General features: G+C 38.2%; 210 protein-coding genes, 2 riboswitches and 1 other annotated feature (1 of these 213 cut by a window edge). Of the genes, 51 read left to right on the forward strand and 159 right to left on the reverse strand.

The features are described from left to right. Positions 1-24 precede the first annotated feature (24 nt). The 15 genes from ADM90_RS00210 to ADM90_RS00280 all read right to left on the reverse strand — a co-directional run bounded on the left by ADM90_RS00210 (position 25) and on the right by ADM90_RS00280 (position 17,074). The gene (locus ADM90_RS00210; protein WP_053993067.1) at positions 25-1,185 is read right to left on the reverse strand and encodes a glucose-6-phosphate isomerase; all 1,161 of its coding nucleotides are present in this window, start codon (positions 1,183-1,185) and stop codon (positions 25-27) included. A gap of 148 nt (positions 1,186-1,333) precedes the next feature. Continuing rightward, positions 1,334-2,437, reverse strand: coding sequence for an aminotransferase class I/II-fold pyridoxal phosphate-dependent enzyme (locus tag ADM90_RS00215; protein WP_053993408.1), 1,104 nt, complete (start codon positions 2,435-2,437; stop codon positions 1,334-1,336). Between the two features lie 45 nt (positions 2,438-2,482). Next, on the reverse strand, positions 2,483-3,157 hold the full coding sequence (locus tag ADM90_RS00220) for an HAD family hydrolase (protein WP_053993068.1): 675 nt from the start codon (positions 3,155-3,157) through the stop codon (positions 2,483-2,485). Next, positions 3,154-4,143, reverse strand: coding sequence for an ATP-grasp domain-containing protein (locus ADM90_RS00225; protein ID WP_053993069.1), 990 nt, complete (start codon positions 4,141-4,143; stop codon positions 3,154-3,156). The genes ADM90_RS00220 and ADM90_RS00225 overlap by 4 nt, the downstream gene beginning before the upstream one ends. After that, positions 4,130-4,738, reverse strand: a complete 609-nt coding sequence (locus ADM90_RS00230) for a sugar transferase (RefSeq protein WP_053993070.1) — start codon at positions 4,736-4,738, stop codon at positions 4,130-4,132. The genes ADM90_RS00225 and ADM90_RS00230 overlap by 14 nt, the downstream gene beginning before the upstream one ends. Before the next feature lies 1 nt (position 4,739). Then, the gene (gene galE / locus ADM90_RS00235; protein WP_053993071.1) at positions 4,740-5,750 is read right to left on the reverse strand and encodes a UDP-glucose 4-epimerase GalE; all 1,011 of its coding nucleotides are present in this window, start codon (positions 5,748-5,750) and stop codon (positions 4,740-4,742) included. Further along, positions 5,747-6,868, reverse strand: coding sequence for a glycosyltransferase family 4 protein (locus ADM90_RS00240; RefSeq protein WP_053993072.1), 1,122 nt, complete (start codon positions 6,866-6,868; stop codon positions 5,747-5,749). The genes galE and ADM90_RS00240 overlap by 4 nt, the downstream gene beginning before the upstream one ends. A 24-nt stretch (positions 6,869-6,892) precedes the next feature. Continuing rightward, the gene (locus tag ADM90_RS00245; protein WP_053993073.1) at positions 6,893-8,470 is read right to left on the reverse strand and encodes an LTA synthase family protein; all 1,578 of its coding nucleotides are present in this window, start codon (positions 8,468-8,470) and stop codon (positions 6,893-6,895) included. Between the two features lie 217 nt (positions 8,471-8,687). Further along, entirely contained in the window at positions 8,688-9,851 is a 1,164-nt protein-coding gene (locus ADM90_RS00250; RefSeq protein WP_053993074.1) for a hypothetical protein, read from the reverse strand. 21 nt (positions 9,852-9,872) lie between these two features. Continuing rightward, positions 9,873-10,976, reverse strand: a complete 1,104-nt coding sequence (locus ADM90_RS00255; RefSeq protein ID WP_053993075.1) for a glycosyltransferase family protein — start codon at positions 10,974-10,976, stop codon at positions 9,873-9,875. A gap of 12 nt (positions 10,977-10,988) precedes the next feature. Continuing rightward, entirely contained in the window at positions 10,989-12,251 is a 1,263-nt protein-coding gene (locus tag ADM90_RS00260) for an oligosaccharide flippase family protein (protein ID WP_053993076.1), read from the reverse strand. Then, the gene (locus ADM90_RS00265) at positions 12,248-14,068 is read right to left on the reverse strand and encodes a polysaccharide biosynthesis protein (RefSeq protein WP_053993077.1); all 1,821 of its coding nucleotides are present in this window, start codon (positions 14,066-14,068) and stop codon (positions 12,248-12,250) included. Before ADM90_RS00265 ends, ADM90_RS00260 begins: the two co-directional genes overlap by 4 nt. A gap of 20 nt (positions 14,069-14,088) precedes the next feature. After that, a complete protein-coding gene (locus ADM90_RS00270) occupies positions 14,089-15,015 on the reverse strand; it encodes a Wzz/FepE/Etk N-terminal domain-containing protein (RefSeq protein WP_053993078.1) in 927 nt (308 codons plus the stop codon). Then, positions 15,016-16,560, reverse strand: coding sequence for an O-antigen ligase family protein (locus ADM90_RS00275; protein WP_053993079.1), 1,545 nt, complete (start codon positions 16,558-16,560; stop codon positions 15,016-15,018). Next, entirely contained in the window at positions 16,553-17,074 is a 522-nt protein-coding gene (locus ADM90_RS00280) for a tetratricopeptide repeat protein (RefSeq protein WP_053993080.1), read from the reverse strand. The genes ADM90_RS00275 and ADM90_RS00280 overlap by 8 nt, the downstream gene beginning before the upstream one ends. Positions 17,075-17,242: 168 nt before the next feature. On the opposite strand from ADM90_RS00280, the gene ADM90_RS00285 reads away from it, so the two are divergent. The 9 genes from ADM90_RS00285 to istB all read left to right on the forward strand — a co-directional run bounded on the left by ADM90_RS00285 (position 17,243) and on the right by istB (position 27,004). Then, the gene (locus tag ADM90_RS00285) at positions 17,243-18,115 is read left to right on the forward strand and encodes a tyrosine-type recombinase/integrase (protein WP_053993081.1); all 873 of its coding nucleotides are present in this window, start codon (positions 17,243-17,245) and stop codon (positions 18,113-18,115) included. Positions 18,116-18,127: 12 nt separating this feature from the next. Continuing rightward, positions 18,128-18,742 (forward strand): hypothetical protein, encoded by a 615-nt coding sequence (locus tag ADM90_RS00290; RefSeq protein ID WP_053993082.1) that lies wholly within the window; start codon positions 18,128-18,130, stop codon positions 18,740-18,742. Between the two features lie 86 nt (positions 18,743-18,828). Continuing rightward, complete coding sequence (locus ADM90_RS00295) at positions 18,829-21,981, forward strand: hypothetical protein (protein WP_053993083.1); 3,153 nt, start codon at positions 18,829-18,831, stop codon at positions 21,979-21,981. Between the two features lie 169 nt (positions 21,982-22,150). Continuing rightward, positions 22,151-22,474 carry an IS66 family insertion sequence element accessory protein TnpA gene (gene tnpA / locus ADM90_RS00300; RefSeq protein WP_053993084.1) on the forward strand — a complete coding sequence of 108 codons (324 nt, stop codon included), beginning with the start codon at positions 22,151-22,153 and terminating at the stop codon, positions 22,472-22,474. Beyond that, on the forward strand, positions 22,464-22,820 hold the full coding sequence (gene tnpB / locus ADM90_RS00305) for an IS66 family insertion sequence element accessory protein TnpB (protein WP_053993085.1): 357 nt from the start codon (positions 22,464-22,466) through the stop codon (positions 22,818-22,820). The genes tnpA and tnpB overlap by 11 nt, the downstream gene beginning before the upstream one ends. A 47-nt stretch (positions 22,821-22,867) precedes the next feature. Further along, the gene (tnpC, locus tag ADM90_RS00310; protein WP_053993086.1) at positions 22,868-24,463 is read left to right on the forward strand and encodes an IS66 family transposase; all 1,596 of its coding nucleotides are present in this window, start codon (positions 22,868-22,870) and stop codon (positions 24,461-24,463) included. Between the two features lie 329 nt (positions 24,464-24,792). After that, entirely contained in the window at positions 24,793-25,740 is a 948-nt protein-coding gene (istA, locus tag ADM90_RS24910; RefSeq protein ID WP_235473225.1) for an IS21 family transposase, read from the forward strand. Beyond that, positions 25,719-26,186, forward strand: a complete 468-nt coding sequence (locus ADM90_RS24915) for a Mu transposase domain-containing protein (protein WP_235473227.1) — start codon at positions 25,719-25,721, stop codon at positions 26,184-26,186. The genes istA and ADM90_RS24915 overlap by 22 nt, the downstream gene beginning before the upstream one ends. A 101-nt stretch (positions 26,187-26,287) precedes the next feature. Then, complete coding sequence (gene istB, locus ADM90_RS00320; protein WP_053993087.1) at positions 26,288-27,004, forward strand: IS21-like element helper ATPase IstB; 717 nt, start codon at positions 26,288-26,290, stop codon at positions 27,002-27,004. A 704-nt stretch (positions 27,005-27,708) separates the two neighbouring features. On the opposite strand, the gene ADM90_RS00325 is transcribed toward istB, so the two are convergent. Continuing rightward, positions 27,709-31,647 (reverse strand): S-layer homology domain-containing protein, encoded by a 3,939-nt coding sequence (locus ADM90_RS00325; RefSeq protein ID WP_053993088.1) that lies wholly within the window; start codon positions 31,645-31,647, stop codon positions 27,709-27,711. Between the two features lie 610 nt (positions 31,648-32,257). Between ADM90_RS00325 and ADM90_RS00330 the strand changes: the two genes are divergently transcribed. The 5 genes from ADM90_RS00330 to csaB all read left to right on the forward strand — a co-directional run bounded on the left by ADM90_RS00330 (position 32,258) and on the right by csaB (position 39,798). Next, positions 32,258-34,114 carry an S-layer homology domain-containing protein gene (locus ADM90_RS00330; protein ID WP_053993089.1) on the forward strand — a complete coding sequence of 619 codons (1,857 nt, stop codon included), beginning with the start codon at positions 32,258-32,260 and terminating at the stop codon, positions 34,112-34,114. A gap of 375 nt (positions 34,115-34,489) precedes the next feature. Beyond that, the gene (locus tag ADM90_RS00335; RefSeq protein WP_235473229.1) at positions 34,490-35,230 is read left to right on the forward strand and encodes a WecB/TagA/CpsF family glycosyltransferase; all 741 of its coding nucleotides are present in this window, start codon (positions 34,490-34,492) and stop codon (positions 35,228-35,230) included. Next, positions 35,227-36,783 (forward strand): putative polysaccharide biosynthesis protein, encoded by a 1,557-nt coding sequence (locus ADM90_RS00340; RefSeq protein ID WP_053993091.1) that lies wholly within the window; start codon positions 35,227-35,229, stop codon positions 36,781-36,783. Before ADM90_RS00335 ends, ADM90_RS00340 begins: the two co-directional genes overlap by 4 nt. 19 nt (positions 36,784-36,802) lie before the next feature. After that, positions 36,803-38,716, forward strand: coding sequence for a DUF5693 family protein (locus ADM90_RS00345; protein WP_053993092.1), 1,914 nt, complete (start codon positions 36,803-36,805; stop codon positions 38,714-38,716). Further along, complete coding sequence (gene csaB, locus ADM90_RS00350; RefSeq protein ID WP_053993093.1) at positions 38,716-39,798, forward strand: polysaccharide pyruvyl transferase CsaB; 1,083 nt, start codon at positions 38,716-38,718, stop codon at positions 39,796-39,798. Before ADM90_RS00345 ends, csaB begins: the two co-directional genes overlap by 1 nt. A 34-nt stretch (positions 39,799-39,832) precedes the next feature. Here csaB and ADM90_RS00355 read toward each other — a convergent pair whose 3' ends face one another. The 3 genes from ADM90_RS00355 to ADM90_RS00365 form a co-directional block, all read right to left on the reverse strand. Beyond that, positions 39,833-40,663, reverse strand: coding sequence for a flagellin N-terminal helical domain-containing protein (locus ADM90_RS00355; protein WP_053993094.1), 831 nt, complete (start codon positions 40,661-40,663; stop codon positions 39,833-39,835). Positions 40,664-40,757: 94 nt separating this feature from the next. Continuing rightward, a complete protein-coding gene (locus ADM90_RS00360; protein ID WP_053993095.1) occupies positions 40,758-41,603 on the reverse strand; it encodes a flagellin N-terminal helical domain-containing protein in 846 nt (281 codons plus the stop codon). Between the two features lie 320 nt (positions 41,604-41,923). Further along, the gene (locus ADM90_RS00365) at positions 41,924-42,403 is read right to left on the reverse strand and encodes a hypothetical protein (protein ID WP_053993096.1); all 480 of its coding nucleotides are present in this window, start codon (positions 42,401-42,403) and stop codon (positions 41,924-41,926) included. A gap of 297 nt (positions 42,404-42,700) precedes the next feature. Between ADM90_RS00365 and ADM90_RS00370 the strand changes: the two genes are divergently transcribed. After that, entirely contained in the window at positions 42,701-44,275 is a 1,575-nt protein-coding gene (locus ADM90_RS00370) for a hypothetical protein (RefSeq protein ID WP_053993097.1), read from the forward strand. After that, on the forward strand, positions 44,272-47,037 hold the full coding sequence (locus tag ADM90_RS00375; RefSeq protein WP_053993098.1) for a DEAD/DEAH box helicase: 2,766 nt from the start codon (positions 44,272-44,274) through the stop codon (positions 47,035-47,037). Before ADM90_RS00370 ends, ADM90_RS00375 begins: the two co-directional genes overlap by 4 nt. Positions 47,038-47,284: 247 nt before the next feature. Here the strand turns inward: ADM90_RS00375 and ADM90_RS00380 are convergent, their stop codons facing one another. Next, on the reverse strand, positions 47,285-47,686 hold the full coding sequence (locus tag ADM90_RS00380; RefSeq protein ID WP_053993099.1) for a single-stranded DNA-binding protein: 402 nt from the start codon (positions 47,684-47,686) through the stop codon (positions 47,285-47,287). Between the two features lie 279 nt (positions 47,687-47,965). On the opposite strand from ADM90_RS00380, the gene ADM90_RS00385 reads away from it, so the two are divergent. Further along, on the forward strand, positions 47,966-48,391 hold the full coding sequence (locus tag ADM90_RS00385) for a YwpF family protein (protein ID WP_053993100.1): 426 nt from the start codon (positions 47,966-47,968) through the stop codon (positions 48,389-48,391). A 140-nt stretch (positions 48,392-48,531) separates the two neighbouring features. On the opposite strand, the gene ADM90_RS00390 is transcribed toward ADM90_RS00385, so the two are convergent. From ADM90_RS00390 to ADM90_RS00580, 39 genes are all read right to left on the reverse strand, one after another. Continuing rightward, positions 48,532-48,942: a hypothetical protein gene (locus ADM90_RS00390; protein ID WP_053993101.1), complete on the reverse strand. Its 411-nt coding sequence runs from the start codon at positions 48,940-48,942 to the stop codon at positions 48,532-48,534. A gap of 109 nt (positions 48,943-49,051) precedes the next feature. Continuing rightward, a complete protein-coding gene (locus ADM90_RS00395) occupies positions 49,052-49,435 on the reverse strand; it encodes a hypothetical protein (protein ID WP_053993102.1) in 384 nt (127 codons plus the stop codon). A gap of 147 nt (positions 49,436-49,582) precedes the next feature. Next, positions 49,583-50,026, reverse strand: coding sequence for a 3-hydroxyacyl-ACP dehydratase FabZ (fabZ, locus tag ADM90_RS00400; protein ID WP_053993103.1), 444 nt, complete (start codon positions 50,024-50,026; stop codon positions 49,583-49,585). Between the two features lie 55 nt (positions 50,027-50,081). Further along, positions 50,082-50,366, reverse strand: a complete 285-nt coding sequence (locus ADM90_RS00405) for a DNA-directed RNA polymerase subunit beta (protein WP_053993104.1) — start codon at positions 50,364-50,366, stop codon at positions 50,082-50,084. Positions 50,367-50,413: 47 nt separating this feature from the next. Continuing rightward, complete coding sequence (locus ADM90_RS00410; RefSeq protein ID WP_053993105.1) at positions 50,414-51,253, reverse strand: flagellar hook-basal body protein; 840 nt, start codon at positions 51,251-51,253, stop codon at positions 50,414-50,416. Positions 51,254-51,278: 25 nt separating this feature from the next. Then, positions 51,279-52,112 (reverse strand): flagellar hook-basal body protein, encoded by an 834-nt coding sequence (locus tag ADM90_RS00415; protein WP_053993106.1) that lies wholly within the window; start codon positions 52,110-52,112, stop codon positions 51,279-51,281. 21 nt (positions 52,113-52,133) lie between these two features. After that, a complete protein-coding gene (gene mreB / locus ADM90_RS00420; protein ID WP_053993107.1) occupies positions 52,134-53,129 on the reverse strand; it encodes a rod shape-determining protein in 996 nt (331 codons plus the stop codon). Between the two features lie 176 nt (positions 53,130-53,305). Beyond that, positions 53,306-53,566: a sporulation transcriptional regulator SpoIIID gene (locus tag ADM90_RS00425; protein ID WP_004269485.1), complete on the reverse strand. Its 261-nt coding sequence runs from the start codon at positions 53,564-53,566 to the stop codon at positions 53,306-53,308. 136 nt (positions 53,567-53,702) lie between these two features. After that, on the reverse strand, positions 53,703-54,380 hold the full coding sequence (locus ADM90_RS00430; protein WP_053993108.1) for a M23 family metallopeptidase: 678 nt from the start codon (positions 54,378-54,380) through the stop codon (positions 53,703-53,705). 37 nt (positions 54,381-54,417) lie between these two features. Next, the gene (spoIID, locus tag ADM90_RS00435) at positions 54,418-55,254 is read right to left on the reverse strand and encodes a stage II sporulation protein D (RefSeq protein WP_235473234.1); all 837 of its coding nucleotides are present in this window, start codon (positions 55,252-55,254) and stop codon (positions 54,418-54,420) included. A gap of 171 nt (positions 55,255-55,425) precedes the next feature. Beyond that, positions 55,426-56,736, reverse strand: a complete 1,311-nt coding sequence (murA, locus tag ADM90_RS00440; protein ID WP_053993110.1) for a UDP-N-acetylglucosamine 1-carboxyvinyltransferase — start codon at positions 56,734-56,736, stop codon at positions 55,426-55,428. A gap of 402 nt (positions 56,737-57,138) precedes the next feature. Then, complete coding sequence (locus ADM90_RS00445; RefSeq protein WP_053993111.1) at positions 57,139-57,378, reverse strand: DUF1146 family protein; 240 nt, start codon at positions 57,376-57,378, stop codon at positions 57,139-57,141. A gap of 82 nt (positions 57,379-57,460) precedes the next feature. Continuing rightward, positions 57,461-57,868, reverse strand: coding sequence for a F0F1 ATP synthase subunit epsilon (locus ADM90_RS00450; RefSeq protein ID WP_053993112.1), 408 nt, complete (start codon positions 57,866-57,868; stop codon positions 57,461-57,463). Positions 57,869-57,892: 24 nt separating this feature from the next. After that, complete coding sequence (atpD, locus tag ADM90_RS00455; RefSeq protein ID WP_053993113.1) at positions 57,893-59,308, reverse strand: F0F1 ATP synthase subunit beta; 1,416 nt, start codon at positions 59,306-59,308, stop codon at positions 57,893-57,895. A 51-nt stretch (positions 59,309-59,359) separates the two neighbouring features. Beyond that, positions 59,360-60,217 (reverse strand): ATP synthase F1 subunit gamma, encoded by an 858-nt coding sequence (atpG, locus tag ADM90_RS00460; protein ID WP_053993114.1) that lies wholly within the window; start codon positions 60,215-60,217, stop codon positions 59,360-59,362. A 46-nt stretch (positions 60,218-60,263) separates the two neighbouring features. Beyond that, on the reverse strand, positions 60,264-61,772 hold the full coding sequence (gene atpA, locus ADM90_RS00465; protein ID WP_053993115.1) for a F0F1 ATP synthase subunit alpha: 1,509 nt from the start codon (positions 61,770-61,772) through the stop codon (positions 60,264-60,266). Between the two features lie 28 nt (positions 61,773-61,800). Beyond that, a complete protein-coding gene (locus tag ADM90_RS00470) occupies positions 61,801-62,337 on the reverse strand; it encodes a F0F1 ATP synthase subunit delta (RefSeq protein ID WP_053993116.1) in 537 nt (178 codons plus the stop codon). Then, complete coding sequence (atpF, locus tag ADM90_RS00475) at positions 62,334-62,852, reverse strand: F0F1 ATP synthase subunit B (RefSeq protein ID WP_053993117.1); 519 nt, start codon at positions 62,850-62,852, stop codon at positions 62,334-62,336. The genes ADM90_RS00470 and atpF overlap by 4 nt, the downstream gene beginning before the upstream one ends. A gap of 177 nt (positions 62,853-63,029) precedes the next feature. Then, positions 63,030-63,242: a F0F1 ATP synthase subunit C gene (gene atpE / locus ADM90_RS00480; protein ID WP_053993118.1), complete on the reverse strand. Its 213-nt coding sequence runs from the start codon at positions 63,240-63,242 to the stop codon at positions 63,030-63,032. 62 nt (positions 63,243-63,304) lie between these two features. After that, positions 63,305-64,027, reverse strand: a complete 723-nt coding sequence (gene atpB, locus ADM90_RS00485) for a F0F1 ATP synthase subunit A (protein ID WP_053993119.1) — start codon at positions 64,025-64,027, stop codon at positions 63,305-63,307. A 36-nt stretch (positions 64,028-64,063) separates the two neighbouring features. After that, positions 64,064-64,435, reverse strand: coding sequence for an ATP synthase subunit I (locus tag ADM90_RS00490; protein ID WP_053993120.1), 372 nt, complete (start codon positions 64,433-64,435; stop codon positions 64,064-64,066). Between the two features lie 537 nt (positions 64,436-64,972). Then, a complete protein-coding gene (gene wecB, locus ADM90_RS00495) occupies positions 64,973-66,094 on the reverse strand; it encodes a non-hydrolyzing UDP-N-acetylglucosamine 2-epimerase (protein ID WP_053993409.1) in 1,122 nt (373 codons plus the stop codon). 128 nt (positions 66,095-66,222) lie between these two features. Next, positions 66,223-66,852, reverse strand: a complete 630-nt coding sequence (gene upp / locus ADM90_RS00500; RefSeq protein WP_053993121.1) for a uracil phosphoribosyltransferase — start codon at positions 66,850-66,852, stop codon at positions 66,223-66,225. Positions 66,853-67,047: 195 nt separating this feature from the next. Next, the gene (glyA, locus tag ADM90_RS00505) at positions 67,048-68,289 is read right to left on the reverse strand and encodes a serine hydroxymethyltransferase (RefSeq protein ID WP_053993122.1); all 1,242 of its coding nucleotides are present in this window, start codon (positions 68,287-68,289) and stop codon (positions 67,048-67,050) included. A gap of 57 nt (positions 68,290-68,346) precedes the next feature. After that, positions 68,347-68,889: a TIGR01440 family protein gene (locus ADM90_RS00510; RefSeq protein ID WP_053993123.1), complete on the reverse strand. Its 543-nt coding sequence runs from the start codon at positions 68,887-68,889 to the stop codon at positions 68,347-68,349. Positions 68,890-68,925: 36 nt separating this feature from the next. Continuing rightward, the gene (gene rpiB, locus ADM90_RS00515; protein WP_053993124.1) at positions 68,926-69,363 is read right to left on the reverse strand and encodes a ribose 5-phosphate isomerase B; all 438 of its coding nucleotides are present in this window, start codon (positions 69,361-69,363) and stop codon (positions 68,926-68,928) included. A 353-nt stretch (positions 69,364-69,716) separates the two neighbouring features. After that, on the reverse strand, positions 69,717-71,000 hold the full coding sequence (locus ADM90_RS00520) for a methyl-accepting chemotaxis protein (protein WP_053993125.1): 1,284 nt from the start codon (positions 70,998-71,000) through the stop codon (positions 69,717-69,719). Between the two features lie 8 nt (positions 71,001-71,008). Continuing rightward, positions 71,009-71,449, reverse strand: coding sequence for a low molecular weight protein arginine phosphatase (locus ADM90_RS00525; protein WP_053993126.1), 441 nt, complete (start codon positions 71,447-71,449; stop codon positions 71,009-71,011). 27 nt (positions 71,450-71,476) lie between these two features. Beyond that, positions 71,477-71,971, reverse strand: coding sequence for a manganese efflux pump MntP (locus tag ADM90_RS00530; protein WP_053993127.1), 495 nt, complete (start codon positions 71,969-71,971; stop codon positions 71,477-71,479). 162 nt (positions 71,972-72,133) lie between these two features. Then, positions 72,134-73,168 (reverse strand): L-threonylcarbamoyladenylate synthase, encoded by a 1,035-nt coding sequence (locus ADM90_RS00535; protein WP_053993410.1) that lies wholly within the window; start codon positions 73,166-73,168, stop codon positions 72,134-72,136. A 101-nt stretch (positions 73,169-73,269) separates the two neighbouring features. Then, positions 73,270-73,857, reverse strand: a complete 588-nt coding sequence (locus ADM90_RS00540; protein WP_053993128.1) for a stage II sporulation protein R — start codon at positions 73,855-73,857, stop codon at positions 73,270-73,272. 44 nt (positions 73,858-73,901) lie between these two features. Beyond that, complete coding sequence (gene prmC, locus ADM90_RS00545) at positions 73,902-74,762, reverse strand: peptide chain release factor N(5)-glutamine methyltransferase (protein ID WP_053993129.1); 861 nt, start codon at positions 74,760-74,762, stop codon at positions 73,902-73,904. Then, the gene (gene prfA, locus ADM90_RS00550) at positions 74,749-75,825 is read right to left on the reverse strand and encodes a peptide chain release factor 1 (protein ID WP_053993130.1); all 1,077 of its coding nucleotides are present in this window, start codon (positions 75,823-75,825) and stop codon (positions 74,749-74,751) included. The genes prmC and prfA overlap by 14 nt, the downstream gene beginning before the upstream one ends. A 161-nt stretch (positions 75,826-75,986) precedes the next feature. Continuing rightward, positions 75,987-76,559 (reverse strand): thymidine kinase, encoded by a 573-nt coding sequence (locus ADM90_RS00555; RefSeq protein WP_053993131.1) that lies wholly within the window; start codon positions 76,557-76,559, stop codon positions 75,987-75,989. Positions 76,560-76,667: 108 nt separating this feature from the next. Then, positions 76,668-76,871: a 50S ribosomal protein L31 gene (rpmE, locus tag ADM90_RS00560; RefSeq protein ID WP_004269457.1), complete on the reverse strand. Its 204-nt coding sequence runs from the start codon at positions 76,869-76,871 to the stop codon at positions 76,668-76,670. Positions 76,872-77,073: 202 nt separating this feature from the next. Further along, positions 77,074-78,108: a FecCD family ABC transporter permease gene (locus ADM90_RS00565; RefSeq protein ID WP_053993132.1), complete on the reverse strand. Its 1,035-nt coding sequence runs from the start codon at positions 78,106-78,108 to the stop codon at positions 77,074-77,076. Then, the gene (locus ADM90_RS00570) at positions 78,105-79,157 is read right to left on the reverse strand and encodes a FecCD family ABC transporter permease (protein WP_053993133.1); all 1,053 of its coding nucleotides are present in this window, start codon (positions 79,155-79,157) and stop codon (positions 78,105-78,107) included. Before ADM90_RS00570 ends, ADM90_RS00565 begins: the two co-directional genes overlap by 4 nt. A gap of 43 nt (positions 79,158-79,200) precedes the next feature. Continuing rightward, positions 79,201-79,995: an ABC transporter ATP-binding protein gene (locus ADM90_RS00575; protein ID WP_053993134.1), complete on the reverse strand. Its 795-nt coding sequence runs from the start codon at positions 79,993-79,995 to the stop codon at positions 79,201-79,203. Positions 79,996-80,029: 34 nt separating this feature from the next. Continuing rightward, positions 80,030-81,754 (reverse strand): ABC transporter ATP-binding protein, encoded by a 1,725-nt coding sequence (locus ADM90_RS00580; RefSeq protein ID WP_053993135.1) that lies wholly within the window; start codon positions 81,752-81,754, stop codon positions 80,030-80,032. A gap of 727 nt (positions 81,755-82,481) precedes the next feature. Here ADM90_RS00580 and ADM90_RS00585 point away from each other — a divergent pair. After that, positions 82,482-83,306 carry a helix-turn-helix transcriptional regulator gene (locus ADM90_RS00585; RefSeq protein WP_200908494.1) on the forward strand — a complete coding sequence of 275 codons (825 nt, stop codon included), beginning with the start codon at positions 82,482-82,484 and terminating at the stop codon, positions 83,304-83,306. A gap of 98 nt (positions 83,307-83,404) precedes the next feature. Then, the gene (locus ADM90_RS00590; RefSeq protein WP_053993137.1) at positions 83,405-84,400 is read left to right on the forward strand and encodes an ABC transporter substrate-binding protein; all 996 of its coding nucleotides are present in this window, start codon (positions 83,405-83,407) and stop codon (positions 84,398-84,400) included. Between the two features lie 165 nt (positions 84,401-84,565). Here the strand turns inward: ADM90_RS00590 and ADM90_RS25425 are convergent, their stop codons facing one another. From ADM90_RS25425 to ADM90_RS00620, 8 genes are all read right to left on the reverse strand, one after another. Next, positions 84,566-84,685 (reverse strand): hypothetical protein, encoded by a 120-nt coding sequence (locus tag ADM90_RS25425; RefSeq protein ID WP_327037004.1) that lies wholly within the window; start codon positions 84,683-84,685, stop codon positions 84,566-84,568. A gap of 76 nt (positions 84,686-84,761) precedes the next feature. Continuing rightward, positions 84,762-84,899, reverse strand: coding sequence for a sigma factor (locus ADM90_RS23560; RefSeq protein ID WP_083448414.1), 138 nt, complete (start codon positions 84,897-84,899; stop codon positions 84,762-84,764). Between the two features lie 359 nt (positions 84,900-85,258). After that, on the reverse strand, positions 85,259-86,542 hold the full coding sequence (gene rho, locus ADM90_RS00595) for a transcription termination factor Rho (RefSeq protein ID WP_053993138.1): 1,284 nt from the start codon (positions 86,540-86,542) through the stop codon (positions 85,259-85,261). Between the two features lie 394 nt (positions 86,543-86,936). Beyond that, a complete protein-coding gene (gene glpX / locus ADM90_RS00600) occupies positions 86,937-87,893 on the reverse strand; it encodes a class II fructose-bisphosphatase (RefSeq protein ID WP_053993411.1) in 957 nt (318 codons plus the stop codon). A gap of 94 nt (positions 87,894-87,987) precedes the next feature. Then, entirely contained in the window at positions 87,988-89,274 is a 1,287-nt protein-coding gene (locus tag ADM90_RS00605; RefSeq protein ID WP_053993139.1) for a UDP-N-acetylglucosamine 1-carboxyvinyltransferase, read from the reverse strand. A 61-nt stretch (positions 89,275-89,335) separates the two neighbouring features. Next, positions 89,336-89,986, reverse strand: a complete 651-nt coding sequence (gene fsa / locus ADM90_RS00610; protein ID WP_053993140.1) for a fructose-6-phosphate aldolase — start codon at positions 89,984-89,986, stop codon at positions 89,336-89,338. Between the two features lie 148 nt (positions 89,987-90,134). Continuing rightward, positions 90,135-90,989: a class II fructose-bisphosphate aldolase gene (locus ADM90_RS00615; protein WP_053993141.1), complete on the reverse strand. Its 855-nt coding sequence runs from the start codon at positions 90,987-90,989 to the stop codon at positions 90,135-90,137. A 700-nt stretch (positions 90,990-91,689) separates the two neighbouring features. Continuing rightward, entirely contained in the window at positions 91,690-92,049 is a 360-nt protein-coding gene (locus ADM90_RS00620) for a response regulator (protein WP_053993142.1), read from the reverse strand. Positions 92,050-92,210: 161 nt separating this feature from the next. Here ADM90_RS00620 and ADM90_RS00625 point away from each other — a divergent pair, with 161 nt between their 5' ends. Then, positions 92,211-92,741, forward strand: a complete 531-nt coding sequence (locus tag ADM90_RS00625; protein WP_053993143.1) for a DUF2529 family protein — start codon at positions 92,211-92,213, stop codon at positions 92,739-92,741. 38 nt (positions 92,742-92,779) lie between these two features. Here the strand turns inward: ADM90_RS00625 and ADM90_RS00630 are convergent, their stop codons facing one another. From ADM90_RS00630 to speB, 21 genes are all read right to left on the reverse strand, one after another. Beyond that, positions 92,780-94,372 carry a CTP synthase gene (locus tag ADM90_RS00630; protein WP_053993144.1) on the reverse strand — a complete coding sequence of 531 codons (1,593 nt, stop codon included), beginning with the start codon at positions 94,370-94,372 and terminating at the stop codon, positions 92,780-92,782. Between the two features lie 384 nt (positions 94,373-94,756). Next, on the reverse strand, positions 94,757-95,296 hold the full coding sequence (gene rpoE, locus ADM90_RS00635; RefSeq protein WP_200908495.1) for a DNA-directed RNA polymerase subunit delta: 540 nt from the start codon (positions 95,294-95,296) through the stop codon (positions 94,757-94,759). 430 nt (positions 95,297-95,726) lie between these two features. Then, positions 95,727-98,975, reverse strand: a complete 3,249-nt coding sequence (gene icmF / locus ADM90_RS00640) for a fused isobutyryl-CoA mutase/GTPase IcmF (RefSeq protein WP_053993146.1) — start codon at positions 98,973-98,975, stop codon at positions 95,727-95,729. 92 nt (positions 98,976-99,067) lie between these two features. After that, complete coding sequence (locus ADM90_RS00645; protein ID WP_053993147.1) at positions 99,068-99,700, reverse strand: TetR/AcrR family transcriptional regulator; 633 nt, start codon at positions 99,698-99,700, stop codon at positions 99,068-99,070. Between the two features lie 3 nt (positions 99,701-99,703). After that, a complete protein-coding gene (locus ADM90_RS00650; RefSeq protein WP_053993148.1) occupies positions 99,704-100,840 on the reverse strand; it encodes an acyl-CoA dehydrogenase in 1,137 nt (378 codons plus the stop codon). A gap of 164 nt (positions 100,841-101,004) precedes the next feature. Next, positions 101,005-102,141: an acyl-CoA dehydrogenase gene (locus ADM90_RS00655; RefSeq protein ID WP_053993149.1), complete on the reverse strand. Its 1,137-nt coding sequence runs from the start codon at positions 102,139-102,141 to the stop codon at positions 101,005-101,007. A gap of 59 nt (positions 102,142-102,200) precedes the next feature. Beyond that, positions 102,201-103,052: a 3-hydroxybutyryl-CoA dehydrogenase gene (locus tag ADM90_RS00660; RefSeq protein WP_053993150.1), complete on the reverse strand. Its 852-nt coding sequence runs from the start codon at positions 103,050-103,052 to the stop codon at positions 102,201-102,203. A 4-nt stretch (positions 103,053-103,056) separates the two neighbouring features. Continuing rightward, complete coding sequence (locus ADM90_RS00665; protein ID WP_053993151.1) at positions 103,057-104,256, reverse strand: acetyl-CoA C-acetyltransferase; 1,200 nt, start codon at positions 104,254-104,256, stop codon at positions 103,057-103,059. 199 nt (positions 104,257-104,455) lie between these two features. Continuing rightward, the gene (locus ADM90_RS00670) at positions 104,456-106,666 is read right to left on the reverse strand and encodes a heterodisulfide reductase-related iron-sulfur binding cluster (RefSeq protein ID WP_053993152.1); all 2,211 of its coding nucleotides are present in this window, start codon (positions 106,664-106,666) and stop codon (positions 104,456-104,458) included. A gap of 218 nt (positions 106,667-106,884) precedes the next feature. Next, on the reverse strand, positions 106,885-107,448 hold the full coding sequence (locus ADM90_RS00675; RefSeq protein ID WP_053993153.1) for a cob(I)yrinic acid a,c-diamide adenosyltransferase: 564 nt from the start codon (positions 107,446-107,448) through the stop codon (positions 106,885-106,887). A gap of 12 nt (positions 107,449-107,460) precedes the next feature. Beyond that, entirely contained in the window at positions 107,461-108,921 is a 1,461-nt protein-coding gene (locus ADM90_RS00680; protein WP_053993154.1) for an adenosylcobinamide amidohydrolase, read from the reverse strand. Then, positions 108,918-109,919, reverse strand: a complete 1,002-nt coding sequence (locus tag ADM90_RS00685) for a FecCD family ABC transporter permease (protein WP_200908496.1) — start codon at positions 109,917-109,919, stop codon at positions 108,918-108,920. Before ADM90_RS00685 ends, ADM90_RS00680 begins: the two co-directional genes overlap by 4 nt. After that, entirely contained in the window at positions 109,916-110,887 is a 972-nt protein-coding gene (locus ADM90_RS00690; RefSeq protein ID WP_053993155.1) for an ABC transporter substrate-binding protein, read from the reverse strand. The genes ADM90_RS00685 and ADM90_RS00690 overlap by 4 nt, the downstream gene beginning before the upstream one ends. Positions 110,888-111,149: 262 nt before the next feature. Further along, complete coding sequence (locus ADM90_RS00695) at positions 111,150-112,817, reverse strand: acyl-CoA dehydrogenase family protein (protein WP_053993156.1); 1,668 nt, start codon at positions 112,815-112,817, stop codon at positions 111,150-111,152. 1 nt (position 112,818) lies between these two features. Beyond that, entirely contained in the window at positions 112,819-114,318 is a 1,500-nt protein-coding gene (locus ADM90_RS00700) for a class I adenylate-forming enzyme family protein (RefSeq protein ID WP_053993157.1), read from the reverse strand. After that, complete coding sequence (locus ADM90_RS00705; RefSeq protein WP_053993158.1) at positions 114,311-114,700, reverse strand: MerR family transcriptional regulator; 390 nt, start codon at positions 114,698-114,700, stop codon at positions 114,311-114,313. The genes ADM90_RS00700 and ADM90_RS00705 overlap by 8 nt, the downstream gene beginning before the upstream one ends. Positions 114,701-115,077: 377 nt before the next feature. Next, positions 115,078-116,745 carry an arginine--tRNA ligase gene (gene argS, locus ADM90_RS00710; RefSeq protein ID WP_053993159.1) on the reverse strand — a complete coding sequence of 556 codons (1,668 nt, stop codon included), beginning with the start codon at positions 116,743-116,745 and terminating at the stop codon, positions 115,078-115,080. Beyond that, positions 116,745-117,176 carry a YwiB family protein gene (locus ADM90_RS00715; RefSeq protein ID WP_053993160.1) on the reverse strand — a complete coding sequence of 144 codons (432 nt, stop codon included), beginning with the start codon at positions 117,174-117,176 and terminating at the stop codon, positions 116,745-116,747. Before ADM90_RS00715 ends, argS begins: the two co-directional genes overlap by 1 nt. A 263-nt stretch (positions 117,177-117,439) precedes the next feature. Beyond that, a complete protein-coding gene (locus ADM90_RS00720) occupies positions 117,440-118,204 on the reverse strand; it encodes a CPBP family intramembrane glutamic endopeptidase (RefSeq protein ID WP_053993161.1) in 765 nt (254 codons plus the stop codon). Continuing rightward, a complete protein-coding gene (locus ADM90_RS00725; protein WP_053993162.1) occupies positions 118,201-118,770 on the reverse strand; it encodes a TetR/AcrR family transcriptional regulator in 570 nt (189 codons plus the stop codon). Before ADM90_RS00725 ends, ADM90_RS00720 begins: the two co-directional genes overlap by 4 nt. Positions 118,771-118,950: 180 nt before the next feature. Then, a complete protein-coding gene (gene speB, locus ADM90_RS00730) occupies positions 118,951-119,823 on the reverse strand; it encodes an agmatinase (protein ID WP_053993163.1) in 873 nt (290 codons plus the stop codon). A gap of 302 nt (positions 119,824-120,125) precedes the next feature. Between speB and ADM90_RS00735 the strand changes: the two genes are divergently transcribed. Further along, positions 120,126-122,198, forward strand: coding sequence for a transglycosylase domain-containing protein (locus tag ADM90_RS00735; RefSeq protein WP_053993164.1), 2,073 nt, complete (start codon positions 120,126-120,128; stop codon positions 122,196-122,198). 342 nt (positions 122,199-122,540) lie between these two features. On the opposite strand, the gene ADM90_RS00740 is transcribed toward ADM90_RS00735, so the two are convergent. After that, positions 122,541-123,059, reverse strand: a complete 519-nt coding sequence (locus ADM90_RS00740; protein WP_053993165.1) for a YwhD family protein — start codon at positions 123,057-123,059, stop codon at positions 122,541-122,543. A gap of 144 nt (positions 123,060-123,203) precedes the next feature. On the opposite strand from ADM90_RS00740, the gene ADM90_RS00745 reads away from it, so the two are divergent. After that, entirely contained in the window at positions 123,204-123,389 is a 186-nt protein-coding gene (locus tag ADM90_RS00745) for a 2-hydroxymuconate tautomerase (RefSeq protein WP_053993166.1), read from the forward strand. Positions 123,390-123,471: 82 nt separating this feature from the next. Further along, positions 123,472-124,134 carry a class A sortase gene (locus tag ADM90_RS00750; RefSeq protein WP_152927952.1) on the forward strand — a complete coding sequence of 221 codons (663 nt, stop codon included), beginning with the start codon at positions 123,472-123,474 and terminating at the stop codon, positions 124,132-124,134. 43 nt (positions 124,135-124,177) lie between these two features. On the opposite strand, the gene ADM90_RS00755 is transcribed toward ADM90_RS00750, so the two are convergent. The 3 genes from ADM90_RS00755 to ADM90_RS00765 all read right to left on the reverse strand — a co-directional run bounded on the left by ADM90_RS00755 (position 124,178) and on the right by ADM90_RS00765 (position 132,606). After that, on the reverse strand, positions 124,178-130,426 hold the full coding sequence (locus ADM90_RS00755; RefSeq protein WP_053993167.1) for an LPXTG cell wall anchor domain-containing protein: 6,249 nt from the start codon (positions 130,424-130,426) through the stop codon (positions 124,178-124,180). A gap of 437 nt (positions 130,427-130,863) precedes the next feature. Then, positions 130,864-132,174, reverse strand: a complete 1,311-nt coding sequence (locus tag ADM90_RS00760) for an HD domain-containing protein (RefSeq protein WP_053993168.1) — start codon at positions 132,172-132,174, stop codon at positions 130,864-130,866. A 207-nt stretch (positions 132,175-132,381) separates the two neighbouring features. Beyond that, positions 132,382-132,606: a YuzB family protein gene (locus tag ADM90_RS00765; protein WP_004227652.1), complete on the reverse strand. Its 225-nt coding sequence runs from the start codon at positions 132,604-132,606 to the stop codon at positions 132,382-132,384. 236 nt (positions 132,607-132,842) lie between these two features. On the opposite strand from ADM90_RS00765, the gene ADM90_RS00770 reads away from it, so the two are divergent. Continuing rightward, complete coding sequence (locus tag ADM90_RS00770) at positions 132,843-133,493, forward strand: RsfA family transcriptional regulator (RefSeq protein WP_053993169.1); 651 nt, start codon at positions 132,843-132,845, stop codon at positions 133,491-133,493. 71 nt (positions 133,494-133,564) lie between these two features. Here the strand turns inward: ADM90_RS00770 and ADM90_RS00775 are convergent, their stop codons facing one another. Then, on the reverse strand, positions 133,565-134,398 hold the full coding sequence (locus tag ADM90_RS00775; protein ID WP_053993170.1) for a lipoate--protein ligase family protein: 834 nt from the start codon (positions 134,396-134,398) through the stop codon (positions 133,565-133,567). A 157-nt stretch (positions 134,399-134,555) separates the two neighbouring features. Here ADM90_RS00775 and hemQ point away from each other — a divergent pair, with 157 nt between their 5' ends. Then, complete coding sequence (gene hemQ, locus ADM90_RS00780) at positions 134,556-135,305, forward strand: hydrogen peroxide-dependent heme synthase (RefSeq protein ID WP_053993171.1); 750 nt, start codon at positions 134,556-134,558, stop codon at positions 135,303-135,305. 42 nt (positions 135,306-135,347) lie between these two features. Here hemQ and ADM90_RS00785 read toward each other — a convergent pair whose 3' ends face one another. Together ADM90_RS00785 and ADM90_RS24640 are read right to left on the reverse strand one after the other, a co-directional pair. Further along, positions 135,348-135,530, reverse strand: a complete 183-nt coding sequence (locus tag ADM90_RS00785; RefSeq protein ID WP_053993172.1) for a hypothetical protein — start codon at positions 135,528-135,530, stop codon at positions 135,348-135,350. A gap of 104 nt (positions 135,531-135,634) precedes the next feature. Beyond that, positions 135,635-135,805, reverse strand: coding sequence for a hypothetical protein (locus ADM90_RS24640; protein ID WP_162838591.1), 171 nt, complete (start codon positions 135,803-135,805; stop codon positions 135,635-135,637). A 224-nt stretch (positions 135,806-136,029) separates the two neighbouring features. Here ADM90_RS24640 and ADM90_RS00790 point away from each other — a divergent pair, with 224 nt between their 5' ends. Further along, a complete protein-coding gene (locus ADM90_RS00790) occupies positions 136,030-136,455 on the forward strand; it encodes a cell wall hydrolase (protein ID WP_053993173.1) in 426 nt (141 codons plus the stop codon). Between the two features lie 22 nt (positions 136,456-136,477). Then, entirely contained in the window at positions 136,478-136,816 is a 339-nt protein-coding gene (gene gerQ, locus ADM90_RS00795) for a spore coat protein GerQ (protein WP_053993174.1), read from the forward strand. 55 nt (positions 136,817-136,871) lie between these two features. On the opposite strand, the gene ADM90_RS00800 is transcribed toward gerQ, so the two are convergent. The 5 genes from ADM90_RS00800 to ADM90_RS00820 all read right to left on the reverse strand — a co-directional run bounded on the left by ADM90_RS00800 (position 136,872) and on the right by ADM90_RS00820 (position 139,773). Next, complete coding sequence (locus tag ADM90_RS00800) at positions 136,872-138,050, reverse strand: amidohydrolase (protein WP_053993175.1); 1,179 nt, start codon at positions 138,048-138,050, stop codon at positions 136,872-136,874. A gap of 119 nt (positions 138,051-138,169) precedes the next feature. After that, complete coding sequence (locus ADM90_RS00805) at positions 138,170-138,550, reverse strand: DUF423 domain-containing protein (protein ID WP_053993176.1); 381 nt, start codon at positions 138,548-138,550, stop codon at positions 138,170-138,172. Between the two features lie 27 nt (positions 138,551-138,577). After that, positions 138,578-138,844 (reverse strand): YwdI family protein, encoded by a 267-nt coding sequence (locus ADM90_RS00810; protein WP_053993177.1) that lies wholly within the window; start codon positions 138,842-138,844, stop codon positions 138,578-138,580. Continuing rightward, the gene (locus ADM90_RS00815) at positions 138,844-139,020 is read right to left on the reverse strand and encodes a hypothetical protein (protein ID WP_053993178.1); all 177 of its coding nucleotides are present in this window, start codon (positions 139,018-139,020) and stop codon (positions 138,844-138,846) included. The genes ADM90_RS00810 and ADM90_RS00815 overlap by 1 nt, the downstream gene beginning before the upstream one ends. Positions 139,021-139,095: 75 nt before the next feature. Then, a complete protein-coding gene (locus ADM90_RS00820) occupies positions 139,096-139,773 on the reverse strand; it encodes a uracil-DNA glycosylase (RefSeq protein ID WP_053993179.1) in 678 nt (225 codons plus the stop codon). Between the two features lie 165 nt (positions 139,774-139,938). Here ADM90_RS00820 and thiD point away from each other — a divergent pair, with 165 nt between their 5' ends. The 4 genes from thiD (at position 139,939) to bshB2 (ending at position 142,667) form a co-directional block, all read left to right on the forward strand. Further along, positions 139,939-140,769: a bifunctional hydroxymethylpyrimidine kinase/phosphomethylpyrimidine kinase gene (gene thiD, locus ADM90_RS00825; protein WP_053993180.1), complete on the forward strand. Its 831-nt coding sequence runs from the start codon at positions 139,939-139,941 to the stop codon at positions 140,767-140,769. 109 nt (positions 140,770-140,878) lie between these two features. Then, complete coding sequence (locus ADM90_RS00830) at positions 140,879-141,160, forward strand: hypothetical protein (protein ID WP_053993181.1); 282 nt, start codon at positions 140,879-140,881, stop codon at positions 141,158-141,160. A 452-nt stretch (positions 141,161-141,612) separates the two neighbouring features. Next, entirely contained in the window at positions 141,613-141,963 is a 351-nt protein-coding gene (locus ADM90_RS00835) for a YojF family protein (protein ID WP_053993182.1), read from the forward strand. A gap of 14 nt (positions 141,964-141,977) precedes the next feature. Then, entirely contained in the window at positions 141,978-142,667 is a 690-nt protein-coding gene (gene bshB2, locus ADM90_RS00840) for a bacillithiol biosynthesis deacetylase BshB2 (RefSeq protein ID WP_053993183.1), read from the forward strand. A 46-nt stretch (positions 142,668-142,713) separates the two neighbouring features. On the opposite strand, the gene ADM90_RS00845 is transcribed toward bshB2, so the two are convergent. Next, on the reverse strand, positions 142,714-143,457 hold the full coding sequence (locus ADM90_RS00845) for a TerC family protein (protein WP_053993184.1): 744 nt from the start codon (positions 143,455-143,457) through the stop codon (positions 142,714-142,716). 187 nt (positions 143,458-143,644) lie between these two features. Here ADM90_RS00845 and ilvA point away from each other — a divergent pair, with 187 nt between their 5' ends. Then, the gene (ilvA, locus tag ADM90_RS00850; protein WP_053993185.1) at positions 143,645-144,907 is read left to right on the forward strand and encodes a threonine ammonia-lyase IlvA; all 1,263 of its coding nucleotides are present in this window, start codon (positions 143,645-143,647) and stop codon (positions 144,905-144,907) included. A 143-nt stretch (positions 144,908-145,050) separates the two neighbouring features. On the opposite strand, the gene ADM90_RS00855 is transcribed toward ilvA, so the two are convergent. From ADM90_RS00855 to ADM90_RS00900, 10 genes are all read right to left on the reverse strand, one after another. Further along, positions 145,051-145,989 (reverse strand): nuclease-related domain-containing protein, encoded by a 939-nt coding sequence (locus ADM90_RS00855; protein ID WP_053993186.1) that lies wholly within the window; start codon positions 145,987-145,989, stop codon positions 145,051-145,053. A gap of 155 nt (positions 145,990-146,144) precedes the next feature. Then, positions 146,145-146,774 carry a zf-HC2 domain-containing protein gene (locus tag ADM90_RS00860; RefSeq protein WP_053993187.1) on the reverse strand — a complete coding sequence of 210 codons (630 nt, stop codon included), beginning with the start codon at positions 146,772-146,774 and terminating at the stop codon, positions 146,145-146,147. Further along, on the reverse strand, positions 146,764-147,285 hold the full coding sequence (locus tag ADM90_RS00865; RefSeq protein ID WP_235473237.1) for an RNA polymerase sigma factor: 522 nt from the start codon (positions 147,283-147,285) through the stop codon (positions 146,764-146,766). The genes ADM90_RS00860 and ADM90_RS00865 overlap by 11 nt, the downstream gene beginning before the upstream one ends. Before the next feature lie 201 nt (positions 147,286-147,486). Beyond that, positions 147,487-148,281, reverse strand: coding sequence for an ABC transporter ATP-binding protein (locus tag ADM90_RS00870; RefSeq protein WP_053993188.1), 795 nt, complete (start codon positions 148,279-148,281; stop codon positions 147,487-147,489). Further along, positions 148,274-149,272 (reverse strand): ABC transporter permease, encoded by a 999-nt coding sequence (locus ADM90_RS00875; RefSeq protein ID WP_053993189.1) that lies wholly within the window; start codon positions 149,270-149,272, stop codon positions 148,274-148,276. The genes ADM90_RS00870 and ADM90_RS00875 overlap by 8 nt, the downstream gene beginning before the upstream one ends. An 85-nt stretch (positions 149,273-149,357) precedes the next feature. Further along, a complete protein-coding gene (locus ADM90_RS00880) occupies positions 149,358-150,377 on the reverse strand; it encodes an ABC transporter substrate-binding protein (protein ID WP_053993190.1) in 1,020 nt (339 codons plus the stop codon). 259 nt (positions 150,378-150,636) lie between these two features. Then, the gene (locus tag ADM90_RS00885) at positions 150,637-151,038 is read right to left on the reverse strand and encodes a DUF3221 domain-containing protein (protein WP_053993191.1); all 402 of its coding nucleotides are present in this window, start codon (positions 151,036-151,038) and stop codon (positions 150,637-150,639) included. Positions 151,039-151,126: 88 nt separating this feature from the next. Beyond that, positions 151,127-151,705 carry a TetR/AcrR family transcriptional regulator gene (locus ADM90_RS00890; RefSeq protein ID WP_053993192.1) on the reverse strand — a complete coding sequence of 193 codons (579 nt, stop codon included), beginning with the start codon at positions 151,703-151,705 and terminating at the stop codon, positions 151,127-151,129. Beyond that, on the reverse strand, positions 151,702-153,906 hold the full coding sequence (locus tag ADM90_RS00895) for an FtsX-like permease family protein (protein ID WP_053993193.1): 2,205 nt from the start codon (positions 153,904-153,906) through the stop codon (positions 151,702-151,704). Before ADM90_RS00895 ends, ADM90_RS00890 begins: the two co-directional genes overlap by 4 nt. A gap of 17 nt (positions 153,907-153,923) precedes the next feature. Next, positions 153,924-154,616 carry an ABC transporter ATP-binding protein gene (locus ADM90_RS00900; protein ID WP_053993194.1) on the reverse strand — a complete coding sequence of 231 codons (693 nt, stop codon included), beginning with the start codon at positions 154,614-154,616 and terminating at the stop codon, positions 153,924-153,926. 146 nt (positions 154,617-154,762) lie between these two features. Then, positions 154,763-154,807, forward strand: a riboswitch (PreQ1 riboswitch). A gap of 6 nt (positions 154,808-154,813) precedes the next feature. Between ADM90_RS00900 and ADM90_RS00905 the strand changes: the two genes are divergently transcribed. Both ADM90_RS00905 and trpB read left to right on the forward strand, forming a co-directional pair. Further along, complete coding sequence (locus ADM90_RS00905) at positions 154,814-155,296, forward strand: QueT transporter family protein (protein ID WP_053993195.1); 483 nt, start codon at positions 154,814-154,816, stop codon at positions 155,294-155,296. Between the two features lie 72 nt (positions 155,297-155,368). Beyond that, positions 155,369-155,568 (forward strand) — a binding site (T-box leader). A gap of 58 nt (positions 155,569-155,626) precedes the next feature. Further along, a complete protein-coding gene (gene trpB, locus ADM90_RS00910; protein ID WP_053993196.1) occupies positions 155,627-156,790 on the forward strand; it encodes a tryptophan synthase subunit beta in 1,164 nt (387 codons plus the stop codon). A gap of 46 nt (positions 156,791-156,836) precedes the next feature. On the opposite strand, the gene ADM90_RS00915 is transcribed toward trpB, so the two are convergent. The 3 genes from ADM90_RS00915 to ADM90_RS00925 all read right to left on the reverse strand — a co-directional run bounded on the left by ADM90_RS00915 (position 156,837) and on the right by ADM90_RS00925 (position 161,745). Further along, positions 156,837-158,456 (reverse strand): long-chain fatty acid--CoA ligase, encoded by a 1,620-nt coding sequence (locus ADM90_RS00915; RefSeq protein WP_053993197.1) that lies wholly within the window; start codon positions 158,454-158,456, stop codon positions 156,837-156,839. 335 nt (positions 158,457-158,791) lie between these two features. Continuing rightward, the gene (locus ADM90_RS00920) at positions 158,792-159,745 is read right to left on the reverse strand and encodes an L-threonine 3-dehydrogenase (protein ID WP_053993198.1); all 954 of its coding nucleotides are present in this window, start codon (positions 159,743-159,745) and stop codon (positions 158,792-158,794) included. Positions 159,746-160,074: 329 nt separating this feature from the next. Beyond that, complete coding sequence (locus ADM90_RS00925) at positions 160,075-161,745, reverse strand: methyl-accepting chemotaxis protein (RefSeq protein WP_053993199.1); 1,671 nt, start codon at positions 161,743-161,745, stop codon at positions 160,075-160,077. A 260-nt stretch (positions 161,746-162,005) separates the two neighbouring features. On the opposite strand from ADM90_RS00925, the gene ADM90_RS00930 reads away from it, so the two are divergent. Next, positions 162,006-163,181, forward strand: coding sequence for an FtsW/RodA/SpoVE family cell cycle protein (locus ADM90_RS00930; RefSeq protein ID WP_053993200.1), 1,176 nt, complete (start codon positions 162,006-162,008; stop codon positions 163,179-163,181). A 152-nt stretch (positions 163,182-163,333) separates the two neighbouring features. Here ADM90_RS00930 and ADM90_RS00935 read toward each other — a convergent pair whose 3' ends face one another. The 6 genes from ADM90_RS00935 to ADM90_RS00960 all read right to left on the reverse strand — a co-directional run bounded on the left by ADM90_RS00935 (position 163,334) and on the right by ADM90_RS00960 (position 171,582). Continuing rightward, complete coding sequence (locus ADM90_RS00935; RefSeq protein ID WP_053993201.1) at positions 163,334-164,743, reverse strand: amino acid permease; 1,410 nt, start codon at positions 164,741-164,743, stop codon at positions 163,334-163,336. Between the two features lie 246 nt (positions 164,744-164,989). After that, a complete protein-coding gene (locus tag ADM90_RS00940) occupies positions 164,990-166,510 on the reverse strand; it encodes a CoA-acylating methylmalonate-semialdehyde dehydrogenase (protein ID WP_053993202.1) in 1,521 nt (506 codons plus the stop codon). Positions 166,511-166,523: 13 nt separating this feature from the next. Next, positions 166,524-167,642, reverse strand: a complete 1,119-nt coding sequence (ald, locus tag ADM90_RS00945; RefSeq protein WP_053993203.1) for an alanine dehydrogenase — start codon at positions 167,640-167,642, stop codon at positions 166,524-166,526. 11 nt (positions 167,643-167,653) lie between these two features. Next, positions 167,654-169,003 carry an aspartate aminotransferase family protein gene (locus ADM90_RS00950; protein WP_053993204.1) on the reverse strand — a complete coding sequence of 450 codons (1,350 nt, stop codon included), beginning with the start codon at positions 169,001-169,003 and terminating at the stop codon, positions 167,654-167,656. A 165-nt stretch (positions 169,004-169,168) separates the two neighbouring features. Further along, positions 169,169-170,707 carry a PucR family transcriptional regulator gene (locus ADM90_RS00955; RefSeq protein WP_053993205.1) on the reverse strand — a complete coding sequence of 513 codons (1,539 nt, stop codon included), beginning with the start codon at positions 170,705-170,707 and terminating at the stop codon, positions 169,169-169,171. Positions 170,708-170,790: 83 nt separating this feature from the next. Continuing rightward, positions 170,791-171,582 (reverse strand): carbon-nitrogen family hydrolase, encoded by a 792-nt coding sequence (locus ADM90_RS00960; protein WP_053993206.1) that lies wholly within the window; start codon positions 171,580-171,582, stop codon positions 170,791-170,793. A gap of 185 nt (positions 171,583-171,767) precedes the next feature. Here ADM90_RS00960 and ADM90_RS00965 point away from each other — a divergent pair, with 185 nt between their 5' ends. Next, the gene (locus tag ADM90_RS00965; RefSeq protein WP_053993207.1) at positions 171,768-172,931 is read left to right on the forward strand and encodes a pyridoxal phosphate-dependent aminotransferase; all 1,164 of its coding nucleotides are present in this window, start codon (positions 171,768-171,770) and stop codon (positions 172,929-172,931) included. A 43-nt stretch (positions 172,932-172,974) separates the two neighbouring features. On the opposite strand, the gene ADM90_RS00970 is transcribed toward ADM90_RS00965, so the two are convergent. Next, complete coding sequence (locus ADM90_RS00970) at positions 172,975-173,478, reverse strand: PPC domain-containing DNA-binding protein (RefSeq protein WP_053993208.1); 504 nt, start codon at positions 173,476-173,478, stop codon at positions 172,975-172,977. A gap of 110 nt (positions 173,479-173,588) precedes the next feature. Next, positions 173,589-173,690, forward strand: a riboswitch (SAM riboswitch). An 87-nt stretch (positions 173,691-173,777) separates the two neighbouring features. On the opposite strand from ADM90_RS00970, the gene ADM90_RS00975 reads away from it, so the two are divergent. The 6 genes from ADM90_RS00975 (at position 173,778) to ADM90_RS01000 (ending at position 179,547) form a co-directional block, all read left to right on the forward strand. Beyond that, the gene (locus ADM90_RS00975) at positions 173,778-174,602 is read left to right on the forward strand and encodes a MetQ/NlpA family ABC transporter substrate-binding protein (RefSeq protein WP_053993209.1); all 825 of its coding nucleotides are present in this window, start codon (positions 173,778-173,780) and stop codon (positions 174,600-174,602) included. A gap of 103 nt (positions 174,603-174,705) precedes the next feature. Further along, positions 174,706-175,731, forward strand: a complete 1,026-nt coding sequence (locus ADM90_RS00980; protein WP_053993210.1) for a methionine ABC transporter ATP-binding protein — start codon at positions 174,706-174,708, stop codon at positions 175,729-175,731. Further along, positions 175,724-176,395, forward strand: a complete 672-nt coding sequence (locus ADM90_RS00985) for a methionine ABC transporter permease (RefSeq protein ID WP_053993211.1) — start codon at positions 175,724-175,726, stop codon at positions 176,393-176,395. Before ADM90_RS00980 ends, ADM90_RS00985 begins: the two co-directional genes overlap by 8 nt. Before the next feature lie 10 nt (positions 176,396-176,405). After that, on the forward strand, positions 176,406-177,185 hold the full coding sequence (locus ADM90_RS00990) for an enoyl-CoA hydratase/isomerase family protein (protein ID WP_053993212.1): 780 nt from the start codon (positions 176,406-176,408) through the stop codon (positions 177,183-177,185). 14 nt (positions 177,186-177,199) lie between these two features. Beyond that, positions 177,200-178,360, forward strand: coding sequence for an alpha-hydroxy acid oxidase (locus tag ADM90_RS00995; RefSeq protein ID WP_053993213.1), 1,161 nt, complete (start codon positions 177,200-177,202; stop codon positions 178,358-178,360). Beyond that, a complete protein-coding gene (locus ADM90_RS01000; protein ID WP_053993214.1) occupies positions 178,357-179,547 on the forward strand; it encodes a CaiB/BaiF CoA transferase family protein in 1,191 nt (396 codons plus the stop codon). Before ADM90_RS00995 ends, ADM90_RS01000 begins: the two co-directional genes overlap by 4 nt. A gap of 196 nt (positions 179,548-179,743) precedes the next feature. Here ADM90_RS01000 and ADM90_RS01005 read toward each other — a convergent pair whose 3' ends face one another. The 4 genes from ADM90_RS01005 to ADM90_RS01020 all read right to left on the reverse strand — a co-directional run bounded on the left by ADM90_RS01005 (position 179,744) and on the right by ADM90_RS01020 (position 184,199). Further along, entirely contained in the window at positions 179,744-180,943 is a 1,200-nt protein-coding gene (locus tag ADM90_RS01005; RefSeq protein ID WP_200908498.1) for a glycine C-acetyltransferase, read from the reverse strand. Positions 180,944-181,001: 58 nt separating this feature from the next. Continuing rightward, positions 181,002-182,078, reverse strand: coding sequence for a nucleotide kinase (locus tag ADM90_RS01010; RefSeq protein ID WP_053993216.1), 1,077 nt, complete (start codon positions 182,076-182,078; stop codon positions 181,002-181,004). 218 nt (positions 182,079-182,296) lie between these two features. Beyond that, on the reverse strand, positions 182,297-183,322 hold the full coding sequence (locus ADM90_RS01015; protein WP_053993217.1) for a proline racemase family protein: 1,026 nt from the start codon (positions 183,320-183,322) through the stop codon (positions 182,297-182,299). A gap of 181 nt (positions 183,323-183,503) precedes the next feature. After that, a complete protein-coding gene (locus tag ADM90_RS01020) occupies positions 183,504-184,199 on the reverse strand; it encodes an SDR family oxidoreductase (protein WP_053993218.1) in 696 nt (231 codons plus the stop codon). A gap of 309 nt (positions 184,200-184,508) precedes the next feature. Between ADM90_RS01020 and ADM90_RS01025 the strand changes: the two genes are divergently transcribed. Beyond that, positions 184,509-186,005 (forward strand): alanine/glycine:cation symporter family protein, encoded by a 1,497-nt coding sequence (locus tag ADM90_RS01025; RefSeq protein WP_053993219.1) that lies wholly within the window; start codon positions 184,509-184,511, stop codon positions 186,003-186,005. 82 nt (positions 186,006-186,087) lie between these two features. On the opposite strand, the gene ADM90_RS01030 is transcribed toward ADM90_RS01025, so the two are convergent. The 26 genes from ADM90_RS01030 to ADM90_RS01155 form a co-directional block, all read right to left on the reverse strand. Then, positions 186,088-187,668, reverse strand: coding sequence for a PucR family transcriptional regulator (locus ADM90_RS01030; protein WP_053993220.1), 1,581 nt, complete (start codon positions 187,666-187,668; stop codon positions 186,088-186,090). A 181-nt stretch (positions 187,669-187,849) separates the two neighbouring features. Beyond that, complete coding sequence (locus tag ADM90_RS01035) at positions 187,850-188,377, reverse strand: NAD(P)H-dependent oxidoreductase (RefSeq protein ID WP_053993221.1); 528 nt, start codon at positions 188,375-188,377, stop codon at positions 187,850-187,852. Between the two features lie 17 nt (positions 188,378-188,394). Next, positions 188,395-189,582 carry an NAD(P)/FAD-dependent oxidoreductase gene (locus ADM90_RS01040; protein WP_053993222.1) on the reverse strand — a complete coding sequence of 396 codons (1,188 nt, stop codon included), beginning with the start codon at positions 189,580-189,582 and terminating at the stop codon, positions 188,395-188,397. A gap of 9 nt (positions 189,583-189,591) precedes the next feature. Further along, a complete protein-coding gene (locus ADM90_RS01045; RefSeq protein WP_053993223.1) occupies positions 189,592-189,906 on the reverse strand; it encodes a (2Fe-2S)-binding protein in 315 nt (104 codons plus the stop codon). Next, positions 189,896-190,177 (reverse strand): (2Fe-2S)-binding protein, encoded by a 282-nt coding sequence (locus tag ADM90_RS01050; RefSeq protein WP_053993224.1) that lies wholly within the window; start codon positions 190,175-190,177, stop codon positions 189,896-189,898. Before ADM90_RS01050 ends, ADM90_RS01045 begins: the two co-directional genes overlap by 11 nt. A gap of 92 nt (positions 190,178-190,269) precedes the next feature. Continuing rightward, on the reverse strand, positions 190,270-191,067 hold the full coding sequence (locus tag ADM90_RS01055; protein ID WP_053993225.1) for an aspartate/glutamate racemase family protein: 798 nt from the start codon (positions 191,065-191,067) through the stop codon (positions 190,270-190,272). Then, positions 191,064-191,957 (reverse strand): 4-hydroxy-tetrahydrodipicolinate synthase, encoded by an 894-nt coding sequence (gene dapA, locus ADM90_RS01060; RefSeq protein ID WP_053993226.1) that lies wholly within the window; start codon positions 191,955-191,957, stop codon positions 191,064-191,066. The genes ADM90_RS01055 and dapA overlap by 4 nt, the downstream gene beginning before the upstream one ends. 12 nt (positions 191,958-191,969) lie before the next feature. Continuing rightward, positions 191,970-193,151 (reverse strand): NAD(P)/FAD-dependent oxidoreductase, encoded by a 1,182-nt coding sequence (locus ADM90_RS01065; RefSeq protein ID WP_200908499.1) that lies wholly within the window; start codon positions 193,149-193,151, stop codon positions 191,970-191,972. A gap of 17 nt (positions 193,152-193,168) precedes the next feature. Beyond that, positions 193,169-194,623, reverse strand: coding sequence for an aldehyde dehydrogenase family protein (locus ADM90_RS01070; RefSeq protein ID WP_053993415.1), 1,455 nt, complete (start codon positions 194,621-194,623; stop codon positions 193,169-193,171). Between the two features lie 236 nt (positions 194,624-194,859). Further along, positions 194,860-195,483 (reverse strand): YczE/YyaS/YitT family protein, encoded by a 624-nt coding sequence (locus tag ADM90_RS01075; RefSeq protein WP_053993228.1) that lies wholly within the window; start codon positions 195,481-195,483, stop codon positions 194,860-194,862. Between the two features lie 36 nt (positions 195,484-195,519). Beyond that, the gene (gene ybaK, locus ADM90_RS01080) at positions 195,520-196,014 is read right to left on the reverse strand and encodes a Cys-tRNA(Pro) deacylase (RefSeq protein ID WP_053993229.1); all 495 of its coding nucleotides are present in this window, start codon (positions 196,012-196,014) and stop codon (positions 195,520-195,522) included. Positions 196,015-196,038: 24 nt separating this feature from the next. Continuing rightward, positions 196,039-196,770: a hypothetical protein gene (locus ADM90_RS01085; RefSeq protein ID WP_053993230.1), complete on the reverse strand. Its 732-nt coding sequence runs from the start codon at positions 196,768-196,770 to the stop codon at positions 196,039-196,041. A gap of 306 nt (positions 196,771-197,076) precedes the next feature. Continuing rightward, positions 197,077-197,640 carry a VanZ family protein gene (locus ADM90_RS01090; protein ID WP_053993231.1) on the reverse strand — a complete coding sequence of 188 codons (564 nt, stop codon included), beginning with the start codon at positions 197,638-197,640 and terminating at the stop codon, positions 197,077-197,079. Between the two features lie 122 nt (positions 197,641-197,762). Then, on the reverse strand, positions 197,763-199,301 hold the full coding sequence (locus ADM90_RS01095) for an acyl-CoA carboxylase subunit beta (RefSeq protein WP_053993232.1): 1,539 nt from the start codon (positions 199,299-199,301) through the stop codon (positions 197,763-197,765). A 52-nt stretch (positions 199,302-199,353) separates the two neighbouring features. Then, entirely contained in the window at positions 199,354-200,136 is a 783-nt protein-coding gene (locus tag ADM90_RS01100) for an enoyl-CoA hydratase (protein WP_053993233.1), read from the reverse strand. Further along, positions 200,133-201,050: a hydroxymethylglutaryl-CoA lyase gene (locus ADM90_RS01105; protein WP_053993234.1), complete on the reverse strand. Its 918-nt coding sequence runs from the start codon at positions 201,048-201,050 to the stop codon at positions 200,133-200,135. Before ADM90_RS01105 ends, ADM90_RS01100 begins: the two co-directional genes overlap by 4 nt. Before the next feature lie 14 nt (positions 201,051-201,064). Then, a complete protein-coding gene (locus ADM90_RS01110) occupies positions 201,065-201,277 on the reverse strand; it encodes an acetyl-CoA carboxylase biotin carboxyl carrier protein subunit (RefSeq protein ID WP_053993235.1) in 213 nt (70 codons plus the stop codon). A 61-nt stretch (positions 201,278-201,338) separates the two neighbouring features. Continuing rightward, positions 201,339-202,697, reverse strand: coding sequence for an acetyl-CoA carboxylase biotin carboxylase subunit (locus tag ADM90_RS01115; RefSeq protein WP_053993236.1), 1,359 nt, complete (start codon positions 202,695-202,697; stop codon positions 201,339-201,341). A gap of 15 nt (positions 202,698-202,712) precedes the next feature. Then, positions 202,713-204,347, reverse strand: a complete 1,635-nt coding sequence (locus ADM90_RS01120) for an AMP-binding protein (protein WP_053993237.1) — start codon at positions 204,345-204,347, stop codon at positions 202,713-202,715. Positions 204,348-204,390: 43 nt separating this feature from the next. After that, a complete protein-coding gene (locus ADM90_RS01125) occupies positions 204,391-205,533 on the reverse strand; it encodes an acyl-CoA dehydrogenase (RefSeq protein WP_053993238.1) in 1,143 nt (380 codons plus the stop codon). A gap of 120 nt (positions 205,534-205,653) precedes the next feature. Continuing rightward, on the reverse strand, positions 205,654-206,271 hold the full coding sequence (locus ADM90_RS01130) for a TetR/AcrR family transcriptional regulator (protein ID WP_053993239.1): 618 nt from the start codon (positions 206,269-206,271) through the stop codon (positions 205,654-205,656). Between the two features lie 273 nt (positions 206,272-206,544). After that, complete coding sequence (locus ADM90_RS01135; protein WP_053993240.1) at positions 206,545-207,597, reverse strand: YkvI family membrane protein; 1,053 nt, start codon at positions 207,595-207,597, stop codon at positions 206,545-206,547. Between the two features lie 42 nt (positions 207,598-207,639). Then, entirely contained in the window at positions 207,640-208,743 is a 1,104-nt protein-coding gene (gene menC / locus ADM90_RS01140; RefSeq protein ID WP_053993241.1) for an o-succinylbenzoate synthase, read from the reverse strand. Position 208,744: 1 nt separating this feature from the next. Continuing rightward, on the reverse strand, positions 208,745-209,557 hold the full coding sequence (locus tag ADM90_RS01145; RefSeq protein WP_053993242.1) for a GNAT family N-acetyltransferase: 813 nt from the start codon (positions 209,555-209,557) through the stop codon (positions 208,745-208,747). A 22-nt stretch (positions 209,558-209,579) separates the two neighbouring features. Beyond that, entirely contained in the window at positions 209,580-210,695 is a 1,116-nt protein-coding gene (locus tag ADM90_RS01150; RefSeq protein ID WP_053993243.1) for a M20 peptidase aminoacylase family protein, read from the reverse strand. A gap of 5 nt (positions 210,696-210,700) precedes the next feature. Continuing rightward, positions 210,701-211,570 carry a MurR/RpiR family transcriptional regulator gene (locus tag ADM90_RS01155; protein ID WP_053993244.1) on the reverse strand — a complete coding sequence of 290 codons (870 nt, stop codon included), beginning with the start codon at positions 211,568-211,570 and terminating at the stop codon, positions 210,701-210,703. Positions 211,571-211,820: 250 nt separating this feature from the next. Between ADM90_RS01155 and ADM90_RS01160 the strand changes: the two genes are divergently transcribed. After that, entirely contained in the window at positions 211,821-214,013 is a 2,193-nt protein-coding gene (locus ADM90_RS01160) for a DNA topoisomerase III (RefSeq protein ID WP_053993245.1), read from the forward strand. Positions 214,014-214,255: 242 nt separating this feature from the next. Here the strand turns inward: ADM90_RS01160 and ADM90_RS01165 are convergent, their stop codons facing one another. From ADM90_RS01165 to ADM90_RS01180, 4 genes are all read right to left on the reverse strand, one after another. Continuing rightward, positions 214,256-215,008 (reverse strand): hypothetical protein, encoded by a 753-nt coding sequence (locus tag ADM90_RS01165; protein ID WP_053993246.1) that lies wholly within the window; start codon positions 215,006-215,008, stop codon positions 214,256-214,258. A gap of 1 nt (position 215,009) precedes the next feature. Beyond that, positions 215,010-218,792 (reverse strand): DEAD/DEAH box helicase, encoded by a 3,783-nt coding sequence (locus tag ADM90_RS01170; RefSeq protein WP_053993247.1) that lies wholly within the window; start codon positions 218,790-218,792, stop codon positions 215,010-215,012. A gap of 121 nt (positions 218,793-218,913) precedes the next feature. Beyond that, the gene (locus ADM90_RS01175; protein ID WP_053993248.1) at positions 218,914-219,468 is read right to left on the reverse strand and encodes an NADPH-dependent FMN reductase; all 555 of its coding nucleotides are present in this window, start codon (positions 219,466-219,468) and stop codon (positions 218,914-218,916) included. A 128-nt stretch (positions 219,469-219,596) separates the two neighbouring features. Then, positions 219,597-220,382, reverse strand: coding sequence for an oxidoreductase (locus tag ADM90_RS01180; protein WP_053993249.1), 786 nt, complete (start codon positions 220,380-220,382; stop codon positions 219,597-219,599). Positions 220,383-220,594: 212 nt separating this feature from the next. Here ADM90_RS01180 and ADM90_RS01185 point away from each other — a divergent pair, with 212 nt between their 5' ends. The 5 genes from ADM90_RS01185 to ADM90_RS01205 all read left to right on the forward strand — a co-directional run bounded on the left by ADM90_RS01185 (position 220,595) and on the right by ADM90_RS01205 (position 224,853). Continuing rightward, positions 220,595-221,641: a PseG/SpsG family protein gene (locus ADM90_RS01185; RefSeq protein WP_053993250.1), complete on the forward strand. Its 1,047-nt coding sequence runs from the start codon at positions 220,595-220,597 to the stop codon at positions 221,639-221,641. Positions 221,642-221,827: 186 nt separating this feature from the next. Then, complete coding sequence (locus ADM90_RS01190; RefSeq protein WP_053993251.1) at positions 221,828-222,013, forward strand: SE1832 family protein; 186 nt, start codon at positions 221,828-221,830, stop codon at positions 222,011-222,013. Positions 222,014-222,047: 34 nt separating this feature from the next. Beyond that, positions 222,048-223,613: an ABC-F family ATP-binding cassette domain-containing protein gene (locus ADM90_RS01195; RefSeq protein WP_053993252.1), complete on the forward strand. Its 1,566-nt coding sequence runs from the start codon at positions 222,048-222,050 to the stop codon at positions 223,611-223,613. 365 nt (positions 223,614-223,978) lie between these two features. After that, positions 223,979-224,383 (forward strand): transcriptional regulator Spx, encoded by a 405-nt coding sequence (gene spx, locus ADM90_RS01200; RefSeq protein ID WP_053993253.1) that lies wholly within the window; start codon positions 223,979-223,981, stop codon positions 224,381-224,383. A gap of 23 nt (positions 224,384-224,406) precedes the next feature. Continuing rightward, positions 224,407-224,853 (forward strand): MarR family winged helix-turn-helix transcriptional regulator, encoded by a 447-nt coding sequence (locus ADM90_RS01205; RefSeq protein ID WP_053993254.1) that lies wholly within the window; start codon positions 224,407-224,409, stop codon positions 224,851-224,853. Between the two features lie 61 nt (positions 224,854-224,914). On the opposite strand, the gene ADM90_RS01210 is transcribed toward ADM90_RS01205, so the two are convergent. The 3 genes from ADM90_RS01210 to ADM90_RS01225 all read right to left on the reverse strand — a co-directional run bounded on the left by ADM90_RS01210 (position 224,915) and on the right by ADM90_RS01225 (position 228,136). Then, positions 224,915-226,056 (reverse strand): IS3 family transposase gene (locus ADM90_RS01210; RefSeq protein WP_152927953.1). Its coding sequence is split into 2 segments (ribosomal slippage): positions 224,915-225,783 and positions 225,783-226,056, totalling 1,143 coding nucleotides; the frame shifts between segments, so codons are not numbered across the junction. Positions 226,057-226,234: 178 nt separating this feature from the next. After that, positions 226,235-226,783, reverse strand: a complete 549-nt coding sequence (locus tag ADM90_RS01220; protein WP_053993255.1) for an RNA polymerase sigma factor — start codon at positions 226,781-226,783, stop codon at positions 226,235-226,237. Positions 226,784-227,008: 225 nt separating this feature from the next. After that, positions 227,009-228,136, reverse strand: a complete 1,128-nt coding sequence (locus ADM90_RS01225) for a LuxR C-terminal-related transcriptional regulator (RefSeq protein ID WP_053993256.1) — start codon at positions 228,134-228,136, stop codon at positions 227,009-227,011. Between the two features lie 192 nt (positions 228,137-228,328). On the opposite strand from ADM90_RS01225, the gene ADM90_RS01230 reads away from it, so the two are divergent. Then, positions 228,329-229,084, forward strand: coding sequence for an SDR family NAD(P)-dependent oxidoreductase (locus tag ADM90_RS01230; protein ID WP_053993257.1), 756 nt, complete (start codon positions 228,329-228,331; stop codon positions 229,082-229,084). A 17-nt stretch (positions 229,085-229,101) separates the two neighbouring features. After that, positions 229,102-229,845, forward strand: a complete 744-nt coding sequence (locus tag ADM90_RS01235; RefSeq protein WP_053993258.1) for an SDR family NAD(P)-dependent oxidoreductase — start codon at positions 229,102-229,104, stop codon at positions 229,843-229,845. A 189-nt stretch (positions 229,846-230,034) separates the two neighbouring features. Here the strand turns inward: ADM90_RS01235 and dpaL are convergent, their stop codons facing one another. Then, on the reverse strand, positions 230,035-230,686 hold the 3' portion of the coding sequence (gene dpaL, locus ADM90_RS01240) for a diaminopropionate ammonia-lyase (protein WP_053993259.1). The gene runs 542 nt beyond the window's last position; 652 of the gene's 1,194 nt are visible here — the last part of the coding sequence; its start codon lies off the right edge, out of view — the gene reads right to left on this strand; it ends in the stop codon at positions 230,035-230,037.

Consider the following 230,686-nt stretch of genomic DNA (forward strand, 5'->3'; position numbering starts at 1 on the left):
CGACTTTGTGTTAGGTTCTAAAGTTCAATCTATATAGCCCAAATGATAGGCATCCAGCTTTGGCAATTCAATCTGAATCACAGGCACATCGCCCTCTGCATGGGCAAGTGCCGTACCTTGTTTCGATATTGCATTAATTTCGTTAAATGTACGATTCGTTAAATAGTTTAAGCCATCCTCATCACGCGCATCATAAGGTACTACCATATCGCCTTCAATCTCATGGAAATGCAATAATGTTTCAAACATAATACGACGGCCATCTTGAATATACTGTCCAATAGCATGTAAATCTGTTGAAAAGCTGACCGTTGACGGATACAATCCTTTGCGGTCTTTCCCTTCACTTTCACCAAAAAGCTGCTTCCACCACTCGTGAAATTTACTTAAGCCTGGTTCAAATGAAGCCAAAAGCTCCACCGAATAGCCCTGCTCATGCAAAATATGACGCATCACTGCATACTGATAAGCATCATTAAACGCTAAATCAGACTGTGCCAACTCAGTTGCTGCATGTCGAGCACCATTCATTAATTCAGCAATATCTATCCCAGCCACTGCAACAGGTAATAAACCAACAGCCGTTAATACCGAATAACGCCCCCCAACATCATCAGGAATCGCAAATTGACGATAGCCTGCCTGATCAGCAATGTCCTTTAAAATGCCCTTTTCTGCATCCGTCGTCACAATAATACGTTCCTTTGCCTTGTCACCATAACGCTCTTCCATATATAAACGCATCACACGAAAAGCAAGCGCTGGCTCCATCGTTCCACCAGATTTCGAAATCACATTGACATACACCTGCTTGCTATCTAAATAAGCAAGCAATTCCTTCATATAAGCCCCACTCATATTAAGTCCAGCATAAACAACCTCAATACCACCCTTAGCTAAGCCAAAGTACGGCGCTAATGCCTCTTGAATCGCACGCGCACCCAAAAAAGAACCGCCCACACCAATCACAACAAGTACATCTGCACATGCACGTATTTCACTTGCAACATAGTTGATGGATGTTAATAGCTTCTCATTGTCTTGTAATGGTGCATTGAGCCAGCCTGTTGCGTAATGAGTAGGTAAGTCCTTATGAATCTGTTGTACGCGTTCTTTATATGTTAATATATCTTGTTCATCTAACGAACAATTCAGTAATGTTGTTTTTAGAATCTCCTCATTCATTATGAAAAGTCCTCGTTTTTTCACAAATTTAATAGCTTTATTATGGCATAGAATAGGGAGAAAACCAATTATATTCCTGATAGCTAAAAAGCATGCTCCCCATAATAAAGAGCATGCCTTCCTCATTTTAAAATCACTTTTTAAGCTATTAAATATTGTTTAATACTACATCAATAACATATTGCTGCTCTTCAATAGTCATCTTAGTATCTGATGGCAAGCAGATTCCCTTAGCAAACAATTCTTCACTTACAATCTTTTTATCACTATGAGGATAGAACTCGCATCCTTCGAACAGGGGTTGTATATGTAGTGGCTTCCATACAGGACGTGCTTCAATGTTTGCTTCAGCAAGTAGATCAATTAATTCATAAGGTGTTACTTTGATTTTCTCAGGATCTAATGTCATTGTTGATAACCAACGATTTGAAAATGTTTCTTCTAGCTCAGGCATCATTAAAATACCATCAACATTAGCAAATGCTGACTCATATCTCTCAAAAATTGCTCTTTTTTGTGCAACACGTTCATCCAGTACTTCAAGCTGCCCACGACCAATCCCAGCTACGATGTTACTCATTCTGTAGTTGTAACCAATAACACTATGTTGATAATGCTTGGCTGCATCTCTTGCTTGGGTTGCTAAAAAACGTGAGTATGAAATTAGTTGTTCATCATCTGATACAAGCATGCCTCCACCAGACGTAGTAATAATTTTATTACCATTAAATGAATAAATACCAAGTTTACCAAATGTACCACTATGCTTTCCTTTATATAGCGATCCTAGTGATTCTGCTGCGTCTTCTATAACAGGAACGTTATACTCATTGCATAATGCCATTAACTCATCTATACGCGCACTTTGACCATATAAATTCACGATAATCACAGCTTTAGGTAATGTATTATTTTCTTTTGCTTCTTTCAATGCTTGTTCAAGTGCCTGTGGTGACATATTCCACGTTATCTCTTCTGAATCAATAAAAACAGGCGTAGCGCCTAAGTAAAGAATTGGATTAGCACTAGCAATAAAAGTAAGTGTAGAACAAAATACGGTATCTCCTGCTTGAACCCCCAATAAATCCAAAGCAAGATGAATTGCTCCCGTGCCAGAGCTTGTTGCAGAGGCAGCTTTTATATTTACATATGAAGCCAGTTCCTGCTCAAAGCCATCAACATTTGCTCCAAGTGGTGCAATCCAATTCGTATCAAATGCCTCTTGAATATACTTTTGTTCAATTCCTCCCATGTGTGGAGAAGATAGCAGTATACGATTTGCCACTATAAACACATCCTATATTTTATAATTAATTATATCAAGAACTTCTAATAATGAACTGATTTGATATTGAGCTTTATAACCAGTTGATATTTCAACATTCCTATACTCGTTAGATTCTCGGATAATTTGAACAGTAGTCCAGCCTAGTTTATTGGCTGTAACAAAATCTTTTGACGCATTGTCTCCTATATAAATAAGTTCATTTGGTTTAACATTAAAGTATTCACTAACTATTTGATAAGGAATAGGAGATGGCTTCCATGCCTCTCTCCCAATTTCATCAGTTAATACTATCTTTTCAATATACTTCGTTAGTCTTAATGCTCTTACCTTCATTTGTTGGGCTTCCAAATATCCATCTGAAATTAACCCTAATGGTAACTTGTTTTGTAAACTTTCTAAGACTTGTAGAGCGTCTGGAAATAAACTAATAGAGGGCGTATGATTTCTATATACATTAATTAAATTTAAAATATCATCTTCACTATATGAAATATTTAAATAATCTAAAACTTGGTTAAATATTCTGCCTCTATAACCTGTTTTAAAAATCTTAGTCGCTATTTTATAAAAGTCATATGTTTTATTTTCTTGTAGATAATCATTTACTGCCTTAAATCCACTAAATACATATTCATGCTCAGGATATAAAGTATCATCCATATCAAATATTATAGCTTTTATCATTGTTTATCCTCATTTACAAATACTGCAGCATCATAACGGAGCATCAAAAGATTATTTTCCCAGTCATTGATATCAAATGAAATAACTCTATTCGCTAAACTTTCTATTAAATATTTTGCATAATCAGCTCCAGCAGCTAATGATAAAGGAACCCCACCACCAAAACGTGGATTAATTTCTATAAATTTAACTTCATTATCTTTAGTTAAAAAACATTGAACCGTAATACATCCCATTGCACCAGGTAAAGCACTAACTAACTCCTTAGCTTTCTGTATTAATAATGGATTTTTTACTGTTTTTCCTTTACTAACCTCTCCAGCTCTAGTTTCAATCCTCAATCGTGGTACAGCAGTTAATATATTTCCCTCGAAATCTGTAAAAATATCAATAGTGTACTCGTCACCTTCAATAAATTCTTGTAAGATTGGCTCTTCGATATTTTCAGAATAAAACTTTAATTCATCTATTGTAGTTAAAATATGAACTCCTATGCTAGAACTCCCCTTAGCAGGTTTAATTAACAACCGATTATCTATATTCTCGTTTTTCAATTCTTTATTAATATTATATGATTTTGGCGTGCCAAAACCTTTTGAAGCAAAAAATTGAGCTGTTAAACCTTTATCATTACAAATTTCATGAGTTCTGACATCACTTATCAATACCTTCACGCCAATATCCTCAAAAGATTTTTTGTAAGTTGATAATAAAACAAGTTCAGTATCAATTAATGGGATTAAAAGTGAAATTTGATGTTCTTTACACACTTCAAGTAGCTTACTTATATAATCTTTAGAGTCCACGCGAGGAACTAAGATATGTTTATCAGAAATAAACCCAGCAGGAGAATTGCTTTTAACATCAGTAGTAAAAAGCATCCCATCTATACGTAGTTCTTCATAGATCTCCTTAAAATGTTTAATTAATTCCACACGTCGTCCTGCACTAGTAAATAAAATATTTAGATTTTTATTTTGTGTCATCCTTTTTTTCACTTCCTTTAAATATCGGCATCGTAGCATGACCAGATTGATTAATCCCTTCAGGTACGAACACTTTTTTCACTGTTAGAAACAATATTTTTATATCCAACCAAAAGGAATGGTTTTCTACATACCACACATCATACTCAAATTTCTGCTCCCACGAAATTGCATTGCGTCCATTTACTTGCGCCCATCCAGTAATACCTGGACGCACTTCATGTCGGCGTGCTTGTTTTTCATTATATAAAGGTAAATATTCTACCAAGAGCGGCCTTGGTCCAACAAAACTCATATCTCCTTTTAATACGTTCCATAGTTGTGGTAGCTCATCCAAACTTAATTTTCTCAGAAATTTACCAAATGATGTTAGACGTTTCGAATCTGATAATAACTCGCCTTTTTCATCTCGCTCATCAGTCATTGTACGGAATTTATATACATAAAAAACTTTTCCATTTAATCCTGGACGTTGCTGTTTAAAGATTGCCGGGGAGCCCAATTTAAGATAGACTAAAATCCATGTCACAAATATTATTAAACTTAAAATACCAATCATAAAGAAACTTACTATAAAATCAAAAATTCTTTTCATTTTATACTGTATACTCCTTAATTGCTTGATACCATCTCCATGAATCCTTACACATATCCTCTAAACGATACTTAGCTTTCCATTCCAGAATAGTTTCAGCCTTCTTTACATCTGCCACACTGACAACAATATCCCCTTCACGACGATCAACAATTTCATAAGGAATCTTTTCACCTGTTACTTTTTCAAATGTATGAATTAAATTTAAGACTGAGTAGCCTATGCCCGTACCAAGATTAAATGCCTCACAACCTAGATTTTTTTCAATATAGTTCAGGGCCTTCACATGTCCATTTGCTAAATCCATTATATGAATAAAATCACGAATACAACTGCCATCTTCAGTATCATAATCACCACCAAATACTTGTAGTTTGTTCGTTTCGCTGCTTGCAGCTTTTAACACATGAGGCATTAAATTATTTGGTACGCCAAATGGTAATTCTCCTAATAAACCACTTTTATGTGCACCGATAGGATTAAAATAGCGCATTAATGCTATACTCCAATCATTATTAGTTGTAGCAAAATCGCAAAGTATTTCTTCAAGTATTAATTTTGTACGCCCATACGGATTAGGAGCTTGAAGTGTGTAAGTTTCTTTCATCGGTGGTTGATTAAAATCTCCATAGACAGTAGCTGAAGAGCTAAAGACAAGCTTTTTCACATTAAATTCATTCATTACCTCCAATAAGTTCAATGTGCTAATCAGATTGTTTTGATAATATAATAAAGGCTTTTTTATGGATTCACTAACAGATTTATAGCCTGCAAAATGGATTACTGATGAAATATTATATGTTGTAAATACATCTCTTAAAGCTTTTTGCTCAAGCATTTCCACTTGTATAAATGTAATCTTTTTTTGCACAACTTCTTCAATTCGTGCCACTACATCGATTGTCGATTTTGATAGGTTATCGATAATTATACAGCTATTCCCTTGTTCAATTAGGTCAACTACCGTATGGCTCCCAATAAAACCCAATCCGCCAGTTACTAAAATCGTCATTTTTCCAACTCCTTTACTAATTGATTATAAATAGCTGCATATTCTTTAAGGACATTGTTTAATAAAAAGGGCTCAACTAACTCTTTGGCACGCTCTCCCATTTTTTCTCTTTGTGATTTTTCTCTAAGTGCATAAAAAGCTGCAATTAAGTCACTATCTGCATGATGATTCACAACAAAGCCATTTTCATTTGACTTCACTAAATCTCTCAAGCCACGCGTATTTGTGACGACACAGGGAATTTTTGCTACCATTGCTTCCATAATACTTTTTGGTAACCCTTCTCTGTACGAAAGCAATGCAACAATATCTGTTATTTGTAACAGCTTAGGGACATCTCGTCGATAACCTAAAAAGTGTACACCTGTCAGCTGCTCTTTTTTCACATAATCCTTTAGTTGCTTTTCTTTATCTCCTGAGCCAATAATTAATAGCTCAAACTGTGGTGTACTTTCCTTGATTTCCCGCCAGTTGTTCAATAAAAATTGATGATTTTTATTATCGTTTAGCTCTGCAATATAAGCGATTGTTATCACATCATCTGACAAGCCTAATTGTGTTCGTACTTGCTGCTTTTCCTGCTGTGAGAAATCATTTTCAGCAATTTCAACACCAACACCATGTACAAATGAAATTTTCTCCCTTGGCAATAGTCTTTGTGCATTTTTAAAATCTTCTTCATTGATTGTTATTAAATGATCCGTCCACTTCACAGCTAATTTTTCTGCTGGATAATAAATTAGCCAATTTTGCTTTGGAGCACCTACAAAAAAGTGAAAACCATGTACCGTATAAACGATTTTCCCATACGAACTTTTACGAAAAGCTGCCCTTGTTAATAATGCTGCAACAGGTGTATGGACATGCACTAATTCAAAATGCTCCTTCATAAATAATTGCTGTAGTTTTTTATAGGCAGCGATATTTTGTGCATTTAGCGGACTTCTTGAAAATGGAATATCAATGCATGTTACATTTATTTTTTCTAAATTCCTTTTATCTTCTTCTCCAGTACCAGCGGCATACACCTCATAGCCACGCTTTTGAAAATATTGTATATACGGAATATGAAATGACGTTAAATGACGGTAAACAGAAGCTACGAATAGGATTTTCATATAAATATTTACCTCTCTACTTGATTAATTTGTTGCTGATTTGATATAGCACTCTCCAAAAAGAATATCATATTGCAATATCTTATATTGTTCTTCTATTGGAAGTAATTGCTCAGGTGTTTCCTCCATAAGCTTCCCAGCCATTGTTTTTTTCACAGTAGACGTATAGACAGGTAACTCTCTAGAAAACTGCTGAATGAATTCAAATAATACTGGCTTTTGAAGACCTGCCATCTCTAAAATTTCTACACCTACAAATGACGTGCTTATAGCCCCTAGCTGCTTGTTATCCTGACCAAAATTATTCCACATCACTAATGGCGTTTCTTTCATTTTCAATGTATCTTGTAGTGACCAATTGACTGTGTTATCAATATAGCCTGCTTCGACATAAGCTTTATAATCCGCACCTAAAAATGGAAGATGGTCTCCAAAAAATACGATAATCGTTGGTTCATTGAAAGTATTTAAATAATTGACTAAGCTCCCTAGTTCGCGATCTGCATCAACAAGACCTGTTACATATGTGTTAAGCGTTACAGTTGTTTCTTCACTATACTCGCTCGGCACTTTTATTGTTGCATCCTCATAACGATGGTCATAATAAGAACCATGATTTTGCATCGTTATGGCATAAATAAATACTGGCTCTTCATTTCCTTCTATTTCTTTAATGATTTCCTTTGTTATTTCACTATCTGCAACGTAAACGCCTTTATTTTGTGCATCTGGCATTTCCGTTACAGATGTGAATTGGTCAAAGCCTAGATGCCTATACACATTCTCTCTATCCCAAAACCATTTAAAATACGTATGAATAGCAATTGAACGATAGCCTTCAGCACTTAAAATGCTAGCTAAGGATGGTGTTTCTCTTTTTACATATTGCTGGTAAGCAATGGAGCCAGCAGGTAATAAATTTGCTGATAAGCCTGTTAAAACTTCAAACTCAACGTTTGCAGTCCCCCCTCCAAACTGTGGGGATGCTACAGTACCTACTTGCAATTTTTGAACATTTGGTATGTAATTTTCTTGTGCTAAGACCTCATCTAAATTACCAATATCCCAAAATGCCTCACTCATAATCACAATGATATTTGGCTTTTGTGTAGTGCTATTTTGTTGTATGCGCTTTTCTGTATAATTATGAGCAATCTCTTCAACTGTTGAACGATTATAATTATTTGGCTTATCAATTAAAACACTTGGAATATTTAATAAAAACCCTAACACTAAACCATTCGTGTTTTGATTAATTTTCTGATCCCATTCAATGACAGTGATATTATTTTGTTGAAAAAATCGTCCAACAAAATTATCTTTAAAACTACCAATGAATAAAATAGCAATGACAGAGACAATCACCACGATCAGTCTACTCCTTAATTGCAGTGAGCTACCATTCATCTTCTTAACAAATACAAAAATAAGAATGCAATAAATAACGAGCACACTTAAAACTAATAAAATATTTAATTCTTTATAAATTACTGGTAGCAAATTCACTAATTGCTTAATAAAAAACAAATCCCATGGCAGTAGTGGCTCATTTAGTATTTTCAGCTTTTCATTATCCGCAATTATCCAAAATACGAAAAGCATAGTGCTACTTAAGTACACGACATACATATTTTGGTAAAAATAAACAAACAGGATTGTATGCATAATACAAAAATATATGTTACAAATAGACGGCTTGGTTTATCCAGTATCCACTGGAATACTTCTGGCAATCCCTCTTTTTTCATCATTTCCATACTTACAATCAATAAAAGAGGTAAAGTAAAATAAAACATCCAATTTAAACATTTTTTTAAGCTCATTCTTTACTAAACAGCCTTTCTTTTTCTTTTTTATAAACTCCTTCTCCAAATTGTTTTGCAAAAATAATAATCAATGGTAGCCAGCCAACAATTCTTAAACGTGAGCCTGTTCCAAAATTATCGTTAGAAATACTTATTAATAAAAACCAAACAATAGCCTGTATTAGTAAAAAAAACTCTCCTTTAGAAAAGGTTTTCATTTTTCTGAGCAAGTAAATAGCTATTACTAAAAATACTGTACCCTCTGTCACCATGATGATTAGTGTCGAACCACCTGTAACTTGCCAAGGCAATGGACCAATAAAATTACTAATCAAGCTATATAAATAATTGACGTAAAAAAGAAGGACATTTGGTTGGTCAAGCGAAATGCCCATTTGACTTCCCCCACTATCTAGCCCTAGTTGTCGATATTGTAACACATCTGAAAAAGATAGGCCGATGACTGGAATTTTTACATTTCTAAATAAAATATAAAACACAGACAAGCCAACGAACAAAATCCCACCAACTTTTAATAAACTAACATTTTTCCGACTTAAAACATTCAAGAGAATATAAATACCAGCACCAATTAAAAAACTGAGCAATGCATACCTACGATAACCGCCGAGTAACAGCATACTCACAATTAATAAAAGAGCACTAATTAACCTTGACCGCCTTCCCTTTTCAATGAAAATAATCATAAACAAATAGGAGCACCAAAGGAAAAAGAAGTAAATCCATACATCACGATAAATGGACAATGTAGAATTAAGTAAAAGGCTTGGATAAAATGATAATAAGACTACTAACAAAGAGGAAGAAATATGAAATGCTTTCAGTGTAGTGATTTTTTTTAAAATAAGCAATGCTAGTATTATTAACAAAAGACTTCCAGCAAAGTTGAAAAGCCTTAATACCATCACATTTTCAGTATTAAATACTTTCAAGACAGCTCCTAAAACCCAAATATGAATGGATGTATAAACATATGGCTCGCCATTAATAAACTTCAATATCTGCTCATAATAAAACTGTCCATCATCCCCACCACCGAATATTGGCAGAGCTAACCCTTGATTTCCATCATTGTAGCTAATGAAATAAATAATTGTTGAAAAAAGGAAATATAAAATGCTGTAACCTACAACATAAAGATACGTTTGTATTTTCATTGATTATTTCCTCCATATGAATTAGTTCAGCATTTTTTGATATTCGTTTTCCATAAAATTTGCTGTATATGATTGATATACATCATCCCATAGCTTTTTTGAATTAATATTTTTAAGTTCAATATGTTGTGTCTCTAATGGTAAGTTTAAAAAATGTTCTAAAGAAGCTGCCCCTTCTGCAATAACATAGCCCGTATTAGCTGCTGTAACCTTTTCAGCTAATAACGTTCCTTCATTTGTTAATAATGCTTTTCCTAAAAAAAGACCTTCGTAATATTTATTTGGCGCCGCAAAGCTATGAACAGGATTTGATAAATAATAAAAGGCTACAATCATATCGGAATAGCTCATAATATTTAACCCTATATTATAATCAACCTTCCCCCAATAAACAATATTTTCATAGCGCTCCGCATAACATTTCACTTCACTTTCCAATAAGCCAAAGCCTGCAATATTTAAACAAATATCTGGACTTTCCGCTACAACCTGTAATAAATGCTCAATTCCACGATTGCTATCAAAAACGCCTACATAGCTAATAATCTTTTCAAAATGCTGACGCTGTACCGCAATTTTCTTTTCTACTATACCATCTCTTTGTAAATGAATATCTGGAATGTTAGGGAGCACTGCACTTCTTCGCCTAGAATCTTCTCTTACTTGATTAATGCGATATTCCTCACAAATAATTGTAAAATCGCATTTTTTAAAAATCCGATTTTCTATGGTTAAAATCACTTTTCCTAAAAAACCTTTACTATTTTCTGAGGAAACCCAATCAAACACATCAAAAATCATGCTCTTTTTTAGCACAGATTTCATAAAAAATGCAGGAATGGCTGTATCTAAATCGCAAGCATGGATTGTTTGATACTGCTTACGATTTTTCCATAATTGCCTTCTAATAAATTGAAACCACATTATTTTTTTGGGTATATTTTTCATGCCTAATCCAAATGCCGCTGGATAGTTAAAATAAATATAGTTTTCTTTTTCCAAAATATCCTCGCCTCGATTCCAAGCGATTACCTTATAGCTTTGCTGCGTCTTCTCTAAATAATTGATATACTTTTGTAATCTTGGATCAGGGTTTGCATCATTACTTCGAATTAAAATAATCATTTCTTTGTCCCTTTAATTAATTTTACTTTTGATAAATTTCATACAAAATGTGAATGTCAGTACAAATAAAACAACTTCTGAAATAATCGTCGTTAAAACAATACCTTTTAATCCCATTATTTGAATCAACGAAATATTTAAAACAAGGCTAATGACGAAAATAATAAAAAATATCAGAACTTTAATATAAATTTGATTTTCTGTATTCATAATTGCATCGCTCACTGCTTGAATATAACGAAGAGGTATAACAATTAATAACAGCATTAAAATGATTGCTGCCTCCTCAAATTTTTCGCCAAATAATAAATAAATTAAAAATTTACTAAGTGGTAAAAGCAATAGCGCAATGCCTGTACCTAATGCAAGCATCAATTTGCTTCCATTCATAAACAAGGAAATTACTTTCGACACATCGTTTTTAATCCAAAAATGTAGCCGTGGATTGAATAACTGACTTAATACAATTGTAGGAATAATAAATGTTAAGCTAATAATTGTAAATGCCACATTGTATAACCCTACTGCTTCCTCACTCAAAAAGGCATTGATGAAAATAATATTACTTTGGTAAAAGCCGTAGTAAAAAAAGGCAAGTAAGGCATATGGCAGAACGCCTTTTATAATCGTTTTATATAAATTGTGCTCATCTAAAGCACAATATTCACCAGCTGGGATATGAATATCCATTTTAAAATAACGATGAAGTTGTGCATAATAGTAGGCAATACCTACAATTGATAAAGCACTTAATATATAACCAATCCAATAAATACTCCCATTAGCAAACAATGCAATAACTGTTGCTAATAATCTCGTCATATATAAAATAAGATTCATCATTACAATTTTTTGGTAATTCGCTTCAATTTGATAAACTGTCAGTGTTAATGGCAGAAGCCCCTGCAACAAAATATTTGGTATGATGATCAATAAAAAGATATTTGTCAGATCGCCCAAGAAATTCCCAATATATGTAACAATCATCACGATTGCTAACAATACTAAGCTAATCGGAAGAAACTTAATCCATACTTGGGCAATTTTATATGCATTACGCCCATACTGTCCAAAGGATTTTAAAATAAATTCTGATGCTCCAAAGGAGATAAATAATGCTAAAAAATTGATAAAATTAAATGCACTAATCACTGCACCATACTCATCTAAACTTAAGCTTCTGGCTAATACCACTTGCATTACTAGCATAATCAGCATATTAACAGCCGTTCCTAAAAAAAGAATAATACCATCTTTCATTAGTATTTTTTTCATCTAGTCACACTCTTTAAACAATTGATATTATTATTTGCAATATCAATTAGCATACTTTTTACTTGCTCAATTTCTTCAACTCGAATTTTGTTTAAAAGCACCTCTAGTTGCTCGCTACTAATCGGCTTTGCACGTCCAATATGAATGCCTGGGAATATATGCTCTGCCTGAATTTCTTCCTCATTTAAAAGTTCCTCGTACATTTTTTCACCTGGTCGTAAACCTGTAAATTCAATTTTAATTTCTTCCTCAGTGAAACCAGATAATTGAATTAAGTTTTGAGCCAAACCAACAATTTTAACTGGCTCTCCCATATCAAGCACAAATATTTCTCCATTACCACCTAACGTTCCAGCCTGTAATACTAATCGAGAAGCTTCAGGAATCGTCATAAAAAATCGAGTCATATCACGATGAGTTACAGTCACTGGTCCACCAGCAGCAATTTGTTTTTTAAATAACGGGATAACTGAGCCACGAGACCCAAGTACATTACCAAATCGTACAGCAGCAAATTTTGTTTGACTGTTTTTCGCTAAATTTTGCACAATCATTTCTGCTACTCGCTTAGTTGCCCCCATTACATTCGGTGGATTCACTGCCTTATCTGTAGAAATCATTACAAAGTTCTTAACACCAAAGTCATGCGCAGCTTCCGCAATATTTTTTGTTCCAAATATATTATTTTTTACAGCCTCACGTGGATTATATTCCATTAATGGCACATGTTTATGAGCTGCTGCATGGTAAATAACATCTGGTTGATATTGATCTACAACTTCAAAAATTCGAGCTCGATCCTGAATATCTGCAATAATTGGAATCAATTCTGTGCCTGAACTACGCTGTAAAAGCTCCATATGAATTGTATAAATTGAATTCTCTCCATGCCCTAACAGAATAAGCTGTTTAGGCTGGAAATTCATCACTTGTCGACATATTTCAGAACCAATTGATCCTCCTGCACCTGTTACAAGTATTACTTTATCTGTCAATTTGTTCGAAATAGCAATCATATCTAACTTTACTTCATCACGTCCAAGTAAATCCTCAATCTGAACCTCTTTCATTTCATTAACAGCTACTTTTCCTGTCATTACATCTTCAATACTTGGCATCACTTTTACAGGTAAATTTATTTTAGCACAATCTTTATAAATACTTTGTATACCAATACGACCAAGAGAAGGAATCGCAATAATAATTTCATCAATTCTATGCTTAGTGACAAGTTTAGGAATATCCTTTGTTGTGCCAGCTACTGTTATATTCATTACTTTTAACTGTTGTTTACCAATATCATCATCTACAAAAACGATCGGTAGTCGATCTGGTTTTGGTGCATGAAGTAGATTTTTGGCAAGCATTGTACCACCTTGTCCTGCACCGACAATTAACACACGCTTTAGATTAGCTGTATTGCCAAAAGATTCTCGATCATTTAAAACACGTAATAGAAAGCGAGAGCCACCAATCATAATAATATGAAGCATCCAAGTAATAACCATTACTCGAAAATAAACATCATTTTTTATGATATACTGCATAATACTAGCAGTTGCAATAGATATTGTTACTGCATAGGCAATTGTTAATAACTCTCGAACAGATGCAACACTCCATATTCGATCATAGAGGTGGAAAAAGTATGCAGCAATATGATGACTAACTAATAGCGTTACAGCGCTTATTAAAATAACTTTATCTGAATAGCCATTAATAGTTGGATGTAATAGCCAATAGCTCATATAGATCGCTGACAGCACGATACAAGAGTCAATAATAAAAAATAGCATGTAACGCATTCGATAATTCATGTAACGCTTCCCCCATATATCTATTTCACAACTGCACTGCTTTTCCAATAATGTCTAAAGAATACTACACCTAAACCTAACATCATCCCAATAACTAATCCAATTGCTAAATTTAATAGTTTATTTGGCGAAGAAGGCTTTTCAGCTAAAGTTGGCTCTGCAATCACTCGAATAAAAGGGTCTGGTTTAAAGCTATCTAATCCTGTTTTAACCGATTGATAATTAGCAAGAGTTTTACGATATTCTGCTGATTTTGTTTCAATTTGTGCCTGCAATTGTAACAATTGATTTTGTAGATTGCCATTAACGTTCGATAATGTTGCTGCTTGTTCCTCAGAAATATTTAATACCATTTCTGTATTTAATATTGTTTGTAATATTAATAGTTTAGGTAAATTATTTTCACGGATTATTTGGTTATACTGTTCAATAATTGAATCAATTTCTTTTGTTAAAGCAGCAGCTTCTATTTTGTAAGTAGATTCTAAATTTTGTAATGTTAATTGAACAGACTCATTCATTTTTTGCTTTGTCGCATCCATTAGAATTTGTAATTGTTGTTGTGCTTCTTTGGCCGAATTAGATATAAATTTTAGTTCTACTAAATTCTTCACAGGGTCAGCATCTGCTGTTGCTACTAAATTTTTTTCATTATATTTAATTTTAATACCTGCATCCTGTAATGCTTGTTGCATAATCGGTTTATTTTGAATACGTTGTGCGTAAATTGTTGTTGTAAATTCAGTCGCTACATAGTTCGCCATAACTCCTGTATCCTGTACACTGCTCGCTACTTGTACAACTGCCTTGGATTCATATTTTTCATCTAATACAAACCAACTTGCAATTCCTGCTAACAACATACATATAATTATACATGTAGATATAATAGCTTTTCCTTTCCAAACAATCTCTAATAATTCCCTTAGCTCAATTGTCTCTTCCATTTAACTGCTCCTTATTTTTAAAGTCATTGCTAACAGTATCCCAGCAATAGCCCACATTACTGCTGAAATACCTGGTAAACTATCATTAAAGAACCCTTGTATTAAATAAGCTCCCCATGCTATCCCTAACACCCAAACACTAGATTTACTTTGTTTAATAGCCATTTTTAGTGGATTAAATAGTGATATCCCTAATAATACAATTATAGATAGAAAACCAACAATTCCTGTACCATATAACCAGCCAACATACATATTATGTGGCTTATCGGTAATTGTATTTTCATCATACATACCCGCACGCGCATCAATCGCATAATGAGGGAAATTATACATAAATGTATCCAAACCATAACCAAACAATGGTCGTCCTTTTACTAAATCAACACCCTTACTCCAAATATAAGCACGACCAGACCCTGCTGATGTAGCTCTTTCTGGCAACACAGGCAACTCAAATTTCTCTGCTGCATAAGCCTTCATCATCCAGTCAAATTCTACCGTATCTTTCAAACTTGTCGCTGGTGTTGGCTGTTCCTTCACATAAGGATTCGATTTTACAACAAACCCTACCGATTCAGTCCATACATTAGCATTTTTACTTGCCAGCACATGAAAAACAGGCGCAGTGGCTACTAAAAATACTGCAATCATTACAAAGCTTTGTACTTTTTTCTCTGATCGAAATGCAACAAATAACACCACAAGCATCATTGCACAAACTGTTAAGAAACCACTTGTTGACACAGACATTAACATTACTGCAATCGACATTACCGCAATTATTAAATGCCCTATAGCTCGCCCAATATGTTTTTCTAAAACAGCGGCTGCTAAAAACATTACAGTCATAATCGCAAACATACCACTCATATAGTTCCATTGATTCAACGTACCTACCAAAATAGACCCTTCACTAATATTTGCACCAGCAGGTAAAAATGCTTGTACTAATTTTTGAATAGCTGTTTTTTGTAATAAATCATGACCATAGAAGTTCATCGTAATAATATATAAATTGATAATTACAAATGGGTATAAAGAGTATAAAACATAGTTTAATACCTTTTTTGGATAGTCAATATTCATCGCAATAAAGAACAACGCTAAATAGCATAGCCAGCTAATCGCACCATCAGAACGATTGTATTGACCATGTAAAGCAATTGAAATATTTGGTGAAAAAATTGTAGATAACACAATGGCTACAGCAAATGCACCGATTGCATAATTTAATTTTGTTTTGTGGATTTTGCCATCCATAAACAAAATTTTTGCCATAAATAGTAAAGCTGCTAATACTGTAATAACAACAACTACTAATGCCTTATAGTGTGTAAACATGTCACCCTTTGCTCCACCTGTTAAAGCACTCACATTCGTAACTAATGGGGACTGCACCTCTACTACACTCGCCATTACGATTAATGGAACAAATCCAATGACAATCAGAAGTAAGCCAAAAATCCATTTGTCTACAGACTTTTGTGATTGGAGATCTTCTTCTACGTCACGATAGGTAACTTTTTCGTAAAATTTACTCATTATTCGTACCTTCCTCTAATTGTAAATTTTCAATTTGAGCTAGCAACGATGCTACATGCTCTTGATAATTAGGAATCTCTTCTGGAGCCCAGCCAGCTTCTTGACAGCGTAATAGTACTGTTTTAGCATCCTCAAATCGTTCAGCACCTACAAAAACTTCGCCTAATTGAATCATAAAGGTTGGGTCTTCCACCTTATATGGATTCAAATCTAATGTTTTTTGCATATGAATAGCAGCCTGCTTCATATCGCCATTTTGAGCCATAGTTAATGCAGCTACATAATTGGCAATTTCCGCATTTGGCTGTTTCTTTAAAACCTCCGCAATCATTGCCTCTGAACCCTCTAAATCACCTGTTGATTGGAGCTGAATGGCTTGATTATATAAAGTCTCTGTCATTAAAAATTTGTCGTCTTGCTTACTTGCCATCACATTTGCCACGATTAGACCAATTACAACAAACGCTACTACACCTGACAATATATATTTTCTTATAGGATCTGTAAATATCATTATTTGTCTACCTTCCTCGCATTCTGTCTTTTGCACATAAAGCTAGTATACTATAAAATGGCTGCTACTTGTAGTCATTTCCCTGTTAAGGATATATTCCTACTTATCAGATTATAATTTTAAAAAAAGGGTATTCCTCTACTAAAAGGAGGCGGTATCTTAGAGAAAATGACTTTATTTGCAGATGCTTTACAACAATTTTTACAGCATTTATCGTTTAGACAATATAGCCCCGAAACCCTTCGAAGCTATCAAATTGATTTAACACAATTAGCTAATTTTTTAACACAATCCTTTAATGGACCAATTATGCTGGATGAAATCACAACTGACCATTTAGAGGCATTCCAGCAGATGCTGATTTTCAACTATTCATCTGTTGCAACCATTAATCGGAAAACACACAGTATGAAAAGCTTATTTAAATGGGCATTTTCTAAAAAAATCCTTGAAGATAATTGCGCGCTCGCTATCATCCCACTAAAGCCCCGTACACATGAACGTCATTTTTTAACGGAGGACAAACTACAACAATTTTTACAACATATTCCCCACCCAACCATTCGAGTGATTGCTCAGTTTATTGCCAATACAGGATTACGGATTAGCGAATGCACACAGCTATTATTAGCCGATGTGGATTTTGAGCAACATCTTGTACATGTCTTACATGGCAAGGGCGATAAATCTCGAACGATCCCATTAAATAATCGTACGGCTCAGCTATTACAGCACTATCTTCACACAATTCGCCCTAAAAATAGCGCCTCGCTTTATATTTTTGCGCTTGCTAAAACAGGTAGCATTTCTCCCCAATATATTAACAGTATTTTGAAAAAGGCTAGTCAACAAATGCAGCATCCACAGCCTATCACTTGCCATATTTTGCGTCATACCTTTGCTAGTAATCTGGTGAAACGCAATATTCATATTTCAATTATCCAAAAGCTTCTTGGTCATGCCAATGTTCGAACAACTTCCATCTATATGCATACAGATTTTCATGCGCTACAACAAGCCGTTCATTCTTTAGAATCTTAAGGAGGCACATTTATGCACTATGATGAAAAAACAACAACTATTTTACAGCAGCTTGAGCAAGGAAAAACACGTCAAGAAATCGCTCAAACCTACAACCAGCATTGGAAATCTATTGATATGCATATGCGTAGACGAGGGTTTCGTTGGGACAAAGCTCAGCAAATCTATGTAAAACAGCTAACAGCAACCTCTCCCACAAAAGTACAATCCCTTCTACGCCGATTAGCTACTAAGCAACCAAACTTTAAAAAAATCGCACAGCAACATGGCTTTCACACGGTGGAGGAAATGGGTCTTTATCTAAAAAAGCAGGGCTATATATGGCATCCTGAGCTACAAAACTACTATTATGTATCCACACCTATTCAACAGGAACATCCCTCTTCATTTAATGAAACAACATTAATGCAATTTCTTCTTGCTAATCAACAAACACTAACAGCCATGTTAACAAATGCTACACTTATCCCACAAACTATTACAACTAATGAAATAACTCTTACAGTTACATCCTCTCTCTATACAACATTAATAGAGCAATGCCAAAAACTACATCTCACGCCTCAAGCCATTATCGAACTAGCATTAACACAGTATCTCACTACAATAGATGATAAAAGCAATTAACAACACAACTGTTGAAGTAACATTCGACGATGCACAAACAACTGTAAAAGCGAGCGATTTCAGCATTGATGGTTTAGAAATCAAAAATGCAGCAATCAAACAACAAAGTGGTTGTTTTAACAACTGAATCTCAAACGGCTGAGCAAGAATACGTTCTTTCTTACCAAGATGAAGTAATTGGTGGATTCAAAGGTGTGGCTGCTGTCATCCCTACAGCAATCGACATCACTGAAAAATCACAACAAGAGGTTGTAGGTAACCAAGTAACTGTTAAAGCACAAGTTACTGTAGGTGAAGGACAATCTAAAGCAGGTATTCCTGTGACATTCAACATCGTAAACAACTACGGTGACAACAGCACAGGTACGTTAAACCAACCAATCGTTGCTGAAGCAAACACAGATGAAAACGGTGTGGCGACTTACACATACACTCGTTATGCACAAACAAGCCAACAAATCGCTTCATCTGATGAAGTGCAAGCATATGCAACTGGTAAAGCGTCCGTGCGTTCATTCGCAAAAGTTTACTGGGCGTCGATCAAACCATTAGCAGTGACTGCATTAACAGAAGGTAATTCAGTAAACAATGGTGCGAAAAAACAATACAAAGTTAAAGCAGCGTTATACCACACAGAAGGATATACTTCTGCCTTCACTGAGAATGGTCAAGTATACCCAGCAGGTAACTATGTAAATATCGCTTTCAAAGAAAACGTTGATGTAACACCTGATAAAGCAGTGAAAACTGTAGATGTTATTGATGCAAACGGTAGAAACTTAAGCTACCCAGCTCAATATACAACATCTTTAGGTGATCAAAATGGTACTGTTAAAGTTGTAAAAATCCCAGTTGACAAAAATGGTGAAGCAATTTTCACATTAACAGGTAAAGATGCTGAAGTAACACCAATCGTATTTGTGGATAATAAAGAAAATCCACAAAATGCAACGGGTAACCGTGGTCGCTTCAATGCAACTGAATTATTTGCAGAAGCACCAAAATTAACAATTGGTAAAATCCAAAACTTACAATTAGAATCAATTGGAACTGAATATGCAGCTGCTTATATTGGTAGCTTAAATTCAAATGTTTCAACATATACGTATGAAAATGCAGCAGGTGAGAAATTATACCGTGATGCAGCAGGTAACTTAGCTGTTCTTGCAGCAGGTGGTACACTTCCAGCTAATGCTACTTTCATTAGCCAAAACAGCCCACTACGTGCAGGCGAAATTGTACCAGCAGGATTCACTCAAAAAAATGTAAATACTACTGTTACAGTTCCAGATTTCAATGCTCATTTCTCAGCTACAAAATCAGTTCACACATACTACAATATTCCTAATGGTGACGCAGCTTCTAAACAATTAGCTGACGCATTAGTAAATACTGGTGGTCGTGACTATAAAGCTGTATTAAAAGATGAAAATGGTAAACTTGCGCCAACTGGTACACAAGTACGTGTATCTGTTGAAATCGGTTCAGGTGTAAAAACAAATAGCGGTCCTGTGTATCTAGTAGATAAAAACTCTAACTCGATTCACCGTCTAACTACAAATGCATTTGATGCAGATAAAGTAGTTGTGAACTTAGCAACTGATGCAAAAGGTGAAGTAGCCTTCACATTAATCGGTGGGAAAGATGCATATGCAACACCAACTGTATTCACTGAAACAGGCGATAAAGCTGGTTTAGATAAAAATGATTTACAACAAGTTGGCGGTATTGCATACTTCGGTGATGCAATTGTACAATCTGCAACATTAACTGTAGATGGTAAAGATGCTCAAACTGTAAGTGTTGGTGATTTAGCAGCATTCTCATACCAAACAGTTGACCAAAACAATAAACACTATGACACTTATAACCAAGCAAATCTACGTGTAACATTCCAATTTACATCTACATTCGCTGGTGCAGAGGTATATGCAGCAAGCTCAGTAGTAGATGGTAAATTAGTTGCTGGTGCACAACCAATTGGTTATATTAACATGGGTAGCTCAAATACAGCTCCATTCGATATTCCAGCAGTTAATGGTAAAGCAACTGTATATGTAAAAGCTACACGTGGTACAACAGTAACAGCTACTGCTGGTGCAAATACTCCAGCATTACCACAAGGTTTAACGGCTTCTGCTGTATTTAACTTAAGCAACAATGAAGGCGTACAACCAGGTGTACCTGTAACTGGTAAAGTTATCGCAACTGACTTAACAAACAACCGTTTACTATTATTATTAAGTGATGGTGTAACAGTTCGTGATGTTGATTATAGCGGATCAAATACACAATTCTTTGTTCAAGGTTCTCGTAACTCAGTAACAGAGACTACATTTGTAGATGCTACTAAGAACATGGTTGCTGGTGTTAACAACCTATTAGGTAAAGAGGTAACTTTCACATTAGCTAAAGATTCAACTCCAACTAAAGTGGAAAATTCAGGTGTTGATTCTGCAATTCAATTTAAAGATGGTGCAAAAATCCATTTAACAAATACTAATGCAGTGTATAACTTTGCAACTCCTACAGCACCACGTGGCGTAGTAGGTACAGCAACTGAAAAAGTTGATATTTATGTAAATGCTGATAATATTACAGTTAAAAATGCTGATGTAATAGGTACTATTACTGTTGGTGGTCAAGGTTCAAACGCTAATGACCAAGATCAAAAAACAGTTCGTACATTTACAGCTGATAATGTAACATTAGATGGTAATGCATATGTTTACACAGCTTCTAAACAAACATTTAACCTTGTGAATGGATCAAACTTTGCTCGCGTACATTTAGCAAATGCTGAAAAAGTAAACATTGAGAACTCAACAATTGGAGAATTAATTCTTAAAACTACTGGTGCTGAGATTACTGGTACTAATGGTACTATTAATGCTATCACAACAGCTCCTAATGTTGTCGCACCAATACCGACTGGTACTGTTAACGCGCCAAACCCAACATCTGAAACATTGGCTTCAGTAGTAACTACTTCTGCTGACACAGTAACTTTAACTTTTGCAACTGGCTCTAACTTAACAAATAATGATATTTCAGTTACTGATGGTACTACTTCAGGTACTGTATCTACTTCAGGTGATACTGCAGTTGTAACATTTGCAGCTCCTGTTGCTGGTAAAACTTTATTTGTAGCAGTTACACAAAATGGTGTTACTAAAGAATACTCAGTAGTTGTAAACTCAACTGTAGGTTCTACAGGTACAGTAACTCGTAAATACTAATTCTCAAATATTGAATTTGATTATAGTATCTTATAATTACACAAAAAGACTCTATAGAGATTTCTCTATAGGGTCTTTTTTGTAGGGTAAGCGCCAAATACTACACACCTTCTAATAATTGCCGAGTTTTGTGATAATCACATTAACATCAATTGTTAGGAGGTTTTTTATGTCACCAGAGGAACGAAAACAGATGTGGCAAGAACGCATCGATGCCTGTAGATCCAGTGGAGTGCCAAGTGTAAAAGCTTGGTGTAAACAAAATCAAGTAGGTGTCCAAAGTATGTATAGCTGGATGAAACGATTGGATACTGAACCGACTCACGTCGCTTATCCTCTTACACAATGGGTTGCCATCGATTCATCCAATTCGATTGAAGAAACATCTACTTTAACAGTTAAGGTAGGAGATGTTTCAATTGAAATTAAAGAAGGCTTCAATCATGCACTTTTTAATGAAGTGCTTCAGGTTCTTCAGTCACATGTTAAGTAAAACACCCATTGAACGAGTCTATTTAGCGACGGGTTCAACAGATTTGCGAAAGTCGATCGATGGATTGGCAGCGATTGTTCAAATGAGTTTTCAACTGGATCCTTTCTCTTCCAATCTATTTGTCTTCTGTAATCGCAAACGTGATAAGTTGAAGATTCTCCATTGGGATCATAATGGTTTTTGGTTGTATTATCGTCGTCTTGAAGAAGGCGTTTTTGAATGGCCAGATGAACAAACAGCTACGCATCTAGCGATTAGTCCTCGCCAATTGAATTGGTTACTTGATGGGATTAGCTATGAACAAAAACAAGCCCATCCAAAAATGGATGCAAAAGTTATCATTTAGAGAGAATTGACCATCTATGTCACCTCTCTTTATGGTATTCTATTTTCATGGAAAAAAATACGCATGAACTACAAGATACAATTGAAGAACTCGCAGCAAAAAATGCGGATTTAGAAAAACAAAAAGAAGTCCTAGAGGCAAAAGTAAAATGGTTGGAAGAACAATTCCGACTAAGCCAACAAAAGAGATTCGGGACATCTAGTGAAAAAACAAATCCGGATCAAATCGAACTATCTCTTTTTAATGAAGCTGAAATCACAGCGGATGTAAAAGTGGAAGAACCTACGCTTGAAACGATTACGTATAATCGAAAGAAGTATGTAGGACAACGAGATGCGAAACTTGAAAACTTGCCTACGGAAACGATTCATTATCGTTTATCCGAAGAAGAGCAGGTCTGTTTGTGTTGCGGTGAAACTGTGCATGAAATGAGTACGGAAACGCGACGAGAATTAAGGATTATCCCTGCTCAAGTGAAAGTCGTGGAGCATATTCAACATATTTACAGCTGTCGTAAATGTGAACGTGAAGGAATCGAAACACCGATTGTCACAGCTAAAATGCCTGCGGCAGTTTTTCCAAAAAGTCTCGCTTCGCCTTCTTCAATGGCATATATCATGAATCAAAAATACGTAGAAGGAATGCCATTGTACCGAATTGAAAAACAATTTGAACGACTTGGTGTCTTTCTATCACGCCAAACGATTGCCAACTGGGTAATATATGGTTCAATGAAGTGGCTCTCACCGCTTTACAATCGCTTGCATGAGCTTCTACTTCAACTTGACCGTCTGCACGCAGACGAAACAACAGTTCAAGTTTTAGCAGAACCCGGAAAGGCTGCAAATTCCAAATCCTATATGTGGTTATACCGATCTGGCCGTGACATAACACCGATTGTTTTATACGATTACCAGACTTCGCGCCACAGTAAGCACCCAAAGGCATTTCTTAAGGGGTTTTCGGGATACCTTCATGTCGATGGTTATGCAGGATACCACGATTTGAAGAATGTGGAGTTAGTTGGATGTCTAGCTCACGCACGAAGAAAGTTCGATGAAACGCTCAAATCGTTGCCTGCCAATGTAGATAAATCTACAACTCTAGCGGCTGAAGGACTCCAATACTGTAATCAATTATTTAAAATTGAGAAACAGATAGATGAGGAAATCAAAAATTGTAGCCCAGAACAACGGAAAGAAGAACGTCAAAAACGCAGTCAACCCGTGTTGGATGCTTTTTTAGCATGGCTAAAATCAAAACGCCCTCAAGTTCCACCAAAAAGCAAACTAGGTGAAGCAATTAACTATAGTTTAAACCAATGGCCTAAACTTATTACCTTTATGAAAGATGGGCGTCTTGAAATTGATAATAATAGAGCGGAGCGTTCTATTAAACCATTCGTTATGGGGAGAAAATCGTGGCTGTTTTCCCAATCTATGAGAGGTGCAACTGCCAGTGCCATTATCTATAGCATTGTAGAAACTGCCAAAGAGAACCGGTTAAATCCCATGAGCTACTTAAACTATCTTTTTGAACAATTACCACAAATAGATCTAGATGATCAGGAAGCACTTGATCAGTTCCTTCCGTGGTCAAAAACCATTCCAAAGGAATGCCGTATTCCTGATAAAGTTAAGTAAAGAATACACCAATGCCCACCTGAAAAACTAGGTGGGCATTATTTTACGCTTACTTTGTAGGGAAATAGGTATAAAATAAAAATAGTACATCTTCACGGTATACACGACGAATAGCCATGTTTCCTGTAATTTTTTTCAGAGAGAGATGGCTATTTTACATAAGTAGCTTGGATCATTTTCGATCAAGATATGTACAGCCTGGTTATGGCAAACTAATAATGTACCTTTCGGTCACTAATTTATGTATGAAAAAACTACTTGCCAACATTAACCAATAAAGTTACACTCCTCGTTAGACCAATAACGTTTGACAGGAGGTAACATAGGAGATGTTACAAGTGGTAGAAATTAATTATATCAGACATGAAGTGAATCAAAAAGGGCGTTCTTACAAGGACGTTGCCAAAAGTGTGAAGCACGATTGGCGTACAGTGAAAAAGTATGCGAACCAAGAGGAATTTCCTCAAACATTAAAACAAAAGCGTAAATCACCAGTGATGGATAAGGTGAAGCCTATTATTGATCAATGGTTAGAAGAAGATTTGAAGTTCAAGAAGAAGTTCCAACGAACTGCCAAACGAATGTTTACGCAACTAATGGAAGAACACAACTTCGAAGGCTCAGAGCGCTCAGTACGCCGATATGTAAGTAAGCGTAAGGCGGAGTTGAAGAAGGAGGCAGAAGGAGCGGCATTACCGCTTGAAACTGTACCTGGCACTGCACAAGTAGATTTTGGTAAAGCCCCTTTCCATTACGGGGGAACGGTCATTGAATTACCTTTCTTAGTGATGTCATTTCCGTTCTCTACTACATTTTATTATCAGGTGTTTCCATCAGAAAATACGGAGTGTTTTTTAGAAGGGCTTCAACGAATTTTCATGCGATTAGGGAATGTCCCGAAGACGATTCGTTTCGATAACTTATCACCAGCTGTGGTGAAAATTCATAACAATGGTGAGCGCGATTTAACGGACAGTTTTGAACGGTTTGTCTTACATTATGGTTTTGAAGCTGAATTTTGTAATCCAGGCAGCGGCAATGAAAAGGGACATGTCGAGAACATGGTGAAATATATTCGCAATAACTTCTTATTGCCAGCCCCTTATTTCACGGACCTAGATGACTTTAATGAACAACAATGGCTTCTGGCCGAAAAGGATCAGCTACGTGTGCATTATGAAAAAGAAATTGAACAACGTGTCTTACATCAACAAACAGTGGAAAAACATCTTGTTTTACCTGAGAAGCCCTTCCATTGTGGCCGTATTCAACAGTGAAAGCAGATAAATCGGGACTTATTCATTTTGAAACGAAGCTGTACTCCACCTCTCCTCGTTTCGCACAAAAGAAGGTACTCATTGAAGTTCTTTATAATGAGGTTCGAATTTTAGATGAAGCCTATCAATGTATTGTCCGCCATCCAAGGCTTTACGGTAATCAGACCAAATCAATGATTTGGCAACCTTATTTAAAATTAGTAGCTAAAAGACCGAGAGCCATTAAATATTCGGGTGTTTATGATCAGTTACCAGATGAATGGCAGCAGTATTTGAAAATGTGTAAAGAAGCGGAGCAAAAAACAGCCTTTTCACTTTTAGCGGAATTAATGACCCATGCCTCTTTTGATGAATTAACTGAAGCTCTACGTATGGCAAGTGCGATGGGACATCCATCAGTAGAGCAAATTAAACAGGCTTTCCGAGCAAGGAAGTTTAATCAGTAGCCTTATAAATCGATTGAGACGAAACCGGCGATCCCTACTTTGCCAGAGGTGACCAGAGGAACAGAGCGATACGATGTATTCTTTGATTCGGAGGTGTCTTCATGAGCGAATTATTAGTAGAGTGCGCCAAGCGTTTGAAATTGAGCCAATTGCGGTCACATATTGAGGAACTAACAGCGGAAGAAGTTCAGTTTTTAGAAAAGCTTTTTACACGAGAAATTGAGCAACGTGAACAGTCAAAATTAAATCTCTTATTAAAACAAGCGCAGTTGCCGCAAAGTGGCCAAGAGCCGTATGAATGGCAACATGTCCAATTACCAAAAACGATTTCGAAGGAGGAGCTCCTTGATGGGGCTTTTCTGGAAAAGCGTGAAAATCTTATTTTGTATGGTGGTGTGGGGACAGGTAAAACGTATTTAAGTAAATGTATTGCGTTAAATGCCATAACTAGATACGGCCATAAAGTTCGGTTTTATACGGTCGCTGGACTAGTCAATCAATTGATTGATGCGAATCAAAAAGGCCAGCTGAATCGATTAATGAATCAAGTAGATAAGCTGGACCTCTTGATATTAGACGAATTAGGCTATATTCCATTAGGTAAGGAAGGCGCTGAATTACTCTTCCAAGTGATTTCAATGTGTTATGAGAAGCGCAGCATCATTATCACAACCAATCTGCAATTTGGGCAATGGAATCATGTATTCGGCAATCAAGTGTTAACAGAGGCAGTTATCGATCGGTTAATCCATCATTCACACCTAACGATTTTTACAGGCGAGAGCTATCGATACCGTCATTCAAGTATTAGAAGTTAGTAAAAATAGTGTTGGCAAGTGGCTACAAAATTAATGTCCATTTTATACATTTTTTAGTTGCCAAATCCACTTTACGATACATTTTTGCGACTCATTCGGACGACAAGCATTGAATTATCTCAAACAACAGTTAATTGGTCTTGATGATTTTGCCTTTTGAAAAGGACATGATTACGGTATGCTCATTTGTGATTTAGAGATACATCAACCACTCGCCATCTTACCAGGAAGAACAAGTGAATTAGTTGAAGCTTAGCTTCAATCCCAACTACATGTTCAAACCGTTAGCCGAGATGGTTCAAGTAGCTACCGTGAAGCTATAACAGAAAAGAATTCAGCCATATTTCAAATAATCAACAGCATTTACTCAACAATGCTGTTGATTATTTGAAAAGCTCCTCTTCAAAATCTGTGACATCTACCAGAGGCATTTCATTTGGTTCAGTGTGTATTTGAATACCCATTGCACTAGACGAAATAAGATATTCACACTCTCCCTATCAAGAAAAGGATCCTCTTCTGAACCAAGATAAAAACTATGTATACTTTGAATTCACATTTACGCTTGATCTTCCTTAAATTCCACTCACTTCATTAGATTACGGACAACCCAATAACCAAACAAAAAAGACTGTGACAAACCTAGATAAACTAGATTTGTCAACAGTCTTTATATTATATAACTTGTTCTATTAATTTGAGAATTAGTATTTACGAGTGATTGTAGCTGTATTACCTACAGTACCTGCTACTACAGTAAATGTTTTTACTACATTATTTTGAGTGAATTTCACTTCAAACGTTTTGCCAACTACACCTTCTGCAAGTGTAAATGTTACTGTATCACCAGAAGTTGTTCCAATTGTACCTGGAGTTACAGTTAAGCTAGTTGTGTTTGCATACGTACCAGCTGTGAATGTTAATGTTACTGTATCACCAGTTGTAGTTGTAGCAGTGAATGGTACTTCTGCAGTTGGTGTTGCATCAACATCTTTTGGAGTGATTGAAACACCTGGAGCTACAGAAAGTTCATTAACTGTACCAGCACCATCACCCGTTACACCAGTTAAAGTAGAACCGTTTTGTGTAACAAGTAATTGACTGATATTAGAACCACCAGCTAATGCAACGTGTTCTGGAATGTTTAATACCACACGGTTTAAGCTAGAATTACCAGTGATAACGAATGTATTACCATCACCTTGGTTAACTGTTACTGTACCTGTAACTTCTACATTGTTTAATGCAAAGTCGTTAAGAACTTGTTGTACAGAGGCATTTGTGCGTCCTACTGTTACATTACCATAGATTTTCACATTGCTAAGTTTAATGTTATCTCCATTGATTTGGAAATCAGCATCTACTAATGCTCTACCAGTTGCATCAAGATATCCTGCTGGAGCATTATGAGCAAAATCATACTCTTTAAGTGTTGACGTATAGTCACCTTCAATGATGAATGTATTACGTTTTGCAATTACTTTGTCATTATCAACTCGAATTCCTGATTGGATATCTAAGTTATCAAACTTCGCTTTGCTGTTCGCATCAGCTTTTTGTGTGAAGAATAATTCATCACCAACATTCAAATGAGCTTCAAATGTTGCTTCAGATGCACCAGAAGCACCTTTGTAATATAGTTCATCTGCTTCATACTTCAAGTCGTAAACTTTTTCGCCTCGTGAATCTGTTAATAAAATACGGTTATTCTCTTTATCTACAGCAATCACTTTACCACGTACAGATTGTCCGTATGCGATACCTTCATTGTTTAATGAAGTGAATGAAGCGCTTGCGTTTAACACTGGTAAATTGTGTGCGCTTGCTGTTACATCAACGCGGTTTCCACGTACAGATTTTACTTTCAGATCCGCTTTACCATTTGTTGATTTTACATCAAATGATCTTGTGCTACCTTGATTTACAGTTTCCACACGTAAAGCACCATTACGGTCAGTGTATTCTACAGTAGCTGGCGAGAATGTTGTTGATACTTGGAAAGTAGCAATAAAATCAGTACTGTCTTTTACATGATAGTGCTTTTTGTTTTGATCTGTTGATTGATACGAGAATGTTACTTCTTCTGCAACAGATTTAGAAGTCGTATCTTCGTTATCAATTGTTAATTTCGCACTATTGATTGTACGGTCACCGAAGTATACGATTTCGCCTGCTTCTTGTGCATCATTTGTATCTAGTCCATCTTTATCACCAGTTTCTACAAATGCTGTTGGTGTTGCATAGCTATCACGACCACCAATTACTGTGAATGATACTTGACCTTTCGCATCAGTTGATAAAGAGAATGTTTCTTTCTCTTTTGAGAAATCACTCACTTTATATACTGTGTGTGAGTTATTATCAATGAAGTAAATTGGCGTTACTGATGCTGTCGCAGTAGTTTTTGCTGAACCATATTTTAATTCAACTTTCACCACTTGCCCCGCCTGTGCCGCTTTACCATCTTTATCTGTGTAAGATACTTTGTAATCACGACCACCTGTATTTGTTAAATCAGCAGCAAGTGCTTCATTTTTCTCTTTTACTGAGCCAGTGTAAGAATATTTAGAAAGGTGTGTGTTAGAAAGTTGGTTCGTTTTTCTAGTTGGGAATTTACCAGCACCTTCTAAAGCAACTACACCTGTTACAACCGCATTATTACCAAGTTCTGTATAAACGAAACCTGATGGTACTCTTTCATCAGAACGAAGTGGGTTAGTGTTGTTAATGATAGTTGAGCCATTTGGAACTGGTAGGCTTGCACCTGTTAATTGTCCATTTGGATCACGAACTAATACTAAATTTCCGTTGCGGTATTCGTAACGACCTGTACGATCAAAGCTTTCTTCATATGCAGATGCATCTTTTGTGCCAAGTGATTCAACTTTCACACTTAACACTTGCTCTTTTGCAAATGTAAGTGGTGCTGCAAATGCTGCTAATTCTGTTTTATCAAAACGATCAATTGTTGCATTTGTATTACCTACTGCATCATCAACCCATACAAATGGTGTTACAGTTTGATTTGAACCAGTTAATGTGAATGTAGCTTCACCTTTAGCATCTAATTTAACTCGTACAGCGTTGAAACGATTTGTTTCAGTTGAATTAGTTGTTGTGAATTGACCTGGGTAACCTAAAGTAATTCCAGTAGTATTATCTGTTACTGTTACATTTTTATTTGCTTTATCTGGTGCAACGTTTACGTTATCCAAGTAACCAACGTTGATGTCACGCGAGCCATATTTCTTTTCTAATTCAGCGGCATTATTTACGCCAGCTACTTTTACTTTATAAACTTTTTTCGCACCATTGTTTAATTTATTACCTGTTGTTACTTCAGTAATTGTTAATGGTTGTGTGTTTGCCCAGTATACTTTTGTGAAGTCACGTGCAGTTGGATTACCCGTTGCATATACTTGTACTTCGTCACTTGTGTTTAAATCTTGAGATGTTGCAGCATAACGAGTATATGCGTATGAAGCTACACCATTTTCATCTGTAAGTGCTTCAGCTACGATTGCTGGGTTTAAACCACCGCTTGGGTTTTTATTATCAGAACCTTGAGCATTCACGATGTTAAATGTTACAGGAATACCTGCTTTAGATTGACCTTCTCCAACTGTTACTTGTGCTTGTACAGTCACTTGTGTACCAAGTGGTGCCTGTTGCGATTTGTGTGATTTAACTTGTGTAGTTGTTTCTTTACCAATTTCGCCTTCTACTACTGGATTTTCAAATTCAACTGCTGTTACAGCTGTTGGAATAACCGCAGCCACACCTTTGAATCCACCGATTACTTCATCACGGTAAGAAAGAGTATATTCTTGCTCAGCCGTTTGAGATGCAGTAGTTAAGACAACCACTTTGTTGTTAGATTGTTTGATTGCTGCATTTTTGATTTCTAAACCATCAATGCTGAAATCGCTAGCTTTTACAGTTGTTTGTGCTTCGTCAAATGTTACTTCAACAGTTGTGTTATTAATTGCTTTTACAGATGATGCTTCAACTACTTCTTCGTTCTCTTCTAAGTTAAGTGTACGTTGGAATGTTAAAGCAAAGTCTTGACGAGTGATTGTGTTGTTAGGGTTAAGACGGTTTGTGTCAGTACCTTGGAAAATGCCGTTTGCTACAGCGATTTCTAGGTATTGCTTAGCCCAAGGTTTGATTGAAGAAGAGTCAGCAAATCCATCTACACTTGCGTCACCTTCTAAACCGAAAGCTTCTACTAAGATTTTAGCAGCTTCTGAACGAGTTAAAGATTTGCTTGGTGCGAATTCAGTTGTGCTTACACCTTCAAAAATTCCGTGTTCTACAACCGCTGTGATTGAGTTGTAGTACCAAGCGCCTTTTTTAACGTCCTTGAAGTTTACGTCTCCACTAGCGTCTAAATCTAAAGCTTTTGCGAAGATTTCAGCAGCTTCTGCACGAGAAATTGTATTTAGTGGGTTGAAGTTCCCTTTAGCATCACCTTGAATTACGCCAGAGTCTACTAAAGCTTGAACTGCCTCTTTCGCGTACCCAGAAACTTTATTTAAATCATTTACTTGCGCAGCAGATGCTACAGGAACGATTGCTGATGCAACTAATGCAGCTGTTGCTGATGCCGCGAAGAACTTACGGCCTTTGTTTTGCTTTGCCATTAATGTATTCCTCCCTAGATTTCCTAAAAATGATATTAATTCAACGAAAACTATATTACTGTCTTATTAGTTGCCTAACTGTATGTATTATAGTTTTCTTGAACAATCCAAAACTAAAGCAAATTCGTTAGTTAAGTTACTAGAAAAAGCGTAGTAGAATACCATTCTAGTAAGCTTATTCACTTTCTACAATAATATAACACTATCTTTTCCAAATTTCAAGCATTGAAACATAAATTTAGGTATGAAAGTTTTTTTTTCCATAACAATTATGGTTGTAAGTAGATTCCTGAAAACTTCCTACTATTTATTGTCTCATTTGGAATGGTAACTTATAGCTACGTTACCTATTATACCTGACTCTTCATAATAACCAAGCATTTTTTGGATTGGTTACGAAATTGTCAAAAATTAAAGTTTGCCGTAATGTTTTAGTTATATTTGTAAAGAAACAGAAATATATAGGGTAGTATTTTGTTGTTTTTTCTTTATTTCATGACTAACCCCTTCTATCTGTCCCTGTGTTGTAATAATAGATATCTTATTTTTATGCTACACTTTTGATAGTTTGATAGGATCAGACTATCAACGATTGAAGGGAGCTTGTAAAATGAAACATACGTTACCTCTTTATGGGGCTGTGCTTGCGGGTATGTTATATCTTACGCCTACTACGGCGGCAGCAGAGGATATTTCGAAGCATTGGGCCTACCATGAAATGAACTATCTAATTACCAATGATTTAATGAAGGGAGATGAACTTGGCAATTATCGTCCAAATGCTGCTGTTACACGTGCAGAGTTTGCAGCATTTCTTGTACGAACGCTCAATCTACCAACTGCTTCAAGTAATCAAACATTTAGCGATGTAAAGAAAGATGACTGGTATTATGGTGTTGTTCAGCAGGCTAGTTATTATGGGCTTATTAAAGGAGATGAACAAGGTAAGTTCAATCCAAAAGCGTATATTGATCGTCAGCAAATGGCAGCGATGTTAAAAAGGGCTCTTCATTATTTAGATATTCAGACGTCCACCTCCCCTATTGCCTTTAATGATAATGCACGTATTGCAAAATGGGCCTATGCTGATGTACAAGCTGTTGTTGCTGCGGGACTGCTTGGTGGCAAGCCTAATAACCAATTTGCACCACTTGCCCAAACAACACGTGCAGAGGCAGCAACTGTGCTGTATCGTTTGCTTCATTTAGAAGCGCCCGTTTCTGGCAGTAAGCAATATATCACGACAAACTACTCACAGAATTATGCGAACGTGGTAAGCAAACAGGCTGGCAATAATCCCAAAGTTGATGGTGCTGGTGCTTTCACGGCTAGCGAGGCACTAGTGTCATACTATGTACACCCAAAAAGCTTTATGCAGGATAGCCCATCCTATTATCAATTTTTAAAGCTATCAACTGTCGTGAATAATCTAAGTGCTAAGGAATTAAATGAAAAAGTGCTTGCAAATAAAGGAAGCTTAAGTGGCATGGGTGATGCCTTTATTGAGGCAGGCATTCAATACAATGTCAATGCGATCTATTTATTATCACATGCATTGCATGAAACGAATAATGGCTCCTCTGCACTTATTAAAGGTATTGAGGTGGGGCTTGATCAAACTGGCAAGCCTATTGTGGTAACGTCTGACAATCGAGAGCAGCTAACGGAGATAAAGACAGCTTATAATGCTTATGGTATTGGCGCTATTGATGCAGATGCTAATAAATATGGGGCGGAGCGTGCTTATACAAATGGCTGGTTTACAGTGCAGGATGCGATTATTGGCGGCACAGAGTTTGTAACAGAGCGTTATATTAATCAAGGACAGGATACATTGTATAAAATGCGCTGGAATCCGGATAATCCTACAGTTCATCAGTATGCAACACATGTGATGTGGGCAGATATTCAGGCGAAGAAAATTTATGAGCTTTATGAATTAATTGGCGCGGATGCAACAACGAATTTAGTATTTGATGTTCCTGTTTATCAAGGTCAGCCTGCTTCGGTTACTTTACCAGACCCATCGAAGCGCTATGCGTTAGACACTGCTTTAGCTGGTACAGCGGGGATGGTGACTATTAATTTGAATATGCGAACTTATCCAAATACCGTAGATAATGCTTCAATTATTACGAATTTGCCAAAGGATACAACCTTTAAGGTGCTTGGTGAAAATGGTGGCTGGTTGAAAGTGAGAGCAGATGGACAAGAAGGCTGGGTACTTGATGATTACGTCATTCTCGAAAATGGCTTACAAATTGTCAATATGACGATTATGCTGAATGTTCGCAGTGAGCCCTCCACAACAAGCAGTATTGTCGGAACGGTGAAACCAAATGGCTTTATTATTGGTGCAGTAGATGATGAGGGTGAATTTATTAAGGATGGCGATTGGTATCAGGTCATTTACAATGGCAAAACAGGTTGGGTGCATGGCGATTATATTGTAAAAAATGATCTATAGCAATCATAAAAAGAGGGTGCGATACTATTTCGCACTCTTTTTTATGTTAATTTTTTGTCACTAATATAATAGAAGAAACTCAAATTTTATGGGTAGACATGGAATTATGGCAAGGGATCTTTTTAAGATGTTTTCTGTTGTGATGGATTATGGTATTTCTTTTATATGTTCGCTCAATCATGGGGACTACGCGCTCAATTATAGGAGTTAAACGCTCATTTTTCTGACGTAACCGCTCAATTATTGACCAGAACCGCTCATTTCCAACATACAAACGCTCAATTGTTACAGTTAACGAAAATTTCCTGTCAGAATTGCTTTTGTGGTATGATAGATTGCAGTGAAAAAGGAATTACAGAAAGGTTTGAACACTATATGAGGCATGTAACGATTATGGGCGTACCCTTTTTACATATCCATCAGCAAGGGTTTGTTGATTTACTCGTTCAGCGTATTGAACAGCAAGAAAAGACTTTCGTTGTAACAGCGAATCCTGAAGTGGTGATGCAGGCAAATGAAAATCCTACGGTGATGAATTATTTAAAGCAGGCGACTTATATTTGCGCAGATGGGATTGGTGTTGTCAAAGCAGCGCAAATACTTGGCGAGTCGTTACCAGGTCGTGTCACTGGTTATGATACAATGGTACGACTTTTAGAGATTGGACAGCAAAAGCGCTTTAAAATTTATTTATTAGGGGCACAAAAGGAAACTATCGACAAAACGGTGGCTAATATTCACAAGACCTACCCGAATGTGGAGGTTGTCGGCTATCATGATGGCTTCTTTGACTGGAATAACAATAGTATTGCGCAGGAAATTGCTACGTTACAGCCTGACCTTGTATTTGTAGCATTGGGTGTACCAAGACAGGAAAAATGGATTGCGGAAAATCTCGATAAGTTTTCAAAGGGTGTATTTATCGGTGTGGGTGGTTCCTTTGATGTTATTGCTGGTACTGTCAAGCGTGCACCAGTTATTTGGCAAAAGCTGAATCTCGAATGGTTCTACCGCTTGCTACGTCAGCCAAGCCGCTTCGTGAGAATGCTTGTTCTTCCACGCTTTGCTCTCAAAGTTTTCGCATCAAAGCTTAAAGGTCAAGGTACAGCAAAATGAGTCAGTCCACATTTGTTAAAAGTACGCTGATCTTAACGATTGCTACGTTACTTTCGAAAATAATTGGCAGTATGTTCCGTATACCGCTTCAAAATATTGCTGGGGATGATGTACTCGGTATTTTTAACTTTGTCTACCCTATCTATATGGTCGCATTATATTTATCAGTTGCAGGTATTCCGATCGCCATTTCAAAGCTGATAGCAGAAGCTAATACGCATAATGATACCGCTAAAGTAAAGAAAATTTATGTAACAGCAAGCATCCTTACCCTATCCTTTGGCGTCATTAGTTTTGCCATCATTTATGGCTTTTCTGGTCAAATTGCCAATGCACTTGGTGGACCTTCAACAGAAATTGCATTAATTATTGTGGCTCTTACATTGCTTGTTGCCCCATATATGGCTGTTTATCGAGGGTTTTTCCAAGGCTTTGGAGATATGCGCCCTACTGCTATTTCTCAGGTACTTGAGCAGTTTGTCCGTGTTGCTTTAATTTTAATTGTTGCCTATTGCCTTGTTACTATGAATTATTCCAATAATATTGTAGCTGGCGGCATTATGGTCGGCTCTGTAATTGGAGCGCTTAGCTCACTGCTCTATTTACGCTTTAAATATTTTCGTTCTTCGTTCAAAGTAACAAGCAAGGAGAAATATACGGCTAGGGATTTTTCTATTTGGAGTAAAACCATTTTAAAAATTTCTATTCCCATTGCAATTGGTTCTGTAACAATGGCTCTCTTTAACTTCGTGGATTCGTTCACAGTTTCATATGGTTTAAGAAGTGCAGGAACAGACGCTGACAATATTAATTATCTTTATGGTATCTATGGTCGAGGGCTAACGTTGGTACAAATCACAACAGTCTTTGCCTCTTCGATTATTCTGCCTCTTGTACCATTAATTACAACAAAGCTTGCAGAAAATAAATTGGATGATACACGCAGTATTATTGAGCAGACCCATCGTATGACACACCTTATTTCTTGGCCTGCTGCTATCGGACTTCTAGCCTTAACGCTACCTTTAAACATTGCACTTTTCAAAGATTTAGAGGGAAGCCTAATGTTAGCAATCATTAATTTTAGCGCTGTCTTTACATCCTTAACATTGCTTGGCACAGGCATTTTACAGGGTATGAATGCAGCAAAGGCAGGAGCATTGATTATTATAAGTGGTGTTGTCCTAAAAATATTTGCCAACATCTTCTTTATTCAAGCATTTGGTCTTGATGGGGCTGCCTACGCAACATTGCTTGTATACCTTGTGTTATTTATTGTGAACTCTATTTTTATTTATCGTATGATCCGCTTCACTGTTTTTGGAAAAGATACGATTAAAATGATTATAGCCTCGATTGTTATGGGTGCATTGGTTGGTTTGCCAACACTATGGCTTGATATTGCAAATTGGACACGATTATGGGCACTTGGGTATTTAATTGTCACAATTATTATGGGAGGAGCTATTTATTTCCTTCTACTATGGCTAACGAAAGCAATTCATAAACAAGATTTAAAGAGAATCCCAATTATCGGAAAAAGATTTTCATAAATAAGAGAGGTAAACATTTATGTCAAAACAGAAATGGCTTTGGGGAATGATTGTACTTTTACTTGTCGTTTCCTCTACAGGTATGATGAAGAGGTGGAATGCTGAGCAATCCAATGATGCTTATGAAATGGTTATTCCCCTTGATGAAATACAAACTGCTAGTAAAAATAGCGATTTAACAATGGATGAAATCCTTTCCTCTTTAAAGGAGGCTGGGCTAACAACAGTTAGTTTAGAGCCTCTAACGTTAAAGGAAATGGAAAAGCAAAACCTGATTACGATCTATGAAGAAAATGAATTAGCCGCACAGCTATTGTTTACGCCTTATAAAGATGAGGTTGATGTAACAAAGCGTGGGTACTATATTCGTGTGCCTGATCATGCAAGCTATCGGCAGCTAATTGTGGATAGTATTCACCCAGAGGAGGTACAAGTAGGAGAAGAAGTCTTTTATTTCCTGCCTACATCTAACCATCATTATGATTTAAAAACACCTATTGGCTATGACCAACCTGCCATTGATATGATAAGTAAGCATGGGCTGGCACATATTTTTAAAGTTGAAAATGCAGGTAACGAAGTAGCGAATGAACAATTCGTGCATCAATTATTGGCACTAAAGGATGCCTCTGCTGGCCGTTTGCTTGGTGCAGGTGATGAAGCAATTGGCTTTGGACAAGAAAATGGACATATATTAGTAGAAAAATTAAAGGATGCTGGCTACTACTTCTATACAATTGAAAGTAATCCACTAAAGGGCGAAAATAAAATCGCTCAAATCACAGATTACAATATAATTCGTTTGCATAGCATTAATGTGAATCGCGAGACAAAATTAACAGTAAATGCAAGTATTGATCGTACAACAAGAGCTGTTAAAGAGCGTAATATCCGTTCTATCTTCTATCATATTAAAACAACGGGTAATCCGAATGAAAATATCAAGGAAACCGTTGAGTACTTAACAGGGGTTCAGGATAATATGCCTGACCATTTTAAGCTTGCTGAACCAAAGCTGTTTGATAAGGTAACAATACCAGTTTGGGTAACAGCACTTGTATTACTAGCAGGTATTTTATTTACCTTTGCTGTTTCAGAATTAGTGAAATGGATGCCTCTACGTTTAGTGGCAGCTGGCTTTATGGCTGTGTTAGCGATTGCGTATATTTTACTGAAGAGCACGCTATTCTTACAGGCTTTTGCCTTAATCATTGCAGTGCTTGCACCAACCTATGCAGTAATTAAAACAGCCAATGGTTCTACACAAGTATCGAAAATATTGATCCAATACTTAAAGGCAGTAGGCATTAGCCTTATTGGGATTGTAATTGTCATTGGTTTATTAAACGGCAATGCCTTTATAACAGGCTTTGCAGCGTTTAAAGGCGTTAAGCTTGTTTATGTGATTCCAATTTTAGGTGTATTACTGTTTACAGTGATTGAAATCAATCGACTAGTTGATCAAAATCTTAAAAGCTCATTATCAAACACTGTGACATTATTAAATAAAGAGTTGAAATATTGGCATGTGCTTTTATTAGTTATTGTTGCAGGTGTTGGATTATTTTATATTAGTCGAACAGGTAACTCTGGCTCTGTTAGTGAGCTTGAGCTAGCATTTAGACAATGGCTTGAAAACACATTATATGTTCGTCCAAGAACAAAGGAATTTTTAATTGGTTTCCCATTCTTTGTTTTAGCATTATATGTAATGGGCATTAATCGCAAATGGGGTAGTATCCTGCTTGTACCGGGGGTTATCGGCTTCTTATCTATGGTAAATACCTTTACACATCTACACATTCCAGTAGCTGTTTCTGTATTGCGCACATGCTATAGTGTGGTTCTTGGTTTTGTCATAGGACTTGTCTTTATTTTAATTTTTAAACTTGTCTATCGCTGGGCTTCTAAGGCAATTGCGAGGTGGTCCTAATGCATATTGTATTATCAGGCTACTATGGATTCGATAATGTTGGTGATGATGCTATTCTCTTAGCCATTATTCAATCTTTAAAGAAATGGCAACAGGATATCGAGATTACTGTGCTATCCAACAATCCAGCAGCTACCGAGCAAACATATGGTGTAAAGGCAATGAATCGTTGGAAATTAAAAGAAATCCGACAATTGTTGAAAACGGCAGATGGTCTAATTAGCGGTGGCGGTAGTCTGTTGCAGGATCAAACGAGTATGAAAACAATCCCCTACTATGCGGGCATTATTCAAATAGCAAAATGGTTAAAGAAGCCTGTATTTGTTTATGCCCAAGGAATGGGGCCCATTAATCACCCGATTAGTAAGTTTATTACGCGTCAGGCCTTGACTAAAATTGCTCAAATTACAGTGAGAGATAAAGCCTCTCAAACCTTGTTAACAGAGATTGGTGTTCAAAAAGAAGCTATCGTGGTCCCTGATCCTGTGATGGGGCTAAATGGTACTGATTTTCATTGCGATTGGCTAGCCAAAGAAGCACTAGCAGATGAAAGCTATATTGCTGTAAGTGTTCGTGACTGGCCATCTGTCATAGCATATAAGGAGAAAATTGCACATTGTCTCGACCAGTTAGCCCGCCAAGGTGAGCACATTGTCTTTGTTCCCATGCATGGTGAGCATGATTTAAAAACGTCAAAAGAAGTAGCTACGCTCATGAAGGAAAAAAGTATAATAGCACCTGCTGATTTATTGATTGAAGAAAAAATAGCTGTGATTGGACAATCACAACTGCTAATTGGGATGCGACTGCATTCTTTAATCTTCTCTGCTATTTATGCAACACCATTTATTGCGATTTCTTATGATCCAAAAATTGATGCATTTGCTGAAATTGTAGAGCAGCCTGTAATTGGGCATGTGGAAATAGATGATTGGAACGGTGTCACATTGTTTGAGCAAGCTGTAGCCATTCTTGAATCTTATAGTACTGTCCAGGAAAAATTAAATCAGGCTGTCCAACCATTACAAAATGAAGCAACAGCAACAGCAAAATTAGCACTTGAAGCCTTTCGTAAACATTAAAAAAATGATGAATTTCAACGGTCGTTGAAATTCATCATTTTTTTGTGACATCTAATAATGTTAAAATCGACTGTGCCTGCTGCATATGCATTGCCAGCACATACTGACCTGCCTGCATTAAAATTTGAGCCTTCACCATATTCATGATCTCTTTCGCAATATCTGCATCTCGAATACGAGATTCGGCATCTTGTAAGTTATCTGCAGTATTAACGTTTACATTGTAGGCATGCTCCAAGCGGTTTTGATAAGCGCCTAGCCGAGAACGCTCATTGGATACTTGCTTTAATGCATCATCCATCGAAGAAATAGCTTGATTCGCCTTCTCGCGTGTAGCAATTGAAACATCTTGTACACCAAGTGTTTCAGCGCCCATATCATTGATAAATAGCTCAATATGCTGCCCTGCATTCGCCCCTGCTTGAATTTTAATACCCTTTGTTGAATGATCTCCATTTAACAATGTCTTTGTGTTAAATTCTGTGTCTGTTGAAATACGCTGAATTTCCTTTTTTAATTCTTGAAATTCAAAATCAAGCTGCGCACGGTCATTGTCTGTTAAGGTATCATTGGCTGCCTGTACTGCTAACTCACGCATACGCTGTACGATAGCGTGTGTCTCATTCAGTGCCCCCTCTGCCGTTTGTACAAGAGAAATACCGTCCTGTATATTTTTAGCTGCCATATTCAAGCCACGAATTTGAGCTCGCATCTTTTCAGAAATTGCAAGGCCTGCTGGATCATCTGCTGCACTATTGATTCGATAGCCTGAGGAAATTCGTAGCATTGCCTTATTCATCGTATTGTAGTTTTGATTCATATTACGAAGAATGGATATGCCTGTTGCTGACCATTTACCGAGCATGACTTCACCACCTTTTTTAATTAAATTTTATATTATTTTCCATAACTAATTATTTAGGACTGCAAAAGAGCCGTGTCGAATATAGATTCATTATTCAATATATTGGATTTTTTATTGTTCTATTCTCTAATGATTTCACAGTTGATTGTGCTCGTTGCATATGTAAAATAAGCATCCTTTGGTTGATGTATAATAGCATCTTCCATTGTATCCGTTGGGACCATTTTCGATTCACATAGCTATAACGAATACGTGATTTTATCTCTCGGATACGCACCTTTATATCTTGGATACGTAACTCTATATTTTGTAAATCAGCAATGGTCTTTTGATGGCCATTATCAGTTTGCTCCAGCCAATTTTGGTATGTCTCCAATTTTGTACGCTCGTAAGATACTTTATTTAATGCATCATCCATCATATTAATCGCTTGGTCTGCATTTTCCCCAAGAGCAACTGAAACATGCTCAATCGAAAGGGCGGCTATATCCATATCACTTATATGTAATTCTATATTTTGTCCTGAGTTTGCCCCGACATGAATTTTTATCCCCTCATTGGCATAATTCCCATTGATTAAAGCTTTTTTATTGAATTGCGTATCCGTCGAAATGGCTTGAATTTTTTGCTGTAATGTTTTAAATTCTAAGTCATATTTCTCACGATCATTATTTGGCAGCGTATCACTAGCCATCTCTATCGCTAACTCCCTCATCCGCTGGGCTACAGCATGTATGCTATTTAATGCTTCTTGGATTGTCTGAATAAGTGCAATGCCCTCTTGTATGTTTTTACTAGCCACATTCAAACCACGGATTTGTGCATGTATTCTTTCAGAAATAGCCAACACAACAGAATCTCCTTCAATATTATCCATTGAATAGCCTGCTGCTGTAATTCGTAAAATCGGCACTTTTTTTGTTGAACGTCTTCCAAACATCACTTATCATCTCCTCCCCTCTTTTTATCGGCTAACTTTATTATTTTTTCAATTTGAGAATCCGTAAAGCGCAAACCTATTGCAAAAATACTACCAAAGTTGAGGTACATATAAAAGAGGGAATTAATGGTAAATGGCTTTTTATGCATTATTCTGCAGCTTCAACCAACTGCGATTACGATCTATAAATAGGAACATACCATAAGCTAAGTATCTGTGTTACAAATGAAGGTCTATTAATTAGTAGGCTTTTTAACATTCCATTGTAAAAGCACCTTCTTCTCATTAAATGAAAAGTAGGTGCTTACTTGGAATTTCGTCTATTCAATTTCGAACCCTCCAAATTGATGGCTCTTTTGCTGTAGTAAGTCAAAAAAGAGTGCTTTATTATTTTCCGCTAATGCTCGATCAATTAAATGATCAAAATTCTTCCCCTCTAATTCTGCTAGAAGCTGATCGATTTCGCCAACACTTACTGTTGTTACAGTAGGTTGAACTTGGGGCTGTGGTACAGCACTATCGAGAATTGGTGCTAGATGCTCATGAACATTTGTAATAAGTAGTAATTGATAAAGTGGCAAACGGATAAAACGATTGCCTTTCTGGAAAACAAAAACCTCAGATAAGTTTTCAATTTGCTGCGTCTTCAAGTTAATCATCATCTCTTTACCTTCTATAGGAATGAAATGGAAAATCTCATTCTCTTTTAAGATTGAGAAGTATTGATAAGCAAATACGAGACGTAATTTATCTCCAGTAATTTTTGTGTAAAATGGCTTCATATATTGAACTTGCATCATCCTTCATCCCTCCCTAGTTATCTGATTATTCAGATTTTAACACAAATTAAAAGTCTTGTTAACTATCTTTGCTTCAATTTTTTTCTTTCTGATCATTCAGCTTATCATTAGCGTGTTTTAATCGTATAATGGAAAGACAGTCTTTTTTTCCTTTATCCCGTATTAACAGGCTGTAAGTTCCCCACTACAAAATGTAAGGTAAAGCTAAAATGTTTACGTGGGAATGAAGAACCCCCAATGATGGAAGGTTCACTTTATAGCAATTAACCATGTTAAATAGATGAAAGGGGTGAGGTTATGGCATTGTCTATATCGCAATTAGCTAAAGATCATCAAGAATTCGTGCTCACTAAATTAAAAGAAATTGAACAAGGGTTACATCCTTCCTCTACAGAAGATGAAGAGCTAGTACGTCGTGCTGTTTTTTCTGTAAGGAATAAATCCATTGTGTTTGAACGCTTCAATGGCGTAAGTTCTATACTATATGCAAGCGTTCAGGATGTCAGACCTGCTTCCGTTGAAATTGATTTTTTCAAAGAGGAGCTACGCTGTAACTGTCCTCAAATAAAATGGTGTAGACATCGAGTTGGTGCATTGCTTGCTCTTTATCAATATTTTGATTCTGTCCAAGATTGGTCAAGTGCTTGGCGGGCGCAAAAATCTGCCCAACTAAAAACCTTAGCCGCTGATCGCAGTCCAGAAAGCTGGAGAATGATGGTTGACGAGGTAATGAAACGATTATTGCCACCTGGCCGAATTATAGAGGGGTATGGACTTTCGGCTATAAGAACAGATGCGTTAGAACGTCTTCGTCGACATATGCCCTATGAGAGGGAATGGCAGCCTCTTTATAAGCTCTTTATGGAATTAGCCATTTTAAATACAATATGGCGTCACTTAAATGAAACACCTGGACATTCATTGGATTCACCATATATGAAATATTTTATTGATCAAAGCAATCAATCGTTTGAAAGCATCCTAACAGAACTCACCAATCGTTCTCGCCTTTTTGCAACGGATCCGTTTTACGATGCATTGCAGGAGCTAGTGAGAGAGTTTTTATTGGAGCAGAAAGGGTTATTTCCAGTTCGACTTCACCTGTATATGCTGCTTTGGGCAGTGCTTTTTTATGAAAAGTCACGGCGTGAACAGGAACTAGTCTACTTAAACCAGTTAGAAAATCCTTCAGGGGAAATTTCTTTGTCCTCGTTACAGCTATTATTTTATGTGCTACTACAAAAAGAGGATTTACTACAAGAAAATTTAGCACAGGTCGATCTATCACAAATGCACGAATTATTTGAGCTTGCTACCTTTGCTCAGCGTGCTGGTGAAACCCATGCACTAGCAGTTATTTTACGTGCTATCCTTCCATTGTTAGAAGCTTTTTTACAGACTGTCTTACCAGTTGTACAGCGCGCTCCATATGTACGACAATTCCAGTTACTTTTCGATGAAATCGAGCTTACTGAGAAGGAAGAAGCAATGTTATATAGTGCCTTTGGTGTATATGGTATTCAGCCGTTTTCAAACTTTTTGATAAGGAAAGGACGTTATCGTGAATGGGCTGCTCTGCATCAGTTAAATCCTTCATCACTTTCTTATTTAGAGATGTGTGGATTAAAGGATGTACTACAGGTTGAACCCGCTACAGTCTTGCCCCTCTATCATGTCTATGCAATGGCTGAAATTACACAAAAATCACGTATGAATTATAAGCAGGCTGTCCGCATTTGGAAAAGTATGCGCAGTGCGGCAAAGCGAGCAGGTAAAACGGCTTACTTTGAAACATATATGAATACCATTCGTACAGAATTTAAACGTCTTCGTGCATTACAAGAAGAAATTGAGAAAGGAAACTTAGTATGAACTCTATCAATGCCCCTTCCCCATTTTCCAAAGCACAACAGCTTCGTATTGAAGTAGCTCGGGAAGGATATTTTATGCTACAGGGCTTTACGGCTGACGGCAAAATTATTGATGTCGACACCTTTATTTCTTCATTATTTTTTAGCTATGAAGCAAACATTTATGGTTTATTAACAAATCGAGCTGATTTTATAATTGAAGTTTCAAGTGCTGAGCTTCTCGATATTTTTTCCTCACGCTACCAGCATCCCTTTATTAGCTGGTATGGCGCGGATGAGGAAAGTAAGGTGTGGCTAGATAAAGTAGTGGCATTACAGCAATATTGGCAAGAGCCGTCACTTTGGTCATATGCTGTTATTGCAGAGGATCTTTCCTCATTAGCATTTTCAATTGAGCATGTAGATTCAGCATTATTACAAATAGCTGTGCAACAAAAGCTCTCACAAGTTGGCTTAATTTTATCTGATTTACCAAAGCTTTTGCCCTTTTTCTTACGTGGGGGTTGGCCATTAGAACAATCGCGCCAAGCTGGGACAGTTTCGGTTTCTTTACGACTCAGTGAGCCAGAGGAGGATTCTGATGTATGGCTAGTAGAAACCGTTCTTAGTACAGCGACAACTAAAAATTATTGGACACCTGCTATTCGTAAGCAATCTTTATCGATAGTAGAGGCACTTCCTACAAAGTGGCAAATGTTTGCGGATGAAATTGAACAGCAGCAACAGCAAATTGTAGACCTATTATCTAAGGATGCTATAAGAAGTGATATTTTTATTCGAACAGCACTTGAAGATGCTGAGGTACGATTATTTTTACGTGAGGACCTTGCTAGATTGCAGGCACTTGGCTTTGATGTTGTACTACCAGCATGGCTAAAGGATTTAAAGCAATCTAAAATGCGTGTGCGCGTCACGACTAGCAATGTAGCAACAAAAAAGGTAGCTGGATTAGATGATATTTTAACATTTAAATGGCAATTTTCTATGAACGGACAATCAATTTCTCCTGAGCAATTTAAAAAGCTTGTCGATGAGAAACGTGAATTTATTCGTATCGGTACGGAATGGTTTCGTGTAGATGCTCATTGGATGCAGGAGATGCGTGCATTGATGCAACAGGCTGAAGATGAGAGTTGGACGGTTCGCGAATTATTATTTAGAGAATTACCTGAAGACTTATCCGCTCCTCTTGAGGAAGAAGATGCCGATGATGCAATGAGAGATGACCCTCTATTTGCCTTAGAAATACAGCAATCCTTGAAAGCCTATATGGAGCAGCTTTTAGAGAAAAAAGGATTACCTGCTGTACGAGTTCCAGCCACTTTACAGGCAGAATTACGCCCTTATCAGCAAGAAGGCTTTGAATGGTTAGTCTTTATGCGTCACCAAGGTTTTGGTGCTTGCTTAGCTGATGATATGGGTCTAGGGAAAACCGTTCAACTTATATCCTATCTTCTTCATGTTGAAGAAATAACAGATCATCCAAAGCCCTCTATCATTATTTGTCCAACCTCGGTACTCGGTAACTGGCAAAAAGAGCTTGCTCGCTTTGCACCTTCCTTGACTGTGCATACGCATTATCAGACAAACCGATCAAAGAATGATATGTTTAAACAGCTAGTGGCAGCTGAGCAACCACAAGTTATTTTATCTACCTATGGCACAGTATCACAGGATGCTGAGTTTTTACAGGAGATGAATTGGGCAACCGTTGTGCTTGATGAGGCGCAGAACATTAAAAATATGCAAACCCTGCAATCAAAGGCTATTCGTAAATTACAGGGAGCCCATCATATTGCCCTCACTGGTACACCTATAGAAAACCGTTTATCTGAGCTGTGGGCTATTTTTGATTTTATTCATAAGGGCTATTTTGGTAGCTTTAGCCGTTTCAATGAAGAATTTATTATGCCGATTGAACGTGATGAATCTGAGGCACATAAGCAAAAGCTGCGGGCTAAAATTCAACCATTTTTATTACGTCGTACAAAACGTGATCCGCATTTACAGCTTAACTTGCCAGATAAACTCGAATCGAATGAGTATTGCCCATTAACAGCTGAGCAAGCCTCTCTATATGAAGGCTATATTTTAGAGACACTTGACCAGCTAGAGCAGTTAACAGGCTTCCAAAAAAAGGGACGCGTTCTAAAAATGCTTAGTAAATTAAAGCAACTATGTAATCATCCTGCCTTATATTTGAAGGAACCTTTCGAGGATGCCGAAACAATGCTTGCACGTTCGACAAAATTGGAGCGCATTGTGCAAATGGCTGCTGATATTGTAGACAATGGTGAGCAATGTCTTATCTTTACACAATATATAGGGATGGGACAATTGCTACAGCATTGTTTAAGTGAATTATATAATGTGGATGCACCATTCTTAACTGGTGCCATGCCTAAGCAGCAGCGTGACCGCTTAGTAGAGGCTTTTCAGGCAGGAGATTTCCCTATATTTATCCTCTCTTTAAAAGCAGGTGGAACAGGGCTTAATTTAACAGCTGCTAACCACGTTTTACATGCGGATAGATGGTGGAATCCAGCAGTTGAAAACCAAGCAACAGATCGTGCTTATCGAATCGGGCAAACACAGTTTGTGCAAGTCCATAAATTTGTAACAATTGGCACGATTGAAGAAAAAATTGATAAAATGCTGGTGCAGAAATCTGCATTATCAGAAGAACTAATTCAATCAAGTCAATGGTTAACTGAATTAGAGAATCAGGAATTACGTGATTTATTAACATTGGATATATACTAATCAGATGCGCCAAGAGTCAAATATTCTTGGCGCTCTTTTAGTGGAACCATACTTTTACTTCTTTTTCCCTACTTACTTCATTTCCCTATTTAGTTGTGTTGAATGGTTCATTGCTGTGCGGTCTTCAGCAACGGTTGTTATAAATGGTACACATCACCCCTTTCTTGTTATTACGGTGCAAGGAATATAAGGAGAATGGCGGATCAGACAATGTTTTTCTCTTGCGCCGTATGTAAAATTGAACAACCTACGTTCCTGGCAGTACAAAATCCTTTAAGTCTTCCTGTTCCTTCGGTGGCTGTGTCGATGCAATCGCTTCGTCACTATTCCTTGGTTTTAGCTGATAAAATCGAACATCTTCTATCACTATCTCTGTCATAAAAATCTTTGTGCTTTCTTCGTTTATAAAAGATCTTGATTGAATGCGTCCATTTGCGCCAACCAATGAGCCTTTACCGCAATATTTGACAATATGCTCTGCAAGCCTTCCCCAAGCTGTGCAAAAAATAAAGTCAGCATCTATTTCCCCTCGGCTATTTTTATAATTGCGGTTAATGGCAAGTGAAAAATGAGTCTGCACACGATTACCAGATAAATAGCGTAACACTGGATCTTTAGTAAACCTTCCGACCAGTCCGACTTGGTTCATTCGTTCACCTCCTTTGCTTTTAATTGCTCTTATCTTACAAAAGGATGCTTTTATTAGCAAAATTCGATATTGATAATTTCTAGGAAATTTTAAGCATAAAGTGAGTAAATTCGTATTTTTATTTTTCTGTTTTTTATTAATTTTGGAGTGTTATTGCTTGAGGCTGTAGTGATCAACGCTATTTCACTAAATTAGCATTTTTGCAGTTTTTAATAACGTAGAACATGCATCTTCATATGTTATACTAAAGAAATGACAGACTAAGGAGGAATATATGTAATGAAAACCTTTAAAATGCTTTCCTTTGACCTTGTCACAAAAAATGGCGTGCAACCATTCCCTTTAATCGATGGCATTATTATTAATCAGGAGAATAGCCATCAATCTTGGATTCTTGAGTTATTTATGGAGCAACAATATCGCCCAACCTTTGATGAGCTTTTAGCAACTGGTACCGTCTTTAATGTACGTGTAGTAATCTCATTCCCAGATAATGAACCTGCTCCTTTTCAGGTGATTGTACATACTATTCAAGAAATTGGTGATCATATTTCAGTGCTATTAAAAGGTACGCTTAAAATAAAGCGCTCTAAATATGCTGAACAATTACTCTCCGAGCTACTGGCTGAAGGTGTGTCCCTAGAAAATTTACTGGAACGCTTTAAAAATGATATGAAACAGCGGCCAAAATTGAAAAATGACTGATGACGATGCAAATGACTGCATCGTTTTTTGTTGGACAAATTCCCATTTTACGTAAATTCTTAATGTTACTTTAATGTGATACTAGGTATGAAAACATGAAAAAAGAGTGTTTCCCTTTTTTAGGAAGCACTCTTTTTTTATTATCGGTTGTTCATGCTATCACGATACTTTTCAGTCTCGTTGACCTTTTCATCGACAACATCATTATTATTGTTTACGTTGTCATTACGTTCAACACCGTTTACTCCATTTGCATTTGGTGTGTTGTCATAACCATTCGTACTGTTGATATCGGCATTTGAACCAGGTGTCGTCGCTTCAGGCACCGTTGTATTTTCATTTATCGTACCTCGATCAACACCATTTACATTGCGGTCATAGGTACCATTACGATCATTTGGTTCTAATGCATCCTCGACATCATCCACACCACGGCGAACATCATTCTCGACATCCCTCATCGGACGATCCTCTACCGCTCGATCACCCCAGTTACAGCCACCAAGGAATACAGTAGCTAGAATAATCGTTAAAAATGACATTTTCCACATAATAAAAAACCTCCTTTCTTCGGTACTATGTCATCAAATACATCAGCTGTATTTGTGATCCTACATAGATTGCCCGGGAAAGGAGGGAACTATCCGATTTTTGTACAAACTATTTTCGTTTTTCTTTTAATAATTGCTCAATATATGCTGCTTCTGCTTTACAGTCATAACTATAATTTGTACCTAGCTCTTTTTGCAATGCTTCGATTGTTGCAATTTGCTTTGCTGTTGGTTCTTCATTTAAAATTTTCGCAATGACCTCATCGATTTTTTGTGCCATCTCTTCATGGAACTCTGTACTCATCAATGTGTCAGCTGGGATTTTTTCAATCCATGCGGCATTTTCTTGAAAATACGTTTGCCAGCTTGCAATGAAGTCTTCCATGGAAAAACGCTCTTCATCCCAGTCAATACTTGCTAAGTATGCTTCAAAAGATGTTGAAATCGAACGAGTAATGCTAATTTTAATACCTGAAGACAATTCCTTATACATCTTAATAATCCTCCTACGTTTGTACAACCTAAAAATCACATCTATTTCAATTCACAATCGCTTATTTACCATCGCAATTTAAGAACCGACTCAATCAATTTTTGACTTGACTTATTTATTTTATATCTTTTGATCTATAAATGCAAATCAAGCTTGTGTCGATTGCTCTGGTCCAATAGCAAAAAGAATATCCGCTTCACAGACAAGTTCGCCATCAACTGTTGCTATACCATGACCTTTGCCCATTGCACCACGAAGTTTCACAAACTCGACTTCAAGCTTAAGCTGATCGCCAGGTACGACTTGACGTTTAAAGCGACAATTATCAATGCCTGTTAAAAAGGCTAAACGTCCCTTAAATTGCTCGGCATTTAATAAAGCTACTCCTCCTACTTGTGCTAATGCCTCTACAATTAATACACCTGGCATTACTGGATAGCCTGGAAAATGGCCATTAAAAAAGTCCTCGTTGATGGACACATTTTTTAAGCCTACTGCACGCTTTCCTTCTTCTAATTCTAAAATGCGATCTACAAATAAAAATGGGTAGCGATGTGGTAAAATAGCTTGAATTTGTTCTGCTGTTAACATATTATTTCCCCCTCAAAATTAAGTATGTATACACAAAGCAAGGTAAAGAATAATACTATTCTTTACCATTCATAATATCAAATATATGTTGCCATGTTTCTTTTTTAAAAATATCCATAGCATTTCCTTCTCCAATAACACTGAAGCCAAACATTGCGCCCAAAGCTGCGGCAGCAACAACTAAAATGAGAACAATTACAATGCGTAACCAAATCGGAATCAGTCGGATTTGCACCCATCGAACCTCGCGTTGGTCTCCATTTGAGCGGCGTTCTTTCTCTTCTGGTTGCGTATCGGTTTCTTGTGTCGGCACAGAACGTCGACGTGAATCGTTTGTCATAGATTGTACTCCTCTTCATTCCTTACTATGCGTTTTTGGATAACTTACTATCGAATGCCATTAATTAATCCAAGCATTTGGTCTGCTAATGTAACTGCCCTTGCATTGAATTGATAAGATCGTTGCGTTTGGATAAGTTCTGTCATTTCCTTTGAAAGGTTGACATTGGACATTTCTAATGTACCACTTTGCATGCCAATTTGCTGACGATCTACACCAGCTAGCTCTGTCAAGACCTCTGCTTGTGTATAGCCAAGCTCAGCTAGATTAGCTGGTAAACCAATATAAGAACCAGTAATATGCTCCATCAATTGGGGTTTTTGGAATTCTGTTACAGCTAACTCCGTACGAATAATGTCTCCATTCGGATATGACGCTTCTAATACACCACCATTCCCAACAGCAAAGCTTTGTACTGTATCTGGTAGTGTAATCGCTTGTCCTGCTGCATCGGCTACTGGATAGCCCTCTGCCGTTACTAGCATAACAGTGCCATTTTCTAATGGCGATAAATAAAAGTCACCTTGTCGAGTATACACTGTTTCTGTTCCATTTTCACCATTTGGCATTAAAATATTGAAATATTGTTTAGGTTTTGTGAAAGCTAGGTCAAGATCTCGATTCGTTTGTTGCAATGACCCTTGTTTGTGATTGGATTGAATTTGTCCAAGCATAGCACCTGTTCCATAACGGATGCCAACGGGGGTTTGGCGCTCAAAGCGATCCCGTTTATCATTATTAAATTGTTGATAAAGTAGCTCATTAAAGGATGCTTCCTGTGCTTTAAAGCCAACTGTATTACTATTGGCAATGTTATTACTCACTGTATCGAGCTTATGTTGCAATTGCCCCATTGTATTTGTTGCCGTTATCATTGTACGTAGCATTTGTAACATGCCTCCTGTTCACCCGTTAAATTCTTCCGATTTCATTAACAGCCTTTTCCATACTGCGATCATATGCTTGTAAGATCTTTTGATTTGCTTCAAATGCACGATAGGCTGTCATTAAATCTGTCATTGTGCGACCAGAATCTACGTTTGAGCCTTCTAAATAGCTTTGACGTAATGTAAAAGTAACGTCAGCCGCTCCATATGCAGTAGGTAGATTCTCGCCATCCTCTGTGCGTAGCAGACCATTATCTTGTTTCAATAGCCTGTTCGGATTAGCGGCAAATGATACACCAACACGAGCTACTTGCTGATCATTCACAAAAATAGCGCCATTTTCATCGAGACGAAAATCATCATTCGGCACTTGAATACGCTGTCCCGCATCATTTAGCACATACAAGCCTTGCCCATTTACTAAGTAGCCTTGTCCATCTAATGTGAAATTACCGTTACGTGTATAGGCTTCACCACCATTTGGGTGTTCTAAACGGAAAAAGATTGAGCCCATGACACCCTCTTCATCCTGTGGTAAATTTCCATCAATTAACGCCATATCGGTTGTAAAATCTGTATTATAGATTTGACCTTGTATGTAATTGGGCAAAGTTTCTTGTAAATATGTTCCTGTATTTAAAGCGCCTACCTGACTCATATATTCAGCACCTACTTGTTGATAGGCAGGAGCGTTTGTTTTTCCAATGCTCGACATCAACATATCTGGAAATGAACGGATTGTAGATTGATCTGCCTTAAAACCTGGTGTATTCGCATTTGATAAATTGTTGGTTAGTAATTCTGTTCTTCTTTGTTGCGTGATCATACCTGTTGCAACTGTATAAAATCCTTTAAACAAAGAAATCACCTCATTTTATTTTTATAAGGATGCTGGCACACGATCAATGTTTTCAAGCATAATGCCTGTCCCAATCGCTACACAATCCATTGGCTGTTCTGCAATAAAGACGGGAACTTTTAATTCTTCAATTAAGAGCTGGTCCATACCGTGTAATAATGCACCGCCACCTGTAATAATAACGCCACGATCAATAATATCGGCTGATAGCTCAGGTGGTGTTTTTTCTAAGACATTTTTTGCTGATTGAACAATCATTGCTACCGATTCGTGTAATGCCCGTTCGATCTCCTCAGAGTGAATGGAAATTGTGCGTGGTAGACCTGTTACCATATCACGGCCACGAATATCCATTGTATCATTGCGACTGCCTTTGAAAACCGTACCGATTGTCATCTTAATTGCTTCCGCTGTACGCTCACCAATTAGTAATTTATATTCTTTTTTAATATATTGCAAAATATCGTTATCAAACACATCTCCTGCAACTTTAATGGATTCACTTGTTACAATATCACCCATTGATAGAACTGCAACATCTGTTGTTCCGCCACCAATATCCACTACCATATTGCCACTTGGCTGAAAGATATCCATACCTGCACCAATTGCTGCTACTTTTGGTTCTTCCTCTAAATATACCTTTTTTCCACCAGATTTTTCAGCTGCTTCTCGAATCGCTTTTTGCTCAACACTTGTAATATTCGTTGGACAGCAAATTAAAATACGCGGCTTTGCTAAAAATCCTTTTACATTTAATTTATTGATGAAATGTCTTAGCATTGCTTCTGTCACATCAAAATCTGCAATTACACCATCACGTAATGGACGAATTGCAATGATGTTACCTGGCGTTCTCCCTACCATTTGACGGGCCTCTTCCCCTACCGCTAATACTTTATTTGTCTTTTTGTCAATCGCCACCACAGATGGTTCATTTAAGACGATTCCTTTTCCTTTAACATGAATTAATACGTTCGCAGTTCCTAAGTCAATGCCAATATCCTTCGAAAACATTCTATAATTTCTCCTTCCCGCCAGTTCCAACTACATAACGTTCATTTTATCTCTTTATCTAGGTTATTTTATCATATTACATTGGTAATTTCACCTAAATTTAGTGAATAGGATTGTTTTCTTTCTAGTCAAAAATAGTAGACAAGGCTCGACTAACACAACAAAAAAAGAACGAATCATTCTTGACTCGCTCTTTCCTTCCACTTGTTTTTTGTTGCTTCTCCTCCACGAATATGACGTACGGCCTTATGATAGGCGAGTATTTCTTTTACTTGGTCAGCTAATCCTTCATGAATTGTTGGTAATCGCTCTGTTAAATCCTTGTGCACCGTACTTTTTGAATAACCAGTCATTTTCGCGAGGACACGCACAGTCTCACGCGTCTCAATCAGTAATTCACCGAGGCGTATGCAGCGCTTCCGAATGTGCTCATGCACGTTCTTCGTCCTTTCCACACAATTTCACAAAATGCTTTGGCAATCAGATGCACATTTGCGCATTTCTTCACCTTATGTAAGGACAAAGCTATTCAGAACACGTTTTACATTTTCCTGTCAAAATCCTGACTGTGTATTAAAAGGCTAGTAGTTTTTTCGGATTAATATACTTTCCGTCTTCAAGAACTTCGAAATGCATGTGAACGCCAGCCGCTTGATTCCATTCGTTATCAGTTGCTTTTCCTAAAGCTTGACCTTGCGATACTTCATCGCCTTCCTTCACGGCAATATCTTTGATTGAGCTATAATGCGTTTGCATACCATTTGGATGCTCAATTACGATCTTATTACCTGTAAAGGCGTCTAGCTTCACTTCTAGCACCTTTCCACTCATAGCAGCTACTACTTCGAATTCCTCACCATTCATCGCAAGAGAAAGACCAGAAGATGTTGTAAATGTTTGATTAAATACCATTAGTGCATTTTCGCGAGATTCTTCATTTGCTTCTAATTCATAAAACTCTTGTAAAACTTGTACTTTACTAAGTGCCTCTTCTTTGAATGGATATTTTAATTTTTCAGTACGTGCATTTGTTTCTACCACAGGACCTGGCTCTACTTCTGCTAAATCTGGTAACGGTGCCTCCTCTACTTTTGATACGAGACTATTGTAACCAAATAACAATCCTGCTAGAACAAGTGCACCACCTGTGTACACTGCTGGCCAAAACCAAGGTTTCTTTTGTAATTGACCATTTTCCTTTTGATTTGGATTTTCATTTTGAGAAGTTTTACTATTTTTATCCTCTCTCATTTTCATCACCTCTAGTTGCAGTGTGAACAACTAGAAGTTATTTTAAACATGCATCTATTTTTTTTATTTCAATATCCTGATAATAATAGTGTAAAATTTCATCAGCTGTTTTCCCTTCATTTGCCATCGCCTCAGCTCCATATTGACTCATCCCTACTCCATGCCCATAGCCTTGTGTGTTGACCCGAACCTTTTTGGTGCTCGCATCATAGTTCATTGTAAAATCAGTTGAAGGGATACCAAGAAGCGTGCGAACCTCTCGCCCTGTCCAAACATTATTCCCTAACTGCAAGCGCTCTACACGCCCCGACTCATTATAAAATAGCTGTATACGATTAAAATCACTAGGTTGCCATTGTACTGGCCATAATGAATTCCATTGTGCTAGTGTCCACTCCTGCTGTGCCTCAAATTTAGGTGATGCTTGATCTGCTATACTTGCAACACTTTGTAAATATGGTATTTCATTTCCACTATAGCCATAAGCACTTTCTGTTTTACCATTGCTTGTTGAATGGAACATAGCCGTGATTAATTCATTATGGTAAAGCAGAACTTGTCCTTTCGTTTCATTGATAGCTTCGACAATTTTCTTTTCATTTCCCAGGAAATTGCTAGCCCAATTCGTTTTTCTTTGCTTCTCATCATAAAAAACTTGCCTTGCTACAGTTGGAGCAATCGCCTTTTCACCATAATTTGTTGTTTTTAATGCATATGTGCGTGCTGCAATTGCCTGAGCTTTCAATGCCTCCTTGTGAAAAGAAACAGGCATCTCTGCCGCCACTACACCTGTGATATACGTTTCTAAAGGAATTTTGTCTTGCTGTCCCTCCACTTCTATCAAGATTTCACAGGAATTTTCCCCCTTTTTCAAAGTTATATCCTCCTGTCTCTCACTAAACGCCACAGGTAGCATATATAACGCTCCCATTAAACAAATAACAGCTATACTAATCATCCATTTTTTCATAGGAAATAATATGCTAGATTGCAGTTGAATATGAAAAACCCTCTGCTCATAAAAGCAAAGGGTTTTGAAAGCAAATTAGTTTGCAGGTAATTCAATTATTATGTTTTCTTTGGCTACAACTTCTTCTGTAATACGTTCGATATTTGCACCTAGGGACGCTAATTTGCCGTGGAAGTCCACATAACCACGATCTAAATGATAGAGCTTTGTTACACGTGTAATGCCCTCAGAGACAAGACCTGCTAAAATAAGTGCAGCCGCAGCGCGTAAATCCGTTGCCATCACTTCCGCGCCTTGAAGATTTACAGGTCCCTCGATAAATACGGAACGTCCTTCAATTTTCGCACCAGCGTTCATGCGACGGAATTCCTCCACATGCATAAAGCGATTTTCAAATACCGTCTCTGTAATAATACTCGTACCTTCTGCTGTTAACATTAAAGCCATCATTTGTGATTGCATATCTGTCGGGAAACCAGGGTGTGGCATTGTTTTAATATCAACTGCTTTTAAAGCCTGTGGAACACGCACACGTACACCCTCATCTAGCTCTGTAATTTCTACACCCATTTCACGCATCTTTGCAATTAAAGCTGTCATATGCTCAGGTACCGCATTTTCAATGATAACGTCGCCCTTTGTAATCGCTGCTGCTACCATAAATGTGCCAGCTTCAATACGATCAGGAATAATATGATGCTCGACTCCATACAATGTATCAACACCTTCGATACGAATTGTATTTGTACCTGCACCGATCACACGACCGCCCATATTATTAATGAAGTTTGCAAGATCTACGATTTCAGGTTCCTTTGCAGCATTTTCAATCACAGTCGTCCCTACTGCAAGAGATGCAGCGGTCATAATATTTTCTGTTGCTCCAACACTCGGAAAATCTAGGTAAACATTTGCCCCTTTTAAACGACCTTCTGTTCTTGCCTCTACATAGCCATGACCAAAGGTAATTTTTGCACCCATTGCTTCAAAGCCTTTTAAGTGTAATTCAATCGGACGAGATCCGATTGCACAGCCTCCTGGTAGTGCTACACGAGCATAACCATTACGAGCCAGTAAAGAGCCCATCACTAATATAGATGCACGCATTTTGCTAACAAATTCAAACTGAGCTTCACTAGAAAGTTCTTTTGTGGCATCTATATATACGGCATTGTCTTCAGGTATATATGTAACTGCTGCGTTTAAACTTTTAAGTACTTCATTTATTGTAAAGACATCTGCTAAATTCGGGACTTCTTTAATTACGTTTTCTCCCTTTGAAGCAAGTAAAGATGCCGCAAGGATTGGTAACACTGCATTTTTTGCGCCCTCTACACGTACTTTTCCTTGTAGCCTTTGGCCACCTGTCACTATTATTTTATCCACCCTATGTCCCTCCGAATTCAATCTATTAACCTAACAAGTTTTTATTTTAAAAAGAAGTATAATGTCATAATCAGTAAACAAACAAGTCTATAGTACAACTTTTCTAACGCTCGTTCAAGCGTCCAAATCACTATTTTAAGGCAATTTCGGATATTTTGCTATTTATTTATTGTACGCAGGCAATTTTTTTTTGTGAATGACCAATACCCTGTGTACTTCTAATACATACCCAAAAATATGTGAACAAAAAACAAATTTTATCTTTATTTAGTTGCAGACTTCCATTTCTATCAAATGATAAACTCATTGACAGATTTTTTACATAGCTCAAAGGACCACACAAATGATTATAAAGTCCTTTGAAATATGTAGAAGTTTTATTAGGCGAATAAAGGAAATGTTTTAAAATAAATAGGGAAGCTTACCAGACCAACCAGAGATCTGAAGGAAGAAATTAGATACTGCCGAACCGATCGCAATACTTAATAAAATATAAATAAGTTGAATTTGAAAAACTTTATTTTTTTTAAATAACTTCTCTATCATAAATGCTTGTAATGCATAAAAAGTAATAGCAATAAAAAATAGATGAGATAAAATACCTAGTAATGCTTCTTGTCCTATTGCTTCATATAATTCCATGTTTCCTCCCCATTCCTTCTTCTTGCTTATTCTCCCTACTTTAAAAAACGGGCAGATGCGATATCTGCCCGTTAAAAATGAATTAGATATTACCCTCATGAACGTTGATACGATTCAACGCACGTTTTAATGCTAGGTCAGCACGTTTGAAATCAATGTCGTCTTGTTTACTTTGAAGACGTCCTTCAGCACGTTTAACGGCTTCTTTAGCACGTTGAACATCGATGTTTTCAGCAATTTCAGCAGACGGCGCTAAAATTGAGATTTTTTCTGGACGAACTTCAATGAAACCACCACTAACTGCAACAATATCAGTCGAACCGTTTTCTTTTTTTAGCTTCACTGCACTAATAGCAAGTGGAGCAACCATTGGAATATGGCCTGCAAGAACACCGATTTCTCCTGAAGTTGTTTTGGCAATTACCATTGATACTTCAGAATCGTATACTGGGCCGTCGGGAGTGACAATATTGACTTGAACTGTCTTCATATTTTTTCCTCCTCGTCCCTAGTATTAAACCTCTACGCCCATGCTTTTCGCTTTTTCAACTACTTCATCAATTGAACCAACTAGACGGAAAGCATCTTCTGGTAGGTGATCCCATTTACCTTCAAGGATTTCCTTGAATGAACGAACAGTCTCTTTCACAGGCACATAAGAACCTGCTTGACCAGTGAATTGTTCCGCAACGTGGAAGTTTTGTGATAAGAAGAATTGAATACGACGAGCACGTTCTACTGTTTGTTTATCTTCATCAGATAACTCATCCATACCTAAAATTGCAATGATATCTTGTAATTCGCGGTAACGTTGGATTGTACGTTGTACACCAGTAGCAATTGCGTAATGCTCAGCGCCTACGATTTCAGGTGATAATGCACGAGAAGTCGAAGCTAGTGGGTCAACCGCAGGGTAGATACCCATTTCAGATAATTTACGTTCAAGGTTAGTAGTTGCATCTAAGTGGGCGAAAGTTGTCGCTGGCGCCGGGTCAGTATAGTCATCGGCTGGTACATAAATCGCTTGAATAGAAGTTACAGAACCTTTGTTTGTAGATGTGATACGTTCTTGTAGTTTACCCATTTCCGTTGCAAGTGTTGGCTGGTAACCTACCGCAGAAGGCATACGACCTAATAGGGCAGAAACCTCAGAACCAGCTTGCGTGAAACGGAAGATATTGTCGATGAATAAAAGTACGTCTTGTCCTTGTTCATCACGGAAGTATTCTGCCATTGTCAAACCAGTTAAAGCTACACGCATACGTGCACCAGGTGGCTCATTCATTTGACCAAATACCATCGCTGTTTGCTTGATAACGCCTGAATCGCTCATCTCAAAGAATAAGTCGTTCCCTTCACGCGTACGCTCACCTACACCAGCGAATACAGAGATACCTGAGTGCTCTTGTGCAATGTTATTGATTAATTCTTGGATTAATACTGTTTTACCTACACCGGCACCACCGAATAGACCGATTTTACCACCTTTAATGTATGGTGCAAGCAAGTCTACTACTTTGATACCTGTTTCAAGAATTTCAACTGTAGTTGAAAGATGCTCGAAAGATGGTGCTTCGCGGTGAATTGAATCACGACGTGCATCAGCAGGAATTTCTTCACCTAAGTCGATTACTTCTCCAAGTACGTTGAATACACGACCTAGCGTAACTTCACCAACTGGTACTGAGATCGCTTTTCCTGAGTCTGTTACTTCTGCTCCACGTTGTAAGCCATCAGTAGATGACATCGCAATTGTACGAACAGAATCATCACCTAAATGAAGCGCAACTTCTAATGCAAGAATTGTTGGTTCTTCATTTGGACGTTCAATCTTAACTGTTAATGAGTTATAGATTGCTGGTAAGTGGCCATTGTCGAACTTTACGTCAACAACTGGACCCATTACTTGAATAACATGTCCTTTATTCATTACTGTGTACCCTCCTATCGTATTCTTATACGACATTGGGAAGCTGCTTGCCTATTCTAAGGCTGCAGCTCCACCAACGATTTCTGTAATTTCTTGTGTAATCGCCGCTTGACGAGCACGGTTATATTGCAATGAAAGCTCTGAAATAAGGTCAGAGGCATTATCTGTCGCATTTCTCATAGCCGTCATACGAGAAGCATGTTCACTTGCTTTTCCATCTAATAATGCGCCGTAAATTAAGCTTTCTGCGTATTGTGGTAGTAGCACTTCAAGAATTGCTTCGCCAGATGGCTCAAATTCATAAGAAGCATTACCACTTGCAGAGGCAATATCAGTTAATGGAAGAAGTTTTTTCTCAGTCACTTCATTAGCAATCGCGCTGACAAAGTGATTGTAGTACATATAAAGCTCATCATATGTACCATCAATGAACATACCAACAGCATTACGAGCGATTTCTTTAATATCAGCAAATGTCGGCTGGTCAGGTAGACCAACAACATTGCTGATGACATTATGATCACGTTTCACAAAGTAGTCACGAACAACACGCCCTACTGCTAAAACCACGTATTCGTCTTTAGACTTATGACGCTCATTAATCGTACGTTGTACTTGACGTAGGATACTTGAGTTATAAGCACCTGCAAGACCACGGTCAGAACCAATGACTAAGTAAGCTGTTTTCTTAACAGGACGCACAGTTAACATCGGATGTCCGCTGTCCTTTGTCCCTGAAGCAATTGCACCTACTACATCTTGTATTTTTTCCATGTAAGGAACGTACGCTTTAGCATTTTGCTCTGCACGACGTAACTTTGAAGAAGAAACCATCTGCATCGCTTTGGTAATCTGCTTCGTACTCTTTGTTGAATTTATACGACCTTTTATTTCGCGTAAGTTTACCACTGGTATTTCACCACCTTCTGTTTTTTAATCAAGTGACTTACTGAACTTATTCTGATTTAGCGAAAGTTTTTTTGAATGCACTGATTGCTGCTTCATAATCCGCGTCAGGAGCAAGTTCTTTTGTCGTACGAACATGATCTAAAACGTTTGTGTGGTTTGAATCTAACCAGCTTAAGAACTCTGATTCAAAACGAACGATATCTTGTACTGGAATATCATCTAAGTGACCTTTTGTTAATGCATAAAGGATCGCAACTTGTTTTTCAACTTTAAGCGGTTTGTTTAGGTCTTGTTTAAGCACTTCAACCGTACGTTTACCACGCTCAAGTTTCGCAAGTGTTGCTTTATCTAAATCTGAACCGAATTGAGCGAATGATTCAAGCTCACGGAATGCAGCTAAGTCAAGACGTAGCGTACCTGCAACTTTTTTCATCGCTTTAATTTGAGCAGATCCACCTACACGTGATACAGAAAGACCCGCGTTAATCGCTGGACGTACACCTGAGTTGAATAAGTCAGATTGTAAGAAAATTTGTCCATCAGTAATGGAGATTACGTTTGTTGGGATGTATGCAGAGATATCCCCAGCTTGTGTCTCAACGAATGGAAGAGCTGTAATCGAACCATTTTGATATGTTTCATTTAACTTCGCAGCACGTTCAAGTAAGCGGCTGTGTAAGTAGAAAACGTCACCAGGGTATGCTTCACGACCTGGAGGACGGCGTAGAAGAAGTGAAAGTTCACGGTAAGCTGATGCTTGTTTTGTAAGATCATCATACACGATTAACACGTGCTTACCTTGTAGCATGAATTCTTCTGCCATAGATACACCAGCAAATGGTGCTAAGAATAATAATGGAGCTGGTTGAGAAGCAGAAGCTGTCACAACGATTGTATAATCTAAAGCGCCATTTTTACGAAGCGTTTCTACTACACCACGTACAGTAGATTCTTTTTGACCGATCGCAACATAGATACAAAGCATATTCTCACCAGCTTGGTTAAGAATTGTATCGATAGCTACAGATGTTTTACCAGTTTGACGGTCACCGATAATTAACTCACGTTGACCACGACCGATTGGTACTAATGCGTCAATCGCTTTAATACCTGTTTGTAGTGGTTCGTGTACTGATTTACGAGCCATTACACCGAAAGCTGGACTTTCGATTGGACGAGATTTTGTAGCGTTGATAGGACCTTGTCCATCCACTGGTTGACCAAGTGGGTTTACAACACGACCAATTAGTTCTTCACCAACTGGTACTTCCATGATACGACCTGTACGACGAACTTCATCGCCTTCTTTGATGTCAGTGTATGGACCTAGGATTACGATACCAACGTTACCTTCTTCTAGGTTTTGAGCCATACCCATAACACCGTTAGAGAACTCTAAAAGCTCTCCAGCCATGGCGTTGTCGAGGCCATGAGCAAGAGCGATACCGTCACCAATACGGATAACTGTACCAACTTCGCTTACTTTAAGTTCAGATTCATAATTCTCAATCTGTTGTTTAATCAGACTGCTGATTTCTTCAGCCTTGATGCCCATGTATGTCACCTCTCACATTTCTAAATTATTAACCGATTAATTCACGTTTTAGACGCTCTAGTTTGTTTGCTACTGAGCTATCATAAATATGGTTACCGATTTGCACACGAATACCACCAAGTAATGATGGATCAATTTCGTTTGTAATGTTTAATGATTGTTTTCCAACAAGTTGCGCAAACGCTGTTGAAATGCTTGCGCTTTCTTCAGCCGAAAGTACACGCGTTGAAAATACTGTTGCATCTGCCGTACCTTGTGCATTAGCAGCAAGCTCAGCATATGCTTTCGCAATTAGCTTGATCTCATTTACACGTTTTTTCTCAACAAGTAATTGAATTGTGTGTACAACTTCAGGTGTTGCACTAGCAAAAATGCTTGCCACCATTTGTTTCTTACGGTCGATGGAGAACTTAGGTGCTGTTAACAGTGTTAAAAAATCAGGCGATTCGTTAACGACTTTTGTTAACTCGTTTAAGTCTGCTCCAACCTCAGCCAACATATTTTTTTGCTGCGCTAGTTCAAAAAGCGCTTGAGCATAACGTTTTGCTACAGTTGAATTACTCATCGAGCTTCCCCTGCCTTCGCAATCGTCTCTTCAATTAGAGCACGGTTGTCTGCCTCAGAAATTTCTTTGCTAAGGACTTTAGATGCTGCAAGTACAGATAATGAAACGACTTCATCACGTACAGCCGCAATAGCTTTTTCTTTTTCAGATTCAATTTCACGTAAAGCCGATTCTTTTAAGCGGTTAGCTTCAGTGCGTGCTGCAGTAAGAATTTCTTCTTTTTGTAGTTCGCCTTGCTTCTTAGCGCCCTCAACAATCGTTTGTGCTTCCGTACGAGCTTCCTTAAGAATGCTCTTTTGTTCTTCTAAAAATTGGTGCGATTCTTTGCGCGCTTTTTCAGCCGCTTCGATTTCACTAGCTACTAATTCCTCACGTTGTTGCATGATGCCCATAAGCGGACCCCAAGCGACTTTTTTCAGTAATAACATTAATACTAAGAAGATTACTAATGTTGCGATGATATCACCACTGTTGAAACCAGTGCCTGCACCTAGTACAAGATGATCTAAAAACACGATTGTTTCACTCCCTTCAAGAGCTTTCACTTCAACATAATTTAATAACTTTTAAAAAAACTACCTATTTTAAAAAGCTATATTTACACATAGCTTTTCTCTGTTCCAAAATGAAGGGCGAAGTTTCATCTGGAGAATCCTGCTTCGCCACTAGTACGATTCAGTATGCAAACTGAATTATCTGTTCATTACGATGAATGCTACTACTACTGCAATGATCGGTAGGGCTTCAACTAATGCTACCCCGATGAACATTGTCGTTTGAAGAACGCCACGAGCCTCTGGTTGACGAGCGATACCTTCTACTGTTTTTGATACGATAAGACCGTTACCGATACCTGCACCAAGTGCACCTAAACCGATTGCGATTGCTGCTGCTAATAAACCCATTTGAAAATTTCCTCCTTGGAATTGTTTGTTTTTTTATTCAAGCATAAGATTTATGCTTTATATTAATGGTCATCGCTCACTTTATGAGCCATGTAAACCATTGTTAACATTGTGAAGATAAAGGCTTGGATAAAGCCAATGAAAATTGAGAAACCTTGCCATGCCATCATAGGAACGATTGCTCCGATGAATCCCACAGCACCAGATGTTGCTAGTCCTGCTAATAAGCCAAGTAAAATCTCACCCGCATAAATGTTACCATAAAGACGTAGACCTAATGTTAATGTGTTTGCAAATTCTTCTACTAATTTAAGTGGGAACATGAATGACATTGGTTTAAAGAACGTACCAACATAATTACCTGTACCTCTCATTTTAACACCATAGTATTGCGTTAAGACTAAAATCATTGCTGCTAACGTCATCGTCACTGTAGGGTCAGCGGTTGGCGATTTCCACCAAAGATCATGACCATAGGCGATAGAGAACGGAAGACCTAATAAGTTAGATATTGCGATAAACATAATCAACGTGATACCTAGAATGTGGAATCGACCACCAGTTTTCCAGTCCATATTGCTTTTAATGATATTCTTAACGAAATCCATAATCCATTCCATGAAGTTTTGCATACCAGTTGGCTTTAACTTTAGGTTTCTAGTTGAAATAAAAGCAATTAAAAAGACGATAATTGCGGCAACTAGTAACATCAACACTGTCGATAAGTTAAATGTTATGGTTGTGAAACCTAAATCAAAAGTTTTTAATGGAGCTTCATGATTCATTGTTATTTTTCACCTCTCTTTCTAATTTAAAGCACATTAGCGGTTTCTTACATGTGACACAATTCTCTCGACAAAGAGAAAAACGTACGGAAGCATTAGCCCTATCACCGTGCTAATTAAGTGAAAATAGTTTGGCAACGAAATGGCTATGGCGACTGCCGCAATACCTGACGCAAAACGCAGCGCTGTACCAAGTGAGCCTATTTTCTTCCCTTCACTAATGGATCTATCAAACTTTTCCATACGGCGAACTAAAATCCAAAAATTATACGTACCAAAGAATGCACCGACTGCGATGCCCGCAAATACAGATTGATAGGGCGTAAACCCCCAGCCTAATGCACAGAGTGCGAGCAAAAAAAATAACGCCCTCTTCTGCATAGCAAAAATTTGATGCAAATCTAGCATTGGTTGTAATCTCCTGAATCATTTTTTCGAGTAATGAAAACGTTTGCTGACCACCATGTGAAATCAGAAAAGAGCAGTGAAAAGCACTACTCACAGCGGAATAGTAACGGGAGAGTCATTTCAATTACAGGTGTAAATACCCAAAAAAATAACTTACACCCCTTACCTACTCGGTAAAAACCGAAACGCACAAAACGTTGCAAATCGACAGTTTTATTTTGAACTGTCAATTTAGTAGAAAGTTGATATAACAAGTGTTTCAAAGTCCTACTTCTAATCAGAAACCCTTATCATTCTTACCCTTTGTAAGCATACAATAGGTAATATTTGAAGTCAATTGGTAATGTAGAAAAACTTCACAGCCGCTATAGTCTTGTCAAATTGTTGACAAATTTGTGTATGGAGCTTCATAATTTTAAAAATTCTCTCTTTCGCTACGCATAAAAAAAGCTAATTTACGACATAATTATGCGCATAAATTAGCTTACCCATTTCAATAGGTATGTTAGACTTATTTTTATCATTAAATATAGTACATTAATTATTTTTTTGTAAAAATTCTAGCAGCGCTGAGACAATTCGCTGAGATGCATAGCCATCGCCGTATGGATTAGATGCTTTCGCCATTGCTTCATAGGCATTTTTATCTGTTAAGAGCTCTTTTGTCAAAGCATAGATCGTTTCTTCTTCAGTTCCCGCTAACTTTAATGTACCCGCTGCAATTCCTTCTGGACGTTCTGTTGTATCGCGCAAGACAAGCACGGGTTTGCCTAATGAAGGAGCTTCTTCTTGTATCCCTCCCGAATCCGTTAAAATCATATAGGAATTGGCTGCAAAGTTATGGAAATCAAAAACCTCTAAAGGTTCTATTAAATGCACACGTGTATTATCTCCTAAAATTTCATTAGCTACTTCCCTTACTGCTGGATTCATATGGACAGGATAAACGACTTGCACATCTTCATGCTCTGCTAGTATTCTTGTGATCGCCTTAAACATATGGCGCATTGGCTCACCAAGATTTTCACGGCGATGTGCTGTTAATAAAATCATGCGATCTGCGCCAATTTTATCCAATACAGGATGTGTGTAATGTTCACTAACAGTTGTTGCTAATGCATCAATCGCTGTATTTCCTGTCACAAAAATTGTTTCTGGATTTTTATTTTCATCTAGTAGGTTCTTTTTGGATACTTCGGTTGGCGCAAAATGCAAATCAGCCATCACACCTGTTAGTTGGCGGTTCATTTCCTCTGGATAAGGAGAATATTTGTTCCATGTACGCAGGCCTGCTTCTACATGGCCTATAGCAATTTGATTATAAAAAGCAGCTAGGCTTGCAATGAATGTTGTAGCTGTATCACCATGTACTAAAACAATGTCTGGTTGCGCCTCTTTCATGACTTTATCCAAGCCCTGTAAGGCGTTTGTCGTTACATCGATTAATGTTTGACGATCTTTCATAATATTTAAGTCATAGCTTGGTGTAATTTGAAATGTTTCTAGTACCTGATCGAGCATTTGGCGATGCTGTGCGGTTACGGTTACAATGGATTCTATTTGCTCAGGATATTTTTGTAGCTCCAATACAAGAGGAGCCATTTTAATTGCTTCAGGTCTTGTACCAAAAATCGTCATTACTTTCCATTTCTTTGTCAAAACGATTAACACCATCCTTTTTATTATTGTATGGAAGGTGTGCCTCTACTTCTTGCATGCTATCCTCAACCATACTATGAAGCGTCCTTCAAAATTGAAGGACGCCCTTTACTAACTATATGTTGCTCTTATTTTGTACCAAATAAACGATCCCCTGCATCCCCTAAACCAGGTACAATATAACCATGGTCGTTTAATTTTTCATCGAGCGCCGCAATATAAATATCGACATCAGCATGCTCTTCTTGAATCGCTTTTACTCCCTCTGGTGCAGCAATTAAACACATGAATTTAATATTTTTAGCACCGCGTTTTTTCAAGGAATGAATCGCTTCCACTGCTGAGCCACCTGTCGCAAGCATTGGGTCTACTATGATAAAATCACGTTCTTCAACATCTGCTGGAAGCTTCGCATAGTATTCCACTGGTTTTAATGTTGCTGGGTCACGATAAAGTCCAATATGACCAACTTTAGCTGCTGGGATAAGCTTTAATACGCCATCTACCATGCCAATACCTGCACGTAAAATTGGCACAATGGCAAGCTTCTTACCAGAAAGCACTTTTGTTTTTGCTACTGTTACAGGTGTTTCAATTTCAATTTCTTCTACTGGCATATCACGTGTAATTTCAAAAGCCATCAAGGTTGCCACCTCATCTACTAGCTCGCGAAATTCTTTTGTACCTGTATTTTTGTCACGGATATACGTTAATTTATGCTGGATGAGTGGATGGTCAAATACATAGACTTTGCTCAAAGGGATTCTCTCCTAACCGTTCAGATTTCATTTTATCTTGTCTAGTATAACAGAAAAAAGAAGGTCCCTCAAAAATAAATTATCTATATTTATGCAATCTTTTTGACACATTAGTGATAAATATTTTTTGTCATAACTATTAAAAAGCTGCGTTTAAAGGAAGGTTTCCGCTTTAAACACAGCTTTATCACTTTATTATGCATATAATGGATGTTTATCTGTTAATGCTTTAACACGCTCTTTTGCCTCTGCTTTCACTGCTTCATCTTCAGGATTTTTCAGAACTGCTGCAATAATCGCGCCAACTTCCTTCATATCCTCTTCCTTAAAGCCACGAGAAGTTACAGCAGGTGTACCAATACGAATACCCGAAGTCACAAATGGCGATTCAGTATCATATGGAATTGTATTTTTATTTGTTGTAATCCCCACTTCATCAAGTGCATGCTCTGCTACTTTACCTGTTAAACCAAGAGATTTAACATTGAGCAGCAATAAGTGGTTGTCTGTACCACCCGATACAATTTCTACACCCTCAGCAATCAACACCTCTGCTAAAGCTTTCGCATTGGCAATAATTTGCTTTGCGTAATCTTTAAATTCTGGCTGTAATGCTTCACCAAATGCTACTGCCTTTGCAGCGATTACATGCATTAATGGGCCACCTTGAATTCCTGGGAATACAGATTTATTTAATTTTTGCTCCCATTCTTTTGAAGCAAGAATTAATCCACCACGTGGACCACGTAATGTTTTATGTGTTGTAGATGTTACAAAGTCAGCGTATGGCACTGGTGATTGGTGTTCGCCAGCAGCTACAAGACCAGCAATATGCGCCATATCCACCATAAAATACGCACCTACTTCATCAGCGATTTCACGGAATTTGGAGAAGTCGATTTCACGTGGGTAGGCAGAAGCACCTGCCACAATAAGCTTTGGCTTATGCTCTAATGCTTTTTGACGTACATCTTCATAGTCAATTACTTGTGTATCTTTTGTTACGCCGTATTCCACGAAATTGTAGAGAATACCAGAGAAGTTTACCGGAGAGCCATGTGTTAAGTGACCACCATGAGAAAGATTCATTCCAAGAACTGTGTCACCAGGCTCTAAAATTGTGTGGTAAACAGCCATGTTTGCTTGTGCACCAGAGTGTGGTTGTACGTTTGCATATTCTGCGCCAAAGATTTCTTTCACACGGTCACGTGCAATATTTTCTACTACATCTACATACTCACATCCACCGTAGTAACGTTTACCTGGATAGCCTTCAGCGTATTTATTTGTCAGCACTGAGCCCTGCGCTTCCATTACTGCTTCGGATACAAAGTTTTCAGATGCAATCAATTCAATATTTGCTTGTTGACGTTTTTTCTCTGCAAGAATTCCGTCTAATACTGCCTTGTCTTGTACTGCTAATTTTTCATATGCCATGTTTGAAAAAGCCTCCTAAGTATCATTATTTCTCTATATCACTAAAAATAGCGATTATTATTTATATACTGCACGTTCTCCGCCTATTAGCTTTGGACGTGTTGTTGCAATCGTAACAACTGCTTCTCCTATCATTTTCACGGATGTACGAACTGGAACAGCTACCGCCTTTAAATGCATGCCAATTAAAGTTTGTCCAATATCAATACCTGCCTGTGCCTGTATAGCCTCAACTATTACTGGATGTGTAAATTGGGTGTAGGCATAAGCGGACATGGAGCCACCTGCTGTCCGTACTGGAACAACAGCCACTGGATCATAGCCAAATCGCTCAGCAGTTGATGCTTCCATCGTTATAGCACGATTAATATGCTCACATCCCTGAAACGCTAAATAAAGCTGATGTTTTTCAGCAAATTTTTGTAATGGTTCGAAAATGGCCTCTGCTATTTCCAATGCGCCTGCTGTGCCAATTTTCTGACCAATTACTTCAGATGTGGAGCATCCTACGACAAAAATTGTATTAGGTCGTAGGGTTACCTGCTCTTCAAATTCACTGAGTAACTGAGTCAAATGCGTTTGTATTTGTTTCACAACCATTAATCTCAGCTCCTTCATCTATTCATAAGAATACTTTTATTGCTCTAGTTCAGTAATTTTTTCGATGCGACGTGTATGGCGGCCGCCTTCAAAATCTGTTTCTAACCATGCTTGTACGATTTCACGCGCAAGGCCTGGACCAATAACACGCTCGCCCATTGCTAAGATATTTGAGTCATTATGACAGCGCGTTGCCTTGGCACTAAATACATCATGTACTAATGCACAACGAATGCCCTTGACCTTATTAGCAGCAATGGACATACCAATTCCTGTGCCACAAATTAAAATACCTTTATCAAATTCTCCGTTCGCAACCCCCTCAGAAACGGGCTTTGCATAATCTGGATAGTCTACTGAATCCGCAGATTGTGGACCAAAATCTTCATAGCTAATTTGAAGTTCATCTAATAGCTGCATAATCTCACGGCGTAGCTGATTGCCTCCGTGATCAGAAGAAATTGCTATTCTCACTGGGTTCCCTCTTTTCGAATTATAGTCAACCTTAGTGTACCACTTCTTTCTAAAGAATAACATGATTTTTCTTGTATTTTTATGATGATTTCTCCTAAAAGACGAACATTAATTATATACTAACAAATAATCATTCACTTTTAAAGCTGTTTTCTACTAAATTTTATGTATATTATGTTACTAAATTCGGATAATGGTCTTTTGTTGTAATATTCTATCTTTTGAGGTTTTTTAAACTTTTTAACTACAGTGGACGATAGTGGTATTTTTTCTACAGCTAGCAATGGTTAATTTGAAAAAAAAAACTGTACGTAAATATGATTTTTTCATCATTTTTACGTACAGTTTTGAAATTATGCTTGTCTGTCAAATTGCAGAATCATTTTATGCAATGCTTCTGATTGTGCTTTTAAGCTTTGGGCAAGACGTTCAACTTGCTCGATTGCGTATGCTTGCTCTTCTGTTGCACTACGAACTTCTTGCGCCCCCGCTGACGTTTCTTCAGCAATCGCAGCGACCTCTTGTGATTGTCGAGCTGTTGTTTCAATGTTTTGCATTTGTTGTTCAATTAAAGAGGAAATTTCAACAATCGCTGTTGCCATTTCGTGAATATTGGACGACATCCCTTCTACTGCTGCTGTTGTTTCAGAAACGCGCGCTGCCTCCTGTGTTGCAAATGCAACCTGCTGATTCATTTGCTTTACAACTACTTCCACATTTTGCTGCATAGACTGAATAAGGGCTGTAATCCCCTGTACAGCTTTGGCACTTTCATCAGCCAAGCCGCGTACCTCCTCTGCTACCACTGCGAAGCCTTTCCCATGATCCCCTGCACGGGCGGCTTCTATAGAGGCATTCAATGCTAACAAATTGGTTTGTGCAGCAATATCACCAACTAAGCTAATAATACGTTCCACTTGACCTGCATTCTCCTCTAATGTATGAATGCTTTTCAATGCTTCGTTATTGCCAGCTGCAATTTGCTGAATGCTATTGACCAATGTTTCAATCGCTGTTGTTGTGGTTGATAAATTATGTAAAATCTCTTTCGATTGTGATGCGGATGCCTCTGCCCTACTATTTACTTCTGTCGCTAGTGCTCTTACATCCTCCATCGCTTCAGCAGTATCTTGTACAGCTGTTGCTGATGCTTCTGCGCCTGTCGAAATATGCTTCACTGTTAACGCAATGCCCTCTGCTTTTCTTGTTGCAACTCCCGCTTCATCTGAAAGCTGAATAATGGACTGATTTGTTTGTTGGAAGTTTTGGTCGATACTTTCGACCATTTGACGTAGATTTAGCACCATTTGTTGAAATGCCTCAGCCACTGAACGTATTTCATCCTGTGTCTTTGGCATTTGTACATCTTGTCCAATTTTTCCTTCGGCTACAAGAGTAGCAGAATGTTCAAGTCGTTGTAGAGGTTTCACTAAAATAATACTGAAAATAGCTGCAAGTATGCCTGACCATATTATGCCTAGCCCATACGTAATGACTTCAAACAATTTTCGGTTTGTATCAGGGAAAAAAGTAGGGTGTATAAATTCAATGTAGATAAAACTAATACTGTAGGTGACTAATGCAAGAGCGCTAACAAATAACACTAATTTAAGACGTAAACCAAATTGTTTTTTCATAGTGTCCCTCAATTCTTTTCTAGTTTTTGTACTAATTGGTCAATTAAAGCTTTTAATTCTTCAAATGTCGCTTCGTATAGTGGTTTGTTACCCCCGTAAGGATCTACTATATTTTCTAGGCTACCTTCATCCGTATATTCTTTTAAAGTAAATACTTTATGTTCAGCTTCTGGATAATTGAAAATAATGGTGTCTTTATGGGTGATTGTCATTGTTAAAATTAAATCTGCCCATTCTATTACATCCTTTGATAATTGAGTTGCCAAATGCTGATGTGGCATTTGTGCTTCCTCTAATACTTGCTGTGCATAAGGTGACATTTGTGCATTCGGCATAGCATAGATACCAGCTGAACGCACTTCCAGATTGTCTAGCTGTTTATGTTGTAAAATAACTTCCGCCATTGGACTGCGACAAGTATTGCCTGTACAAACAAATAATATTCTCACACTTATCACTCTCCACTGTTTAATCTATTATTGTATAGCTAGAATACTCATTATAATAAAAATAACGCCCGCTATTAGTTGAATTTTATTGCCAAAAAAGACTTGGCTTCTGCGGGCTATGACTAATGAACCATAAGCGCAAATAAGAGCACTGACACCTGCGCTTAGTATAAAAATCGTTTTTTCTACGTTCAGCATACCAAAAGAAACACTTACTGAAAAGGTATCTAGGCTTGCAGTCACAGCTAAAAGTATGGGCGAAATTATTACTTTTTCATCCCTATGAGAGAATAATAGCAAATGCATACCAATACAAAATAATAAAATACTAGAAATCCATTGTCCCCATTCTAAAAGAAAACGTACTAAATAGCTCCCTAATTCAAACCCTAGCAACGGGAACACCATATGCAATGCAGCCGTCCATAATGATAACAATAAACGATATCTAACATTTGGCAACAAAACATATAAACCAATTACATCAACAGACGTTAATATACCTGCAAGAATTCCCTGCAAGAATGCACTCCTTCGCTCACTAATATTTTATCATTTTATGCTTAAAAATACATTATTATCATCATTATCTGGAATGGTTTTCTTTTTAATACATATAAAAAAGGACAAAAGACATGTATATTTTTACTGTCTTTTGTCGCTAGCTTTATAAAGTACTTTCATTTATGCTGAATACCACTTTCCTCCAGAGGCTTTTTCAAGTCTATTCATAATAGCAGCCCCGACCCCTTCGGTTGAAGTTGCTGTAGCTAGTATAATGGTAGCTGTTGTTTTATCACATGCTCTTAGGGCATTGTACAAGGTAGCTCCCATCTCTTTCTGGCTTCCAGCTTCCCCCACTGAAAAGTAAAAATCAGCCTTGCTCATATGAAAATTAGCAGGTGCAAGTAATGCAACGTTATGCCCCTCACGCTGCAATTGCTGAACAGCTTTATTAACACTCTCCTCACAACAGTCAATTAAAAATACAGGCGCATTTGGTGCATAATGTGTATATTTCATGCCTGGTGCCTTTGGCGTTATATCCAATTTTTGTTCTATTTGTGTTGGCTGTATAACAGATCCTATTTTAGTCTCTAGCATTTCCTTTGTAATGCCGCCTGGACGTAAAATAACAGGAGGCTCCTGTGTCACATCTAACACTGTGGACTCAAGTCCTATTCCTGTAGAGCCTCCATCTAAAATATAAGGTATGTATCCAGCCAAATCATCTTTTACATGGACTGCCTCAGTAGGGCTTGGCTTCCCACTACGATTAGCACTCGGTGCAGCAAGTGGCTTTTTTAGCTGCTGTAATAGGGCAAGTGCAACAGGATGATTTGGCATTCGTATACCAACTGTTGATAAGCCAGCCGTAACACTTTGAGCCAATACATTTGGTTTAACCGGCATGATGAGCGTTAGTGGACCCGGCCAAAATAAATCCATACATTGCTTCGCCACTTTAGAAATATCAGCTACATACAGTGCCACTTCTTCTTTTGTACCAATATGGACAATTAAAGGATTATCCGAAGGACGGCCCTTCGCTTCAAATATCTTTTTCACGGCTGAATCATTTGTGGCAACAGCACCTAAACCATAAACCGTTTCTGTTGGAAATGCCACGACCTCTCCTGCATTTAAGATATCCACAGCTTGTGCATAATTAATCTGACTATTCACATTACTGTCCACAACCTTACAAACGGTTTTCATCATTAAAACCTTCCTTCAATTATTCATTTTTACTGAATTATCCACATATTGTTTATAACTTAGAAAAAATTGTGTATAAGTTATCTGAATTTGTGCACAATTCATGCAAAAAGCCCTTTAATCCATTCCCATACAAAGAATGTTACTTGTTCTTTTTCTTCTGGCTCCTCTTTTACCTCTTCTTTCTCAGGCTCACAGATAGAAGGGAAAATACTACACCACCAGTTATCCCCACGCGCATCACCGATCTTCACAACAATCGATTGATAGACATTTTGTGGATAAAGTACAGCACCTTGTCTTTTTGGTGGGAATAAGTTATCCCCGAGTACAACCTGTGTATCCATTTGTGGATAACTTTCGCTTAATTCTGTTTCTATTTGTTGCTTTAACGAAAGGATTTGCTCATTTTGGATTATTCCAGCAGCAGTAACTTGTGTAAAATAGGGCTTTAGCTCTTTGACAAGTTGCTCCTTTTCTTGCTGATCCTGTGCTGTATTACTATTGGCAATCACACGTATACGAAAATCCTCTTCTTGCACCTGATTCATAGTTGCCTTTGCATACCCTATAAATGTTGGAATATATAAAATACATAATTGTAAAGTAATCGCAATTACTACTAGTCTAGCAAAAGCTAAAAAGATATGTTGTTTCGGTAATCTTTTAATCTTGTATTCATTTAACATAAAAATCCCTCCTTGCTCAACATTGTTGGCAAGTTCAAGATACTTTATACATGAATCTCACAAAAAATCATTCGAGGTTTACCATTAATATCTTTTTCTATGGAAATTGTAGCCTGCGGAAAACTATCACGAAAGAATTTAGCTACTTTTTCTCCCTGTGTATAACCGATCTCTAGCCCAATCAGTGCTGGCCTATTCATATAAGCAGGTAATTGCTCAGCTAATTTTCGGTATAAACTCAGCCCCTCCTCCTCAGCAAATAGCGCACTATGTGGCTCATGCTCTAGGACAACACTGGACATTTCTTGCGCCTCATCAAAAGCGATATACGGAGGATTCGATAAAACAATATCAAATTTCTCCCCAGCAAGTGGGGCTGTTAAATCACCCAACCTACAATCAATATTTGCCTCTAATCTTTGAGCATTTTTTTGTGCTGTTGCCAATGCAGCCTTCGATAAATCAGTCGCTACAACTGTTAGTGCTGGACATTCCAGCTTCATTGAAATAGCTATAGCGCCACTACCCGTACCAATATCCGCCAGCTTCAATGCTTGATGCTGAAATAGCTTATTGATACGAGTAATCGTGCCAAGCACCAGCTCCTCTGTTTCAGGCCGAGGGATTAGTACTGATTCATCAACAAAAAAGGAGCGGCCATAAAATTCTTCCATCCCTACACAATATTGTACAGGACGACCACTGACATGTTCTTCGATAAGTGTTGTAAATTTTACTTGCTGCTCTGCTGTTAATTCATCCTGTAAGTGTAGCATTACCTCTGAATAGCTAGTGCCAAGTATATGTTGCATCACAATGCGGGCTGCTGTTTGCTCACGACCATTATCCACTAAAAAAGAAGAAGCCCAGTCAAGGGCCTCCATCACATTTTTATAAGTCATCATTTAAGCGCTCTAACTTCGATGCTTGCTCTTCTAACATAAGCGCATCAATAATTTCGTCCAATCTACCCTCGACGATTTGATCTAGCTTTTGAATCGTTAAACCAATACGGTGGTCAGTTACACGATTTTGTGGATAATTATATGTGCGAATACGCTCAGAGCGATCGCCAGAGCCAACAGCAGATTTACGTGTAGCATCAATTTCTTTTTGTGCCTCCTGCATATACATATCTGCAACACGCGCACGTAAAATTTTCATGGCTTTTTCACGGTTTTTAATTTGTGAGCGTTCATCCTGCATCGACACCACAACACCTGTTGGTAAATGGGTCATACGAACAGCCGACATCGTTGTATTAACAGATTGACCACCCGCACCAGATGATGCAAATGTATCTACACGGATATCTTTTTCATGGATTTCAACATCTACTTCCTCAACTTCAGGTAAGCAAGCCACTGTTGCTGTTGATGTATGAATTCGGCCTTGTGATTCTGTAGCAGGCACACGCTGTACACGGTGTGCACCGTTTTCATATTTAAACTTTGAATAGGCTCCTTGTCCGTTAATCATAAAGATTACTTCTTTATAGCCGCCCATTGGGTTTGGTGTCGCTTCCATAATATCAATTTTCCAGCCTTGCGTTTCTGCATAGCGAGAGTACATACGGAACAAGTCACCTGCAAAAATATTGGCCTCGTCACCACCAGCTGCGCCACGGATTTCCATAATAACGTTTTTATTATCGTTTGGATCTTTTGGGATCAGTAGAATACGTAAACGTTCTTCTAATTCTTCCTGTTGGGCTTTTAGTAGGTTAAACTCTTCTTTGACCATTTCATGCATATCAGGGTCTTTTTCACTATCTAGCATTTCACGTGTATCTGCTAACTGTTCTTTGACACTTTTATATTCACGATAACTATCCACAGTTTCTTGGATATCCGATTGTTCTTTAGAATATTCACGTAATTTTTTACTATCATTCACAATATCTGGATCACTTAAAAGCTCCGTTAGCCTTTCATAGCGATCCTCCACTGCTTGTAATCGATCAAACATGGATTTCACCTCTATTTAGTTTTTTAGATATTTCTTCTTTTCACTATTTACGAATAAAGAAATTTTCAATCAAAATTTCACGCAAGCATCATAAATATTGATATATTTCCCCTACTTAGTATAAGAAAAATTTTGCATGTATGCTACTTTTTCTTGTTGCATTAGAGGGGTGGATTGGCGTGGCATTTACGACATACTGGATAATAAGCATCATTGCCGCCAATTTGAATTTGATCGCCTGTATAAACAGGCTTCCCTCTTTCGTCTACTCGTAAATTCATAGTTGCTTTTTTATGACAGAACCAGCAAATGGTTTTCATTTCTTCAATTTTATCTGCATATGTAAGCATATACTGGCTGCCTTCAAATAGCTCATTTTGAAAATCATTTTTTAAGCCAAAGCCCATTACAGGAATGGCTAATTGATCCACAATATTTGCAAGCTGTAAAACATGTGCCTTTTTTAAAAATTGAACTTCATCTACAAGCACACAATACGGCTTCACCGCATTGTTTTTCACTAGCTCGAAAATATTTGTATCTGCATAAACAGGAATAGCCTCCTGTCGTAAACCTACTCGACTGGAAACAAAACCGACTTCGTCCCGTGTATCTAAACCTGAAGTAAACATCATTACCGGCTTTTTTTGCTCTTCATAATTATGGGCAACTTTTAAAATTTCTATTGATTTACCACTATTCATTGCACCGTGTTTAAAATAAAGCTGTGCCATTTTGTCTTCTCCCCTTCTTTTCATTACGCTAGATTCTGAAAAGACTATTATTCCATATACTGAAAAAAATACCTGCCAAGCACATGCTTGGCAGGTATTAAACTAACATTAGTTTTTAAGACCGTATTTTTTGTTGAAACGATCCACGCGACCATCAGCAGACGCGAATTTTTGACGGCCAGTATAGAATGGGTGACATTCGTTGCAGAACTCGACAACAATGTTTTCTTTTACTGAACCCGTTTTGAAAGTGTTCCCACAAGAGCAAGTTACTGTTGCTTCTTTGTAGTCTGGATGAATTCCTTGTTTCATATTCGTTTTCTCCTCCCGCCCTGAACCATCTGGAACAGAGTATTCTCGAACTGTACCTTACATAGCCCGAATATGCCGATCACAAAATTGTATCGGAAGTGGAATGTCAGCTATATATGTACACGTTGCATACCTACGAAGTATAGCATAGATATCTTAGCTTTTTCAAGTAGAAACTATCAAAATCGGCACCATGCAAAATTTATTCCTTTAATCGTGCTAATAAATATAAGAAATATGGAGCACCTAATACAGCAACAACAATCCCAGCTGGAATTTCTGATGGCTCTAAAAGAGAACGACCTAATGTATCAGCCATTAATACTAAAAAGCCTCCTAAAAGTGCTGCGGTTGGTAGTAAAAATTGATGTTTTGCACCAACAAGCTGTCGTGCCAAATGCGGCGCAATAAGCCCAACAAATCCAATACCACCGCTTACTGAAACGCTGGCTCCTGCTAAACCAACAGCAGCCGCTAATAGCCAGCGACGTTCTCTTTCAATAGAAGCTCCTAGTCCAATTGCCGTTAATTCACCTAAATTTAAAATATTTAATACACGTGATTTTGCATAAACAAATGGTAATAAGATAAGCAGCCATGGTAGCAATGCAAGCACAAATCTCCAATTAGAGCCCCAAATACTACCCGCTAACCAGGTCGCTACAAATTGATAATTTTCAGGTGTTAGACGTAATGTTAGTACAATCATAGCTGAACTAATACCTGCGGCAATAGCTACCCCTGTTAATATTAAACGCATCGGTGTAATACCCTCATGCCGTCTATAAGAAAGTGTATAAATAAGGATCGCTGTGAAGCCTGCTCCTACAAAGGCAAGCACTGGCAGTAAATAAACAGGTGCTGCTTTCGTAGTTGGAAAAAATGAAATATAGAGCATAACAGCAAGGCCTGCTCCAGCATTAATCCCTAAAATACCTGGATCTGCTAGGGCATTTTTAGAAATACCTTGTAAAATAGCACCTGAAACAGCTAAGCCCATTCCTACTAGAACGGCAATCACAATACGGGGAAGTCTGAATTCAAATAATATTAATTGCTGCTGTGCATCACCTTGTCCAAATAATGTGCGAAAAACCTCCATTGGTGTTAATTTAATGACGCCCGTATTCATACTAATCACAAAGGTGATAACGATTAAAACAAGTAACGTCACAATCGTCACAAAATTTTTCCTTCTTGTCTTTTGCTGACTTGCTGTTAAAAAGCTGTTACTCACAGTTCTTTTCCTCCTTTACGTGCTAAATAGAGGAAGAACGGCACACCGATAAAGGCAATTAACGCACCAATTGGCGTTTCATATGGCGGATTAATAATGCGTGCTACAAAATCCGCTAACACCACAAGCAATGCTCCATAGATCAGCGAACATGGGATAATCCAACGATAATCATGACCAACTATGTATCTCGCTAAATGAGGAATAATTAACCCGACAAAGCCAACAGCACCAACAACTGAAACTGCTGCCCCTGCTAAAATTAAAACAATGATCATTCCCCATATCTTTACGACACCAATACGCTGCCCAAGCCCAATGGCAATCTCCTCACCTAAGCTTAGCAACGTGATAGAACGCGATAAAATAATAGCACCAATCATCGCAACTAGTATCCAAGGTGATAATATTTGCAGATGGCTCCATTTTGTCCCCGAAACACCGCCTGCATACCAAAATGCTAGGTCTTGCCCAATACGATAGTACAAGGCAAGTCCTTCACCTAATGCGCCAAGTAATGCACTAACAGCAGCCCCAGCCAACACAAGACGCATCGGTGTTAAGCCACCTTTAGACAGCGAGCCAATACCGTACACGATCACTACACCTAAGCCTGCTCCTACAAAGGACCATAAAATTAAATACATATAAGGCAGACTAGGGAAAAAGGCGAAACAAACAGCTAACATAAATGCTGCACCTGCATTCAAGCCGAGTAGCCCTGAATCAGCTAACGGATTACGTGTCATTCCCTGCATAATCGCACCAGCTACTGCAAAGCTTGCTCCAACTAATGCTGCGCCTAGCACTCGTGGTAAACGAATATCGTGAATAATTTGATGTGTTGTTAATTCAGGTGAGAAATGGATCACTGCTGTCCATACAGTGCCCAATGAAATATCTGCTGCCCCAAATGAAATCGATAAGCCAATGGCAAATAGTAATCCAATTACTCCTACAATTAAAGCTACTACTCCACGGATCGGATGAGATCGTTTTTGTAGCTCATCTAAATCGTTGAGCCCTCCTACTCCTGTCGACGTAGTCATTCAACTTCCTCCTCATAACTTCTAATTCAAAATGCTAAAAAATTTACTCCTTTATGTCGTACAGCTGGTAAGATAAGCAGATTGGATTTTTACTATATGGACAAACAGCCATTTCTGCATCGATATTGAATACCGTTTGTAAATTTTCCTTTGTCATTACTTCTTTTGGGCTACCATTCACCACTAAATTTCCGCCTTTCATGGCCATCATAAAATGAGAGAAGCGTGATGCATGATTCAAATCATGCAATACCATAATAATCGTTCGTCCTTCTTCCTTATTAAGCTTTTGTAGCAGCAATAAAATATCAAGCTGATGTGCTAAATCTAAATAAGTTGTTGGTTCATCCAGTACTAAAATATCTGTGCCTTGAGCTAATGCCATCGCAATCCATACCCTTTGACGCTGTCCACCTGACAAGGCTTCAATTGGTCGATCACTAAATTCCCTTAATCCCGTAACATCAATCGCCCAATGAATATACTCATAGTCTTCCTTACGCAATGTACCAAACCCTGCTTGGTGAGGGAAACGACCATAGGATATCAGCTCAAAAACCGTTAATCCGCCTGGTGCTGTTGCTGTCTGAGGTAAAATCGCCATCCTTTTAGCTACTTCTTTTGTTTTTAATTGATGAATCGCTTTGCCATCTAAATAAACAGCACCGTTTTGCATTCGTAGTACACGTGCAACCGCTTTTAATAATGTAGATTTACCACATCCATTAGGGCCTATAATTGTGGAAATTTGTCCCTTTGGAATCTCCACACTTAAATCATTCACGATAAGTGTTGAGGAATAACCAATTGCCACATGATCTATTTCAAGTACTGACATGTTTAACTTCCTTTCATTTTAAGCGTGCTTATTTTTATATTTGTAAACCAAATTGAGCTGTATATAAACCATAGTAAGCATTTTTTCTTTCCATTAGCTGTTGATGTGTACCCTCTTCAATAATGCCCTTTTTCGATACAACGACAATTCGATCTGCATCCTTAATTGTTGCTAATCGATGGGCAATCACTAATGTTGTGCGACCAATAGAAAGCTCATTTAATGCTTGTTGAATGGCTTGTTCTGTTTCTGTATCAAGTGCAGATGTTGCCTCATCCAATATTAAAATTTTGGGGTTTTTCAAGAAAATACGCGCAATCGATAATCGCTGCTTCTGCCCACCTGATAATTTCACACCACGCTCACCTATCAATGTATCCATTCCCTCAGGAAGCGCATGAATAACATCGGCTAGTTGTGCACGCTGTGCCGCATACCAAATATCTTCATCACTGGCATTTAAATTACCATAAGCAATATTTTCACGAATGGTCCCATCAAATAAAAAGACATCTTGTTGGACAATCCCTATATGTGAACGTAAAGATTGAAGTTTAAAATCTCGTATATCAATACCATCAATTTTAATCGAGCCTTCATTGACTTCATAAAAACGTGGTAACAAACTACAAATAGTCGATTTTCCTGCACCAGATGGCCCCACTAGTGCAACTGTTTCACCAGGATGCACCTTTAAATGTATGTGATGTAAGGCGCGTTGGTTGTCTGCATAGCCGAACGACACATTTGTAAATGTAATGGCTCCATCAATTTCATCAATAGCCTTTGCATCAGGGCGATCAGCAATTTCAGGCTCTGTCTCAAGAAATTCAATATAGCGTCTAAAGCCTGCCATGCCTTTTGGGTAGCTTTCAATAAACATATTAATTTTATTAATAGGTCCTAAGAGAATACCCGATAACAAAATAAAGGCGATAAAATCACCATTTGTTAAATGCCCATTTAATACAAAATAGGCTCCAACAAAAAGTGTAAATAATGATAAAACCTTTGTCAGAATACCTGAAACGGCTTCATTCCATGCCATCACTTTATAGGAAAAAAGCTTTGTCATTCGGAATCGTTCATTATTGACCTTAAAGCGTTTAATCTCATGTTCTTCATTGGTAAAGGCTTGGACAACACGAATGCCACTGACATTGTTTTCAACACGCGCATTAAAATCGGCAATATCTCCAAACATTTGACGAAATGCTTTAGACATTAATTTACCAAAAATAATTGTTAGCACTAAAATAATCGGTACAAGCAGGAAAATAAGGATTGTAAAGGTAGGATCAATATAGAACATCACACCAAATGTACCGATAATCGTCATGGCAGCAATAAAGATATCCTCTGGTCCATGGTGAGCCAGTTCACCAATATCCATTAAGTCATTGGTTAAGCGTGAAACAAGATGCCCTGTTTTATTGTTATCAAAGTAGCGGAAGGATAGCTTTTGTACATGACTAAAAGCCTCCTTCCTCATATCTGTTTCAATATTAATTCCCAGCATATGCCCCCAATAGGAAACGATAAAATGGAGAATGGAATTAAAAATATATAAGACAAATAGCAATAAGCTCGCCATAATAATCCACTTTAATTCCCCATCTGGCAAAATATCATCAATTACCTTATTTAATACCATTGGAAATGCTAGCTCAATTAATGCTACTAATATGGCACAGCTAAAATCTAAAATAAATAAACCTTTATAGGGCCTATAGTAAGAAAAAAATCGCTGTAGAAGCATGGATGAAACCTCCTAATCCCAGTTATTATTTATTCCACAAACAATTGAGAATAATTATCATTTTCATTCAAAATATACTACAATTATTCTTCTGAATGCAAGCTATTCAAAAAGAAACTATTTCACCCATTTTTATTTATCAAAATAGTACTTATTGGCAATCATCTTCTGCTTTCATAAAATTTTCACATCCATTTTCTCCAATACCGCCCTACTATATAATTTACTGTTCACTATACTGCAAATGATTATCGATATCAATTGCAATTAGAAAATATTAAACAAAATCTATTGCTGAACAAAAAAACGACCTAAGATTTTAGTAGGTAGCCAATTGACCAAAGTCTCTTCATTGCTTCTTGTTCATTACCTTTAACAATTTAGTTCATGTCACTACTTCTTATAAATTCAACTGTAAGACGAATATTTCCATCTACATGGATAATTTTATTTAGCAATACTTACTACTTTCAAAAATATTTATATTTTTAGATAATTTAAGAAACTTTTCTCCCCCATTCATGGACAAAGAAAATGTTGCACAGAAAACAGACATATGCTTCAATAATTAATAATGATAATCATTATCAGTAATTAATTCTATTCTATTGATAAATATTGCGCAAAACTTCTTCATCCTTCTCTGGGAAGGTTGACATAACAATAACCTTCTATTGTCACTATACATACATTTCTTAGAAAAATAATAATCGATTGGAGGTCAGCTTTGAATATGGATGTTAATAAGTTAGCAGAACATTTCGCACATACTGCTTTTCAGCTAAAAGCGGTACGTCGCTTTGAACGTGAACCAGGTATGTGGTTTAACGACTATTCCGAGCCATTTCCTGGCTTTGTATTCCCATTACAGGGCAAAGCAGAATTTGTGTTTAATGGAACACCTTATATCGTTAGAACTGGGAATATCGTACATGGTGGTGCTCAAATGCAACTTGACCGTCGCGTAATTGGCACAACTAAATGGGAGTATCTACTGGTGCTTTACAATGTGTTAGGAAATGAACCAAAGGACTTTTCGCTTTCTTCTACCCATTTTGAGTTACAAACAGGTCAAAGTCCTAGATTAACAGAATTACTGCAGCAATTATGGCGTACCTCTAATGAAACAGGCGGAATCCATGCATTTCGAACAGAAACGCTATTCCGTTGTGTATTAGATGAAATGTTTGTCAATGTACGCAATCAAACAAAAGATGATACAAGAGCCTTATTTGAGCAAATTGTCTCCTATGTACATGACCATTATATGGATTCATTAACAGTGGGAATGCTCGCTCAGCAATATAACATGAATGAAAATCGTCTTTTCTACTTATTTCAAAAATATGTAGGCATGGGACCATGGGAATACTTAGCTGCCTATCGATTAAATCGTGCTAAAAAATTACTTTTACAGCTAGACATACCTATTTATGTAATTGCCAAAAGTATCGGCTATGCAGATCCTTACTATTTCAGTCGCGTTTTTAAAAAACAATTCGGCATTTCTCCTAATAATTTCCGAGAGAAGTTCAAGAATAATCCATGCTGAATTCAAGATTGAGCCATTTCAATATGAAAATTGTTTTGTTACACTAGCTTTGCCAAAGTCAGATCAGGCAAAGCTACATCATATTGGAGGTAAAAGTCATGAAAAAACTGATGGTACTAATGCTATCCATCTTACTCTTAACAGGGTTACTCATAGGTTGTTCGCAAACACCTGCAAGGAATAATACGGATACTTCAGATAGTGTACAGCAAGAGGAGAAAAGTACGGCGAACAACACTGAAGAAGAAGCTGCATGGCCAAGAACATATGTGGACGCGCTTGGAAGGGAAATTGTTTTAGAAAAGAAGCCCGAAAAAACGGCATTGCTTTTCTTCCGTAACTTCGAACATTTATTTTTACTAGATGAGTTTCCTACAGCTGCTACCGATCTAAATGTATTAGACGATTGGGCATCTCTCACTCCCTATAAAGGAAAATATGATATAACAGATGTCGGTTCTATGACTGACCCGAATGTGGAAAAACTCATAGAAACTAAGCCTGATGTTATCATCATGTATGCAGGATGGTATGAAAAATACGGTGAAAAAGTGGAAAAAATAGCGCCTGTGATTACAGTTGATAGCAATGAAAATAATTGGCAGGGTGCATTGCGAGAATACGGTAAAATCTTCGGCAAAGAAGAAAAGGCTGAAACTGAAATTGCTCGAATTGAAGCATTAATTACAGATTCTAAACAGCAGTTAGCAACTTACAGCGATCAGTCATTTGGCGTTATTATGCTTGGTAATAAACAGTTTTGGGCTTTTACAACACAATTTGTTTTCAATAAGGAAAACGGGCTTGGCTTGAACCCACCAGACAATTATGTAGATATGTCCTCAAAAGGTGAAGAAATTTCCTTGGAAGGGTTAGCAGCCATGAACCCCGACTATATGTTTGTTGCCGATATTCGGGGCTCTACAACAAGTTTAGCAACCTATCTACAAAACCTAGAAGATGACTCCGTATGGAATTCGCTTGAAGCAGTAAAAAATGGACATGTCTATGCGCTCGATAGCTCAATTGCAGCAGGCGGACCATTAGGCATTGAATTAGGGGTTAAAACGATTATTGAAAATATCCAACCCTAATGATGAAGTTTATACACAGTTCGCACCAAAAATGCGAACTGTGTTTTCATGTTGATGAAAAAGGTAAAAAACTTTATATGCACACGTAATCGTAGCATAACGTTCATTTAAGCAAATAAAGTGAAATGACCCTCCTCCCTCTATGATTTATAAAATTTATTAGTTTTAAAAAGCATATGATGCTTCTATTAATTCTGCAATATCCCTTGTCAGTAAATCCCGATAATTCTTCAATAAAATAACGGTTTTATATTTCTCCTCAAGCTGTTCAATAGCTTGTAGCAAATCCAATCGCTCATCACAGCTATCAATTTGGCCCCTGCTCCTTTAGTTCTTCATGGATGACCAGCACCTTTTGATTTTAGCTTAAAATTTTCATCAGGTATGTAGCAAAAAATCGTTCTTCCTTGACCATCTGGATATTGGCATAGGCTTTCGCCACCGTTTCCTGCACAACATCTAAGGCATCCTTATTGTTTTTCCTATACATATATGCCATCTTATAAAGCTTGACCTCCTCCTCCTATAGTAACTGTAAAAATGCCTGTTGATTTCCTTTTTTAGCTTTGGCTAATAATGACTTTGTGTTTAATTTCATCACATTCTTCCTGCTGTATCTATTTGTGAGATGAACAAGCTCTCTAAATCGTTTCAATTAATTACATCTTGGCACAATTGCTGCTGACGCGCAGTAATAACAATGTGTCCAGATTTTTTCGAGCTCGCTCGAAAAGCTCCCCTCCAAAATTTGTGACAACCGCCGGGGCTTTTATCTTGGTTGAGTAGGCGTTCAGATGTCTACTCAACCAAGATAAAAAAATCACCATCGACAATTTCTCGTCAATGGTGATTGTTAGTTTATAAAAGCCCTTTACCCTTTGTTGCCTTTTTCATATCTTCGTTTAGTTTTTCAAAAAACTCATCATTTGATTTTGTTGAACGTAGCTTTTTCAGGAAGCGTTCTGCAAAATCTGGGGCATCCGAAAATGTTTTGCGAATGGCCCATAGCTTCTCAAGTTGTTCAGGTGCAAGAAGAAGCTCTTCCTTACGTGTACCTGAACGACGAATGTCAAGTGCAGGGAAAATACGACGTTCTGCTAACTGTCGATCTAAATGTAGCTCTAAATTGCCTGTCCCTTTAAATTCTTCATAGATTACTTCGTCCATACGAGATCCTGTATCTACTAAAGCTGTTGCTAAAATTGTTAAACTACCGCCCTCTTCAATATTACGCGCAGAACCAAAGAAACGTTTAGGTCTATGGAAGGCAGCGGGATCAATACCGCCTGACAGTGTACGTCCACTTGGAGGAATCACTAAGTTATACGCACGTGCTAAACGTGTAATGGAGTCCATTAAAATAATAACATCACGTTTATGTTCCACTAATCGGCGTGCACGTTCTAAAACGATTTCTGCCACTTTTACATGGTTTTCTGGTACTTCATCGAACGTTGAGCTGACGACATCTGCATTCACAGAACGTTCAATATCTGTTACTTCCTCAGGACGTTCATCAATTAGTAGGACAATGAGCTCCGCCTCTGGATGATTCGTTGTAATAGCATTTGCAATTTCTTTTAACAAAGATGTTTTCCCTGCCTTTGGTGGTGCAACGATTAAGCCACGTTGCCCAAAGCCTACGGGTGCAACTAAATCCATAATACGTGTTGAAACATTTCGCTGTGTTGTTTCAAGCTTAATTTGTCGATCTGGATATAAAGGTGTTAACGCAGGGAAATGCACACGTTCCTTTGCTACTTCAGGGTCTTCACCATTTACAGCATCCACTTGTAATAAGCCGTAATAACGCTCATTTTCTTTCGGTGGTCGCACCTTTCCTGACACCTTGTCCCCATTTCGTAGATCAAAGCGGCGAATTTGGGATGCCGAAATATAAATATCTTCTTTACTTGGAGAGTAATTAATCGGTCGAAGGAAGCCAAAGCCCTCTTGCGAAACAATTTCGAGTACGCCCTCCATAAAGAAATAGCCCTCTTGCTCTGAACGCGTTTTCAAAATAGCAAATATTAATTCTTTTTTCGTTAGCTTGCTATAATATGAAATTTTGTATTGGCGTGCAAGGGCGTAAAGCTCTTTTAACGTCATGTTTTCTAATTGAGCGATTGTCAATGCAGACATATGCACAACTCCAGTCTTTTTCAAAATATAATGCCATTTTTGGGGTTATCAATGAAGTTTTTACAATGGCTCTGTTAATGTTTGTCTGGTTGTTTCAAGCTATAGGCACTCTTAACAACCAATAAAACATTGAAACATAGCCTACAAAACTATGGGATAGTTTATCTTGGTTCAGTGCATGTATAAATGTCTACTGAATCGAGATAAAGCTCCGGTGGATATCACAGATTTTGAAGAGGAGCTTTTCGAGCGAACTCGAAAAAAAATCTGGACACATTGTTTATCTGCGCCAAAGCGAAGCGTCAGCGGCAATTACGCTAAGACATAATTGCTTGTAAGAAGAAGGCACCTAGCGCAAGTAGATGCACTAGGTATATTTTAGAAGAAAATATCATTAATAGCTAGGTTTTTTCTCAAGAGCATGACGCCCTTCAACAAAACGGACCGTACCAGACTTAGCTCGCATAACAACTGAATGTGTTAATGCATAAGCGCCTTTATATTGAACACCCTTTAATAGCTCGCAATCTGTTACAGCTGTTGCTGCAAAAATAGCATCGTCACCTTTTACTAGATCATCTAAATAAAGAACTTTCTCAACATCTACACCCATTTTTGTACAGCGTGCTAATTGTTCCTCATCCTCTGGTACTAGCTTTGCTTGGAAGTCGCCACCTAGGCATTTTAAGGCGACTGCTGCAATTACACCCTCTGGTGCGCCCCCTGTTCCAAACATAATATCAATACCTGTTTCATCAAAAGCAGTGTTAATCGCTGCGCCAACATCGCCATCTTGGATAAATTTAATACGTGCACCAGCTTCACGAATTTCATCAACAATTGCTTGGTGACGTGGGCGATCTAATAGCGTAGCCACAACATCCGAAATATCTTTATTTTTTGCTTTTGCTACTTGTAATAAGTTATATGTGACAGAAGCATTAATATCTACCTTACCAGCTGCTTCTGGTCCTACCGCAATTTTCTCCATGTACATATCGGGTGCATTTAATAAATTTCCTTTATCTGCAATAGCCAGAACCGTCATGGCACCATTTGTACCTTTTGCGACAATATTTGTCCCTTCTAAAGGATCTACTGCAATATCTACTTGGGGACCGCCGTTGCGTAAGCCAAGTTCTTCACCAATATAAAGCATTGGCGCTTCATCCATTTCACCTTCACCTATTACTACTGTAGCATGCATTGGAATTGTATCGAACATTTTGCGCATCGCTGTTGTTGCTGCATCATCTGCCTCAATTTTCAAACCACGTCCCATCCATTTCCCGGATGCGATTGCTGCTGCTTCTGTTACTCGTACTACTTCCATCGATAAACTACGTTCCATTGTTGCTTTGCCTCCCGCTATCGGCAGCTTTTTGCGCCGAAACATTCAAATTACCTCTATTGTAACATAGTTGGATGAAAACTTTTAGCTCTCATTATTCCTTTGCTTCTGCTACGCGTGCCAGGATTGTTTCACGTCGAATATCGGCGCCTAAATCACGTAATTTCTCAATAAGTGAGCTATAGCCACGTTCGATATGATAAATATCATGAATTTCTGTTTCACCTTCCGCTAATAGCCCCGCTAAAACTAAGGCTGCCCCAGCGCGAAGATCTGTAGCTGTTACCGTGGAGCCATGTAATTTACTTGGTCCTTTAATAATAGCTGTATTTCCTTCCACACGAGCATTAGCATTCATACGACGAAGCTCGTCAATATGTTTAAATCGAGCTGTATAAATTGTATCTGTTACCTTTGAGGAACCGAATGCTTGTGACATTAACACAGCAAGTGGTTGCTGAATATCCGTGGGGAAGCCTGGATATACCAAGGTTTTTATATCAACTGCCTTCAAAGTAGAAAGGTCAGTTTTTGGCACATAAATACTTTCTTCACCAATATCAATTTTTATACCCATTTCACGAAGCTTTGCAATAATGGCTTCTAAATGTAGTGGAATCACATTATCAATGGTAATTCCGTCACCGACTGCTGCAGCCATAATTAAAAATGTTGCTGCTTCAATACGGTCTGGGATAATTGTATGCTCCGTACCATGTAGCTCTGCTACGCCTTCAATACGAATAACACTTGTACCTGCCCCTTTAATATTAGCACCCATATTTGTTAAAAGTGTCGCCACATCAATGATTTCAGGTTCTTTAGCCGCATTTTCAATAACTGTACGTCCTTTTGCAAGAACGGCCGCCAACATAATATTAATCGTTGCTCCAACACTTGCAACATCTAAATAAATTTTTGCCCCAATCAATTCATCTGCGCGTAAATAAATAGCTCCATGTTCATTGGTAATTTTGGCCCCCAATGCCTCAAAGCCTTTGATATGTTGGTCAATTGGGCGTGGACCTAAAAAGCAGCCGCCTGGTAAACCAATAACTGCTTTCTTGAAACGTCCAAGCATAGCGCCCATTAAGTAATAGGAAGCGCGTAGCTTTTTCACATTGCCGTTTGGTAATGGTAATGCAATCATCTCTGTTGGATCAATGATCATCTTGCCATTATCAAACGCCACTTCCCCACCAATTTCCTCTAGTAAAGCCTTCAACGTCCAAGCATCTGAAATTTCGGGTATCCCTCCAATAGTCACTGGAGAGTTCGCCAAAATTGATGCAGGAATTAAGGCGACTGCACTATTTTTTGCACCACTAACTTTAATTGTACCTTGTAGACGATTTTCGCCAGTAATTTTATAAACATCCATTTTGCGTTCTCCCTCATGATTGGAAAGTAGTTTTTTGCGATTGGCTCACTTTATAATCTTATTATTCGCTTTTTCTCTTATTCCAATCCGCTAAAAATCCTTCAATTCCTTTGTCCGTTAATGGATGGTTGAAAAGTTGTTTTAATACTTTAAATGGAGTTGTTGAAATATGAGCACCTGCTAAGGCTGCTGCTGTCACATGTTGTGGATGGCGCACAGAGGCAGCGATAATTTCTGTGTCGATATTATGAATTGTGAAAATATCTGCAATTGTTTCGATTAGCTCTACACCATTTTGACCAATGTCATCTAAACGACCGATAAATGGTGATACATATGTAGCACCTGCACGCGCAGCCATTAATGCTTGGTTGGCACTAAAGATTAATGTTACATTTGTTTTAATGCCTTTGTTGGCAAAGAAGCGACAAGCCTCTAATCCAGCTGGTGTCATTGGTAGCTTGACCGTAATGTTTGGAGCAATAGCAGCTAATTCTAAACCTTCTTTCATCATACCTTCTGCATCAAGTGCAATCACTTCTCCGCTTACAGAGCCATCAACAAGCTCAGCAATTTCACGAAGACGATCATGGAAAGAAACGTTTTCTTCTTTAGCTACTAATGATGGGTTTGTTGTAACACCTGATAAGATCCCCCATGCATGTGCCTCTTTAATCTCTTCAAAGTTTGCTGTATCAATAAAAAACTTCATTGTATTTCCTCCTGATCATGTTCTTATAATATTAAGTCTTTTCCAAATTTCATTATTTCAAAAACAAGAGAAGGTCGATTGATAGCATCAACACTTCTCTTATTTATGTGTATTTATCTATGCTTTTGTCACATATTAAATGCAAAAACTATGCTTTTTGTGCACTACCAAATTCGCGAATTTTACCAATAACTGTTGCTTTAATCGCTTCACGTGCTGGTCCGAGGAATTTACGTGGATCATAAACAACTTTGTCATTATCAAGAATTTCACGAATTGCTTTTGTTGCTTCAATTTGATTTTCAGTATTGACGTTAATTTTAGCTGTACCTAATGAAATGGAGCGTTGGATATCTTTTAATGGGATCCCTGTACCGCCATGTAATACAAGAGGAAGGTCTGCTAATTTAGAGATTTCTTCCATTTCTTTAAAGCCTAGGTTTGGTTCACCTTGATAAGGACCATGCACAGAGCCAAGTGCTGGCGCTAAGCAGTCGATATCTGTTAGTTCAACCATTTTACGGCATTCTTCTGGATCAGCATAAATGATACCGCCAATGACACCGTCTTCATCGCCACCAACTGTTCCTAATTCTGCCTCAACAGAAACGCCTTTAGCATGTGCATACTCTACTACCTCTGAAGTAATTTTCACATTTTCATCAAATGGATGATGGGATGCGTCAATCATTACAGAAGTAAAGCCTGCATCAATCGCTTCTTTACATTTTGCAAAGCTAGAGCCATGATCAAGATGGATTGCTACTGGAACTGTAGTACCATAAGATTCCATTAAACCTTTTACCATGTGAACAACAGCGATAAAGCCGCCCATATATTTACCTGCACCTTCTGAAACACCAAGAATCACGGGCGATTTTTCTTCTTCTGCTGCTTGTAAAATTGCTTGCGTCCATTCAAGGTTGTTAATGTTGAATTGACCAACCGCATAACCTTCTGCTTTTGCCTTAATTAACATCTCTTTCATAGATACTAATGCCATACTAAAAATCCTCCTTATAGGACTATTTCTTTCTACATAAATATGCCCCTCAATCATAGCAAAAATAATAGCCCCTGAAAAGCAGGGGCTATTATTTTCTACCCGAAAGCGTAGTGCAACGCAGCGGCAGGGTTGGCCGCAGTGAAGTGAAACGCAACGTAGGCCTTACACCTGAAAAGCAGGGGCTATTATTTTCTACCCGAAAGCGTAGTGCAACGCAGCGGCAGGGGCGGCCGCAGTGAAGTGAAACGCAACGTAGGCCTTACACCTGAAAAGCAGGGGCTATTATTTTCTACCCGAAAGCGTAGTGCAACGCAGCGGCAGGGTTGGCCGCAGTGAAGTGAAACGCAACGTAGGCCTTACACCTGAAAAGCAGGGGCTATTATTTTCTACCCGAAAGCGTAGTGCAACGCAGCGGCAGGGTTGGCCGCAGTGAAGTGAAACGCAACGTAGGCCTTACACCTGAAAAGCAGGGGCTATTATTTTCTACCCGAAAGCGTAGTGCAACGCAGCGGCAGGGTTGGCCGCAGTGAAGTGAAACGCAACGTAGGCCTTACACCTGAAAAGCAGGGGCTATTATTTTCTACCCGAAAGCGTAGTGCAACGCAGCGGCAGGGTTGATGAGCTGACAACTGAAATTAGAATGGAAACGATTGATTGTACATAAAAAAACAGGCCGTGTGTCCACACCGCCTGTTTTTTACACCTGTAACGTTTTATTAACCTCATCACGTACCTCAAAAATATCAAAAGGCTTGGTAAAGTAACGAATTGCTCCTAGCTTTAAAGCTTCTTGCACAACATCTAGTTCGCCATAGGCCGTCATCATAAATACAGGAAGCTTTGGCCACTGCTCTTTTAAACGCCTTAAAATTTCAATACCATCCATTCCCGGTATTTTCATATCTAATAATACACAATCGATCTCTTGCTCATTGGCAAACTTTAATGCCTCTACGCCATTAGCTGCTAAATATGTAGTGTATCCTTCCTTTTTCAATACTTCATTTAAAAGTAATCGAATACCCTGCTGATCATCGACAATTAATAATCTTTTCACATTCCATCATTCCATTCCGCCCTTTTTATTTTATTGTTCGATAAAACTTTTCTTCATTAATTAATATTCGCCTTTTTCAACGTAATACCTTCTAATATTGTAAATTATCTGCTTTTGCTTTCTATCTTGTTCACCCCTATAATATGGATAGAGGTGGGAACATGTCAAAAATTCTAACAACACAGTTAAGTGGGTTACTACAAAGAATTACGCAAAATGAAGAGGACGCCATTGAGGAAACAGCAAGATTGCTTGCACAGGCAGCAATTGGCGAGGGTCATGTATATTTCGCCTGCTTTGGTGAAATGCAGGTTGTTGAACTAAATGCATTGTATGCAGTGGAGCCATTTCCTAAATTAGTTCGTTGGACAGCAGATACCGTTTTAACGGAGACGGATCGTGTTTGTATTTTTACCCGAAGTGCACACAATATGGAAGCATTAGCCTTAGCACAGGAATTACATCAACGCTTTATTCCTTTTGCTGCTGTTGCCAGTGAAGTGGATAATAGCGAAAATCCTTTGGCAGATTTAGCTTATACGTATATTTCTACTCGTATCAAAGGTGGCCTATTGCCAAACGATGTTGGACAGCGAATCGTTGTCCCACATGCAATTGCTGGGCTTTTTGTATATGAAGCTGTCAAAATAGCTTATGATGAAATGCTGGAATTGGATGAGGAAGAGCTGTAAAAAAGAGTTGTCTCTATAAACGAGACAACTCTTTTAGCTTATTTGAATGTTGCGCCGATAAAATCACGGAACAATGGCTGTGGACGGTTTGGGCGCGATACTAGCTCTGGATGGAATTGACAAGCTACAAAGAATTCATTTTCTGGCAGCTCGATAATTTCCACTAATTTTCCATCTGGGCTTGTTCCTGAAAAGACAAGACCCGCTGCTTCCATTGCCTCACGATACTCATTGTTAAATTCATAGCGGTGACGATGACGCTCGTATACAAGCTCTTTGCCATAGGCTTTGCCAGCCTTAGAGTCATCTTTTAATTTACATGGATATAATCCTAAACGTAATGTACCACCAATATCTACACTATCGTTTTGATCTGGTAAGAAATCGATAATTGGATACGCTGTATTTGCATCAAGTTCTGTAGAATGAGCACCTTTTAAGTCGAGGACATTACGAGCAAATTCTACTGTTGCTAGCTGCATGCCTAAACAAATGCCTAAGAAAGGTACATTGTTTTCACGTGCATATTGTATCGCTAAAATTTTCCCTTCCACTCCGCGATCACCAAAGCCACCTGGTACTAAAATAGCATCAGCACCTTTTAATTGACTCGCTACATTCTCCGCATCTACTTGTTCTGCATTAATCCAATCAATGTCAATATCCGAATTAAACGCATACCCTGCATGCTTTAATGCCTCTACCACTGAAATATACGCATCTTGTAGCTCCACGTATTTCCCTACTAGCGCTATCCTTCTTTTATTCGGTAGATTTTTTACTTTTTCTACAAGGTCGCGCCATTCTTCCATATCTGCCTCTGGTGCTTCAATACCGAAATGATCTAGCACAATATCATCTATATCTTGCGCATGTAGGTTTAATGGCACTTCATATAAATGCTCTGCATCACGAGATTCAATAATTTCATGTGGTTGAACATCGCAGAATAAAGCTAATTTTTCCTTCATATCTTGTGGTACTTCCTGCTCCGTCCGCACAACGATAATATTTGGCTGTATACCTAGAGAGCGTAATTCCTTCACAGAGTGCTGTGTTGGCTTTGTTTTCAGCTCACCCGCTGCTTTAATATAAGGAATTAGTGTACAGTGGATATACATGACATTGTTATGCCCTAAATTTGTTTTCATTTGACGAATTGCTTCAAGGAATGGCAGTGATTCGATATCCCCTACTGTTCCGCCTACCTCTGTAATCACTACATCAGCGTTTGTTTCACGACCTGCACGTTGGATACGATCTTTAATTTCATTTGTAATATGAGGAATTACTTGTACTGTTCCACCGTTATAATCACCACGGCGTTCCTTTTGCAATACCGACTGATAAACACGACCTGAAGTTACGGTAGAATGCTTCCCTAGATTAATGTCAATAAAACGTTCATAGTGCCCTAAGTCTAAGTCAGCCTCTGCACCATCATCCGTCACAAAAACCTCACCATGTTGATAAGGGCTCATTGTACCTGGGTCAATATTGATATATGGGTCAAATTTTTGAATCGTAACTTCTAAACCGCGATTTTTTAGTAAGCGGCCTAGAGATGCTGCAACAATCCCTTTTCCAAGTGATGATACAACCCCACCTGTTACAAAAATATACTTCGTCATGAAAAATTCCTCCTTATGATGTGCTAAAATTGCTAGATCCATTGTTCGAGTATGGAATATACCCTAAAACAAGAAAAGCCGAGAATGTCTACAAAAATGTAGTCGATTCGAAGCTGTAAATGGTTCTATTTCTTTTTCACGTTGCTGTAAACCCTTAAACTTTAACATGGATTCAGCCACTGTTTGCTATACATTGGGAGAACTGGACTGAATCACGTTAAAAACAAAAAAACGCTCCTCCTGCATAGGTTTGCAGGGGGAACGTATATATACACGGTCTTTTTCTCCTTCTTTTAAGGAGCCCAAGTAAAAGATTAAACGTAACCGTGATAGAAGTCAAGATTTTTTGCTGCTAGTAACAAGAAAATTCTAAGCATACCGTTCTTAGAGTTCTTCCTCTTCTTCCTCAAACTCTTCGTCTTCATCAATAAATTCTTCATCGATTTCTTCATCAATGTCCTCTAAGTCATCATCATCAAATTCGATATCTTCTTTATCATCATCTTCATCAAGCTCATCTTCTTCCACGAACTCTTCAAAGTCCTCTTCAAAGTCAATATCTTCTTCATCCAAATCGATATCTTCCACAAGATCATCATCTTCATCGAGAACAGCTTTTGATTTTTTCTTTTGGGTCTTCACAGAAGGTGCTGTTTCTTCCTCGATTTGCTCTACTTTAAACCATTCGCGTAAGCCCCAGCCTGTTTCTTGATTAAATAAAAAACGACCATCTATATTGATATCTGTGTAAAATTGCAGTAGGCGAGATTTTATAGCTTCATCATTATAGCCCACAAGCTCTTGAATGATTTTCAGTAAATCATTAAAAGCTATTGGGGTATGCTTTTCATTTAAAATTGCATACGCTAAGTTAATTAACGACTCTTCCGCTAATTGTTCCTTTGTCATTTCACGAAAATTCAATTCGTGCACTTCCTTTCCCTTATCACAATGGTTTTAAAATTACATGATGCTTTATTTCCAAGCGCAGCAAAAAAACTACGCAAAAGTCACTTTTCATATCATAAGCATAATACCCATTATATACAAAGTTTTAGTCCCTTTGCTAGCGTCAATTACTGTTTTTTATATTACGCATTTTTTTGATACCTAGATAAAACAAGTAGACAGATAACAGCAGTAAAGGAATAGCGCCAATTTGCTTATTATACAGGAAAATGGCTCCCAATACTAAAGCTAATATAATTATGTAGTGAAGAATTAATTTCATTCTCTACCGCGCCTCCTCTTTTTTACAGTTCTATTATAACGAAAATAAAAAGAAGTGCCTAATCCTAAGACTAGACACTTGAACTGAGTGAAGCAAGTTGCATACATTCACAAATAAGATATGTTACATATTACGACGATATTGACCGCCTACTTCATATAAGGCTTTGGTAATTTGCCCTAAGCTAGCTACTTTCACCGTTTCCATTAACTCTGCAAAAATATTGCCATTGTTAACAGCCACTTCCTGTAAACGAGCAATCGCTGTTACACTTTCGTCTTCATGCTCCTTCCAGAAGGCTTGTAAATTATGAATTTGCGTTTCCTTTTCTTCTGTTGATGCACGTGCAATTTCCATATTATCAATGGCAGCATCTGAAGGTGGATTTGGATTTAAGTACGTATTGACACCAATGATTGGTAATTCACCTGAATGCTTAAGCATTTCATAATACATGGACTCTTCTTGAATTTTACCTCGTTGGTATTGTGTTTCCATTGCCCCTAGTACGCCACCGCGATCATTGATACGATCAAATTCTTCGAGAACCGCTTCTTCTACAAGATCCGTCAATTCTTCCACAATAAATGCACCTTGCAAAGGATTTTCGTTTTTCGTTAAGCCATGCTCTTTTGTAATAATCATTTGAATAGCCATAGCGCGTCTTACAGATTCCTCTGTAGGTGTAGTAATCGCCTCATCATAGGCATTTGTATGCAATGAGTTACAGTTATCCTGTAATGCCATCAATGCCTGTAATGTTGTGCGAATATCATTAAAATCAATTTCCTGTGCGTGTAAACTACGTCCAGATGTTTGAATATGATATTTTAGCTTTTGTGCACGCTCATTAGCACCGTATTTATCACGCATTACAATCGCCCAGATACGACGAGCTACACGTCCAATAACTGTATATTCAGGATCAAGTCCATTTGAGAAGAAGAACGATAGATTTGGTGCAAAGTCATTGATATTCATACCACGGCTTAAATAATACTCTACATACGTAAAGCCATTCGCTAAGGTAAAGGCTAATTGAGAAATAGGATTTGCGCCAGCCTCCGCAATATGATAGCCAGAAATGGATACGGAATAATAGTTACGCACTTTATGGTCTATAAAGTATTGCTGAATATCCCCCATCATACGTAAGGCAAACTCCGTTGAGAAAATGCATGTATTTTGCCCTTGATCTTCCTTTAAAATATCAGCTTGTACAGTACCACGCACAACTTGTAATGTTTTTTCACGTGTCTCTGTAAATTCTTCAACTGTCAAAGTTCGGCCAAGCTCTTGTTCACGTAATTTTATCTGTTGATCAATTGCTGTATTCATAAACATCGCTAAAATAATAGGGGCTGGACCATTAATTGTCATAGATACAGATGTAGATGGCGCACATAAATCAAAGCCTGCATAGAGCTTTTTCATATCTTCTAATGTACAAATGGATACACCTGATTCCCCAACCTTGCCATAAATATCTGGACGATAATCAGGGTCCTCACCATATAATGTAACCGAATCAAATGCTGTGGATAAACGTTTTGCATCATCATCCTTTGATAGATAATGGAATCGTTTATTTGTACGCTCTGGTGTTCCTTCACCAGCAAATTGGCGCTTTGGATCTTCTCCCTCACGCTTGAATTGGAAAACACCCGCTGTATATGGAAATTCGCCAGGAACATTTTCTTTGTAGACCCAGCGTAATATTTCACCATAATCCTCAAATTTCGGTAATGCTACTTTTGGAATTTTTGTGCCAGAAAGACTTGTTGTTTTTAAGATAGTGCGAATCTCTTTATCACGTACCTTCGTCACAAACTCATCACGAGCATATGCTGCTTTTAAAGACTGCCAATTGTCTAAAATACGCTTAGATTCAGCAGATAATTCATCTCTGACACCTTCTGCTAAAGAAGTAAGTGATGCGACAAGTGCATCATCTGGTGCTTTTTCCTGCACTGCTGCAATAGCACCCTCTAATTGGAATAGACGACGGGCAAATGCCACCTGCTGCTCTGATTTTTTATGATAGCCACGAACAGCATCTGTAATTTCACGTAAATAATAACGGCGATCGTTTGGAATAATGACATCTTGCTTTTGCGTTTTGGCAAATTGCTCATAGCTTGTTGCCCAATTAAAACCTGTTTTTTCGTTAATTATCTTAACGAGGGCTGCAAATAATGCATTTGTTCCTTTGTCATTGAATTGGCTAGCAATTGTACCATAGACTGGCATGTTATCCAGTGATTTATCCCAAAGCTCACGTGAACGTTGATATTGTTTTTGTACTTGTCGAAGGGCGTCCTCCGAGCCTTTTCGCTCAAATTTATTGATCGCGATAACATCTGCAAAGTCAATCATATCAATTTTCTCAAGCTGTGTCGGCGCACCAAATTCGCTTGTCATCACATACATCGATAAATCCGTATATTTTGTAATTTCGGCATCACCTTGACCAATACCACTTGTTTCTACGATGATTAAGTCATAGCCTACTACACGTACGACATCCAGCACATCACCAATTGATGCAGATAATTCAGTACGAGAGCCACGTGTTGCTAAACTACGCATATAAACACGGTTATTGAAGATGGCATTCATACGAATTCGATCTCCAAGTAATGCTCCGCCCGTTTTTTGCTTTGTTGGATCGACCGAAAGAATGGCTACACGCTTATCTGGAAATTCCTTCAAGAAGCGGCGAATGAGCTCATCTGTTAAAGAAGACTTACCAGCTCCTCCTGTTCCTGTAATACCTAGAATTGGTGTGCTCTTTGAACGTTTTCGAGCTTCTTCTAACATCTTGTTCGTTTCTTCATCTGCATTTGATTCAGCAGCTGTTATTAAATTTGCTAAAATTTCAGGCGTTTCTGGCGTTACTACCGCTAATTTTTCTAAATAATTACCTGTTGCCGTTGAGAAGTCTGTTCCTTTCACTTGTTCGTTAATCATACCCTGTAGCCCTAAAATACGGCCATCCTCTGGTGAAAAGATCCCTGCAATTCCGTAATCATGAAGCTCCTTTATTTCACGCGGTAAAATAACCCCGCCTCCACCACCATAAATTTTAATATGTGGCGCACCTTTTTCATGGAGTAAATCATACATATATTTAAAGTATTCCATATGCCCGCCTTGATAGGAGGATATAGCAATGCCTTGTGCATCCTCTTGTATCGCGGCATTAACGACTTCTTCTACGGAACGATTATGGCCTAAATGAATAACTTCTACGCCGCTGGATTGTAAGATGCGTCGCATAATATTGATCGAAGCATCATGTCCATCAAAAAGACTTGATGCTGTTACAAAACGTACATGATTTTTTGGACGGTATACTTCTACCTTTGTCATATGAAATCCTCACTCTCTCCCGAAATGAATTAAAAAAGTCGGCAATTGCATGATCGCTGTATGCAATTACCGACAACCTCTTTTTCGAACTATTAGAACCCCTTTATGCCTGAAATGAACAATGTAATTTGCATCTCAATAAACTCGTCAATAGAGTGCTGACGATGTAATGCCCATTTACGGAATGCCCAGCTTTGCCCTGAAACTACTAAATTATTGGCTGCTAAATGGATTTGCTTGTCTGTCATCGTTAATTCACCAGACTGTACACAGCGTTTTAGCAATCGTTCAAAGGTAGCAACCATTTCAAACTCTTTACTAAAAACATAGCGTTGTGCTTCTTTAGATAATGATTTCGTTTCTTGATACATAATAGTTAGCTCATCAACCATATGATCGATTTGCAGGAAATACTCTCGAATCATTTCTTTTAATTCTTCAATCGTTCCTGCCTTAATTTCATAGCTTGAAAGCCGCTCCATCGCATGATGATAAATGCTATCACAGACAAGGTACAAAACATCTTCTTTCGTGCGGATATACTCATATAACGTACCGATACTAAATCCTGCTGCTTTTGCAATTTCCCTCGTCGTAGCCCGATGGAAGCCTTTTTCTTTAAATAGCTTAATAGCTCCTTGAATCATTTGTTCACGACGTATGGCGATTAAATTTTCATCTTTTACGGTAGACTGTACTTGGGGCCTTTTCTCTTTTTCTGGCATTGGTTATTTTGTTAGCATACGCGAGATTACTAGACGTTGAATCTCCTGCGTACCTTCATAAATTTGTGTAATTTTTGCATCACGCATAAAGCGCTCAACAGGGTAATCTTTTGTATAACCGTAGCCACCAAATACTTGAACCGCCTCTGTCGTTACACTCATCGCAGTATCGCCAGCCATTAACTTTGCCATTGCAGATGCTTTACCATATGGTAAATTATTAGATTCTAACCAAGCAGCTTGATATGTCAGCAATCGAGAGGCCTCAATTTGAGTTGCCATATCTGCTAATTTAAAGGATACACCTTGATTAGCAGCGATCGGCTTACCAAATTGTACACGCTCTTTTGCATAATCAACTGCTGCATCTAACGCTCCCTGTGCAATCCCTACAGCTTGAGCCGCAATACCATTACGTCCGCCATCTAATGTAATCATTGCAATTTTAAAGCCTTCTCCTTCAGCACCAAGCAGATTTTCCTTTGGCACACGACAATTATCAAAAATAATTTCTGTTGTTGGTGATGAGCGAATCCCCAGTTTTTTCTCTTTTTTCCCTACAGAGAAGCCTTCAAATCCTGCTTCTACGATAAATGCAGATGTTCCATGCTTTGCCTCTGGGTCTGTTACGGCAAATACAATATATGTATCCGCTACTCCACCATTTGTAATAAAGATTTTTGAGCCATTTAAAATATAATCATCACCATCACGCTTTGCATACGTTTTCATACCACCCGCATCTGAGCCTGACCCTGGTTCTGTTAAACCATATGCACCAATATGCTTTCCTTCCGCCATTGGACGAAGATATTTTTGTTTTTGCTCCTCTGTCCCAAACTTGTAGAGTGGCCAGCCAGCTAATGATGTATGTGCAGATAATGTTACCCCTGTGGAAGCACAAACACGAGATAATTCCTCGACAGCAATGACATATGCAAGGTAGTCAAATCCCGCTCCGCCATATTCCTCTGGCCATGGAATACCTGTTAATCCAAGCTCCGCCATTTTATCGAAAATCGCACGGTCAAATTCTTCATTTTCGTCACGTTCTGCTGCTGTTGGTGCTACTTCATTTATTGCAAAATCACGAATCATTTCACGCAATTGCTCATGCTCTTCTGTTAATTGAAAGTTCATTGTCCATTTCCCCTTTTTAATTAGACTCTGTTCCATTGTAGTGCTAGATTGAGCGATTTCTTCTCATTATTGAGCGGTTGTAGTGACTTTTTGAGCGATTCTACCACTTTATTGAGCGCCCTTCTCCCTTTTTCGAGCGACCCTAACATTTTATTGAGCGCCTTTTACTTCAATAAATGCTTACTTATTACTAGTTTCTGAATTTCACTTGTGCCTTCATAGATTTCTGTAACCTTGGCATCGCGGAAATAGCGTTCGACTGGATAATCCTCTGTATAGCCATAGCCACCAAATACTTGAATAGCTTCAATTGCCGTTTGTACAGCTGTACGTGATGCAAAAAGCTTTGCCATTGAGGCCTCCGCTCCACATGGTAAGCCTTTTGCCCGTAAATCGGCTGCACGATAGACTAAGAGCTTTGCAGATTCAACAGCCGTTGCCATATCTGCAAGCTTAAAGCTAACACCTTGCTGGGCAACAATTGGCTTGCCAAATTGAACACGCTCCTTGGCATAAGCTGTTGCAGCTTCAAGTGCTGCTTCTGCAATTCCTAAAGCCTGGGCGGCAATACCAATTCGACCAACATCTAAATTAGCCAGTGCTATTTTAAAGCCTTCCCCCTCTTCCCCAAGTAGGTTGTCGGCTGGAATACGGCAATTATCAAATGTCAACTGAACTGTTCGGGAGCCATGCAAGCCCATCTTCTGTTCATCCTTGCCAATAATAAGCCCTGGTGTTCCCTTTTCCACAATAAATGCAGAAATACCTCGTGTTTTTTCAGCCGGATTCGTAGAAGCGAAGACAATATACACATCAGCCTCTCCGCCATTTGTAATAAATACCTTGGAACCATTAAGTACATATTCATCGCCATCTCGCACTGCTTTTGATTGTAGAGAGCCAGCGTCTGAACCTGCACTTGGTTCTGTTAAACAAAATGCGCCTAAATATTCCCCTGCTGCAAGCTTTGGTACATAACGTTTCTTTTGCTCATCATTGCCAAAGTAAATGATTGGATTTGTTCCAACCGAAGTATGCACTGATAAAATAACGCCCATTACAGCGCTTACTTTTGATAGTTCATGAATCGCAATAATATACGATGTAAAATCCATGCCAGAGCCACCTAAGTCTTCTGGTGTGGTAATGCCCATTAAGCCAAGTTCACCCATTTGCTGTAGAAGCTCACGTGGAAATTCCCCTGCTTCCATACGCTCTATCCATGGCTGAATTTTTTCCTGGGCAAACTGACGCACCATATCGCGCATCATAATTTGCTCATCTGTAAATTGCAAATGCATCTATAATGTCACCCCTCTAAGTTGTCCCGTAGCATCCGAATAATCCCATCCCCATAGCATTATTCATATACATAAAAACCTCTTCCTGATTTTTTCCCAAGCCAGCCTGCTGCCACATATTTACGAAGCAGTGGGCAAGGGCGATATTTACTATCTCCTAGACCCTCGTGTAAAATTTCCATGATGTAAAGACAAGTATCCAAACCAATGAAGTCTGCTAACGTTAATGGCCCCATTGGATGGTTCATACCAAGCTTCATTACATCGTCAATCGCTTCCTTTGTTGCGACCCCTTCATAAAGTGCATAAATCGCCTCATTAATCATCGGTAGTAAAATACGATTGGAAATAAAGCCAGGAAAATCATTTACCTCTACTGGCGTTTTTGCAAGCTTTACTGTCATCTCCTCAACAGCTTTGTAGACCTCATCAGCTGTTGCTAAGCCTCGAATGATTTCAACAAGCTTCATCACAGGCACAGGATTCATAAAATGCATACCAATAACCTGCTCTGGACGATTTGTCACTGCTGCAATTTCTGTAATCGGCAGTGAAGATGTATTTGTAGCTAAAATGGCATGTGCTGGTGCAATCTCATCCAGTTGCTTAAAGATCGATTGCTTTATGTCCATATTTTCGACAGCAGCTTCAATCACAATATCTACATCACGAGCATCCTGTAAATCTAATGAAGTATGAAGTCGTGCTAAAATAGCTGCTTTCTCTTCTTCAGTTTTACGCCCTTTTTCAACATCGCGTGATAAATTTTTTATAATAACCCCTAGCCCACGCTCTAAAAATTCTGGCTTCACATCATTCAATGTCACTTCATAGCCTGCTTGTGCACAAACCTGTGCAATACCCGAGCCCATTTGTCCTGCTCCAATGACCATTACCTTGTGAATTCCCATTTGTTTAGTCCCCCTGTTTTGGTACTTCAATCATAATCGCATCACCTTGCCCGCCGCCTGAACAGATCGCAGCAATGCCGATGCCACCGCCTCGACGCTTTAACTCCTGTGCAAGTGTTAAAATAATGCGTGCTCCAGATGCCCCAATTGGGTGACCCAAAGCAACTGCACCACCATTAACATTGACCTTATCTGCATCTAAATCGGCTAACTGTGTGCTAACTAAGGCAACTGCTGCAAAAGCTTCATTGATTTCAAATAAATCAATATCTGCCAATGATTTATTGGTCTTTGTTAATAGCTTGTTAATAACAAGACCAGGTGTTTGTGGGAAGTTTTCTGGCTCAATCGCAAGTTCCTCATGACCAAGAATAATGGCTAATGGTTCTCGACCTTCACGTGCAGCACGTTCCTCACTCATGACGACAAGTGCACATGCACCATCATTTACTCCCGGTGCATTCCCTGCAGTAATCGTACCATCCTTATCAAAGGCTGGTTTTAGCTTCGCCAGCACTTCCAACGATGTACCTGCTCTTGGTGCCTCATCTGTATCAACAACAAGTGGTTCACCTTTTCGTTGTGGAATTTCCACTGGTACAATTTCTTCAGCAAAATAGCCTTTTTCAATGGCAGTAAGCGCACGTTCATGACTGCGCACTGACCAGGCATCCTGTTCCTCACGGCTTAGTGAAAATCGTTTAGCTGTCGTATTACCGTAGTTGCCCATATGTGGTCTTGCCTTATCGAACGCACATGTTAGGCCATCATAAAGCATACCATCGACCATTGTTGAATCTCCCATGCGTAAGCCTGTTCGACCATTTAACAAATAATATGGCGCATTTGACATGGACTCCATGCCACCTGCCACGATCACTTCTTCGTCCCCTAATCGAATTAGTTGATCTGCTAATGTGACTGCGCGCATCCCCGACGCACAAACTTTATTGATTGTTTCTGTTTTTACGTTGATTGGTAAATCAGCTTTTATCGCAGCCTGTCGAGAAGGAATTTGCCCCTGTCCCCCTTGTAAAACAGAGCCTAGAATCACTTCATTTACTTGATCTGAGGCTAGATTGGCTTTCTCTAATGCCCCTTTGATCGCAATCGCACCAAGGTCACTTGCATGCAATGCTGCTAGTGAACCACCAAATTTACCAAACGCTGTTCTTGCTCCTGCTAAAATTACAGCTCTATTCAAGTAAAACACCCCTTTTGTTTTACGTTCACAATGAAGCGACGACGTATAATTAATTGACTGAACGCTCGCTCGATTTCTAGCGATGAAAAATGGGAGTATTAAACTCCACTCCCATTTCCATTTAATCTTATTCTACAAAACAATTTTTTAATGTGCAATTTATATTTTTCAGATAACTAAAATATTGCTGTAAGAGCGATTATTTTTCTGCGTTTATTTCAGTATTTTCATTCTGCTGCGCATTTTCTACTGAAGCTACTACTTCTTCAAGTGTTTCCTCATCAGAAGTTTCTGCTGCTTTTACTTTTTCTCCAAATACTGAACGCTCAAGTAATTCTGCAATATCGAATGTACCAATGGAATCTTCAACCTCTTTTGCCTTCGTACCATCCTCTAGCATTGTTAAGCAATAAGGACAGCCAGAAGAAATCACAGATGCATTCGTTGCTAAAGCTTGCTCTGTACGTGCTACATTAATACGATTACCGACATGCTCCTCCATCCACATTAAACCGCCACCTGCGCCACAGCACATCGCTGTTTCGCGATTTCGTTCCATTTCTACAAGTTTAACTCCAGGAATACCACGTAATATCTCACGTGGAGCATCATAAACGTCATTGTAACGACCTAAGTAGCAAGAATCATGGAAGACAATTGTTTCATGAACCTCATAATTTAACGCTAGTCGATTTTCTTCAATTAGCTGGTTCAATAATTCTGTATGGTGATAGACTTCACCTTTCCAGCCAAAGTCCTGATATTCATTTTTAAAGATATTGTAAGCATGCGGGTCAATTGTAACGATTTTTTTCACATCATTCTTCTCAAACTCATCAATATTAGCTGTCGCTAACTCTTGGAACAAGAATTCATTTCCTAAACGACGAGGTGTGTCTCCTGAGTTTTTCTCTTTATTACCTAAGATTGCAAACTTCACACCAGCTTCGTTTAACAGGCGACAAAAAGCTAAAGCAATTTTTTGTGAACGGTTATCAAATGCACCCATTGAGCCAACCCACAATAGATATTCCATTTCCTCGTCAGATTTCTTTAGCTCTTTTACTGTTGGAATATGAATTGTTGGATCTAAATCACGCCATTTTTCTTTTTCTTTACGGTTTAAGCCCCAAGGATTGCCTTGTCGCTCAATATTCGTCATCGCACGTTGCGCATCAGGATTTACTTTCCCCTCTGTCATTGTTAAATAACGACGTAGATCAATAATTTTATCCACATGCTCATTCATCACTGGACATTGATCCTCACAGTTACGACAAGTCGTACAAGCCCAAATTTCTTCTTCTGTAATGACATCACCAATTAAAGATGGACTATAGATATCTTCAATTACTGCACCTTCAGCGCCTGCTGCCATGGCAAGCTGATTGCCCTTTGTATTGGCAAAGAATTGATAAGGCACCCATGGCTTTTGCTTTGTGACAACAGCACCTGTAAATGTTAAATGATCACGCAATTTCACGATTAAATCCATTGGTGACAGCATTTTTCCTGTTCCTGTTGCTGGACACATATTTGTACAACGTCCACATTCTACGCAAGAGTACAAATCAAGCATTTGCTTTTGCGTGAAGTCCTGAATGCGTCCAACCCCAATAGCAGGCATATCCTCTTCACTTTCAGCATTTTCTAACGCCTCAAAATCAATTGGTGTTAATGTACCTACACGATCTAAACGATTCATGTAGACATTAAGTGGGCTCACAATTAAGTGGAAATGCTTAGATTGTGGTACGTATACAAGGAATGTTAATAGAATTAAAAGGTGTGCCCACCACATGACATAAAACACGCCAGCAGCTACCGATGTAGGTAGGAAGCCAAAAATAGCAGCGATGCTAGAAGCAACTGGCTCCGTATAGGTTAATCCCTCACCATGCCAAATTAACCCCATACCATTCGCGATTAATGTCGATACCATTAAGCCACCAATGAAAATTAATACTAGCCCATTTTTCCATCCTCGTTTTAAACGTACTAGCTTTTCAACATAACGGCGGTAAAATGCCCAGACTACTGCTATTAAAATCATTAACACAACCAGCTCTTGGAAGAATGTAAAGACACCGTAGAAAATGCCCAATGGCAGATGTGATTCTGGTGCTAATCCTTTCCAAATTAAATCAATGGCTCCTAGCTGTACCATTAAAAAACCATAGAAAAACATAACATGAATTAGCCCACTCTTTGGATCTTTTAATAGCTTATTTTGACCAAATACATTGATCATAATATAACGAAGTCGTTCTTTAACACTTTCATCAAACTCAACCTTTTTCCCCAATTGCACATACTTATAGCGTGTTTTTAACAGATAGAAGAACAACCCTACTGCATAAAGCACAACCACGACTGTTAAAATAATATTGGCAATTAATAATGGACTCATGGTTGGTCCCCCCCTTTAGTTTGTCGTCATTTCTCTCTTTGTAAAGAAATTGCTAGTTCATACAAAAATGTACGTCACTTAATCATTATATTCCTATTCTAATAAATGAGTGAGCATTCAGTCAACACAAAACAAGAAATCTTACTGATAATTTTCTATTCTTACATTTTACAAGAAAAAAAGCCACCCTGAATTTCAAAGTGACTCTTCCAGCGAAATTATTTTTTAAAAACGTTACCACTACGAATATATTCAACATCTGCTACCTTTAACCGAACATTAACAACGCGTGCAGCTGCAAATAAGTAATCCGATAAACGGTTTAAATATTTTTGCACAACCTTTGGTACATCTTCTACTTCCTTCATAAGTGTTACCATCTCACGCTCTGCTCGGCGTGCCACTGTACGAGCAATGTGTAAAGTTGCTGCCGCTGGTGCACCCCCGGGCAAAATAAAACGTTGAAGAGGTGGTGCTTCATCTGACAATGCATCAATACGAGATTCTAACACTTCAATAGGCTGCTCTGTTAGCTTATAATGACGCTCCTTCATAACATTGGCAAGATCACCACCAGCATCGAACAGCTCATGCTGAATTGCCTCTAAGTCTGTCAAAATATCTTTAAAGAGCGCCTGATCTAATTCGCTAACAGCCTTGCCAATAAAAGAATTTAGCTCATCAATGGCTCCATACGCCTCCACACGTAAACTATCTTTATCCACACGTCCACCAATAAGACTTGTTTTCCCCGTATCGCCTGTTTTCGTGTAAAGCTTCATTTCTCTCATCTCCTAAAATTGATTTTTATAATTTTTAATAGCCTGAACTGTTGTTTCAAAAACGCCCTTTGCGATTGTTTTCCCTACTTCTGTAATCGGACCAGCATACAGCATTTCTTCTCCTTTTTGAGTGGCAGCTATTAGCAAACTATCCGTAGCCGTACCTGTGGCAATTGTTCCACTGCGCGCATCACGAATATTTTCTGATTGCAATGCTTTTGTCTTTGCTTCTGTAGCTGTCATCGTTGCTTGTAAAAAGGCTTCTTCTGATAAACAGCCATTAATAATGACCCATGTATTGATGGTGCCAATATAAGGCTCATCCTGTCGTTCATGTACACGTGATACATCCACTGCATTGCCAACACCTGCTGTTACAGCTACTATCATATTGCCAAAAGACGCAGAAAATTCTTGGATTGCTACAAGACTCGTTGGCACAGCTGTTAGCATCACAACCGTGCTTGTAGGTGCGAAATTCTCCCTTTGTAAAAATTCGTTGACTTCTCGTTTTACATCGCTAATTACATAATCACCTGGTACTGAGCGATTTAATAAGCAACTAAACCACCCAATTCCAGGATTATGTACGGCTGATGATACTATTTTTAAAGGAATTTCTGTTTGAAGCTGAATATAATGTTCCGTTATCGTGAAATGCTCCTTTTTAATCATTGCACGTTGTTGACGATCACCTGCTGTAGGCATCATTGTAATTTGTGGCTTTGGCATTTCAGGATGTGCATAGGTTGCCACTCGTGCTTGGTAAACATCTTCAATTTGTGAAGCGATAATCACCTCATGTGGCGCACCAATTGCTCGCATCTGCCCGCCCTCCATGAGTAATAATTCATCACAATAAAGTGAGGCTAAATTCATATCATGTAGCACCATTACCACTGTCAGCCCACATTCCATAGCCTCTTTACGCACCATATCTAAAATTTGACGTTGATGGGCAATATCTAAGTGATTTGTGGGCTCATCTAGCAGTAGAATTTCTGCTGTTTGGGCAAGTGCTTGTGCCACAAACACACGTTGCTGCTCCCCACCTGATAAAAATTCCATTGGTGTCTGTTCATAACGCTTGACACCTGTTTGTAGCATAGCATGTTGAACAGCCTGTTCATCACGCGCAGACCAACTAGCAAAGAAGCCTGTTTGATGCGGGTAACGTCCGAGTGATACAACCTCCCGCACACTATTGGAGAAAGCATTGGCGTGGAGCTGTGGTAAGACAGCCATTTTTTTCGCTAATGCACGTGCATTATACGAGTGAATAGCTTTCCCATCAATCATAACCATGCCAGTAGTAGTTGGTAAAATACCACTTAATACTTTCAATAATGTGGATTTTCCACTACCATTCGGTCCTAAAATACCAAGAATTTTTCCTTTTTCCACAGTAAAACTTATGTCTTTGACGAGTGGTACGTCTTCATAGCCACCCGATAAATGTTCAACAACAATCATGCCCGCACCCCCTTGCTTTTACGCTGCTTATAAAAAATATAAGAAAAAACAGGTGCTCCAATAAAGGCTGTAATCACACCAATGGGCAGCTCTCTTGGCAAAATGATTGTACGTGCTACTAAGTCGCAGATAATTAATAATGTTGCCCCATTTAAAAATGATAATGGTAATACATGGCGATGATCAGCGCCCCATATCATTCGTGTCATATGTGGTACAACTAGCCCTACAAAGCCAATTGTACCAGACACAGCTACAGCAGCTCCTGTTAACATAGAGCCACCTGCTAAAATCAAATACTTACTACGCTTTACATTCACCCCTAGATGTTTGGCTCGCTCCTCACCATATAATAAAACATTTAGCTCTCGTCTTTGTGTCCAGAGCATAAGTGAGCCAATCAGGACAAACGGAATAATCATTTGAACATACGGCCAGCCTCGCATCGAGACCGAGCCAAGTAGCCAACTAACTACTTGTCGTAGCTCCTCGCCCGATAAAGCAATCATTAAAGAAATAAGGGAACCTAAAAATGAACTAAAAATAACACCTGTTAAAATCAAGGTCTCCATTTTCAAGGAACGATCAACCGCTCTGGCAAAGGTCATCACAATAATCATTGTTAGAATAGCACCGAGCATACTAAAGATTGGCAAAGCATACAGTCCTGCCATAGGTATGGATATACTAAAAAAGATAGTCATTACTGCACCAACAGAAGCACCTGAGGAAACACCTAATGTATAAGGGTCTGCTAATGGATTTTTTAATAATCCTTGGAAAGCCGCTCCTGCAATCGCAAGAGAGGCTCCTACTAGCCCTGCTAATAGCACACGCGGCAAACGAATTTTCCAAAAAATATTGGCGGCTGTTTCATCAACCGTCTGATTCCATAAAACTTCAAATGGAATATGAACCGAGCCTATTGCTGCACCGCACCAGATACTTATCATAAGAAGCGTGCATGTTAGTACATAGGCTACTGTTATTTTTTTCACTCAAATACCTCTGGATGGATTGCTTTTGCTAATTCTTCAAGTCCGTCTGCTAAACGTGGACCCTGACGGCTTGTTGTACTTTCATTCACTTGCACAATTGCGTTATTTTTCACAGCATTTACTGTATCAAAGCCAGCACGTTGTGGAATTTTTGTTAAAATATCTGGTACATAGTGATAGGTCACAATAATAACATCTGGATTTTTTGCAATAATTTGCTCCGCATCAATCTTATACCAGTCATTACCATCTGCTGCTACATTTTCTGCATGAATCATCTCAAGCATAGCGTTCATAAATGTACCATTTCCAGCTACATAAATATCTGGCTCATCAGATGCTTCTACTAGGACCTTCTTTGGCTCAGTATCCTTCACCTTAGCTTGAATCTCTTCCACCTTTGTCTTCATATCAGCAATAATTTTTTCAGCCTCTGGTAGCTTCCCTGTAGCACGACCAAGCTGCTCAATTGTTGTGTAGGTCTCATTAAAATCTTGTGCATTGTTCACAACAAACACTTTCACACCTGCTGATTCTAGCTGGGCAATCGCTGCTTCTGATAAAGACATACTTGATTCATGTGAAAACACAATATCTGGCTGTAAGGCAATAACCTTCTCAATATCGTACTCCATACCGCCAACCTTTTCCTTGTCCGCAGCTTCTGGTGGATAATCATCATTGTCTGTAACACCTACGATTTCATCATTTAAACCAAGGCCAAATAATATTTCTGTATTACTTGGAATAAGCGAAACGATTTTCTCAGGAGGTGCTTCGAGTGTAATGTCCTTACCAAGTGCATCTGTCAGCGTCATCGGGAATGTCGCTTCATCCACCTGCGATGTCTCTTGCTCTGTTTGTGGCTTGTCCGTTGAAGGCTTAGCATCCTTATCTCCCTGCCCACAAGCAGCAAGTACACCGATTGCTAAAAATGCTGATAATCCTATTTTCCAAAACTTCTTCATTATAATCCTCCTTATTTATCTACCATATCTTTGAAAAATGGCTTGACAGAGCATCCATTATTCAATCGATTTTATTATACACGAAAAGAAAAAAAGTCGCCTCCATCTCAAGGCAACTCAGTGTACGTATATGGATAATGAATAGCTTCATATAGCATTTGTACACGGCAAATATGTTTAATTGAATTAAAAAATGACAAAGGCATCGAAAAATTTAAGCTCGATGCCTTTTTTCTATAGTGGAGAAGACGACTTTACGTTATTAGACAATTTCAGAAAAATATCGTACTGTCTTCATCTCTGCACCCATTTGTCGTAATGACCAAGTTTGCTCTAAATATATATCTGCTAGTTTTTCATATTTGCTACCAAATTTTTGTGCCCATTCCACAGCTACGACGCTTTCATAAAGCTGCGCCATTTTTTTCGCCATGTCTTTTGCTTCAAACGTTTTGGTTGCGTCATCTAGGATGCTAAATCGCTGCAATATGTCAGCTAATAACGCTAATTGCTCTTTGACGATTTTCACTAACGGGCTATCTATCAGTGCTGCTAATCGTTCCTCCATTTTCTGCACAAATAATTGATGTACATGGTATTTATCCACTAAACGAATTAACTCCAAGGCAAGAATATTTGCTGTGCCCTCCCAAACCGTTAGCACCTGTGCATCTCTTAGTAAACGAGGTGTCACGAAGTCTTCAATATAGCCATTTCCGCCATGCAATTCAATGGCCTCGCTTGCATAGTGAACGGCTTGTTCTGCTGTTTCCTTTTTCATAATGGCAATATATAAGCGATTCATAATTATATCCTGCTCTGTTCCCTGCCCACTTGTTACTTTATCGTATAGTTGTATGAGATCAAATACAGTCGCTACTTCAACATGTAGCTTCGCTGCAAATTTACCTAGTGTATCCTGAATCATCGGATAGTGGGTTAGCGGCTTACCGAATGCATAACGATTTGTTACATAATGCTTTGCCTCTAAATAGCCACGGCGCATAATACCAAGCGATGCAACCGCATTACAAATTCTCGATAAATTCAGTGCCTCCAGCATATAATAAATTCCTTTATTTTGCTCCCCTACTACATAGGCAAGCGCCCCCTCAAACTCCACCTCACCTGATGGAACAGCTCGAACACCTAATTTATCCTTTAAGCGCCGAATGCGAAGATGATTAACGCTGCCATCCTTCTGTCGCCATGGCACTGCAAATAATGTTAAGCCTTTAGAGCCTGCCGGTGCCCCCTCTATACGTGCTAGCACCATGGCAACTCCACACATACCTGCGTTAGAGGCGAAATATTTTTCACCATAAAGACGATACTCATCTCCATCTTTTCTTGCCTCTACAATATTTGCCCCAACATCTGAGCCTCCCTGACGCTCTGTTAAAAATGTTGCGCCTTCGTAAAGTTCAGTATTACCTGTTGCACAAACATGTGGTAAGAAGCGCTGCTTTACCTCCTCATCCGCATAATGATCTAACAGATAGGCTGTAGCCATTGTTAATGTAACGGGACAATAGAAGCCAGGCTCTGCATGTGAGAGTAAATAGCCCTGTGCAAAGCTATAAACATAATTCCCCTTGCGACCTAGCTGTGGGATATCTTTATGCACATAGCCAACAATACCTGTATTATACGTTTCCTCAATCGTTTTTTTATAGCCATCATTGACCCAAACTTCGGATACTTCTTCACCATAGGCATTATATCTTTGCAGCTTGGGCTCACCCTGTCGATCGGTATGCTTTGCCCGCACATCAATATCACCCGCACATAATTCTCCAAAATCTGTAAGCTCATGCTGTGCATATGTTAAAAGCTCTTGATCTAACATCATCTCTAATACTTTGTGCAGTGTATCATCCTCTGTAAAAAAGTTTGTTGTACGTCTGGCTTCCTGCTGTAATACCTTCATGCTATCTCACCTCTTGCTCCTTTAAGGATTGTTTTAAAATTTTACCTGATGCATTCCGTGGTAGCGCTTCCACTTTTTCAAAAATACGTGGAACTTTATATTTTGCAAGATACCCCTCTAAATAGGCTTTTAAAGCGTTTTCTTCAATATCCTGCTTTGTAGCATAAACAGCCTTCACCGTTTCTCCCCATTGTGGGTGCGGTACACCAATAACAGCCACCTCAAATATTCCTTCATAGCTTAATAGGCAATCCTCAATTTCCTTTGGATAGATATTGACGCCACCCGAAATAATGACGTCCTTTTTACGGTCCACAATCCAGATAAAACCATCTTCATCCATACGTGCTAAATCTCCCGTCTTTAGCCACCCATTTATAAATGCTGCATTTGTGGCGATTTCATCCTTGTAATAGCCAAGCATATTGCCCTCGCCAAACAGGACGATTTCTCCTACCTCATCAATACCTACATCCTCACCTTGATCATTGATAATTCGTAGCTCTGTACCAAGTGGCGCTCGTTGCCCAATACTACCTGCCTTTGTTGCATGCTCTTCACCAAACAATAATGAACCGCTTGGACCTGCCTCTGTTAAACCATAGACACATGTTAATTGCTCTGTTCGGAAAGCCTGCTGAATAAAGCGAATTTCATTTTGAGATAATGGCGCTCCACCATATACCCACCATTTCATCGATGATAAATCAGCCGTTTGTAATCGTGGCATTTGTGCTGTTAATAAATAGGCAACAGGTGCTCCAAAGAAGTGAGTCGTTCTTTCCTGCTCAATGGAGTCAATCAATAGGTCTGGTGTAAACGTTGGCGTTAAGACACTTGTTGAGCCTACAAATACACCTGCCATTAAAAATAAATGCAGCGGTGCGGAATGCGTTAATGGCATCATCAGCAAAATACGGCTTTCAGGCTTTACCTCCATTTCCACAGCAATCATTTGTGCCACCGTTAAAATATTGCGGTAGCTAAATAGCACACCCTTTGGTTTACCCGTTGTACCAGATGTATATAAAATAGTCGATGCATCATCCTCATGAAGCTGGCAATCAATTGTTTGGGTGCTGGCATTTTGAAGCATTATGTCATATTGAAGCCAACCAACCTGCTCCTGCCCAGTTTTAATTTTTAATGGTACAGTTATTTGCTCAACTGCCGCAAAGATAGCTTCATGAACGATAATCGCTGTCGCTTCAGCATGCTGTGCAACATATTGAACCTCCTGCAAGGTAAATTTCGCATTAACTGGAACAACGATAGCACCAATACGCTGAATCGCAAAATAACTAACCACAAACTCGGCAACATTTGGCATAAAAATAATAACCTTATCACCCTGCTTTACTCCCTGCCCAACTAAAGCATGGCTAAAACGGGTCACTTGCTCATCTAAATCACGATATGTCACCCTTCTACCACGGCAAATAACAGCTTCATGTTGCGGATACTTACGGGCATTACGTGCTAATAGATTGGAACTATTCATCATGCATCTCTCCCTTTAAAGTCGCTAATTTTTCACTAAATATGCTATGCAATTGCTGCAATTCATCCTTCATTTGCATCAGTTCAGCTATTTTGCTATCAATCTCTTGGATTTTTTGCTCACCATATTCAACGGTTCGCTCTAATTGCTGAATACCTGAGCGGTCAAAATCAAATAGCAAGACCATTTCTTTGATTTCCTCCAAGGAAAACCCGTAACGCTTGCCTCGGAAAATAAGCTTGAGCTTCGCTAATTCTTTTTTGGAAAAGGTTCGTTGATTTGTCGATGAACGTTGAGGACAAAGCAGTCCAAGTTCCTCATAATAACGTAGTGTACGAGCTGACACATTAAATTCCTTGGCTACCTCCTGAATCGTCTTCACTACCATCTCTCCCTTTCTTGTTGGCAACAGTATATCATTGACGTTAACGTAAACTTCAACAACATTTTTGATATTTCGAGAAAAATATAATTATGAAGCAGCGAGTATATTAAGTGCTAATGCTTACTTTTGTGGTGCTATCCTCCATTTTTGCGGTTCTATTCGCTATTTTCATGATTCTATCTGCCCCTTTGGCAGGACTATCCGCACTTTGCTCTGCCATCCACTGCTTTCGGGGCTCTATCCGCTACTTTTCCAATTCTATCCGTCACTTTAGCAGGAATATCCACACCTGCTCTGCCAGCCATTTACTTTCAGCATTTTATCCATATAAAAAGCTCCTAACAGGTCTAAATTGTTAGGAGCTAAAATAGCTATTACATTTTTTCAGGTGCCGATACACCGATTAAGTGTAGTGCATTGGCAATTGTTGTGCGTACAGCCGTAATTAATGCTAAGCGAGCCTCTGTTAACTCTTTGTTTGAAGCATCTAATACTTTTACCGCATTATAAAAGCTATGGAAAGCGGCTGCTGTTTCTTGAATATAGTTGGCAATACGGTGTGGTGTACGGTGTTTCGCTGCTTCCGCTACTACTTTCGGGAAGTCACCTATTTTTTTCAATAAATCGATTTCCTTCTCTGCTGTTAACAGATTTAGATGTACTGTGGAAACAGCAAAGCCTTGTTCACTTGCTGAGCGTAAAATAGATGAAATACGTGCATGCGCATATTGTGCATAGTACACAGGGTTTTCGTTAGATTGTGATACAGCAAGGTCAAGGTCAAAGTCCATATGAGAATCCCCAGCTGTTTTTACGAAGAAGTAACGTACTGCGTCCAGGCCAACCTCTTCTACAAGTTCACGCATTGTTACAGCGTTTCCTGTACGTTTAGACATCTTGAATTTTTCACCGTTTTTATAAAGCTGAACCATTTGAATCACTTCTACTTCTAACGTATCACGATCATAGCCAAGTGCTTGAATCGCTGCCTTCATACGTGAAATATAGCCGTGATGGTCGGCTCCCCATATATTAATTAATTTATCGAAGCCACGGACAATTTTGTCTTCGTGGTAAGCAATATCTGGCGTTAAATAGGTGAATGACCCATCATTTTTAATTAACACACGATCTTTATCATCCCCAAATGTTGTTGAACGGAACCATGTCGCACCGTCCTCTTCAAATACATGACCATTTGCTTTTAGCTTATCTAACGCTACTTCGATTTTACCGTTTTCGTATAGAGACGTTTCAGAATACCAGACATCAAAATTCACGCGGAAGTTTGCAAGGTCTGTTTTTAATTTAGCTAATTCTAATGCTAAACCGTGCTGACGGAAGAATGCAAATCGTTCTTCCTCTGACTTTGATAAAATTGTATCACCATGCTCTTTCGCTAATTTACCTGCAATTTCAATAATATCCGTTCCATGATAGCCATCCTCTGGCATCTTAGCATCCAACCCTAGAGCCTGTTTATAACGTGCTTCTAATGAATACGCTAAGTTATTAATCTGATTCCCTGCATCGTTTATATAATACTCACGAGAAACATCATAGCCAGCCATATCTAATACATTACATAAAGAATCACCAACAGATGCTCCGCGCGCATGCCCTAGGTGAAGATCCCCTGTTGGATTAGCAGATACAAATTCCACTTGAATTTTTTCACCTGCACCAGCGTTTGAACGACCATAATCTGCACCTTGTTCAAGGACTTGCGACACCACTTCTGTTAGAAAATCTTTACGCACCGTGATATTCATAAAGCCAGGACCAGCAATATCAATCTTTTCAATATCTGTGCCTGCTGTCTCGATATTTTCTAAAATAGCCTCTGCAATGGCACGAGGTGATTTTTTCGCTAGCTTCGTTAATTGCATAGCAATATTTGTTGCATAATCCCCGTTTGCTTTATCCTTTGGTGTTTCTAGGTGAATCGTTAATTCTGTGCCAGCTTCAACTAAGCCTGCTTTTTCAACAGCCTGCGCAATCGCTGCTTTAATAGCCTGTTGTACTTGTTCTACTGCATTCATCATTGTACCTCCGTAAATGTAATGTCTAATGTATAATTGCCAACGGATTGCCCACCCATTAGTAAATCGTACTGTACATGGAAATCTCCGCTTACTGCTTGTTTTGCAAATGTCATTTTCTTTGTATCAATAACAAGTGGCATTGAGCCAAACTCACTTTCATAATGCCCTATTTGTTGTTCAATGATATTAAGTGGTAGCCTCATATTCACGGCGCCAGCACGCATAATTAGCGCCCGCTCATGACCTAGTTTCATCGTTGTGCGGATGGTTTTATCCTCCTGCACCTCTTCATATTTCAAATACATGCTTCCTGCTTTTTCAAGTAGCTGCCCTTTGAGCCACATTTCATAACTTTCGGACTCCCCATCACTTGGACGAATGGTAGAAATGAGCTTTATGTTCACATGCGATCTTACTTCGTTCGCCATAACGGATGCCCCTTTTTAGTCTTTTACTATAACCTTTTTATTATAGGATGAATACTGATATTTTTTCAAGATAGAAGTCAAGTGTACCCAAGTAATATTTCCATCTCCACAAATTACCTATATATTGCAATTCAATTCATGCTGTAAAACATAAGTTAGTTTATCTTTAAATGAGAACTAAAAAAAGCATCTGCTCAAATGAATGAGTAAACGCCTTTGATGTTATTCGTAATAAAAATCTAAGGTGTCTTCCTTCTTTTTTGTTAAACACCAATCTCAGGTTTTTCATTGTTTAATTTCATCAATTCTGTTGTTTCTTTCTTAGGAAACAATGCTCGCCAGAAATAAATTGCGAGACCAATTAACAATAAACAATGCAAGACATACATAGAAACAGAGAGAACATTCGGCTCACTATCAGTCAAGAATGCAATAAAATCATGCGAAGCGTGCCAAATAATCGGGAAAATAATACTTTTTGTCTTTGCGACAATTTCTGCACAAACTAACCCAAAGAGGAATGCAAAAGCTATTTGTAATAATGTCATAAAAAAATTAGCACCGGAAAGTAAATTTGCAAGATGTCCAAAACCAAACAAAATTGAGGAGCCTAAAATAGCCACTTTAAGCCCTTTTGCTGATAAATATTTGAAAACTAGGCCTCGGAAAATAAGCTCTTCACAAATACCAACGGCAATAACTAATAGAAGCAAAGTAAGTACAGAAAAGCCATCTTTTATTGTAATACCATTAAAGAAAGCAATCAACTCAAAAACAACGATAACGACCAGCCATGTCTCTGCTTTAAACTTTCTAAAACCGAAGTCTTGTAAAGAAAATTTGCTTTTTTTCATAATCCAGAGAGTAATTAGAATACCACATGTAAAAGCTGCAAATTGAATCAAATAGATTGTGCTTAAGCTACTTATACTTTTGATAGCTATTATTGCACCAGCTATTGTAGGAAAAACAAGAGCAAGTATAGTAAATAGTATAGATAAAAAAATAGGTGAATTTTTTATTTTCATTTATTTTCTCCATTCAGTAGTTTTTGTTTAACGCCTTCAAAAACGTCTTTTAAAATGCTCTCAATTTCCGAACTATCTAAATCACAAGTATTCGTCGCACACATTGTTGCAATACCGTGTGTAGTTAGCCATATATCTATAAATAGAGTTTTAGCAGAAGTTTGAGTTAATCCTGTTAATTTAGAAATTATTGCTATAATCCCTTGATTTTCTACGTCATTGAGTAAATCTGAAAAGCTGGAGATTTTATATTTATTGGATAGAAATAATAGCTCAAATAGCTTCTTTTCTTCGCGTGCAAAGTTAATATAAGCCAACCCCATTCCTAAAAAAGAACTTTCATGTAAGCCCTGAAACATTCTTTCATTATAAAGTTTGCTAGCCCTTTCATAGATTGCATACTTTAAATCATCCATACTCGCGAATACTCGGAATATAGGCTTTGTCGAACAGCCCAGCTCTTTTGCTAAATCCCTTGCATTAACACTATCAATCCCATTCTTTTTAACCATTTCAAAGGCACAATCTAATAAAATTTCCTCTGTAAAACGTTCTTTTGGTGCCAAATGATTTTTTCCTCCTCTAATAGGTAACATATGTTACCCATAATATATCGACATTTCCCTATCTCTGTCAATAAATTTATAGACTAAAGTTGCTATTATTTCTGAATCTTAAAAGCAATGAGGCTAAAATCGGTCTCGTCCATTACGAAAACCTATTTTAGCCTCACACTATAAAATATTTTATTTTACCCAGCCTAAAATCATTTCTCTTAACAATTTACTTGCTGTGTTTGCTGTCATTTCGGAGGAGTCATAGATGGGTGCTACTTCTACTAGGTCAAAGCCTACAACGTTTACACCACTTGCTGCAATAGCGTGAATTGAAGCTAGTAGCTCTTTTGATGTAATGCCCCCGCAATCTACTGTGCCCGTGCCTGGTGCATGGGCTGGATCTAGCACGTCAATATCAATAGTTACATAGACATTGCGTCCAGCCAATGATGGTAGCACTTCTTTTAATGGCTCTAACACTTCGAATTTTGAAATATGCATGCCATTTTCCTTCGCCCATTCGAATTCTTCTTTCATGCCTGAACGAATACCGAATGAATAAACATTTTTTGGTCCAATATGTTCAGCAATTTTACGAATTGGCGTTGAATGTGAAAGTGGCTCACCCTCATATTCCACACGTAAATCTGTATGTGCATCAAAATGAATAATGGCTAAATCATCATACTTAGCGGAGACAGCCTTCATAACAGGCCATGACACTAAATGCTCCCCGCCCATGCCAACAGGGATTTTGCCATCTGCTAATAATTGCTCAATAAATTTTTCAATTTCATCTAATGAACGCTGTGCATTACCAAATGGCAGTGGAATATCGCCTGCATCAAAATACTTTACTTCCTCAAGCTCCCGGTCTAAATATGGACTGTATTCTTCGAGACCAATCGATACTTCACGAATACGCTGTGGACCAAAGCGTGACCCTGGACGATAGCTTACAGTCCAATCCATTGGCATGCCATAAATAACTGCCTGTGCATCCTCATAGGTAGGATGACTTTTTATAAAAACATTTCCTGAATATGCTTCATCAAATCTCATTAGTATGCCTCCATTATCGTTAAAATCATGTTTTTCATTTCTTCTATTATGGCTTACAGGATTGTAATGAAACCTGTATCCTTTTATCCTCGTATACATTATTGGAACATCTAACAAATTTCGATTAAAATCTACAAAGTATGCTGGTGATGTCGAATGCTAGTATTTCAAGTAGTACAAAAAAAGTATAGATGTTTTTGTATAAAGTGCAATAGTTTTTAGCCAAAATTTCGATTAAAGATAAATGTTCAGACACATACTAACGCTAAGTTTGAAGTTGTAAGAAAACGAGGTGAAGTCGGATGAAACGAAAAAGCTATCATCGCAAGCAAAAGCGTGTAAAGCGTACACGTAAAACCCTTACTTTTTTTGTGGCCTTTGCATCTGCCATGATCGTAGCCATTGTCGCACTACGCATCTATGTTCAAGTGGCTGGTGCGCCGCCTTTAACCGTACCGAAAGCCTCCATTTTCTTAGATGAAAATGAGAACCAAATCGGAGATCACTTTACCAATCAACGACGCTATTGGGTTAGTCTCGATGAAATGTCACCCTATCTAAAGGAAGCAGTCGTTGCTGTTGAGGATAAAGATTTTTATACGCATAATGGCTTTGATTATTCACGAATTGCTGGTGCTATTTTGGTGGATCTTAAGGCTGGCAGTAAAGTACAGGGCGCAAGTACAATTACCCAGCAATATGCACGAAATCTATACCTTTCCCATGAAAAGTCATGGACACGTAAATTAAATGAAGCACTGTATGCTTATAGATTAGAAGTCTTTTATGATAAAGATGAAATATTAGAGGGCTATTTAAACACGGTTTATTATGGGCATGGCATGTATGGCGTAGAGGCTGCGAGTCGATTCTTTTTTGGAAAATCAGCGAGTGATTTAACGCTGGCTGAGGCTGCAATGTTAACTGGCGTACCAAAAGGACCAAGCATTTATTCACCGATTGCTAATTTGGAAAAAGCAACAAATCGCCAGCATGTTATTTTAAAGCTAATGGCTGATCAAGGGGCCATTACACAGGAAGAACAAGCACGTGCAAAAAATGAGCAGCTTGTTTTGAAAAATGATAGCTGGGTGGCAACAAAGTCGGTTGCTCCTTACTTCCTTGACGTAGCTTGGCAAGAGGCGAGTGAAATTTTAAAATCCAAAAACCTTGATATTAGTGAGGGCGGCTGGACGATCCAAACAACACTCAATGTGGCACATCAAAAAGCAGCAGAAGAAGCCATTACGAAAAATATGCCTGCGAATGATTTACAGACAGCGTTCGTCAGTATGGAATCCAAAACAGGCGCAGTGACTGCTTTAGTTGGTGGTCGTGATTATGCGGTCAGCTCCTTTAACCGAGTTACACAGGCGAAACGTCAGCCAGGCTCTACTATTAAGCCAATTTTATACGCAGCCGCCTTAGAAAATGGCTATACACCACTTACGTTTTTAGATGTTGGTGAAACAACCTTTACGTATGATAATGGCAGAGGAACGTATGCGCCTAAAAACGTTAATGGACAATTTGCAGATCATGATATGTCGATGGCACAGGCCATTGCGATTTCTGATAATATTTATGCTGTAAAAACATTAGAGGATATTGGCTTTAAGGAATTTCATGAAATGGCTAATCGTTTTAATATAGGGATTGGTGCTAAAGATAATTTATCCATTGCATTAGGAACGGTTGAAACCACTTTATATGAAATGACAAATGCCTATAATATTTTAGCATCACAGGGACAGCAAACCACTCCAACAACAATTGTGTCCATTAAAAATGCTCATGGTGATATGATTTATGAAAATAAAGATATTACGAAAAACCAAAAAACTGCTATTTCTAAAGAAAATGCCTTTATTTTAACAGAAATGATGACAGGTATTTTCGATCCTGTTTTCAGTGATTATTCACCTGCCACAGGGATTAGTATTCGCTCACGTATGACACACACATATGCAGCTAAATCAGGCTCTACGAACAGTGACCAATGGCTAGTCGGTTATACACCAAGGCTAACTGCTGGTGTCTGGAATGGTTATGATCAAGGCAAAAACCTTACAGCAAAAGAAGATACTGCTGCAACAAAGCAAATATGGATTGATTTTATGGAAACTGTGAACAAGGGCACAAAAAATGAAGATTTCAAAAAACCTAAAGGTGTAAAAGGTGTTGTCATTGACATTGAAACAGGTAAACTTGCAACAGATGCTTGCCCTAAACAACGCCTTGTCTATTTAGAGGAAAAAGATGTACCAACTGAAAAATGCACAAACTTTGATATTCTTGATAGCAATACATGGGGTGAATTTTGGAATATGCTGCCCTTCTCGATTTTTAAAGACGATGAAAAAAATAAACAATAATAATGGAAACCTTTTTTGATCGTCACACGTTCTATATGATGAAAACTCTCGACAAAGTAACAAATAGACGAAAAATAAGAAAAGCTTTCTCTTCCCCGGAGACGTGTCCGTGGGAACAGAAAGCTTTTCTTTTTATGGTACGCGAAGTATGAGCATCATGGGGCATTTGGCTTGGGTTTGGGTTGTTCAAATGCCGCATAGCGCTCATCACATTCGCAATACCAAGTGTCCTAGCTTACTAAAATGTAAGCTCTGTTTCAAGTGTACTTTGTTTCAAACCCACTTTCAACCTAATATCGAAAGCGATTGCAAAATGTCACAGATTGTTCAATCATTAAGTCACTATTCGACAAATAAGTCTTGACGTAATTGCGCTGCACTGCGCTCCCATAGCTCCGGATTAAGCTCCTTTAAAAAACTAGCTAACACCTTTTTAGACGGTGCATCCATATGTTCTACGATAATATGACGCTTCATTGATTTATCCATTTTATTGACATGGTCAGCTAAAATTTTATAGCCACGGCGTTTCTCACGGTTCACAACCATTTCACAAGCTGTGACGCCTGCATAGTAGGGCCCATCCTCTTTATGGTCAATTGTGACCCATACGAGCCAATAGGATTTACCACCCTCTGAATCAGCGCGATTTGTTGTAAATTTAATGCCGCGTTCAACATCACTACGTGCATGCATTGCTCCAATTTCAACAGAGGCTGTTCCCTCCTCTACATCAATGATCACTGGTGATACGTTCTCTAATGAAAGGGAGCCAATGCCAAACCCCTTATGTCCGTCTGTTGGATCATTTTTAATAATGGTAAAGCCCATTTTTTGTTTTGGTTTTTCTTCATTTGTCATACTTAAATATCCTCCATTCTGCTATTATAAAGGAAAGCATATGAACGCTAAAAAGTGATAGCGGAAATGCCTACATGCAAGTAAGAAGTTTATACTTTCTTATAAACTAACTATACAACATTATTCTTTAAAGGAGGCAACATTATGCCATACGTAACAGTGAAAATGCTTGAAGGTCGTACAGAGGAACAAAAACGTGCACTTGTAAAAGAGGTAACAGAAGCCGTTTCTCGTACAGTCAATGCACCCGAAGAAAATATCGTCGTTTTTATCGAAGAAATGTCTAAAAACCATTACGGCGTTGCAGGCGTGCGTTTTAGCGATAAATAATAGAAGCATGGGTAGAGCAATCGCACTCTACCCCTTTTTATAGGGCAATTTGTTATTTCAATGTCAGGATGTGATCGATAGATTGAAGCTCTTTAAACGAATCTTACTTATGGTAATACTGATTATTGGTCTATTACTTATTTTTATTAATCCCATCCAAAATGCAATTATTGATCGTTTGAGTAATCGATTAAGCACAATCGATTATAGTGCAGCAGCTATTGAAAAAAACAATGAAGCGCAGGCAGATTTTGAGTTTGACGATGTACAATCACTGTCCATCGCAGAAGTACTCCAAGCGCAGGTCAAGGCGAGCAATATGCCTGTAATAGGTAGTATTATCGTACCAAGCGTAGAGATGCAGCTTCCTATTTTAAAGGGCGTGGGCAATGCTGTACTGGCTGCTGGAGCTGGCACAATGAAGCCTGATCAACAGCTTGGGCAAGGGAACTACGCACTGGCAGGTCATTATTTCGAGAATAAAGACATTCTATTTAGCCCTCTCTATAAAGCACAGGTAGGCGATCGTATCTATGTCACAGATATGACTGATGTTTATGAGTATCAATTAGCAACCAAAAAAATAATTGCTGCGACTGATATTTATATTCTTAACGATATTCCTGACCAAACATTACTAACACTGATTACTTGTGCAGAGAAAGGTTCAAAACGCCTAGCAATACAAGCAAACTTTGTGCAAAGCTTCCCTTTAGAAAATGCACAGGATATCTTTCAGCCATAATAAAAAGCGCCATCCAAATTGGAGGCGCTTTTTATCATTGATGTTATGACTCTGTGTGACGACGACGCATTAACAATACTGCGCCAATTACAAGCAGTAGACCAACAAAGACAAGAGCTGTTTGGTTGGCTCCATCTGTTTGTGGTAATTTACCCTGTGCTCTTAGCAATGCTTCTAAGCGTTTTGCATCCGCTTTGATTTGGTCAATATCAATTGCTTGAGCTACGAGAGCCTGCTCTTCTTTTGATAGCTTATTATAATTGTTAAGGAAATTCTGATAAGCCTCTAATGTATCTCTTGTTGCATTAGATGGATTATAAGATGGTAATTGCTTCCCTTGGTTAATAACATCCTGTGCAGCCACATTGCCATTACCAGAAACAGTTGGATTGCTTGATCCTGGTGTTGGATTAGCTGAATTCACTGAGTTATTTGAACCTGAGTTATTCGGATCTGCCGGGTTGTTTGGATCTGGATTATGTGGATCCACCGGGTTGTTTGGATCTGGGTTATTCGGATCCGCCGGGTTGTTTGGATCTGGATTATGTGGATCCACCGGGTTGTTTGGATCTGGGTTATTCGGATCCGCCGGGTTGTTTGGATCTGGATTATTTGGATCCACCGGGTTGTTTGGATCTGGGTTATTCGGATCCGCCGGGTTGTTTGGATCTGGATTATTCGGATCCACTGGCTTGTTTGGATCTGGATTGTTCGGATCCACTGGCTTGTTTGGATCTGGGTTATTCGGATCCACTGGTTTGTTTGGATCTGGATTATTCGGATCTACCGGCTTGTTTGGATCTGGATTATTCGGATCCACTGGTTTGTTTGGATCTGGATTATTCGGATCCACCGGCTGATTTGGATCTGGGTTGTTCGGGTTAGGTGGGTACCATCCACCACCACTTGGATAATCAGGCTTAGCCACTGCCGCACAATCTCTTACATGAATCATATTAATTAAGGTATTTCCTTCATACACACGGTACATATTTGGTTCAACCGTATAAGGAATAATACCAACGCCTTGCTCATTTGTTGTGCCAGTAGCAATCGTTTTGTTGTTGAAATTTTTAATCGTAAAGTTTACACCTGGACGGTTCTTGCCATAGATATCTTGGATTGTTAATGTAAATTGCGGACAAGCATTCGCTGGAACCTGCACCTCTGCTCCACATACATTATCAATGTAGCTTACTGTAATGCTACCTAAGAATACGTCAGACTCATTATAAACATCATACTCTTCGCCCTGCTCTAATTTTGCTTTGTCTACAAATTGGATTTGACCATTTGCATCCGTAACACCTGTTTCTACCGTTGCGCCTGCTTTGTTCTTAATCGTAACTTTCACATTCGCACCGACAGGATCGTTATTTGTATTATTTATTGTTAATCTAAAGTCTGGGCAAGATTTTTCAATTGCTTTTCCTTGACAACCATCTACATAAGTCACTTTAACTCTGTCAATTTCCTTACCTTTTGAATTGTCTGGATTTACTTCATAGACAATTACCGTTCCTGGCTCTTGAGTTGGTGGTAATGTAATTTTACCATCCGCATCTGTTGTATACTCTGTTTCAGTGCCATTTTCATCTTCTACAATTACTTTTGTATTTGCCTTCGGTGTTGCACCATCTGGACTAATTACTGTAATCTCGAATTCCGTACACGCACGAGGTTTTTCCACTTCAGCCTTACAATCTGTAGTGTAAGTGACTGTGAAATCCTCCCCAAATGACACCATTCTTCCAGGTTCAATTTCATAGGAAACGACTGTATAGTTACCTGGGTCAATTGTATACAATTGACCAATTACATTTGTAACAAATGTAATTTTACCATCTGTAGTAACCGTTGCTTCAAATCGATCAAGTGTATCTTTATTTTCAATGACTACCTTAGTACCAGCTTTTAAAGGACCATCTTCATTTTTAATCGTCAACTCAAATACTGGACATGATGGTGCTGGTTGGACTGTGTGCTCACAGTTAATATCAACTGTGAATTCATCAATCTTGTTGCCACCTTCAAATACCTCGTACTCTAATGGTGGAAGCCCTGTAGCTGGAAGGTTATCAAATACTACCACTCCACTTGCATTTGTTGTACCAGTGAATTTTGTATTAGGATCTTGTTTATCAACAATCTCGATAGCTACATTTGCACGTGGTTTACCATCTACATCATTGATTGTTAATGTAAATATTTCACATGCTCTTGCTACTGTTAGTTCAGCTTCACAAGGTGCAGTAGATGATGTATAGTCAATCGTCACTGTACCTAAATATTGATTGCCTTCGTACACTTTATACGTCCCTGCAGGCGTTGTCGTTGGTAAAGTGAATTTACCATTACTATCTGTTGTTTCTGTAGCAACTGTAGCATTGCTTGAATCTTTTAAAGTGACTGTTACATTTGGACGTGGGTTGCTATTATCATCGTTGATTGTGACTGTTACTGTTGGACATGCATTTGGTATCTGCACTTCCACTTCACAACCATTACTATATTTCACGATGATCGTAGGATTATTTACATCAATTGGTAAATCATTTTCATCTACCACAGTGTATTCTCCAGCTTCCAATACTGGCTCTGGGCCTATTTCCCCGTAACGTTTCACTATAATTTCTCCAGATGAACCTGTTGTTCCTGTTAATGCTTCATTACCATTACTATCTAGTAATTTAATAACTTTATTTTCAATCTCGTTACCATTTTGATCCTTTATAGTAATCATAAATCTATCACATGCACCTGTTGAATCAAAATTTGTTACAAAGTTTTTCACTTCGTGGTTATATCGCAATGATTCATTAGCATTTGCATCATTGTTTGCACTTAGTACAATTTGGAATTCCCCTGTACCATGACGACGATGATCCACTGGCACACTTGTTTCTTTCACAATATATGTCCCATAGTTGACATTTTTGAATTCAAATTGACCATCATTATCGGATGTCGCTGTAGCAATTGTATAATCTGTGTTGCCTATTTTTTTCACTAATGCAAATACAGCACCTGGTAATGGCTCTTTTTCACCTGTTAATGGATTAACCGCAACTTTTGTGAAAGATAAGTCTCCTTTTATAGCTCTGAAATGTGCATCAGAGAAGCTATATGCCAAACCTCTTCCTGTACTATCATTATCTTTTTGATTATCAGCAAGGCTATCTGAACCTGCAAACTCGATTGTGGCATTATTATCCACTCGATCATTTTGTGCTCCAATTGCTATTGTACGGTAAATTACCTGATAGCCTTGTTTATCCAAGTTATCAAATGTTAATTCAAAACCACCTGTTGATAAATAATCAATTGTAACACCAGGTGTATTCTCCACCGTTTGCCATACTGCATTATTATAAGGTCTGCTCGCTGCGTTTGTAATACCAGTATTCGAATCAACTATATATGGTCTTAATCTCACCGAACCTTCCATGACATAAATACCTTTATTGTCATCAGTTGTCGTCATTCCTGGAATATCTTTTACCTTCGTTTGACCTAAGGTAGAAAGTGATTTATTTACGTCTAATGTCCATTCCATGTATGGATTAGTACTGCTACCAACCGTTTGAATTTGCTTTGTCAACAGTTGATTTCCAGTTGGTATACGGTATGTTGGCTCACCCAAGGTTGTTGTTCTTCCCTGTATTGTAAATTCAGCTTTATTCTCATACATTGGATTAGCCGTAGTAGCATCATCAATACCAATAATATTATCTATATCTTTCGTTTGGTATCGAACAATGTACGTTTTGTATGGGCTACCAAATGTATTATCAAACGTGATTGTAAATTCATTATTTGCGTTTGGTGGAGCAATTGTATAGCCACTTGTTAATTGTGCGCCAATTTGACCTGAATCATCGTCATCAGGGTCTGCTAATGTATACTCATGGATTGTGATGTCACCTACTAATTCATGACCTTTCCCAATCGTATCCACTAATTGAGCTCCATTGATATCTACCTTGTTTGTGTTAATTACGATTGCCCAATCAAAACGTTGAGTCACATAATCGTATTTTTCTAGTTTTTTATTACCGTTTTTAGTTGTAGGATCTGTAGCGTCCGCTTCATATTTATCGCCTTTTGTTAAAGTATATGACTCTGGCTCACTAGTTGACCAATTTGCTGTAACTTGATTTCCATATCCGTTCGCAGCAACCGAACCATCCGCTTCAATTTTAAAATGCGTTTTATATTTGATTACAGCCGTAGTACCTTTTGTAATATTTCCACCAGTAATCGTAAAGCCTGTTTGATTATCTGTTGTTAGTGATTTAGTGCCGCCCGTCATTCCAGATACTATTCGAATTGCATCAAGTGAGCTTGTTGGTGTAACGGCTGAACTTGTATCCCATTCAACTAATGTATGCTCGCCATCCGCACCGTCATATTCAAATACATCGGTTAATGATAAATTCGAAATAGCCTCATTATCTGCCTTTACTTGAATCGTCCAAGTAATTACTTTCTTTTCGAAGTCAACTGTTGCTTCTTTCGTTAAAATTTCTTCATTTAAGGGATGTGAAACTGATGGTAAAGTACTTGTGCCACTTACAACTGTATTGTCAAGTGTTGTATTTTGCTCCGCATAGAAGTCCTTTTCATACTCAGCCTTATAGATAATGCGATAAGCCTTATTGACATTTGAAGTGAATTCAATTCTAAAGCCTTCTTCCGCATCACCTGTTTGAGGGTTCTCTAAATTATAGTTGGATACTGGGGTTGCTCCCATGCTAACAAATTGACCTAACTCATTTACCTCCACCTCGTACACTTCGATGGAACCCTTATCAATCAAATGACGTACACCGTTTACTGCGGGGAAACGGTCTTCCACCCAAGCCTGTGCTTGAGGAATTGTAGCTCTATTAAAGTTGTAATCAATAATCCAATTTGACTCATAGGTATTATTTACTTTTGTTGCATCCTTGCTCTTGGCTAATGGCTGCCCATACGTTGTTTGGCGATTAGGCTTTGTTGATCTAGCTAGTTCAGTTCCATTCTCATCAGTTAATAGAATTTGATTGTGGAATACTTTACTGCCCACTTGCTCTGCTATAGGAAGATTAACTTTTGTTGTATAGTTTAATTTATAAGCATTTCTACCACTTAAAGAAATATCGCTAAAACCTATTTCATCCCAGTTACTTGCTATAGCACTTGTAGGTCCATCTAATCCCATTTCATACTCTGTTATTTCAATATTGCCTACAAGCTCATGCCCCCCAGATACTTCAGGGGTGTTATATGTCATTAGATCTATAAGCTTAGCATTATTTAAATCCTTACCATCACGATTAATCCAAGCTTCCCATTCAATCGTGCGATCACCTGTGCTAGCATCAATTACTACATTTGTTGTAGCTGCTTTTGTTACTGGGTCGCCAGAAACGATTGGTGTGAATATAACTGGAACCGTATATGAACCTGAGCCTGGATCAGGGATCAAGATATCGTGTTCTAAACCTGTTCCTGCACTGCTAAAATCAAAGAACGATTCAAACCCAAATCCAAAAATTATATCACTACCAATTCCTTCAGTATCAGCATCTTCTAATAACGTTACTGTTACTTCTCTCGAACCAGCATTATAATTATAAGAAAATCTTACACCATTCCCTTGTACATCGTCCTGACCAAAACTTTGATTCTCAAGCTGTAAAATAGAATTTGGTAATGTGAAAGTAAAATATGAGCCTGCTCCACTAAACATTTCCGTATTAGCTGAAAACTCAAAATCTGCTCTTCCTCTTACACCTTGCTGAAGTTCCCCTGAAAAGTTCGAATCTATTTTCTGGCCATTCATCGTTAATTCAAATTCCTTTAAGCTCGTTGGGATTAGACCACTCGGGGCCCCCAATGACATCGGCATTGCCATTGGAACATCAGCTGGGATATCCTCAAGCTGCTCTTCTTCCTCTGGAGGCGTTACCTCATCTATCTCATCTGTTTCGGCATCTGTACCTTCTTCAGTATCAGTAGCACCTTCTTCGTCTGATACAACTGGTTCAGAATCATTTCCTGCCTCTTCATCTATTGGTGGCGATGGTTCTGTTGCCTCTGTTTCAGAACTATCTCCTGTCTCTGTTCCTGCTGGTTCGGCTTCATTAGTTGGTTGAGCCTCATCACCAGGATCGCTACCTGTATCCCCAGTATCCGTATTTTCTACTGGCAGGATTGGATCACCCTCTGCTGCAAGCACTGAAAGTGGGGATAAGATTGTTTGAAATACAAGTAGCAATATAATAATTGCTAAATTAAATTTCTTCATATTTCTCTCCTTTACTAAAATTAGAGATACTTGATACTGTTTGTGTGAGTAATAGTCACTATGCTCTTTTCCTTATTACCAAAATTGCCTATCACCACTAATCCCCCTTTATTCAGTTGTCATTATGGCTTAAATAAGCCAACCAGCTTTCTACATTAGGTAATAAAGACTAAAATACATAAGACTTTTCTCACAAAAACAAAAAATAACATTACTTTTGTACTAAATTAAATGCCCATCCTCACCTCCCTTTCAATTTTGTATGTCATTATAACAAATAGACCTGAACAACTTCTAAACAACCTATTTTTTTCCACCTTATTACTTGAGCTACACAGAAAAAGGCACTAAACATTCGTTCATTTTGAACGTGTTTACTGCCTCACGATGTACTCAATTTTTAAATTTTTTACTCAATAAACTTTAAAATTCATCTTTTATTTTCCATCTTTTCTTAACAGCGTTAAAATTTGTTTCTTGATGGCGGCATGTGTTGAAGGATCCTCTAAAAAATCTAAAGGAAAATAAATCTTATGATCACGCTTCATACGACCTGAAATCGAATCAACGATAATCGATTCTCGTGACAGCTCACGCAGCTCACCATTTTTCATTTCTAAAAATATCGGCACACGTACTTCTTCCTCCCCAGGTCTATAAAAATCATAGGGGAGATCTGCAGTTGTATCGTGTACAAGATAGTAATCTGGATTTAACTCGGCCTGTCTGAAAAGCTCCTGTAATTGTTGATATTTTTTTAGCTCTACACCAGGATCTAAGTCAATGTACTGGAATAGCTTACGATTGACAAAGCGACGACTTAAATCGCTTAGAATCGCATCCTCCTCTTGCATCCATAATTGAAAATATGTAAACAAAATACTCTCATCTAGCGCAAGATAATCCTCTAATGTAATCGTATTATGGAAAAATGCTTGGAAGTGGGTCGGTTCATGCTTAAAGGTATAGCCTGTCAAGCTTAGCTGCTTAACACGCTTTAAAATGTTATTTAAAATAACCTCTGCACTTCGCGATACTGGATGAAAATAAATTTGTAAATACATTTGATAGCGGCTCATAATATAATCCTCTACCGCATGCATGCCTGTTGCCTTAATCACAACTTGATTTTTGCGGGGGCGCATTACTCTTAAAATTCGCTCCATATCAAAGTGACCGTAGCTAACGCCTGTAAAATAAGCATCACGCTGTAAGTAGTCCATACGATCTGCATCAATTTGACTTGATATTAAACTAACCACTTGCTTATTTGGATATGTTTTTTCAACTACTTGCGAAACTTTTTCCGGAAAATCAGCTGCCACTTTTTTTAATACAGCATTTACCTCCGTCTCTCCCAATAAAATTTGTCTTGTATAGTACTCATGGTCCAGCTCAAAAACATTTTCAAAAGCATGTGAGAACGGTCCATGCCCTAAATCGTGTAATAGGGCTGCACACAGTACTAGTAGACGCTCATTTTCATCCCATTCAGAACGGCCAGCAAAAATATCATCTACAATGCGGCGGACAATTTCATAAACACCTAGAGAATGACTAAAGCGGCTATGTTCAGCTCCATGAAAGACTAGAAAAGTTGTGCCAAGCTGACGAATTCTACGTAAACGCTGAAATTCTCTTGTCCCTACCAAATCCCATATTACTTGATCCCGTACATGCACATATCGATGAACAGGGTCTTTAAATACCTTCTCTTCTTGCAATTTAGCATTTGCATAATGTGTCATCTGTACAGCACCCCCATTTTGTTATAGTTCTATTATATGCGATAAACCTAGGACTAGCATACTTATTAAATATTTTCTATAGATACTAACAACCTATTTTAGTTATTTTTTTAATTCCGTCTGCTTTCTAGTGGTCTAATATTCATAATTTCTGCCAGAAAAAAACACAAGGCTACCTCTATTCAATAGAAACAGCATTGTGCTTACTTATTTTTTCAATTTTGCTAAAACCTTTTCCATTAGTTCATCTTCTGTTAAGGCAGCAACAGGGCGGCTATTTACAAAGGTAAATGTTTTTTTACGTCCTGGGCCACAGTAAGAATGACAGCCAATTTCGATGGTTGCATCAGGATCGATTTCCTTTAATTTTGGAATTAACGTTTTGAGGTTAACGGCCTGACATTCATCGCAAACTTTAAACTCGTTTGCCATTTTGTCAACAACCCTTTCTATATAGTATTTTATCAAACAAAAAATCGCTCTATTGAACGTATGACCTTCACATATTTAAGTATGTAGCATACGCACAAACCTACATCGGGTATTGTATCGTACTTTTCCCCTTCTATTCAAGCATAATTCCTTCTACATAGATGAATAAAAGGTTAAAAGATTGGTCATGCTAATCTTACAAAACAAGTTCCAAATAAAGGTGGGAGGATTTTATGATGAGTAAAGTAAGACAAGATGCTTGGTTAAAAGAAAACGATGAATTATTGGCAGAGGCGGTGATCCGTCATGTCACAGAGGGTAGTACACAGTTAAATGCCTTTGAAGAAGCTGGTGATGCATTAAACCGTACAGCGGCAGCATGTGGCTTTCGTTGGAATGCTGTTGTTCGCAAAGAGTACGAGGAGCAATTAGCACAGGCTAAAAAAGAAAGAAAAGAGAGAATGCGAGTATTAGGCACCCCCACAAGACGTCGTGCTTCAAATATGTTTACTGTCAATAGCAGCGCGGCTGAGGGCAAATCTATTCCTCTTTCAGCACTTTCACTTGATATTGTGATAGCCTATCTATTGCGTTTACAGCATTCTGGTGAAGTAGGCAATGAATCTTCAAAATGGAGACAGCTTGTACATGTTACATCTGAGAAAAATAAAAAACTAGAAAAAACCATTGCCAAACTAGAAGAAGAAAATCGAGCAATCCGTAAAGATTACGAGCAATTTGTACAAATTATGAATCGTGCTAGACGACTTGTGACACTAGATGAAGAGGAAGAACGAGTTGCACCTGTCTTCAAAATGGAGAAAAACGGTAACCTTGTCACAAGTAGTTCTATTTATCAACCTGAAAACGGCGATGCGCTAAATTAGCAGCACCGCCTTTTCTATTGCGAAAGTGGAGTGTAACGCAACGACAGCAATACTCGCTTTTCTTTGTTCACTTACTTTCTCTCCAGCATTTTGGCATTTCGCTCAAAAATACGTTGTAAATAAAAGCCGTACAATGTTAGCTCTTTCTCATGAAAGGATTGTGGATGTACTTCATTGGCTAAATGATGAAGTAGCTGCTGTAAACGAGTAACAACGGACTCTACTGTTAACTCTGGATGAACAAGCTCTGCTAGAGATGCCATCACCTCTGGTACAATTTCAGGATAGGCAAATTTTGTTTGTTCCCCCTGTAAACTTTCTCGATAAAAATCGCGAATCAATGCTGCCCGCTGCGAGCCGCTTCCTTCAATACATAAATAGATTTGCACGGCAACCCCTTGTCGTAAGCGTCTTTGCGAAATACCAGCAAATTTTTTCCCTGCAATACTTAAATCATAAGAGCCTGGACAATAGGAACCGACAATTTCATAGGCTTCAATTTTATCAGCTACTTCTGGAAATAGTTGTTTAATAAGCTCCACCATCACATCATAGCCATCATTGATACTAAGTGCTTCTACTTGCTCTGATAATACAATAGAAATATTAAGTACCCCCTTATCCAGTACAACAGCTAAACCACCCGAATTACGAACGATCGGATGATAGCCTTTGGATTCTAACAAATCCATTCCTTGCTGCACGTAAGGCAAACGATGATCTTGAATACCAAGCACAACAGATGCCTTATGCACCCATGTACGGATGGTTGGTGGTGATATTAACTGTCCAACTAATTGGCATAATGTATCATCAGTGGCAAAGGACTCTAACGGTGATCTTTGTTGTGCACTAATGGATTGATCATAATAACGCCAAATTGGCTGCTGTAAAATACTTTTCATAATAGGTACTCCTCTAACCGTATCTCTTCTCTTTAGCATACAACATCTCTAGTTGATGTCAAATTCGTGAAATACAGTCATGAACTTAGGGATTTTGTACAAACTATGATAAACTAATTTTTGAATGGTATTCACTTATAAAGGAGTGTTTTCAATAATGAATGAAGCAGCAATTACGTTAGATGGTTGGTACGCTTTACATGATTTCCGCTCAATCGACTGGGCATCTTGGAAACTTGTTTCTGCAGAGGAACGTCAAGCAGCAGTAGAGGAATTTATTGCTTATTTAGAAAAACTGAACGAGGCAGATGTAGCTAAAACAGGTGCTCATGCTTTTTATGCAATTGTTGGTCAAAAGGCTGACTTTATGATTATGACATTGCGTGAAACAATGGATGAGTTACAAGAGCTAGAAGCAGAATTCAATAAATTAGCTATTGCAGATTTTACAATTCCTACATATTCTTATGTATCTGTTGTAGAGCTTTCAAACTATTTAGCTGGCGAATCAAATGAAGATCCTTACCAAAATCCACATGTACGTGCGCGTCTATATCCTGAGCTTCCACGTGCCAAATATGTATGCTTCTACCCAATGGATAAACGTCGTCAAGGAAATGATAACTGGTATATGCTATCAATGGATGAGCGTAAATCATTAATGCGCTCTCATGGAATGATTGGTCGTGGCTATGCTGGTAAAGTAAAGCAAATTATCACAGGCTCTGTTGGCTTCGATGATCATGAATGGGGCGTAACATTATTTGCTGATGATGTGCTACAGTTCAAAAAACTAGTATATGAAATGCGTTTTGATGAGGTTTCCGCTCGCTATGGTGAGTTTGGTGAATTCTTCGTAGGCAACCTACTTGATAATGATAAATTGGTTAAATTCTTAACAGTTTAATACTCAAAATAAAATGCGAGCCCCCTTGCTGGACTCGCATTTTTAATATTCATTTTCCTCACTATTTTCAGTTTCCAATATTAAAATAATAACATGAACAAAAAATCCAAACAGCATCATTAGAAAAATTAAATACCAATCATAGGGCTGATGATAGTATTCGGCTATCCCCACTGCCAAAAACGCGCTAATAATAATTGCTATAACCATACTAAAAAAACGCATTGTGATGCTCCTTCATACATAATTTAACTTTAGTATGGCTTGATCCATTATTTATATACAGATACACCAAAAAGAAAGTGCCACCATTTTATGATGACACCCTCTTATGAGTTTTCGTCTTTTACTTTTAAAATCAAAATAATCGTTTGAATAAAAAGACCAATAACGAGAATTAAAATAAAGAGATACCAATGAAGCGGCTGTCCGTAAAAATTGCCAAACAAAAAGGCCAGTACCGCGCTTAATAAAATACCAAACCAAACTCCAGTTTCCATAAAGACATCACCTCACATGTAGTAAATACACATGCAATTCGTTGATCCCATATTCCCCTATTTCTATCTGTTCTTTATTTACCCCATTTTCATAAAAATTATAGCTTTCCGTACATTTTCGTTATTACTACTATATGCGAAGTATATTTGAAAGGTGAACGGCTTTCTTCATAAAATCAAACATGTCTACAATACCTGCATGCATATACTGACTGCGAGGAGGTATGAAAATCGCTGTTATTAAGACAAATGATGCACAAACAGCCTTATTAGCAAGGCTTATGCGCGCCGAAGCAGAGGGCGAAGGTGAGCTGGGCATGCTTATGGTTGGAAATGTTGGTGTGAATCGTGTACGAGGAGATTGTTTAGACTTCGGGGATATTCGAACAATTGAGCAGATGGTTTATCAGCGTCCTGGAGGCTTTGAAGCCACACAAAAGAGTTATTTTTATCAACGAGCGCGTGAACAAGATATTCGATTAGCGAAAAGGGTGATTCAAGGAGAAAGATTCCATCCTGCCACTCGTTCCTTATGGTTCTTTATGCCAGCAGGTGACTGTCCTGCACAATGGTACGGGCAATGGAATACAGGCAGATTCAAATCTCATTGCTTTTTCTCGCCAACTGAACAAGATTGTCCTCAAATTTAAAAAGAAAGTAGGTTGATGATTAATGATGCCTTATTATTGGACACCAACAACACAGCAGCAAATGACGCCTCCTCCGGTCACGATTCCTAGCGGGCGACCACCTGGCCGTGAGGAATCCTATATAGAAAATATTTTACGATTGAATCGTGGAAAGCCTGCTACCTTCCATTTTTCCTTTGAAAATGCAGTAGAGCAAGGCAAAAGTACAAAAACAGTACGTGGCGTGGTAGAGGCTGCTGGTCGAGATCATGTTATTATTCGTGAGCTTAAATCAAATCACCGTTTTCTATTCCCTATGATTTATTTCGACTTTGCTGAATATGATGAGGAAATGGCTTATTTTAATCAAAATCCATCTTAATCCGTGACAGTAAAGAACCCTCCTATGCCTAACTGAAAGCGTAGGAGGGTTTTAATTATTCATGACTATTTAAATAGGTGAATGTCGCTTTGCCTAGCGTTTTAGCAGCTATAAGCATAGCACGTTCATCAAAATCAAAGCGTGCATGATGATGGGGAAATGCTGTTTCCCATTCTGGCTTTTTTGCCCCCGTCATAAAAAATGTGCCTGGTACTTTTTCCAAATAATAAGCAAAATCTTCGCCTACCATAAACGGTGGACATGTTTTCACTTGCTCGACACCTGGAACAGTGGAGGCGAGGTGTGTGACAAACGCTGTTTCCTTTGAATGATTATATACAGATGGATACCCTCTTGTATAACGATAATCATAGCTTGCACCAAATGCTAAACAAGTGGCATGCAGTACAGCTTCTAGCTCTTGCTCTAGTTGTGTGCGTACCTCCTCCTCAAAGGTGCGGATGGTCCCTGCCAAAACAACACGCTCAGCAATGACATTAAAGGGATTAATAGCTTCAAAATGACCGATTGTTAACACAGCCGACTTTAAAGGATCAATACGTCGAGAAATAAGCTGCTGTGCATTCACTACGAATTGTGACGCAAGCGCAACAGCATCAATAGAATGATGCGGCTCTGCGCCATGACCACCCTTTCCATAAATCGTAATTTCCACTTTATCAGCAGCGGCCATAATGGCTCCTTCTCTTACTAAAATTTCTCCTAATGGCGTAGGAGCCCATAAATGTGTACCAAAAATAACATCTACGCCATCTAAGCAACCATCCTCTATCATTGGCTTGGCTCCCCCCGGTGCTATCTCCTCGGCATGCTGATGAATAAATACTATATTTCCTGCGATTTCCTCCTTCAAGACATGTAATGCCTTTGCTAACCCTAGTAATGTTGCTGTATGACCATCGTGTCCACAGGCATGCATTTTTCCAGCAACCTTTGACTTATAGGGCACATCATTTTCCTCTTGTATCGCTAAAGCGTCAAAATCAGCTCGTAATGCTACCGTTTTTCCTGGTTTTCCTCCATGTAATACAGCTACCACCCCACGTCCTCCTACATGCTCGCGCACCTCATGACCTAATTCTCTATGGAATGCTGCGATATAGGCAGGTGTCTCCACTTCTTCAAAGGATAATTCAGGATACTCATGTAAATGACGACGCATCTTCACCATCTCATCATAGTTTTTATCAATTAAGGTAAATAACTTATGCATACTTCGTAACCTCACTTTTTATATTTTCAAAATATTCCAAGTAATACTAGTATACTATAATTCTTTTAAAAAGAATAAAACTCCCCTACATCACGATGTAAGAGAGTTTTCATCTACGATTACCGAGCATGCTTTAAAGCAGCTACTATGATTAGTACCCAGCCTGCTAAAAACAACACACCACCAATTGGTGTAATCGCACCTAGCACCTTAATGCCACTAATCGCTAATACATATAGGCTGCCGGAAAAGAAAACAATGCCCAAATTAAAGAAAATACCAGCTATATTTAATTGTTTAACTTCACCTAACAGTTTCCAGCTCATTAATAAGCCAATCACTAATAAGCCAGTAGCATGAAACATTTGATACTGAACAGCTGTTTCCCAAATGCCCTGACTATAATCGTCTAAAACTTCCTTTAATGCATGTGCACCAAATGCACCAAATGCTACTGCTAAGAGGCCATGAAGAGCACCTGTCACGATAAACTTTTTCATTTTTTCGTTACCCTACCTTTATATAGCTTAAAAATCAAAAATGGAATCACCGTTTGCGCCATCCTCTTCAATTTTTGATGTGTATAAGCTTGATGGCTTTGTCTCTGACACAAGCATTTGTGGTAAATGTTTAGGTGGTGTAATAGGTGCTGGATCACTTGGCGAATCTAACACTACATCACATAAGGCCCGTATAGCTATGAGTGCCTCACAAATTTGCTGATCAGTCGCTGCATTTTTGGCACTCACTAATTGTTTTTCAAGTTGCTGGATCACGGCTTGATAAGGAATCATTACATTCTCCCACTTTCTGCTTTTGGTACAAATTTCAAACAGTCCATACCAGAGGATTGCTTAACGACAACAGATGGCATCTGCTTTGTTTTAAAGCCATATGCGGTACAAGAACGTGGATTTTGAGGATCCCATGTTACCTTAAAAAACTGACATTTGAAACAGTTTACCTTCATCGTTGTCCCTCGCTTTCTTCTATCATAACTGTATCACGCTTTCTATCATGTATAAAGTAAACGATTTGTGCCAATCTAAGCTAAACACCAATCAATCGGCTGCTTACCCCATGCCGCTAATTGCTCATTAATTTTTGAGTATGGCTTACTGCCAAAGAATCCACGGTGGGCACTTAGTGGACTTGGGTGTGGTGCTTCTAATATGACATGTGGTGTTGGATGTTGACGAATTAATGGCTTTTTGCGTTGTGCAGGTCTTCCCCACAAGACAAAAATCAGAGGTTCCTCTCTCGCTGCTAATTTATCAATAACGGCATCCGTAAATTGCTCCCAGCCCTGCTCTTTATGAGAGTTAGCTTGTCCTGCTCGAACAGTAAGCACCGTGTTAAGTAGCATAACTCCTTGCTCAGCCCATTTTGTTAATGTACCATGCTGAGGAATTGAACAGCCTACATCATCCCGTAGCTCTTGTAGCATATTTCGTAAGCTAGGTGGATGAGGAACACCTGGCTTAACAGAAAAACTTAAGCCATGCGCTTGATTTGGGCCATGATAGGGGTCTTGCCCTAAAATAACGACCTTTACATCCTGGTAAGCTGTTGTATAAAATGCGTTCATCACATCATTCATTGGTGGATAAATGGTTTGTGTTGAGTATTCATGTGCAACAAATTGACGTAGTTTTTGATAGTATGGTTTTTCTAGCTCTTCTGCCAGTATTGTTTGCCAATCGTTCGGGAAAATTTGCTTCATATTTTTTAGCCCCCTTCTTTTCTTACAACGGTACAAAAAAATAAAGATGAATTCAAGCATTAGCTTAAACTGACCTTATAAAAATATTATATTCTGGCTATTTTTATAGAATCAGAATCAGCTTATACTAGAGAATAATTTTCAACTATAAAGGAGATTTTATATATGGCTCTTAAAAAGATATTAACGATTGCTGGTTCAGACACATCAGGCGGCGCAGGAATGCAGGCTGACCTTAAAACATTTCAGGAACATGGTACATACGGTATGGTGGCTTTAACCGTTGTTGTCACAATGGACCCTAATGGCTGGACACATAATGTCACACCATTACCAACTGAACTTTTACAGCAGCAAATTGCTACAGCCCTTTCCACAGGCATCGATGCCATTAAAACAGGGATGCTATCAACAGAAGAAATTATTCGTATTGCTGGCGAAGCAATTGCCAAATCAGGGACTCCAAATGTTGTGATTGACCCTGTTATGGTATGTAAAGGGGATGATGAAGTATTAAACCCTGGTAATACAGATGCTATGATACAGCATCTTCTACCACTAGCAGCTGTCACAACACCTAATCTTTTTGAAGCTGGGCAATTAGCGGGTACTAGTACACCTAAAACAATTGATGAAATGAAAACAGCAGCCCATAAAATTCATGAACTAGGCGCTAAAGCTGTTGTCATTAAAGGCGGCAAAGCGTTAGCAACAGAAAAAGCAACAGACCTTTTCTTCGATGGGGAAAAATTCTACTTATTAGAATCTGAAAAAGTCGCTTCTACTTATAATCATGGAGCTGGTTGTACATTTGCCGCTTCTGTAACAGCAAACCTTGCAAATGGTCTTTCAGTGATGGAGGCCGTTGTTGAAGCAAAAGAATTTGTTTCTGCTGCTATTGCACATGGCTGGGCGCTTAATAACTACGTTGGACCTGTTATGCATGGAGCAAAATCTCGCTGTGGTGCGCCACCAGTAACCATAACTGAAATTTAACAACAAAAGGCATCTGATCCGCCAAGTGCCTTTTTAGAAGATTAAAAAACGGACAAGATACGTTAAACCTGCCTACCCCATATATTAGCTATATATGGGAGGGGAAAAGATGAAAAAACACAAATTAGAGGACTTAATCGAAGAATCTGGTTTACTAGCTGGAGACATTACTTCCGCAAAAGTAGAAGTCATTGCTTCCATTGTTTTAACATTTGGCTATTCATTATCCACCCTCGCCACAATATTAGCGTTACAAGAAGAGGAGGAATTAGCACAAAGTAAAACAGCTGAAACACAAGATCAAAGTTTTTATATACAAGAAATGTATAAACAACTACAAAACGTTAACAACCGTTTAGATACAATTGAACGAAAGCTTTATCGTTTCTAACAGATACATATTCTTATAAAAAACGAGATTCTCTTTTATGACAGAGAATCTCGTTTTTTTCTATCCAATAATCATCAGGTTATTATTCTCCCCTTTTCATAGCTGCATCTTCTAGCCTGTTGAAGGAATGTCATCTATTGTACCAAGATAGAAGTCATTTTCTAAATCCCTTCAACCGCTGAAGCTGTCTACTTATGCAAATAAGGGAGCAATTACAGTTGTAATAACTTGTCAGATGTGAAACCATTTTTAGACAAACTGCTTTCACATCCTCTATATTGATACACTACAATAATTTTTTCAAGAATATTGCTTGCACATAGATCATAGATATATAGATGACGATTAATTTTACACAAGTAATTAATTTGTCATCATAAAAGCAATCAATTTCCCTTTATGAATTTTTTTTACTATACTTAAAAGTATAAATAACCGAGAGGAGTGTTAAGATGCAAGAAGTACAAGTAGAGACGTTACAGGAATTATTAAATTCTTTTGCCAACAAAGACGTTTATATTCATCTCGAGACGACAAACGGTTCTTACGCAGCACACTATGATGAACAATTTTTTAATGCAGGTGCCTTTATTCGCAATGTTAAGATTAATTATGAGCTTGCTAAAGTTGTAGACAATGCACCCCATCGTGTTGGTTTAAAATTACCGCATGGTTGGGTCTATGCACAGGGTATTACACACTATGAATTAGATGATTTAGGCCGTTTATTAATGGCTGGACTAGATTATACTGGAAAATTGGCTATTGCGCTTGAAATTAGCGAAACGCCATTTTCTTATTAAGGGGGATGACTATTTTGGATTTACAACCACAACGTCATATTTTAATTGTTTACCCTCACCCAGATGATGAGGCTTTTTCAATTGCTGGAACAATCGCCTACTATACAAAGAAAATGAATACACCTGTTACATATGCCTGTTTAACATTAGGCGAGATGGGGCGTAATTTAGGAAATCCACCGTTCGCCACACGCGAATCTTTGCCAGAAATTCGCCGCAAAGAATTGGTGGCGGCTGCAGAAGCTATGGGTATTCAAGATTTGCGTATGCTTGGTTTGCGCGATAAAACAATCGAATTTGAAGATGATGAAAAAATGGTAAAGCTTATGGAAGGATTGATTGAGGAGCTTATGCCATCACTTATCTTTACGTTTTTACCAGGCTTTGCTGTTCACCCTGACCATGAGGCAACGGCACGCGCTGTCGTTGAGGCTGTGCGTCGTATGCCACAAGCTGCTCGGCCTCAAATACTAGGTTGTGCATTTGCTAATGATACCATTGAAAAAAATGGTGAGCCCCATATTGTCTATGATATTCATGAAATGAAGATGGACAAAGTTAAGGCCTTGCAAGCACATATCTCCCAAACAGGCTGGATGATGCAAGAAACCGAAAAACGTATTGACGATGGTGCACCAATGAGCGAAAGCTGGCTTAATGTTGAAAAATTCTATATTATAGACCCTGATAAATATGCAAAATAAAAAAATGGTTCTGTTCTCACTATATTTGAGAACGGAACCTTTTTCCTTAGGCAGCCTTTATTCTATTTATAATATGGACAACGAACGTAATGGAAAAAGCTATTAATAAAAATAGGAAAAATAAATAGTGTGGCACATGGATACCTAGGACGCTCACAAACATTTTTAAACCAATAACGCCAATAATAATAAAGGCAGTTGCTTCAAGCTCAGGAATTTTTTCTATAATCAATAAAAATACACCCGCAATGGTTCTCATCATCAAAATACCTAGCATACCACCAATTAACAGCACCCATACCTGATTAGACACCGCAAAAGCCGCAAATATAGAGTCAATGGAAAACGCAATATCCATCAGCTCTACTGATATAACTGTTGCCCAAAATGTCCCGAAAATGCGTACCATCAGCCCTGACTTTTTCATCTCCTTCATATGATCCTCCTGCCCTATTTGAAGAAAATGAGCGATACAAAGCCATCCTAAATATAAAGCGCCTAGTACTTTAATAAACCAAAACTCTACGAGATACACGCCGATTCCTATAAATAAAAACCTAAAAAAGTAGGCGCCTAGCATACCATACATTAATGCTCGCTTTCGTTGTTTATCTGGTAAATGTTTAACAAGAACAGCTAGTACAAGTGCATTATCCGCTGATAGTAAGCCTTCTATAAGTATTAAGGAAGAAATAAGCCCCCAGGATACAGGGTCTGTTAGCACCTCCTGCCACATTGCCCAATCGAAAAATTGCATATATGTAGATAAAATCCCTTGAAAAATCTCCAACAGTCACCCTCCTATCGCTAGTCTAGTATATGCTTGACCATGCACGTTATGAGATTTTTTTGAGAAATCGCTTACATCACAAAATAGACACGGAAAATTTAGAATTTACTAAAAATTAATGCCAAAAAGTTAATAAAATATGCTATCATAGATAAATGTTTTAAACGTATAACGGAGGATGAATATTATGGAAGTTGCTGATACGAAAACCGTGCAAGTAGAGAATGTCCTGATTGCACATCATTTTTTAAAAGATGTAGTTGTGCATACACCACTACAAAAAAACGACTATTTATCCGAGAAATACGGAGCTAGTATTTATTTTAAACGCGAGGATTTACAGCATGTCCGCTCCTTTAAGCTTCGTGGAGCCTATTATAAAATTAAAAAAATTGAGGATGAGGCACGTAAGGTTGGCGTTGTGTGCGCAAGTGCAGGCAACCATGCACAGGGCGTAGCATATGCCTGTGCCCAATTAAAAATTCAAGCTAGTATTTTTATGCCTCAAACAACACCTAAGCAAAAAATAGACCAAGTGCGAATGTTCGGCCGTGAGTATGCGGAAATTATTTTAGCAGGTGATACATTCGATGACTCTGCTGAAAGTGCACAAAGCTATTGTGATGAGCATGGTAAAATCTTTATTCATCCATTCGATGATTTCGATGTTATTGCTGGTCAAGGCACTGTAGCAGTAGAAATTATGAATGATATGGAGGAGCCAATCGACTATGTATTTGGCAGTATTGGCGGCGGCGGCTTAATGTCAGGTGTTTCTGCCTATGTGAAAAACCTTTCTCCTACTAGTAAAATTATAGGCGCGGAGCCTGCGGGTGCTGGTAGCATGAAGGCTGCCTTTGCCGAGGGTGGCGCAGTAGCACTGGATTGGATTGATAAATTTGTGGATGGAGCAGCTGTAAAATGTGTTGGTCACCACACGTATAATGTTTGTCGTCGCTATTTAGACGATATCGTGCTTGTCCCTGAAGGAAAAGTTTGTACAACGATTTTAGATTTATATAATAAGCATGCGATTATTGCAGAGCCTGCTGGGGCATTATCAGTGGCAGCGCTGGATTTTTATAAGGAAGACATTAAAGGCAAGTCTGTCGTTGTTATTATTAGCGGTGGTAATAATGATATCGGTCGCATGCAGGAAATTAAAGAAAAGTCTTTAATTCATGAAGGCTTGCTGTACTACTTTATTGTCAGCTTCCCTCAGCGTGCAGGCGCACTTCGCCAATTCCTAACAAGTGTGCTTGGGCCAAACGATGATATTACAACGTTTGAGTATACCAAGAAAAATAATAAAGAAAGTGGTCCTGCCCTTGTCGGCATTGAGCTTGGTAATCGTGATGAGTACGAAGGCTTACTCGCACGAATGGACGAATTTGGCTTCAAATACAAAGAAGTTAACAACGATATCCAGCTATTTGGCTTACTCGTTTAACATCGAAAAGTCTCACTTCTTAGCAAGTGAGGCTTTTTTATTGACTAAAATTTTGTGTTTATTGACCAAACTTAGCATTTTATTGACCAACTTTTGAAAATTATCAACAAAACTATCTGACCGCTCGATAGTTTTGTCACTTATTACTTTGCACGTATAATATATTTCCGATTTTTATTTTGACCAACCGCTTTAAATTTTAACTTTTTTAAAAGATAGTAAGCTGCCCTTTCAGAGGACATATTAAAAAAAACACAAAACTCAGCCTTCGAAATTTGCTCTCCTATTAATAAACGATAATCTTGCAAAGCATGCCAAAATGCTTGTTCATCCACTTTATGACAATGCGTGCATCTCCATCTACCATACGTGTAGCTCACAACATATGCAAAGCTACAATGCGAACATAACGCCCCTTTTCGCAATTCATTTCGCGAAATAGTAAAATTCCATTGTGAAGGCTCATGATGTTGTAACATATAGGTACAGAGCTCACTTAATTCCTCTTTGTCTATATAAATCGTTTGATGCTGCTTTAGCAATCGCTCAATTCTTTCACCAAGACCACTTACATGTAAAATAGGCTGTGAGCATAGGCTAGAGGACATCACCATATTTGGATTTGCCGCCACAACTAAATACTTAATCGGCATTACATAGCCACGCTCATTTAAAAATTTGCTTAAAAATCGAGCATGTCGCTTCACCTGATCAAAAGGATTGCGAAAGCCCTCTACTTTCCCATCAGCGTGTATTCGAATAAATTGATGCTTTTCCTTCATATACTCAACACGGCCTACCATATTTTTAATCTCTATCACTAAAACAAAATTTTGTGTTAAAAACAAAGTATCCATTTGATACATGGATTGAAACTCCACATCATGTAATAAAACATAAGGCTGTTGTAGATTTATCTCCTGCCATACTTTATCAACGTGCTGTTCGCCTGCATAGCCAGCCCTTACTCGCCTTAACATTTCTTGAAAATACTCGTACCTCGTATGATTCTTTGGCAATCTTCTATCAAGTGCTTCTAAGACTAATTGCTTAAAGGACTTTTCCCGCTGTTTCACAAACATTATTTCACCCCCTTTTCCCTATTATAAAATGACCATCACAACCATTTCATTTTTAACAGTAGCTTTTACTCGATGATTGCTCAATCCCCTTCATTCACCAGCTAAAATATAAAAAACGCCTATATTTTTATATAAGCGTTTATCATGTCTCACGACTACACGGCGTTAATAAAGAATCTTCCCTCTTGCGCCTTTATCTCAAAATAATATTTTTTATTATTTTTTAGACTATCTACTTTAACACTTGTTCCAGGACGTACTCGCAGTTCATCTACTACAATATTGCCATCCTCATCCTTTACTCTTAGCGTAATATCACTTGGGCTACCCGCTGTATTAACAATCTTCTTGTTCCAAAATATGCTATTATAGATAAGATAATCTTTGGTCTTTGTCCCAGTGTCATTATCATTAAAATGTATTTTCTCCCATACCTCCATACTATCTACTACAACAATGGCGGATTTCTTAGGGAAAAAGATTTGATTTACAGCACTTACTTCTTGAACAATCAGCATGCTAATAATGGTTATTATAAAGGTAAACACAATAGCTACAAACACTTGGATACGTCGCTTTTTATTGATTTTTTTAAAAGGGGAAATGGCTTTTTTGGCTTCCTCAGGCATCTGTTGAATATAATCGGTTTGCTGCTGCATTCTTTTTAAGCTCAATCGGCATTTTTCGCACTGTGCTAAATGCTCTTCAACGACTTTTCGCGTATCCTCACTACAAATATCATCAATATAGGATGGCAGCAAGTCTTTTATAATATTACAATTCATACGCATCACCCTGAATCCTTTCCACTAATTTTAGTTTGGCACGATAATATGTAACCCTTGCCCAGTTTTCACTTTTATCAAATATTTCACCAATTTCTTTAAAGCTAAGATGAATAGATGTTCTTAACAAAAATATTTCACGATAAGGTTCATGTAGTAAATGAATTTCTTTGTGTATAGCAATCAATGTATTACGTTTGATAATTTCATCATCTGGCAAATTAGCATTAGATGGATTATCCATGTCCATGTAGATCATATTATTACGTTTCTCTTTCTTTAAGTAGTTATAATAGGTATGCTTTGCGATCTGACATAGCCAGACAGACATTTTACATTCACCGTTATAGCGCTTAATAGATTTTAAAGCCTGATAAAAGGTTTCCTGCGTAAGTTCTTCAGCCAAATCTACATTTGAAGTTAGACAAATAAGAAAATGTTTCACATCATTTGCATATGATTCATAAAGGTCACTTAAATCTTCAACCTTCCTCCCTCCTTTTCCCAACAATTTTTATGACAACACTTATATATAGCTTTCGTACACTATTTGTTACAAAAATTTTTGATAAAAATATATTTTCGGCTTAATTGTTCAGCCCAGCTGATATGCTGCTGTGAAGTAGGTTAAAGGTTTATTTAGCTACACTTCACTATCAAGACATAGAAAAACAGGTAAAGGATTGCTCCTTACCTGTTTTATCGACGTATATTAACCTAGTAAAGCACGGTCAGAGTTCATTTTTTCACCGCGAATACGTTCAAATTCAGCCATTAAATCTGGGATCGTTAATGTGTGCTTACGATCTTCCTCGACCTCTAAAATAATTTGACCCTTGTCCATCATAATCAGACGATTGCCTAAATCTAAGGCTTGTTGCATATTATGCGTGACCATTAATGTCGTTAGCTGATCCTTGTCTACTAAATACTTGGTAATGCGCGTAATCAACTCTGCACGAGAGGGGTCAAGTGCCGCCGTATGCTCATCCAGCAATAAAATAGATGGCTTGGTGAAGGTTGCCATTAACAGCGATAAAGCCTGACGCTCCCCACCTGATAGCAGACCTACCTTTGCCGACAGACGGTTTTCAAGGTTTAAGCCAAGCATTTCTAACGATTCTTTAAAAAACTCACGACGTTTTTTAGCTACACCTATACGTAGCCCTCTGCTCTTATTGCGAGAGTATGCCAGTGCCAAATTCTCCTCAATCGTCATCGTTGGTGCTGTACCTGCCATTGGGTCTTGGAATACACGACCAATATATTGTGAGCGTTTATATTCAGGCAAGCCAGTTACATCATTCCCATCAATGGATACTATACCGAAATCGGGTGTTAAAGCTCCTGATATCATATTCATCATCGTTGATTTTCCTGCACCATTACTACCAATGATTGTCACAAAATCACCTGGCTTTAAATGGAGGTTAATCTCGGCAAGCGCAATTTTTTCATCTGGTGTTCCTTCATTAAAAATTTTATTAATTCCCTTTAATTTAAGCAAGGCCTTTTCCTCCCTGTGCACGCTTTGCCTTTCGTTTGCGTTCCTTGCCCTTATTAATAAATTGAGGCAGGATAAGTGCCAAAATAACAATTACAGCAGTAATTAATTTCATATCCCCTGAATCTAGGAAATCTACGCGCAATGCTAATGCTAAAATAATACGATAAATAACAGCGCCTGCAATAACAGCAAAAGTTGTGCGGATAATTGTCTTTGTGCCAAAAATAGCTTCACCAATAATAACAGATGCAAGACCAATAACAATCATACCAATCCCCATACTAACATCTGAGAACTTTGAATATTGTGCGATTAAAGCTCCAGAAAATGCGACAAGTGCATTGGAAAGTCCTAGCCCTAAAATAATAAGTGTATCTGTATTTGCTGAGAAGCTACGAATCATTCGCTTATTATCACCAGTTGCTCGGATAGCTAGCCCGACCTCTGTTTTTAAGAACCAATCTGCTAATAACTTAATAACAATTGTAATGAGTAATACGATGATCATTACGCTCCATGTAGCAGGTACTTTTTGAAGACCCATGCTTGATAATAAGTTATTAAGAACAGTGTCGATACCTAAGTTACTCCAAAATGCTTGAAACTTAGAAAATATTGTTTCTGAATTTAATAATGGAATATTCGGACGACCTATCGTATTTTCTGCAGTTAACCCCATAATTCGTAGGTTAATAGAATATAAAGCAATCATCATTAAAATTCCTGATAATAGTGGGTTAATCTTCCCTTTTGTGTGAAGAATTCCTGTCATACATCCAGCAATAAATCCAGCAACAATTGCCACTAAAGTTGCTAAGACGGGGTGGTAGCCAAGCAGAACCATTGTTGCTGCTGTAGCCGCCCCTGTTACAAAGCTTCCATCAACGGTTAAATCTGGAAAATCTAACACTCGAAACGTTAAGTATACACCAAGTGCCATAATTGCATAGATGATTCCTTGCTCCACTGCGCCAAATAATGCTAAAAACATTGTTGAATCATCTCCTAAATTTCTTGTATTCATCTTGTTGTTAAATGAAGATAAAGCGGGGATGATTTACCCCGCTTTGCTTTCATTACTCTAAAATTTCTGCACCCCAAGAATCTTGAATTTCGATGCCTAAATCATCCGCTACTTTTTTATTAATGAGTAGCTTTAAGTTTTGCGGATACTGTGCAGGTGTATCAGCAGGTGTTGCTTCACCCTTTAAAATTTTCACAGCCATTTGTCCCGCTTCATAGCCAATATCGGAATATTCAAAGCCATACGCAGCCAAACCACCACGTGCAACAGAGTCTAATTCTCCTACAATCAATGGTAATTTATTTGTATTAGCAACATCAATAACAGATTCTAAAGCAGAAACAACTGTGTTATCTGTAATAATATAGAAAGCATCTACTTTACCAATTAATGATTCTGTAGCTTGCTTTACATCCGCCGAAGTAGCTGCTGATGCCTCTACAACTGTTAATCCTTGCTCGTCCATTACCTTTTTCACTTCCGTCACTTGTGCAACAGAGTTTTGTTCACCAGCATTGTAAACCATACCTACTTTTTCTGCGCCAAGCTCTTTGAAGAATGCTACTGTTTTAGCAATTGTTTCAGGATGTAAATCAATTGTACCTGTCACATTTTTCCCCGGCTTCTCCATCGATTCAATTAACTCTGCGCCAACAGCATCTGTAACAGATGTAAAAATAATTGGAATATCACTTGTAGCTGTTGCTGCTGCTTGGGCAGAAGGTGTAGAGTTTGCAAAAATTAAATCTACATCTGCTCCTACTAGATTGTTTGCAATAGTAGAGTTAAGGCTGTTATCACCTTGTGCAATTTGTGCATCGTACTCAACCTTTAAGCCAGCATCATCAATCGCCTTTTTAAAGCCCTCTGTTGCAGCATTTAATGATGGGTGCTCTACAATCTGTGTAATCCCAATTTTATAGGTTGTCTCTGCTGCTTTTTCACTTTCACTTGCATTATTTTTTTCATCTCCACTTGAATCAGATGAACTAGAGCCGCCATTGCCACATGCAGCTAATAGCAAAACTAATCCAAATAATAGGAATGAAAGCTTTTTCATATTGCTCTTCACTAATAATCCCCCCGACTATCTATCAAATATCTATCACACTTTATCTAAACAAAGTATGAATGTATCGCTATATTATCGTTAATTAGGAAGGTTCGTCAACAACATTATGAATGTTCTGACTTTTAAATTTGACAAAATATTTTAGGTTTTCTATCAATTCGTCACTTTAAACCGCTAAACTACGCTATTTTCACAGAACAAAATCTTTTTCTACCATAATGAAATTTTTTATGACAATTTTTCGACAATAGACAGATAATCAAAATTTTTCTATATGCTGTACTTTGATTTTAGCTGGATATGATTCAAAAACCTGAGAATACCAAATCCGCACTTTATCCCCGTTTTTAATATTTTTCATAAGCAGTTTCGAGGGATTGTCTAACATTGATACTGATTCAAATCTATTAGCATAGCGAGAAAAAACGATGGCATTTTCCCCCATCGAATGATCCTCGTATGAAAAATTCTCTATATCTGGCTGTTGGATATGCTCTCCTTGGATGAAATAAATGCTTCCTTCATACGAAACAATATAGCCCACCTCGCCCTCACCTGTTGTATTGACGCTATTAGAAAACTCGCCTATCATCCACAAAGCCACAAGAGCAAGCAATAAGAAAGTAAGATTCATCAAAGGCTGTGGGACTCTGCTCCACATATCAATCACCTTCTATTATTTTTAATGCTATAGAAAAAACCTGACGCTCCTATTTGAAAGATGTCAGGCTGTTATGGTATTTAGTGCTTTACTTTTTTAAGATGGCTACCAACCACTCACTTTGGGGCAACGGTATGTCAGGAAAACAAATATACGTTTGTGCAACGCCTTGAATAGCAGAATAAAAACAGCCTGCAAGAGCTCTTGGGTCACCTTCTCGTATTTCTCCTTTCGTCTGCCCTGCTTTAACTAAGCTTTCAAATTCCTTTGATGCTGCGATATCCTTAGCCATTTGTTGAATTGTGTTTGGTAAATTACTTGCAATTTGTGTTTGGGCAACCAACATAAATAATTTTGCTGATAGTGGATACATACTAAAAGAATCCAGTATCATCGTCACCATCGTATTTAAATGTACGAGCGGTTGCTCTAATTCTGCTTCAGAAATATGGATAGTAGACATACTCGCTTTCGCTCGGTTCAAAAGCTCAAGGTATACCTCTTCTTTTGAGCTGAAATAATGAAACATTAATCCTTGGCTAATCCCAAATGTATCTGCAATCTCTTTCGTTGTAGTCCCATGATAACCATTTCTTATAAACAAATCCAAGCCCGCGTTTAGAATTTGCTCCCGTCTAACTTCCTTCTGTTCGCGGCGTTTATTCATTTCATCATAACCTCCTGCAATGATACTGCATTAATGCTTTTTTTATAGAGTAACATAATAAGTTCATAGGAAATAGCAAAGATAATAAGTGAAAGCATGATTGCCTTACTATCTGGTGTCATCGGTATTGCTATTGTAGAAGATTTAGCTAATGTACCAAATAAAAAATGAGATAAAGCAATCGCATAAAATGTCCCAATCACAAACCCGATATATGCGATGATACGAAAGCCTGACAGGACGATTCGATTGCACTCTGAATTCGTATAGCCAAATGCTTTCATCAATGCTAAATATTTGCGATTAGCTGTAATAATAACCTTGACAACAATACCAATTGTTAAAATACTTAAAGCTAAACCAATGATAATAAATAAAAATGACAGAGCTATATACGTTCCCTTTTGCTGAGAGCTGGATTTTACTATATCTTCGAATTTCGATACAAATACATGCTGTTTGTTGTCAAACTCAACGTTGTCAGCCGTAAATACACCATTGTAGACTGCCCTGTCTAAGATACCAGCTTGGATAGCCATTGCACCATCACCATAGACCGTTTCCCCATACACGGATTGTTCGATCGCTGTGATAGGTAACGGATAAATATCATTGTTTATATAAATCTTGATCGTGTCCCCTATTGCTAAGTCATATTTCTTACGCATCCAATCATTCACAACGATCCCCTTTTGCTGTGAAATGTCTATGTTATGTTGCTTTTGAATACTATAAAGTTTAAAAAGAGACATGCTATTATATAATGCCATAAATTGTCCATTGTTTAATACTTCCCCATTCGGAAATTCCATTTTACAATCCCTCACAAAATAAGGTGTGTCTGCGTTCAAAGATTCCATTTCCTTAGCCTCCTGATACCGAACATTACTTTCGTACTCGATACCTTTAAGCGTTATGGAGGATACTTTATCAGCCATTGCTTGAAGGGAAAAAGCAATCTGTAAATTTGCACTAACCATGAAGCCAGTAAGCATAGCTAAAAAGACCAATAGAATATTATTTGTGATAATAGATCTAAACACCGTTTTACGAAAAGGCTTAGTTTTTCTACGTTTTTGTCTTTTCTTTACAAAAATATTTACCTTGATTGTTTCTGTCTTATAAATCATTTCTAATGGCGGCTTCCGCAAGGTAAATACTGCAAGTCCAAAAGCCAAAATAGAGAAACATAGTGCCGGCATTATTATAAATAAAATAAATTGTAGACCATTAAAATTTTGTGGAATATCCGGAACAAGGAATGCAGCATTGATTCGATTAATAAACAGTGGACTGATGATAGAGGACATTCCATATCCTATCACGCCGCCTACTAGCACAAAAACACCTATTATCAAATATTTTTTAGCAATCTGTGTAGTCGTATAGCCAAGTGCTTTAAGAATACCCATATCAGATTTTGTCTCATTTATATTTTGAATAATAGTTGTAGTTAGCAATATTATTACAGTGAACACTAAGATGCATACAGCACTTAACAGACAAATTTTAAACATTTTTTCTTTAGTATTTAACGCTGCAAGTATGTGAGGATTTTCCTCTTTACTTACTATTGATTTTATATTTGGATTCAGACGCATTTCTGCTAATGCGTTTTGCTGCTGCTCCTCTGATAACTCTTCCATAAATCGACCTGAATAACTTACTTTCTCTAGTTCTTCCCAAATTGAGTACATAGCTTCATCACATAATATGAATGCTTGCGTTTTTGCTTGATATGCTAGGCCATTATCCGCTACCATTGGCATAATTGCGTCTGGTAATGTAAAAATGCCACTAATAACATAAGTTCGATTGCCAATAGTAAGTGCACTACCTAGTGTCAATTGATTATCCTGAGAAAAGTTTTTATCTATCGCAATTTCATTTATTGTCTTTGGTGCAGCCCCCTCTGAATACATAGGAATATCTATACTACGTGTATCTTTCATTAAACGAAATATATTTTTATCATCATAAATAACTTTGTAAGCTAATAGATCATACATAAAAGAATACTTTTTTGATAGCTCTGTTATATCCGCTTCGTCCTGCAGGGTAAGTGTAAAGTCCTGCTGATTTTGCTCTGCTAAAACCTTTTTGAGGGCACTGGTATTTTGAAGATAAAACACCAGCAACGAACAAATAAACATTGCACAGACAACGACTAATATAAGAAAATAGTGTTTATTTAATTTCATCCGTGTCCCAGCCCTTCTCACCATGTGAGCTCACTCACATCGCATGGATGGGCATTGTTAGTAACTTCTACTATTCTTCCGCTAGACATTTTAATTACCTTTGTGGCAATTTGAGCAATGCTGCTATTGTGTGTGACCATAATAATGGTAAATTTCAGTTGTTTTTGAAGCTTTTTTAAATAAGTTAAGATTTGTTTGCTTGTTTCTTCATCCAATGCCCCAGTCGGCTCATCGCAAAATAAAAAATCAGGTTTCTTTGCTAATGCACGTGCAATCGAAGCTCTTTGTTGCTGTCCCCCTGAAAGTTCATGAGGCAGACGCTGCTCTAATCCACCTAGCCCTACACCATCAATTATTTCACGAATATGTTGATTCCCTTTTAAATCAGCCCCCATTTTTATGTTAGCCTCTACATTTAAAAATGGCAGTAAATAATACGCTTGAAAAATAAAAGCCGTTTTATCCCGTCTAAACAATGTCAATTCTTTCTGTTGTAGCTTACCAATCTCATAATCATCATACAGAATGCTTCCCGAATCAGGTGACTCTAGCCCAGAAATCACATTAAGAAATGTAGATTTGCCAGAGCCAGACGGACCTAGAATGACTACAAACTCTCCATGTTCAACAGTCAAGGAAACTGAATTTAACGCATAAAGCAACTCATTGCCATCTTGATAACTTTTGATTAAATTTTCTACCTTCAACATAGCTCATCCTCCAAAAATTTATTAATTAATTAATCAATTAATAAATAAAATAATATTGTTAATTAATTAATTTGTCAATAAGGATCACCTTTTTTTTACAGTTGACTTTATATAAGCTTTTATATTAAAATATTTATTTGTGTAAAAGCACCGTGGTTCGAGAACCTCCCACGCAAAAAAACTAAGGAGAAATGAATATGAAGATAAAATTTTTAGCAGCAAGTGGTATTATTGCAGCCTTGTATATTGCTGTAACGATGCTTGTTGCACCATTTGGTTTCACAGAAGTACAATTCCGCGTATCTGAGATTTTTAATCATTTAGTGGCTTTTAATCCACGCTTTGCCGTAGGAATCATTATTGGTGTCTTTATTTCCAATCTTTTTTCACCACTTGGCGTTTACGATTTAGTGTTTGGTGTTGGTCATTCCTTGATTACTCTTGGGCTGTTTATTGTCATCTGTAAAGTTGTCAAAAATATTTGGGCACGTTTAATCATCAATACATTGTTATTCACATGCACCATGTTTATCATTGCCTTTGAGCTAAACCTCGCTTTAGAGCTACCATTTTTCTGGACTTGGCTCACTGTAGCAGCAGGCGAGTTTGTTGTGCTAGCCGTTGGGACACCGATTATGTATATTTTAAATAAACGCCTTCATTTTGAACATTTGATTTAACAGACGAGTCTTTTTAGATTCGTCTTTTTTTGGCTTGACACTATTCTGAATATACTCTACAATTCTTTCTATCTAAATGCGATGAAGAAGAATAGTAGCAGGCGTTGTTACTTACTAGAGAGCTGGTGGAGGGTGCAAACCAGTAGTACATACTTGTGAATGGACTTCGGAGCAGCCTTATCCAATGTAAGGCCGATTCTCTCCCCGTTATCGGAGTAAAAGTGCGCAAAACATTGCGAATTAAGGTGGCACCACGGTTACTCGTCCTTTGAATCAAGGATTGGAGTGGCTTTTTTTATGGAAAAATTAGAAAAGAGGAGTCGAGTGAAGATGAGTACAGTAGTAGAAAAACAAGGATATTTCGGTGAATTCGGTGGAAGCTTCGTACCAGAGGAGCTTCAAAATGTCTTAAATATTTTAGATGAGAATTTCCAAAAATTTAAAGATGATACAGAGTTTAAACAAGAATTAGATTATTATTTCCGTGAATATGTAGGTCGTCAATCCCCTCTTTATTTTGCAGAGAATTTAACAAAACAATTAGGGGGCGCAAAAATTTATTTAAAGCGTGAAGACCTCAACCATACAGGCTCGCATAAAATCAATAATGTTTTAGGGCAGATTTTATTAGCAAAGCGTATGGGTGCAAATCGTGTGATTGCTGAAACAGGGGCAGGTCAACATGGAGTAGCAACTGCTACAGCCTGTGCAATGTTTGGTATGGATTGTACGATTTATATGGGGCTAGAAGATACAAAACGTCAGGCACTAAACGTTTTCCGTATGGAGCTTCTTGGTGCAAAGGTTGTGGCTGTCGATAAAGGACAAGGACGCTTAAAGGATGCGGTGGATGAAGCATTTGCTGACTTAGTAGAAAACTATAAAACAACTTTCTATTTACTAGGCTCTGCGGTTGGTCCACATCCCTTCCCTTCAATGGTGAAGCATTTCCAATCCGTTATTAGCCGCGAAAGTCGTGAACAAATTTTAGAAAAAGAGGGCAAGCTACCAACAGCCGTGCTTGCCTGCATCGGTGGTGGTAGTAATGCGATTGGGGCATTTGCAGAGTATATTGCAGATGAGGAGGTTCGTCTGATCGGTATTGAGCCAGATAAAGCTGCGACATTAAATGAAGGAACACCAGGTACATTGCATGGCTTTAAATGTTTAGTGCTGCAAGATGCTGAAGGCAATCCACTGCCAACCTACTCAATTGCTGCTGGCTTAGATTATCCAGGTGCTGGACCTGAGCATAGCCATTTAAAAACAATTGGTCGTGCGGAGTATGTCACGGTTTCAAACGAGGAAGTACTAGAGGCATTTCAGGTGCTTTCCAAAGTGGAGGGTATCATTCCTGCCCTCGAAAGCTCGCATGCTGTGGCACATGCGCTTAAACTAGCCCCAACTCTTTCAGCTAAGGAGAGCATTATTATTAATATTTCAGGCCGTGGAGATAAGGATGTGGAGCAAGTTTTCCACATGTTAAATAAATAAGCATACAAAAGAGCGACTTCCCTAAATTAGGAAGTCGCTCTTTTAACTATACTAATGACTTAGGGTATATTTCTGCGACATTATCGCGAAGCTTGGCTTTTAGGAATTTCCCAACAGATGTCTTCGGAATCTCTTCTAAAAATACAACAGCATCTGGTACCCACCATTTTGCAAATTGGCTTTCTAAAAATGCCAAGAGCTCCTCTTCCGTTGTGGATTGCCCTTCTTTTAATACAACACATGCCAGCGGTCGCTCCTGCCATTTCGCATGAGGCATGGCGATCACTGCCGCTTCAAGGACAGCATCATGTGTCATTAAAGCATTTTCCAAATCTACAGAGGAAATCCATTCCCCACCAGACTTAATTAAATCCTTCGTACGGTCTGTTATTTTAATAAAGCCATCCTTCGTTCTTACTGCAATATCACCTGTATAGAGCCAGCCATCTCGATAAGCTTCGGCTGTGCGTTCATCCCGATAGTATTCATGTGAAATCCAAGGGCCGCGCAAACGCAATTCCCCCATCGTTTCACCATCCCAAGGCACCTCTCCTTGCTCATTGACAATACTAGATTCAATACCTGCCATTGTCATTCCCTGCATCGCCCTTGCTTCGATACGCTTGTCAATTGGCCAATCATCCATCCATGACATATAATTGGACAATGCTACAATTGGTGTAGTTTCTGTCATACCGTAAACAACAATATAGGGAATACCATATTTCTCCTCAAACGTGCGAATAAGTCGAGTTGGCGATGCTGAGCCCCCACAACATATCGCTCTTAATGAACTGATATCTCGTTCTTGTTTTTCTTGCTCCTGCAACACACCAATCCAAATGGTTGGCACACCAGCAGTTAATGTGACCTTTTCCTGTTCGATTAAATCTATGATTAATGTTGATGTAAAGTGTGGACCTGGCAGAACCTGCGTAGCGCCCACATTCACACTAGCAAATGGCAGCCCCCATGCATTGGCATGAAACATCGGTACAATCGGCATGACGACATCTCTTTCTGCAATGCCCATAGAATCAGACATGCTTAACATCATACTGTGTAATACTAAGCCCCGATGTGAGTAGACAACCCCCTTTGGATTGCCTGTAGTAGCACTTGTATAGCACATGCCAGCTGGCGCCTCTTCATCAATATCGTCTGGAAATTGAAACTCTTCATCTGCAGCAGCTAATAATTCCTCATAGGACAAGGCATTTGGCAATATTGTTTTTGGTAATACTTCATCATCTGTCATAATAATATAATGCTTTACAGTTTTTAGCTTTGGCGCAATGTTTTCAATAATAGGTAATAAATCTACATCTATCATTAAAATCTCATCTTCTGCATGATTAATAATGTACACTAAATGCTCTTCTGATAAACGAATATTGACCATGTGTAAAATAGCACCTGAACAAGGAACTGCAAAATAGGCTTCTAAGTGACGATGCTGATTCCAAGCAAAGGAGCCGACCTTCGTTCCCTTTGTCACACCAAGCTTTGCAAGAGCATCTGCTAAGCGACGTGTCCTTTTCGCCCACTGCCCATATGTTAAACGGTGTATGTTGTGTGGACTTGTCCGTGAAATAATCGTCTTTCTTGCAAAATAACTCTCTGCTCGTTTAAAAAAGCTCGTTAAAACTAATGGCTCTTGCATCATAATTTATCAACCATCCCTTCATTTTGTGAATGCCCCTTTGTGAAATAATAATAGCTTCTAATAAACTGAATACTATTAATATTTCGAATATTATTATATTTTAATTTTATAATTTAATCTATATTTGCCAATAATTTTCTTCTTTATTTTTATTTTGCTCAACACTATCAGTCATAATTAATGGTAGAGTAAATGGCATTCATCTATTTTATTGACCTATAAAAAAAGGACTGTTGGAAAAGAAAAATCTTTTCCGACAGTCCTTATGTTTTTGTAAATATTATCCAAACACTTTCGATACAATAAATATTGCTTCTTTGTTATACCTCCATGCTCTATGAAATGGCCTTTTTATGCAGTTTAATTTTTAGCTTTTCTAACATATCTGCTGTCATTCTAGCTAAATCATACTCTGTTTTAAAGTTCCATTCTTTTTGAGCTGCTTCGATATTTAAAGAGTTTGGCCAGCTATCTGCAATGGCTTGACGCACTGGATCAACCTCATATCCCATTGTGAAATGTGGTAAATGCTTTTTAATTTCCGCCGCAAGTTGCGATGGTTCAAAGCTCATGGCCGTAATATTAAACGCATTGCGATGAACTAGCTTACTGCTATCTGCCTCCATCAAATCTACAATAGCCTGCAATGCATCTGGCATATACATCATATCCATATACGTGCCTTCTTGAATATAGGATGTATATTTACCTTGTTCAATTGCTTCATAGAAGATTTCTACTGCATAATCTGTTGTACCGCCGCCTGGAGGTGTTACATAGGAAATTAATCCAGGGAAACGCACACCGCGTGTATCTACACCAAAACGATTAAAATAGTAGTCACATAATAATTCACCTGCTACCTTATTAACGCCATACATCGTTGTTGGTCGTTGTAAAGTATCCTGCGGTGTATCTTTCTTTGGTGTAGATGGGCCAAATGCACCTATTGAGCTTGGTGTAAAAAATTGCATGTTTAGCTCACGTGAAACCTCTAAGGCATTCATTAATCCACCCATATTTAAGTTCCAAGCTAATAATGGATTGCGCTCAGCTGTAGCAGATAATAGTGCTGCTAGGTGCATCATTGTATCTGCGCCGAAGTCCTTTGCTAAATCATACATTCTTTGTCCATCTGTCACGTCCAATACTTCAAACGGTCCCTTTGTATACTCAAGCTTCCGAATATCTGTAGCAAGTACATTGTCCTCTCCATAAATACTACGAAGTTTTTCTATAAGTTCAGAACCAATTTGACCAAGTGCCCCAGTTACCATAATCTTTTTCATTTCTCAAAACCTCCACATATAAACAAATGTACTTTCAGAAAGTACAAAAAGATATTTATAAACATTGATTTAATAACACTTTCATTGAAAACAATTATAATGTGTTCGTTTTGAAAATACAACTATTATATTAATAATATCTATAAAAGGAACATATAATCCCTTACTATTTAGTATATGAGCACTTAAAAATTTTGTGCTACAAAAACAAAAAAATACACTTGTACATCTTAAAAATACAAATATGCATTTTTAGCAATAAAGTTTGCATGAAAAAAGAAATCTTCTTTGTAGCTCTTTACAAAGAAGATTTCTTTTCACATAAGGGTTTAGATGGAAAATCGTTTTACTGCTATTTGTAATACTTTTGAGACCTTGCGTAGTTCTTTAATATAATTATGGAATTGCTGCTGCGCTGTTAATTGGTCGGCTGTCAATGTAGCCACATGTTTTGTTGATAACGCATTTGTATTGGATAATGATGTTAGCATTAATGCATCCTCACTAACCGTTTTGGTATGATTAGCAATCTCTTGAACCGTATTAGACACTTCCATTATATCAGGCTTTATCGTATGTACTTTTTCTAAAATCTGCGCAAAGCTTGATGCTGTTTGTCCTGTTACGGCCACACCTTTTTCAGTGGCTGCTAACACGCCTTTCATCATTTGCACTGCATAATTTGAATCTACATGAATATTTTGTACGATGGTCGTAATCGTTTGTGTAGAATAGACGGTTTGCTCTGCTAGCTTACGCACTTCATCTGCTACGATAGCAAAACCTTTTCCATGCTCTCCCGCTCTAGCAGCCTCAATGGATGCATTTAATGCTAATAAATTTGTTTGCGCTGTGATTTTTTCAATGACTTCAACCATTTGGTCGATGGACGAGGCTCGCTCCACTAAATTAGATATAGCTGTATTAGATTTTTCAACTGCCCGTTTAATTGCCTGCATTTGTGTTAAATTCGCCTGTACAATATCCGTGCCACTTTCTGCATCTTGAGCTGTTTTATAGACAAAGCTTTCAACCACTTGAACTTTTTCTAAAATAATCTGTACATCATTTAAAACTTCCTCTAAAGAAGCTGTATTGGATGCTAATTTGGTAGTTGAAGCGGCTGTCGCCTCCGAGATCCCTTGAACATCCTTTGCTATCTTTACTGTTGCTGTAGAGGATTGCTCTGATGATTCCTGTAATCTTCCTGTCATTTTTTCTACTTCATAGGCACTATCTGTTACTGTATGGAGGAGACGTTTTACCTCTGTTACCATTTGATTGTAAGATAGCACTACCTCCCCCAATTCATCATGGGCAACATAGCTTGCGTTTGCCGTAAAATCGCCCTGCTCGGCTCGCTTTAACACTGACTTCAATTGACGGGTTGGTATATTCACTGCCTTTGTTGCAATTAAACCAATCATCATTACGAGCAGCACAACAGTTAAGCACACCCCACCTAATAGCCAATACCCAAATTGCACATCCTTTTGATATGTCTGCTGTTGTGTTGTTGCTCGTTGAACTAAATAATTTTGTGTTTCCTCTAATAATGAATGGACCTCTTGACTGATTGGTAAAAAAGCTTGCGTATAAAATGACGCTCGTTCATCCTTAGACAGTTGCTGATAGCCTTTCATCAAATTCTCTTGTTGTACCAGTAAAGATTTATACTTTTTAATCTGATGATTCATTTTTTTATCGATTTCTTGGCTTTCTAAATGCGCTAAAGGCTGCTCCATATTTTTTAAAATACCTGTCATTTCTCCATAAGCTCCCTGCGAATCGACCATCCAATCTAATTGACGCTGTGACTCTTCTAGTTCATTAAGCCCTCCGATTGGCACAAGACCCTGTGTGTAACTTTCACTTGCATGCCACGACATTTTCCTTAAATAATCAATACTGAATATCCCAATCAAAATATTCGACAACACACAAACAATCATAAGCATCAATAATTTGTCCTTTACCTTTATAAAACGAAACAAATTCATGATTTCTTGGCTCCTTCTCCAACTCTCAACACTAATCATAGTCCGAAGATATAAAGCCAGTGTTATATTTTTGTAAAGATTGCACAAAGAATTAAGAATTTATACCCAACGTCTCATTTCATATAGGTCATTTACTCCAAATAATAATTATCTCAAGCAATGCCATATTTTTTATTTTATTGGTATTCAGCTACTACTATTTGCAACCTTCCATACATTGCCCCCGTTTATACTATTAGTATATATAGGGGGTGTTACATTTGACGCAATTTAAAAGGTTGGATGGGAGTTTAATTGCGGCGCTTCTTTTCCTTGGCAGTATCAGTTGCCTTTTTGTCTATTCAAGCAGTACCAATTTTGAGCAATACGCAAGCTCTTTTATTATCAAGCAATTTATATTTTATGGCATTGGATTTGCCATGCTGTTTGGCATATCCTTACTCGATATTGAACAGTTAAAGAAGATTGGCTGGCCATTTTATGGATTGATGGTCGCGCTCACTGCTGGGCTAATTATTGCCCCTGAAAGTATAGCCCGGACGATTAATCAGGCTAAATCATGGTATCAAATACCGTTTTTAGGGTCATTCCAGCCATCAGAATTTTTAAAATTTGCTTTTTTAATTGTCGTTAGTAAGGTGATTATTGCCCATCAAGAGAAAAACACACGCCCCTCCTATCTAGCAGATCTATGGCTACTAGTAAAAATTGGATTCATTGTCCTGCCACCTACACTTCTTGTTTATAGACAGCCTGACACCGGAATGGTCATGCTCTATATGGCGATGATTTTACCGATGATTTTCTTCTCAGGTATTCAACGGAAGCTCCTTGCTATTTTTACGGCTGTTCCTGTAGTGATGATCAGTACAGTTGTTGTACTTTATGTACGATTTAATGAATTTTTTACGGAGAAAATTTTAGGAGCCTTATCTGGACATCAGGTTTCTCGTATTTATGGTTGGCTACAGCCTTATGAATATACAGATTCCTCATTCCAAGTACGGCAAGGCTTTTTAGCGATAGGGTCTGGAGAAATAGCTGGGAAGGGCTACTTAAATAACAATGTCTATGTCCCTGAAAAGCATACAGATTTTATTTTTTCAGCGATTGCAGAGGAATTTGGCTTTATTGGCGGCGCAATTGTTATTATTCTTTTATTTTTTGTAATCTATCGGATTGTGTTAATTACGGTCGAGGCAAGAGATCCATTTATGACGCTAATGGGAGCTGGTATTTCAAGTTTATTGGCCTTCCAAATTACGCAAAATATTGGTATGACGATCGGCCTTTTACCTGTGACAGGTGTAACATTACCATTTTTAAGCTATGGTGGAAGCTCACTGTTATCAAACTTTATGCTTATTGGCATCGTGATGATTATTCATCAATCTTATAAAGGCTATATGTTTAAGAATTTAGGAGATGACAAGTAAATGAACACAAGAATTCGATTACTGCTATTATTAGCAGGTGGTGGTTTGCTACTATTAATTCTTCGTCTTGCCTTTCTTATGCTGTAATACAAAAAGGTTTCTTAAGTGATGAACCTAAGAAACCTCGCCTTTTAACCAAACCCTACATTCTATTATTCAAAATCTAACTCTTTTTTAGGAAGAATAGGGCTAGACTCCTCTACTGGCTTCACTAATTTTTTCCGCTGTGTCACTAAATAGAAAAACATAACAACAGCAACAACAACACATGTAAATAAAATTTGCGAGCGCATGGAATCAATAAAGAACATTGCAATTAATAATGCAGTTGTAGCTAGTATTGTGAAATACGTTAAATAAGGGAACAACCACATTTTCACCTTTAACAGTTCAGGATTTTCCTTTTCAATTTTTCGTCGCATTTTTAATTGTGAAAAAGCAATAATTAAGTAAAGAATTAATGTAATCGCACTACAAGAGCTTAGTAAAAACATAAATACTTTATCTGGTGATACATAATTCATAATAACGGCAATATAGGAGAAAAATGTTGCTGCTAATATGGCATTCACAGGTGCACCATTTTTATTTAATTTCAAAAATGCTTTTGGTGCTTCCCCTTTCTCTGCTAGAGAAAAGACCATACGTGATGTTGCATAAAGCGCTGAGTTTAAGCATGATAACACAGCTGTTAAAACAACAAAATTCATAATTTGTGCCGCAGCAGGAATGCCAATATAATCTAATACCGCTACATAAGGGCTTGTTAAAATATCTGAAGAATGCCAAGGTAATAATGTTACAACAACAGCGATAGAACCTACATAGAAAATTAAAATACGCCAAGTAATAGAGTTTGTAGCCTTGGTAACAGCTGCTAAAGGCTCATCTGATTCACCAGCAGCAATCGCTACAATTTCTGTTCCCATAAAGGAAAAAATAACAATAACAACACCCATTAAAACAGCGCCAAAGCCATTTGGTAAAAATCCACCTTGTCCAACTAAATTCGTCATACCAACAGCACTAAAATTCGGGGCAATCCCCAAAATAATAAATGCGCCAAGACCTAAGAAGATGATAATACTTGCAACTTTAATAAGAGAGAACCAATACTCAAATTCACCAAAAGCTTTTACAGAAAGAACATTTGTTAACGTCAATGCCACTGTCAATATCATGCTTAATAGCCATAAAGGAACACCGTCATACCAATATTGAATAATGGCTGCCGCTGCGGTTGCCTCTAATGCAATGGCAACAACCCAGAAAAACCAATACAACCAGCCGATCATAAAGCCTGCCCATGGACCAATAGCTTCATGTGCATAATGGGCAAACGATCCACTTGTCGGATTAACAGCCGCCATCTCACCTAGCATACGCATTACTAAAATAACAATAAATCCTGCAAAGACATACGATAAAATTGCGCCTGGACCAGCCAAGTTAATAACTGAGCCACTTCCCATAAATAGCCCAGCACCGATAACCCCGGCAATGGCAATCATTGTCATATGCCGTTTCTTTAATCCTCTTTTTAAATGCGTTTGTTGCTCCATACTTTCACCTCTTCTTCAAGATTGTGTAATCGCTTACATAAAATCTTACATGTTCTTATATGGTTACGTAATAGACAAAATATAAAATGTTAGACACTTGTTTCACACAAAATGTAAAATAGCATATTTTCGCTTATACAAGTAAAAACAACACATTAAACATAAATATTATTCATTATCTTGTCGAATCCAAAAGAAAAACTACGCAGAAAAATGACATTTTCTGCGTAGTTCTATTTTAATATATTAAGAATTGTTGCTTGGGAACGCAAATGTTGATCCCGTATTTTCAGCAGGTGATAACCAGCGCTCTGAAATCGTCTTTGTTTTTGTAAAGAAACGCGCTTGGTCTGGACCAAACATATGCCCTTCACCGAAACGCGAGCCTTTAAAGCCAGCAAAATTATAGTAGCCAACTGGAATTGGGATTGGGACATTGACACCCACCATCCCTACGTCAATTTCTGTTGTAAACTTACGAGATGCAAGACCGTCATTTGTAAAGATTGTTACACCGTTCGCTAATTCATGACTGTTGATTAAGGTAATAGCTTCTTCTAATGAATTGACACGTACAACATTACGCACAGGGCCGAAAACTTCCTGCTCATAAATTTCCATCCCTGGCTTCACATGGTCTAGCAATGTTGGTGCAAGGAAGAAGCCGTTTGATTTTTTCGTAATCTCCGCTTCACGACCGTCACAGACAACAACAGCCCCTTCTTGCTCACCACGATTAATGGCAGCCAGCACTTGCTCCTTTGATTGCTGTGAAATTACAGGACCAAAGTCTGTTTCAGGATTTGTATACACACCTACTTTTAAAGCATCAATTTTTTGCTTTAAAATTGCTACGATGCGCTCTGCTGTATCTTCGCCAACAGCAATTAGCGTAGAAATCGCCATACAGCGCTGTGATGCTGCCCCATATGCCGCACCAATAAAGGCACTTGCTACTTGTTCTAAGTCAGCATCTGGCATTACGACCATATTATTTTTACCACCACCAAGCGCTGTGACACGCTTGCCGTATTTCGCTCCTGTTTCATAAATATATTTTGCTACAGGTGTAGAGCCTACAAAGGAAATTGCTTGAACAGCAGGGTTCTCTAACAGCTCATTAACCGCATCCTTATCGCCATTCACAACCGTCCAAATACCATCTGGTAAGCCTGCTTGCTTCCAAAGCTCACTGACAAATAGAGCTGTCATCGGTACCTTTTCTGATGCTTTTAAAATGACTGCATTGCCGACTGCAACAGCCATACTTGTTTGTGCAAGAGGCACCATAATCGGGAAGTTAAATGGTGAAATAGCTGCCACAACGCCTAGTGGATATTTTGCGGAATAAGCATTAATGCCACCACCAACATTAACAGAGTATTCACCCTTCACTAAATGCGGAGCGCCAATAGCAAGATCCACTGATTCCAAACCACGTGTAACCTCTCCCTTTGCATCCTCTACTGTTTTACCGCTCTCTGTGCAAATAATATCAATTAATTTCTCTTTGTTTTCCTCAAGTAAGTTTCGGAATTGTAGGACGATTTGCGCTCGTCTTGCTACTGATAAATCACGCCAAGCAGGAAAAGCTGCCTGTGCTGTCGCAATGGCATGTTGAGTTTCCTCTTTTGTTGCTAAAGGTACTTTCGCAATCACTTCACCTGTTGATGGATTATAAACATCTCCAAAGCGACCACTTGTACCCGCTACTGCCTTACCGTTAATAAAATGTGTCAATTCTTTCACTGAAACTAATTTTGTCATTGTGGAACTCCTCCTAAACTGTTACAAGTGTTTGTAATGGGTTATAAGGCAAGTTATGCGCAATGGCTACTTGCTCATAAACAATTTGACCTTGATAGACATTCAAGCCTAGCGCCAATGGCTTATTCTGTGCAATAGCCACCTCAACGCCTACATTGGCAAGCAATAATGCATATGGAATTGTATTATTAGTTAAGGCAATTGTAGATGTGCGTGGAACAGCTCCAGGCATATTACCAACTGCGTAATGAACAACACCATGCTTCACATAAATCGGGTCTTCATGGGTTGTCACACGATCTGAGGATTCAAAAATACCACCTTGATCAATCGCCACATCCACCAATACTGAACCTGACTGCATTGCCTGAACCATTGCCTCTGTTACTAGCTTCGGTGCTTTTGCTCCTGGGATTAATACCGCCCCAACCACTAAATCTGCCTCTGCTACTGCTTTCGCAATGTTAAATGGATTTGAAATCAATGTTTGAATACTGCGACCAAACTGTGCTTCGAGCTGGCGAAGGCGAACAGGATTAATATCTAAAATGGTTACTTGTGCTCCCATACCAATAGCAATTTGTGCTGCATTTTCCCCAGCCATACCACCACCAATAATCGCGACTTTCCCACGTTCAACGCCGGAAACACCACCCAATAAAATACCTTTACCGCCATTAATTTTTTCTAAATACTGTGCACCAATCTGTGTAGCCATACGCCCTGCCACCTCACTCATCGGTGATAGCAGCGGTAATGAACGATCTGGTAATTGTACTGTTTCATAGGCAATTGCTGTAACGTTTTTTTCAATTAGCGCCTTTGTTAATACTTCGTCTGCTGCTAAATGCAAATAAGTGAATAGAATAAGACCGTCACGGAAAAATTGGTATTCTGATACAATTGGCTCTTTTACCTTTAATACCATATCAACATCCCATGCCTCACGTGCAGTAGAAACAATGGTAGCACCTGCTTCTGTATATAACTCATCCGTAAAGCTAGAGCCAGCTCCTGCATTTGTTTCAATGATCACTTCATGTCCAGCCGTTACAAGTGATACCACCCCTGCTGGAGTAATTGCGACACGATTTTCTAATACTTTAATCTCTTTTGGAATACCAATACGCATGTTCTTTCCTCCTATTGATGCTGTGCAAAAGCATTTGCCAGTGCTTCGACAATCGTATTTTTCTCTTCAATTGTTAACGTAAGTGGTGGTGATAGTGTTAGTACATTATTAAAGCCCGCTGTCGTTGTACCGTTTTTACCAATAATGACACCTTGTTTTTTACAGGCTGCAATAATTGCATTTGTATAAGATAGATCAACAGGTTTTTTTGTCTGTTTATCTTCAACAAGCTCGATCCCTACTAATAAACCTTTACCACGAATATTACCCACATGTGGATGATTCGCTAATCGCTCTGTTAACTCCTCGAATAAAATAGCGCCCATTTCCTCAGAGCGAGTAAATAATTGCTCACGTTCCATAATTTCAATATTTTTCAGGGCAACAGCACACGCAGCAGGAGAGCCTCCAAATGTATTGACATGGCGTAAAAACTCATAATCACCCGCTGCCATAAATGCTTCATAAATTTCACGCTTCACGGCTGTTGCTGATAATGGCATATAGGCACTTGTTAAGCCCTTTGCCATTGTAATAATATCAGGCTGCACACCATAGTTTTGGAAACCAAATGCCTTACCTGTACGACCCAAACCACAAATTACTTCATCTACAATCATCAGTGCACCATGCTTATCACAAACCTCACGAATCCCTTTTAAATATTGATCATTTGGTACAAGCACGCCACCACCTGTAATAATTGGCTCCATAATCATTGCTGCAATCGTTTCAGATAGCTCCCATGTCATGGTACGATCTACTTCTTGAACAGAAGGCAAATCAATTGGATTTTCCGCTTCCTCCGGAGAACGATACATATCAGGCGGTGTCACATGTAAGAAGCCAGATGCTAATCCTTCATACTTGAATTTACGCTGTGCCTGCCCTGTTGCTGCAAGTGAGGCACTCGTATTACCATGATAAGCACGGTAGCGTGAAATGATTTTTGTGCGCTCATGCTGTCCAGTTTGTTTATGGTATTGACGCGCAATTTTAAAGGCTACCTCATTGGCCTCCGAGCCGCTATTTGAATAGAAAATAACATAGTCGCCACCAAGCAACTCACTAATTTTTTCACTCAATAAAATGGCTGAAGTATGACTATAGGAAAGCGGTGTATAGCAGTTTTGTACAAGCTGATTGTACGCTGCCTTTGCAATTTCCTCGCGGCCGTAGCCAACATTGACACACCATAAGCCTGCCATCGCATCTAAATAACGGTTGCCATCAATATCTGTTACCCAAACCCCTTCTGATTTTTCGATAATCATTGTATTTTGGGGATTATATGGACTCATTGCATGCCAAACAAATTGTTCATCCTTTGTACGCCAATCGAAATCCGTTGCATTTTTCATATTCATCGTACCTCCCTGTATGAGTTGGTACATTTAGTATGCATGAAAGTGGAAGGGCTTTCATTAGTCAAAGTGTAAGATCATTTAGATCAAACATATAACAAAATGGCAAGTCTATAAAAAAGGCGTTTCAAATAACATTTGAAACACCCTTTTCCTACTATACTATTCATCAATAAGGCGCAACATAAGCTCTATCGCTAAGCGCTGATCCCCCTTCATAAAATCTTTCCCAATCATCGATTCAATTTTCTCCAAACGATGGTATAGTGTTTGTCGTACAATAAATAATTCCTGCGCTGTTTCCTTTTTTAAACCATTCATTTCTAAATATTTCGTTAATGTGCGTACTAGTTGACCATTAAATTGCTGGTCATATTCAAATAAGGGGGACAAATATTGTCTTGCAACATCTAAAAAGACCTTATCCTTCCGCAATTGTAAAAGCATATGCTGTAATGGCAGGTCATCAAAAAAATAAGAGAGGCTTTTATTATGCTTACGAATAAAAATCGTGTTTTTAGCCGTTTCATAGCTTCTAAATACATCTTGTAAACTGTTGACATAATGACCAAAGCCTAAAATATTTGGCATATCCTCTTGACTTTTCTCATTCATTTCCCGTACTACCGCTTCAAGCCTTTGCTTATAATCATTTTTTCCCCACATATCCGCTATTATAAAAATTAACTCTCGATTTTCTTCAACTGTACAAGAAAAAAATCCATATTTCTCTAAAATATTATGTATAAACAATTTATGGTACGTTAGATTTTGATTTTTATTGAACCTTGTAATACGCTGTATCATCACAATCCATGAACACTTGATGGTTTTTGGCGCATAGTCCTCCAAAAATAATTGGATATCCTGCACTGTTAGCTCATTATGCAGCCATTGTGTCAAAATCAGTCGATTTTCATTGCCTTGTTTTTCATCAATATATAAATCTCTTAATAAATAATTCGCCAAAGCTACACTTGTACGATCTAAAATTAACGTATCTAGCTCCGTTAAAATACGATTGACAGAATAGATATAAATGGTGCCATATTTTTGCTGTAATAAATAAATATCCTTTGATAGAAAATGCTCTGTGTCATTAGGAGCTGTCTGCCTTAAATGATGAAATAGTGCTTGTTGTGTATTAGGAATATATAGAATGTCTTCTCCCTTTAATTCAAAAGCAATCGATACGTTTAAATACTTATGCATCCTCATTAGTAATTGCTCATAATTTGTCGCATATAATGCCAGCTTATGTAAATCCTGCGCATAGGACTCTAAATGCTGAAGTAGCTCATATTGCTGATTAATCAGTAGCTTATGGAGATCTTGTGTAATTTCCACGAACGGTACAACATTTGTAAAAGTAACAATAGGAAAGGCTAACGCATTCGCACACTGTATAACGCTATCTGGAATACGCTCAATATGCTTCCCTAATTCCACACAAAGACCTGCTGCCTCCAATTGAGAAAGTTTTTTTATAAAATCAATAAAAACCTCTTCACCTCGTGCAATCGGAATACCTGTCGTTAAAATTAACTCTCCTCCCTTTACAAATGGTTCAATATCTAAAGATTCTAATATATGCACCCATTTTACATAACGTTGAAGGCTCCCATGCCCTGCGACGACCTTCGCCTGTTCAAAATGCTTTCTCGTCATTACTGATTCAATTGTTAATAAAAATTCAGTCATAGGATTGTTAGTATTCCTTTCTATCGTCTATTTTCAAATGAAGAAAGGCTATCTGCTACCTTAGCTAAATAGCCTTCCATCAATTATTTTTGAAGAATACCATCATAGAGTGTTGGTCTACGGTCATCATATACTGGAATTCTGCCACGTACCTCATCAACAATGGAAAAGTCTACATCAATGACAGCTATTTCCTCATCCTCTGCGCCTGTCCATAGCACCTCGCCCCATGGCTGAATAATCATTGATTGTCCATTAAAGTTTTCTACCTTTTTCGAAATACGATTCACTGCAATAACAAAGCATTGATTTTCAATGGCACGTGCTTGCAGCAATGTTTTCCAATGGTCAATTCGAGGCGTTGGCCATTGTGCAGGCACAAATAACACCTTTGCCCCCTGCAATGCATGTGCACGTAGCCATTCAGGGAAACGGATATCGTAGCAAATCACACCAGCAGCCTCAAGATCGTCAAGGGCAAAGCGATTCATCTCATCTCCCGCTTCTAAATAAAGATGCTCATCCATTAAACGGAAAAGATGTGCCTTGCTATATTCACCAACTAGTTCACCATTTTTATTAAATGTATACATCGTATTATAAAATTTATCGCCTTTTTGTGTGGATACTGAGCCACCAACAATATGTACGCCAAGCTCCTTCGATAAATTTGTCAAAAATGTCTTTGTCCGCTCTCCATTCACATCCGCTAACTCAGGTAGCTTCTCCAATGCATAGCCTGTATTCCACATTTCTGGCAGTACAACAATCTCTGCTCCCTGCTGCACGACTTCACGAATTTTTTCCTCAGCGCGCGCAAAATTCTCCTCTACTTTGCCAAAGCCAACATTTAATTGAATACAACCAATTTTCATGTCCATTCCTCCTCTAAATAGCTAACTAAATTTTCATAGTTTTCATTATACTATATGTACTTATCTTCCAAGTAACCTATCTATAACTAATCATAATAAAGACTAGACAATTCACTAAAAAAATAATAGTATTGGCAACATATTCTTTAACAATAATTATTATATTCTGAAAAAGGTGAACCTATATGGAATTTTCTAAAAAGCTTCAACAACTACCTACGCAATTTTTTGCGGCACTTGCACAAAAAGTAAATACTGCGCTTGAACAAGGACGCGATGTTATTAATCTTGGACAAGGGAATCCTGACCAACCAACGCCTCCTCATATTATTCAAGCATTACAGGAGGCGGCTGAAAATCCTCAACACCATAAATATTCGCCATTTCGCGGTATTGCTGAATTACGCCAAGCTGCGGCTGATTTTTATCAGCGTGAATATCAGGTGGATATTGACCCAGACACTGAAGTAGCCATCCTCGGTGGCACAAAAATCGGACTTGTGGAGCTTCCTTTAGCAGTATTAAATCCCGGTGATACCATGCTTTTACCAGACCCAGGTTATCCAGATTACTTATCTGGCGCGGTATTAGCTGATGTAAATTTTGAAGTGATGCCACTTTTTGCCGAAAATAATTTCTTGCCAGATTATCATGCCCTATCTGAGGAGGTAAAGGAAAAGGCAAAATTACTTTACCTAAATTACCCAAACAATCCTACAGGCGGTACGGCAACGCTTGAATTTTTTGAGGAAACGGTACGCTTTGCCAAAGAGCATAATATCATCGTGTCACATGATTTTGCTTATGGTGCGATTGGCTTCGATGGCAACAAGCCTGTTAGCTTCTTACAGACAGAAGGCGCAAAAGATGTCGGCATCGAAATGTATACATTATCCAAAACTTATAATATGGCAGGCTGGCGGATAGGCTTTGCAGTCGGTAATGCTGATATAATCGCTGCCATTAATCTTATTCAAGACCATCTATTTTGTAGCCAATTCCCAGCTGTCCAGCAGGCTGCTGCGGTAGCACTGACGGCCTCTCAAGCATGTGCGGATGAACTAAGAGCTACTTATGAGCGTCGTCGAAATGTGCTGATTGAAGAAGCTCATCGCATTGGCTGGCAGGTAACCGCACCAAAAGGCTCTTTCTTTGCATGGCTGCCTGTACCAGTAGGCTATACAAGTGAGCAATTTGCTGATTTATTACTGGACAAGGCAGATATTGCAGTTGCAGCAGGCAATGGCTTTGGCCAATACGGCGAAGGCTATGTGCGCGTTGGCTTACTCGTTAGTGAGGAACGCTTACGTGAAGCTATGGCTAGAATTGAACAACTGCAATTATTTTAGTTCCTCCTAAAGTGTCCTGTTGCTTTCACTAGCTACAGGGCATTTATTTGTCAATTTTTCGGGGCTGCATTAGCCCTTGCTCTAATGGATAAAATTGAACATGCCCTGTTTCCTCGTCAAATTTTCGAATATGCTGAATGCCTTGTACCTCTGCTAGCACTATATCAGCCGTAATCACGATATTTCCACCTTTCATAAAATGACCACCTGATACATTGCCCCATTGATCGCTCATTGAACCATGAAAATGTGTTTCATATGCCCCATCACGTTTACAAATGACACCTGTACCTTGAATAAATTCAAGCGGCCCTTCTTTTTCAATAACATCACTAAAGCGCACTTTAATGCTGGAGGTTTCATCAGGCACTAAATAGACAAAGCTACTTTTTTGAAAGCTTCCAATACAGCTAACAATTGTTGCTGCTTCGATATTATTCTCAGCACAAAGCGCCTCAATTCCCTCAATGATATCTGTTCCCCTTAAAAGACGGGCACTGATAACTTTTCCAAATGAACCCGTTCCATATTGAATGCGTACTGACATGGCTCTCCCTCTTTCTTTTGCATAAGGTTAAAAATATTTAAAATATTTATTGACTTACTATACCCTATAATTTATATTAGTTCTATCGGAATTATAAAAATATTATAAATCTCTTATCAAGAGTAGCTGAGGGACTGGCCCAATGAAGCTCGGCAACCTCCTTTTCGGAAGGTGCTAAATCCTGCAAACAGATGATGTTTGATAGATAAGAGAGGACATTTTTCATGAGCCTCTCTTAATTTGTAAGAGAGTTTTTTTATTTTCCAAAGCCGATAAAACATTTTTGGAGGTAGTTTTTCATGAAAAATAAATTTTTACTAGGTTTAGCAAGTCTTACACTAGCAGCAGCATTAGCAGGCTGTGGTTCAAAAGAGGAAAGTAAGGAACAGGGCAAGGCAATTGATGAAAATAAAATTGTTGTAGGTGTTACTTCTGGTCCACATGAGCAAATTGCAGAGGTAGCTGCTAAGGTAGCGAAGGAAAATGGGCTAGAGGTTGAACTTAAATCATTTTCTGATTATGTTTTACCAAATACAGCCCTAGCTGAAGGTGACCTTGATGCAAACAGCTATCAGCATGAGCCTTTCCTTGATACATTTAATAAAGATCATGATACAGATTTAGTACCAGTTGGTAAAACGATTTTAAATCCAATGGGTGTTTATTCTGAAAAATATCAATCATTTGATGAAATTCCAGATGGAGCTACATTTGGCCTACCAAATGATCCAACAAATGGTGCGCGTGCCCTTTTTGTACTGCAAGAAGCAGGTTATATTAAATTAAAAGATGGCGCAGACTTAACAGCCTCTATTCGTGATGTAGAGGAAAATACAAAGAATTTAAAATTTATCGAATTAGAGGCAGCACAAATTCCTAAGCAGCTTAGTGAAGTAGATGTAGCAGCGATTAATACAAACTTCGCACTAGAAGCCGGCATTAATCCTAAAGAAGACTCTATTCTATTAGAATCTACTGACTCACCATACGTGAATTACATTGTAGTACGTGCCGAAAATGAAAATGACCCAACAATTAAAAAGTTTGTTGAGGCTTATCAATCTGATGAAGTACGTGCATTTATTGAAGAAGAATTCCAAGGTTCTGTAATCCCAAGCTGGTAATTTATTCAGGATGCTTCTATAAATCTAAGAATCTGCTGAGACTTCTCATTTGAAGACGGGCAGATTCTTACTTTTTAGAAGTTGACAAAGGAGCAATCATCATATGATTCAATTACAAAATATTTCAAAAGAATATAAATCAAAAAAAGGTGTTGTGAAAGCCGTTGATGGCATCAATCTTTCTGTAAAAAGGGGACAAATTCATGGTGTTATTGGCTATAGTGGTGCTGGTAAAAGTACACTTATTCGCTGTGTCAATTTACTAGAGCGCCCTACGGCAGGAAGAGTGCTAATTGACAATGTAGATATCACTACCCTTCCCCTTCATGAATTACGACAAACTCGCCAAAAAATCGGGATGATTTTTCAGCATTTTAATCTATTAAAAACAGCAACTGTTTATAATAATATTGCCGTTCCCTTAAAGCTGCTTGGCTATAATGATGCGGAAGTTAAAAGTCGTGTCGCGAAATATGCGGAAATCGTTGGTTTAACAGAGAAATTAGATAGTTACCCTAATCAGCTTTCAGGTGGTCAAAAGCAGCGTGTAGCGATTGCACGTGCCTTAGCGCAGGAGCCAGAAATTTTATTAAGCGATGAAGCGACAAGTGCGCTTGATCCTGAAACAACAGAGGCAATACTTGCGCTCTTATTAAAAATAAATCGAGAATTAGGTATTACTATTTTACTCATTACCCATGAAATGAATGTGATTCAAAAAATTTGTGATGAGGTTTCTGTCTTAGAATCAGGCAAGGTTGTGGAATTTGGTACAGCTATTGAGCTTTTTGCAAAGCCTCAGCATCCAACCACAAGAAAATTTTTAAACACTATTTCACAGCGTAACTTATCGCCTTCTCTTATTGAACAATTGAATGTTTCTGGGAGCGTGATTCGTTTAACATTCCTTGGTGAGAGTACGGGGAAGCCTTTATTAGCCGAAGTTAGCAAAATCTATGATGTGCAGCCAAATATTTTAACAGCCAATATTATTGAATTAAAAAATGGTATTGTTGGTAATATCGTGGTGCATTTACACGGAGAGTCCCAGCTTGTGCAAAAAGCGCTAACATATTTTACGGAAAATGGCGTTGCTGTCGAAGAATTAGGAGGTGCGTCTAATGAATAATATTCAAAGCTTTTTTACGGATTGGTCAGATGTCATTATAAAAGCTATTATCGAAACATTCCAAATGGTTGGAATTTCCTTGTTCTTTTCTATTTTAATTGGTATTCCACTAGGGCTTTTAATTGTTTTAACACGACCTGGACAATCCTTTGAAAATAAATTTCTCTATCAATTTTTCAACCTATTAATTAACATTGTACGTTCTGTACCTTTTATTATCTTGTTATTCTTTATCCTACCTTTTACAAAGCTAATCGTTGGTACAACAATTGGTGTCAAAGGCGTTATTGTACCTCTCGTTGTTTATACAGCCCCTTATATTGCACGCCTTATGGAGTCAGCATTATTAGAAGTTGATCCAGGAGTTGTAGAGGCTTATACCGCAATGGGCATTAAACGCCGGCAAATCATTTGGCATGTGCTATTACGCGAAGCACGTCCATCTATTATTTTAGGCTTAACAATCGCCACAATTGGACTAATTGGTGCAACAGCGATGGCTGGTATGGTCGGCGCTGGCGGCTTGGGTGACCTTGCCTATCGTTACGGACATCTACGTTATGAGGTTGATGTCATGTATGCAACCGTATTTATTTTAATTATCCTTGTGCAAAGCATTCAATCCATTGGCAACCGCTTTGCTGCAAAATTAAAGAAAGACTAGGAGGACCATCATGACTAAGGAAATTTATATAGAAAAAAGTGGTTATATCGCAACATTGGTATTAAACCGTCCTGACAAACGAAATTCTTTATCGAGAGCGATGTTTCAGGAGATCTTAGACCAGCTTGAACAATTACAGAAAGACGGTACAATCAAGCTATTAATTGTTCGTGGCGTCAATGAGGTTGCCTTCTCAGCGGGGGCAGATATTAGCGAGTTTTTAGATATTCGCTACGCGGCAGACAATGCCAAAGCCTATAATAATTTAGCCTTAAAAGCCATTGACGCTCTTTATAAATTCCCACATCCTACGATTGCCATGATTCAGGGCTTAGCCATTGGTGGTGGCTTGGAACTAGCAAATGCCTGCGACTTTAGAATTGCTACACCAAAAAGTAAGCTTGGCATTACTGCTGCCAATATCGGCATTGTTTATAATCTGGAAAGCACAAAACGCCTTATCAATATTGTTGGTGTCGCTAAGGCAAAGGAAATTTTATATACAGCCAACCTTTTTACAGCACAGGAAGGACAAGATATTGGCTTAATTACAGCTGTGCATGAGCCAGAGGAAATTGAACGTGCTACACTGCAATTTGCTGAACATTTATTAAGTAAATCCTCTGTTGCCAATGCGGGCATTAAAAAAATTATTCAAGCCATTGTTGATGGTGAAAATGAAGAAAATGATGAGCTTGCACAAATCGTGCTGGATTCATTTAGCTCTGCTGATTATAACGAGGGCATTCAAGCCTTTTTAAATAAAAGAAAACCTATTTTCAATAAATAAGTGAGGTCGTAATAATGACAAATACTGCTCAGGGTGATTTACTGTTAAAAAATATTAATGCACAAGCCCCCTTCCCTATAAGCTTCGCTGATTTAGAGCAAGCAGCAGCGGAAAAATTAGCTGCTGGTCCTTTTGGCTATATACGCTCAGGGGCTGGTGGTGAACAAACATTGCGCAATAATCGGGCAGCCTTTGAACGCTATTCAATTGTTCCACGCTTTTTAAATGATGTGTCAACTATTGATACCTCTATTGAGCTTTTTGGGAAAACCTACCCAACTCCATTGCTTTTTGCCCCTGTTGGTATGAATGGTATGGCTCATGATAAAGGAGAGCTTGCCGTTGTAGAAGCTGCTCATCATTTACGCATTCCTTATATTCAAAGCACTGTTTCCACTTATTCACTGGAGGAGGTTGCTCACGCTGCTCCTGATGCAACAAAATGGTTTCAATTATATTGGTCTACAAATGAAGATATTGCCTACAGTATGGCAGCACGAGCAGAGGCGGCTGGCTTTGAGGCTATCGTGTTAACTGTGGATACAGTCATGCTTGGCTGGCGTGAAGAAGATGTACGCAATCAATTTTCACCGCTCAAGCTAGGCTATGCAAAAGGCAATTATATCAATGACCCTGTTTTTATGGCAACCTTACCTGATCATTCATTTGAATCATATGTCCAAGGGGTTTTGCAAAATATTTTCCATCCAACACTTAGCTGGGAAAATATTCGTGAATTAAAACGACGAACAAATCTTCCTATTTTATTGAAGGGCATTTTACATCCTGAAGATGCTAAGCTAGCCATTGCTAATGGCATTGACGGTATCATCGTATCAAATCATGGCGGTCGTCAATTAGATGGAGTTGTTGGCTCACTTGATGCACTACCAGCCATTGTAGAAGCTGTAAATGGGCAAGTACCTATTATTTTAGATAGTGGTGTATATCGCGGCATGGATGCATTGAAAGCACTTGCGTTAGGGGCAGATGCTGTTACCATTGGTCGCCCATTTGTTTATGGACTAGCACTTGCTGGACAAGAAGGCGTCGAAAAAGTGATGACAAATCTTTATGATGAATTAAAGGTATCCATTGCGTTAGCAGGCGCTACCTCTGTTAAAGCATTACGTAACATCACATTAGTTAAAAATGATAGGACTGACGTTAAATGACACAGGCACTTCAAGGATTAAAGGTTGTTGATTTATCGCAAGTATTGGCGGGCCCTTACTGCACAATGGTATTAGCAGATATGGGTGCAGAGGTGATCAAAATTGAAAAGTATCCATATGGGGATGATACCCGTACAATGGGACCCTTTATTAATGAAGAAAGTCATATGTATATGATGGTCAATCGTAATAAAAAAGGCGTTTGTTTAAATTTAAAAACACCTGAGGGACTAGCATTATTTAAGGAATTAATTCAATCCGTAGATGTGCTTGTGGAAAACTATCGTCCAGGTGTCACAAAAAAACTAGGCATTGATTATGACACATTAAAAGCTATCAACCCTGGTCTTATTTATTGCTCAATTTCAGGCTATGGTCAAACAGGTCCTTATAGCCAAAAAGGTGGCTACGATATTATGGCGCAGGGACTAAGCGGCTTAATGCATATGACGGGTGAAGCGGATGGTCGCCCTGTAAAGGTTGGATTTGCTGTCAATGATATTGCTGCTGCTCAAACAGCAGTGCAATCCATTTTAATGGCCTATATTTATAAGCTTCGTAGTGGCGAGGGACAATATATTGATGTTTCTTTAGTAGAATCAGGGTTAGCGTGGACTGTGTGGGAGGCTGCTGCTTACTTTGGTCAAGGGGAGCTACCTGAGCGGACAGGCACTGCACATCGGGTGTCTGCACCTTATCAGGGCTTTAAAACACAGGATGATTATATTTTAATAGGAGCTGGCAATCAAAAGCTTTGGGAGATTTTTGCAACAAAGGTGGTCAATCGACCTGATTGGCTAACTAACCCACATTTTGCCACAAACTACCTACGTGCGCAAAATGTCAAAATACTGGAGGAAGAAATTGAAAGTGAATTGGTTCAGCACAAGGCTTCCTACTGGCTAGAGCTTTTAGATAAACATGGTGTACCATCAAGCCCTATTTATGCCTATGATCAAACCTTAAATGATCCCCATATTTTAGAACGTGGCATGATCTTATCCTATGAACACCCAACTGCTGGTCCAATGCGCACACTAGGCTTTCCTGCGAAATTTTCTCAGACACCAGGACAACTAACAAGTGCAGCACCTACTTTAGGACAGCATAATAAGGAAATCTTACAGGCATTAAATATTTCTGAGGAAAAAATTGCGAAGCTCAAAGCAGCAAGCATTATTAAGTAATTGATTACGCATAAGCAAATTTAGAGTAAAGCGGCTTTCCTTATCCATGAGGGAAGCCTTTTGCTTACTTTGGAATCGCTTCCTCGGCAGCTATCTGTCACTTTACTCGCTCTATCCGTCACTCTTCGCATTCTATTCTGCAAACACACTCCATACTTAATATAAAAAGCTTCCCCATCTCTGAGGAAGCTTGCTCTTATTGAATTACACCTAGTTCACGACCAACTTTTTCGTAAATCGCTAGTGCATCGTCTAGCATTTCTTTTGTATGCGCGGCTGTTGGCATATTACGCACGCGCCCTGTTCCCTTTGGCACTGTTGGGAAAACAATGGATTTTGCATAAACGCCCTCTTCGAATAAGCGTTTTGAAAACTCCTGTGTCAGCTTTTCATCCCCAATAATACATGGTGTAATTGGTGTTTCAGACTCTCCAATATTAAAGCCTAGCTTCTTAAGCCCCGCCTTTAAATAATCGCCATTGTCCCACAGCTTATCATGTAGCTCTGTAGAATCAATCAGCATTTGAACAGCTGCTGTAATTGCCGCTACATCACCTGGCGGTAGTGCTGTTGAGAATAAAAATGGACGTGAGCGCACCTTTAACCAATCAATTAAGTTTTTCTTCCCTGCTACATAGCCCCCAACAACACCAATTGCTTTTGACAATGTACCAATTTGGAAGTCGATTTCTTTTTCAAGTCCAAAATGCTTTACAGTTCCTTTACCTTTACCCGTTACACCTGAACCGTGTGCATCATCAACATACGTAATTAAATCAAACTCTTTGGCAATTTCCACAATCTCAGGTAATTTAGCAATATCACCATCCATCGAGAACACACCATCTGTAATAACCATAATTTTATTATATAAGCCTGATTCCTTTGCTGCTTTTGCCTTAGCACGTAAATCCTCCATATCAGAGTGATTATATGCAATAATTTTTGCCTTCGATAAACGACAGCCATCAATAATTGAGGCATGGTTTAATTGATCTGAAAGAATCGCATCGTTTTTATCCATTACAGCAGAAATAGCTGCCATATTACAATTAAAGCCTGATTGATAGGAGATTGCCGCTTCTGTTCCTTTAAATTCCGCAAGCTTTTCTTCCAATTTTACATGCAAATCAAGTGTACCGTTAATTGTCCGAACAGCACCTGCGCCAACACCATATTGAGCAATTGTTTCTTTGGCAATACGCTTTAAATCTTCATTTGTTGCTAAGCCAAGATAATTGTTAGAGGATAAGTTTACAAGATTTTTGCCACGTACTTTAATAATTGGGCCGTTTGCTCCCTCTACTGGATCAATTTCATTGTATAAGCCTTGTTCATGTAAGGCTTGTAGGTTTTCATCTAAAAATGCATTTAATACTTTTGACAAGCGTATCATCCTTTCCTAGGAAAACTGTTCTAGCTCCTAGTTTAGCATAAGCCTGTCATTTGCTAAATTATTTTGTTACCCTTTCAAAGAGTGGTGCTGTTTTTTCGCGCCATAAAGATGTTGACAGACAATGATCTAATAATTCGCGAACCGTATATTCTGCCTCTGCATAGCGCTTCGCATAGCCCATCGCATCCTGCATTGCTTCCTTATATTGTGCTCGAACAGCTTCAATATCAGTTTCGGCTTTCTTTGATAACATACAATGCTGACCAATATCAAATATTCGATCACCTAATCGACCATCTTGTGGGTCAAAAACATGAGGCTCTGTACTATCAAAAATACAGAAGTTTAGCTCTGGAATAATCACCATATCCACAGAGCCTGCATCTAAGCCGCACCAAATAATTTGCGCATCAAGCCCTCTTGCATTCGCCTCATCTGCTAAATCCTTCATTAAAGAAGATTTTCCTGTACCAGGCTTGCCTTTAATCATCAGTCTAGTCGTTATATTTTTAGTAATGCTATCCACTGTATTTTCTGCACCTCTAGGCGTTAACGTTCCTAGTAAACGATGCGTACGAGTACCTGCTTTATTTAGGGTAATAGCTTGAAATAGCTCTGTTTTTAAACTTGCTACTTGTTCATCCAATGCCTGCCAGTTCATACAGCTTTGCGTGATAATCTCCCATTCATCATGAAGCTTAATAGCATGATTCAGTGTAGCAATGCATTTCTCACGCCAGGATAGACGCTCCTGCATCGCAATCGCAAGCCGTTCACCTGCTTTTTCAAGCTGCTCTGCCTCCAAACATTCATAAAAAGATAGCACACGATGCTTTGTGCCAAGCAATGTCGGTTCAAGAGCCCATTCAGATGCCCATACAAAAAGTCTATTGCAGCCCTTTATATAAACAGCCTCTACAGCATCTTCTAATAAAGCATGCTTAAACCATTCAACACTAAAGCCCTGCTTCACATAGAAATAGCCTAGCTCCTTTAAAAGCTCTGACCCTTTAAAGGTTGGTGCACCTTGCAAAAAATAAACAAGCTCCGCCTCTTCCATCAGCTCTTTATATAAATGTTTCACACCTTGCCCCGTCAATGCGTGTCCGAAGTAATACGTCACATTTCCATTCAACCACATTCCTCCTTCGCCATGCATTATATGAAGAAGCACAAAAAAATATGGCAATGCTGATTAAACAACTGCCACTTTGTTAGAATAGAGGAATTAAGAGGCGAAAGAAAAAGGGGATAGCATCACCATCGTTTTAATAAAACAATACTCTCTATTTAAATTCATAAGGCTATCGAAAAAGTCTATTTTCAGCGACTTTTTCGATAGCCTTGTTTCATTTAAAACCAAATATCACTTACTTGGTGACCATAGGCTATTGGGTCTGTTGGATCAATACCATAATCCATTATGCCAGTAATCCATGCCTGCCCTGCTATAACTGGGATTATTGCTTCTTTTTGAGCAATCGTTGTCCTACGCTCAATATAGCTTTTAAATTTCGTTCCTGTTAATGACTCATTAATAAATAGCTCTTTTTCCTTTATTAAGCCTTTTGCAGCCATCACAGCCAATCGAGCACTAGTACCAGTTCCACATGGTGAACGATCGAGTCTTCCATGGAGAACAACCGTACCATTTTTACTTTCAATACCATTATCCGTACGATGAAGTGGACCTTCAAATATAATATTCGATACACTACGAATCTTGCTATTTTCAGGATGTACAATCTCTAATTGCTCATTTACAGCTTTTTTAACCTTTTGCCCTACTAAACACATATCATGTGCTTCATCTGGCGTTAAATGGAAGCCTAATTTCTCAGCATGAACATGCGCAAACATCATACCGCCATAGGATGTATCCACTTGAATTGTTCCAACCCCCGCTACCTCTATTTCCTGATTTAAATGAATTGGGAAAGCAGGGACATTGGTAAATTCCACCTGCTTTACCTTGTCATTTGCACACATACATCTTACACGAATAAGTCCTCCAGGTGCTTCTAATACCAGGTCAGTAATAGGCTCTTGCATTGGTATTATGCCTGTTTCCAGTAAAACTGTTGCCACACATATTGTATTAGAGCCTGACATTGGCGGATATTCCGTAGTTTCCATGATAATGTATCCCATTTGTGCTTCTGGATGACATGGCGGGACTAAAATATTGGCATTATGGAATGGACCACCACGTGGCTCAAACAGCATCATCGTTCGAATCTCGTCCATATGTTGCTCCATATATTCTTTTTTATCAAACATCGTATCGCCAGGGATATGAGGCATCCCACCAACTATAACATTGCCAACTTCTCCCTCTGCATGTGCACCAACAACACTAATTTTACGTGACCAGTTCATATCATCCCTCCTAAAATTATACTCATCTAATTTTATTATTCTAAATTTTCTTATCAACTTACATGCTGTCATATTTATACGGCAAATATTTTTACAGTTCCTTCTGAATTTAGAATGCACAAACTATCTAATATGAAACTAGGCAACCATTTAACGATAAACAGTTCCTCTTCTATTAATATTAAATATATTTATATTTGTTATTTTTAATAATAATCTCCTCCACCACTATATTCTTCCTTTCTATCGTATTTTCAATAATAATATCTGCTACATCATCTGGGTCCATATAGCTTTCCTCTGCCTTAGCACCATCCCATAATTCTGTTTTCATATTTCCCATATATGCCCCAAATACTTTAACTTTTGTCTGCTCTAGCTCAAGCGCTAAGCTTTCAATAAATCCTCGTGCACCAAACTTACTGGCACTATAAACGGACTCATTTATTTTCCCTCTTTTTCCTGATAAAGAAATAATATTGATGATGCAGCCCTGATCTCTTTTCTTCATATCTTTTACTACTTCTTGCGTGCAAAAAATCGTACCTTTTAAATTAATGTCGATCATTTGATGAATAGCTTGTTCACTTATATGTTCAGCGCTATCAAAATCCCCTACACCAGCATTATTGATGAATACATCAATTTGCCCAACTTCCTGCTTAATGGCTTGCATCACTTTGCTCACATTGCTTTTTGAAGAAACATCCACTTCATAAATTGCGTAACGATCATCAAATGATTTTGCTATTTTAAGAAGTTTAGTTCGAGTACGCCCTAATAAACATACGTAATATCCTAAACCATAATACTTCTTGGCTAAAGAAGCACCTAAACCACTTCCTGCACCTGTAATAACTACCACTTGAGCATCCATATAAAATCTCCTCCCCATTAATTAGATAAAAGAATAGTCTATTTACTAAAACCATGCATTAGACATTGTGCATAAAATTAAAGCTTCGTTATTTACATAAGCTCAAATAACATTTAACCTTAGAAAATACTATAATTAACTCGACTATGAATTAATTTTTCTAAATCTACCATTCTTCAAACAACTGACACAAAGTTAAAAATTTCATTTCAAAGAACATTACACTCTGTCTAAATGAAAGAATCTTTATTTCCTATATACTGAACACAATATTCTGATTTTTCGAAAATTATCAAGGGGTGGTAATGTATGTTAGAAGTTGTTAACGCTATAAACGGGGTTGTTTGGGGTAATGCGCTTATATTTCTATTTTTAACAGCGGGGCTTATATTTACAATCTTAATGAAATTTGTGCAAGTAAGGCGTATTAAAGACATGGTAGCATTACTTTTTGAAAAAAATGATGACAACGCTGGCATTTCATCTTTTCAAGCATTAGCCATGTCATTAGGAAGTCGGGTAGGAACAGGAAATATTGTGGGGGTAGCACTAGCCATTAGTTTAGGGGGACCTGGTGCAGTCTTTTGGATGTGGGTTACAGGGTTTTTAGGTAGTGCCACTTCGTTTATTGAAATTACATTAACACAGGTTTATAAAAGTAAGATAAATGGTGAATATCGTGGAGGTGTTCCTTACTATATTCATAAAGGCTTAAATATGAAATGGCTTGCAATTGCAGCGGCTATCATTTTAACAGTTGCCATTGGTATTCTTTGGCCAACGACACAGGCAAATACAATTGCTTTAACAGTTCAAAGTACATTCAATATTTCACCACTCGTTACAGGGATTTTATTAGCCATGTTGATTGCTGTTATTATTTTTGGTGGGGTTAAACGTATTGCTACAGTATCTGAATTTCTCGTACCGTTTATGGCTTTTGGCTATATGTTAATTTGCATAATTATTTTAGCCTTTAATATTTCTGAAATTCCAGCAATGTTTTCCCTAATTATTTCAAGCGCTTTCAATCTGAATGCTACGTTTAGCGGTCTATTAGGTCTTGCCATTGCTAAAGGGGTACAACGTGGCGTATTCTCTAATGCGGCTGGTCTCGGTTCTGAAACATTTGAATCAGGTGCAGCGAATGTTTCACATCCTGCAAAGCAAGGTTTAGTGCAAGCGTTTTCAGTATATCTTGACACACTATTAATTTGTACAGCCACTGCCTTTATGATCTTAATTACGGGCATGTATAATGTTACTGGCGCAGATGGTACAGCAATCGTTTCCAGCCTCCCGAATGCTGGACCTGAGCTATATACGCAATTTGCCATATCAACGGTTATCGGCTCTTTCGGTAAATATTTCATGACAGCATCTTTATTCCTATTCTGCTTTACAACATTAATCACGTACTTCTACAAAATGGATACCAATCTCGTCTATCTAAAAAGTACACTTTCTATTAAAGGAAACTTTTTAGACTATCTCGCTAAATTTGGCTTCCTATTTATGGTCGTATTTGGCTCTGTGAATTCAGCTGCATTAATTTGGGGACTTGCTGATTTAGGTGTAGGCTTAATGGGCTGGGTTAATATGATTGCAATCGTGCTCCTTGCTAAAACGGCAATAAAAGTGCTCAAAGATTATGAGCAACAAAAGAAAAATGGAGAAGACCCTATTTTCCGACCAGGCTTATTAAATATTAAAAATGCTGATTATTGGGAAGAACTAGAGCAAAAAAGAACGGTAGAACAACGAGAGCCCGAAAAAATTGAGCATGAAAAAGTACCATTGGTATAATTTAAAAAATCTTCTTCAAAGAAGCTAGCCATAACTTCTTTGAAGAAGATTTACTATTGTTATAAGGGACTAATCATCAATTTTAAGTAATCTTCTTTTTTGAATACTTCCAGTCATAACCGATTGTATTTAAAAAATCTAATGCTACTAGCGCTGTCTCCAATGCGGTTTTCTTTGGAAATTCATCGAAATCTTTACCGATTAACTCCTTCATTCTTTCTAAACGATAATATAAAGATTGTCTAACAATATGAAGAGCTGTGGCTGTTACTTTTTTTGAGCAGTTATTATAAAGATATACTCGCAACGTTTCAATTAAATTAGAGTTAAACTGATCGTCATAATCAATCACAGGTCCTAAATGATCAATCACATAATCTTCGAGTATCCCTTTTTCATATAGAGGATAAATTAATCGATAAATATAAATATCTTGATAAAATAAAAGTGTTTGTTTATACATTGTATTATGGAAAAACATCACTTCATTTGCTGTTTTATAGGCTAAAGATAATTTATATAATGATTGAGCTGGTCGACCTATTGCAACCTTTAATGCTTGCTGCTTCTTTTTAAAATACTCCTCTACTCTCTCCAAAATAGCTACAATATCTGCCCTATTGCAACTTTTATAGGTAAATAAAATACATGTGAGCTGATGATTATAAATAAATGGTAGTAAATCAATTCCTATCACTTTGAATTGCGATTTTAAAAATATTGATAAATATTTAAATTCATCCTTCAAAAATTGATTATCTGGACAATCAATTATCATCACAATAAATTCAGCAATATCCTTATCCAAATTTAGCTTTTTTAAATTAATCATTAATTGATCCGCACCGATTGTACCGAGTATCCAGTTCTTGATCCATTCTGGCGCTTCCATCTGATGATCATTTGAATAAATATCTCGGAAAATAAGCTGCCCTAAAGTTTGTACAGTTCTTTTAACAATCGAGCTGTCCATTTCCGATAATTCATCCAATGAGCCATCTATATATAACACACCATATTGATTGTCTAATAGTTCAATTGGAAAAGAAGTGATGGATTCACTGGCTTCTGCTACATTTTTCTTAAATGTTTGCTTATCTAATGTTTTATAAAAGGATATGATTGGTTCAGTATTCATCATTTCAAACGCAACAGACCTTTTAATAGTTAAACAAAGGGTATCGATCATCTTTTGATAAGGCGCATTTGAAAGTAGCACCTCGTTTAAAAGCTTAGAATACTCCTCTAGCTCAGTCAAGACATTATAACGGCTTTGAATAATATGAATATTGATATTACGACTAACATCTAAAAATTTCACTAGCTCTTGGAAAATAATCACTGGAAAACCTTCCTCATTCGCAAGATCAATAACAGCTTGAGGTATATGAAACGTAAATTGCCCTAATTCAATACAAATTCCTGATGCTCCTGCTGCAATCGCTTTCTTGATAACGATGACAAACATTTCCTCATTCTCTTGCCAGCCCAGCCCTGTACATAAAATGAGTTCACCTCCATTGAGATAATCACCAAGATGGGGTGATTCAGAAATATGTACCCAGCTCACAGACTTTAAAATCCCAGTATGTCCCCCTATCAATTTAGCATTTTTAAAATCCTTCGTATGCAAAATTGATTCAATTGTCAATAAACCTTTCATATAAAGCTCCCCTTTGTCCTCTTAGAAAGATAATTTGAATATTGCTTTTACTCTTTGCTAAATACTATTCAAAGTCCGCTCTACCCTTTTTAACTATAATAAGCCATGTGATTTTTTGTTCACATGGCTTATATTTGCTGTTTCACACTTATTATACTAAAAATCTTAGGTAAAATATAATCTACATTCTTAACCTTTCCATGTAGTGTGCTATGGATGTTTGAATATCCTCTTCTGTCGCAACATAGGCTCCATTGAAATAGTATGGTGGTAAAAAAGTAGTTCCAATTAAATTGGATGTAGCACGAAACGGAAAGATTAATTCCTCGACTGTATACTTATTTCTACCCTCTCGATGGTATCTTTCTGCTCCACTACCTGTACTAAAAGCTAATAAAAGCTCCTTGCCATGTAAACGATCGCCATCTTTTCCATATGCCCATTGATCCGTTAATACATCATCAATCCATTTCTTTAATAATGGTGGGCAGCTATACCAATAAAATGGGAATTGCCATACAATACGCTCTGCCTGTTCACAGGCGTCCTGCTCTGCCTGCACATCAATTTGAAAGTTTTGACCATACAAGCTATATAAATCCCGAATTTTCACATTAGGTAGCTGCTGTTCAATTGCTTCTTTCCATCGTCTATTAATCGTAGATGTTTCTATATTTGGATGTGCTAGTATTACTAAGGTTTCTTTCATATAATAATCTCCTTCATTTAGCCATGCTTATATTGATGATAAACCGTTGAACGTACCTGTTCGATATTTGGTTTAAACTGGATAAGTGCTTCTTGGCGAGCCTTTTTCACACCAACCGCTAAACGATTGAGCAGTTCTTTATTTGGATCGATTGTTGGTTGAAGATAATTTACAATTGCTTGTCCTGCTACTTTTCCCTGTGCCCTTGCCACTTTTGCACTTTCCACACCTGTTATATTACCACTTAAAAACAAACCTGATTGCTTCGTTTCCATACTTTCACTATGTAATGGAACAGCCCCACTTAGCGCCTCTTTATGCAGTACATCACAGCCTGCTAGCTCCGCCAATTCAATCAATGGTCTTAACCCACCAGATAAACAAACGAAATCAACAGGAACAAATTCAGGGTTACCAATCGCATTACCTTCGATATCAACATGCTGTACCTCGACTGCCTCTACTTGCGTTTTTCCGATAATACGCGTCACAACTTTTCGCATATAAATAGGAATGCCCCAAACCTTCATCCCATTTTTCGGATAAAATTGGATCGCTAATTTAGGTGGAACAAATTTACTACCAATACGCATAAGCATTGAAGGTGCTAAATTGCCCAGTCCCATCATTCGCTGCATGATCTCTAACGGTTGGCTATCTTGTTTATTAATAATATTCTTTGGTGGTAAGTAAATCCCTTCTAAATTGCCTCCACATAATTGCAATTCTCTTGCAATCGCCATCGTCAAGGGATTTACCCCTATAATAATACCACGCTTGCCTGGTAATACACGATTCACATTCCCTAAAACCTGTGCCGCACCAATTGATATAACGCCTGGCAATGTATTTCCTGGTAAGGCAATTGTTCTTTCAGCAGCCCCTGTTGCTAATAGCAATGCTTTTGTTTTATATACGCCTTTATTTGTATAAATGATCCAACCATTATCGCTTTTTTCTAAATGTATAACGCTAGCTTCTAATTTAAATTGGACGTTGAATGCCTTTGCCTCATTTATTAAATTCTCCGCAATTGCTAGACCATTTACCCATTCACCATTCGGCTCCTGATGTAACTGCCCTAAAAGCCTGCCTCCAGCACGATAAAATTCATCAATTATGAATGTTTTTACACCTTGTTTACTTGCCTGAATAGCTGCCTCTAATCCACTTGGCCCAGCACCAATAATCACCAAATCATACATGCCAATCACCTACTTATTTTGAATAATGGAGCTTACTTGCATGCCATCATATACTTTTGTTAAGCATGCTCGTACCGTAACATCATTTTCTATTTGTACACGGCATTCAAAACAATGACCAATATTACAGTAAATTCCTCTATTTTGAGCCTGCGGATTTACTTGTCGGAAATTTTTAATGTCATTTGCCATTAGTGCAGATGCGATCGTATCGCCTTCCATTGCTGCAATTTGCCGACCATTAAAATTGAGGTAAATACTCTCTGCTTTTACCGCTCCTAAAACAGGATGATTTAAAACACGTAAACGATCATTATTTTTCATATAAGTCACCTAGCTCTCCAAATGAAATGGGACGAACGGGCGGGCGAACTTGCACTTTTTGTTCTACGCTATCTAATGAATGTGCATGATATTCAGTGACAATTTGCTCCACTAAGCATTTACAAATTCGTCCACCACAAGGCCCCATACCTGCCCTTGTTCGCATTTTTACTTCCCTTACAGAAGAACGAAATGTAGAAACGACCTGTTCAATTTCTTCTAACGTGATATTTTCACACCTACAGATGATTGTTGGATTTTCATATTTCATCGGTATATTCACCTACTATTCCTTATCAAATGAACGAGATGCGAAAATTCCACCTCCTATACTAAGAATGAATTTTCGCATCTACTATATGGTTAAATAAAGCCTACATATGGTTTTTGACTTTGTGATTGATGTACCCAGTTAATCATGCTTATAAAGTCATAAACAGGTAACTGACTGTATTGCTGAATCGCATAAGCATATGGTGGTAAATCGCTACATTCTAGCAAAATCGCTCCGATTGCGGGATCAGCCTCTAATGCCTCTGCTAATGCACCAAGCACCTCTGCCTTTACTTGTTCATTATCAAAATGGCCTCTACTTTGCACAATAGCTGAAAATTCAGGTAGATGATATAAATCTTTGATAACAATACGATCTTTCAAAGCTAGTGCCTGACAGTTGTCCAAAACATGGTCTGTAATGCCTTTTGCATCCGCTGTTAGCATTAAAATTTTCTGTGAAGACTTTAAGCCACTGCTAATCCACGGTAATTGAATAACGCTCGATAAAAACACAGGGATGTTGACCGCTTCTGCAACAGCCTTTTGATAGTTACCAAAAAATCCACAGGCTGCACAAATAGCTTTTGCCCCATAACGCTCTAGCTCTTGCGCTGCACGAATAATATCCTGCTCCAATGCTGGATCACCACGATGAATGCGCTCCTGTGTGCAATTATCCACAACCTTTAGCACAACCGGAAAGTTATAGGTTGTTAAGTTTGCTACATTGCCTGGAAGAATCGGATACCAACATTCATCTAAAAAGAGAATTCCTACAGCATAGCCGCTTACATATTTCCCTTTTGACATTTTAATCTCCGTTTGCTCGGATGGATCAAAGTAGCCTGCTGTAAGGTCTATTCTATGTTGACCGCTTTCTATCATTTTGCCACCAGCTTCCCAAGCTCTTGCAGCATCCCTTCGATTTTTGCCTTTAATTCATTTGTAGTTGGAACAAGTGGTTTACGAACATAGACCGATTCATAGCCTAACACCTTTAAGCCTGCCTTTACAGGACCTGGAGAAGGCTCCTGCTCCACATAATCATATAAAGGTGCTAATTTTTTGTTTAAAGCAATTGCTTCTGCAATTTTATTTTCTTTAAATAAATTGTATAGTTTCACAATTTCATCCGGGATTAAATTATGCACAATACCCGTTGCGCCATCTCCTCCAACAGCTAATGTTGGTAAAATTAAATGCTCATAGCCTGTTAACACTGCGAAGTTAGGATTGTCCTGTACTAAAGCAATTACTTTACATGTATGCTCCTGATCCGTTGTATTTTTCACACCGACGATGCCAGGGATTTGGCTTAAACGGTGAATAAGCTGCGGGCTTAATTCCACATTTGTCGCACCTGGGTAATGATAAATAACAATACCAATGGATACGCTTTCCGCAATCGCCGTATAGTAATCGATAATGCCCTGCTCAGATGTTTTCATATAATAAGGTGTAATGATTAAAGCACAATCTGCCCCTGCTTCTTCCGCAAATTTTGTTAAGGCGATTGTATCCTCTGTACGCGCACAGCTTGTGCCAGCCATAATTGGTACACGACCGTCTGCCACTTGGCACGCCGTTGCGATTACTTCCTTACGCTCCTCTAAGCTCATTAAAGAATATTCACCTGTACTACCATCTGTTAATAAACAATGCATACCTGCCTCAATTAATGATTCAATTAATTTCCTATACTCCTTTTTATCAAACTGCTCATTCTCATCAAATGGTGTTGGTACTGCTGGAATCATTCCTGTTGGTTTATACATAATTTATTCCCCCTAAACGGTTGTTTTTAAATAACGGTTGTAATTTAAACGATCAATATTAAAATCTGTTGGTTCATTGGCAAGAATTTGTGCAACCATTCTTCCTGTGATTGGTGACATACTAATGCCGTCTCCTTCATGGCCACTTGCAATATAGTAGCCAGGTACACTTTCTACACCAGACACAATTGGTAAATGGTCTTCCACCCATGGGCGAATACCTGCATATGCTCTTATACATTGAACATCCGCCAATTTCGGAATAAAGCGTATAGCTCGCTCTGCAATCGCTTTCATAACATCGATCTCTGATGAAATATCATAACCTTTAAATGCCCGATGTCCCCCTACTAAATAATTTCCTACTTCTGTAGGCTCAATTGTAAAGGCAACATTATGGCTTGCTACAAGCTCACTTACATTACGCTGATAATCAATATCCTCAAATTTAGAAAGCATATAGCCAAACTCGTGCACTTTTTGTTTGGCTAACGACAGTGATGTAATTTCTGATACAAGTACAAGTCCCTTTCTTGGCTTAATTGGTATCGGGATATTGACATATTCAGAAATAATCGGTGACCATACGCCTGCGCAATTGACAACATTTTTTGTTTTAATTTTTCCGCGATCTGTTAGCACAGCCTGTACTTCTTTTTTCTCATTTAGCTCAATATCAATGACTTCATGATAATCAAATAAATCTAAGCCCATTTTTTGTGCTTCCGCTACAAATGCAAAGCATAATTTATAGGGATTCATGGTAGAATCAACCTCTGTCCAGATTCCACCGATTAAATCCTTCGCTAAATATGGTTCGATTTCTAATATTTCTTTATTGTCCATCATTTGCATAACATAGCCATTATTTACTTGTTGCTGAACATAGTCTTTCGCAATCGCCATTTCCTGCTCCGTCTCGCATACATACAAGCTGCCTCGTGTGCTAAACTCAAAATCTTCCGACAGCTCTCTTGCTAGCTCTTGGAATAATTGAATGCTTCGATAGCCAATTTCTGTATCAATGCCTGGTTTTTTATCGCAAATTAAAGCGACTGCATCACATCTGCTGGATGTACCAGCCGCTATTCCACCACGCTCAACTAATGCCACCTTAAAGCCCTTTCTCACTAAATGGTAAGCAACACTTGTGCCGATTACCCCTGCCCCAATTACGACAACATCATAGCTCAATGAAATCCCTCCTAGCCCTACTCAAAAAAATTGCTAGGCTTCACATCTAAGTTAATGTTAATTTGTTTAACTTCTAAGTATTCTTCAAAGCCATATGTGCCTAAGTCACGGCCGATACCGCTCTTTTTATAGCCACCCCAAGGTGCTTCGTTAAATGTTGGATGATACGTATTAATCCATGTAATGCCTGCGCGAATTTGACGAATGACGCGCTGTGCTTTAGCACCATCCTGCGTAAATACTGCTGCCGCTAAGCCAAATTCTGTGCCATTTGCCAATTCAATCGCTTCTTGTTCATCTTTAAACGTTTGAATTACTAATACTGGCCCAAAAATTTCCTCTTGCACAATACGCATGGAAGGTTTTGTATTTGTGAAAATGGTTGGCTCCATAAAGTACCCTTTTGCATACTCACCCTCTGTTAAACGTTTGCCACCACATAAAATCGTTGCGCCCTCTTGCTTCCCTATTTCAACGTACTCAAGTACAGTATTTAAGTGCTCCTCAGATACTAATGGCCCCATATGGATGCCTTCTTTCCAGCCTGGACCAATTTTAATTTGCTTTGTTTTTGCTACAAGTGCTTCCACAAAGCGCTCATAAATAGCCTCATCTAAAATTAAGCGTGAGCCCGCTGAACAAACTTGTCCTTGGTTCGCAAAAATCGCATAAGCAGCATAGTCAACAGCTGTTTCAAAGTCTGCATCTGCAAATACAACGTTAGGTGATTTTCCACCTAGCTCCAAGCTAATATTTTTAATGCTATCTGCTGCCTTTTTCATTAAATGTGTACCTGTATCCGTACCACCAGTAAATGAAATTTTGTCAACCTTTGGATTCGTTACAAGCTCATTGCCGACTGCGCTTCCTGAGCCCATCACTAAATTTACAACACCCTTTGGTACGCCAACCTCTTCAATAATTTCAAATAATTTAATAAGGCTTAATGGTGTACTCTGGGCAGGCTTGACAATTATTGTGCAGCCAGCCGCAAATGCCGCTGCAATTTTTTGGTTCGCCATGACTAATGGATAATTCCACGGCACAATAATGCCAACTACTCCAACGGGCTCCTTCACCGTCATCGCCTGAATTTCATCTGGCACTGCATACGTTTCACCCAATGGCTTTGTCGCTATGCCTGCATAATATTGCAATTGATTAATAGCATCCTCGACATCCCCTAAAGTTTCTCGCAATGTTTTACCATTATTCAATGTTTCAATATAAGCAATTTCATCTTTTTGGCTTTCAAGTTTTTCTGCAATTTTTAATAAATATTGTGCACGCTCACGAGCATAAGATTTATGCCATTCTAATTGATAAAAACGCGTATGTGCAGCATCAATCGCTTTCTTGGCATCCTGTTCATCCCCATGTGTTACAACAGCTAATATTTCCCCTGTTGCAGGATTTAAAATTTCCTTCGTTGCACCACTTACAGCTTCTACCCATTCTCCATCTACATACATTTTTTGTACGGTTACACGTGGTGGTGTGTGCTTGATTTCTTTAGCGACTGTCACGTCTTATCACCTCTTTGAATTTTATAATTATTACTTTAATGAAAAACGCTTTCCTCGCCATTAGACACTATGTAAGATAAATTTTCTAATTATTTTGACTTATAGGTTTATTAAAAAAAAAGCGCCTTGTTGAATTGAAAATAATCCATTCAACAAAGCGTTTGTAGATATGCTATAAATTACTATATACCTTCAATATTCCCCGCATGCTTTATTAATAGCTTACGACAATACGGTAATGAGTATTGCACAATATAACCTGATGCAAGTGCAATAATAATCGTCCCTACCCCAACAGGACCGCCTAGTAGCCAGCCAACCATCGTCACGATAATCTCCATACCCATGCGTGCTGTTTTAATGGTTCCACCGAATCGTTCGACAATTAGCATCATCAACGTATCACGAGGCCCTGTTCCCATATTTGGCGCTATATACATCCCACAGCCAAAGCTTAAAACAAATAAACCTACGATAAAATAAGTTACTTGTAAGCCATAGTTAGTTGTAGATGGTAATAGCCAATTAAAAATATCAATAAACATACCGATTAGGAGCATATTTAACCATGTTCCTATTTTTGGCATCTCTCGTAAAATAATCGATGTCGTTACGATAATAAATAGGCCTGTTAAAATCGACCAAGTGCCAATCGTTAAGCCGAAATTTTTAAATAAACCAATATGTAATACATCCCATGGGCTTGTCCCTAAAATTCTTCCTTTAATGGACATGGAAATCCCTAAGGACATCACGATAAGTCCTCCAATAAAAAATGCCCAACGCCAGCTTTTTACTTTACTCATTGTGCTTGATCTCCCTTACGATGAAAAGCTACCCATTTAGTCATGGGTAGCTGTAATCTGTGCTAATTGCGCTTTTGTTATTTGCATTAAATCAGCTAATTGTACATGTATTTGCATGCCAATTTTCCCAGCACTTACAATAATACTTCCTTGCTGCTCTGCGGATACATCAATGACAGTTGGGTATAATTTCTTCATTCCTACTGGCGAACATCCGCCTCGCACATATCCCGTGTAGCCAAGCAAATCTTTAACAGCCAACATATCGATTTTCTTCTCTCCCACTACTTTTGCAGCTGCCTTTAAATCAAGCTCCTCGACTACAGGAATCACAAACACAAATAACTTTTGTGCGCTTGCCTTTGCAACTAATGTTTTAAACACCCGTGCAGCAGGTTGACCAATCTTTTCAGCTACGGATATACCGTCAACTTGACCGTCTCCAATTTCGTATTCGATTACATCAAAATCAATTTTTTGCTGCTCTAACAATCTAATTGCATTTGTTTTCGTATGCTTTGCCTTTGCCATATTCGCAATCTCCTATCTACAGCATTAGGCTATCAAAGAAAACTTTGAATCTTGGTCTGGTCGATAGCCATTTTTCGTCATTTGAATATGAGATGCATATTTTTCAGACGCAAATTTAAAGGTATTTGATCTTAAGGCATTCTCATAGCTCTTACCGAAAATTGTATCTGTAAATGGATCTAATTTCAATTCCTTTGAAAAACGCTCAGGAACCTTTACTTCTATTGTGTCATGAACAAAAGGAGGGTCAATGTCTTCTGCTCCATCTTCCGCATTTAATAGGTGTCTTATTTGAGCATCAGCGCTTGCCGCAACACGTAAATCTTGAGAAGAAGGAACGTCAGATGCCAATGCTGCACTCCGTACCTGCTCTAAAATTTGTAGCGTATTATTTAGCTCTGAACCAGTTATGGCAGATGACTCTGAACTCACTGACGATGGGGAACTATCATTATTTTCAGCTTTATATGCCTGTTCATGTGCACGTACACTTTTTTCGGTTTGCTGCAAATCTTGCATAATAGCTTGTTGCTGAGGTGTGACTTCGCTGGAATTTTCTTGCTGTTGATCATAAAGCTTTTGATCAGTCCGTCCTAGTAGTAAATTTTCTAGCTCAAGCAATAATGGATTTTTCTTTGGCTGGAAATACATAGCATTTTTTCGATAGGCATCCCCTGCCTCTTTACGATGCATAATTTTTTTACGATTCTGTTGCGATGAAATTTTTTCTTGTGCTATTAAACTGGATATTTTCATAGCTTTTCACCTCATCTCTCTATTTATATTATATGCGCGCCTTCTACTACTATATCTATACCATCTGAACAGCTTCTGTACACTCATTATCGGAATTTTCTTTACTAAATTCAAGTGTAATTCGCGACTAACCGCCTAAAGAGATGCTTACTTTTTAAAAAAACAGGCATAAAGGCTCATAAAGAACCACCATTTTTATATTCTTTTATAGTGTTTATACGGCATTCTACAAAAATATTATCATTAATACGATGTTTATAATGTTTATAGAGGTTAAAAAAACAGCCTCTTTAGTAGACTGTTTTTTTATTTTCTTGGTGTAATTAATATACTTTTATAAGCGATGAATCCAAGCCATGCGCCCATTGTATTTAAAATTAAATCATCTATATCAGCCGAGCCGACTGTAAAAATAAATTGAATGGTTTCTACAGCAAGACTAGAAAGGAATCCTAAGCCAATTACACTCCAAGCTTTTCGAAATTTCTTTGATAATAATGGCAATAAAAAACCCATTGGGGTGAAAATTAATAAGTTGCCAAGTAAATTAATCAAGACAATATCCCAATTAAAATAGTGAGAGTAGTTGATATAGCGAAGAATGGTTTCAAAAGGAACAAAATTTGTAGTGAGTCGCCAGCTACTATAATCGAACAAGCCTAAGTCTCCTATCGAATAATCACCTTTCAATAAAACAACAACATTCACTAAGCGATCAATGACTAATTTATAAAATGCTATAAATGAATAGATACTAAATAAAATCCAGCCAATTACCTTTATTGGAAAATAATATGTATCAATTATATTTCGATATGGTAATGGGAGCTTGGCATTACCCTGCATATTCGTTATGTTATTTTTTGACAAGCTTCACACCCACTTCCCTGTATTCTTCTCATATTTTAATATGCTGCCTTATACTGTGCAAGTAGCTAAGCAAAAAAAGACTGCCTCGTCTACTAGTGAGAGACAGTCTTATAGCTCGTTATTTATACAGGATTTACTCCATGCTTACGCTCTGAGAATAGTAAGTATTTTGACATATAAAGCTCTAAACGATTTTCTAGTACCTTACGTAGCTCATTAGGTTCAATCACATCATCAATGATAAGCTCTGATGCCAAGCGATATACATCAATTTCCTCTTGGTATTCTTTACGCTTTTCTGCAATAAAGCTTGCTTGCTCCTCTTTTGATAGCTCAGCAATTTTATTAGCATAGACAGCATTAACGGCAGCCTCTGGCCCCATAACGGCAATTTGTGCATTGTTGAAGGCAATACAGCAATCTGGTTCAAAGGCTGGACCTGCCATTGCATATAAGCCTGCACCATATGCTTTACGAACAATCACCGTAATCTTTGGAACCGTTGCCTCACTCATCGCAAAAATCATTTTCGCACCATGACGGATGATTCCTGCTTTTTCTACCTGAGTCCCAATCATAAAGCCTGGAACGTCTGCTAGGAATAACAACGGGATATTGAATGCATCACAAAGTGAAATAAACTTTGCCGCTTTATCAGCAGAATCATGGAATAGCACGCCTCCCTTAACACGTGGTTGGTTAGCGATGATGCCAACGGATTGTCCATTAATTCGTGCAAGGCCTGTAATTAATTCTGGTGCAAATAATTTCTTAACCTCACAAAATGAATCTTCATCAATAATACGATCAATTAGCTTATACATATCAAATGGTACATTTTGATTTTGAGGAATTAATTCTTCAATAGATTTATCAAATGAAGCTGGTGGTTTAGGAGCCTCTATCTTGCTACGCTCTGCATAGTTATTCGGGAAATATCCTAAATATTTGCGCGCATAAGTAATAGCCTCCTGTTCGGATTTAACAAGCACATCTCCACAACCAGAAACGGAACAGTGCATTTTTGCGCCGCCCATTGTCTCTAAATCTACTTTCTCACCGATCACCATTTCAGCCATTCGAGGAGACCCTAAATACATGGAAGCATTCCCTTCTACCATCACAACGATATCGCAAAATGCAGGAATGTATGCACCTCCTGCTGCGGAAGGACCGAATAATAAGCAAATTTGCGGAACTTTCCCAGACAGCTTAACTTGATTGTAGAAAATACGCCCTGCGCCTCTACGTCCTGGGAACATTTCTAACTGGTCTGTAATACGTGCACCTGCTGAATCAACTAAATAGAGTAATGGACAATTCAACTTTTCAGCAGTTTCTTGAATACGAATCATTTTTTCAACCGTGCGTTTACCCCACGAGCCCGCTTTAATGGTTGAATCATTGGCTAGCACACAAACCGTGCGACCATGAATTTTACCAATACCCGTAACAACACCATCTGCTGGTAAATCCCCTGCTAAACAGTTCGCATAGAGTCCATCCTCTGATTGAAGACCATCATCAAGTAATAGCTCAAGACGCTCACGTACAAATAGCTTGCCTTGTTGTGCATTTTTATCATGATATTTTGGTAATCCACCTGCTAAAATTTTATCTTTCATTGTTGGTGGCGTATTTTCTGTCGAGATATTGCTCATGTTTAATTCCTCCCTTTGCCCAATCAATTACACCGAACTATTTTTTAGTGCCTTATTTCCCTAAATATTGTGGCGCTCGCTTCTCTTGGAAGGCTAGCAAGCCCTCTAATCGGTCCTCTGTTGGGATCAGTGCACTATATGCAAGTGATTCAATTTTTAACCCGGTAGCTAAATCTACCTCAACACCTTGATTGATCGCAACCTTGGCTTGCACTAAAGAGAGTGGTGCATTTTTTGCCATTTCCTGTGCAAGCTGTTGTGCCTTATCTAATACCTCATGTCCTTCATAAACATACTCGACGATACCATATTCTTTGGCTTCTTCCGCATTTAGCCTACGTGCTGTATAAATCAATTCCTTCGCTTTGCCAAGCCCAATTAGACGTGGAAGCCGTTGTGTTCCTCCAGCTCCTGGAATAATTCCGAGGGATGTTTCTGTTAAGCCTAGCTTGACATGTGTAGCCGCAATTCGTAAATCACAAGCTAGTGCCAACTCCAAGCCTCCACCAAAAGCAACACCATTTAGGACAGCAATGACAGGCTGTGCAAGCGTTTCAACTTTTGCCACAGTGGCACCAATCAACTGCACGATTTGCTTCACTTGTCGATCAGACATTCCTTTACGTTCCTTTAAATCAGCCCCTGCACAAAAAGCCTTTTCGCCTGCACCTTTTAGAAGGACTACACGCACTGCTGGATCCCCATTGATTTGATCAAGCGTATCAGACAGCTCACGGAGTAGCTGAACCGACATAGCATTCGCAGCTTCTGGTCTTGAAAGAGTAATAAGTCCAATACTACCTTCTAGTAATTCAAAACGAACGAGTTGTGTCATCGTTGATTGGCACTCCTTTCATTGCGGACAATCGCCATTTGCTTTGATGCAACAGCTTTGCCTAACTTCTCTTCAATAAAGAGTGCCGCCTCTAGCACCTTTTGTCGATCTATCCCTGTTTCAATGCCCATCTCATCGAATAAATACAATACATCTTCTGTGGCTACATTACCTGAGGCACCCTTTGCATATGGGCAGCCCCCTAACCCACCAAGCGCACTATCAAACTTGGTCATACCCATCTCTAAGGATTTTATAATATTGGCTAAGGCTGTCCCACGTGTATCATGAAAATGCATGGCAAATTTTTCAGCAGGATACCTTTTTAGCAATTCCTCTAAAAGAAACTCAACCTGCGTCGGTACACCCACACCAATTGTGTCGCCAAGCGATATTTCAGTCACACCCATCTCTAATAATTTTTCCGTTACTCGTAATACCTTGTCAGGATGGATATACCCCTCATAAGGACAACCAATAACCGTTGAGATATAGCCTCGAACATGTTTCTTTGCAGCCTTAGCACCTACCACTACTTCCTTTAATATAGGAAATGTATCTTCTATGGGTTTATTAATATTACTTTGGTTATGACTTTCACTAGCAGACATAAAAATACTTACTTCATCTACCTCAGCCTGCAATGCACGCTCTAAGCCACGCATATTGGGTACAAGTGCCGCATAGGTAATATCCTTATGTCTTTTAATGGCTTGCAGCACCTCGACCGCATCTGCCAATTGAGGAATCCATTTCGGATGTACAAAAGATGTCACTTCAATATAATTTAATCCTGTTTGACCTAATAAATTAACTAATTGCACTTTATCAGCTGTTGAAATATGCGTTTTTTCATTTTGTAAGCCATCACGGGGACCAACTTCTTTAATCATGACTTGCTTAGGTAGCTGCATAAAGAAGCCTCCTCCTATTCAATTTCTAAAATATCATCATCGACGTTAATAAAGTCCCCTTCATTGGCAATAATTTTTGTTACCACGCCATCCTCTTCTGCTGCAATCGGAATTTCCATTTTCATCGACTCTAAAATGGCTACGTCTTGCCCTGCTGTCACCTGCTCGCCCTCTGCTACAACGATTTTCCATACTGTCCCTGCCATGCTTGCTTTTACTGTTGCCATAACTATCCACTCCTAATGTTTAATGATGCATTCGCACTTTCGCACAAATGTCCTTATCGTGTTATTTTGTTTCTGTTAATTGTGATAAATAAAATTGCTCGACAAATTTAGTTGTTGTATTGCCCTGTAAAAACTGCTCATGTGTAACAGTTTTCAATAGCATTGGAATATTTGTTTGAATACCCTCTATGTTATATGTTTGAAGCGCTTGAATCAGTCTTTCACAGGCAAGAGTTCTTGTTTCTCCCCACACAACCAATTTACTAATCATTGGGTCATAAAATGGTGTGACCACTGAGCCTGCTTCTACACCGCATTCATGTCGAATCCCTTCACCAGTTGGTAATACCAGCGCTGTGATGGTGCCTGGAGACGGGAAAAATGTCGAAGGATTTTCAGCATAGATCCGCACCTCTATCGCATGTCCTTCTTTAGTAATACTTTCTCTTGTAAATGAAAGTGGTTGTTTTGCCGCAATTTTTAATTGTTCTTCTACTAAATCAAGCTTCGTAATTTCCTCTGTTACGGGATGCTCTACCTGTAATCTTGTATTCATTTCTAAAAAATAAAAGTTTTGATCTTCATCAACCAAATACTCGATTGTTCCAGCGTTGACATAACCAATATGTTTCGCCGCCTTTACTGACGCTTCTAGCATTTTTTCTCTTGTCTCTTGTGAGATGAACGGTGATGGTGCTTCTTCTACTACTTTTTGATTTCTCCGTTGAATAGAGCATTCACGTTCAAATAACGGAACAACATTGCCTTGATGATCTGCCATAATTTGCACCTCAACATGATGAGGGTTAGCAATGAATCGCTCCATATACATTGTGCCATCCCCAAAAAATGATTGTGCACGCTTTTGATTGCCCTCAAATGCTTTAGCCAGTTCCTCGGCATTTTCAACTAGCTGCATACCGATACCGCCACCGCCTGCTGATGCCTTTAGCATAATGGGATAGCCCAAACGCTCCGCTATGTCAGTGGCTTCTTCTACATCCTTCACAGGCGCTTCTACACCCTCTACAATAGGGACGCCAGCCGCCTTCATTGTTTTACGTGCTTCTAATTTACTGCCCATTGAAGCGATCACATCAGCACTAGGTCCGATAAACACTAAACCTGCCTCTGTACAACGTTTCGCAAAATTTGCATTCTCTGATAGTAAACCATAGCCAGGATGAATAGCCTCTGCGCCACTTTCCTTTGCAATTTCAAGAATGCGGTCAATATTTAAATAGCTCTGTGCAACAGGTGGTTTCCCTACACAGTAAGCCTCATCTGCATCCTTCACATGTAAGCTTTCAGCATCTGCCTCTGAATAAATGGCAACCGTATGAATAGTTAGGCGCTTGCATGTTCTGATCACACGTCTAGCAATCTCCCCACGATTCGCAATTAATACCTTTTTGAACATATCCATTGCCCCTCCTTACTTTACGGTCATCACAAAATCTTCTCGTAATTTATATTTTTGAACTTTTCCTGATGCAGTCATTGGATAGCTATCAATAAAGAAAATATGTCGTGGAATTTTATGCCTAGAAATTTTATTCCGACAATAATCTCGAATTTCTTGCTCTGTTGCCTGCTCGCCCTCTTTTAAAATGATCCAAGCTGCTGCTTCCTCACCATAAACAGGGTCAGGGACGCCAGCAACCTGTACATCTGAAATTTTCGAATGTGTATAAAGGAACTCCTCAATTTCACGAGGATATAGGTTTTCGCCGCCACGAATAATCATATCCTTTAAACGACCTGTTACGCGGACATAACCGGCTTCATCCATTGTTGCTAAATCACCGGTGTGCAACCAACCATCCTCGTCAATCGCAAGATCTGTTTCCTCCTGGTTTTTATAATAGCCCTTCATCACATGATAGCCCCTCGTACATAGCTCTCCCTGTTCATTTGTCGGAGCTTCCTCGGTAGTTCCAGGAACAACAATCTTTACTTCTAAGTTAGGTAAAGCGCGGCCAACCGTCTCCACCTTTAACACTAGCGGGTCATCCGTTCTTGTCTGTGTAATAACAGGTGATGATTCTGTTTGACCGTAGCAGATTGTAATATCCTTCATGCCCATTTTCTCAATAACAGCTTTCATCACCTCAATCGGGCAGTTAGAGCCTGCCATAACCCCTGTACGCAATGTTGAAAGATCAAAAGTTGCAAAGTTTGATAGATTCAGCTCACTAATAAACATTGTTGGCACACCATGTAGCGCTGTACATCGCTCTTGCTGGACTGTTCTAAGTACCTCTTCAGGTGAAAATTCCTGCACTGGCACCATTGTCCCGCCACTGGTTGTAATGGCTAATGTGCCTATAACACAACCAAAGCAATGGAAGAATGGAACTGGGATACATAGACGATCCTCTGCTGTTAAACGCATACACTCTGCAATGTTGACAGCATTATTGACTAAGTTAAAATGCGTTAACATTACTCCCTTAGGAAAGCCTGTCGTACCAGAAGTATATTGAATATTAATGACATCATCATAATGGAGAGATTGCTCTCTCTGATCTAACTGTTCCTCGGTTACTTGCTCGGCAGCAGTTAAAACGTCTGACCAATTAAGTACACCGGGGTATTTGGTTTCACCGATTAAAATAACATTTTTTAATAAAGGTAGTCGCTTTGATTGCAAATTACCTGGTTCACAATGTTCAAGCTCTGGACATAACTCTTGCAGTGTATGGATAAAAGAATGGTCTCGATAATTTTCAATTAAAAAAATCGTTTTAGCATCAGATTGCTTCAATAGATACTCCAACTCACTCGCACGGTAATTGGTATTTACCGTAACAATTGGAGCACCCATCTTCCCTGTACCAAATTGAAGCTGTACCCACTCAGGAACATTTGTCGTCCATACTGCGATATGGTCTCCCTTTTCAATTCCAAGAGCCATTAAACCTCTCGCTACATGTCGTGCTTGACGATTTAGCTGCTCATAAGTCATGCGTAAATTCCTATCAGCATAGACCAATGCTTCATTTTGCGGATACTTTTTAGATTGTTCATCTAGCAATTGACCAATTGTTTGATACACAAGTTCTGCCATGAAGATCCCCCTTAATTATGCTATTTAACTTAATTGATGATGATTAACAGCCAATTAGACGAGCAATAACAAGACGTTGAATTTCAGATGTTCCTTCACCGATTTCCATTAACTTAATATCACGCAAATGACGTTCTACATCGTATTCCTTCATATATCCAGAACCACCATGAATTTGGATTGCTTGATTACATGTACGGAAGCCCATTTCAGAAGCAAATAGTTTAGCCATCGCAGCTTCTTTGCCAAATGGCTTCTTTTGATCCTTTAACCATGCCGCTTTATGTACTAGCGTACGGGCAAGCTCTATTTCCATCGCCATATCAGCTAATTTAAATTGGATCGCCTGAAGCCTTGAAATAGGTGCACCGAATTGCTCACGCTCTTTCGCAAATTTCAATGCCTTCTCATAAGCTGCCTGTGCAATACCAACAGATAATGCTGCAATAGAAATACGACCACCATCAAGTGTACTTAAAAATTGGCTAAAGCCTCGTTTTTCATCTCCTAATAGATTGGCTCTTGGGACACGAACATTCTCTAACACAATCTCACATGTATTGGAGCCACGCACACCCATTTTGTCATAATTACAGTTAATCGTTACACCAGGTGTGTTTGTTGGCACAATAATAGAAGAAATAATCTTTTTACCATCCGCACGTTTACCCGTTACTGCAGTAACAATAACTTGGCGAGCATAGCCTGCATTGGTAATCCAGCATTTTTCTCCATTAATAATATAGTCATCCCCATCAATCACGGCTGTTGTACGTGTGCCACCAGCATCTGACCCTGCATTTGGCTCTGTTAAACCGAATGATCCTAATGTTTCACCCTTTGCTAATGGAACTAGCCACTCCTGCTTTTGTTCCTCTGTGCCAAAGTTGTAAATTGGTGAGGCTCCTAAGCTAACAGCAGCTGCATAGCTTAACCCTGTGCCTCCACATGCACGACCAATTTCCTCTACAGCTAAAGCGTAGGACACCGTATCCCCACCTGAGCCACCATATTCTTCAGGAAATGGGATACCTAATAAGCCTAGCTCCGCCATTTTCTGAAAGCTCTCTATTCTCATTGTAGATGTCTCATCAACCTCACGAGCATACGGTTTAATCTCTTTTTCAGCAAAATCACGCACCATCTCTCGAATCATCACTTGCTCTTTTGTTAATTCAAAATTCATATCCAGTCCCCCTGATAGTAAATTTGCCATAGTAGATTTATCTGAAATCATTATGCTTCAACGTAAATACCGACTAGTCGGTTTGTTGGAACAAATAATAAAACCAGTGTTTCCTACTGGCTACCTCTTTATCATAAATTGCTTTGCTTCCTCGATTGCTTGCTCCGTGACAATCGCACGTAATACCATATCTGTAAAAACCTCTGTAATTTGCTCCATTGTTAATGGTCCCGATTGCTTAAACCATTTGTATGTCCAGTTAATCATTCCAACAATCGCCATCGTAACAATTGTACAAGGCAACTCTGTACGAAAAACCTTGGCTTCTTGCCCTTCTGCAATCACTTTTTGCAAAATATCACGATAATCATCTCGTTTTTTATGAATGATGGCACTATATTCATCAGATAGTGAACGACTCTCCTCATAAAAAATGGTGATATGCGCTTGATACATATCAAATACTGTAGTCAAGGTTTGTAGCATGGCACATAAACGTGTAATCGGTGTATCATACTTGTCATATGCATTCTGTGATTGCTGAATAACATATGAAATAAAGACATCATGAATTTCATATAACAGCTCATCCTTTGATTTGAAATTATGATAAAACCCACCCTTTGATGCCCCAATATGCTCCACAATGCGATCTACCGTTACATTGTGATAGCCATCCTGCTGAAACAGCTCAACTGAAGCGTCTACAATTCTTTGCTTTAACGTTTTCTTTCCCATAGGCACTTCTCATCCTTTATCTAACTGTATCACTCCTTATAATTAGAAAAACTACTTTTTTCAAATTATAAAATACTATGACAATTTAAATATAGCATTCATAAAATTAAGTGTCTAGCAACAAATAGATTTTTTCTGAAATTTCGAGCATAACCTTTACATCAGGCAGCACACAAAGATTCTCAAACACAATTTAACTATATGATTTACATCTTGTTTTCAGCACAAAATACAAAAAATTCCCCTTGCATTAACACAAGGGAAATTTCTTCATTATGAAATTCTCGGTAGTTTACGTAACCATGAAATGATAATAGCAACAATTAAAGCGAAACCTAAGTAGCCCATTGTTGAATAGACTTTACCAACTAATGTAGTAAATCCAACTAAGCTTGCAGCAAAACCTAATAATCCAATTACTATAATACCTACTTTAAAATATTTATGGTCTGGTGCGATAAAACGAACAGTAAATGAATAGAACATCCCCACCGCAGTATTATACATCATGCCTAGTAAAGCAATGGACATTAAGACACCTACTATAGGATGAATTTGTTTTGCCAATTCTAATGTTGGCATTGCTACTCCATCGACAACATTTATTTTAGCAAACATCGCGGCATTGATTAGTACGATTAAGACACCTAGCATTAGACCGCCAAGTAGGCCTCCTCTACCAGCAATTTTACGATCTTTTACTGTCCCACCCATCACGATTAACATGGCAGCACCTGCAGCAATATTATAGGAAACATAAAGTAACGCACCCATTAGCCAATTGGACGATGCAGAAGGTTGTGCTTTCGCTAAAGCATTTTGCTCTGTAATGGATAAGTCCATTGTAAAAATAGAATAAATCAAAATAATAAAAATTATACCCATTAAATAGGGAGTCACCATTGCTATCAAATTAATAATATTATTAACATTCAATAGTAACGTTAGTATCGTTATAACGACCATAAAAATACTCCCTACCATTGGATTGATGCCAAACATTTGATGAAATGTCGAGCCCGAACCAGCAAACATAACAACAGCGACACCAAACAAGAAAAACGTGATGACAATATCTAAAATAATACCAAAATAGCGTCCCCCAATATGATAGATCACCTCTTTATGTGATACCGTTTGTAGATCTGTTCCTAACTGTGCTAAACCCATTCCTAAAAATGCAAAAGCAACGGTAGCGACAATGGCACCTATCATACTGTACAAGCCAAAACTTGTAAAATACTGCATAATTTCCTGACCTGATGCAAACCCTGCACCAACAATTAAACCTACAAATGCTCCACCTATCTGCCAACTTTTTTTCATAGAACACCTACTATTCTAATATATGAAACTCAACTCTATTTATTAATATGTTTTCTGTGCAACTGTGAAGGAATTAACCGTTTCCCTATTTATTTCATAACCAATCCCTACTTGCTGTGGTACTTCAATATAACCATCTTTTACAACTACTTCCGGTTCGATAATATCTTTTTCCCAATAACGATTAGAGCCAGCAGTATCTCCAGGTAATATAAAGTTGGACAACGTTGTTAAAGCTACATTGTGTGCACGACCAATGCCAGACTCCAACATGCCTCCGCACCATACAGGGATGCTATTGGCCTCACAATAATCGTGTATTTTTTTTGCTTCTGTTAAGCCACCTACACGGCCAATTTTTATGTTAATAATTTTTGTGCTCCCCAATTCTACAGCCTTTCGCGCATCTTCTAATGAATGAATACTTTCGTCTAAACAAATTGGTGTTTCCATTAATTTTTGCAATGAAGCATGATCGATAATGTCATCCGAAGCAAGTGGCTGCTCAATCATTGTTAACTGAAATGCATCAAGTTGTTTCAATGTTTCAGCATCTTCAAGACGGTATGCTGAATTTGCATCCGCCATAAAGGCTACGTCAGGAAATGTTTCCCGTAATGTACGCATAACTTCTAAATCCCAGCCTGGTTTTATTTTGATTTTCATGCGTTTATAGCCTTCCTTCACATAGCCATCAACTAACGCAACTAACTCCTCGATTGAATTTTGTATACCAATACTAATGCCTACTTCGATTTTATCCTTTTTACCACCAAGCGCTGCTGCTAGGGATTGCCCAGTTTGCTGCGCATATATATCCCAGATAGCTCCTTCAATCGATGATTTCGCCATATTATTTTTGCGAATCGGCTCAAATAATTTACTCACTTCATCTGGGTGATGAAGCTCTTTATTTAAAATAAGAGGAATTAGGAAATCCTCAAGCATATGCCAGTTTGTTTGAAGTGTTTCTTCATTGTACCAAGGTGAATGAAAAGCTACAGATTCTCCCCAACCAATCAATCCTGATTCATCTTTAGCCTCGAGGACCAAAAATTCTCTTTCATGAAACGTGCCAAAGCTTGTTGTAAATGGTGCTTTTAATTTCATCTTCAATTGTCGTATTGTGATTTCTGTAATTTTCATATTAATTTGTCCCTTCCAAATTTAAAGTTGCTTTTTTCACTAAAACATATTCGTTAAAGTATTCTTTTTGCTGCAATAGAACAGCGGCATACCCTGCTGAAAATAGCTGCTTTAGCAGATTTCTTGTTTTAAAACGCCAATCCAATGCTAAGCTAGGATTTTGTGCTTTTAATGCTTGAAAGTCCTTAGGAACAGGTAGCACATACGCTTCTTCTGTTAATTTTAAATTTTCAGTTATTTTTAAACATAATAAACCCTGCTTTGTAAGCTCACAGCTTGCCACTGGTATTGCATTTGCTACTTCTATTTCAGTATTGTTTACTACATAATCTGAAGTTAAATGCCAGCTTACCTCAAATCGATCTGAGGGTAGCCCTTTATTGAAGCCATCCTGCATTTCACCATAGCAATTTTCAATATAGGTGTAACAAACACCTTTTAATTTAGATAGATTAAGATAAGCATTTCGGGTTTCAAGGGGGTCAAATGTCCATATCATTAAATCATAGCCCTGCTCAATAGCAATTGCCCGCTGTTTGTACTTTAACTTTTCGCCTATACCAAGTGAGCGATATTTTTGATCAATCCCTAACATATGGGAACATAGATAGCTTGTCCCTTCTCGAAAACCTGAAAAACCATAACTAAAACCAACTAATTTATCTTCTTGATAGGCACCTACAACGATACCCCCATTTTTCACTGCTGTAAGCGTTTGGTGGAGAGGAATAGCAGGCATCCCCCACACAGCAAACTCTAATTGCTGAACTTGTTCAAGTTCTTCAATTGTTTTTATTTCTCGAATATCTATCATAGCTATCTCTTCTTTCTAATCTTTATAATGCTCTCAAAATAGCTCTTGTAATAATATTTACACCTATTAAAAGCCGATCTTGATTAAAGGTCATTTGAGGATGGTGTAAGCCTGGAGTAACTCCACAGCCTAATCCAAGCATTGTAGCTTTAAGCTTTGGACGTTCATAAGTATAAAAATGAAAATCCTCTCCTCCTGGTGTAACAACTGGTGGAGCACAAGCCTTTTCCCCAACTACATCAGTAATAGCTGCCCTCATATGCTGTAAAGCTTCATCATTCACTATTGCTGCTACAATATGAGCATCTACCTGTAAGAAAATTTTTGCTCCATACATTGCTTCAACAGATGCTTTTACACGCTCCATACCCTCTGTAATTACTTCCATCACTTCATTTGTTTGTGCTCGTGCATCAATGCTAAATGTTGCTTTACCAGGAATAATATTTGTAGAGGTGCCTCCTGCATTAAATTGTGTCATTTTGACAGATGCAGAGATATTTGGGTCCGTCCAAATCTTTTGAAGGCCTTCAACAATAGCTGCTCCAACCTCAATTACATTAATACCAAGTTCTGGCCGTGCACCATGTGTCTCTTCCCCAATAATGGTCCCTGTAAAAAGCTTTGCGGCTCCATGATACAACGCTGGTGCATACGTCCCATCCTGTAATTCCTTTAATGGTCGAACATGAACACCAAATAAATATTTTAAATCATCAATAATGCCCTTTTCGACAAATGCGTGGGCTCCTTGTGCCTTTTCCTCAGCAGGTTGAAATAAAATTCGTACAGCGCCTGAAAGTAAATGTTCCATATCCTTTAAAAGCAATGCAGTCCCAATAGCCATCGTCATATGACCATCATGCCCACAAGAATGGTTAGCTTGAAAGACACCATTAACCTCCTGCCAAAGGGCATCTATATCAGTGCGAAATCCTACTTTAGGTGTACCTTTACCAATATCAACATAAAGTCCTGTCATATCTTCAAAAAGATGTGGCTCCATGTTTGCCTCTCTCAATAAATTTGCTATATATTGTGTCGTATTGTGTTCTTGCCAACTAACTTCTGGATGTTGATGTAAATGATTAAAAATATTTGCCAGACGTGGCTGTAACTCTTGTAAAACTTGGTTCATAGTAGTCAACTCCATCGATTTGCTAAAAAGCTATTTTCGAAATCATCATATTTTACACGCTGATTTTCATAGTAGTCATGATTTTGTGCAGTCATCCCCGCTATTAAAGTATTTAAAAATGCTATGAGTGCTGGCATAGCATCTATTGTGGATACTTCTTGTTGTTGCTCGTTAACAAAGGTAATGGTTGCATATTGGGTAATAGGTGCAATTTGAGAATCAGTAATGCCAATAATCTCGCATTTTTTTTCTTGTATTTCAGCCGCAAATTGTATCGGCTCTTTAAAGTAACGATGGAACGATAAAATAATAACTACACTATCCTCATCAATCTCTTGGATCACACGTATGACCTCACTCGTCTCAAAATTTAACAGTACTACATTTGGTCGCAAAAGATTTAATGTAAAGTGAAGCCATTGTGCTGCTAAATGGGAGGAGCCATTCCCTGCAATATATATTTTTTTCTTCTCATGTAGCAGTACGGAAGCTCGATTAAAATCCTCCTCATTAATATTGTTAGCCATATTTAAAATGCGAGATGCATCCTTTTCCATTGTCTTTACATAAAAACGTGGATTTTCAAAAAGAGCCTGCTTCGATTGTAAATAATTTTGCAAACTACTTGCATTTCCTTTATTAAATAAATGCATCGTTACCTGACGTTGCAATTGTGCATAACCAGATAAGCCCAATGCATAACAAAAGCGAATCACCGTCGTTTCACTTACTCCAGCTTTCTCTCCTACATATGAAGCTGAGTGAACGCCTACTGTCTGTAAATTTTTTAGGATGAATGTAGCTACCTTTTGCTGACTTTTGGATAACTCTTGGTATTTCTCTTGAATCAGCTGCTGGATTGTTTGATTCCCCATAAAAGAAGCACACCCTTTTTTAATTTATATTTTGAAGTATTAACTTCATTTTTATGTACATAAGATTATCATATTAATTTTCTGAATTCAATGTTTTTTCTGAAATTATAATTTCAATACTATCATGCCTCCAAGTCTGGTATGATTACTTCTTTCATCAGCATTTAATCAATTTCGTTACAGTTCAACTGCTAATGCCTCCAACCTATGCTATATTTAAAACCATGGAATAACGAAAGGGTGTTAACAAATGGCAAAAAGCATAGTAATTGCTGAAAAACCTTCTGTTGCACGTGATATTGCACGTGTGCTGAAGTGTCATAAAAAAGGAAATGGCTTCCTTGAAGGAGATCAATATATTGTTACTTGGGCACTTGGACATCTGGTAACATTAGCTGACCCTGAAAGCTATGATGTAAAATATAAAACGTGGAACTTAGAGGATTTACCAATGCTCCCAGATCGTTTAAAGTTAACGGTTATTAAACAAACGGGGAAACAATTTAATGCGGTGAAGAGTCAACTTATGCGCAATGATGTCAATAATATCATTATTGCGACAGACGCAGGTCGTGAAGGTGAACTTGTAGCACGTTGGATTATTGATAAAGTAAAGGTAAAAAAACCATTACAACGCCTATGGATTTCCTCTGTTACAGATAAGGCCATTAAAGATGGCTTTGCTAATTTAAAGCCTGGAAGAGCCTATGATAACTTATATGCTTCTGCTGTTGCTCGCTCTGAGGCAGACTGGTATATCGGCTTAAATGCTACCCGTGCCTTGACTACGCGCTTTAATGCACAGCTAAACTGTGGACGTGTACAAACACCAACAGTAGCCATTATTGCAGCGCGCGAAGATGAAATTAAAAACTTTAAAGCACAAACCTATTATGGTATTGAAGCACAAACAACAGATAACTTGAAGCTCACTTGGCAAGATCAAAATGGCAATAGTCGCAGCTTTGATAAAGAGAAGATTGATACGCTAGTGAAAAAGCTTGGAAATAGCAATGCAACTGTTGTCGATATTGAAAAGAAACCAAAAAAATCATTTGCTCCTGGCCTCTATGATTTAACAGAATTGCAGCGTGACGCCAATAAAATCTTTGGCTACTCAGCGAAGGAAACATTGAATATTATGCAAAAGCTGTATGAGCAACATAAAGTGTTAACTTATCCACGTACGGATTCTCGCTTTATTTCTCAGGATATCGTAGCGACACTACCTGAACGCTTAAAGGCATGCGGCATTGGTGAGTATCGCTCCATCGCCCATAAATTGCTGACAAAGCCAATCAAAGCAACAAAAGCATTTGTTGATGATAGCAAAGTGTCAGATCACCATGCCATCATTCCAACAGAGGGCTATGTGAATCTTTCAGCCTTCTCAGATAAGGAACGTAAAATTTATGATCTTGTTGTGAAACGCTTCCTTGCTGTTTTACTTCCTGCCTTTGAGTATGAACAATTAACATTGCGTGCAAAAATTGGCGATGAAAGCTTTATTGCTCGTGGCAAAACGATTTTATCATCTGGCTGGAAGGAAGTTTACGAAAATCGCTATGAGGATGAGGACACAGTAGATGACGTCAAGGAACAAATACTGCCACGCATTGATAAAGGCAATCTGTTAAAAGTAAAGCTTCTTGTGCAAACTTCTGGACAAACAAAACCACCTGCTCGTTTTAATGAAGCAAGCCTATTATCAGCCATGGAAAACCCAACAAAATATATGGCAACGAATGATAAAAAACTAGCCGATACATTAAAATCCACAGGTGGTCTAGGTACAGTCGCAACACGTGCAGATATTATTGATAAGCTTTTTAATTCCTTCTTAATTGAAAAGCGTGGTGGCAAGGATATTTATATTACCTCTAAAGGTCGTCAACTACTCGATCTAGTGCCAGAGGAATTGAAATCCCCTGCCCTCACAGCAGAGTGGGAGCAAAAGCTTGAGCTTATTGCAAAAGGTAAGCTAAAAAAAGATGTCTTTATTAGTGAAATGAAAAATTACACGAAGGAAATTGTGTCGGAGATTAAGGGTAGTGATAAAAAGTATAAGCATGATAATATCTCTTCGAAATCATGTCCTGATTGCGGTAAACCGATGCTTGAAGTGAATGGCAAGAAAGGAAAAATGCTTGTCTGCCAAGATCGAGAATGTGGTCACCGTAAAAATGTCTCACGTACTACAAATGCACGTTGTCCACAATGTCATAAAAAATTAGAGCTTCGTGGAGAAGGCGATGGTCAAATTTTTGTTTGTAAATGTGGCTATCGTGAAAAATTATCTGCCTTTGAAGCAAGACGCAAAAAAGAAGGCGGAGGCAAGGTTGATAAACGCTCCGTACAAAAATATTTAAAGCAACAAAAAAACGAAGAGCCAGTGAACAACGCTCTTGCGGAGGCTTTAAAAGGGTTAAAATTTGATGAATAAGAAAAAGGGTGTCTCAATAATCATTTGAGACGCCCTTTTTACATACCTTGAATTAATAAATTACTCTAAGGGAGGTTTTTTTATGGAAGCAAAAAATTTTAGACCGCGAAATATTATTTTGATGACCATTGTTGTTGCTGCCTCTGTGTCAATTGGTCAAGCCATTTATGTGATGTTCATCAATGTGCCCTTCCCATAACAGCCGGTTATTACCCAACTTTCAAGGTTTATTATCTAACTCTTTATAAATACTGTTCACGCCACTGCAATTGTTCTTTGTCAGTAAGCTGCTGCTCAAGCTGTTTATCCCATTGATTCCACAATGTATTCCACACGCGCACATAGACCATATCCTGCTCCTGATTGTAAAGCACAAACTCTAAGCATGGACTATCATTAATTTGCTTGGCCTCTACTTGCTCAATAGCAGCAATGATTTTTTGAGAAGTGCCTGCTGTCTCATCTGTTTCTTCCTGTAATGCTGTGATAATCAACGATTCTTCAAACTGTTCTTGCTGCTCAGCCTCTTGGTCAACATAACGGTAGAGCTGTGGCAGGTCATCATATTCCTCAATATCCTCTGTTTTTATAGAAAGAAATGATTGATGACAGGGGCTAAAATAAAGGGTAGCTGTTTCAATATCTAGCTCCTCCTCAAAAATGCCCTGTTCTAGCTGCTGCTGCCCTTTAGTCGTTATCCGATAAAAGCCAGCCTCATGTTGCACTAAGTTGACTCGTATCATTAAGGATACTAAATCCTCGATAAATAATGGATCTACTAATAATAGTTCACTTAATTCCTGTGTGCTTGCAAAATCGGCTTCCTTGATGCTTAGCAGCAGCATTGTCATTAAAACATCCATTGTTGAACGACGCATAGGCTTATAAGCTACATCGACAGTTCGAATAGGAATACACCATTCTGCCGTTTTAATAATTTTGATATTACGATTTTGCTGCAGCTCACGCATTAGTCGTTGCTGTAATTTTGACAATTTACATCACCAATCCTTTATGATTACGTAAGCCATCGTAGGATTTTACGGTATTTAATAAATTCGTATACATATCTCTTGTCTCTTGATGTTTCGCACGTTTTGTAAACATGTCGGCACTTCCTACAAGCAGTAATAACTCACGGGCACGGGAGAGCGCAACATTTAAGCGACGATAATCTCTTGCAAAGCCAATATCGCCGCCTTTTGCTGTATTACGAACCATACTCACTAGGATCACATCCATTTCCATTCCTTGGAATTTATCGACAGTGCCTGTTCTAAATTGTAGATGCGGTAACTGTAATTCCTGCTGAAGCAGACGATTAATTCTCTTCACCTGCTCACCGTAAAAACTAATTACGCCAACGCTTTTCTGAGTATCGTGTGGCATACGCCCCGCCTCTTTTGCCACTCTCACTGCGTCATTAAGATCTAGCAAAATATGACGAATTGTTTGCAATTCCCCTTCATTATAGCGACTTGTTCCACCCTTTACCTGCTCCTCTAAATAAGGCTTTTCTGTTGGTATATCAATCCAGAGTAAATGGTCATCACGCTTGACAAATTGCCCCTCTAAGCGATGATCTCTTGCCGCATCTGAATCTGGTAAGCCGCACTGCAAGCCATTTTCCTCTCTCGCATAAAATGGTGTAATACTTTGCATAATTTTCTCATGCATACGGTATTGTAATGCAAGCATTTGCTTATGCGTTGAGGGCAAATTATTAAATAGGCGCTCAAATAATGATTCGCGCAATAGATTTTTTAATTCCTGTGCGCCTTCAAAATTAGGATTTTCCTCTTGCATCGCCTTTAATGTTTCCTCCAATGTATCATCCCCAAGCAATGGTGGGAGCTGATGATGATCACCTACTAAAATAACCTTTTTCCCTTTAAGCATTGGCAATAATAATTCTGGTGGTGTTGCCTTTGAGACCTCATCAATAATCACTACATCAAAGGTAGGATAATTTTCCATAAATTCCTTACTTGCAGAGGCTACACATGTTGTACCAATTACATTCGCATGGCGCACATATAGTTTTCGGATTTCATCTAAATCATATTCTGTAGCATTTTGTAGCTTGTCACGCCATTGCTCCTGTAATTTTTGACGAAGTGGTAGCTGTTGTTCCTTACGCTGTAACGCTTCAATAGTTTGATTAGCCACTTTCATCGCTTCTACAACCTCCTCTGCCGTGCGTTCCGGTGTTGATTGTAAAAGCTTTGTATAAGCTGTTAATTGCTTTTCCTTTGTCAGTCCAGCAATATTAATATCTTTAATGCGTGCTTCTATTGCTGTTAACTGTTGCTCAACCTCCTGCAAGCTTGTTTGCACCGTCTGAAGAGCAGCCTGCTTTGGAACTAGCTGCACCTTCGCTTGCTCTACTGCCTCAAGCTGCTGCTGTACTTGCTCTAGCGATTCTTGCTCCTGTGCCATTACTATTTTTAAATACTCAGCGGATTCTTTCGGCTCTTCTTCCAGATGGAAGGTGCTTGCTAGCTGCTTTAGTCGCTCTGTATGCTGTAAAAATGGCTGCAATTGACGCTGTAAACTTTGCACATCAAAGCTTGTAATGGCGCATTCCTGATGAATAAGGCTTGCTATATTTTTACGACACGACTCAAACTCTTGGTCTTTATGTGCTTGCTGTTGCTGCAATGCTGCTCCTTTTTGCCACACAAAATCACGGCGCATATAGAGCCCAAGCAGGTAGCTTTCTAACTCCTCTGCTGTTGGTGAGTGCCCCTCTTCAAATGCCTTGTTTAACTGTGCAAAAACACCCATAAGGTTTTGCAAAGAAAATGACTGTACTGGCTGTAGCCTGCTTTTAGCAAAAGCCCGCTCCTTTACTTCCTCTGTTGCCAATCCTTCCAGCTTTGCAATAGCTTTTTGTAAGCGTGTATTAATAGTAGACCAAGCTACTAAATCTTTTGCATCCTCTAAATGCTGTAAGCGGCTAATTTGCTGTGACAGTACATGGCTTGGCCGAATTTGATAGTGCTGTAAAAATCGTTGAATACGTTCAAAGGCTGTTAATGTTTGAATATATTTTTGCGCTTCCTTCATTGTAGCTAAACGTTGGCTTTCCGCATCATATTTAAGCTGTAACTCTTGAAATTGCTCTGTTAGCTGCTGCTTTTGCTCTTGCAATTCCTTATATTGAATAGCTGCTTTTAGTTGCCCGATTTTTTGTGTTGTTTCCTGAATGATCTGCTGTAGCTCCTCTAAAGAAGGAGTGTCAGCAAGTGTTTGTGTAAGCTGCTGGACCAGAGGCTCAATTTGTGCAAGCTGTTTATCATAATGCTCTTTTTGTGCTTCATATGTTTGCTGCTCAGCTTTAGCAGCCTTCAATTCTTTTTTTAATGCTTGAATTTCCTGCTGTAAAATAGGCTCCTCAATGACTGCCTGCTCTTTTGCAGCGATTTCCTGTGTTAGTGCTTCCAGCCATTTTTCCAATTTGGCTAGCTCATCTTGTGCTTTGCTAAGATTTGCTTTTAATTCTCGTTCACGTTCAGGAAATGTCGTAATGGCCTCTTCAATGACCGCAAGTGTTTGCTCACGCCAATACAAAGCTACATTTTCCTCGATAAACTTTTTACCTTCCTCCTCAATACTTTCTGTTCTACCATACCGTAAAATTCGGATGTCTTGATTGGATAATAATCGTCCTAAGGCATTATCTACTGCTAAGTTGGACTGCGAGGCAACAAGTGTTTTTAAACCAGCCTTCACATTTTGCTGACAGATTTCTGAAATCACCGTTGTTTTTCCTGTACCTGGTGGACCTTGTATCACATATAAATCCTCAACAGATAATGCCCCTAAAACCGCTCGACGCTGATATTCGTTTAAGATATTATGAAATTCAATATCCTGCTGTAGCTTGGATGCTCGTACTGTTGGGCGTTTTTCAAATAAAATTGTCTCTAAATGAGGATTAACTGCCTCACCCTTTTCCAGCTTTGTAAAGCCATTGCGCAATCTTCTAATTTGACTCAGCGTCGCAAAATTACTAAAGCTTGCTTGTTTTGAACGAAGATTAAGCTGATCCTTGCGTGCCAAATCCTGTATAAAGGGCTTTACATCAATTTCAACCGTTTGCTTGTTAGCAGTAGCCTTTAAAACTTGTCCAATCTCACCGCGCATGCCTTGAATACTGACACTGAGCCCTTCTAACTGCTTCCATTCCTTGCTCTTTATGTAGGGACAAACAATTGTTAAGCGTGTAAAATTTTCATTGAAGTAGCTTTGTTTAAATTCTGTATGAATGTCATCTATCGTGGCATCACGTTCTTGAATTTTCAAATAGCCTTCCCAGCTCGCTATCCGTTTTTTTACATACTCTGTACGTTCCTCTGCGATCGGTAATTGTCTTATTGTCGTATGCAGCTCAAGCGGAATACCTGCTCCGTTATTCGGTCTTGTAATAAATTGCAATGCAGCTGCTAGTCGGCGATTTGTATGAATAGGACCACGCATATGAACAAAGCGGATATTTGTTGCTAGCAATCCTTCAACTTTGAGGACACAATCCATAATCACAGTTTTCCCTGCAAGAACCTCATGTAGTTTTCCATTATCATCAGCATTAAAATAAATAGATAAAAATATTTCACCCGCTGTTTTAGCCTTTCTTTTTTCAATATAAACCGTAAAAGCGTTTTGTAACGTAAAAAAGGCATGCTCATTTGCTGAGCATTCCTCTACTGCTTCCTTCGCCTTATTGGTCAAAATAAGGCTACAGCGTTGCTTTTCTAGTAAGGCGATGTCCTGCAATGAGCAGCCCTCCCTTCCGTATCACTAAAGTTTTATTTTATCATATTTTAAAAAAATACTTATAATGAAAAAACCCCTGAACAGTGATTTCCTACCACTGTCCAAGGGCATAAAATTCATATTAATGCTGATCAATCGTTTCCTTCGGCAGATTTTTGCTCATTTCGCAATATTGCACAAAGACACGTGCTAATTCACGTAAACGATTATGAACATCCTCATCTATAATAGTATTGTTTGCATCAAAATGCGATGTATGTGTGTACACATAGTTTGGTGTTACAAGGGCGCGGAAATAGTCTAAAATAGGCTTTAGCTGATTTTCTACTACAAGGTGATGCTGGTATGTGCCACCATTTGCCACAATGGATACTGGCTTATAGCGCATTGTTTTAGGATGTAAGAAATCAAACGCATTCTTTAAAACACCAGGAATGGATGCTTGGAAAATCGGTGTTGCGATAATATATGCGTCCGCTTCCTCAAATTGTTGGATCATTTTCTTCATATCATCATTTAATGGTGAACCATCCACAATTTGATGCTTATATTGACTAAAATGCATCATTTCTAATTCGAAACTAGCATTTAGTTCTTTAATATATTGCTCCACTTGCTCTAAAATAGCACCTGTCTTACGGCCAAACATTGTGCCATCAACGAGTAAAATTTTCATCTTTACTTTGCCTCCACATTCATCTTCTACAATAATATTGTAACAAATGTCACGTAGCTCGAAAAGAATTGCAGTGATGAAAGGAAGAAATTCAGTCTTTAGACGGAATGCCCCAAAAAGTGGCTATATTATTTTTGTTCCTGATCATCATGTTGAAAATGGACTTCCTTATCCACAACTGTATCCGATAATTTGTGTTTGTCCCAATTAAATAATGTCTCTCTTGAAACATCTTCCTTTACTATTATTTCAGGATAGTCTAATTTCGCTAAGTGAGGTGATTTATAAATAGTAACAGGCTGCTGCTTTTCATATAAAGCGATAATAATCATCGCCTTTGCCACTTGTGAAGCTTCAATGGCTCTAGCAGCTTTAAGGGGACCTATTAATAAAGGTTGGGCAAGCTTTAATACTTTCTCTCCTGCCTTTTCCCCTAAACGAAATTCATGACGCTGCCCTACTAATAATGATGGGCGAATAATCGAAAGTCTTTGTAAGCCAAGCTCTATTAAATCTTGCTCAAGCTTTCCTTTCACTCGATTGTAGTAAAAAGGTGAGCTCTCCTTTGCGCCCATTGAGGTAATGACAAGAAAATGAGGAATTCCACGTTTTTTTGCTAACGAAGCAATTGCTAATGGATATTCAAAATCGACCTTTTCAAACATCTCACGAGAGCCTGCCTTTTTAATCGTTGTACCTAAGCAGCAATATAGTTCATGTGCAAATTCAATATCTTGTTCTTCTAATCGATCAAAATCTCGAATTTTTATTTCTAGCTTTGGATGCGTAAAGACTGGCTTCTTTCGTGCAATAACCGTTACTGACACATATTCATCATTTTCACATAATTGCTCCACAAGAGAAGCACCTGTTAAACCAGTTGCCCCAACAACAATTGCTGCACGCATACCCATTGCTCATCCCTCCTTCTATTAAACCTGTATAGTGTATGTATTTCTAGCCTCAATCTATATATCGACCATTTTTTATGCTTCAAAAGCTAATTCTCATATCTTCACTGCTAGATATTTTTCTAACTAACATCCTTTATCAAATGCTAAATTTTACACATACTTGCTCTTTCTTCGCCATAGTTTAAAGAGACAGAGGAAAGGATGGGATACATTTGCAAAACGAAACACAAGCAATAGAACCAAAAAAAACAATTGTTTTCATTATTGAAAGCTGTATTGATAAAGGGCTGTATCCTTTTGAACGGGTTTCAACATTAGCGAGGCTACTTACGCATGAGAAAGTTGTTATATTTATCAAAAGCCCTTCAAATGACGGGATGCCAATTTTAATACATGCAGGACTATCCCCTATTGTATTTAATCATTTTAACGAGCTACCTCAGCAAATAAAAGAAATTCAGCCTGATTTGATTGTAAGAGACGGACGTAACTCTGAGGGCTGGCAAGTACAGAACCTACGACCATACTGTAAAGCTATTATCCATTTTGATGATTTTGGCGAGGGTGGTCAAGCCTGTGATTGTGTACTGCTGGCCCTCTATCAAGAAGTGAAAGATTATTTACCATCTCATTATATTGGTGGCAGCTTTGTTTTCGCACTTCCAGAAATCTATCAACAATTTAACAGCATACCTGATCGTAAAATAGCTGAGGATCCTCCTCATATCGTCGTTGCTTTTGAAGATGGGGACGAGCATAATTTAACCTATCGAACACTTCGACATTTAACACAGCTACAAATTCCACTACAAATTACAGTGATGATTGACGATTGCTATCGACATGCAACAGATGATTTACAAATGATGGTGCTGAGTCGTCGCAATACGGCTATTCTTCGTGATAAAAACGCGCTTCTACAGCTATTACCAAAAGCAGATGTGATTATTTGTAATGCTAATTATACGCCTTACAAAATCGCCTCCTATGGTGTGCCATGCATTACACTTGCACAATCTGAAGCGGAGCTATTACATGCCTTCCCACGTGAGCAAAACGGCTTTATTCATTTGGGACTTGGTCGAAAAATGAAGCAATCGCAAATACAAAACGCCGTGATGGAGCTACTTTTACATGAAGCACGAAGCGAACGAGCTATCAGAAAGCAAAGACAATTAAATCTTGCGAACAACAACGAAACACTTCAAACATTGCTACTAGATTTTGCATATGATCGACACAATATCGCCTCTACTTAGTGCTACTTCAAAGATGATTATGATACAATATATAAGAATTTTTTACTTTTTGCCTCTCCATAAGGAAAGTCAAAAATAACGAGTACTTGATTGATGTTAATGATTAAGCGGTGAGGGATTTGACAAGCCCTCATCGCTTTTGCACGCATTCGTTATACCAATATGCTTACTAAAGGAGTTATAATTATGCCAACAAAAAGTGATATTGAATACCAAATTCGAGAGCTAAAAATGGACTATATCAATTTACAAGGTGATATTGAAAAATTAGAGTCTACAGGACATAACGATCAGGTAGCAAAAGCTGAAGAGCGCCTTGCAAATATGGAGGCTAAGCTAGCGGAACTCAATAAACAATTAACAGAACTTTAGAATACGAACATAAGGAACAGTTGGAGGAACATATATGGCAATATTAACAGTTGAAAATTTAGGTCATTCTTTTGGCGATCGTACCCTTTTTAAGGATGTATCATTTCGCTTAGTGGAAGGTGATCATATTGGGCTTGTTGGGGCGAATGGTGTGGGTAAATCAACATTGATGGGCATCATTACTGGTCAAACAATCCACGATACAGGAAAGGTTGAATGGCTTCCTGGCACACATTACGGTTATTTAGACCAGCATACAGCGCTCACTGCTGGACGAACAATGCGTGATGTATTGCGCGATGCCTTTTTACCATTATATAAAAAAGAAGAAGAGCTTAATGACATTACAGGTAAGATGGCTGAAGCAACACCTGAGGAATTAGAGGTGCTGTTAGAGCAAATGGCTGAGGTACAAGACGCACTGGATGCAGGAGATTTCTACTCATTAGATATGAAAATCGAAGAAGTGGCACGCGGACTTGGCCTCGATGCAATTGGCTTAGAGCGTGATGTGGCTGCACTTTCTGGTGGACAACGTACAAAGGTGTTACTAGCGAAGCTATTATTAGAAAAACCAAAAGTATTACTACTGGATGAGCCAACAAACTATCTCGATGAGGAGCATATTACGTGGTTAAAAAGTTATTTAAAAAACTATCCATATGCTTTCTTATTAATTTCACATGATACAGAATTTATGAATGAAACAGTAGATGTTATTTTCCAGCTTGAGTTTTCAAAATTAACACGTTATACAGCAACCTATGAAAAATTTTTAGAGCTTGCTGAAATTAATAAACGTCAGCATATTGAAGCTTATGAAAAGCAGCAGGAATTTATCAAGAAGCAAGAGGACTTTATTGCCAAAAATAAAGCGCGCTACTCAACAACGGGACGCGCAAAATCACGTGCCAAACAGCTTGATCGTTTAGAGCGTATTGATCGCCCAGAAACAGCGGCAAAGCCAGAATTTAGCTTTAAAGAAGCTCGTTCCACTAGTCGTTATGTTGTAGAGGCTGAAAATTTAGTGATTGGTTATGATAAAGACAAGCCCTTGCTCCCTCCCCTTACTTTTACCATCGAACGCGGAGAAAAAATTGCGCTTGTTGGTATGAATGGTGTAGGTAAATCAACCTTATTAAAAACAATGCTTGGGAAAATTAATCCTCTCGCTGGGAAAGTTATTCGAGGCGATTACCTTCACCCCTCTTACTTTGAGCAAGAGGTCAAAGCGGAGAAAATTACACCAATTGATGATGTATGGAATGCCTTCCCTTCTATGGAGCAAGCGCAAGTACGTGCAGCATTAGCAAGAGCAGGCTTAAAAACCGACCATATTACACGTCCACTTAATTCATTATCTGGTGGAGAGCAGGCCAAGGTTCGTTTATGTAAATTAATGATGGAAGAAGCAAACTGGCTACTATTTGATGAACCAACAAACCATTTAGATGTCGATGCAAAAAATGAATTAAAGCGGGCTATGAAAGAATTTAAAGGCACTATTGTGCTCGTAAGCCATGAACCTGATTTTTACGAGGGACTCGTGACAAAAGTTTGGGATGTTCAAGACTGGTTTACATCTGGACAACAAGGTTAATATTCATTACAAAGGGCAGCTCCTCAAGATTATTGAGGCTGCCCTTTTGTATATATTTTTCCTCGCACTTACGCATAAATAGTCTCTGGCAAACATATCATAATCAATGGACAAGCAAATAAGACAAGCTCATTATTTCTAGTAATTTGTCTAAACTTACATCATTGTAAGCTGGGATAGCGAAACTTTTTGCTGCTTTCTGCGTATAAGTTAATGTAAGTAAAAAATATCATGCTGATATGAAATTTTTTCAAATAACTATTGATTTATTTATATCTTACTAGTAAGATATATGTATAAGGAAATCAACTTACTAATAAGATATTCATAAAATAGAATCTAAAAAAGAAAGCGAGGAATGAAGAATGACAGTTACAATTTACTCACAAGCGAGCTGTTCTTCATCCAGAAAAGCACTTAAATGGTTAAAAGATCACAACATTGACTATAAAGAAAAACGTATTACATCACACCCACTTACACTTGCCGAATTCAAAGAAATTCTTAGCATGACGGAAGATGGCACAGATGAAATTATTGCTACAAACTCTAATGATTTTAAAAACTTAAATATTGATATCGATCAACTTTCGATTCAAGAGCTATTTGCCATTATTCAAGATCACCCTAGAATGCTTCGCAGTCCTATTTTAATAGATGAAAAACGCATTCAAGTTGGCTACAATGAGATGGATATCCGTCGTTTTATTCCACGTAAAGTACGGGCTTACGAATTAAATGCAATGACAAGATTGGCACAAGAAAGTTAAAAAAGTTTTGGAGTTGACCTTCTATGGATCAAGAAAAACAACAAGCCATTACCTCATTATTTGAAGTCGTTTCATCGATAGAGCGTAAGTGGGCAAACGAGTGGAATAATCATAATGCGCTTGGCTTTTCAAAATCCCATATTTTAATTTTAGACTATTTAGCGCAGGAGGGCCCCAAACGCCCTTCTGCTATTGCTGAACGCTTAAAAGTAACAACAGGTGGTGTTACGGTTTTAACAACAAAGCTTATTAATGCGGGCTTTATAGAAAAAACACAGCATGCAACAGACCGACGTGCTTCACAATTAGTAATTACACCTGAGGGTGAAACGATTTTAGCGGAATCTCGTCAACAAGTGAGTGCCATTATTAACAATATGTTTGGTATGCTGACAGCAGAGGAGCTTCAAACATTGCGCACTATTTTTTCAAAATGCTTACTGGATGTTGATTCGAATCAGCCAAAATAAAAAAGCTGCATCGCAATCTTGGCACTGAATACTATTTTTGAGACAGTATGAAAACACCTTATTATACAGCCAGTTGACGGTATTGAACCGGCGACTGGTTGTTTAATTTCGTTTTAATCCGAATATTGTTATAATAGTAAATGTATTCTTCGACAATATTTATGACACACGCATTTGTTGTGCGATAAATATCATCGAGGTAGAACGTTTCAGACTTTAGCGAGGAGTGAAACGTTTCAATTGGGGAATTATCAGCGGGCGTGCCTTTACGAGACATGCTCATGGTCATTCCTTTTTCTTTGACTGCCTTCTGATATGCATAAGATGTGTAAACAGAACCCTGGTCGCTATGCAGGATACAGCCTTCTGGTAGATCGGGTAATTGATTTAGCGTATCTAAGACAAAGTCGGTATCTTGTGTAAAACCAATTGTAAACGCAATAACCTCGCCATTAAATAGGTCTAAGATACTTGAAAGGTACATCATAGATTGTCCAAAAGGCAAGTAAGTAATATCTGTTACGAGCCTTTCTAGCGGTTTTAATGCCGTAAAATCACGTGCTAATAAGTTAGGAACAATGTGAGCTGGTTGTCCCGTACGTTTACGTTTCTTTACCTTTACACGACATTGCCAGCCGTATTTTTGCATCACACGTTGCACCGTTTTCTCACTAATGTCAGTAAGTAATTCTGTGATTTTTCGATAGCCGTATCTGAATTTGTGTAACTTGCACAAGTCGCCAATTTGTTGGTCTCGAAGATCCTTTTGAGTGAATTTATTTTCATTGACCTTCCAGCGATAATACGACGAACGAGCTACACCTAAATGACGGCAGATTTCACCAATCGGCATCCTTTCTTTTAACTCCTCTACTAGCTCTACTACAACTTTTGGGACCACTTCCTCTCCAACTCTGCGTACTTTTTTAACACTTCAATTTGTTGCTTTAAATAACGATTCTCTGCTTGTAACTTAGCGGTTTCACTTTCATATTCAGGCCCTTTGCCAAATGTATATTGTTTTCCTACTGGCTGTTCAAGACGATGTAATTCGCCGTTCTTGTACCATTTCATCCATGTTTTTAACTGAGAATGGTTACGAATATTTAGCTCCTCTAGTACTTGTTTTACAGGAATGCCTGCTAATCTCATTTCAATTGCTTTCATTTTCACTTCCACTGGGTAACTCACTCTTGTCCCCATAGAAAAACACCTCCACATTGATTTGATAAGGTACAATACCCGTTTTTCAACGAAAGGTGTTTTTATTTGTCTCATTTTTTTAGGTCAGTGCCCTTTTTGCGAATGCAGCTTTTTAGGTAGATTTGTCGAGTAAATACCTCTGTCTAAGTATTTGTGACATGCGACCAATCTGCTTTCATTATGCGGGCAGCACAGATTCCACAATCGATTCATCAGACATAAGCATTTCTTTTAGACGAGCTTTTGCACGAAACAGACGAGATTTCACAGTTCCAATGGACACCTTCATAATCGTAGAAATTTCAGCTAGTGAATATTGGTCTATGTAGAAATACCATAATGTTTTGCGGTAAATGGCATCTAATTGCTCCATTTTATCCTGCACTAGTTTCGTTACAATATCCTTTTCAATTTTTTCTTCTGTAGAAATATCATTATTGGGAACCAAATCTAAAATCGGTACGTCTAATGTTTCAGGTTGGTTCATCATATATTTGCTACGACGTACTTTTTTACGATAGCGATCTCTAAATGTATTCATTGTGATAGTTGTCAGCCAAGCTTTAATATGCTCTACCTCAGCAACACTGTTTTCATAGCGTACAACCTTAACCCAAACTTCTTGCATTAAATCTTCAGCCTCTACATTATTGCGAGTTAGTTTTAAACATAGGTGATAAATATAACGATTGTATTCCTCGTATACGCCTTCTAATTTTTTATTCATTGTGTATGCCTCCGCTTCTTGTTCTTGCTTCTATACACATTCTCGCAAAATAATGTATTACACTCTATCGCATTGGCTTTCAATTTCATTACAATCATGTAAGCTTAAGCATCATCACTTGTAATATTCGTAAAAATTGTTTTACTACTATATTACTTATTCCATCAATACCCTTATCATTACACTATCTCTTTATTTTCATTACTATATTTTTAATAATACTTCTTAGCTTAACAGACCTAAACGAAAGGCAGAGGCAACAACCTGTGTTCGATTTTTGGCTTTAAGCTTTGTCATTAAGCTGCTGACATAGTCCCTTACCGTATGCTCACTTAAAAACAGCAGTCCTGCAATTTTTTTATTATCATACCCTTCCGCAAGCAAGCCAAGAATCATCGACTCCCTTTCGGTAAAATGTAGCTCTGAGGCTTGCTCCACATTCTCACCCTTGCGAGATAAAAATAAGCCCAACCGCTTCCCTACTTGCTCTAGTAATGCTAATTCATCCTTTGTACAATCAAATTCCTCCCCTAGCTGATCAAATGTCAGCCAGCCAAATAATTGATCTTGTTGAATAATGGGAATAAAAATAACAGAAGATAAATTAAATAATTGGATATGCTCCTCTTTTATATAATTTTTAGGATTCTTTAAATAAATGGGCTTTCTGGAGCTAAATATCGAGTTTTGCTCTGTTATATGCCCTTTCATGCTTTGTACCTTTGGCAGCTCCGCACCAATCACACCATAAAATTCATTAGACCATGGCACATATGCATAAAATACACATCTTTTGTAGCTAAAGTACTCTTCACACTTTTTTAAAATATAAGCTAAATCATGATAACCTGACGAGTAAATGAGCAATTTATCAAGCTTATCCAATAATTGAAGATGGCTTAATTGCTGATTTGTTGAATGGTTATCATTTGTCGGATGCACTAACTTATCATAATAAAGCTGTATTAAGTACGTAAATATCGAGAGTACATACATTAATACAGCATTCATACGATGATGTTTCTGGTGAATCATAAATGTAATCAATGATTTTTCAAAAATTAATTGAAAAAGATTAAAGCTTTTTATATCAATAATGGATAGCTGCGATTGCAGCCATGTATTTAAAAAATTTTGATAATCATCCTGTAAATCTTCAATATTTGTACGTGTTAGTAAATGTAAAAATGAATTGAGCAGCATAGCCGTTTTTTTGCGATCTTCCTCTGAAATAGAAGACTCCAGATAAAGATAAATATTGGTATTTTCCTCAATTTGCTTATGATGAACTTTAATAACTAGCACAAACTCTTGAAATGTCATTTCTTCAAAGGATTGAATTGGATGTGTCATAGGCAGCTCTTCTCCTTTATTTAAACATACCCCTATAAATGGTGGATACTCGTCATACTATTATACAGCATCTTATAGGATGGTTTTTGAAATTGGGAAGCGTAAAATAAAGGTATCCCTAAAATAAAGGGAATATTTTTAAGTCCTATAGCTAAATCTATATCCAGATAGAATGAAAGGTGCGTGCTTGACATGAGATTGGAAAATAAAGTAGCTATTATTACAGGTGGAGGGACAGGTATCGGTAAAGAAACTGCTCTCTTATTTGCTAAAGAAGGCGCAAAGGTAGTTATTACTGATATAAATGAACAATCTGGTAACGAAGCAGTTCGCGATATCCAAGCTATCGGCGGACAAGCACTATTTATTCGTCACGATGTAAGCAATGAAGATGATTGGAAAAAGGTTGCAGACCAAACAATCAAAGCATTTAATAAGGTTGATATTCTTTTCAATAATGCGGGTATCTATATTATTAAGCCACTTGCAGAAATCGAACTTTCTGACTGGAACCGCTTAATGTCCATCAATGTGACAGGTGTTTTCCTAGGTATGAAGCATATTATGCCATTTATGGCTAAACAACATAATGGTTCTGTTATTAATGCTTCCTCCATTGCGGGCTTAACAGGTGCTGCTGGACATGTATTATATGGAGCTAGTAAGGGCGCAGTTCGCATTATGACAAAGGACGTTGCTATGGAATACGCACCATTTGGTGTACGTGTCAACTCTATTCATCCTGGTTATATTGATACAGGTATGGCAGATTATGCATCAGTAACAACAGGAAGCTCTAAAGATGAATTAGGGAAAAATCTATTCCCATTAGGTCGTTTAGGTTCCGTTCAGGAAGTCGCTCAAACAGTATTATTTTTAGCCTCTGATGAATCTTCATTCTCAACAGGTGCTGAATTTGTGATTGATGGTGGCGCAACTGCAAAATAATAAAGGTGGTTATTCGAATGAAATTACAAGATAAAGTAGCAATCGTCACTGGTGGCGCTAGTGGTATTGGCGAAGCAACCGTTCGCCTATTTGTAGAAGAAGGCGCAAAGGTAGTCGTTGCCGATTTTTCAGATCGTGGGCAAAGCATCTCAGAGGAATTAAATAATAATGGCTTTGATACATTGTTTGTGAAAACAGATGTAACAAGTGAAGAAGATATTAAAAATATGATGAGTGCAACAGTGAAGAAATATGGCAAGCTTGATATTATGTATGCCAATGCAGGCGTAGCTGACGATGCACCAGCACATGAATTAACGTTTGAAAAATGGAAAAGAACCATTGATATTAATTTATCAGGCGTCTTCCTTTCTGATAAATATGCGATTGAACAATTCCTTGCACAAGGTACAGGCGGTGTTATCGTTAATGCTGGTTCTATTCATAGCTTTGTTGCCTTACCAAATCCAACAGCTTATGCTTCTGCAAAGGGTGGCGTAAAATTATTAACACAAAACCTATGTACAGCCTATGCAAAAGAAGGCATCCGTGTAAATGCTGTATGTCCAGGCTATATTGAAACACCACTGCTTAAAGAAGTAGATACGGCAAGCAAAGAATACTTAGCCTCTCTTCATCCCCAAGGTCGTCTTGGCAAACCAGAAGAGATTGCAAAAGCTGTTCTATTTTTAGCGAGTGATGACGCAAGCTTTGTCAATGGTACAACACTGCTTGTTGATGGCGGTTATACAGCTCATTAATATAGCAACAACAAGGTTTAAGTCCTAGTAATATGAGGACTCAAACCTTGTTGTTTTTATTAACCGTAATATGCAATCATTTCAATTTCTACTAGTGCATTTTTAGCTAAACAATCAACTGCATAAGCAGCTCGTGCAGGCAAAATTTCACCATTGAATACTCATTATCATTCCCCCTTCCAACATCATTTAAATTGAATAAACTCCATCCCATACAATTTTTTTATAATGTGCGGCGTCCGTATCACCCTCTGTACTAAAGAATAGAATTTTTGAATCTTCATTCATTTTTAATTGCTCTTTTAAAGCTGTATACTGATCTCGTCTTAAAATTTCACTTACAGCTCCCACGCCCACTGCGCCTGATTCACCTGAAGTAACTTGTACATCGCCTTTTAACGGTGCTGCTAAAATTCTCATTCCTTGAGCAGCAATATTATCTGGACAAGAAAGGAAAGCATCCGCATAATCCTTTAAAATTTCCCAGCCTAATGTACTCGGCTCGCCACATGCTAAGCCTGCCATAATTGTATCCATATCACCTTTGACATAATGAAGCTTGCCATCACTTGCTTCAGCCGTTTTAAAAATGCAGTCTGCCTTATCTGGTTCTACAACAATGGTCATCGGGCGATCCTCACCATACATATCTGCAAAAAAGCCTTGAACTGCAGCTGCCATTGAGCCAACACCCGCCTGAATAAAAATATGTGTAGGTTTTTCATCTAACCCCTTTAGCTGCTCATATGCTTCTACTACCATCGTGATGTAGCCCTGCATAATGTTTTTAGGAATTTCCTCGTAGTCTTTCCATGCTGTATCCTGTACTAATATCCAATTG

It is taken from the genome of Lysinibacillus macroides, assembly GCF_001281525.1.
GTDB classification, from domain to species: Bacteria; Bacillota; Bacilli; order Bacillales_A; family Planococcaceae; genus Lysinibacillus; species Lysinibacillus macroides.

What these genes read in the sequence shown, in the direction of transcription:
- ADM90_RS00210 (WP_053993067.1), bottom strand. Translation starts at nt 1,185, where the DNA reads ATGAATGAGGAGATTCTAAAAACAACATTACTGAATTGTTCGTTAGAT.
- ADM90_RS00215 (WP_053993408.1), bottom strand. Translation starts at nt 2,437, where the DNA reads ATGGGAGGAATTGAACAAAAGTATATTCAAGAGGCATTTGATACGAAT.
- ADM90_RS00220 (WP_053993068.1), bottom strand. Translation starts at nt 3,157, where the DNA reads ATGATAAAAGCTATAATATTTGATATGGATGATACTTTATATCCTGAG.
- ADM90_RS00225 (WP_053993069.1), bottom strand. Translation starts at nt 4,143, where the DNA reads ATGACACAAAATAAAAATCTAAATATTTTATTTACTAGTGCAGGACGA.
- ADM90_RS00230 (WP_053993070.1), bottom strand. Translation starts at nt 4,738, where the DNA reads ATGAAAAGAATTTTTGATTTTATAGTAAGTTTCTTTATGATTGGTATT.
- galE (WP_053993071.1), bottom strand. Translation starts at nt 5,750, where the DNA reads ATGACGATTTTAGTAACTGGCGGATTGGGTTTTATTGGGAGCCATACG.
- ADM90_RS00240 (WP_053993072.1), bottom strand. Translation starts at nt 6,868, where the DNA reads ATGAAAATCCTATTCGTAGCTTCTGTTTACCGTCATTTAACGTCATTT.
- ADM90_RS00245 (WP_053993073.1), bottom strand. Translation starts at nt 8,470, where the DNA reads ATGCTTTTCGTATTTTGGATAATTGCGGATAATGAAAAGCTGAAAATA.
- ADM90_RS00250 (WP_053993074.1), bottom strand. Translation starts at nt 9,851, where the DNA reads ATGAAAATACAAACGTATCTTTATGTTGTAGGTTACAGCATTTTATAT.
- ADM90_RS00255 (WP_053993075.1), bottom strand. Translation starts at nt 10,976, where the DNA reads ATGATTATTTTAATTCGAAGTAATGATGCAAACCCTGATCCAAGATTA.
- ADM90_RS00260 (WP_053993076.1), bottom strand. Translation starts at nt 12,251, where the DNA reads ATGAAAAAAATACTAATGAAAGATGGTATTATTCTTTTTTTAGGAACG.
- ADM90_RS00265 (WP_053993077.1), bottom strand. Translation starts at nt 14,068, where the DNA reads ATGAATTATCGAATGCGTTACATGCTATTTTTTATTATTGACTCTTGT.
- ADM90_RS00270 (WP_053993078.1), bottom strand. Translation starts at nt 15,015, where the DNA reads ATGGAAGAGACAATTGAGCTAAGGGAATTATTAGAGATTGTTTGGAAA.
- ADM90_RS00275 (WP_053993079.1), bottom strand. Translation starts at nt 16,560, where the DNA reads ATGAGTAAATTTTACGAAAAAGTTACCTATCGTGACGTAGAAGAAGAT.
- ADM90_RS00280 (WP_053993080.1), bottom strand. Translation starts at nt 17,074, where the DNA reads ATGATATTTACAGATCCTATAAGAAAATATATATTGTCAGGTGTAGTA.
- ADM90_RS00285 (WP_053993081.1), top strand. Translation starts at nt 17,243, where the DNA reads ATGACTTTATTTGCAGATGCTTTACAACAATTTTTACAGCATTTATCG.
- ADM90_RS00290 (WP_053993082.1), top strand. Translation starts at nt 18,128, where the DNA reads ATGCACTATGATGAAAAAACAACAACTATTTTACAGCAGCTTGAGCAA.
- ADM90_RS00295 (WP_053993083.1), top strand. Translation starts at nt 18,829, where the DNA reads ATGCAGCAATCAAACAACAAAGTGGTTGTTTTAACAACTGAATCTCAA.
- tnpA (WP_053993084.1), top strand. Translation starts at nt 22,151, where the DNA reads ATGTCACCAGAGGAACGAAAACAGATGTGGCAAGAACGCATCGATGCC.
- tnpB (WP_053993085.1), top strand. Translation starts at nt 22,464, where the DNA reads ATGTTAAGTAAAACACCCATTGAACGAGTCTATTTAGCGACGGGTTCA.
- tnpC (WP_053993086.1), top strand. Translation starts at nt 22,868, where the DNA reads ATGGAAAAAAATACGCATGAACTACAAGATACAATTGAAGAACTCGCA.
- istA (WP_235473225.1), top strand. Translation starts at nt 24,793, where the DNA reads ATGTTACAAGTGGTAGAAATTAATTATATCAGACATGAAGTGAATCAA.
- istB (WP_053993087.1), top strand. Translation starts at nt 26,288, where the DNA reads ATGAGCGAATTATTAGTAGAGTGCGCCAAGCGTTTGAAATTGAGCCAA.
- ADM90_RS00325 (WP_053993088.1), bottom strand. Translation starts at nt 31,647, where the DNA reads ATGGCAAAGCAAAACAAAGGCCGTAAGTTCTTCGCGGCATCAGCAACA.
- ADM90_RS00330 (WP_053993089.1), top strand. Translation starts at nt 32,258, where the DNA reads ATGAAACATACGTTACCTCTTTATGGGGCTGTGCTTGCGGGTATGTTA.
- ADM90_RS00335 (WP_235473229.1), top strand. Translation starts at nt 34,490, where the DNA reads ATGAGGCATGTAACGATTATGGGCGTACCCTTTTTACATATCCATCAG.
- ADM90_RS00340 (WP_053993091.1), top strand. Translation starts at nt 35,227, where the DNA reads ATGAGTCAGTCCACATTTGTTAAAAGTACGCTGATCTTAACGATTGCT.
- ADM90_RS00345 (WP_053993092.1), top strand. Translation starts at nt 36,803, where the DNA reads ATGTCAAAACAGAAATGGCTTTGGGGAATGATTGTACTTTTACTTGTC.
- csaB (WP_053993093.1), top strand. Translation starts at nt 38,716, where the DNA reads ATGCATATTGTATTATCAGGCTACTATGGATTCGATAATGTTGGTGAT.
- ADM90_RS00355 (WP_053993094.1), bottom strand. Translation starts at nt 40,663, where the DNA reads ATGCTCGGTAAATGGTCAGCAACAGGCATATCCATTCTTCGTAATATG.
- ADM90_RS00360 (WP_053993095.1), bottom strand. Translation starts at nt 41,603, where the DNA reads ATGTTTGGAAGACGTTCAACAAAAAAAGTGCCGATTTTACGAATTACA.
- ADM90_RS00365 (WP_053993096.1), bottom strand. Translation starts at nt 42,403, where the DNA reads ATGATGCAAGTTCAATATATGAAGCCATTTTACACAAAAATTACTGGA.
- ADM90_RS00370 (WP_053993097.1), top strand. Translation starts at nt 42,701, where the DNA reads ATGGCATTGTCTATATCGCAATTAGCTAAAGATCATCAAGAATTCGTG.
- ADM90_RS00375 (WP_053993098.1), top strand. Translation starts at nt 44,272, where the DNA reads ATGAACTCTATCAATGCCCCTTCCCCATTTTCCAAAGCACAACAGCTT.
- ADM90_RS00380 (WP_053993099.1), bottom strand. Translation starts at nt 47,686, where the DNA reads ATGAACCAAGTCGGACTGGTCGGAAGGTTTACTAAAGATCCAGTGTTA.
- ADM90_RS00385 (WP_053993100.1), top strand. Translation starts at nt 47,966, where the DNA reads ATGAAAACCTTTAAAATGCTTTCCTTTGACCTTGTCACAAAAAATGGC.
- ADM90_RS00390 (WP_053993101.1), bottom strand. Translation starts at nt 48,942, where the DNA reads ATGTGGAAAATGTCATTTTTAACGATTATTCTAGCTACTGTATTCCTT.
- ADM90_RS00395 (WP_053993102.1), bottom strand. Translation starts at nt 49,435, where the DNA reads ATGTATAAGGAATTGTCTTCAGGTATTAAAATTAGCATTACTCGTTCG.
- fabZ (WP_053993103.1), bottom strand. Translation starts at nt 50,026, where the DNA reads ATGTTAACAGCAGAACAAATTCAAGCTATTTTACCACATCGCTACCCA.
- ADM90_RS00405 (WP_053993104.1), bottom strand. Translation starts at nt 50,366, where the DNA reads ATGACAAACGATTCACGTCGACGTTCTGTGCCGACACAAGAAACCGAT.
- ADM90_RS00410 (WP_053993105.1), bottom strand. Translation starts at nt 51,253, where the DNA reads ATGCTACGTACAATGATAACGGCAACAAATACAATGGGGCAATTGCAA.
- mreB (WP_053993107.1), bottom strand. Translation starts at nt 53,129, where the DNA reads ATGTTTTCGAAGGATATTGGCATTGACTTAGGAACTGCGAACGTATTA.
- ADM90_RS00430 (WP_053993108.1), bottom strand. Translation starts at nt 54,380, where the DNA reads ATGAGAGAGGATAAAAATAGTAAAACTTCTCAAAATGAAAATCCAAAT.
- ADM90_RS00445 (WP_053993111.1), bottom strand. Translation starts at nt 57,378, where the DNA reads ATGGAATTATATGAAGCAATAGGACAAGAAGCATTACTAGGTATTTTA.
- ADM90_RS00450 (WP_053993112.1), bottom strand. Translation starts at nt 57,868, where the DNA reads ATGAAGACAGTTCAAGTCAATATTGTCACTCCCGACGGCCCAGTATAC.
- atpD (WP_053993113.1), bottom strand. Translation starts at nt 59,308, where the DNA reads ATGAATAAAGGACATGTTATTCAAGTAATGGGTCCAGTTGTTGACGTA.
- atpA (WP_053993115.1), bottom strand. Translation starts at nt 61,772, where the DNA reads ATGGGCATCAAGGCTGAAGAAATCAGCAGTCTGATTAAACAACAGATT.
- ADM90_RS00470 (WP_053993116.1), bottom strand. Translation starts at nt 62,337, where the DNA reads ATGAGTAATTCAACTGTAGCAAAACGTTATGCTCAAGCGCTTTTTGAA.
- atpE (WP_053993118.1), bottom strand. Translation starts at nt 63,242, where the DNA reads ATGGGTTTATTAGCAGCAGCAATCGCAATCGGTTTAGGTGCACTTGGT.
- atpB (WP_053993119.1), bottom strand. Translation starts at nt 64,027, where the DNA reads ATGAATCATGAAGCTCCATTAAAAACTTTTGATTTAGGTTTCACAACC.
- ADM90_RS00490 (WP_053993120.1), bottom strand. Translation starts at nt 64,435, where the DNA reads ATGCTAGATTTGCATCAAATTTTTGCTATGCAGAAGAGGGCGTTATTT.
- glyA (WP_053993122.1), bottom strand. Translation starts at nt 68,289, where the DNA reads ATGGCATATGAAAAATTAGCAGTACAAGACAAGGCAGTATTAGACGGA.
- ADM90_RS00510 (WP_053993123.1), bottom strand. Translation starts at nt 68,889, where the DNA reads ATGGTTGTGAAACAAATACAAACGCATTTGACTCAGTTACTCAGTGAA.
- ADM90_RS00520 (WP_053993125.1), bottom strand. Translation starts at nt 71,000, where the DNA reads ATGAAAAAACAATTTGGTTTACGTCTTAAATTAGTGTTATTTGTTAGC.
- ADM90_RS00535 (WP_053993410.1), bottom strand. Translation starts at nt 73,168, where the DNA reads ATGAAAACCGTTTGTAAGGTTGTGGACAGTAATGTGAATAGTCAGATT.
- ADM90_RS00540 (WP_053993128.1), bottom strand. Translation starts at nt 73,857, where the DNA reads ATGTTAAATGAATACAAGATTAAAAGATTACCGAAACAACATATCTTT.
- prmC (WP_053993129.1), bottom strand. Translation starts at nt 74,762, where the DNA reads ATGATGACTTATAAAAATGTGATGGAGGCCCTTGACTGGGCTTCTTCT.
- prfA (WP_053993130.1), bottom strand. Translation starts at nt 75,825, where the DNA reads ATGTTTGATCGATTACAAGCAGTGGAGGATCGCTATGAAAGGCTAACG.
- ADM90_RS00555 (WP_053993131.1), bottom strand. Translation starts at nt 76,559, where the DNA reads ATGGCACAGCTTTATTTTAAACACGGTGCAATGAATAGTGGTAAATCA.
- rpmE (WP_004269457.1), bottom strand. Translation starts at nt 76,871, where the DNA reads ATGAAACAAGGAATTCATCCAGACTACAAAGAAGCAACAGTAACTTGC.
- ADM90_RS00570 (WP_053993133.1), bottom strand. Translation starts at nt 79,157, where the DNA reads ATGACTACGTCGACAGGAGTAGGAGGGCTCAACGATTTAGATGAGCTA.
- ADM90_RS00575 (WP_053993134.1), bottom strand. Translation starts at nt 79,995, where the DNA reads ATGTCAGTACTTGAAATAGATCATGTGGCAATTGGTTATTCCTCAACA.
- ADM90_RS00580 (WP_053993135.1), bottom strand. Translation starts at nt 81,754, where the DNA reads ATGCTTCTACAGCGATTTTTTTCTTACTATAGGCCCTATAAAGGTTTA.
- ADM90_RS00590 (WP_053993137.1), top strand. Translation starts at nt 83,405, where the DNA reads ATGAAAAAACTGATGGTACTAATGCTATCCATCTTACTCTTAACAGGG.
- ADM90_RS23560 (WP_083448414.1), bottom strand. Translation starts at nt 84,899, where the DNA reads ATGGCATATATGTATAGGAAAAACAATAAGGATGCCTTAGATGTTGTG.
- rho (WP_053993138.1), bottom strand. Translation starts at nt 86,542, where the DNA reads ATGTCTGCATTGACAATCGCTCAATTAGAAAACATGACGTTAAAAGAG.
- glpX (WP_053993411.1), bottom strand. Translation starts at nt 87,893, where the DNA reads ATGGAACGTAGTTTATCGATGGAAGTAGTACGAGTAACAGAAGCAGCA.
- ADM90_RS00605 (WP_053993139.1), bottom strand. Translation starts at nt 89,274, where the DNA reads ATGGATGTTTATAAAATTACTGGCGAAAATCGTCTACAAGGTACAATT.
- fsa (WP_053993140.1), bottom strand. Translation starts at nt 89,986, where the DNA reads ATGAAGTTTTTTATTGATACAGCAAACTTTGAAGAGATTAAAGAGGCA.
- ADM90_RS00615 (WP_053993141.1), bottom strand. Translation starts at nt 90,989, where the DNA reads ATGGCATTAGTATCTATGAAAGAGATGTTAATTAAGGCAAAAGCAGAA.
- ADM90_RS00625 (WP_053993143.1), top strand. Translation starts at nt 92,211, where the DNA reads ATGTCAAAAATTCTAACAACACAGTTAAGTGGGTTACTACAAAGAATT.
- ADM90_RS00630 (WP_053993144.1), bottom strand. Translation starts at nt 94,372, where the DNA reads ATGACGAAGTATATTTTTGTAACAGGTGGGGTTGTATCATCACTTGGA.
- icmF (WP_053993146.1), bottom strand. Translation starts at nt 98,975, where the DNA reads ATGACAAAGGTAGAAGTATACCGTCCAAAAAATCATGTACGTTTTGTA.
- ADM90_RS00645 (WP_053993147.1), bottom strand. Translation starts at nt 99,700, where the DNA reads ATGCCAGAAAAAGAGAAAAGGCCCCAAGTACAGTCTACCGTAAAAGAT.
- ADM90_RS00650 (WP_053993148.1), bottom strand. Translation starts at nt 100,840, where the DNA reads ATGAACTTTCAATTAACAGAAGAGCATGAGCAATTGCGTGAAATGATT.
- ADM90_RS00655 (WP_053993149.1), bottom strand. Translation starts at nt 102,141, where the DNA reads ATGCATTTGCAATTTACAGATGAGCAAATTATGATGCGCGATATGGTG.
- ADM90_RS00660 (WP_053993150.1), bottom strand. Translation starts at nt 103,052, where the DNA reads ATGGGAATTCACAAGGTAATGGTCATTGGAGCAGGACAAATGGGCTCG.
- ADM90_RS00670 (WP_053993152.1), bottom strand. Translation starts at nt 106,666, where the DNA reads ATGAGTCCATTATTAATTGCCAATATTATTTTAACAGTCGTGGTTGTG.
- ADM90_RS00675 (WP_053993153.1), bottom strand. Translation starts at nt 107,448, where the DNA reads ATGAAGCTTTACACGAAAACAGGCGATACGGGGAAAACAAGTCTTATT.
- ADM90_RS00680 (WP_053993154.1), bottom strand. Translation starts at nt 108,921, where the DNA reads ATGATTGTTGTTGAACATTTATCGGGTGGCTATGAAGACGTACCACTC.
- ADM90_RS00690 (WP_053993155.1), bottom strand. Translation starts at nt 110,887, where the DNA reads ATGAAGAAGTTTTGGAAAATAGGATTATCAGCATTTTTAGCAATCGGT.
- ADM90_RS00695 (WP_053993156.1), bottom strand. Translation starts at nt 112,817, where the DNA reads ATGAAGGTATTACAGCAGGAAGCCAGACGTACAACAAACTTTTTTACA.
- ADM90_RS00700 (WP_053993157.1), bottom strand. Translation starts at nt 114,318, where the DNA reads ATGAATAGTTCCAATCTATTAGCACGTAATGCCCGTAAGTATCCGCAA.
- argS (WP_053993159.1), bottom strand. Translation starts at nt 116,745, where the DNA reads ATGAATGCAGTAGAACAAGTACAACAGGCTATTAAAGCAGCGATTGCG.
- ADM90_RS00715 (WP_053993160.1), bottom strand. Translation starts at nt 117,176, where the DNA reads ATGGCGAACGAAGTAAGATCGCATGTGAACATAAAGCTCATTTCTACC.
- ADM90_RS00720 (WP_053993161.1), bottom strand. Translation starts at nt 118,204, where the DNA reads ATGAAAATAAAAAATTCACCTATTTTTTTATCTATACTATTTACTATA.
- speB (WP_053993163.1), bottom strand. Translation starts at nt 119,823, where the DNA reads ATGAGATTTGATGAAGCATATTCAGGAAATGTTTTTATAAAAAGTCAT.
- ADM90_RS00735 (WP_053993164.1), top strand. Translation starts at nt 120,126, where the DNA reads ATGAAACGAAAAAGCTATCATCGCAAGCAAAAGCGTGTAAAGCGTACA.
- ADM90_RS00740 (WP_053993165.1), bottom strand. Translation starts at nt 123,059, where the DNA reads ATGACAAATGAAGAAAAACCAAAACAAAAAATGGGCTTTACCATTATT.
- ADM90_RS00745 (WP_053993166.1), top strand. Translation starts at nt 123,204, where the DNA reads ATGCCATACGTAACAGTGAAAATGCTTGAAGGTCGTACAGAGGAACAA.
- ADM90_RS00755 (WP_053993167.1), bottom strand. Translation starts at nt 130,426, where the DNA reads ATGAAGAAATTTAATTTAGCAATTATTATATTGCTACTTGTATTTCAA.
- ADM90_RS00760 (WP_053993168.1), bottom strand. Translation starts at nt 132,174, where the DNA reads ATGACACATTATGCAAATGCTAAATTGCAAGAAGAGAAGGTATTTAAA.
- ADM90_RS00765 (WP_004227652.1), bottom strand. Translation starts at nt 132,606, where the DNA reads ATGGCAAACGAGTTTAAAGTTTGCGATGAATGTCAGGCCGTTAACCTC.
- ADM90_RS00770 (WP_053993169.1), top strand. Translation starts at nt 132,843, where the DNA reads ATGAGTAAAGTAAGACAAGATGCTTGGTTAAAAGAAAACGATGAATTA.
- ADM90_RS00775 (WP_053993170.1), bottom strand. Translation starts at nt 134,398, where the DNA reads ATGAAAAGTATTTTACAGCAGCCAATTTGGCGTTATTATGATCAATCC.
- hemQ (WP_053993171.1), top strand. Translation starts at nt 134,556, where the DNA reads ATGAATGAAGCAGCAATTACGTTAGATGGTTGGTACGCTTTACATGAT.
- ADM90_RS00785 (WP_053993172.1), bottom strand. Translation starts at nt 135,530, where the DNA reads ATGCGTTTTTTTAGTATGGTTATAGCAATTATTATTAGCGCGTTTTTG.
- ADM90_RS24640 (WP_162838591.1), bottom strand. Translation starts at nt 135,805, where the DNA reads ATGGAAACTGGAGTTTGGTTTGGTATTTTATTAAGCGCGGTACTGGCC.
- ADM90_RS00790 (WP_053993173.1), top strand. Translation starts at nt 136,030, where the DNA reads ATGAAAATCGCTGTTATTAAGACAAATGATGCACAAACAGCCTTATTA.
- gerQ (WP_053993174.1), top strand. Translation starts at nt 136,478, where the DNA reads ATGATGCCTTATTATTGGACACCAACAACACAGCAGCAAATGACGCCT.
- ADM90_RS00800 (WP_053993175.1), bottom strand. Translation starts at nt 138,050, where the DNA reads ATGCATAAGTTATTTACCTTAATTGATAAAAACTATGATGAGATGGTG.
- ADM90_RS00805 (WP_053993176.1), bottom strand. Translation starts at nt 138,550, where the DNA reads ATGAAAAAGTTTATCGTGACAGGTGCTCTTCATGGCCTCTTAGCAGTA.
- ADM90_RS00810 (WP_053993177.1), bottom strand. Translation starts at nt 138,844, where the DNA reads ATGATTCCTTATCAAGCCGTGATCCAGCAACTTGAAAAACAATTAGTG.
- ADM90_RS00815 (WP_053993178.1), bottom strand. Translation starts at nt 139,020, where the DNA reads ATGAAGGTAAACTGTTTCAAATGTCAGTTTTTTAAGGTAACATGGGAT.
- ADM90_RS00820 (WP_053993179.1), bottom strand. Translation starts at nt 139,773, where the DNA reads ATGAAGCAAATTTTCCCGAACGATTGGCAAACAATACTGGCAGAAGAG.
- thiD (WP_053993180.1), top strand. Translation starts at nt 139,939, where the DNA reads ATGGCTCTTAAAAAGATATTAACGATTGCTGGTTCAGACACATCAGGC.
- ADM90_RS00830 (WP_053993181.1), top strand. Translation starts at nt 140,879, where the DNA reads ATGAAAAAACACAAATTAGAGGACTTAATCGAAGAATCTGGTTTACTA.
- ADM90_RS00835 (WP_053993182.1), top strand. Translation starts at nt 141,613, where the DNA reads ATGCAAGAAGTACAAGTAGAGACGTTACAGGAATTATTAAATTCTTTT.
- ilvA (WP_053993185.1), top strand. Translation starts at nt 143,645, where the DNA reads ATGGAAGTTGCTGATACGAAAACCGTGCAAGTAGAGAATGTCCTGATT.
- ADM90_RS00855 (WP_053993186.1), bottom strand. Translation starts at nt 145,989, where the DNA reads ATGTTTGTGAAACAGCGGGAAAAGTCCTTTAAGCAATTAGTCTTAGAA.
- ADM90_RS00860 (WP_053993187.1), bottom strand. Translation starts at nt 146,774, where the DNA reads ATGAATTGTAATATTATAAAAGACTTGCTGCCATCCTATATTGATGAT.
- ADM90_RS00875 (WP_053993189.1), bottom strand. Translation starts at nt 149,272, where the DNA reads ATGTTTTTAGCATTATTTGGCGCAGTGGAGCAAGGAATCATCTATGCA.
- ADM90_RS00885 (WP_053993191.1), bottom strand. Translation starts at nt 151,038, where the DNA reads ATGTGGAGCAGAGTCCCACAGCCTTTGATGAATCTTACTTTCTTATTG.
- ADM90_RS00890 (WP_053993192.1), bottom strand. Translation starts at nt 151,705, where the DNA reads ATGAATAAACGCCGCGAACAGAAGGAAGTTAGACGGGAGCAAATTCTA.
- ADM90_RS00895 (WP_053993193.1), bottom strand. Translation starts at nt 153,906, where the DNA reads ATGAAATTAAATAAACACTATTTTCTTATATTAGTCGTTGTCTGTGCA.
- ADM90_RS00900 (WP_053993194.1), bottom strand. Translation starts at nt 154,616, where the DNA reads ATGTTGAAGGTAGAAAATTTAATCAAAAGTTATCAAGATGGCAATGAG.
- ADM90_RS00905 (WP_053993195.1), top strand. Translation starts at nt 154,814, where the DNA reads ATGAAGATAAAATTTTTAGCAGCAAGTGGTATTATTGCAGCCTTGTAT.
- trpB (WP_053993196.1), top strand. Translation starts at nt 155,627, where the DNA reads ATGAGTACAGTAGTAGAAAAACAAGGATATTTCGGTGAATTCGGTGGA.
- ADM90_RS00915 (WP_053993197.1), bottom strand. Translation starts at nt 158,456, where the DNA reads ATGATGCAAGAGCCATTAGTTTTAACGAGCTTTTTTAAACGAGCAGAG.
- ADM90_RS00920 (WP_053993198.1), bottom strand. Translation starts at nt 159,745, where the DNA reads ATGAAAAAGATTATGGTAACTGGGGCACTTGGTCAAATTGGTTCTGAA.
- ADM90_RS00925 (WP_053993199.1), bottom strand. Translation starts at nt 161,745, where the DNA reads ATGAATTTGTTTCGTTTTATAAAGGTAAAGGACAAATTATTGATGCTT.
- ADM90_RS00935 (WP_053993201.1), bottom strand. Translation starts at nt 164,743, where the DNA reads ATGGAGCAACAAACGCATTTAAAAAGAGGATTAAAGAAACGGCATATG.
- ADM90_RS00940 (WP_053993202.1), bottom strand. Translation starts at nt 166,510, where the DNA reads ATGACAAAATTAGTTTCAGTGAAAGAATTGACACATTTTATTAACGGT.
- ald (WP_053993203.1), bottom strand. Translation starts at nt 167,642, where the DNA reads ATGCGTATTGGTATTCCAAAAGAGATTAAAGTATTAGAAAATCGTGTC.
- ADM90_RS00950 (WP_053993204.1), bottom strand. Translation starts at nt 169,003, where the DNA reads ATGAAAAATGCAACGGATTTCGATTGGCGTACAAAGGATGAACAATTT.
- ADM90_RS00955 (WP_053993205.1), bottom strand. Translation starts at nt 170,707, where the DNA reads ATGACTGAATTTTTATTAACAATTGAATCAGTAATGACGAGAAAGCAT.
- ADM90_RS00960 (WP_053993206.1), bottom strand. Translation starts at nt 171,582, where the DNA reads ATGAAAATTGGTTGTATTCAATTAAATGTTGGCTTTGGCAAAGTAGAG.
- ADM90_RS00965 (WP_053993207.1), top strand. Translation starts at nt 171,768, where the DNA reads ATGGAATTTTCTAAAAAGCTTCAACAACTACCTACGCAATTTTTTGCG.
- ADM90_RS00970 (WP_053993208.1), bottom strand. Translation starts at nt 173,478, where the DNA reads ATGTCAGTACGCATTCAATATGGAACGGGTTCATTTGGAAAAGTTATC.
- ADM90_RS00975 (WP_053993209.1), top strand. Translation starts at nt 173,778, where the DNA reads ATGAAAAATAAATTTTTACTAGGTTTAGCAAGTCTTACACTAGCAGCA.
- ADM90_RS00980 (WP_053993210.1), top strand. Translation starts at nt 174,706, where the DNA reads ATGATTCAATTACAAAATATTTCAAAAGAATATAAATCAAAAAAAGGT.
- ADM90_RS00985 (WP_053993211.1), top strand. Translation starts at nt 175,724, where the DNA reads ATGAATAATATTCAAAGCTTTTTTACGGATTGGTCAGATGTCATTATA.
- ADM90_RS00990 (WP_053993212.1), top strand. Translation starts at nt 176,406, where the DNA reads ATGACTAAGGAAATTTATATAGAAAAAAGTGGTTATATCGCAACATTG.
- ADM90_RS00995 (WP_053993213.1), top strand. Translation starts at nt 177,200, where the DNA reads ATGACAAATACTGCTCAGGGTGATTTACTGTTAAAAAATATTAATGCA.
- ADM90_RS01000 (WP_053993214.1), top strand. Translation starts at nt 178,357, where the DNA reads ATGACACAGGCACTTCAAGGATTAAAGGTTGTTGATTTATCGCAAGTA.
- ADM90_RS01005 (WP_200908498.1), bottom strand. Translation starts at nt 180,943, where the DNA reads ATGATACGCTTGTCAAAAGTATTAAATGCATTTTTAGATGAAAACCTA.
- ADM90_RS01015 (WP_053993217.1), bottom strand. Translation starts at nt 183,322, where the DNA reads ATGAACTGGTCACGTAAAATTAGTGTTGTTGGTGCACATGCAGAGGGA.
- ADM90_RS01020 (WP_053993218.1), bottom strand. Translation starts at nt 184,199, where the DNA reads ATGGATGCTCAAGTGGTAGTTATTACAGGTGCAGGAAGTGGTTTAGGT.
- ADM90_RS01025 (WP_053993219.1), top strand. Translation starts at nt 184,509, where the DNA reads ATGTTAGAAGTTGTTAACGCTATAAACGGGGTTGTTTGGGGTAATGCG.
- ADM90_RS01030 (WP_053993220.1), bottom strand. Translation starts at nt 187,668, where the DNA reads ATGAAAGGTTTATTGACAATTGAATCAATTTTGCATACGAAGGATTTT.
- ADM90_RS01035 (WP_053993221.1), bottom strand. Translation starts at nt 188,377, where the DNA reads ATGAAAGAAACCTTAGTAATACTAGCACATCCAAATATAGAAACATCT.
- ADM90_RS01040 (WP_053993222.1), bottom strand. Translation starts at nt 189,582, where the DNA reads ATGTATGATTTGGTGATTATTGGTGCTGGGCCAAGTGGATTAGAGGCA.
- ADM90_RS01045 (WP_053993223.1), bottom strand. Translation starts at nt 189,906, where the DNA reads ATGAAAAATAATGATCGTTTACGTGTTTTAAATCATCCTGTTTTAGGA.
- ADM90_RS01050 (WP_053993224.1), bottom strand. Translation starts at nt 190,177, where the DNA reads ATGAAATATGAAAATCCAACAATCATCTGTAGGTGTGAAAATATCACG.
- ADM90_RS01055 (WP_053993225.1), bottom strand. Translation starts at nt 191,067, where the DNA reads ATGATAGAAAGCGGTCAACATAGAATAGACCTTACAGCAGGCTACTTT.
- dapA (WP_053993226.1), bottom strand. Translation starts at nt 191,957, where the DNA reads ATGTATAAACCAACAGGAATGATTCCAGCAGTACCAACACCATTTGAT.
- ADM90_RS01070 (WP_053993415.1), bottom strand. Translation starts at nt 194,623, where the DNA reads ATGTATGTAGATGGAGAATGGGTAGAAGCTGTAAGTGGTGCAACGAAG.
- ADM90_RS01075 (WP_053993228.1), bottom strand. Translation starts at nt 195,483, where the DNA reads ATGAGTAAAGTAAAAAGCTGGCGTTGGGCATTTTTTATTGGAGGACTT.
- ybaK (WP_053993229.1), bottom strand. Translation starts at nt 196,014, where the DNA reads ATGGCAAAGGCAAAGCATACGAAAACAAATGCAATTAGATTGTTAGAG.
- ADM90_RS01085 (WP_053993230.1), bottom strand. Translation starts at nt 196,770, where the DNA reads ATGAAAATATCCAGTTTAATAGCACAAGAAAAAATTTCATCGCAACAG.
- ADM90_RS01095 (WP_053993232.1), bottom strand. Translation starts at nt 199,301, where the DNA reads ATGAGCAATATCTCGACAGAAAATACGCCACCAACAATGAAAGATAAA.
- ADM90_RS01100 (WP_053993233.1), bottom strand. Translation starts at nt 200,136, where the DNA reads ATGACACAACTCGTTCGTTTTGAATTACTAGAAGGTAGTATTGGACTT.
- ADM90_RS01105 (WP_053993234.1), bottom strand. Translation starts at nt 201,050, where the DNA reads ATGCAGCTACCTAAGCAAGTCATGATTAAAGAAGTTGGTCCCCGTGAT.
- ADM90_RS01110 (WP_053993235.1), bottom strand. Translation starts at nt 201,277, where the DNA reads ATGGCAACAGTAAAAGCAAGCATGGCAGGGACAGTATGGAAAATCGTT.
- ADM90_RS01115 (WP_053993236.1), bottom strand. Translation starts at nt 202,697, where the DNA reads ATGTTCAAAAAGGTATTAATTGCGAATCGTGGGGAGATTGCTAGACGT.
- ADM90_RS01120 (WP_053993237.1), bottom strand. Translation starts at nt 204,347, where the DNA reads ATGGCAGAACTTGTGTATCAAACAATTGGTCAATTGCTAGATGAACAA.
- ADM90_RS01125 (WP_053993238.1), bottom strand. Translation starts at nt 205,533, where the DNA reads ATGAATTTTGAATTAACAAAAGAGCAAGTGATGATTCGAGAGATGGTG.
- ADM90_RS01130 (WP_053993239.1), bottom strand. Translation starts at nt 206,271, where the DNA reads ATGGGAAAGAAAACGTTAAAGCAAAGAATTGTAGACGCTTCAGTTGAG.
- ADM90_RS01135 (WP_053993240.1), bottom strand. Translation starts at nt 207,597, where the DNA reads ATGAAAAAAAGTTGGCAGATAGGTGGAGCATTTGTAGGTTTAATTGTT.
- menC (WP_053993241.1), bottom strand. Translation starts at nt 208,743, where the DNA reads ATGAAAATTACAGAAATCACAATACGACAATTGAAGATGAAATTAAAA.
- ADM90_RS01145 (WP_053993242.1), bottom strand. Translation starts at nt 209,557, where the DNA reads ATGATAGATATTCGAGAAATAAAAACAATTGAAGAACTTGAACAAGTT.
- ADM90_RS01150 (WP_053993243.1), bottom strand. Translation starts at nt 210,695, where the DNA reads ATGAACCAAGTTTTACAAGAGTTACAGCCACGTCTGGCAAATATTTTT.
- ADM90_RS01155 (WP_053993244.1), bottom strand. Translation starts at nt 211,570, where the DNA reads ATGGGGAATCAAACAATCCAGCAGCTGATTCAAGAGAAATACCAAGAG.
- ADM90_RS01160 (WP_053993245.1), top strand. Translation starts at nt 211,821, where the DNA reads ATGGCAAAAAGCATAGTAATTGCTGAAAAACCTTCTGTTGCACGTGAT.
- ADM90_RS01175 (WP_053993248.1), bottom strand. Translation starts at nt 219,468, where the DNA reads ATGAAAATTTTACTCGTTGATGGCACAATGTTTGGCCGTAAGACAGGT.
- ADM90_RS01180 (WP_053993249.1), bottom strand. Translation starts at nt 220,382, where the DNA reads ATGGGTATGCGTGCAGCAATTGTTGTTGGGGCAACTGGTTTAACAGGT.
- ADM90_RS01190 (WP_053993251.1), top strand. Translation starts at nt 221,828, where the DNA reads ATGCCAACAAAAAGTGATATTGAATACCAAATTCGAGAGCTAAAAATG.
- ADM90_RS01195 (WP_053993252.1), top strand. Translation starts at nt 222,048, where the DNA reads ATGGCAATATTAACAGTTGAAAATTTAGGTCATTCTTTTGGCGATCGT.
- spx (WP_053993253.1), top strand. Translation starts at nt 223,979, where the DNA reads ATGACAGTTACAATTTACTCACAAGCGAGCTGTTCTTCATCCAGAAAA.
- ADM90_RS01205 (WP_053993254.1), top strand. Translation starts at nt 224,407, where the DNA reads ATGGATCAAGAAAAACAACAAGCCATTACCTCATTATTTGAAGTCGTT.
- ADM90_RS01220 (WP_053993255.1), bottom strand. Translation starts at nt 226,783, where the DNA reads ATGAATAAAAAATTAGAAGGCGTATACGAGGAATACAATCGTTATATT.
- ADM90_RS01225 (WP_053993256.1), bottom strand. Translation starts at nt 228,136, where the DNA reads ATGACACATCCAATTCAATCCTTTGAAGAAATGACATTTCAAGAGTTT.
- ADM90_RS01230 (WP_053993257.1), top strand. Translation starts at nt 228,329, where the DNA reads ATGAGATTGGAAAATAAAGTAGCTATTATTACAGGTGGAGGGACAGGT.
- ADM90_RS01235 (WP_053993258.1), top strand. Translation starts at nt 229,102, where the DNA reads ATGAAATTACAAGATAAAGTAGCAATCGTCACTGGTGGCGCTAGTGGT.